The following is a 208,222-nucleotide window of genomic DNA, read 5'->3' on the forward strand; positions in this document are numbered from 1 at the left end:
GTTTACGCGCTTGCTCCAAAATAGGGCGTATCTTCTCAAACCGCTCACGGCTGATATCACTGGGGTAGGTTTTCCTTTTCATACCCACAGTATGCACTATCTATAAAAAATCGTGAACAGGTTCTAAGGGGCTGTCCCCTTATACAATATAAAAAGTATTCCCTTTTTGATTGTCAAGACGCAATGGATCGGCATAATAGATTGTCTCCTGTTGAACGTGCAGAGTCACAAACTGTGCAAAACACAAAACTGACCAAATCCTTTCAGTTTCAAGGTGGATTGGGCCTGCATAAAGGCGACCGGCCCTACCAGCAAGACCAGGTTGCGCTGATTCCCCATCATTATGTTCCGGGCTGCCTGCTGGGCATTGTGGCCGACGGCATGGGCGGCAAAACCGGCGGGCGCACGGCATCCAACCAGGCCATTCAGACAGCCAGACAGTTGTTTGCGTCATATTCGCCATTCCAGGACGACCCGGATCAGTTCCTGCGGCAAATCGCCAATGAAACACATGTCATTGTGGGGCTAACCTCTGTCACCTCTGAAGAAGAGCCGCATACCACCTTTGCCGCTTTCCTGGTGTTACCCAACGGGCGGGCACACATTTCGCACTGCGGTGACTCCCGGGTTTACTTGTTTGACCGTAACTCGTTGATTTATCGCACCAAAGACCATTCTTATGTACAGTCTTTGATTGATGCGGGCAAACTGACAGAAGCAGAAGCACTGACGCACCCGAAATCCAATCTGATCACCTCCTGCCTGGGCATCTACATTGACCAGGGTCCTGTCATCTCGCAATACACCAGCCCGGTCCTTACGGACGGATCTGTGCTGGTTGCATGCAGCGACGGCTTATGGCATGGCGTCACGACAGAAGAAATCGGATGGGTTGTTAACAAGTGCATTCCCAAAATCGCCTGCGAAAAACTGGTGAACCAGGCCTATAAGCGCTCCAATGGGCACAGCGACAATATCTCTATCGCGATTGTCCGGATTACAGACGCCTCGACGCCAGACATCTGAAACCGTGCTGCGGCCCTTTTACAAACGGTTTTTTCAGACTAGGTCTGTCTGTGACCTTCTGATCGGCTCTGCCAGATACTCCTGTGACTGCATTTCAACCAGCCGGGACACCGTTCTGACAAACTCATATGCCAGGGCACCCTCAGTATAAAGCTGTTCAGGAGGCACTGCGGCAGACAGAATCAGCTTGTTACGCCGGTCATACAGCACATCCACCAGCAAGGTGAAGCGCCTGGCCTCGGAGGCCAGTTGTGGCGGCATTTTAGGCACATTGGACAGCATCAGCACGTCGAAACGGTTCGCCAGCTCCAGATAATCGTTTTGTGAACGTGGTGTCGCACACAATTGCGCAAAACTGAACCACCCGACATTGGCCGAGCAGCGAACCGCCTGCAGTTTCCTGTGCTCCACTTCTATCGTGGTATCCAGATTCGGCCCTTCGCTGACCTGCCCGTAAATCTGCTGCAGCACTTCATCCGTTTCAGCGCCCAACGGGGTCAGATAGGTTTGCGCCGGCGACAATGTGCGCTGGCGGTAATCCACACCGGCATCCACGCACACCACATTCATCTTCTGTTTCAGCAACTCAATGGCAGGCAAAATGCTTTCCCGCTGCAACCCATCGGGGTACAGCCCGTCAGGATGAAAATTAGACGTAGTAACCATACATGCCCCATTGGAAAACAGCGCTTCGAGCAAGCGGTGCAGAATCATAGCATCGGTCACATCAGAAACATGGAACTCATCAAAACAGATCAAGGGGTGCTTTTCAGCAATTTCTTTGCCCAGTACTGCCAGCGGGTTCACCGTTCCCTGCAACTGCCGCAGTTGTCTGTGCACTTCGCGCATAAACTCATGAAAATGCAAGCGCCTTTTACCACTGACATTCACAGCATCAAAAAAGCAATCCATCAAAAAGCTTTTGCCACGCCCAACCCCACCATACATATAAACGCCTTGTGGCGCTACCAGTTTATTCAGCCAGCGTGACATGAATCCCCTATTGCGTGATGACATATACGCTTCCAGATCTTGCTGGCATTGTTGCAGCGCCGCAATGGCGTTTTCCTGTGCCGCATCGCTGTGATAACCCAATTCTTTTAACCGGTTGCGGTAAATATCAGTCACTGTAGACATAAAACCTGTTCTCGCGAGGAATCTCGCTTGCCCCTGCAAATGAAGTAAAGCTATCAATTGTATTTTTTTCTGCGCATACGCGGGCATCACATCCGGAAAGACAGCACACTGGCAGCCACATTGCAGCCTGAACCTGTTTAACAAAACACGTGACTGACAAAGCAAAACCCCCTTGACTTTCAAATCAAGGGGGCTTGCAGAAAAACGGGAAATTACGTTTTTATGGCCGGCAATTCGGCATCAGAAGTTCAAAGTCCGTTTGTCAACGGCCAATGCTGCTTCTTTGGTCGATTCAGACAGCGACGGATGTGCATGACAAATACGTGCGATGTCTTCAGAACTGGCTTTGAACTCCATGGCCATGACCGCTTCGGCAATCAGCTCGGAAGCCATTGGGCCAATGATGTGTACGCCCAGCACTTCGTCGGTCTTGGCATCTGCCAGGATTTTGACAAACCCGGTGGTATCACCCATGGCGCGTGCACGACCATTGGCAAGGAACGGGAAAGTCCCTGACTTGTAGGCCACGCCGGCTTTTTTCAGTTCCTGTTCGGTCTGCCCGACCCAGGCCAGTTCAGGACTGGTGTAGATGACAAACGGAATGGTATTGAAGTTCACATGACCATGCTGCCCGGCAATACGTTCTGCCACGGCCACACCTTCTTCTTCGGCCTTGTGTGCCAGCATCGGACCGCGCACCACGTCGCCAATCGCCCATACATTGGGCAGGTTGGTACGGCACTGGTCATCCACCACAATGGCGCCACGGTCATCCAGCTTAAGCCCCACGGCTTCCGGATTCAGGCCAACGGTATTGGCCACGCGACCGATGGAAACAATCACATGGTCCACATCCAGTTTCTGTGCAGCGCCTTTGGCGTCGGTATAGGCAATGGAAACACCTTTTTTGCCAGGTTTCACTTCACTGATTTTGGCACCCAGCTCAATCTTCAGACCCTGCTTGGTGAATACCTTCAAAGCCTCTTTGGCCACCTGCTCGTCCACTGCCGGCAGGAATGTCGGCATGCCTTCAAGTACCGTGACTTCAGAGCCCAGGCGACGCCATACAGACCCCATTTCCAGACCGATCACACCAGCGCCAACCAGCACCAGTTTTTTCGGCACGGCTTTCAGATCCAGCGCGCCGGTATTGGAAAGCACCAGTTTTTCATCAAATTCAACGCCCGGCAAAGCACGTGGATTGGAGCCCGTGGCCACAATCACGGTCTTGCCCACCAGGGTTTCGGCGTCTTTGCCTGCCACCTTGATTTCATAGCCCGCAGCAGATGCTTTGACAAAAGAGCCGCGGCCATGGAAAAAACTGATTTTGTTCTTTTTGAACAGGTACAAAATACCGTCATTATTCTGGCGTACCACCGCATTTTTGCGGTCAACCATCTTGCCTGCATCTATTTTCAGGTCTTTCAGACTGATACCATGATCGCCGAAATGCAGCTTGGCCTGCTCATAATGTTCAGACGACTGAAGCAATGCCTTAGATGGAATGCACCCCACATTGGTACAGGTACCGCCAGGGGCGGCAGCGCCGTTTTTAGGATCTTTCCACTCATCAATACAAGCCACTGTTTTACCCAACTGGGCAGCGCGAATTGCAGCAATATAACCGCCGGGGCCTGCGCCAATGACGACAACATCAAACTCTTTACTCATTTGTGTTCTTTCTTTCGTTAAAAGGCCAAATCAATATGTACGGGGTTTTTTACAACTTGACTGAAAAACAGTTGTAAAAAACCGCTGCATCTTACCGGGATGAAGTATGCAGCGGCTTATTCCCAGCACCTTTGGTTTTACAGGTTCAGCAACATGCGTGCCGGGTCTTCCAGTGCTTCCTTGATGGCAACCAGTGTCAGCACAGACTCACGTCCGTCGACAATCCGGTGGTCATACGACAGCGCCAGATAGCACATCGGACGAACCACCACCTGACCATTTTCCACCACGGCACGCTCTTTGGTCGCATGCACACCCAGAATGGCTGACTGTGGCGGGTTGATAATGGGGGTAGACATCATGGAGCCGAAAGTACCGCCGTTGGTGATACTGAAAGTACCACCGGACAACTCGGCAATTGACAGTTTACCGTCCTTGGCCTTGGTTGCAAACTCGGCAATCTTGAGCTCGATCTCAGCAAAGCTGAGCTTGTCTGCATTACGCAGAATCGGCACCACCAGACCACGTGGCGAAGAAACCGCAATACCAATGTCAAAGTAGTTATGGTAAACAATATCGCCACCGTCAATGCTGCCATTGACTGCCGGATATTTCTTCAGTGCATGGACAGCAGCCTTGACAAAGAAGGACATAAAGCCCAGTTTGATACCATATGTCTTGGTAAACTGGTCCTGGAACTTCTTGCGCAAATCCATCACCGGAGCCATGTTCACTTCATTGAACGTGGTCAATGTGGCAGTAGTCTGTTGTGACTCGATCAAGCGTTCCGCCACACGTGCACGCAGCTTGCTCATCGGTTCACGCACTTCAGTGCGATCATCCAGCGGAGGTACCAGGCCGCCAGCCGGTGCCGCAGCAGGTTTAGCGCCGCCAGCCACTGCAGACAGCACGTCGCCCTTGGTAATACGGCCGTCTTTGCCAGTGCCGCCAACCTGAGATGCGCTCAGGTTGTTATCTGCCAACAGCTTGGCTGCAGCCGGCATGGCCACACCGGCCTTGCTGGCAGAAGCGGCTGGTGCCGGAGCCGGCGCTGCTGCAGCCGGAGCTGGAGCCGCTGGTGCGGGCGCAGGCGCTGCCGGAGCAGGGGCAGGAGCCGGAGCAGCCTCTTGCTTGGCAGGAGCCGCCGCCGCACCCTTGGCTTCGGTATCGATCTTAGCGATCACCTGCCCAGAGGTAACACTGCCACCGTCACTGACAACGACCTCAGAAAGTACCCCTGCGCCTGGCGCGGGAACTTCCAGAATGATCTTATCGGTTTCAATTTCAATCAGAATCTCTTCTGCTGCAACGGCTTCACCAACCTTCTTTTTCCACTGCATCAACGACGCTTCTGATACTGACTCGGACAGTTCAGGAACCTTGACTTCTAGAATTGCCATTTGATTTTCCTATAATTTTCAAGAATGGGATTACGCCTCACGAATGAGGCGTACCTGGTGGATCACATAATTACTTTACCGTATTTTTGAGTTTACCAAAAGCACCGGCAACCAGTTCTTTCAACTGTTCTTGATGCTTATGGGTATACCCTGTCGCCGGAGCCGGGCAAGCAGCACGTCCCGAGTAGCCCAGTTTCTGCTTGTCTGTCAGCATGTCACGGACTTGCGGACGCACATAACTCCATGGCCCCTGGTTTTCCGGCTCATCCTGACACCAGACCACTTCCGTGGCACCAGCGTATTTCTTCAGTTCGGCAGCCAGCGCTTTTTGCGGGAAGGGATACAACTGTTCCAGACGAATAATCGCCACATCGGTCAGTTTCTTCTCTTCGCGTGCAGCAGCCAGATCGTAGTAAACCTTGCCGGAACACAGGATCACACGCTTAACCTTCTTGGCATCGATGCTGCTGTTCACTTCCGGAATCACCATCTGGAAGCTGCCCTTGGCCAGCGTTTCCAGCGGTACTGCGGCATTTTTGTTACGCAGCAGCGATTTCGGCGAGAACACCACCAGCGGTTTGCGGTATTTGCTCAGTGCCTGAGAGCGCAGCAGGTGGAAAATCTGCCCTGCTGTGGTTGGCTGGGCCACCACCCAGTTTTCTTCAGCGCTCAATTCAAGGTAACGTTCAATACGTGCTGAACTGTGCTCTGGCCCCTGGCCTTCAAAACCGTGCGGCAGCAGCATGACCAGGCCTGCATAGCGACCCCATTTGGTTTCACCGGAGGCAATGAACTGGTCAATCATGATCTGGCCACCGTTGGCAAAGTCACCAAACTGGGCTTCCCAAATGGTCAGACCGTCAGGACGCGCTGTGGCATACCCGTATTCGAAGCCCAGAACACCGTTTTCTGACAGCACAGAGTTCACGATGGTGAATTTACCCTGTTTGTCAGAGAGGTGCTGCAGCGGAATATAGGGGTCTTCCGTCCAGTCAGGCCGGTTCTGGTTATGCACCATGGCCTGGCGGTGGCTGAATGTACCGCGGCCAACGTCTTCACCGGACAAGCGCACAGGAATACCGGCGCTCAGCAATGTGGCATAGGCCATGTTTTCACCCATACCCCAGTCCACCGGCAATTCACCATTGCCCATGGCGGCGCGGTCTTTGAGTACCTTTTGCACCAGGGGATGCACAGCAATACTGTCAGGCACCGTAGTAATGGCCTGTGCCAGTTTTTTCAGTTCTTTTTCTGACACACTGGTATCTACAGGTTCAGACCAGGCTTTTCCGACGTATTTGCTCCAGTCGGAGGTGTAAGGGCTCTTGAACTTCTTATCGACCGGGTCGCTGGTGACTTTATTTTCATCCATCGACTTGCGATATTCTTTAACCAGTTTTTCTTCGTAAGCGGCATCGATGACGTTTTCATCAATCAGACGCTGCGCATACACACGGCGTGAGCCCGGATGTGCTTTCACAGCCTTGTACATATAAGGCTGGGTAATCTGAGGCGTATCCTGCTCGTTATGGCCCAGTTTGCGGTAGCACACCAAGTCAATCATCACGTCGCGGTGGAACTGCTGGCGGAAATCCACTGCCAGTTGCATTGCAAATGCCACGGCATCCATGTCATCACCGTTGATATGCAGGACCGGAGCGTCAATCATGCGCGCCACATCGGTACAGTACAGCGAGGTACGGGTATCACGCGGGTCAGATGTGGTGAACTGCACCTGGTTGTTGATCACGATGCGGATAGAGCCACCAATGTAATAACCGCGGGCACCCGCCATTGACAGGGTTTCCTGCACAACACCCTGGCCAATCACGGCACCGTCACCGTGAACGGTGACTGACATGACCTGATTGCCAACGCCGTCATTGCGGCGGTCCATACGGGCACGCACAGAACCGGACTGCACCGGGCTCACCACTTCCAGGTGAGACGGGTTGTAAGCCATGCTCAGGTGCACTGTGCCTGACGGTGTTTTGATGTTGTTGGAAAAACCATTGTGGTATTTCACGTCACCGGAAGGCAGATTTTCCGGCGCAGTATGGTCAAACTCGGCAAACAGCGCTTTGGGTTCTTTACCCAATGTGTTGACCAGTGCGTTCAGGCGGCCACGGTGAGCCATACCGATCACAATGTCTTCAACGCCGTTCTGGGCTGAATAACGTACCAACTCGTCCATGGCAACGATGAATGCATCGCCGCCATCCAGTGAGAAACGCTTCACGCCCACATATTTGGTATTCAGATAGCCTTCAAGGCCTTCAGCCGCAGTCACGCGCTCAAGCAGGCGTTTTCTTTTCTCGGCATCAAATTTAGGCTGCCCCTGTTTGGATTCCAGGCGTTCAATCCACCAGTTGCGCACTTTCACATCGCGGATGTACATGAATTCAACCGCCAGCGTGCCGCAGTACGTTGCACGCAGTGCGCCAACCAGTTCACCCAGCGTCATTGAACTCTTACCAAAATGGGTCGACGAGGTATCCACCGTCGACTTCATGTCAGCCTCAGTCAATCCATAATACTGTGGGTCCAGTTCGGGAGATTCCTGCGGACGCAGGATATTGAGCTTCAACGGGTCCAGATTGGCCCGGAGCACACCCAAATTACGGTATGCATCAATCAGCTTGGATACTGCCGCCGCTTTCGGGTCGGCTCCTACGCCATACGCGCCAGCACCATTGGCAGGCGCCTTTTGCATGGCTTCAAAATATTCACGCCAGCGTGTGGGAACAGAATTAGGGTCGTTCTGATATGACTCATAGAGCTCCTCGATATAAGGAGCATTGCTGCCATAAAGATAAGAATTCGCCAGGTACTCAGCGTACTGTTGCGACATATGACTACTCACTTTCACTCCGTTGTGCGAAGTTATCACTGTGTATTGAAAAACCTTCTGTCACTCAACTCAGGTAATCGATCAAACCCGAAAATCTGCAAGCAACCAGAAGGACTAACAGAACACCTGTTCTTAGGGTTACTACTATAACATCGGCACGAAAACTCATATTTGACCTAAGTCATTCAATGCCTTTACCCGGATTTCAACACAAACTCTCAAACCCTCGTTTAGCGTATGTGTATTTATATAAGGCGCTCCAATTGTAATTTAGGATGTGTTATATCCTCTAAAAGTTTCATATAAATCAAATTGTGCAAAGCAATAATTTAATTTATTCCCATCCCTTAGAAATGACATCAACTCATAACACTGCCTAGATGTCGCGCCGCAAAAACACCCCCGAAAACACGTGTCAAAAAAACGGCACCTCCGCCATTTAATTGCCGCCTTCGGCGCCAAAATCAAGGGGAAAAATAATTTTGTAATTAATGACAATCAGCTCATCAAATCATGCACATTGGCGCCGAATGCCATATTTTTGAACTGCGCCAGCCGGTCTCTGACCTGCGCGGCCTGCTCGAACTCCAGGTTTTTCGCATGATCGAGCATCTGCTTTTCCAGCCGCTTGATTTCACGCGCAATCTCTTTTTCGCTCATGTCCTGCACCTGGGCCTGCAAAAGCTCCTGCTGTTCCTGTGGCTGACCGGCATCCTGCTCATGGTACACACCATCAATCAGGTCTTTAATCTGCTTGTTAATGCTCCTGGGCGTAATGCCGTACTCGGCGTTGTAGGCCAATTGCTTGTTGCGGCGCCGTTCGGTTTCTCCAATGGCCTTGCGCATGGAGTCCGTCATACGGTCTGCATACAGAATGGCCTTGCCATGCACATTGCGCGCCGCACGGCCTATGGTCTGAATCAGCGAGCGCTCCGCACGCAAGAAACCCTCTTTGTCCGCATCCAGAATCGCAATCAATGACACTTCCGGAATGTCCAGCCCCTCACGCAACAGGTTGATCCCCACCAGCACATCAAACAGCCCCAGCCGCAGATCACGGATGATCTCCACCCGCTCTACCGTATCGATGTCCGAATGCAGATAACGCACCTTGACGCCGTTCTCACTCAGATATTCGGTCAGCTGCTCGGCCATGCGTTTGGTCAGCGTGGTAATCAGCACGCGCTCGCCTACTTTCACGCGCTCATGAATCTCCTGCAGCACATCGTCAACCTGCGTGGTTGCCGGACGGACTTCAACCTCCGGGTCCACCAGCCCGGTCGGCCGCACCACCTGCTCCACCACCGAGCCTGCGGAGTGCTCCATTTCATAGTTACCGGGGGTCGCCGAGACAAACACCGACTGCCGCATACGCTGCTCAAATTCAGGAAACTTCAGCGGCCGGTTATCCAGCGCGCTGGGCAGGCGGAATCCATACTCCACCAGTGTGGCCTTACGCGCGCGGTCGCCGTTATACATGCCGGTAAACTGCCCAATCAGCACATGCGACTCGTCAAAAAACATCAACGCATCTTTAGGCAAATATTCCACCAGTGTGGGCGGCGGCTCTCCCGGTTTGGCCCCGGAGAGGTGGCGGGAGTAGTTTTCAATGCCCTTGCAATGCCCGACTTCCTGCAACATCTCCAGGTCAAAGCGGGTGCGCTGCTCCAGCCGCTGCGCCTCCACCAGCTTGCCCTCATCGTAAAAGAATTTCAGCCGCTCCGTTAGTTCTTCCTTGATGGTTTCAATTGCATTGATCACGCTTTGCCGCGCCATCACATAATGCCCTGCCGGATAAATGGCAAAGCGCGGCACCTTGTGCTGGACCTTGCCCGTTAGCGGGTCAAACAGGCTGATGCCATCCACCTCATCGTCAAACAGCGTCACGCGTACCGCCAGTTCGGAATGCTCAGCCGGGAAGATATCAATCGTATCTCCACGCACCCGAAACATTCCGCGGGCAAAATCCATATCGTTGCGGTTGTATTGCATGCGCACCAGGTGTGCAATGAAATCACGCTGGCTGACCCGGTCACCCACGCGGGTGATCAGCCGCATCTCGGTATAGTCTTCCGGGCTGCCCATACCGTAAATGGCCGAAACAGACGCCACAATAATCACATCGCGCCGCTCAAACAGGCTTTTGGTAGCCGAAAGCCGCATCTGCTCAATATGGTCATTGATCGCACTGTCCTTTTCAATGAACAGGTCGCGCTGCGGCACATAGGCTTCGGGCTGGTAATAATCGTAATAGCTCACAAAGTATTCCACCGCATTTTTCGGGAAAAACTCGCGAAACTCCGAATACAACTGCGCCGCCAGCGTTTTGTTGGGCGCAAACACAATGGCAGGTCTACCCAGCTGGGCAATCACGTTGGCCATTGTGAATGTCTTACCAGAGCCGGTCACCCCAAGCAGCGTCTGAAAACTCAGCCCGTCACGGATACCTTCCACCAGTTCACCAATCGCGGTTAACTGGTCTCCCGCCGGCGGATAAGGCTGGTACAACTCAAAAGGCGAGCCTTCATAGGTGATGAACCGGCCCTGCGGCACATCTTCAGCAACATCGGCAACTGTGTTCTTCACCTCCGCTTCAGATGCTACATCATTGTTCTGTTTTTTTGGAGTTTTCGCTTTACCCGCCATGACCGCCCTTCTGATCTTGAATCTTCACACGTCCAGCAACTAAGATGATGCCACCTGCCCATTTTTCAATTGAAATCGCCACAGTACCTTAGCCATCGTGCATAACAACACTTAATCGTGCCAGCTTCCCTGAGATACCCGCAACTGTGCAGCAAACAGGGCCGCATACGCCCACAGCTCTGACAGTTCCTCCAGCAGTTGCAATATTCCATCGCCCAAATTCAATGTCACGCCGCCGTGCCCCTCAGCAATGGTGGACAGCACAGCCCCCACCACAACCAACAACAGTTCAAGCCACGGAAATGCGCCGCAACGCCATATTTTCACCAGACTCTGATATTGCCTGGTTAATAAAAAAACAGCCGCAGAAGCCAGCAACAGCACTCCGGCAACCGGGTAAACAACAGGCTTGTAACTCAGTTGAAGAGAGGAAGAATAAATCGGGCCAGACACCGGATCGACATACAGAGGAGGCAAGAACACAGCGCCCCATCCCAGTTCGCGGGCAAACATAATCAACCAGAATGGCATCACCATGATCCAGAACCAACGCCGAGTTTTATCCTTTGCCCGTACGGCAAAGCACAGCGCCAGCACCAACCCTGCAAGCAGGATACCTGCCTGCGTATTTTCAATCGGCCCATTTTCCCAACTGAACCAAACCGGTAAATACAAGGCCAAAGGATAAGAAGACAGCAACCCTATGATGATGAAGCCAAGGAGAAATACCCGGCCCTTAGAGAATGGCTGTAACGTATGCATGAAGACTCAACTTTTCCTGATGGCAAAGCTTTCATTATATGCTTTCGATCATTGCATCAATAAACTACCCGATGGTGTATTGGCAAGCATGGTTTCCTGCACCTGTTCCGGCAAGTGAACCGTATCGCCTCATCACCGCACACAGTGTGCCCAGCAATGGCATAAAGTATATCCAGACCACCTCCGGCGCCATTGCTCATGGCGATCAAAGTGCCCGGCACAGGCTCGCAACCAGCCTGAACAAACCGATGTGCCATTTGTTTTTTGCTGGCAGCAATATACGCAGGCACATACGGGCCTTGCGCATGAATACCCATAAAAAAATACGTTATACAATCCATCACAGTGACACGCTATGGTCACCACACATCCATCCCTTTTATAAGGATTCACCTGTGCGTATTCTTTTCATTCTGATTGGATCTGTTCTGTTGCATGGCTGCATCTCCACCGACATCCATGTCAATGTCGACAACCGCCCTGAGCCGCTTAAGGGCATGGCTGCCGCCACACTGATTTCAGGCACTTTTTACGCAGAAGACTCAAAAGGCCTGTACTGCAACGGCGCTTACGACTCAACGGACGTCAGTCCAAGACTACAGGTTCGCTTTCAATGCTCCGATGGCCGCTCAGGAAGTGCCAGCGTTTCCCGCTATGGGGAATATCTTGAAAATGGCTCCGGCCAGGGTCAATTAAGCGATGGCACAGCCATCAATGTCTATCTTGGCGAAAAAGCACATGGAAACATAGCCCCGTAGCCAAGTAGGCTTTTGTTTGGTTTGAGGCAGCGTGTTAGGTCCGTACTTCGCAAGCGTGTTGCCTCTGAAAAGATATGAATAGGATAACGATAAACTTCTTCATTGCGAAAATTAGTACGAACCCGAACAATATCAAACTCATCACCAACAACATAAATTAACTTACACCGCTTAAAAAGTGAGGCAATTGGATCATAATGCTCATCCGCTTCAAATCTAGCTTCAATAGAAACACTTACAGGAGGAGCGTTATCAAAATTAAAATTCACACAAGTATGCGCGACAGGTCCTGACGTCCAATAAGAAACATAAAAATCAACAGAGACTAAATGTGAAAGGTCTACTTCGCGCTCTTCATAACGGGAAATAAAATCGTCTACGCTTCGATATTCAAAATTACGAAAATTGGTAATAAGTACTTTATCCCCATTAATATAAGCACGGGGCATATGTGCAACATCAGCACGTAAAACACGATCATGTGACGGCTCTATTGTTGACCAATAAGCCAAAATAGCAATCAACATTAGCCCCCTTTGCTTTAAAAAATTTTCTTGTCACAATCTAGGGCAATACTTCTCAAATTAGCACATTGGAATACAAATATAAGTCCCTCTTTGACAACAGTGACAAAAAGAAAAACGTCCCATAGTCACTGCTTTCTCGCTCAAAAATAAAAGTTTGTGTCGCATTGATGTTAAAAAAATCAAATAACTAAGCAACTCAGAATTTGAACTCCCACATGATACGAGCAGCATGATCTCTGACCTGTCGACCAAACTCTCCATCATATCCTATGCTCAGCGTCATATTAGGCTGCAACTGGAAGTTTGCCCCTACACCGACCACCGCCGCATTGCGGTTGATTTCCACACCTCGTATAGTGTACTCTTTGCCTCCCACAAAATTCATATGGACTTTGGGCGCTATACTGCCAACGTTATATTGCCAGCCCAAGTCACCATACAGGCTCACGCGGTCCTCAACCTGCCATTCGCTTTTCACACCTATCGTGGTGGTCAACAAGTTGTCACTGTGCCGACTACTGTGCAGTATGGTAAGGCCGCCTGTTTCTGTAAAGCTGTCAGTAGTAATTCTCTGTGCTGCCACATTTATGTACGGTGTCAGGTTAAGGTTCGGTGTAAGGTTAAAGGTGTGACTGCCCTGAATAAAGGCCTGCAACAAACCACCGTTATAATTGCCTTGATTTTTGGAGACCAGATTGCCAATAGCAATATTTCGTTCGGTATCAATATCCAACCAGCTATAGCCTATACCACCTTTGAGGTCTATCAGACCTACACTGGTGCGTCCGTAAGCCAGCAGGTGGATGGCATTAATGTCTGCATCGGAATGACGCAAACGGTCTGTGCTGAGTTTGGTATGCTCATAGCCGGCAGCCACACCAAATACAGTAGTTTCATCGGCACTGGCGTACAGATCTGAACCAATCAGCACACCAAGCCCTCGATTATCAAGTTTGGAAGCATTGCCATCTGCTTTGACATGACCATCATGCGCCCAGACATTGACCCACAAGTTTTTGTTGATGTCCGTTTCCGACGCTAAAAGGCCCGAAGCATCGGAAAGGTGCTGCATAATAGCAAGCCTCGGATAGCGGCTGTTGATAAGAAGGGCACTTTTGACACTGGCATGAATCTCTCCGCTGAGACTGTCAAAGGCGTTGCGTGCCTGCCATGCATCCATGCTGACGATTGTCTCATAAATTGGGTTGTTCTCTCCCAGGCCTTCTATGCCAGCTCCTGTATTTTGCTGATTCTCACTACCCCCGACTGAAGGAAAGCTGGTGTTGTTACGTACCAATGTGAGTCGTACCTGGTCAGGATTGCTGTAGTCTACCAGGGACGTCAAAAACGCCAGATTGCTGTCCACAGTACTGAACTGCCCACTGACACCCTGATCGCTGTCGACAATAACATAGCTGAATTTTTCGGCCCAAGTGCCCGCACCACCCCAAATTTGTAAGGCAGCGCCGGGCTCGATGGTAACGGTACCGTTGCCTCCTCCAAGAGCAGAGTCTGCCACGACACGTCCGACATTGTGGTCAGGGTGTGCGTCTACATCCAAGATGGAGCCGCCTTTGAGAATGACTTGCCCTGTTGTAAGAGTACCAACTGCACCCGTGCCGGGAGATAAAGTGCCTCCACTGTCAACAGTAACATGACCCGCTATTTGCCCATGACCACCAAGGATGGCTCCGTTTTGGACATTGACATCGCTCGCCAACCGTGCCGGACTACCGGCAATGTCACCTATATATAGGCTCCCACCGGCCACAGTGGTGCCCCCGGTATAGCTGTTAACGCCTGTAAGTATCAGGGTATTATTTCCGTCTTTGACAAGACTGCCTGCTCCCGAGATTGTTGCAGCCAATGTATTGTCTGCAGTCTGGTTTAACGTCAGCACTCCATTGTTGACAAAAGTGGTACTTGCATTCAGTTGCGCATCCCCGACTACCAGGGTAAATCCTTCTAAAATCCCCCCATCCGATATATTCAGTATCCCTCCTGTATTAACCGTTGTATTGACTGCGACACCTCCCCCATACACATACTGCGCACCGCTGTTGTCAATAGTCGTATCTACGGCAACAGCACCGGAATACACTCGTTGCACACCGGCACTGTGAATGATCGTATTGTCAGCACTCCCTCCCGAAGATATATTCTGGAGCCCCCCTGCTGCAATATCAGTATCTGTTGCAAAACCGCCTGAAGAAATTGTTTGTATCCCACCGGCATCAATCACTGTATCAACCGCACTGCCACCAGCAGATACTCGCTGCACACCACCCGCATTGACAGTTGTATCCAGTGCAACCCCTGTGGAATATATATCCTGTCTGGCACCACTATTGACAATCGTGCCTGTAGCTACTGCTCCAGCGGACACGTATTGCCGCCCATTGTTATTCACAATTGCCGAGGTTGCCTGTCCGCCACTGGAAATAATCTGGCGCCCACCGTCTTCTATGACTGCATTGCTTGCTAGTCCTCCGTCATACACGTACTGCGTGCCACCATTAAGCCTTGTATCTGCTGCAGAGCCACCAGAATTAACTCTTTGCTCCCCATTAGCAATCTGCGCGCCACTGACCACTGCGCCATCATAAATGTACTGCCCTCCTCCATCAAAAACAGTACCAATTGCACTGCCGCCAGCGAATACATTCTGCCTGCCACTGCTGCCTAATGTTGTGCCAACTGCCGAACCGCCAGCACTGACGATCTGTGTGCCATCATCAATCTGTGCACCGCTGACTACCGCACCGTAAAGGTATTGCCGACCACCACTGAATACCGTGTCAACCGCATTGCCGCCTGCTGAAATATATTGAATTGCCCCACTCGTGAGAATTGAACTGACCGCCGTTCCCCCAGAGTTGATGGTTTGTCCGCCACTGACAATATTAGCTCCACTAACCGTAGCTCCGTTATAAAGATACTGCCACCCACCGTTAAAGACAGTATCGCTGACAATACCTCCCGCCCACACATTCTGCCGCCCATTGGTTTCTAAAATCGTACCTACGACTGCCCCCCCGGCACTGACCGTCTGCCCACCGCTCACGACGTGTGCACCGCTGACCACCGCACCATCGTAAACATACTGCCCACCGCCATTGAACACCGTTCCGACTGCTGTTCCACCTGAAGAAACTCGCTGTATTCCGCCGCTATTTAAAACCGATGAATTAGCGGTTGCACCCGAATATAAACGCTGATCTCCACCACTATTGATGATCGTATTGTTCGCAACACCTCCGGCATAAACATATTGAAACCCTGAATCGCTGGAATTGAAAACACCCGAAAGCGTAGTCCCCTCAGCAGTCCCGCCGGAAACTCGTTGCTGCCCACCGGTATTGACTGCTATGCTGGAAGTCACCCCTCCAGCATAAACATTCTGTCGTCCACCACTGTTGACAGCGATATTGTTTGCGCTTCCCCCATTAGAAACATTTTGAACGCCACCGATATTAATCGCACCCCCATTAGCCACACCACCGGAAATCACGCTCTGTGTTCCACTGGTGATAGTCTCTCCACTGACCGTACCACTGACTACAGGTGTGAAAGACTGCGCTAAAACCGGTTGCGTTAATTGCCCTGCCAGAATGGTTCCCGCAACAACTACCAGCACCAACTGTTTTACGCTTTTGCATGAAGCACGGCTGTGCCCTTTTGCTAGTTCAGATGCAGCCACCCAAGTTTGCCGACTTTCGCTCCAGACAATTCGGTAGCTGCGATTCAGATTATTTTTATGTCCCATTTTTATTACCTTTCGGGGCTGCTATCGCTAAAATTTAAACTTCCGCATGATGTAAGTCGCATGGTCCCTGACCCTCGAATCGATGCTCCATCACACTTTCGTTAATACTCCTTTTATCCAGAAGGACGACTTCAATACCTATGTTGAAGAATGTTGCAATGTTTGATATAACCGGTCAATATGCCCGATAACCTGCTGACCGGTAATTAAACGCGTGCATTCGTACTGGCGTTCCGTGCCCTTTAAGCGGGGACACCAAAAAAAATCTTTATGATCAAAATTAAGATTGATATCATCCCAGCATCCCATACAACCATGTGTGCTGTAGACTCGATACGGGGTTTTAAACTCACAGGTTGGCAAAGTAAAGCCACTGATGAGGACCACAGGAACATGACAGGCCCACGCCAGCCATGAAAGCCCACTGCTCAAACCCACAAAAAAATCAGCGTGCTGCAACAATGCAACCCGCTCCTGCAAAGAGATATCTCCCGTAAAATCTTCCGCCCCATAGGGAATGTGGTTCCATACATAACCCTGCCCATATACAGCCTGTTTATCAATGCATAAAACTCGGTAGCCAAGCTTCTTAAGGTGCTCAACCACTAGGTGCCAACCCATTCCATTATTCCAGTATTTGGCTTGGCAACTGGACTGTGCCGCGATACATACATAAGGCTCTTTGATACGACGTGGAGCATCCAACTTAAGCCGTGGAGGCTCTTCTGAAGGATCAACTCCGAGGATGTATCCTGCCGTACGATGAAGCCCAACCATGCGAAAATCAATTGGCTGCGAATTAACGTCACCACCAAAAAAAAGACCAATACGATATGTTGCGTAAGGAGCCTCTGTGCTGACCATTTGAGGTGTATTAAGCCGCATATCAGGATATTGATCCTTAAAAAGATCAATTAATTCCTGACCTAGCGTGCACTCAAGCCTGCAGCCATGTTGCTGGTAAAAGCGCTCTGCATGCGGAAACCAGCCAATGATATCGCCGATTGTTCCCACAGGAAAAGAAATCAAAACCGGCCTGTTCTTCAGATCCAGCGTGTGATCCAGTAACGGTGTTTTTTCTCCGCGCCTCCAGACTCGGAGTATAAAACGCACATAATACTTTTTGGTGCTTTGCACCCAGCCCTCATCAGAATCACAGGCAAAAAGAATGTTACCCGACTCTGCGTCAATAATTTCTACATGCCATTGCCCTTTTGGCAACAAGACACGAGCACCATCATTAAAGTCATAGCGTATGCCTTCAGCCCCTTCCTGTGTAGGAATAGCAGGTGGCATCACAGAGTACGCCACTGTTTCACCAGATTGCTCTGTCTTACCGGAAAATACTGCATCGTGTGGATTCATTGTTAAAACCATACCTAAACAATCTCCTTGAAAGTTTAGAAAGTCAAGAAGACTATATTTTATTTATATAGTAATTCCGTTCTGGATTACAAACGCAGATGTGGAACTAATTCACAAATTTGGTGATTAATACACTCAAATTAATTGAATGAGAATTATTATTTATCTAACACCGTAACAGCGTTTAGTTTCGTATTTCTAATCTCAGATAGAAGTCTGTTATGAAAGCTCAATACCAAGACTTATACGCATTTAATATACTTTAAACATACTGAACTTACACTCTACCATGTCTAATACACCTAAGAATCACACGAGCCCACAGTATGGACTATGTTCGCTGGCTCTGTGATAGAGATTCTGAGAGCAGAAGAATAGCGCTGACGCGTTCACAAGTTCTGCTTGCTCACTTGTATGAACATTAACAGAAAAGCCAGTATAAATAAAAAGCCGAATTTGCTTGATTCCTCTTTTATGCACTACTTCGAACTCAGTGCTGTATAAATCATGTACTGAGTTGCCTGAGCATCAGCGGGGATTTGTAGTTCTTTATGAGATTTAAACTTCGCTCTTCTCTTTTGTTTTCAATACGCTAGAGAGCTTGAAAGATCATATAAGAATGAAAATGGTGCCCCAGGCGGGACTTGAACCCGCACGGCTTTCGCCTGGGGATTTTAAGTCCCCTATGTCTACCGATTTCATCACCGGGGCCAGACTGGACAAGCTTGTGCAACCTACCCGTATGATGGATACGCGCTTAAAGCTCTTGGTTTATTTTAAACCGAGCGCTTATTATCCATGAACTCCGCATTTTTTACCAGCCTGCTCGGTTTTTGCCCGCTACTTTGCCAGATCAGGCACCACATTCTTTGCGTGATTAACGCCATTGCGAAAATAATTTCATGATATGGTAGGTAGACAAAGCTAAAGTCCAACACATTTATGAAAAAAATTCTTTTTCTTTGCAGCCAGAATCGCCTGCGCAGTCCAACCGCTGAGCAGGTTTTTGCCAGTTACCCTCATATTGAGGTCAGCTCGGCCGGACTGAATCACGATGCAGAAACTCCGCTGACACCTGACCTGCTCGAGTGGGCCGATACGATTTTTGTCATGGAAAAAAAGCACCGCAATAAACTGCAACAGAAATTCAGACCTTATATCAAAAACCAGCGCATCATCTGTCTGGGCATTCCTGACGACTACGATTACATGGAACCTGCCCTGGTTCAGCTACTCAAAATAAAAGTCAGCCCTTATCTGCCCGGATAAATCCGTTGCGCCCAACCTCCCTCGCTAAAAAGGAGAACCACATCCATCATGCTCAGCACTGAATTACATCACACCAGCTCCCCTGATTTTCTGCACACGCAAGGTTACGCGGTTATCCCCAATGTGCTTTCAGAAGCCCAATGCGCACAACTGCTGCAACATGCCGCGCCGTTCCAGACCCGCTCACGCAGTTCACGCACAGCGCTTTCTTTGCCCTGGTGTCAGGAACTGGCACACCAGTTGAAAACACACTCCGCCATTAAACCCCTGCTGGTGCCCGATGCGGTTGCGGTTCAATGCACTTATTTTGAAAAATCGGCCGATCGCAACTGGCTGGTCTCCATCCACCAGGATCTCAGCGCACCGGTAGCACAGCGTGTCGACCACCCCCAACTGCAAGGATGGTCTGAAAAAGAAGGGCAGGTCTTTATGCAGCCGCCTGAATCGATTATGCGGCAGATGCTGGCATTGCGGCTGCATCTGGAGCCTTGCACTGAAACTGACGGGCCGCTGAAAGTTTATCCGCGTACCCATCACCATATTGACTATGCACCTGACAGCGCACAAGACCGGGAAGAGGTCACACTTACCGCGGCCACCGGAACCGTTATCGCCATGAGGCCCATGACGTTGCATGCCTCTTCCAAAGCCAGTGGCCACAGCAAACGGCGCCTGCTGCACTTCCTGATGGGCCCGGCTGACCTGCCCTATGGGCTGCAATGGGAAATGGCCATATAAAGCATCAAAACAAAGCGTCTTTAGCCTACACGCTATTCATTCCTGCCATGCATCAAGCACTCCTGTTATGATGCTGCATTGTTTTGAATTCTGTTCCATGCGTTTTACTTTCAGTTTGCCGTCATTTGTTTTAATTTTCCTGCTGGCTATGACGTTATCCGCTCAAGCACAACCCAGCCCGGACCTATCCATGTTCACCCCGCAGGCCTACAAAGCCCGCGAAGTACATGCCGCCGTCGAGATGCGCGTGGTGGGCGACGGCGCACAGCGCGCTTATCTGTTTGTACCGGCGCAACCGCGTGTGGAAGATGCCATTCCGGTGGTTTTATTCCACCACGGCTGGCAGGGCATGAACCCGATGAACTTCGGGGCCCTGATCGACCACCTGGTACGCAGCGGACATGCGGTCATTTACCCGGTTTATCAGGATTCAGAACACACGCCACCGCCACTGGTAACAGATAATGCAGGATACGCCAACCGGCAGGCGCTCAATGTGCTGTCACAGGAGTTTGGCCTGATTCCGCGTCCGGGCCAGACACTTTATTACGGTTTTTCTGTAGGGTCGGCCATTTCAATCAACCTGGCATTAAACGCCGAGCATTATGGCCTGCCGCCGGCTGACGCCATGATGCTGGTATCGCCCGGGGATGCCTACCACGTTGACAATGGCCGCTGGACACAAAGCATTTACGGCCCCGTTGAAATGCTGCCGGCCAACCTGCCTGTTGTCATCATCACAGGAGAAGATGACGACATTGGCCTGCCGACGGCGCGCAAACTTGCCGCACGTTTGGGCCATATTCCACGCGAACATCGCATCATGCTGGTGGTTCCCTCCAGCTCATACAATGGCCGCAAAGTCATGGCCGGGCACGGCTCTCCCGGAGCCCCTGACAGCCGCTATAACTTCAGCCTGCAACGGTACCATTTTCCAGACATCCTGCAAGGCCTGCCTGAATATGAAGCATCCGCCTCTTTGAACCAACTGGATTTTTATGGTTACTGGAAAATTGCTGACGGCCTGCTGGACGGCCTGAAGAGTGATTCTTTCGCAGCCACCATTTTTGGCGATGGCACCGATCAGCAGTTGTCTTTAGGCTTTTGGGAAGACGGCACGGCGCTCAACCCGATGAAGATTGAGGAGCTTTGTCCGTAATCAATCGCTTACTATTTGCAATTACATAATGGCACATTCTATCTTTAGTTATATACAAATAGACATCGCCATAATTCGTACTGCTGGCCCAGGAAGGGAAAGCTGACAAACCTTTTGGATAACTTTACTTGCTTTATCCATTTCTTCTCTATATTTTTCAACACCGCTGCCCCTGCCCACGGCAGCAAGTTTTTCAATAATCTTTATCGCAGAAGATAGTACTGATCTTTGAACAAGACTCATGTTTTCTTTGTCGTTTACACAACGGGAAATTCTCCCTATAACTTTGAACTCACCATCACTAAGTTTCGCTTTAACTGAAAGTGGTTCCATATCACTTACGTCAATATCAACAATTCCAAGTTGTCGACCAGATTTTGGGTCAAGCATTAGCATTTCAAGCTGCCCAGATTTTAAATAGTCACTTTCCAACTCAGATAACACTTTCGTAATCAATTGTTCGTACTTACCAACATCAGTCCTTATATTTTTTGTAAAAATTTGAGAATTAATTTTCTCGCCAAAACTTTGAAGTAATTGAGAAATCAATGGAGCTGTAACTTTCAGTGCTTCAATTATTGAGTAGAAATCAATCGACTTCAGTAATACATTCATTTCAACATAATGCTCATCTCTCTCTGCTAATCCAGGATTGAAGTTTTTTATCAACTGCTTGCGCTCATTAAGCTCATCAATTAGCGACATATGAAGCCCCCCTAAGGTGTAGCGCCTCGCAGTTTTCGTCGCAATTGTTTTTTCTTTAGCTTGCTCCGCAGATGCTGAAATAGGTGATAAAAGGTCCTGTAAAAATTTAAATCCAATGCTTATATTCCCATTACTCTTAGCAGTGTTCCCCTCCGAAATTTCGGACTCCATTGCTACTCCCTTAAATACGTATGCTGCACAATTTAGAACCATTTTTTCGTTTAAATATACCGGCTCAACATAGAAGCTCATGAGACCCCCGATAAACTTGGATGAACATGTCAATACTGCTTGACGCCTAGAAACCAGAACTGCGTGCGGTGTCAGAAGATTATAAGCAAGATGTAGCAAACTACATTTAAAAAATGAGACTAGCGTGACTTGTTTAAAAATTGATTCTGCTAGTCTTCCACATAATTACCTGAACACATTTGCAGAAGATCGTTTTTAGAACATAATATAAACCTATACAAAATCTCCATATATGGACCGTTGTTTCGCCTGTCAAACCGACAGCCCTCAATTCATGTATGGATAGGTTCGCATAACGAACCCCTGAGCGTTAAGTCGGAATGGCTTAGATTCATTTATTTTTATACAGAGACAACCCCATGACTAATCAGGAAATTTTAGAACAGTATGGCCCACGTGAATCCATGGATTATGACGTTGTTGTGGTCGGGGCAGGTCCCAGCGGTCTGGCAACGGCAATCCGGCTGAAACAGCTGGCACAAACCAAGGGTCAAGAAATTTCTGTGTGTGTATTAGAAAAAGGTTCTGAGCCTGGCGCCCACATTCTTGCAGGCACAGTCATTGACCCGGACTCGCTGACCGAGCTGATCCCTGACTGGAAAGCCAAAGGCGCGCCCCTGAATCAGCCGGTGCTGGAAGATGAAATGCTGTTTCTGACCGAAAAAGGCTCCATCGGCATTCCTCATATTTTCATGCCCTATAACTTCCGCAACGACGGCAATTTCATCATCAGCCTGGGCAACCTGGTGCGCTGGCTGGCTGAACAGGCCGAAGGGCTGGGGGTTGAAATATTCCCTGGTTTTGCTGCAACGGAAGTGCTGTATGACGACAAAGGCGCTGTGGCAGGTGTTGCCACCGGCAACATGGGCATCGGTAAAGACGGCCAGCCCACTGACAGTTTCCAGTTGGGCATGGAACTGCGCGCCAAATACACGGTTTTCTCAGAAGGCGCGCGCGGCCAACTGGGCCGGCAGTTGATCGACAAATTCAAACTGGATGCCGAAGCCGACCCGCAGTCCTATGGCATTGGTGTTAAAGAGCTGTGGGAAATCGACCCGGCCAAACACCGCCCGGGCCTGGTGCTGCATACTGCCGGCTGGCCGATGGACAGCAAGACCTATGGCGGTGGTTTCATGTACCACATGGAAGGCAACAAGGTCACACTGGGGCTGATTACCGGGCTGGATTACAGCAACCCCTGGCTGAGCCCGTTTGAAGAAATGCAGCGCTGGAAAACCCATCCGGTTCTGCGCTCTTACCTGGAAGGCGGCAAACGCATTGGCTACGGCGCACGCGCCATTACGGCCGGTGGCCTGCTCAGCCTGCCCAAGACCATTTTCCCGGGTGGTGCGCTGGTCGGGTGTGACGCCGGTTTCCTGAACGCCAGCCGCATCAAGGGTTCGCATGCTGCGATTAAGAGCGGCATGCTGGCTGCTGAAGCCATTGGCGAGGCGTTGGCACAAGGGCGCGAGCACGACGAACTGATTGCCTACCCCGAAGCGTTCCGCCGCAGTTGGCTGCATACCGAGCTCAATCAGGCCAGAAACTTCAAGCAGTGGTTCAAGAAGGGGCTGTACATCGGCTCGTTCATGACAGGGATTGAAAACCTGGTGCTGCCGGTATTGCGCATCAACAGCCCGCCCTGGACAATTCACCACAGCAAGGCCGACTACCAGAGCCTGCGACCTGCGGCAGAATCCACCCGCATTGACTATCCCAAGCCGGATGGCAAACTGACATTTGACCGTTTGTCCTCGGTCTTTTTGAGCAATGCCAATCACGAGGAAAATCAGCCGCCGCACCTGACATTGAAAGACGCCAATGTGCCGGTGAACGTGAACCTGAAAATTTACGCCGGCCCGGAAAGCCGTTACTGTCCGGCCGGTGTTTACGAATTCATCGAAGAGGACGGGCAGGAACCGCGCTTACAGATTAACGCCCAGAACTGCGTGCACTGTAAAACCTGCGATATCAAAGACCCAACACAAAACATCGTCTGGGTTGCACCGGAAGGCGGTGGTGGTCCAAACTATGTGGACATGTAAATAAACCTCAATTGGTCACCCCAATGATACTGGGCGAAGCTGGCAACTTCGCCCATTGTTTTTATTTGCCGCCACCGATCCGGTTCAGCAAATCACCACCCAGCCGATTCAAAATCTCCCGCTCCGGCTTGCTGTCAGCGCTGCCCTGGCCCGACTGCGTCGCATTCAACAGCCTTCTGCGCGCTTCTTCCTCCAGAATTTTGCGGGTAATGGCCTGCATATCAAGCGCTACCGTGACATGGGGATTTTTCCAGCCGTTTTCCACCACAATCGGAACATCCTGGGTATAGTTGGCAACCTCTTGCGTATAGGTGGCGGCTTTCTCTAAAAAGGTGACCAAAGAACCCAGGTTCACAGGCAGCCCCGCCAACCATTTGGCGGCAGGCTCTGCGGCATTGACATCCAGACTGACTTTCACCGACCCCGATGTTGCAGCAAAACTGTTCGCTGTGGCACTGGCCTGCAAGCCTGGCGCCGTCAGCGTCAACGGCCCCGATATAGCCCCGGAACTCAGTGCATACGATACATTGTTGCCCTGAATACGGGCATTGGTCGCCTGTACATCCAGGGCAGCAAGCCGCACCAGATTGCTGTCGGAAAAACTGCCATGGGTCGTCAGTTGCTTGACCCGGAAAAAACTGACATTGCTGGCATTGGCCGCATTGAGCTTCACGTCAAAATCAATCGTCTGCGCCGTTTTTTGTGTTGCATTCACGGTACCGCTGATTTTGTCGCTGGCCAGTTGGCTGTACAGCAGGCGTGGGTCCACGCTGCTGGGTGTCACAGTCGCCTGCCAGGTAGCCGGCTTGCCAGCCACCGGCAACGTATAGACGCCCTGAACATCCACATGCCCCTGCCCAATCACCGCATTTAAACGCTGTATGGTCGCCTGCGTGGTATTCAGCAGCACATCGGCTTTCAAGGCAGACACCGGCAGGCGCGAGCGGTCCAGCGTACCCGTTACCCCGTTTTTCAAATCGGCAGACAACTGCGCCTGCTGTGCGCCAGTTTCCCCTGCTTGCGAGGTTGTCACCACCACCGTACCGGAAAGCAGTGTCTGTGGCGCCTGTACCCAGAACGCATTAGCATTGAATGCCTGCAAATCCAGATTGGCTTTCGGAACCATCAGCGCACTCCATGGCATGACCGTCGCATGCAATTGCGCTTTCGGGCCATTTGCTGTGCCGGTTTTCGTCTGTGCATTGGCTTGTACATCCAACTCCGTCAGCAAACCGCTGATTTTGGCCTGTGCCTCAATATCCACCGTCTGCGTACTTTCCGGCACCTGTGTTCTCAGCACACCATTCAGTGTTGCATCCAGTTGCGGGTTCTGGGCTCTCAGTGTCGCCTGCGCCCGGTAGTCGCCATCTGCCACATGCAGGCTGGTTAAGTTCATCTGGTGGTTATCGCCGTCAAACCGATAACTGCCGGCAATCTGCGATGCAGCAACTTTCTCGCTGTTTTCACCCCAGATCACGGTATTGATTTGCAGTTGCTTCAAATCCAGTTGCAGCGGCAGGCTGATATTGTCCGGAGGGGCTGATGCTGTTTTTGTTTCCGATGTCGGCGGCGGTTCCGCTGCCCCTTCTTTTACCGGCGCAGGCTTTTGAATCACCTGGACTTTATCCACGGTGAGGTGATCAATCGTCACCTGGCGGCCAAACAGGAGCGACAGTTGCCAGGCCGCATCCACATCGCTCAGGTGCAGATCCAGATTTTCCTGCTGCCAATGCAATGTGCCAATGTGCCCGCCGTGCCGCAATGAGCCCTGCACATCGGTAGCTGTCAGTGTCCGCCCCGGTCCCAAAAACCGCTGCGCCAAAGACAGCCCCTGCGATAAAGAACCATTGCTGCCGCTCCAGATCCATAAACCGCCCACCAGCACCACAAGGATGACAAGGATGGTCAGTACGGTTTTCAGTAACCAACGGGAACGTTTTTTTTCTGCTGGTGTTGCTTGGTTCATGGCAATATACCCCCTGCACGGTCAATATGATACTGACTGATTTTTAGCATTTATATATTGAAAATCATATGCCAAACCGGCCTCCTTTGTTTAGACCCTGAATCTCTGTTGCCAAATTATTTTTAACTACCCATAAATAAAAAGAGCATATATACTTCAAAACAATCAGGAGAGTGCAGTGCAAAACCTGTTTTTGCGCTGCCGCCGAAGGCGCAGGACCGAATAAATCCGGGACTCAAACGCTCAGGCAAAAGGACTGACGACACCTCACTGGAGAGAGGTCGTTGCATTGGTTGTATTGGCCCTCATTACCAGGCCCGCAGCAATAGCATCACCCACCGAAGGGGCAAATTGATATTTTGGCACGTCACGGTTGACTGCCAAGGTGTTTTTGAATCTCTCAGGTACCCGGGACAGCGAGGGCAAGTAAACCAGACACCACGCCTGCAGGGTGTCGTGCTGGTTTGTTTTTACATTGCCCACAACAGGAATTGCTGTCATGTCATCCACTGCCCAGCCAACAACCGCCTTACTGAAAACACCGCTGCATGCCCTGCACCTGGAATTAGGTGCCCGTATGGTGCCGTTTGCAGGCTACGATATGCCGGTGCAATATCCTGCCGGGCTTATGGCCGAGCACAAACACACACGCACTGCAGCGTCCCTGTTTGACGTTTCGCACATGGGGCAGCTCAGCATCACGGGGGCAGACGCCGCCCCGGCACTGGAAAGCCTGATTCCAGCCGATGTGATTGGCCTGCCAGCAGGTCATCAGCGCTATGGCCTGCTGCTCAACAGTGCCGGCGGCATTATCGATGACCTGATGATGTTCAACCGGGGAGAAGACCTGTTTGTCATCGTCAACGGTGCCTGCAAAGTCAACGACATTGCCTACATGCAAGAGCACATTGACAAGCGATGCCAGATTGAATACCTCGAGTCTCATGCTTTGCTGGCCCTACAAGGCCCCCAGGCTGTTACAGCCATACAGCGCCTAAGCCCGCGCCCGATTGAACTGGTATTCATGACAGGCGGCTGGTACGAGCTAGACGGCATTCGCTGCCATATCACCCGCAGCGGCTACACCGGGGAAGACGGTTTTGAAATCTCGGTGCCAGCAGCACAAGCCGAACAACTGGCACGGGCGCTGCTCAAGCAGCCGGAAGTCATGCCCGCCGGCCTGGGTGCGCGCAACTCGCTGCGACTCGAAGCCGGCCTGTGCCTGTACGGTAACGACATGGACGATACCACCACGCCTGCTGAAGCCGCCTTGTTGTGGTCTATTCAGAAAGTGCGCCGCACAGGCGGCGAACGCGCCGCGGGCTTTCCGGGAGCGCAGCATGTACTGGCCCAGATTGATAAAACCGAACCGGTAACACGCAAACGGGTCGGACTGGTCGCACTGGAACGTGTTCCAGTACGCGAGGGAGTTGTGCTGCAAAACGAACACGGCACGCCCGTTGGGCAGGTGACCAGCGGCCTGCTGGCCCCCACGCTGGATAAACCGATTGCCATGGGCTATCTGCCGCCCGAAATGAGCAGCGTTGGCACCAAGGTGACCGCGCTGGTCAGAGGCAAAAACATCCCGATGGAAGTTGCCGCCCTGCCGTTCATGCCGCCCCGGTACTTCCGGGGGTAGTACCCGATTTTTAAATGGCTGTGGTAGGCTTTGTGAATTGCCGTTTTGTCTTCTGCCCATTCTGGTCATTTTGCGCCAGAACCGGCACCCGGCTCAAAAGCGGACACGCCCATTGGTTATTTTTTTCATTTTTCAAACGATCAGGAGTCACATATGACTGTTAAATACACCGAAGAACACGAATGGATTCAACTTGAAACCGATGAGGCTGCAACCATCGGCATCACACAGCACGCGCAGGACGCGCTGGGCGACATTGTGTATGTCGACCTGCCCGAGTTGGAAAAGGTTTACGCCAAAGGCGAAGTTGCAGGCACGGTAGAGTCGGTCAAAGCGGCTTCTGACATTTTCATGCCGGTAGCCGGCCGGGTGGTTGAGGTTAACGAAGCGTTGCGCGCAGACCCTTCGCTGGCCAACAGCGACCCCATGGGTAACGGCTGGTTTTTTAAGGTTTTAATCACCGACATGGCCGAATTTGACGCCCTGATGGACGAGCCCGCTTATGAAGCACTGCTGAAAAAAGAAGGTTGATGGAACCTTCTTGTGCATGCAAGACATGCCGATTGCTGTAACTGCTCTTGACTGGATTTTCTGAAAGAAATTTATGCTGACGATTTCTGCACACCCTTTGAGTGAACTGGCACCTCAGGATGCTTTTGTCCACCGGCACATCGGCCCATCTGCCGATGATGAAGCCATCATGCTCAATGCCATCGGCGCGGCTTCGCGCCAGGCACTGATGGATACACTGGTTCCGCAAGCCATCCGGCTGAAAAAACCGCTGCCACTGCCAGAGCCGCTGCCTGAAAACCAGGCGCTGCAGGAGCTGCGCACCATCGCCAGCAAAAACCAGGTTTTCAAGAGCTTTATCGGACAGGGTTACTACAACACGCTGGTGCCCAATGTCATTTTGCGCAACATCTATGAAAACCCCGGCTGGTACACCGGTTACACCCCTTACCAGGCTGAAATCAGCCAGGGCCGCATGGAGGCACTGGTCAACTTCCAGACCATGGTCACCGACCTGACCGGACTGGACATTGCCAATGCATCCCTGCTGGATGAAGCCACCGCTGCCGCAGAAGCCATGACGCTCGCAGCGCGCGTCAGCAAGTCCAAATCGACCATCTTTTTTGTGGCAGATGACGTGCTGCCGCAAACACTGGATGTGGTGCAGACCCGCGCCAAACCACTGGGCATTACCGTTCAGGTCGGCCCATTCGACATGGCTGCACGCAGTGGCTGCTTTGCCGCTCTGCTGCAATACCCCGGGGTGCGGGGTGACATTCATGATCTGCGCCCTGTCATTGCATCGCTGCATGAAAAAGATGCGCTTGCCATCGTCGCTGCCGACATTCTGGCACTGACACTGCTGGCCTCTCCCGGAGAACTTGGCGCAGACATTGCTGTTGGCACCACCCAGCGTTTCGGTACCCCCATGGCCTGCGGCGGCCCCCATGCCGGTTACATGGCCTGCAAAGATGCCTACAAACGCTCGATGCCCGGCAGACTGGTTGGCGTCAGTCAGGATACCCAGGGCAACCCCGGCCTGCGGCTGGCACTGCAAACGCGAGAACAGCACATCCGGCGCGAAAAAGCCACATCCAATATCTGTACGGCCCAAGCCTTGCCCGCCATCATGTCCAGCATGTACGCGGTGTACCACGGCCCACAAGGGCTGCAACGCATTGCATTGCGCGTCGCCAATTACACGGCCATTCTGGCCGACGGGCTCAAACGACTGGGTTTGTCGGTAACCAACAGCAGTGCATTTGACACCCTGACGGTACGCACAGATGCAACGACCCAGGTCATTGCACAACGCGCCATACAGGCACAAATGAACCTGCGTTACGTCAGTGAAAATGAGTTGGGAATCTCTCTGGACGAAACCACTACACCGCAAGACATTGAAGCCTTGTGGCAGGTTTTTGCTGGCGATAACGCCGCAGTCCCGACCATTCAGAGCTATACCCAGGGACTGCCGCCGCTGATCCCGGCTGACTTGCAACGTGCAAGCGACTACCTGACACACCCGGTTTTTCAGGGGTTTCACAGTGAAACCGCCATGCTGCGTTACATGCGCTATCTGGCCGACAAAGACCTGGCGCTGGACCGCAGCATGATCCCGCTGGGAAGCTGCACCATGAAACTCAACGCCACCAGCGAGATGGTTCCCATCACCTGGCCGGAGTTTGCCCAGATACATCCGTTTGCCCCGCAGGAGCAACGCCATGGCTATACCGAACTTGATCAACTGCTGCGTGACTGGCTGTGCCAGATTACCGGCTATGCAGCCATCAGCCTGCAACCCAATTCAGGTGCACAGGGTGAATATGCCGGCCTGCTGGCGATTCGCGGCTGGTTTGAAGCACAAGGCAACAGCCACCGCAATATCTGCCTGATCCCGGAATCCGCGCACGGCACCAACCCGGCCAGCGCGCACCTGGCCGGATTCAAAGTCGTTCCGGTGAAATGCACTGCAGAAGGCAATGTCGACCTGGATGATCTGCAGGTGAAGTGCAAACAACACGCCAATGAGCTGGCCGTGATCATGGTCACCTACCCGTCCACACACGGTGTGTTCGAAAGCGGCATCGACACCTTATGCCAGATCGTACATGCTTATGGCGGACGCGTTTATGTGGATGGCGCCAACATGAATGCGCTGGTCGGCATCGCTGCGCCCGGGCAGTTCGGCGGTGATGTATCGCACCTGAATCTGCACAAAACATTCAGCATTCCCCACGGCGGCGGCGGACCCGGTGTAGGGCCGGTATGCGTGGCCGAAGACCTTGCCCCTTACCTGCCCGGACAAGGCAAGGCTGGAGCCGTATCGGGCGCACCGCTTGGCAATGCCGGCGTACTGCCCATTACCTGGATGTATATCCGCATGATGGGGTTTGAAGGCCTGCGTTCAGCCACTGAAGTCGCCATTCTGAATGCCAACTACATTGCCGCCCGGCTCAGCAGTTACTACCCCATTCTTTACACAGGGGGCAAGGACATCAAAGGCGGTGGCGTGGCACATGAATGCATTGTGGACATACGCCCCCTCAAAGAAAAAACCGGTATCAGTGCTGAGGACATTGCCAAACGGCTGATCGATTATGGCTTTCATGCACCGACATTGAGCTTTCCGGTACCGGGCACGCTGATGGTTGAACCCACAGAAAGTGAGCCTTTCATCGAGCTGGAGCGTTTCTGTGAAGCCATGATTACCATTCACAAAGAAATACAGCAAGTGGCTGATGGTGTCTGGCCGCAGGATGACAATCCGCTGGTTAACGCGCCACACACCGCGCAAATGATCGCGGATGAAAACTGGTCGCACCCCTACCCGCGCCACATTGCGGCCTACCCGGTAGACAGCCTGCGCATGCGCAAATACTGGTCACCGGTCGGGCGAATTGACAACGTGTATGGTGACCGTAACCTGTTCTGCTCGTGCATTCCAGTCACTGAAATTAACCTTTAAACGCTGGTAACCGTTCATTTGATGGCCAGGAAGGCAAACTTCCTGGCCATTTTTATGCAAGGCGCACCTATGGATCGGGCAAATTGGCCCGGCCATATTGTTGCAAACAGTGTTGTTTTTTTACAATTTCAGTCCATTGATTCACATAACTCAGAAGCGTTATAATTAAAAATGTTGCTTTGTGCCCCATGGGGCGCGTATGAGCAGGCAAACAAGCAGGCATTTGGTGTCTCCCAAAGTTACAGACAGTCGCATATCCTGTCACAACTCGTGTAAACACCTTCGTCACATTTAACTCAAAAGCCTTGTTGTTTTGCCATTCGGACCTATATCTCATTGAGAAGGTCTTGATACTTACAGAGTTAACCCCGTTTTCTGCTGCATTAAGTTAATCGCGTTACAGCCGATGTACAGGTGTGTGTTGTTTTATGGCAGGGAGTCCCTATATGAGCCATGGGCCTTTTTGCAGTCCAACAAAAACATCTTTGCACAGGCTATGCATTAAAGCTTAAATTGACGAAGGATCACCATGGCTACAGCCAAAACTACGAAAACCGCACGCACCTCAAGCAATAAAAAAGCAACCCCACCCAAAGAAGACGCCGTCAAAAAGAAAACGCGGGTAAGTAGCCAGGCTGCACAAGTTGCTACGGCCAAAGCAACCAAAACCGCTGTAGCGCGAACCAAAACAGAAAAAGCCGCTGCTCCCAAGGCAACCAAGGCTAAAACCAGCGCCAAAGCCAAAAAACAGGAAGCCGAACTGCTTGACGAAGAACTTGTCGAGCAGGCACCTGCCAAACGCGGGCGCAAACCGGCCGCCGGCAAAAAAACCGCTGCCAAAGGCAAAGGAACTGCCAGCAAAGCCCCCAACTTCAGTGAAGACGATGACTTTGTCGCCGATGATGACGAGAACTTTGATGATGACAACGAAGTTGTTATTGAAGATGAAGTTGAAGTTGAAGAAGATACCTCGGAGACCACTTCTACCGAGCGGGTAAAACCTTTGCGCATGAAAGTTTCACGCGCCAAAGAGCGTGCCCTGATGAAAGAATTCGGGCTGGATGAAGGTGTTTTGTCTGAAGATGAAATCACGTCACGCCGCTCCAAGCTCAAAGCCCTGATCAAGCTCGGCAAAACCCGTGGCTATCTGACTTATGGCGAAATCAATGACCATCTGCCCGATAAACTGGCCGAAAACGAAACCTTTGACATTGTGGTTGCCATGCTCGACGACATTGGCGTTTCTGTGTATGAGCAGACACCCGATGCCGACACCCTGCTGCTCAATCAAAATGCATCTTCGGCAGCCACTGAAGAAGAGGCCGAGGAAGAAGCCGAAGCCGCTTTATCCAGCGTCGACTCTGAATTTGGCCGCACCACCGACCCGGTACGCATGTACATGCGTGAAATGGGTTCTGTAGAGCTGCTGACCCGCGAAGGCGAAATTGAAATCGCCAAACGCATTGAAGGCGGCCTGCAGCAGATGATGGAAGCCATCTCCGCATCTCCCACCACCATTGCGGAAATTCTCTGCCTGGCGCAGGAGATCAAAGACGGCACGACTCAGATTTCACAGGTGGTTGACGGTTTTGTCAATCCGGATGAGGCCGACGACTGGGTGGCCGAAGAAGACCAGGACTTTTTTGATGACGACGATGACGATGAGGAAGGCAATGCCCTCACCGCCAAACTGGAAGAGCTAAAGAACGAAGCGCTGGACCGGTTTGACCGCATCAGCAAGCTGTTCGATAAAATCCGCGATGCGTACACCAAACACGGCTACGGCTCCGAAGCCTATCACAAGGCACAACATGCGTTGACTGAAGAGCTGATGACCATCCGCTTTACCGCACGCACTATTGAACGGCTGTGTGATATTCTGCGCCAGCAGGTTGACGATGTGCGCACACAGGAGCGTGAACTGCGCAAAATCATTGTCGAGCGCTGTGGCTACCCGATGGAGCAGTTCATTGCCGAATTCAGCGGGCGTGACAAACACGGTAAACCGGCCTCCAGCCAGTTACTGAACCTGCAATGGTCAGTTGACCATTCCAACACCAATAAAGCCTGGAGCGCAATCATCGGCCGCAATATTCCTGATATTCAGGAAAAACAGCAGCGCCTCATTGACCTTCAGATCAGCGTGGTGGTACCGCTGGAGCGGCTCAAAGAAATCAACCGCGACATGATTCTGGGCGAAAAAATGAGCCGCGACGCCAAAAAAGAAATGATCGAAGCCAACCTGCGTCTGGTCATTTCCATTGCCAAAAAATACACCAACCGCGGCCTGCAGTTCCTGGATCTGATTCAGGAAGGCAACGTCGGCCTGATGAAAGCGGTAGACAAATTTGAATACCGTCGGGGCTATAAATTCTCGACGTATGCCACCTGGTGGATCCGCCAGGCCATTACCCGTTCCATTGCCGACCAGGCCCGCACCATCCGTATCCCGGTGCACATGATTGAAACCATCAACAAGATGAACCGCATCAATCGCCAGCATCTGCAAGAGCATGGTTTTGAGCCTGATGTGGCACTGCTGGCACAACAGATGGAAATGCCGGAAGACAAGGTGCGCAAGATCATGAAGATTGCCAAGGAGCCTATCTCCATGGAAACGCCGATTGGAGACGATGATGATTCCCACCTGGGCGATTTCATCGAAGATACCGGCAACACCGCACCGGTGGAAGCAGCCATGCAGGCCGGTCTGCGCGACGTGGTCAAGGATGTGCTGGATTCACTGACCCCACGCGAAGCCAAAGTACTGCGCATGCGTTTCGGTATTGAAATGAGCACCGACCACACGCTGGAAGAAGTCGGCAAACAGTTTGACGTGACACGTGAGCGTATCCGCCAGATTGAAGCCAAAGCTTTACGCAAGCTCAAACACCCCAGCCGTTCAGACAGGTTGCGCAGTTTCACTGAAAACCGCTAAACTGGCCACACACCGGCCATACTTAAAAAAGAAGCGCATGACATGCGCTTCTTTTTTTATGCCCCTGCTATTCCTTTTATTCCTGTTATCCCTGCTATTCACCAACAGGTTGCGGCGGTTGTGCAGGTGGCATGGTCTCTGCCAGTTCAGACTGCGGCGGTGTAGTCTGCTCCTGTGCAGGCGTTGCAGGATTTGCAGAAACTGCCGGTGTTCCAGCGGAAGGTACTTCCGCCGAACCAGAAAGCGGTTCTGCTGGTAGGCCTTGCTCAGGCGCTGGTTCTGGCAGCGGTTCAGGTGGCAGCTCCGGTGGTTTGGGCGGTTGCAAGGGGGCCGGATTCAACCATGTCACAATATCTCCGGTAAGCAGTTTGGCACCCTCGTCTGACAAGTGAATCCCATCTGCCTGCCGTATCCGTATCGGTCTGCGCGCGCCCTGCACGGTGGCAAACTCCTGGAACTTGCCATTGGCATCGGTAAAGCGGTCTGATACATCCCACCAAATCGCGCGCGGGTTCTGTGACACCACGCTGTAGGCCACTTCATTCACCACATTGATATTTTGGTTGTATTTATTCGGGCGCATCGGTGGCAGCTTGATCCACAGTACCACTGCACCATCCCGGGTCAGCATATTCAGGTAATCCGTCAAGCGGCTGGCATACACGTCACGCCATTCGGTGCTGCCCAACGTCAACACCTTGCGGTTCACCTCCAGGTTTTGCGTATCGTTGGCACCAATGGCCACAATCACCACGGCAGGTTTCACATTGCTGCCCACCATCAGCGGATATTCTTTCTGCCAGTCAAACACATCCGGCCTGGCCAACCCGGTTGCCGAGCGGAACGCCTTCACTGTCACCACGCTGTTGCGATGCGCGGCCAGATCGCGCTGCAACTGTGCACCCAGCCCTACCGCCATCATCGAATCTCCGGCCAGAACGACATAGCGCGGTTTCTCTGTCTGTGCCTGCGGCAGTTGGGGCAATTTCATATCCTCCGCCGGTTGAATGGCGGGCAGCCAGCCCTGCTGCATCTGCTCTGCCGTTACCCCGGCATAACCAGGCGGCACCAAAATGCCTGTTCCATCCGGCTGTCCGGTTGCCTCTCCGCCTTCAGGCTGGGCAGACGGTGGTGTATCACCACAATCCCCATCCGAGCCTCCCGGCACCACAGAAGGCTCACCATCCTGTCCGGTTGCTCCGCCGGTTATCGAGTCGGCGTTGTCTTGCGTGTCCACCGGCATATCCGACCAGCCATGCTTGGTCAGAAAACCCAGTGCCTGCGGGCGAAATTCTGTCACCGGTGCGGCCACCGCACTCCAACTGCGGTCAACCGCCTCCACCAGTCGTAAAATTCCCTGCTGCAGCGGCCCAACCTCCAGCCGCTGCGCCCACACAACCAGCCCCTTGGCCTCCAGCAGGCTGATGCACAGCACAAAGCCCAGCACCACCCACAACAGTTGCCGGCAATTGTTTCGCAAAAGAGGTTGACGCTGCTTACTCATGCTCTTATCTAAAACTGAAAATAAATAAAGGGCGCAATACCAGTGGGCCCTAACAAATCAATCACAAAAACCGCTACGGCCAACGCAAGCCCTCTGGTAAAGGCAGGCCAGCGGGCTAACAGCAGTTCCAGCCCGTTCAGGCAGCGCCGCGGCGTATATTGCCCGGCCAGGCCGATCAGCAGCATCACCAGCACCGGCGCACTGGCCAGTGTAAACGCTCCCCAATCCGACAACCGCCCCAGCACATCAAACGCCAGATCAAAACTGGATGAACGGAAAAACACCCAGCCCAGGCACACCGCATGAAACAACAGCAACCGTGCCACCCAGCGCCAGGTTTTTGTCTTGCGCATGCGCTGTAAAGCCGGCCACGGAATCAGACTCCATAACCGATGCACCACCAGATAAAACCCGTGCAGGGCACCCCAGACCACAAATGTCCAGTTGGCACCATGCCACAGGCCTCCCAGCAACATCGTCACCATCAGGTTCAAATTGGTGCGCCATGGGCCTTTGTGCGAGCCGCCCAAAGGGATATACAGATAATCGCGCAACCAGGTTGACAGTGAAATATGCCAGCGCCGCCAGAACTCCTGTGGGCTGGCTGCCATGTAAGGCGAATCAAAGTTTTTCGGGAATTTAAAACCCATCAGCATCGCGCAACCAATGGCAATATCGGTATACCCGGAAAAGTCACAGTAGATCTGCACCGCGTAGGCATAAATGCCCAGCAGCATATCTGCACCGCTGTAAAGCTCAGGGGCGGCAAATACCGGGTCGACCACCCGGGTCGCCAGCGTATTGGCTATGACCACCTTTTTAAACAGCCCCATCACAATCAACATCAGCGCACGGTTGGTGCGGATATGCTGCGGATCGCGCGGCACACGCAACTGCGGCATGAAATAAGAGGCCCGCAGAATCGGGCCGGCAATCAGTTGCGGGAAAAACGCCACATACAAAAGCGAATCGCCAATCTCCACCTTCTGTTTAAGCTTGTTTCGGTAAACATCACCCAACAGTGAAATGGCATGGAAAACAAAAAACGATACCCCCAGCGGCAGCTCAATGGTTTCCAGGTTCAGCGTTGGCGGCGGTCCGAATATGCTCCAGACATCCAGCAGCGTTTCCAGAAAAAAGACTGTGTATTTGTAATGCGCCAATACGGCCAGACACCCGACCACGCCCAGAATCAGCCAGCGTTTTCTGACCTTTTTATCTTCGTGGCGCTGAATCTGCTGCGCAATCAAGGCGGCAAACAGCGAGATGCCGAACAGCAACGGCACATACGCCCAGCTCCAAAACCCGTAAAACACGTAGCTGACCAGCAGTAAAAACGCTTTCTGCCACACCAAATGGCGATACAGGCCCCAGGATATACCCAGTGCCAGCAGAAAAAACAGGCCAAACTCTACGGTAGGAAAAAGCATAAAAACCAGACTTGCCCCGTCAGCGCTTAAACTGACACGGCAAAAATGCATGAGCCTTTAAAATCACCAAACTTTGAATTCTAAGGTCTAAGTCCTGTTTATGCGCGTACTCTTCTTCAAAACTAGGGCTTCTTTTCACCCCCTCAGCTAAATGCATCGCAAAAAAGGCGCCCTGAACGGCGCCTTCGTACTGGGCAGAGAGTTCCAGCCACACTATTGTGCAGTCACCCCACCATCAATCACATATTCAGCGCCTGTAATGAAGCTGGATTCATCTGATGCCAAAAACAAAACCAGGTTTGCAACACCGTCCGGCGTGCCAATCTGTTTTAGAGGATAGGCCTGTGCCAGCTCTGTAACGGCTTTACCTGTCGTTTTAGAGGCATACTCCACCATCTCGGTCTGAATATAGCCCGGATGAATAGAATTCACCCGCACATTGTCACCCGCATATTCCATGGCAACATCTTTCGTCATGATACGTACCGCACCCTTGCTGGCACCATACAATGCATGTCCGGCAGCGCCCTTCAGGCCCGCAATCGAAGACGCATTGATCACCGAACCCTTATGCTGCTTGGCCATGACGGGAATCGCGTGCTTCATGCCCAGGAAAACACCCGTGACATTAATTGCCATCAACCGGTTCCACTCTTCCAAAGTGATCTCCACCAGCGGTTTAATCACGTAGATGCCTGCGTTATTAAACAATATATCCAGTGTCCCGTAGGTCTTGACCGCCGCTTGCACCACATCCACCCAGGCCTGTTCGGATGTCACATCATGCCCCATGCCAATCGCTTTGCCGCCCGCCTGCTCAATCTCTTTGGCAAGTTGCTTGACGCCGTTCTCATTCACATCCGTCAACACCAGCGCGGCGCCCTCTTTGGCAAACTTCCATGCCGTTGCCTTACCAATTCCGGCAGCAGCACCTGTAATCAAAGCGACTTTATCTTTCAAACGCATTGTCTATCTCCTCTGTTCTTCAAATCAAAGGCGCTTGTGTTTGTATGCATAACCTCCTTGCATCCATGGCGCCTGTCAAAAAAAGAAAGTCCAACCGGGTTGGACCTTCCTGCCTTACTTCTTTTTTTAACCGCCTTCGTTTAATTTAATGCCGGCCAATACCTGTTCAGCCTTGGCGCCAACCAGTTTCTGGTAAAGCATCGGGTCCGTATCGCCCTCGCTGCCAAAAAAGAGCAGCCGGCTCTTCGAATCCAACCCCAGATCCATTCGGGCCTTGGCATCCTGCAATGCACCAATGGCAGCCGCCAGCCCTGCCACAGCAGATTCGCCAGCGACAATAGCCGGGTCATCCCCCTGCGGATACGCCAGCACATTCATCGTGGCCACCGCCGCAGCGTCATCAATCATGCAAAACGCATTGGTGCCCTGCGCCAAAATATCCCAGGCCAGCACAGACACTTCTCCACAAGCCAGGCCCGCCATCAAAGTATCCAAAGCCCCATCCACCGCTTTGATTTCCCCGGCCTGGGCACTCTGATACAAACAATCGGCCTTATCAGGCTCCACCACCACAAACACCGGGCGATCCTCGCCCTGATGCTCCCAGAAATAACCGCACACTGCCGCCGCCAAAGCCCCGACACCGGCCTGCACAAAAATATGCGTTGGCGGCTTCTCCAGCTGTTCAGCAGCTTCTGCCACCATGACCTGATAGCCCTGCATCACATTGCGCGGCACATCTGTATAGCCGGGATACGACGTATCAGAAATCAAAAACCAGCCATTTTCCTTGGCATCCATATCTGCCTGGTGCACGGCCTGATCGTAGTTACCTTGCGTGCGTACTACGCGGGCCCCGTATTGTTCAATCGCCTGCTGGCGCCCATCACTGACCGTGGCATGAATATATATCACACACTGGCAGCCAAACAGGCTGGCACCCCATGCCACCGAGCGACCGTGGTTACCGTCGGTTGCCGTCGTCACCGTCAGCGTCGCACAGACCTGCCGCACATCCGGGTCATCACGCAGATCATTCATTGTGACATCACGCCCCATGCGTTTACCGGCCTCACGGCACAACAAGCGCCCCACAGCATAGGCCCCGCCAAGCGCTTTGAAACTGCCCAATCCAAAGCGTGAGCCTTCATCTTTATAACTGATATGCGCCACGCCCAACGCATCTGCCAATGCCTGCAACGAGTGCATGGGAGTGACATGGTAATCAGGCCAGCTCTCTATTTCTGCGCGCGCTGCCTTCAGTGCATCTGCGTTCAGCACATGAGCCTGCTTGGCGCCATATTTCTGGTTTTTGTCATAGGCAGGATTGATAAAATAATGCACTGCCATATTGGGAATCTTGCTCATAACATCCTCAAATATCCGAGCTTTTCAAGAGCATTGCAGCCGAACGCTCCCCTATCTCCAACATACCATCAGAGGCATGCTGTCTCTGCTGATTATTGGGCCTTTACATCCACGGCATCCGTCTTTACTTTATACCATGAGACGTTTGCGCACTTGATGACATGTTTGCTTTTTAAGCATTTGTACCACATTATAAAATAAACTGTATATTTATACAGCATTAAAGCATATTGTGAGCAACATCGTACCAGTGTGCATGGGTAAACTGAGACAGGTCTGACGGCGAAAGTTGAAAAACCGCCTTGGGGTGCCCTGCGGCAGCCCATATCACCTCAAACCGCAACAACGCCTGATCCAGCAAAGTAACAGGCGCACAGGTATGCGCCACTGGCGCTACGCCTCCAATGGCGAACCCTGTTTTCTCCCGCACAAAATCCGCATCAGCGCGGCCCAGGCCAAAAGCATCGAGCCCCAGGTGACATGCCACTTTATGTTCATCTACCCGGTGGTCTCCGCTGGCAATCACCAATACGGCAGCATCGTCTTTTTTACGCCGGAAAATAATACTTTTGGCAATCTGTCCCAACTGCACATGCAAAGCATCTGCTGCCTGTTGTGCTGTGTTTGCTGCATCATCAAACAGCACAGGAAAGTAGCCATGTCCGCGTTGCTCTAAAAATGTATGGACCCGGCGAATGCCCTGAGGCAGACGGCCCACATGAGCGGCCTCCTTCACATTGTTCATCCGTATGTCTCCTTTTATCAGGGGTGTGTTAGCACACCCTCGTATTATCAGTATCCCAATTGTTTATCCACCACCCCTGAGACTGTTTCGCCACGATCCAGCAGGCGAATTTTTTCTGCAATCTGCCTGATGGTATTGGCCCTGGGCGTGACGGCGGCCACATGCGGTGTTATGGTCACTTTAGGATGCTTCCAAAAAGGATGTTCCAACGGCAGCGGCTCCTGCGCAAAAACGTCAAGCATCGCCCCTGCAAGTGTCCCCTGGTCAAGAGCGGCCAGCAAATCCGGTTCAACCACATGCCCGCCACGTGCAATATTGATCAGGTAGCCATCAGGCTTGAGCAAAGCCAGCGTTCGCGCATTGACAATGCCCTGCGTCGCAGAGGTCAAAGGCAACAGGCAGACTAAAATCCTACTGGATGACAGCAAGTGATGCAATCCGTCATCACCCGCATGGCACGCAAACGGCAACCCTTGTTTGGCGGTACGGCTCCAGCCGGCCACAGGAAAACCGAGCTGCTGTACCGCCTGGGCGACCTGACGCCCCAGCACCCCCAGCCCCAATATAGCCACCGGAAATGCCTGTTTGTCTCTGACCTGCCGCGGCTCCCATAGACCATGCGCCTGTTGCTGCGCGTAAAAATCAAATTCGCGATAAAAACGCAGCAAGGCATAACTGACATATTCAATCATCTGCTGCGCCATGCCACTGTCTTCTATGCGTACCACCTGCAGAGTCTGCGGCAGTTGCAACTGTAACAAAGCATCCACCCCGGCACCGGCATTGAACAACGCACGTAACTTGGTCTGGTGGTCGATAAACGCCTGTGTGGCCCGCCATGTCACAGCGTAATCAGCAGGTGCATCTCCCTCCTGCCAGACTTTCACCTCGTGCTCAGGCAATGCCTCTTGTAAATCATGCGCCCACAGCGGGGCATCCACTTCCACATATCCACGGAAAAAAATACAAACTTTCATGATTCACCCACACCTTGCAACAGGCTTCAATTACCAGTATCGTCTGAATATACCGGATACCACCAGGCACACTCATTTTGTATGTGATGTCTGAGCTAAAGACTCACACATCTGATCTGACTGTATACCGCACAAGAAATATATGGCTGGCTTAAGAGTAACACTGCTGCGCAGCAGTTGCGTCCAGAGAACCGCCCAAAACAAAAGCATGGCCCCTGTGAGAGAATGCCATGCCTGTAGTTTCGTAACGTTATCAGAAGATAACGGAAAATAACGCCGGATTAAAGCAATTTATTCAACTGTACCGCCAGATTACGTGCTACCACACGTGCCAGCCCGACATGCTCTACATCTGAAAGCTGAAGCAGCAATACGCCCGCTTTAGCCACCCGTTCAATATACCATGCACCAGAAGAAGTCCAAAACAGCACTCCTGAAGCTTCGGTACCGGGAACCAGAGTAGACAACTGTAACTGCGTTTGTCTGAGCAGTTCACTTGCACAGGCTGCCGCCAAGCCGGAATCCACGTCATAACGGGATGTCTGAGCCAAAACCAGACCATCAACACTGGCAAAAACCGCCAGTTGCAGGCTCGGAACGTCCTGAATCACTGAATCCAGATACTGTTCAATACTCGACGACACACTTATCTCCTCAGGTTAATTCGTGTCAACTGGCGAAATCCGCACAAACAAAGCAGCGCCTGGGCCAATGTCCAGACCGACTTGAGCTCCGGCACATCTACACCGGTCGGTGATACAGACGCAGACGCGTTACCTCGCGGATAATGCAGCAGCACCTGGGTATTCACAAACTCAAGCAGATAAGCGCTTTCGGGCTTATCTGCCGCTGCTGATTCTGAAAGACCAAACCAGGCCATCGCCATGTTTTCGGCCTGCGCAGCAGTATACTGGCTGCTGGTCGCTACGCATAACAAATCAGATGTCACAATCCAGGCCGGCTTTTGCTCGCACACCAGTTGATCCAGCGCCGCGCATAAACGCACCCAGGCACTGCCCTGCTGGCCGGCAGCTACACTGCCTTGTTCAATGGTCATGGCGACATCAACATTCAGGTAGCCCAGGTCGATCATTTTCATCAGGCTTGGGGCAATGTCTTTCACGGCCATTTCTGTAGCCAAAGACAGTTTCTGAATATCAAAAACAAAAGAACTGGTCTGAGCAACCAGAAACTCCATCAGACTGCGTTCGTGCGCAGGAGCCTCAACAGACAATCCTTTTAAAATACCTGATACAGTGGGAGTCAGATAGCGCAACGGCTCAGACATATAACCTCATGATCCTGCACAACACAAAACAAGCCCAATTATTTCCGACTGTTTTGCTGTGTCAACTTGATAAAAAAAAAACGCATCCCCCTTATGGGAGACGCGCTTTTCCCATTTTTTTATAAGGCAGCTTCAACTTCAGGCATCGCCATCCGCGATTTGGTCAACACCATCCCCAAGTTAGCCCCTTTACGGCAAACGAAACAGCCCACCTGGTGCTGCTTTTTGCCCCGCAGGAATACGTGCAGCAGGTTGTCACTGTTCACAATGATTTCCTGGAAATAATGGCGGCCGTCTTCGCTGACGCCACGCGCTTTACGGAAAATCTGCTCAATCAACTGCACATTCTGTCCTTGAAACAGATCAGAAGTTGCAGCAGCCAACAATTCAATCACTTCCCGTGGATGAGAATCCACTGTTTTAATTGCCAACAACATCCCTGAATCCAAGTCAACGTAGCCTGCGGCAACGCAGTCAGGAATTGATGTTACAGCCTTTTGCAAGGCAAAATCCAATGAGCTCATGGGGCTTCCTTTCTTATTTATAGCGTTATTTTAACAAATATCACTCAGATATTCGACAGGAATTTTAATCTCTATAAAACCACTTTATCAGACACTGTAAATGATAACCCGGGCTGGGAAGCCACCCAATCGGCAAACTGGTTTAAAAATTCAATCTGCTCAATTGACTGTACCCAGCCCCGATCCACGCTGCGAACCACCTTCAGCGCATCTTTGCCAGTCAGCATGCCTTGTGCCTGCCATATCATATAACAACCCAAAACCGTTCCTGTCCTGCCCTGTCCACCCTTGCAGTGCACAGCTATTTTTTCATTTTCAGTCAGTTTTTTCTCAATAAAACGACACAATTTTTCTGCCTGCTCAATCGTCGGCGCAGCCATATCGGGCATGGAAACCGCGCTGCAGGAAATTCCGTACGGCGCAGCCAGCTTGGCATCAAAAGGAACTTCGGTCAAAGAAATCAGCCAGGTAATCCCAGCATCCTTCAATGCCTGCAAATCGTCATTCACATCTCTGAGCAGGCCCGGCAGCGGCGTTCCGGCCAGCATGTCCTTGAGCATCCAGTTAAACCCTTTCGGGCCCACCTGTTCCGTCTTGGCCTTGGCCTCATCGCTCTTGGCCCATGCAACAGGGTCAAATGCTTCTGTCATGGCCCCGCTGCTGAAATCAGGGGCGGCTCCACGATCTGCCTGGTGTAAAGCCGAAACATTGGAGGTGAAGAGCTCCGGCGCTGCATCGCTGTCATGATCGTGTTCACTTTCTTCATATGCCATTTCAGGGCACGAGCCGGTGCGCAGAAAACTGGCCCCAACCTCTGTTGACGGTGCCGTAAAAAATGCTTTGGCATCCCCTGCCTCCTGCACACACCCGCTGGCCATTAACGCCACCCGGTCTGCCACATCTTTGGCCTGAGCAATTGAATGTGTTACCAAAACAACCGCCATTCTCTGCCCTAACTGCCGAACCAGATCCAGCACCGGACGCGCCTCCTCTTCCGTCATTTCTGCGGTAGGCTCATCAATCAGCAACATATCGTAGCCAGCCAGCACTTTGGACAAAATCGCCACGATAGACTTTTGAGCTGCCGGCAAATCAAACAGGTTTGTCTTAAGCTTTTCCAGCAGGCCTTGCTGACCATAATCCTGCAAAAACGCTGCCAGCCTGCTTTGCTGCTCCTGCCACGTCAACTGTTCGCGCAACGGCCATTCACTCATCAGGTTTTCCTGCACCGATGCCAACGCCAGTTTGGGACGCTGCCCGACCAGGCCGATTTTGACCGGCTGGTTCTGGGGCTCTGTCACAATGGCACCTTCAACCACCCAGGCTGGTAACTTGCCGCCGGCATCGCTCCATTCGGTCAAAGTACGCATCAAGCTCGACTTTCCGGTGCCTGATGGACCTAAAATCGCGGTCACCCCTTGCTGGGGAATATCCAGGTTGATAGAACGCAGAATCTTTTTCTGTTCAAATTTAACAGTCAGGTTTTGAATATGTAACATTGCTTGATTATGATTTTACGAGTCTGAATTTAATAAAAATGTACGCATCGTGAGAGTTGCCAATGGTAATCCAAATCGTGGTGGTTCATTATGACATTAAACAGGCTATTCCCACTACCGCTTTAATACACAGTGAAAGCATTTTTAAATAATTTTTGGCAAAATTCCTTTTTAATTCACCAAGACAATTATTTCATCACCTGCGCTTTACATAATTTCCTCTATTTAGCCCCTTCTTTTATATATCAACCTGATTCAATCCATTATGAGCACTGACCCTACACTGACCGTTTTCATTGGTGGCGGTAATATGGCTACCGCCATCTTAGGCGGCCTGATTCAACAAGGCACCCCGCGGGAAAGCATCTGTGTCATTGAGCCCAATGCACAGCAACGCGAACACCTGAAACAAGCATACGGCATCCAGACACAAGAGCAGGCCTGCGACATACTGGCACAGGCCAAAATCCTGGTCTGGGCCATCAAACCCCAGATTTTTCATGAGGCCGTTCAGCCCATCAAGCCCTTTTTGCCTGCCTCATCTCCCTTGCATATCAGTGTTGCAGCCGGCATTAAAGCGCAAAGCATTGCTTCCTGGCTGGGAACTGAACGCATCGTGCGCGTTATGCCCAACACGCCGGCACTGGTCAGGCAAGGTATTACCGGCATGTATGCCATGAATGCGGTTTCACAGGTCGACCGTCAGGCGGCAGATACCCTGCTCCAGAGTGTGGGGCAAACCGTATGGGTAGAACAGGAAAGCCAACTGGATGGCGTGGTTGCAGTATCCGGCAGCGGCCCGGCTTATGCGTTTTACCTGATCGAAGCCATGCAACAGGCCGGGCAGGATCTGGGTTTGAGCGGTGAGCAAAGCCGCCAACTGGCAGTTGCCACCGTCGCGGGCGCGGCAGCACTGGCAGCACAGTCTGAAGACCCGGTCTCCACCTTACGTGAGCGCGTCACGTCCAAAGGTGGTACCACTTATGCCGCGCTTTCTCATATGGAACTGCACCACATCAAGCAGCACCTGGTTGAAGCCATGCACAAAGCGGCCGAACGCAGCCAGCAACTTTCCGACGAATTCGGGAAGTAATGCCTAATGCCGCGCTTCGCCAAACGGGCTGGTCAGGATACTGATTCGGCCTTGGCTGGCAAATCAGCCGTGCCCGGCCTGCGCCCCAGCGTATGGCAAATGGCATACGTCAGCTCGGCACGGTTCAGCGTATAAAAGTGGAAATCCCGGATGCCCTCGCGCCGTAACACACGCACCTGATCCATGGCAATCGAAGCGCCAATCAGCAGCCGTGTCATTGCGTCATTTTCCAGCCCCTCAAAACGCTGGGCCAGCCATGAAGGCACCGTCACATTGGTCAGGCCGGCAAAACGCTTGAGCGTTTCCAGGTTCGTCACCGGCAAAATCCCCGGCACAATTTCAACATCAATGCCGGCCCCGACACAACGGTCGCGGAATCTCAGATAATTCTCAACATCGAAAAAGAACTGTGTAATCGCACGGCTGGCACCGGCCTCTACCTTGCGCTTGAGCGCAATCAGATCCGACTGCGCGCTGCGTGCTTCAGGATGCATTTCAGGATAAGCTGCCACCGAGACTTCAAAGTCGGCCACCTCTTTGAGCATGCGCACCAAGTCATTGGCGTAAAAATTCGTATATTGCCGCCCAGGCTGCTTATCGCCACGCAACGCCACAATATGGCGGATACCACTGTTCCAATAGTCCCGGGCAATGTTTTTAATCTCTTCTTCAGAAGCGTCAATACACGTCAGATGCGGTGCAGCGGTAATGCCTGTGCGCTCTTTGATCTGTTTGATCACATTGTGCGTGCGCTGACGCGACTGCTCATTATGCCCGTACGTCACCGACATGAAACGCGGCCCTAACGCAGCCAGCTTGGTAATCGTGGACCACAGGTTTTCTTCCGCCTCAGCCGTAGCTGGCGGAAAAAATTCAAACGATACCTGCGTACCATTTTTCAACTCGCTTACGCTCTGGTTAAGCAACTCCAGTTGCTGTGCATGTGACAAAGCCATAATGCGCCCCTCAGCGGCTATGTGAAAAGCCCGCACTCACAACCCGAACTGCAGGCCAATGCGAATGCTCTTTCTCTTTATATCATTTTGAATCAGATTCATCTGCCAGCCTGCAGCCTGTCAAAGCGACAGGCTGGCATTTCAAGTCCTGCACTCCTGCAATCAGGCCTTGAATTTTGCACGCAGGTGATGCGCTGCTTCCACCATATTCTTCAGCGCCGGGCGTACTTCCTCCCAGCGGCGCGTCTTCAGCCCGCAGTCAGGATTCACCCAGACCTGCTTGGCCGGAATATAGTTGACAGCACGCTCAATCAACTGCTCCATGTCCTGTACCGAAGGCACTCGCGGGCTGTGAATGTCGTAAACACCCGGGCCAATGTCATTCGGATACTTGAACTTGCGGAACACTTCCAGCAGTTCATTGTCGCTGCGTGATGTTTCAATCGTGATCACATCGGCATCCAGCGCAGCAATCGGTTCAATGATCTCGTTGAATTCCGAATAGCACATGTGGGTGTGAATCTGCGTTTCATCGGCCACCGCGCTGTTGGACAGACGGAATGACTCCACCGCCCACTTCAGATAGGCAGGCTGATCTTCCTTCTTCAATGGCAGCAGTTCACGGAAAGCCGGCTCATCAATCTGAATCACCTTGATACCTGCCTTTTCCAGATCCAGCACTTCATCGCTCAGAGCCAGTGCAATCTGCTGGCAGATCTGACTTGGCGCCAGGTCGTCACGCGGGAATGACCACCCCAGAATCGTGATCGGGCCGGTCAACATGCCTTTCATCGGCTTTTTCGTCAGGCTCTGTGCATAGCTGGTCCATTCCACGGTCATTGCTTTGGGGCGGTATACATCACCGAAAATGATCGGCGGCTTCACGCAGCGTGAACCGTAGCTTTGCACCCAGCCAAAACGGGTAAATGCAAAGCCCTCCAGCAACTCGCCGAAATACTCCACCATGTCGTTGCGCTCCGGCTCGCCATGCACCAGCACGTCCAGCCCCAGAGCCTCCTGCTCGTCCACCACCAGCTTGATTTCAGCCTGAATCGCCTTGGTGTAATCAGCATCAGAAAGCTTGCTGGCACGCCAGTCGCGACGCAAAGCACGGATTTCCGGCGTTTGCGGGAACGAACCAATGGTGGTCGTCGCAAACATCGGCAGCTTCAACTGTGCCTGCTGCTTTTGAATGCGTTCACTGAACGGGCTCTTGCGTTTGTAATCAGCTTCCGTCACAGCAGCTATGCGCTTGGCCACGGCGTCGTGGTGAATACGCTTGGAAGTCTGGCGGGATTTCACCACGGCATCAGACTCATCCAGTTCAGCCTTAACCGCATCCACGCCCTGATTCAGCGCTTTGGCAATTACGGCCACTTCGCCCACTTTCTGCACTGCGAATGCCAGCCAGGATTTCACTTCACCATCCAGGCTTTCCTCTGAGGTCAGATCCACCGGGCTGTGCAGCAAAGAGCAACTGGGGGCCACCCACAGCTTATCGCCACGTGCCTTGGCAATCGGCTGCAATGTTTCCACTGCCTGGCGCAGGTTGGTGCGCCAGATGTTGCGGCCATTGACAATACCCACTGACAACACCTTGTCCTGCGGCCACAGTTTCTGCACATCATCAAGCTGGACTCGTCCGGCCACAGCATCTATATGCAGCCCGTCCACCGGCAGTTTCACAGCGGTATCCAGGTTTTTACCCAGCGTACCAAAATAGGTAGCCAGCAGAATTTTCACCGGTGCTTTGCTCAGCTCGGCATAAGCCTGCTGCAAAGCCTGTTGCCATGCAGCCGTCAAATCGGTCACCAGAATCGGCTCATCCAACTGCACCCATTCAATACCTTCGTCTGCCAAAGCCTTCAGCCATTGGGCATACGCCTGCAACAGTGCCGGCAGATGCGCCAGGCGTGCTTCGCTGTTTTCGCCTGCATCGCGCTGTTTGGCCAATGCCAGGAACGTCACCGGCCCGACCAGTACCGGCTTCACATTCACACCGGCAGCTTTTGCAGCACGGATCTGTGCCAGCTGGTCTGCAATATTCAATGTAAACTTCTGATCCTTTTTCAGCTCGGGCACCAGATAATGGTAATTGGTATTGAACCATTTGGTCATTTCCTGTGCGGCCACATCCTTGCCACCCGGAGCACGGCCACGCGCCATGCGGAAATAGGTAGTAACCGCCGGCTCATCAGCCACATAACGCTCAGGAATCACCCCCAGACGGGTAGACATGTCCAGCATATGGTCGTAATAACAGAACTCACCTGCGGGCACGAAGTCCAGCCCTTTTTGCACGCCCCAGTTGTACTGGCGGATTTTCTGTGCGGTGTCTTCCAGTGTTTTCAGTTCTGCCTTACCTGCCCAGTAATCTTCCAGCGCGAATTTCAGCTCGCGCATACGACCAACACGGGGGAAGCCTAGCGAATGTGTCTTTGCCATTTATTTACCTTTCGTTTTCAAATCTGCTCACGCCGGGCGCTGAGATCTTTGCAACACCCGGAATGCTTTATCCTGACTCGCCCAGCAATTGCCAGATGCAATACAGCCCCTGGCCAGTGGCGGAACTTCAAATGATAAGGCATTTTGAACAGAAAAAACCTGTCAAAAAAGCGCTTTATTTTCACCAATGCATGAATGAAATTCATGCATGACAAAAATTCCTATAGAATCATACAGTTACATGATTTGACACAGGTATAGATTATTTTGCAATATCGATATACCTGCCTGGCATGCTGTGTGCAAAACACCCTTCGGCACTTTGCACAAGCAGCAGCACAACATCCGCCTGTCTGACAGGCTATCGCAGCAAAGTTTTGCGCCCGGTTAAACCCCAGGTGAAATGATGCCGCCAATGAGCAAGCCGGCAAAAATTGAAAAGCCGAGCCATTGATTGTTGTTAAAGGCTTTCAGGCAGCCCTCGCGGGTCCGGTCTTTAATCAGGGTGTAATACCAGATCGCCTGCGCACCGGCCGCGGCCATTCCAAGCCAATAGAACCAGTGCACATGCAAACGGATACCCACATAAGACCAGATGGACAAAAACAGGCCATAACACAGCATGACAATCAAAACGTCGCAGCGCCCAAATGTGATGGCAGAGGTTTTGATACCGATCTTCAGATCATCATCACGGTCGACCATGGCATATTCGGTATCGTAGGCAATCACCCAAAAGAAATTGCCAAACAGCAAAAGCCATGCATAGCCCATTCCCGGCCCGGTCACCACTGCATGCCATGGCCCGCCTAACACTGCGGTAAACGCCATTGGAATGCCAAAGCTGAAAGCCACCCCGAGCACCGCCTGAGGAACCGAAATGAAACGTTTGGCAAAAGGATAAAACAGCGTGATCAATGCACCAAACACCGAAGCGGCAATGGTTGCCAGATTGGTTGTGAGCACCAGTGCAAATGCAATCAGCGTCAGTACTGCGCCGCATGTCAACGCTTGCCGGGGCGTGAGCTCCCCGGTCGTCACCGGTCGGTCATGCGTCCTTTTGACATGCAGATCAAACTCCCGGTCGGCCGTATCATTGACACAGCAGCCGGCAAAATGCATCAGTGCCGATCCCAAAGCAAACACAATCACCAGGTGCCAGCCAGGAAAACCGCGGGCAGCAAGCCATAATGCCGACATCGTTGGCCATAACAGCAACCCGGTTGCCGGGCTGTTCCAACGCATCAATCTGAAATAAGCATGCCACTTCACTGACTGTTCCCCCCACAATTCAACACATGAACTGTAATTCAATCTGCAAATGCGCTGGGCGCGGCAAAAGATTTAAAACAGAAATGATCAGATTTGTCGCTATGCGGATTCTCAAAAAATGCCGGCCTGATTCCGCCAGCCACTGACTTAATAAGGAAGCAGACTGCCTGCCAGCACACCGGCAAAAATGGAAAAACCAATCCAGTGATTTTTGGTAAACGCCTTGAAACACCCCTCGCGGGTACGGTTCTCAATCAGCGTGTAATGCCAGATCGCCTGCGCAAATGCCACCAGCAGCCCCAGCCAGTAAGGCCAGCGTGCGCCCAGCCTGAATCCGACCTGCGACCAGATAAACAGAAACGCAACATAGCACAGCATGATGATGAAGGTATCGTATTTGCCGAAAGTAATGGCCGACGTCTTGATCATGCCCAGCTTCAAATCGTCATCGCGATCCACCATGGCATACTCGGTATCATAGGCAATCACCCAGAACAGATTGCCCAGCAGCAGCAGCCAGGCATAGCCCATATGGGTGCCTGTGATCACACCATGCCAGGTCCAGTTGGTGCCCAGCACTGCGGTAAACGCCATCGGTATGCCAAAGCTGAATGCAATCCCCAGCACGGCCTGCGGAATGGAGAAAAAACGTTTGGTATACGGATAAATCAGCGTAACAAACAGCCCTAGAAGCGAGGCCACAATGGTTGCCAGATTGGTTGTGAGCACCAGGGCAAATGACAGCAATGCCAATATGGCCCCGCACATCAGCGCCTGCTTGACACTGAGCTCTCCGGAGGTAACCGGCCGGTGGATCGTCCGCTTCACATAGAGATCAAACTTGCGGTCTGCCACATCATTGATGCAGCAGCCGGCAAAGCGCATCAGAATCGTACCCAGCGTAAATACAATAATCAAATGCCAGCCTGGAAAACCGCCGGCCGCCAACCACAATGCCGATAATGTCGGCCACAACAGCAACAACCAGCCCGCGGGACGGTCCCAACGGACCAAATTCATATAAGCACGCACATTCACGCCAATGTCTCCTGTTTCATGAAATGATCAAAAAGGAAAACCCGCGTCTATCCTTCTTTATTTTGAAATACCAGTCCGGAATGTTCACGCATGGAATGAAACTGTATCTTCGGCCAGTTTTCCTCAATGGCCCGTAACTCAGGAAAATACTCCACCAGCAGGGTTGGTGCATCCACCGCATCGTAAGCCACACGGTGTCCATTGGCTCCGATAAAGCGCTGCAACTCCTTCGGATCGTCACACGTGACCCAGCGCGCCAGCGTAAATTTGCACGGCATGATACGTGCCTTGACGCCGTATTCATGCTCCAGCCGGTGTGCCACCACTTCAAACTGCAACTGGCCCACTGCCCCTAACAACAGCAAACTGCCGGCTACCGGACGGAATACCTGAATGGCGCCCTCTTCGCCTAGCTGGGTCAGCCCGGCCCGCAACTGCTTGGTCTTGAGCGGGTCGGCCACCTCCACGGTACGGAACATTTCCGGCGCAAAAAACGGCAGGCCGGTAAATTGCAGTTGCTCACCTTCGGTCAGCGTATCGCCCAGTTGCAACACCCCATGGTTGGGAATACCAATGATATCGCCAGCATACGCCTCATCCAGCAATTCTCTGCGTTGGCTCAGAAAAGACACCACCGTGTTGGGACGCAACTCCTTGCCCGAGCGCACCACCTTTAACCGCATGCCACGGGTAAAGTGCCCTGAGGCCACCCGCACAAATGCAATCCGGTCACGATGCGCCGGGTCCATGTTCGCCTGGATTTTAAACACCACCCCGGTGAACTTGTTCTCCTGCGGGTCCACCACACGCTGAATGGCCGGCCTGGCCTCCGGCGGTGGCGCCAGGTCAACCAGTGCATCCAGCACTTCACGCACACCAAAATTATTGATGGCCGAGCCAAAAAACATCGGCGTCTGTTTACCCGCCAGAAATTCAGCTTCATCAAACGGAACAGCAGCCTCTTGCAACAATTCAATTTCCTGCGCAGCCTGCTCATATTCCGCGCCAAAGCGCTGCGCCAGCGCCGGGTTATCCAGCCCGCTGATGATCTCGTCGTCATCATGATGCCGGTCTTCACCCGGCGTGAATACACGCATCTGCTGCTCGCGTAAATCCATCACGCCATGAAAGCGCTTGCCCATGCCTACCGGCCATGTGAACGGGGTTACCGTCATGCCCAGTTCACGCTCGATTTCATCAAGCACATCCAAAGGCTCCTGCACCTCACGGTCCATCTTGTTCACAAACGTCAGGATCGGTGTGTTACGGGCCCGGCATACCTGCAGCAACCGGCGGGTTTGTGGCTCAACACCATTGGCCGCGTCAATCACCATCAGCGCAGCGTCCACTGCTGTCAGCACACGGTAAGTATCTTCGGAAAAGTCCTGGTGCCCCGGTGTATCCAGCAGATTGATCACGCAATCGCGGTACTCCATCTGCATCACAGATGATGCCACCGAAATACCACGCTGCTTTTCAATTTCCATCCAGTCCGAAGTGGCATGGCGACTGGCTTTGCGCGCCTTGACCGAGCCGGCAATCTGGATCGCGCCAGAAAACAGCAGCAGCTTTTCTGTGAGCGTTGTTTTCCCCGCATCGGGGTGAGAAATAATGGCAAACGTACGCCGACGCTTGACTTCAGCAGGTATGGAGGACATGAAATTTATTCTATAGAAATACCAAACACCGGCATGCAGCACGCTTTATCAAAGCGCATGGCTGACACATTACTTGGGTCCAGGTTTCTGCGCCGGTCATCGGTTCTGCACAGACCGGCAAACATGCCATCCTCATCAGAACCAGGGGATATTCTAATGAACTCGGCTCCTTTTAGCAGTAACCCGGGCGGTCTCCGCAGTAAAACCTTGGTTTTCCACAAACCCTCTTGTTGGTACATCCTAAAAAGCGTATTGAACCGTACACCTGAACCATTCCCTTTCGGAATCGCTATACTACAGTCAGTTGCAGGTACAAGCCCCGTTACAAGCACATCTTGCCACAACCGGCCCTTTATGACTGAAACAGCCCTTATCACCATCGTTGGCGAAACAGCCAAAGTTCTCAGCCTGCTGTTTGCTGTAGGTGTGTTCGCCTGGAATTTCATACGCGCCAGGGAAAACGAAGAATTCGAAATTCACGACACCCTTTCCAACGCCTACACCGATTTTCTTAAACAGGTGATCGGCAACTCGGATCTCTACCTGCTGTCTGAAAAAGTTCATCCAGAACTCAATGATGAGCAGCTCATGCGCCGCAATGCCCTGTTTGAGATACTGATCTCTATCTTTGAGCGGGCCTATCTGCTGCTGTGCAGAAAGCGCATGTCACAGCGGCGCCGGCAGCTCTGGTACTCGTGGGAAGACTTTATCCGCCAATGGTGCCGCCGGAGTGACTTCAGCGCTGCATTGCCACGCCTTCTGGAAGGCGAAGACCCCGACTTTGCCCGCTATATCGGACAGATTGCCCAAACGGAACAAACCCAGAGCGATACTGGACCACAAGCAGAACACAACGAACCCTCTGCCGCCTAGCTTTTGCCACCAGAGGGGTTAAGAGCCGACTTGGCCTTTACCATGGCTCCGGTTTGTTTCCATACCCATCACACGTGCAAAAATCAATGCCGCCTCTGCGGCACAGTCCCCTGCCAGCATGGCCTGCACCATATCTTCGGGTGACAACAAGGCAAATTCCGCCACCTCGCCATCCTGATTCACCGGCAACACATCATCGGCCAACTGTGCGGTATACCAATGGCACTGTTCAATCATATACCCGCCAATACGTTCATCAATCGGGCACTGCACCACAAACATTTCGCCTTTGCGAACATTCTTCACCTGCGGCCAGCGTACCCCGGCCTCTTCCCAGGTTTCGCGCTCCAGCGCCACATCCAAAGGCTCATGCGCAGCAACCAGCCCGCCAGCCAGCGTATCCAGCTTGCCCGGGTCGGTCGCCTTATCCAGCGCCCGGCGCTGCAGCCAGATGCGGCCATCCGCCAGCCGGCCAAACAGATGTACCGCCACGCTTGTCATCCCCAGCGTACGGATCACGGCACGCTCAACTGTTGCATGGGTCTGGCCACTGCCATCCAGCACGGCCAGTTGTTCGTCACGCCATTTGGCCGCCAGGCCCTTTTCCCGCAGCCATAATGCAACATCCTGCAAAACCATGGTTGCTGAATCAGGTGCCAAAACAAGCTGCCCGGCCTCTTGCCGGAAAAAATGCTGCTGCAACAAGCGCTGTGCAATGCCTTCCTCCACAGAACCCACATGCGCCCCCCCGATGTAAAGCGGCATACGTGGCTTTAATGGCGGCTGCTGGCAACTGCGCTGCAAGCCGTATAACCATTGTGCAAATTCTTCAGACTGAGCAGGTGAAGCAGAAAACTCCATTGTCATAGCGTTAATCAACATTTTTTACAGCAACTCTCACATTTTTCTTTATTTTCTAAACCTGCATGGAACAACTATGCACCAAACATGAATTTAGCATGCACCTCTGAAATGAAAACATCCCATCTCTTATACTCCAACCATTCGGCGTCTGCGCAAGCGGACCGTTCGAACCCCATTTTGCCTTACTTTCCGTCTCACAAACATGGCCCTTTATTTGATTGGTGATCTGCAAGGATGTTATCAGCCTTTTCAGCAGCTTTTAAAGCTGATCGACTTCAGCCCCTCACGCGATCACCTGATTTTGCTGGGGGATATTGTCAACCGTGGCCCGCAGTCGCTCGAAACGCTTGAGGCGGTTGTACAGCTTGGCAATGCGGTCACCTCACTGATCGGCAATCACGATACGCATCTGATGGGGGTTGCCTATGGCGTGCGCAAAGTCAGGCGCCATGACACATTGACGCCTCTTCTGAAATCCCCCTATCTGTGGTATTACATCGACTGGTTACGCCATCAGCACATGGCTTTGTATCAGCACGGCTGGCTGATGGTACACGCCGGTGTTGTGCCCCAATGGGATCTGCCGCAGACACTTGCCTATGCACACGAAGTGGAGGCTGTTCTCCGCTCTTCAGATATCAAAGCCTTTATGCAGGAACTGTTCGGCAATGAGCCTGATCGCTGGTCAGATACGCTCACCGGCATAGACCGCCTGCGCTTTATTGTCAATGCATTGACCCGCATCCGCTTTTGCAAAGCCGATGGCACGCTTAACTTTACAATCAAAGGCCAGGCCACATCGCCCGTGCCCGACCTGATGCCCTGGTTTGAAGTGCCGGGGAGAAAAACCGAAAACACCCCTATCGCGTTCGGACACTGGTCTGTACTGGGACTGATCAACCGCCCCAACCTGCTGGCACTCGATACCGGCTGCCTGTGGGGCGGTCAGTTAAGCGCCGCCCGAATTGACACGGCTGGTACCGCCCCTGCAGTAACAGACACAGACACATGCGCGCCGGTCACCATTTCTCAGGTGATGTGCTCGCAATCTGTGGACCCGTTTTCAGTGAAGTAGCCTTTGCAGCGCCTGACACCCCGGATCGGCACTGAACATATCGCCATTGACGGCATGGGCTAGGCACCTGAGCCCTCCCTTACACAGGTTTTTATAGACACAGGGGTTACATGACTGCGGTCCCTCAAAATCCCTCAGGTCCTGCATCAAAGGCATGTCATAAAGCGTTTTCAGCGGTGTATGCAACACATTGCCTATGCTGACCGGAAGTCGCCGGCACGGATACAGCGTACCATCGGGCATGATCGTCACCAGTTCCCCACCTGCCTTGCAGTGGTAAGGACTATTTCCCTGCGCCTGAAACTGCAGCGCACGGTGTAAGGCTACCTCTGTCACGTTGTGTCTTGGCCTGGACGCTTCACCCCATGCCTGCCGCATATGCATCAGATACTGCGAGGTCTGTTCGGCATTCAAGGCCTTGAGCCCATTGTCACCACCAGAAGGAATCATCCGGTCCGACCAGATACGGCTGACTTTGTACTTTCTGGCCAATCGCACCACATCGGCAAACTCATGAAAATTGCCCTGGTGCGCCGTAAAAGACCAGACAACACGAACATCAGCCTGACGCAAAATCTGACTCGCTTGAATCACTTGTTCAAAATGCCCCTGCCCGCGAATCAAATCATGCGTGGCAGGCTTGCCATCCACACTGAGCTGGACATACGCCACCGGAAGGCGTGAAAAAAACTGCGCCAGCCCGATATCAATCAGGCTGCCGTTACTTAAAATGCCCAATGCGGGTTTGCTCGGGTGAGCAGACAAAAAGCACAGCAATTCTCTGAATGCAGGATGTACACAGGGTTCGCCGCCTGTAATGGTAAAACTCAGAGGAATTCTGGCTCCACTTTCCTCCCATTCCTCATGAAGCGCAAACACCTGTGCTGCAATGGCCTGCAGTGTTTTCAGATCCTGCCCTGCATGCGTATAACTGTCCTGATAGCAATGGTGACAACGCAGATTGCAGCGGTCCGTGATGTGCCACTGCACGGTCAACCTTTGAGGGCGATACCTCATGTCCGCATCAGAAACATCTGCATGTGCGTCAGCCACAGCCACCACATCCACCGCCGCAACCGCTGCCGCATCCACTCCCACCGCCACTGCATCCGACACCGCCGCCACACCCCCCAGTTGAGCCTGCACGTGCATTCGCTGCAGACAATGTGCCTATTGCATAAGGAAACAACATCTCTTTGGGAAACAGCGGTGAATACTCACGCACCTGGGCAATATCTATGGCAGCAAGGCCAAACAGCGCAAACATCAGCAGCAGGGTATTTTCATCCTTATGCTGCACCACCTTCTCAAGTGCCTGTTTATCTTTTCTGAGTACCCCCAGTGTACGCATCAGGTGATTGATCAGGCTGATGCCTTTATTGGTCAGTAACGCCCTCTGCTGGTGCAGAAAACCACCTTTCTTACTCAGTACCATTTTGTAATAAATGATGCCACTCATCAACATCATGATGCATAGAAAAATAACGTTGTCATGCCCGGTTGTCAGCGCTGCAACCAGTTTGTAAAAACCCATGCCTAAAATAGCGGCAAAACCAAACCAGGCAAAAAAACGTATCAGGTACATATTGCCGGCGGAAACTATCAAACTGTCATTTTGTAGCAGCCGCAGATTATGAAAAAACGCCGGCTGTACATGCTCGCGCGCAGTGGTCATCGCCGAAGGCGTGCGAAAGTGTTTGAGCAACTTTCTTTCCAACTCCGAAAGTGCCTGTTTATGCTGTTCACTCTTATTGAAGTTTTTAACCAGCTCCTGCGGCTGATCTGATACAGGCATCAGGAAACCCAGATGCAGCAGCCTGAAAACAATCACACTTAACAGGCTGTCAATTCCCCGCAAAGTCGCCACTTCATACGGGTTGACATTCCCTGAAAGCAAAACCGGTTGAAAATAAACCTGTGAAAGTTTTTTAACGGCAAACCATGTCAGCACAGAAATGGCTATTATCCAGAAAAGATAAAAAACCAAAAAGTGGGGGCCATACATATTTGCAATGAAGTTATCAAAAAAAACTCCCATGTGCATCCTTTACCTGATGATTCATGTTCGCATGCGCAGTATATAGCCATACACTCCAATGGCAGCCAATCTGCCAGAAAAAGACACTGGTTTTGTAATTACCCCCCAGGGAAAAGTTATGCTTCAATCCTTTATCCGGCACAAACCAATGCACCGGGCAAAACACTTGCCGCCTTTTCCGTACAACTCATTGATTGCACATAAAAAACATGCCGCATATAAATGCGGCATGTTGTCAGGAAATGAAATCAGCAGTTAAACAGTCAAAGCAACGCTATTTATTGCTTTCGTTACCGCCCAACAGCGCAGCAACCTGTTTGCGTTTGGGCTTGATATACCTTGATAAAAAGTTTTTCTGCGAAGACAGTGCCGGCAGGCTCACGTCCCATGCCGCCTGCTCAGTAGCGTTTTCTGGCTCCTGGTACGGCTGGTCAAACAGCGGGTCGCTGCTGCGTTTGCCTTGTGGCAGGGCATAGCCCACCTCACTGGCATCGGCAGATGGCTCCCGCTCCAACCGCTCCTTGTAACCACGGTTACGCTGTGAGCTTCTGCGTTCACCCTCATCGGAGGCGCGTTCCCGCGTGCGGTGAGGTCTGGCATGTTCGTCCGCCAGCTCAATGCGCTCCAGCGTAAACGTTTTTTTCACCAGACGCTCAATTTCCGCCAGCAGTTTACGCTGTCCGGGCTCGACAAAAGATACTGCCATCCCTTTGGCCCCGGCACGGCCGGTGCGGCCAATGCGGTGCACATAATCTTCCGCGTGGAACGGCAGATCATAATTGAACACCGCAGGCAAATCGCTCACGTCCAGTCCGCGCGCCGCCACGTCTGTGGCTACCAACAGCGTTACCTCTCCTTGCTTAAACGCTTCCAGCGCTTTCAAGCGTTCGTCCTGCGACTTATCACCATGCAGCGCGGCTGTTTTAAATCCATCACGCTCCAAAGCGCGTGCCAGCCGCGAAGTTCCGATTTTGCTGTTGCTAAAAACAATCGCCTGCGTGATGTTTTCATCACGCAGCAGCTTGACCAATGCCCGTCGCTTATCGCTGTCGGCCACTTCGATCACACGCTGCTCAATATTGGTTGCCGTCGCATTGGGGCGCGCCACTTCCACCAGTTGCGGATCATGCAGGTAGCTTTGCGCCAGCCTTTTGATTTCCGGAGAAAACGTGGCGGAAAACAGCAATGTCTGCCGCTGCTTGGGCAGATAGCTCAAAATGCGCTGCAAATCCGGCAGAAACCCGATGTCCAGCATGCGGTCGGCCTCATCCAGCACCACATATTCCACCTGGTTCAGCACACAGTTGCGCGCTTCAATATGGTCCAGCAGGCGCCCGGGGGTGGCAATCAGCACTTCCACCCCGCCTTTGAGCTCGGCGGCCTGCGGCTTCATATCCATACCGCCAAACACACAGGCAATTTTCAGCTTGGTATGCTTGGCATAGGCGCGAACCGATTCTGCTACCTGATCGGCCAGTTCACGCGTTGGCAACAACACCACTGCCCGCACCGGATGGCGCGCAGGCGACATGCTGCTGTTCTCATGCTTGAGCATTTTTTGCAACAGCGGCAGGGAAAACGCGGCGGTTTTTCCTGTTCCGGTCTGTGCAGCCCCCATCACATCATGATTGTCCAGCACCATCGGTATGGCTTTGGCCTGGATCGGGGTCATACTGGTATAGCCCATCTCCTTGATGGCTTTTTGCAAAGAGTCTGCCAATGCCAGACTGAAAAAAGAGGTTTCCAAATGTGATCCTTTTAAAAATTCGCTCAATAACTTTTCATCGTACTGCGTTTTGAGCCCCGCTGTCAGTGAAATGTTCCACAAATGTGGCCAAATTCGACAAAATAAGACGTATTTCCCTCAAAATCTGGCCTATCTGTTGTACATCCAGCCATTCCCCTGCCCAGAAACGGGCAAGATCAAATGCACCTGTATTGCCTGTATTTCAAACCCACTTGCACCTGAAACGGGTGAAATCCGTAAAATCAGTAGTTTGTATTTGATTTTTTGTACCAAAGGCATTTCATGACAAACGAAACACCCGCGTCTCCCGCTACGGATGTAGCTGCACCAGAAGAAAACCAACTGATTGCAGAGCGGCGTGAAAAACTCAAACGTCTGCGCCAGATTCAGGCAGATGGCGGCGCCCCTGCTTTTCCAAACCATTTTAAACCAACTCACCATGCCGCGCAGTTGCACGAAACTTATGACCATATTGAACACGATGCGCTGAACGAACAGGCTATCCCGTGCAAGGTAGCCGGCCGCATGATGCTCAAACGCGTTATGGGCAAAGCGAGCTTTGCCACCATTCAGGATGGTTCATTCGGCCCCACCGGCGGGCGTATTCAACTTTACATCACCCGCGACGGTATTGGTGAAGAGGCTTATGCCGAATTCAAACAGTGGGACCTGGGTGATATCATCGGCGCTGAGGGCGTGGTGTTTAAAACCAAAACCGGCGAACTGTCGGTCAAGGTCAACCAATTGCACATGATCACCAAAAGCCTGCGCCCGCTGCCGGACAAGTTTCACGGCATTGCAGACCAGGAGATCAAATACCGCCAGCGTTATGTTGACCTGATTACCGACGAGCAGGCCCGCAAGCGGTTTGTGCTCCGCTCCAAAGCCATTGCCAGCATTCGCCAGTTCATGCTGAACCATGACTTTCTGGAAGTGGAAACCCCCATGCTGCACCCGATTCCCGGTGGTGCCAATGCCAAACCGTTTGTCACACACCACAATGCGCTCGATCAGGACATGTACCTGCGCATTGCGCCGGAGCTCTACCTCAAGCGTTTACTGGTCGGCGGGTTTGAGCGGGTGTTTGAGATCAACCGCAACTTCCGCAATGAAGGCATCAGCGTACGCCACAACCCTGAATTCACCATGATGGAGTATTACGCGGCGTACTGGAATTATCAGGATCAGATGAACTTTACCGAAGAACTGATGCGCCATGTCGCCATTGAAACCACCGGTTCTGCCGTGCTGACCTATCAGGGGAAAACGGTTGACCTCAGCCAGCCCTTTGCACGCCTGACCATCCGCGATGCCATCCTGCAATACAACGAAGGCGTTACACCGGACAACGTCGACAGCGTGGAATGGCTGCAACAGCAGCTTGCCAGGCGCAAGATTGAAACCAAGGCTACCGAAAGCTTGGCATCGCTGCAGGTGAAATACTTTGAAGAAACCGTGGAAGAAAAGCTGTGGAACCCCACGTTCATCATGGAGCACCCTACAGAAATATCACCACTGGCACGCGCCTCGGACAGCAACCCGCTGATCACCGAGCGGTTCGAGCTGTATGTAACCGGGCGTGAATTCGGCAATGCTTTCTCTGAGTTGAACGATGCCGAAGACCAGTCAGCCCGCTTTAAAGCCCAGGTAGACGCCAAAGACTCCGGCGATGACGAGGCCATGTATTACGATGCCGACTTTATCCGCTCGCTGGAATATGGCATGCCCTACGCCAGTGGCTGCGGTATCGGCATTGACCGCCTGATGATGTTGCTGACCGATTCACCCAGCATTCGCGATGTGATTCTGTTCCCGGCGTTGCGTAAGGTTGAAGAACAATAAACGCCAGCCAGCATCCCTTCAAAAAGCCGCGTGAGTTATTCAAAACGCGGCTTTTTTATTATGATCAGCTCCTGAAAATAAAATACACCGCACCCAGCATGCACAGCCCGGCCCAAAGATAATCGAGCTTTAACGGCTGGTTCATGAAGTACACGCTGAAAGGAACAAACACCAGCAGCGTGATCACCTCCTGCATGATCTTCAATTGCCCCAGCGAAAGCGCCGTATAGCCAATGCGGTTGGCCGGCACCTGGATCAGGTACTCGCCTAATGCAATCATCCAGCTGATCAGTGCTGCATAAATCCAGGGTTTGCTGTTGAGGTTCTTCAAATGCCCGTACCAGGCAAACGTCATGAACACATTAGACACCACCAACATGGAAGCTGTGATCAACCACACAGGCATGATGCTCTCCTGCAAAAAATTTTTTGATTAAATGGTATCCAGCGCCTGGTAAACAATACCGGGCGTCAGCACCTCCGGCAGCAACTGCGGCGCCTGTCCCGGCACCAGCAGCACATAAACCGGCAGGCCGCTGCGCCCCAAGCGCTGCAACTCGGCTGCAATGGCGGGATCGGGACGAGTCCAGTCCGCCTGCAACAAAACCACGCCTTTATCGGCAAACGCCTTCAACACATCGGGCTGGGTTAACGTTGTGCGCTTATTGACCTGACAGGTCATGCACCATGCTGCTGTGAAGTCAATGAACACCGGCTGGCCTTGTGCCTGCAATTGCTGCACCCGTTCAGCCGACCAGGGCTGCCAGCCGCTACTGACTGCTGCCGGCGCAGCGACAGACGCCGCACGCCAGGAGGGAGCTGTCCAGAAAGTCACCCCTGCCAGCAGCAATACACTCAATATCACCGCAATTCTGCGCCAGCTACGGCCCTGCGTTTGTGCACGGTGTTGCTGGCTCCAGCCCCACACCCACATCAGCAAAGCCAGCGCCAGCAGAATAGCCAGCAGCCCGACAGCGCCATCCACACTGGTTTGCAGGCCAATCACCCACACCAACCACAGCACTGTGGCCAGCATCGGAAATGCCATGAACCTGCGGAAGGTTTCCATCCACGCGCCCGGCTTGGGCAGCCACTGCGCCAGCACAGGTATACAGGCCAGCAGCATCAGCGGCAGAGCCAGACCGATGCCCAAGGCCAGAAAAATGCTCAGCGCCTGCCATGCCGGCAGCACCAGGGCAACCCCCAGCGCTGCCCCCATGAATGGCGCGGTACAAGGGGTGGCAATCAGCACCGACACAATGCCGGAAAAGAACGCATCCACCGAAGGCGTCTTGCCTCTGATGTCGCTGATGCGGCCCGGCAATACCGTTAATACCTGAAAAACACCCAGCAGGTTCAGGCCGATTAGCGTAAACAGCACGGCCAGCAACGCCACAAACACCGGTGACTGCAACTGAAACCCCCAGCCCAGCCCCGAACCGGTCGCGCGCAATGCCAGCATGACACCAGCCAGAATTAACATGGTAATCACAACACCCAGCCCATAAGCCAGCCCGGTAGCAATGTGCATGCCGCGTGTATGCCCGCCCGATTGGGCAAACGTCAGCGCTTTGATGGAGAGCACCGGAAACACACATGGCATCAGGTTCAGCAACAACCCGCCGGCAAAAGCCAACAGCAATGCGCCCAGCCATGACGATGTACCCATGGCTGCACCGGAAGCCTGGGCCTGAGCCGCCGCACGGTCTGCATCAATACCGGCCTGCAACGCAGGCGGAATACCGCTGGGTTGCCATTCGGCCGGCCACTGACCTTGCACCTGCGCTTCAATCCACAGGGCAGGTGTCTTTGACGAGACGGTCGTTTCCTGATCAGCCACTGCGACTGTCAGCACCGCACGCATGCTGTCCGGGCTTTCCAGCCTTTGCTCAAGCAGGGGATAAACAGCCGTCCACACAGCCCCTTCCCAATGGCTGCTGAGCGGGCCGGAATTGGCCATTACCCCACCTTGCTGCGGAAACAGCAACAGATCGCGCCCCTGCATGGATTCAGGCAGCCCCTGAATACGCCATTGCAATGTACCTGCTCCAGGTTCCATGCTGACGTGGGCCTGCGCGGTAACCGCATCATCCGTTTGCGGGATGTTTTCCCAGGTCGACTCGAAAATACCAATCTCAGAGATAGTGGACTGTTGCGCCGGAACGGTCAGACGAAAATCCCCGCTCTCCGGGATGCACTCGACACGGCATGCCAGCCACTCTGCGTGCAGGCTGATATCCAGTTGTGAACCCTGAAATTCAGGCCCTATCGCCAGTTGCACCGGCAGCAATACGGTACCGTCATAGCCATAGTTCACCAGCCCCTCCTGAATGGGAAGCTGCTTGGGCGCTGGCCACTGCACATCACCAGCAGTCACGCCGGCTGGTAATTGCCACGTCAGGCTGGTTGGCAGCCCCGTATCACCCGGATTATCCCAGTAGGTATGCCATTGCGGCTGGTGTGCCATTTTCAGCCCCAGCCACACGGTAGCCCCCGGCTCTATCCCCTGCGGGGCATACACCAGCAACTCGGCCCGCACATGGTCTGTCTGTACAACAGACTGGTTTCGTGGCGCAGCATCCCACGGCAGCGCAGCCTGTGCACCCGCATACAGTGCCAGCCACAGCCCGCCTAAGATCAGTAGGCGCATACACCTGCGCCAGATTACAGTCATCACCACAGAACCTGCCTAATCCATTGATATTCAGTGAAGTTTACTTTATCGCCGATACACACCTATAAGGGATCAACCACCACGCAACGAAGGTTTCCACAGAATATCAGCGTTGACTTTTCTGATATCGGTATGCCCGCAAAATGCCATCGTCACATCCAGCTCTTTCGCGATAATTTCCAGTGCCCTGGTCACCCCGGCTTCACCCATCGCCCCCAGGCCATACACATAAGCCCGGCTGATCATGGTGCCTTTGGCACCCAAAGCCAATGCCTTGAGCACCTGTTGTCCGGTGGTCATGCCGCCATCCACCCAGACATCTATTTTATCGCCAACCGCCTGCACAATTTCAGGCAGTACCGAGATGGTGGAAGGCGCACTATCCAACTGGCGGCCACCGTGGTTGGAGATCACCATGGCCTGCGCCCCGCTTTGTGCCGCTAAAAGCGCATCTTCCGCATCCATAATGCCTTTGAGGATCAGCTTGCCGCCCCACTGATCGCGCACCCAGGCCACATCGTCCCAGGTCAGTGTCGGGTCAAACTGCTCGGCGGACCAGCTGGACAGCGACGTCATATCCGACACCCCCTGCACATGCCCCACAATATTGCCCATATAGCGGCGTTTGGTGCCCAGCATCTTCCAGCACCAGTGCGGCTTGGTCGCCAGGTTGATCCAGTTGCGCAGCGTCGGCTTGGGGGGTGCTGAAAGGCCGTTTTTAATATCCTTATGGCGCTGCCCATGCAATTGCAGGTCCAGCGTCAGCACCAGCGCCGAGCATCCGGCATCTCTGGCACGCCGGATCAGGCTTTTCATGAACTCGCGGTCTTTCATCATATACAACTGAAACCAGAACGGCCTGCTGGTATGCTCGGCCACGTCTTCAATAGAGCAAATGCTCATCGTCGACAACGTAAACGGCACACCAAACTTTTCGGCCGCGCGGGCCACCAGAATTTCACCGTCGGCATGCTGCATACCCACCAGCCCGGTAGGCGCCAGCGCCACCGGCATCGCAACATCCTCACCAATGAGCTGCGTGCGCAGGCTGCGGTCGGCCATATTCACCGCGACACGCTGGCGAAACTTGATCGGCTGAAAATCCTCTGCATTCGCACGGTAAGTGCTTTCTGTATACGAACCGGTATCCACATACTCGTAAAACATACGTGGCACCCGTTTGTGGGCTAAAACGCGCAAATCCTCAATACACGTCACAGGAGTACCCATGCTTGTGCCTATCCTTTCTCAACAAATCCGATACATGCGCCAAAATCCAGGGTGTGCCAGTATCCATGCGGATAATCCTCTTTTCCATATCACAATCGCACTTTCGCAACTACAATCCTCACTTGTATGGAACAAAAGTTATTTTGCTCATGAAATGGCTGCAGACGCTCTGGTCCCTGTTTTTTAATGCTGGTTACAAATGGTCGCAAGACAATTGCCAGCGTTTTGCCGCTTCGCTATCTTATTACACGGTATTCAGTCTGGCACCTTTGCTGGTCATTATTGTAGCGGTTGTCGGCCTGGTATATGAAGGCGATGCACGCCTGCGGCTGGTTGAGCAGGTGCAGGGCATCCTGGGGCCGCAGATTGCCCAGGTGGTCAACAGCCTCATCGTGTCAGCATCGCGGCCTTTCCAGAGTATTTTTGCCTCATTCATTGCGTTATTCATTTTCTTGATTGGCGCCACCGGTGTGCTGGTGGAACTGCGTTACGCGCTCAATACCGTCTGGGGTTTTGCACAGGAAAAAGAAGACCCGCCCACCATCTGGACCCAGATCCTGCGCATCATTCTGGTCAGGCTCTTTACACTGCTGATGGTGGTGCTGATCGGCTTTCTGATCCTGGCCTCGCTCTTTATTTCCACCTATTTTTCTGTCGCCAACGCCTGGCTGGTCGCCCATACACCCGGTATCTTTCCGGTATCTCGTTTCCTGGATCCGTTGTTTACCATCACTACCACCACATTCTTTTTCTATATTGTGATGATGTGGCTGCCGGCGCACCGGCCACCACGGCGCTGCATATTGCCGGGGGCGTTTGTTGCAGCAGTGCTGTTTCATGTTGGAAAAGCGCTGATGAGCTTTTACCTGGCACGTGCCGTTGCTGCGTCGGTCTATGGTGCCGCCAGTTCTGTGGTGCTGCTGATGCTGTGGGTCTACTTCTCCGCATCCATTTTTCTCTATGGTGCAGAACTGGCCGCCAGCATTCAGATGCGCAGGCTGGAAAAGGCCAAAAACAAGCTGGCTGCCGCATTACCGCAGCAGAATTCAGTCGCACCAGAAACAGCAGATGCCAAAGCGCCTGCTGACGCTGGCGAGCAACGCCAGCCGTAACCGCATAACCAACCGTTTACCCTGCTAGGCGTCCTGCGCGGCCTGCATCTGCTGTAATGCGGCCAGCACCTGTTCTGGCATCACTCCTTCGGGGTATTCGAAGTCTGCCTTGAACTGTGCCAATGCTGCCTGCGGATCTTTTTTGAACAGCGCCACTCGCTGACCGGCATCCCGCCCCGAAGGCAATCCCTTGCTTTGCAGCAGCAACTGGCCTTTGCCGTTATCAGCCACCAGTTTGAAGTAAAACAGGCCGTCGTTTTCGCGGTACTGTTTAAAAACCGCAACCGCCTGCACCGTTGGCAATGCATCCTGCGCGTCATCTGCGGCTGTTTTTGTCGGCTTGAGCAGTGACCGCAATCCCACCGCCTCGCGCAACTGCGCCAGCAGCGGCGTGGCAATCTGGCGGGCACGCTTGCTGCCTTCAATCAAAATATCTTCAATCTGTGCCGGATTGGCCATCAACTGTTCATACCGGGCGCGCATCGGCCCGATTTCCTGCTCCACACGTTCAAACAATATACGCTTGGCTTCACCCCACGCAATGCCATCGACATAGGCCTGCCGCATAGCCTGGGTTTCGGCCTCAGTGGCAAACGCCTGGTAAATCTCAAACAGCGCCGAGCCTTCCGTGCTTTTTGGTTCTCCGGGTGCTTTGGCATCGGTCACAATGCTGTTGATCAAACGGCGCATTTCATCAGACGCAGAGAACAGCGGAATGGTATTGTTATAGCTCTTGCTCATCTTGCGCCCATCCAGCCCTGGCAAAGTCGCTACCTGTTCGTCAATCTGGGCTTCAGGCAGCACCAGCAGATCGGCACCATAGTAATAATTAAAACGCTCGGCAATATCGCGCGCCATTTCCACGTGCTGGATCTGGTCACGCCCGACCGGCACAAAATTGCTTTTGAACATCAGAATATCGGCCGCCATCAGCACCGGGTACATATACAGCCCGGCGCTCACGCCGGCATCCGGGTCTTCCCCGGATTCATTATTTTTATCCACCGCCGCCTTGTAGGCGTGTGCTCGGTTCAGCAGCCCCTTGCTGGTCACACACGTCAGCACCCAGTTCAGTTGGGGAATTTCAGGAATATCAGACTGGCGATAAAAAGTCACATGTTCCGGGTCCAGCCCCGCAGCCAGCCAGGTTGCGGCAATTTCCAGTGTCGAGCGGTGGATGCGATCGGGTTGACCACAGCATTTGATCAATGCATGCAAATCCGCCAGAAAATAAAAACTGTCGACATCTTTTTGCCTGCTGGCCAGAATGGCTGGGCGAATCGCCCCCAGATAATTGCCCAGGTGCGGTGTGCCGCTGGGCGTAATACCGGTAAGTACCCGTGTATGCATCTTCTTATTCAACCTTTAACGCTTAAGACAAATTCAAAATTACGAAAGCAACCAGATCAGCGGCGAATGAATCCACCACACGGCTTTCATGCCGAACTGGACCAGCGGCCATATCCAGTAATTGGAAATAAAACCGGTGAACAGCAGTGCAATCACGATCAGAAACCCGAACGGTTCTATCTGGGCAAAAGGGCGGGCAAGGTTATAAGGCAGCAGCCCGGTGACAATGCGCCCGCCATCCAGCGGCGGAATCGGAAACAGATTCAGCATGCACAGCACCAGATTCACTGCTATCCCTGCAAATGCCATACTCTCAAAAAAGTTGCCCGCAGCGCCCAGACCCGGAGTATGAATACTTATGGCATCAAGGGCAATATATAAGAAAGCCCAGATAATCGCCTGCACAAAATTCGACATCGGGCCAGCCAGCGCCACCCAAATCATGTCGCGCTTGGGGTTGCGCAGATAGGCCATGTTCACCGGCACCGGCTTGGCATAACCAAAAGCAAACTGCCCATTGGTTGAAATCAGCAGAAACAAAGGCAGCAAAACAGTCCCGATCGGGTCAATATGCCGCAAAGGATTCAGGCTCAGCCGCCCCTGCGCTGCTGCTGTCATATCACCAAAGCGGCGCGCCACATAACCGTGTGCCGCTTCATGCACCGTGATAGCAAACAACACCGGAATTGCATATACCGCAATTGAACGGATTAAATCAACTATGTCTTTATCCATTTAACGCCCGTTTTCATCAATCCAAAAATATCACCATCCTGCATCGTTTTTTTGCAGGTATATCAGTCATCCAACTGCAAACCCAGCTGCGCCGGATCGCCCAGCCCGCGGCGCACCAGCACCGGGTCCCCCTGACTCAGATCAATCACGGTACTCGGTTCACTCGGGCAGGCGCCGGCATCCAGCACCGCCTGAATCTGGTGGGCAAACTGCTCGGCAATCTCCTGCGCATCGTTCAAGGCATCGGTCTCACCAGGAGGAATCAGCGTGGTCGCCAACAGGGGCTCGCCCATTTCATCCAGCAGGGCCTGGGTGACGCGCATCCCCGGCACACGCAAACCGATGGTACGCCGCTGCGGATGACTGACCCGGCGCGGCACATCTTTGGTTGCTTCCAGAATAAAGGTAAATGGCCCTGGTGTCCCCAATTTCAACAGGCGATACTGCCGGTTATCCACTTTGGCATAAGATGCCAGTTGCGACAGATCGGCACACAACAGCGAAAACGGATGCTGTTTGGCATCCAGTCCGCGAATCTGGCGCATGTGATCCACTGCGTTTTTGTCATCCAACTGGCATACCAGCGCATAGCTGGTATCGGTCGGAATGGCCAGCACATCACCGTCGCGCAGCATCTGCACGGCCTGGCGAATCAGCCTGGGCTGCGGATCCTGTGGGTGAATATAAATATGTAAAGCCATGGTGTGTCAACAATACTTCTGCGCGGCCCGAAGGTGCCTGCTCAAATCTCAAATCAATGCATAACCGGTTATTGTGCCTGATTCTGTTCAAATCAGGGAATCTACTGCAAATTAAATCAGATGTGCGTACTGCTTTGTCCTTAACCTATGTATAAAACAGTGCCATGGCACTCCACCGCACTCTCTGAAAGCCCCCTGTTGCAGACAAATATCCCATGCCACTTGACTGCCTCTAAAATGAGCCCATTCAATCGCCCATTGTGATGCAACTCACTTTATGTCAAGACGCCGGTTTCTCTCCATTCTGATCGCCCTGGTCTGCTGCTGTGCACTGTTTATTGCATATCACCTGAAGACCCGCCTGACCATTGAAGAAGTCAGAGCCAACTCATGGGTACCCGGTACCTGTCGTATCACATCCTGTCTGGGCGACGTCAGCTTTGACTTTGCCGAATGCAACCTCAAAGACGATGGCTATATTTACCATCACGAACAGCCGGTTGCCCAGTTTCTGCACGCGTACATGCCAATTTTCAAAGAATCTGCCCCCAGAACAGGGGGAAGCCTCAAACTCCTGAATCTGCAAACCCGTGAAGTATGCAGCTATGATTCAACCAGTTAGCCCAAAGCTCGCACGCGCACAGAGCTCGCTTTGAAAAGAATCAGTACAGAATACGGTCAGCCAGATGCGCCCAGACAGGTTCCACTGTTGAGCCTAACAAGGGCAAAGCACCCAGATCAATGCGGCTTTCTTCCGGGGAATGAAAATCCGACCCCCGGGAAGCCAGCAGATGAAAATCCTTGGCTACCTGCGCATATTTTTGCGCATCTGCAGGCGTATGGCTGCCTGTGATAACTTCAACCCCCTGCCCGCCCAGCGCGCAGAACTCTGTGAACAACGCATGTTCCTCACTGGCTCTCAAGCGTTTATAACGCCCCGGGTGGGCAATGATCGCCATGCCACCGGCACCATGAATCCACGCCACTGCCTCCTCTAGCGTGGCCCATTCGTGCGCCACATAGCCCGGCTTTCCCTCTGTCAGATACCTGCGGAACACTTCCCCGGTGTCTTTGCACACGCCTTTTTCAACCAGAAAACGCGCAAAATGCGTACGGGAAATCAAATCGCGGTTGCCTACATATTGAAGCGCGCCTTCAAAAGCCCCTTCAATTCCGGCCTTTGCCAGGCTTTCACCCATTTCCTGCGCACGCTGCAAACGGCCTGACCTGATTTTCTTCAACCCGTCTACCAGTGTCTGGTTACAAGGGTCCATCCCCATCCCGACAATATGCACAGTTTCTTTGGCAAAAGATACAGAGAGCTCTGCACCAGCCAAAAACGGCAATCCCAGGCCATGCGCAGCAACCGCTGCACGCTCGATGCCGCTGACTTCATCATGATCGGTCAAGGCCCATAACTGCACACCATTGGCTTTGGCCCGCTGCGCCAGCTCTTCGGGTGTGAGCGTTCCATCAGAAATGGTTGAGTGGCAATGCAGATCGGCATTGAGCGTTATATCAAGAGAAAGTGAATGGGCCATGATGACTGTATTGTAAAAGGAATCCGCTTACGCCCTTGGCGCAGCAACTGCTTCCATTTATATAACATAGGGGCATTGCTGCTCTGACACTTCTGACTGCTGTGATCATGATACATACCGTGTAACTTACGCCACATCAGGCACTGTCATGCGCCCGCAAAGCTTTCCCTGATATTTAATTTGTCATAGAATGACGCCAAGTTCAATAGCGGAGACCCTGACAATGGGCAATGGTTCGAGTGACAGTAGTTGTCCGGCAAATAAAGCCGGCATCGCATCGGCCAGATAATTCGCAGCATTTCAACCTGCTGCCACAGTTATCTGGTAGATAACGGGACAGCAGCGTATCAATACGATCGTACATGATCGCTATCTGTTTTTATTTCAACTGACCTGCTTTTTATAAAAGGCAGGTAACGGTTCAGGTCTGAATATACCTGTGCATCAGACTGTATTTATCGTGGAGCCTGATACGGCTTTGCGCATCAATACAGATGATGCCGCTTCTGCGGCATATTCAATGTTACCTGGCTGAATACATTTTTAAGGGAGGCCTCATGTACCGGACAGACAGACCCGATTCTGTATCCTATGACATCCGTTCATGGGGCGCCCGTTTCTATGCCGTGAGCCAACAGCATAGAACATCACAGGCTCACATACTGGACTTTGACCTGTCGCTCAAGCCACCTTCGTGCCGCTGCAGAACCGGTTGCCACAGATAGAAAAGCACTGCTGCTTTTCATCCAGCTGACCGAAGATCATCTCGTGCAGGCCGGCAAATTCGCATTCTGCTTGATGCAGTGAAACCGCCGTTGCAATCTGCACGCTCATCGCAAATTGATAACCACTGAAATGTCTGAATACTTCGGACAGGCCCTGCCATGGCCTGTTGATTCTGTATCGGACACAGGAGGGCACACCCATGAAAATGAAAAGATTTATCCTCAGTGTATTCCCGCGCCGCATTGTGCGCCATTTCCGCCGGCTGCTGATTCTGGACACATTGCCTAAAACCGGGCTGAACCGCGAGGTCCCGGCCGGTCTGAGTCAAAAACTCCAATCCGTCGCGGCTAGCGATAAAGATACCCTGTTGCAGCAATACGGGTCGGGTCAGCAGGGACTGTCCCAGACACAGGTAACACAACTCAGGGAGCAGTTTGGCCTGAACGAAGTCGAGCATGACAAGCCATTGCCCTGGTGGACACACCTGTGGCTGTCGTATCGCAACCCGTTTAATCTGCTGCTGACGCTGCTGGCCATCATTTCGTTTCTCACGGACGACATGACGGCAACCGTCATCATCGCCACCATGGTTGCACTTTCAACATGGCTGCGCTTTGTGCAGGAGGCACGCGCCAACAAAGCCGCAGATAAGCTGAAAGCCATGGTCAGCAATACCGCGACTGTGATACGCCAAAAGCAGCAAGAAGAAACCACCTCTTCACAAACACCCCTGAGCCTGGGATCCATGGCTTTGCAGCAGGAAGTCCCAATACGGGAGCTGGTTCCCGGCGACATCATTGCCCTTTCTGCCGGCGACATGGTCCCCGCGGATTGCCGGCTGTTGAGTGCAAAAGATCTGTTTGTTGCCCAAGCCGCGATGACAGGCGAATCCATGCCGGTCGAAAAGTATGATCACCTGACCCATGCCCAAACGCTGAACCCGCTGGAACTGAGCAACATTGTATTCATGGGTACCAACGTAGTCTCGGGGACTGCCAGAGCCATTGTTCTGTCCACCGGAGACCGGACCTATTTTGGCGAGCTTGCCCAAAGGGTCACGGCAACCGACCGTGCGCCCACATCTTTTCAGATCGGCGTTAACAAAGTCAGTTGGCTATTGATCCGCTTCATGCTGGTCATGGTTCCTCTGGTGCTGTTCATTAACGGCTTTACCAAAGGCGACTGGGTAGAGGCACTGCTGTTCGCCCTGTCTGTTGCGGTAGGGTTGACGCCTGAAATGCTGCCGATGGTTGCCACCGCCACACTGGCCAAAGGTGCGGTCACCATGTCACGCAAGAAAGTCATTGTCAAACGGCTGGATGCCATTCAGAATTTCGGCGCAATGGATGTGCTGTGCACCGATAAAACCGGAACACTGACACAGGACAAAATCGTGCTTGAGCGGCACTTGGATGTCCATGGCAACCCCTGTGAATACACGCTGCAACTGGCCTACCTGAACAGCTATTACCAAAGTGGCCTGAAAAACCTGCTGGATGTGGCAGTGCTTGAGCACGGACAAACCGTCCAAGCTGATGACACCCGAATGGCATATCAGAAAGTTGACGAAATTCCGTTTGACTTTGAGCGCCGCCGTATGACAGTTGTGGTACAGACGCCGGATGACGCCCACCTGCTCATCACCAAAGGGGCCGTCGAAGAAATTTTGGCCGTCTGCACAAGCATCCGGCGCAATGGTGTCATCACCGCCCTTGACGAGCAGACACTCTGGAACATCAGGCAGACCTGCGCAGATCTGAATGAAGAAGGCATGCGCGTGGTTGCTGTTGCCACCAAAACCACCCGCGAGTGGCAGGACACCTACAGCCGGATGGATGAGAAAGACATGGTGCTGGAAGGTTACCTGGCATTTCTCGACCCGCCCAAAGACAGCGCGGTTCAGGCCATCAGGGCACTGACCGAGCATGGCATTACCGTGAAGGTACTCACCGGGGACAATGAACTGGTAGCCGAAAAAGTCTGCCACGATGTCGGCCTGCAGTTCAACGCTGAAGATATCCTGTGCGGCTCCGTCATTGAGCGTCTTGACGATGCACAACTGTCCAGGCTGGTCGAAAAAACCACTGTATTTGCGCGCCTGACGCCATCGCACAAAGCCCGTATTGTCCGCTTATTGAAAGAAAACGGACACGTCGTCGGCTTTATGGGAGATGGCATCAACGATGCCGCCGCGCTGCGCACAGCAGACATTGGCATTTCGGTAGACACGGGTGTGGACATTGCCAAAGAAGCGGCAGACATCATCATGCTCGAAAAAAGCCTGATGGTGCTGGAAGAAGGCGTGCGCGAAGGCCGCCGTACATTCTCCAACCTGCTCAAATACATCAAGATGACTGCCAGCTCCAATTTTGGCAATGTATTTTCCGTGCTGGTTGCCAGCGCCTTTATCCCGTTCCTGCCGATGCTGCCAATTCACCTGCTCATTCAGAACCTGCTGTACGACACCTCGCAGGCAGCCATTCCATTTGACAACGTGGATGAAGAACTGCTGAAAAAGCCGCAGCACTGGAAGCCTGCGGAAATCGGGCGTTTTATGATCTTTTTCGGGCCGATCAGTTCTATTTTCGACATCCTGACCTTTGCCATGATGTGGTTTGTTTTTGCAGCCAATACACCCGAAAACCAATCCCTTTTCCAGTCGGGCTGGTTTGTCGTCGGGCTGCTCACGCAAACTTTGATCGTGCACATGATCCGCACGCCGAAAATACCTTTTATCCAAAGCCGTGCCGCTGTGCCACTGCTCATCATGACCGCTGTCATTATGGCAGTTGGCATCTGGCTGCCGATGGGGCCGCTGGCCGGCTACCTCAAGCTGCAGGCACTGCCGCCGCTGTATTTCGTTTTTCTGCCACTGATCCTGCTGGGTTACATGCTTTTAACCCAGGCGCTTAAAGGCATTTACATCCGCCGCTATGGCTGGTAGCAAAAAAGGAGAGCATCATGCAAACCATTCACAACTTCAACCCGGCTGCATTGCTATCATCCTTCTTGGCTCTGGCAGCCGCTTTTATCCTGGGGAGCCTTGTCGGGTTTGAACGCCAGTACAGGCAACGCACAGCCGGCCTGCGCACCAATGCGCTGGTCGCGCTGGGGTCCGCCATTTTTGTCAGCCTGGCAGGCAGTATCGGCAACGATGAGGGAACCACCCGGGTCATTGCCTATGTGGTTTCAGGCATTGGCTTTTTGGGCGCTGGCGTCATCATGCGTGAGGGCAGCGGCGTGCGTGGCATCAACACCGCGGCAACCCTTTGGGGAACCGCAGCCATCGGCGCTTGTGCAGGGGCCGGCAAAATTGCCGAAGCCATCATGGCAACGCTGTTTGTGCTGGCGGCCAATACACTGCTGCGCCCGATTGTCAATGCACTCAACGAAAAACCATTGGACAACGAATCGGCTGAAGTCACGCACATGATTTCCGTCATCTGTGACAAAGCCCATCAGAAACCCGTTATGGCCATGCTGGACGCAGAACTGGAGCGCAACAGTTTTCCGGCGAAAGACTGGCATGTCAATGCATTCAGCGACAGCGAGGTGGAAATAAAAACCACATTGGTCGCCACGTCCGTTCAGGGTGAGCGGCTGGACAGCATCATGCAGCGCATGGGCGGTACCAGTTACGTGCATCAGGCATTCTGGAGCCCGAGCACCACCACCTAAGATGCATCACGTTGTGTCACCGCATCTCACAGCAGGGTTTAAAACACCCTGCTTTTTTACTGCGCTGCGGTTTTAAATAACGCGTTGCCAATAAGGCACTACACTTTGGGTTGCTGCAAAAAAACCAGCCCTTGAATGGAAGGCACAGAAGCATGCACTGTATTTTGTGCACGGTAATCCAGCGCCATGCCGGTACTCAGCACAATCACCACCATGATTGAAAATGCAAACACTTTCTTCGCCCAAGCCTTATGGTCCGACACGTCAAACCCTTTGAGTGCCAGATAAAACCAGATGACTCCCACAACAGAGACGCATACCAGATACGCATACCCGGTATACCCCAGCAGCGAAAGCAGGGCCGCAGCCACGGTAAACAGCACAATGTAGATAGCAATCTGCCACTTGGCATTGGTAATGCCACGCACCAGCGGCAGCACAGGCAGTTGTGCCCGCGCATAGTCACCCTGCCGGAAGATCGCAATGGCATAAGAATGCGGCATCTGCCACAGGCTGAACATCACAAACAGTATCACCGCCGCCAGATCAAACTGCCCTGACACGGCGCAGTAACCAATCACCGGCGGAAATGCCCCTGAAAAGCTGCCAATGAATGTGCCATGAACCGAGTGGCGCTTGAAGTACAGGCTGTAAGCCCCGACATAAATCAGCAGCCCTAAAACAGCGCACACCGCCGCCAGCCGGGTAGCTTGGGTATAAAGCAGCCCCAGCCCAACCACACCTAAAACACTGGCATACACCAGCGCAGCCCGGGGGGTAATTTCACCCCTGACCAAAGCGCGGTTGCGCGTACGCTCCATACGGCTGTCAATATCGCGGTCAATGTAATTGTTCAGCACACAGCCACAGGCAATCACACACGCCACGCCCAACAGGGTTGCCAGCAATACCCCCAGTTGTACATGGCCTTGCGCTGCCAGCAGCGCGCCGCCCATGACAGAAACCAGGTTACCAAAAATGATGCCCGGTTTGGTAAGCTGCAGATAGCTCTTAATATGAGCTGGTCGCTGCAGGGACAGTGTGGCTTTGTTGTATGACATGATTCATATCCGGATGCATATTGGCATGCAGGTGATGCATGACCCATAAAGAACCGCCCAGCAAAATGGCAATGGTCAGTATGGTGAAGATAAACGAGGTACGGTTCCACCACTGGTCGGAAGACCCCATGTGCATAAAGCAGATCAACTGCACCAGAATCTGCGCCACTGCACACACGGCAATCAGCACCATCAATGCGGTACGGCCCAGGCCGAAATGGCCGTCAGCCATCAGCGCACCAAATGCCAGCAAGGTCAGCGCAATCGAAATCACCAGCCCGATAGCATATGACTTGACACTGCCGTGGCCGGCGCCGGTATGGGGATCAATTGTTGAATGACTCATCTTTTTTTCCTATCACGCAACGGGCAGCTTGCCCATCAGGTACACCACAGTGAACACACAAATCCAGACAATGTCCAGAAAGTGCCAGAACAGGCTCAGGCATGTCAGCCGCACCGTGGTTCTGGCGTTAATGCCCCATTTGCTCACCTGCACCAGCATTACCAGTATCCACACCAGCCCCACCGTCACGTGGATACCATGGGTGCCCACCAGTGTAAAGAACGCCGAAAGAAAAGCGCTGCGGCTCGGGCCATAGCCTTCTGTCACCAGGTGGTGAAACTCATACACCTCCATCCCGACAAAGCATGCGCCCAATGCAAAAGTCACCAGCAGCCACATTTTGACCTGGGCAATCTGTTTGCGGCTGAGCGCCAGCATAGCAAAACCAAATGTGCAGCTGCTCACCAGCAGCAAAAAGGTTTCCACCAGCACAAACCCAAGCTGAAAAATATCGTGCGTGCCCGGACCATCGACCACATTGCCATGCAGCACCACATAGGCAATGAAAAGCCCACCAAACAAAATCAGGTCGGTCATCAGGTACAGCCAGAACCCGAAAACAGTTTTATCACTCTGATCGTGATGCTCGTGCGCCCCGGCATGGGCAACATGAGCCTCTTGTGAAGTCATCGTTGTTGTAGTCATAAACCTTATACCTTTATCCCCTGCTGTTCGGCCTGTGCCAGTTTTTCCTGGAATGCCTTCTCTGTACGGGCCACTTCGTCTGCGGGAATGTAGTAGTCTGTATCGGTATTGAACGTATGCACCACATATGAAATGATCATGCCCGCCAGCCCCACAATCGCCAGCCACCAGATATGCCAGGTCATCGCAAAACCAAATGCCGTACCTAACACCAGCCCGATGATCAGCCCCACACCGGTATTGCGCGGCATGTGAATCGGTTCATAATGCTCGCTGAACTGGTGCGCCTTGCCTTTTTGTTTATCTTCCCAGAACTGGTCCAGTCCGTGCACTTCAGGCAGTTTGGCAAAGTTATACACCGGTGGCGGTGAAGAGGTTGCCCACTCCAACGTACGCCCATCCCAAGGATCGCCCGTGAGATCCAGATTTTTCTTGCGCTCCAGAATGCCAACCAGAATAGACAGCACCGTGCACACAATGCCCAGCAGTATCAGCACGGCTCCAATGGAGGCAATGATCAGCGGCAGCTGCCAGTCCGGGTTATCGTAGCGGTACAGGCGCCGTGTCATGCCCATGAAGCCCAGCACATACAGCGGCATGAAGGCCACATAAAAACCTGTCAGCCAGAACCAGAATGCGCGCTTGCCCCATTTTTCACTGAGTTTGAAACCAAACGCTTTCGGGAACCAGTACACCACACCCGCCAGATAGCCAAATACAACGCCGCCAATGATGGTGTTATGAAAGTGCGCCACCAGGAACAGGCTGTTGTGCACCAGGAAATCTGCCGGTGGCACTGCCATCAGCACGCCGGTCATGCCGCCAATGGCAAATGTCACCAGAAAACCAATGGTCCACAGCATCGGTACCGAAAACCGGATACGTCCGCGATACATGGTGAACAGCCAGTTGAACATCTTTACACCGGTTGGCACGGCAATGATCATCGTCATGATGCCAAAGAACGCATTGACGTTGGCCCCAGCGCCCATGGTGAAGAAATGGTGCACCCACACCACGGTGGACAGCACCGCAATCGACACCGTTGCCCACACCATGGTCTTATAGCCAAACAATGCTTTGCGGGCAAACGTGGCCACCACTTCCGAGTAAATACCAAACGCCGGCAACACCAGAATATAAACTTCCGGGTGACCCCAGGTCCAGATCATGTTCACATACAGCATCGGATCGCCGCCACCTGCATTGGTGAAAAAGTGCATGTCCAGATAACGATCCAGACTCAGCAGCAGCAGAGATACCGTCAGCATCGGGAACGTTGCCACAATCATCAGCGAGGCAATCAGCACCGTCCAGGTGAAAATCGGCATTTGCATCAGCTTCATGCCAGGGGTACGGCATTTGAAAATCGTCACCAGGAAATTCACCCCGGTCAGCAACGACCCCAGCCCCGATAACTGCAGCCCCCAGATGTAATAATCCACCCCCACATCCGGACTGAACTCCAGCCCCGACTGCGGCGGATACGCCAGCCAGCCGGTTTTGGCATATTCGCCGATAAACATCGACACCATGATCAGCACCACGCCGGAACACAGCAGCCAAAAGCTCAGGTTATTCAGGAACGGGAACGCCACATCGCGTGCGCCGATCTGTAACGGCACAATCAGGTTCATCAACCCGGTCAGCAAGGCCATTGCCATGAAAAAGATCATGATCACGCCATGCGCGGTAAAAATCTGGTCGTAATGGTGTGCCGGCAGATAACCCGGATCGGGCGCACTGGCGGCCGCATACCCCATGGCCTGCTGGGCCCGCATCATGATGGCATCGGCAAAGCCCCGCACCAGCATCAGAATCGCCACAATACAGTACATGACACCGATTTTTTTATGGTCGGTGGTGGTCAACCAGTTCTTCCACAGCCAGCCCCACTTGCCGTAATAAGTCATCAGCCCCATCACAGCAATACCGCCTAAAATCACAAACCCCATCACCACCATGATGATGGGTTCATGCAGAGGAATTGCCTCTAAACTTAATTTGCCAAACATATCCATGCCCCGTTTTTAAAATTGCTGCATATGGTTGTTGTGCATCATCTGCGCCTCATCCCCAGATGTCATCACATGCCCGGCATGGTTCATGGTGCGCTTGGAATTGTACTGATGCATGATCTGCTGGAACAGCCCCGGTTTCACCTGCGAAAAATACGCCACCGGATCAAACTTGCTGTCCTGTGCCAGCTGGCTGTAACGTATGTCATCCAATGACTGCCCTTCACTGCGGACTTTCTCGACCCAGGCATCAAACGCATTTCTGTCTTCAGTGGCTACCGCTGTGAAATGCATCCCGGCAAAACCGGCCCCGCTGTAGTTGGAAGACATGCCGCGGAAAGTCCCCGTTTCATGCGCCATCAGATGCAACTGGGTCTGCATGCCGGCCATGGCATAAATCTGCCCGCCCAGTTGGGGAATGAAAAACGAATTCATCGGCGCATCGGAAGTGATGCGGAAATTCACCGGCACATCTTTGGGAAAATAAATTTCATTAACCGTGGCAATCCCCTGCTCAGGGTAAATGAACAGCCACTTCCAATTCAGCGCCACGGCCTGAATCGTGACCGGCTTTTCCTCTGAGGCCAGCGGCTTGTACGGGTCCAGGTCGTGCGACCCCCGATACGCCAGATAAGCCAGAAAAATAATGATGACAATGGGAATGCCCCAGACAAAAAACTCGATCTTGGTCGAGTGCGTAAAGCCCGGGTCATATTTGGCCTTTTCATTGCCCTCGCGGTAATGGTAAGCAAACCATACCGACATGATGATGACAGGAATCACAACAATCAGCATTGCGACGAATGCCATGATGATGATGTTACGCTCTGCAATACCCACCGGGCCCTTTGAATCAAACAGAACCAATTTGCTGCATCCGGTTAACGCGAACGTCGCCCACAGAAACAACAACCAGCGACAAAACCTGGTTTTCTTCATCTGATACCTCAGTTGAATTATTAGGGGGTCAGATTGAGTCTGGCCTCAACCCATCTCATTTTTAATACTTTTAGTGTCAATGCCTGAGTTGGTTTGTTCAAAAACACAAACAGCAGCAAATGCTGACACGAAAGCGAGTGTATCACTAGGGTATTTGCATCGTGCAGGGGTTTTACCCTATTTGACAAGCGTTCCAAAGTGATCGCAACGAAAAACTGCTCAAATATCAACAACTTCAGATAAAAATAATTTTTATTTCAGTTGCAGAAAATAAAGGCAAATACACCTGATAGGAGCATTGTTTTTTCACTCTTTTTATCCATGCCACGCCTTGAATTTGCAGTCCGTTGATGCATTCATATCATTATTTGCGCTTTCAGGTACCAGCCGCTTTTTGTGGCTTGCCGTTCTCACGCAGACAAATAACATGTCAATTCCAAAATTTCAGTATCCTCACAGATAAAAACAAGACCAATTCATTTTGAATACATGCGCCAGTGCCATCACGCATACTTTATTCAGGCAAAATGCCATCAAAAAATGTGTCTTATTTGGCTTTTTCCCAATTAATTATCATCTATCGTGAAATTGGCTTACATTAATGTTTAAACATGTAAGAATTTTTCAGTTAATATGTCTGCTATGTAAGTTGTATCTTCTATTGTATCTTTTCCACAAACACACCTGAATTACACATGTCATTTATTGACATGTTACTAACATGAGGTTAATATACGCATATGAAAAGCAAATCTTCTGCCTACTACCAGCGCCTTTACAGACAACGCCTGCGTGAGCAAGGTTTGGTAAAAAAGGAGATATGGATATTGCCGGAGCATGCGAAGGCACTGAGCCATATTGAGCGTCAATTACGCTTGCCTCAATCTGGGGCAGTGCTCACAGAAAAGGAGAATGGGATGAATACAACACCTCAGGTCTGGACTGCAAATTCGCTATATGCGGCTTTGGCAACCACCCCCCTGTTCGCAGAAGGGCGTGCTGCCGTAGAGTTGCTGCAAGGAGCGGATTCGAGTCTGCACATTGAGATGCATGATTATGGCGAGTTACCCTTGTTTGTTGCGGTCTCGGGTGATCAGATTGTCATTGAAGGCACCCTGTGGTCTACAGACGATGTCAAAGACGTTGTTAAATTTAACGACGCCATTTTGCGCACGCACAAACTGTTTCCCCTGTCGAGCATTGCATTGGAAACACCGCCAGAAGGTCCCAGTTACTACACCATGTTTGGCGCCTTGAGCGCGACTTCCAAACTGGAAAACGTGGTGCTAGAAATTGAAGTGCTGGCTGACAATATCATCAAGGCCACTGAAGCCTACCAAGACCATCTTAAAGAGAGCGTCTGAGCCTTATCAAGGAGAAATGAAATGAGTATCTGGAGCAAAATGATCACGGCGTTACGCGGCGGAGCCCACGAAATGGGTGAATCCATCGTTGACAGCCAGGCACTGCGCATCCTGGATCAGGAAATTCGTGATGCAGACGAGGAGCTGCGCCGTTCCAAGGAAGCACTGGCGGAAATCATGGCCAAGCAGAAGCTGGCCGATGCCGATGTTAAAAAAATTGAGGACAAAATCGCCGAATACGAGCAGTATGCCCTGAAAGCGCTGGAAGCCAACAATGAAGAGCTGGCCAAAGAAGTTGCCGGGAAAATCGCCAATCTGGAAATCGGACTCTCAGAATCCCAGACGCAGGCTGGCGGCTATGCCCGCAGCGTCGAGCAACTGCGCCGCGCTGTCTCTCAAATAGAAACACACATCAAACGTGTGAAGCAGCAGGCCGATACCGTGCGGGCAACCGAAAATGTGCAAAAAGCACAGATGGCGGTTTCTCAGCGTTATGGCGGCTCGCAAGCCAAGATGCACACGGCACTGGAATCGCTTGAACGCATCAAGAAAAGACAGGCTGAGCGTGCAGCAAAAATCGACGCAGGCAACGAACTGGCTGCTCAGGAAGACCAGGACACGCTGCTGGAAAACAAGCTGCGCACTGCCGGTATTATTCCTGAGGAACACAGCGCTGCCAACGTATTGGCCCGCTTGAAGGAAAAGGCCGATTCATAAACTGCGATTGCGCCAGGTGCCGCTTACTGCCGCATCTGGCATACAGCCATCAAGGAAGCAAGCTCCCCTTTGGGGCATACTATAAAAGCAAAGGAGAAAGGTTAATGGCTGCATTTTTTGCAAATTTTCTGTTGTTTCCAACGGTCATCTTTACTTTCTTCCTGTGCTTGTCACTGATACTCGGGCTGCTGACTATTTTTGGCTTGTTTGACGTTGATGCAGGGGATGCCGGGGGTTTGGACATAGACGCCGGAGATGTCGGCAGCCACCTTGACCATGGGATGCACACAACCGGAGAAGCGGTAGGTTTCCTGTCGCGCTTTGGCCTTAATGGTATTCCGATTACGCTGGTTGTCTCCCTGTTGTCGCTTTTTGGATGGATGGTCTCCTACATCGCTCAGGCTTTACTGCTGAGCCATATTCATATCGCTATCATCTACTATCCAGCCGGCATCGTTGTCTTCATTGCTGCATTTGCAGCCTCGGTCTGGCTCACTGCACAGGTATGCAAACCACTGCGCCAAATCGTGTTTAAAAACCAGGATGCGCCGTCCAACCGCTCATTCCTTGGTCAAACCGTCACCGTTCGCAGCTCTTACGTGAACGAGCGTTTTGGAGAAGCGGTGTTAAATGATGGCGAAGCTGGAATGATATTGGATATTGTTGCCGACGCATCAAAAGGGATCAAACGCGGTGATCGGGTTGTTTTAATCGAATATCTGGAAGATTCAAGAACCTATCGGGTCATCAGCGAAGATGAATTTAAAGGCTATTGAATAATTCATCACAAAAACTGTTCTGGGTTTATTTGCTTTTAAGGGGATATCAGGCATGAATGTAACTGGCACGCTCATAACGACAATTGGGGTGGTACTTGTCTCTCTTGTCGTTTTCATTTTGGTTATTTTTGCAGTACTCAAAGCTTTTTACACCAAAGTACCGCAAGGCACGGCTTTGATCAGAAACGGTCTGATGCACAGACAACCTAAAGTCAGTTTTACCGGGTCGTTCGTCTTCCCTGTGCTGCATATCAAAGAGTTAATGAAAATTTCCCTGGTCACCCTGCAAATTGAACGCCGGGGCAAAGACGGGCTGATCTGTAAAGACAATCTGCGTGCAGACATCAGCGTTTCATTTTATATGCGCGTGAACAAAACCTCGGAAGATGTGCTGCAGGTTGCACAGTCGGTTGGTGTGGAGCGTGCCTCTGACCACCGTGCACTGGATCAGCTCTTCAATGCCAAGTTTTCCGAGGCATTAAAAACCGCCGGGAAAAAATTCAACCTCGAAGAACTGTTTGAAAAACGGCTGCAATTCCGCGACGAAATCAAAATCGTTATCGAAGGCCTTAACGGCTATGTGCTGGAAGATGTTGCGATTGACTACCTGGAACAGACCAAGGTTGAATTCCTGGACCCCAACAACATCATGGATTCCGAAGGTATCCGTAAAATCACCGATCGCACAGCCAAAGAAAGCATTGAAACCAACCGCATTCAGCGCTATGAAGAGCTGACCAAACAGAAAGAAAACGTCGAGGCCAAAGAAAAATCACTGGCGCTGGACCGCCAGCAGGCCGTTGCCGAAGCGCAGCAAAAGCGTGAAATTGAAAGCACCCAGGCACGTGAAGAAGCTGAAACCCAGTTGGTCAAAGAACAGCAGCGCCTGCGTTCGGAAGAAGCCCGCATTGCCGCCCAGGAGCAGATTGACGTGCGCCTGCAAAATCAGCAGCGCGAAGTTGAAATTGCCGAACAAAACCGCCAGCGTGCCGTTGTCATTGAAGTTGAAAAAGTCACCCGCGCCCGTGATCTGGAAGTTGTTGCACGCGAACGCGATGTGGAACTGCAACGCATTGACAAAGAAAAAGCACTTGAAGAAGAGCGCAAAAACATTGCCAACGTCATTCGTGAACGTGTCGCTGTGGATAAAACTGTAGCTCAGGAAGAAGAGCGCATCAAAGAAGTACGTGTTGTCTCCGAGGCCGACCGGAACAAACAGGTCGCTATTCTGGAAGCAGAAGCCATTGCTGAACAGGAACTGGTGCAGCAGGTGAAAAAAGCGCAGGCGGATGAAGAACGCTCCAAACACAAAGCCGTCGAAATCAACACCATGGCGCAGGCTGAACTGGAAGCAGCCGCCAAGCAGGCCGAAGCCAAAATCCGCATGGCACAAGGTGTGGAAGCTGAACGTGCCGCCCCTGGCCTGGCCGATGCTCGCGTGCTGGAAGTCACCGCGGCAGCTAAAGAAAAAGACGGCCTGGCAACGGCCAAGGTACAGGCTGAACTGATCATTGCCGAAGCCAAAGGCGAGCAGGAAAAAGGCATGGCAGAGGCCCGTGTCATAGAAGCCAAAGCCGCCGCCAAAGAAAAAGATGGCCTGGCTGAAGCCAAAGTGCTGGAAGAAAAACTGTTTGCACAGGCACGCGGCGAAGAACAACTGGGTATTGCCAAAGCCAGAGCCACGAAAGAACTGGGCACCGCAGAAGCACAGGCACTGCTGGATCGCCTCAATTCCGAATCGGAAGGTCTGGCCAAGAAATTCCATGCCATGGACACACTTACCGACAACACCCGCGCGCACGAAGAGTTCCGCATGCAGCTTGAAAAAGACTTTGACGAAGCCATGGCCGCTATTGCCGCCAACAAAGAAATCGCCAAAGAACAGGCCGAAGTGCTGGCCGCAGCGCTGTCCAAAGCCAAGGTTGAACTGGTGGGCGGCGGTGGCGACTATTTCAATGCGTTTGCCAAGTCTCTTTCCATTGGCAAATCCATTGAAGGCGTGGTTGGGAAAAGCCCTCTGGTACAGGACCTGCTGACCAGGCTGCTCAGTGGTAAAGGTGGCAACACCGGCAGCGTCATTGGCGATCTGCCTGTGTCACCCAAAGACCAGTAACCTCCCGTGCACACGGTGCAGCAAACAAAGCAGACACTTTTGCTGCTGCACCGCGCCAGCAAAGCGTATAGATACGACCAATGCCGGGACAGTGATATGACAGGCCATTATTGCCTTTCATCAGGCCGCTTGCAGTCAAGCGGCATTTGTTCTACCGGTATGAAGAGCTCACTTGCAGGAATATCGACATGACAGACATGCCAGCTGAAACTCCAGACGCTCAGGATATGGTGGATAAAGCCGTCGCCGAAGGCGGCGCTTACGAAGTACTTAATCGGCGCCTGCAGGACCAGGGGCTGCGGCTCAAGGACATCACGCAAAAACTCAATGAGCATCGCCTCAAAGAGTTTGGCGACAGCCACATGGAAGTCATCGGACGGGTACGCATCCGCACCGAAAACAACTGCATCGCACGCGACATTGTCCGCGTTGGTGATTTTCTGCTGTTTGGTTACAACGTATTTATCGGGCTGAAAAAAGAAACCGCCATCTCCGACGTATTCTCCCTGTATCGCCTGGTAGAAACAGAAGAAGGCTACGATGTAGAAGCCTGCCCGGCTGAAGGCAGCTTCCTGACCCATCCACGCTTCATTGCGGACTTCAACGAACTTTACACTTATTACAAAGACACCAAGCTGCTGCAGTTGATGGTGCGGGACAACAAGCTGCTGGCCAGTTTCCAGATCGGCGAGCGCTACACCGATATCCGCGTGTTCCGCTGGGCGCTGCCAGCCAATGGCGACAGCAGCCAAATTCAGTACATTGATAACCGGGGCGACCGCGATATTGCACTGCCCGCCCCTTATGATTTTGAATGGCTTCACACCACACGCGAGATGATCATCGATACAGCCAGAAGGCTGTATATGAACATTGCCAATACCCTGTTCATTGAACAACGGCGCGGCACACTCACCTTCAAAATTGAAAACAACACCCCCGATGGGCAGATCATCTTCACGGAAAAAGTAGAAGACGAAAACCAGGCGCTTGGCGACCTGCGGGTTGAATTTGCCGAGCTTGGCTCTTTGCTGCTGCTTAAAATCCTGCCCTACCGTGAGCAGCAATGGCGCCATTACATTTACAACAAGCTGAATCAGAAAATCGCACGTGTAGATGCGCTGGGGCTGGCGTGTATTCAACTACCGGAAGACCATGGCATTATCTTTCCGGGCGGGTACTATCTGCAAAACGGCGAATTCAAAACGTTTGACATCCCCATGCTGGGCATGCGCTTCAAACGTACCGTACGTTCGCCCAACGGCGAAGATGTACTGTACATTTTTTACGACCCGGAAGTAGGCAATTCTGTTCTGCTCACCTACGACGTCATCAGCCGCCAACTGGAGCCGCCGGTTCTGGGGCACGGTTATGCCAGGCTGGAAGACGGCCGCATGGTCATTTTCCACTCTGAAGGCAATGAACCGACACGCATCCACCCGATGCAAATCTGGCAAACGCCGTTTTACTCTGAAGAGTACGCTGCACGCCAGCCTGCCCGTAACGGTTTTTTTGGCCGGGTAGGTAATGCAGAACTGGTGCGTGGTATTTCTGATTTTTACGAACTCTGCCGTGAAATTGCTTCCCCTTCCGTCTCTGTGCAACGTTACTCCATGCTGTGCCAGCATGTACGCCGCCTGTTTGACGCCTATCACTGGCTGGGCGATGCGCAGCTAAAGCAACTGCCGGCGCTGTTGCGCGAAATTACCGCCACCGCTGAAATGGTGCTGGATGAATATGAAAAAGTTGAAAGCATTCGCAGCCAGTCGGCTCAGGCACTGGCTGATGCGCAGGCTAAACAGAAAAACCTGCTGAACCTGCTGCTGCCCGAAGGATGGGATAACGTTCAGCAGTATGTGGGTGCGCTGAACGACATTACTGCTCAGCGCGGTCTGCTGCTGACCATACGTGACTACCGCTATATAGATACCGCTGTCATCGACCAGATGGAAGCCGATCTGCTGGCCGCACAGGAGCGCACGGCAGCAGCCACCGCCACCTTTTTAGCCAGTGACACCGCGCTGCTGCCTTTCACCACGCAGTTGCAGGAACTGGACGCACAGGCGCAGAAGGCTGAAACCGTCAACGCCTTGTCAATACCGATGGCCGCCATGCAAAGCATGGCCAATGACCTGGATATGCTCACCAGCCTGATGGGCACGCTCCAGATTGAAGACGCAACACAGCGCACACACATCATTGAAGCCATCTCTGAGGTATATGCCAAGCTCAACCAAAGCAAAGCACGCGCGGAACAACGCCGTAAAGGCCTGGGTTCGGCGGAAACCGTAGCGCAGTTTGGTGCCCAGTTCAGCCTTTTCAGCCAGAGCATTGTCAACGCCCTGGCGCTCTCACAAGACCCTGAAAAATGCGATGACCAGTTATCGCGCCTGCTGGTACAGCTTGAAGAACTGGAAGGCCAGTTCGGTGATCATGAAGAATTCCTGGGGGACATTCTCGCCAAGCGCGAAGAAGTGCTTGAGACATTTGAGTCTCACAAGCAGTCTCTGCTGGACGAGCGCCAGCGCAAAGCACAAAACGTGCAGGATGCCGCCCGCCGTATTCTGGATACACTTCCACGCCGCACAGCGCGTCTGAACAAGCCGGAAGAAATGAATGCATTCTTTGCATCAGATCCTCTGATTTTAAAACTGCGCGAACTGGTATCCCGCCTGCGTGAACTGCATGACAGTGTGCGCGCCGATGACGTCGAAGCCCGCTTAAAAAGCGCACGCGACCAGGCATTGCGCTCATTGCGCGACAAAACCGAACTGTTTGAAGATGGCGGCAATGTCATTAAACTGGGCCCCAGGCACCGTTTTAGCGTCAATACGCAGGAGCTGGACCTGACCCTGCTGCCGCGCGACAACCATTTATGCATCCACCTGACTGGTACCGATTATTTTGAGCCGCTGAACAATCCAGAGCTTGAAAACCTTCGGGATTATTGGCAGATATCGATCGAATCAGAAACCCCGCAGCTTTATCGCGGTGAATATCTGGCTGCACAAATTCTGAAAGCCGCCAGCCAGCAGCAGGAAGGTTTGTCACTGAACCTGCTCAAAACCCAGTTGGCACAACCCGATGTGCTGGGCAAAACCGTGCGCGACTTCGCCACGCCGCGTTACAAAGAAGGCTACGAAAAAGGCATTCACGACCATGACGCAACCCTGCTCCTCTTGCAGTTGCTGCCGTTGGCCGAAAGTGCCGGGTTGCTGCGTTACTCGCCATTGCCACGGGCATTGGCCGGTCTGTTCTGGCAATATACCCGTGCTAATGAAGAAGCCAGCGCTTTGTGGATAGAACGCGCACGCGCCAGCAAATCCATTCAACTGCTGTTTGGCCGTGCGCAGGGTATCACCGCTTTGCGGCAGGAAATTGCACAGTCCATACAGGACTGGTTTGACAAAACCGGACTCTCTTACGACCAGCCCGTCGCGCATGAAGCGGCTGATTACCTGGTGCAGGCTCTGGCAGCCGACCGTGTGGAATTTACCTTCAGCAAATACGGTAAACAACTGCAGGATGCCCTGCAACTGCGCCTGCAGGGCGAGCGCATGTGGGATGACTTCCGCCAGGCGCTGCAACGCCTGGGAGAACGACCTGACGCCCAATGGGGGCAGGTTGAAAACGCGCTGCAAGGCCTGTGCCAGGCTGATGAAACCCAAAACCTGAATGCCATTGCCGGCTACATTCCGGAAGCCATCGTTTTATTTTTGCTGACCGAGGACTTTCCGCTGCGCTTTACCGAAACAGATCTGCGCTTTACCGTCAAAGACCTGATGGGCACACACCCGCGCATTGAAAACCAGCAGATGCATTTGTCCGTGGATGATTTTTTTGCACGGGTACGCCAGCACACAGAAATATTCCTGCCGGCACTGAACCGCTACCAGTTGCTGCGGCAAAACATCATTACCCAGGAACGCGAATCATTGCGGCTGGAGGAGTTTAAACCCAGGCCACTGACATCTTTTGTCCGCAACCGCCTGATCAATGACGTCTACCTACCTGTTATCGGCGACAACCTCGCCAAGCAGATGGGAACGGTCGGGGAGAGCAAACGCTCTGACCTGATGGGCCTGCTGATGCTGATCTCCCCGCCCGGCTATGGTAAAACCACGCTGATGGAATACGTGGCGCACCGGCTGGGGCTGATTTTCATGAAAATCAACGGCCCGTCATTGGGCCACCGTGTTCACTCACTGGACCCGGCCCAGGCACCTGACGCCACATCACGCCAGGAGCTCGAAAAGCTCAACCTGGCGCTTGAAATGGGCAACAACGTCATGCTGTATGTCGATGACATACAGCACACCAATGCGGAGTTTTTACAAAAATTCATTTCACTGTGTGACGGCACCCGCCGCATCGAAGGCGTATGGAAAGGCCGTACCAAAACCTACGACATGCGCGCACGCCGGTTCTGCGTTGTCATGGCCGGCAACCCTTATACAGAATCAGGCGAAGTGTTCAAAATACCGGACATGCTCGCCAACCGTGCCGACATCTATAACCTGGGTGAAACACTGGGCGGCATGCAAGAGGCATTTGCACTGAGCTATATTGAAAACTCGCTCACATCCAATGCAGTGCTGGCACCTTTGGCAACCCGTGACATGGCCGATGTGTACCGCTTTGTGGACAAGGCCGATGGCAAAGAAATTTCCAACAACGAGTTCAGCTACAGCTACAGTGCAGCAGAAATCAATGAAATTGTCGGCACCCTGCAACGCATGTTCACCATTCGCGAAGTGGTGCTCAAAGTCAACCAGCAATACATTGCCAGCGCTGCACAGGCTGATAAATACCGTACAGAGCCACCATTCAGACTGCAGGGCAGCTACCGCAACATGAACAAAATGGCAGAAAAAATCTCTGCCATCATGAACGACGGTGAAATTGCCCAGGTCATTAACGACCACTACCAGGGCGAAGCCCAGTTGCTCACCACCGGCGCTGAAGAAAACCTGCTGAAACTCTCTGAACTGCGCGGCCGCATGACCGAAGAACAACAGCAACGCTGGGAGCAGATCAGGCAGGACTTCCTGCGGATCAAGGCCATGGGTGGTGACGATGCCGATACCGGCATGCGGGTTGTGGCACAGTTGAATGATCTGGTCAATGAATTCCAGGGCTTTGCCCAGTTTGTTGAAAACAAGCCGGATACACCGCCCCTGCAAATTCCATGGCAGCAGATTTTTGATCAGCTCGAAAAACTCGGGCAGCCTCCTGCCCCGCCCAATGTGTCGGTGAACCTTTCAACCCAGCCGCAGCCCGGCGTGGCCGAAATTCTGCAAGGTATGGCAAGCACACTGGAGAAGAGCTTTATTCCTGTCATGAAGCTGATGGATAAAAAGCTGGAAGTAGATCTGCGCTCACAGAAAAACATTGTGAACCTGACCAATGGTTTACGTAAACTGGCAACACTCATGGGGCACACCCAGGTGATAGAAACCATGAAAGACAGCGACACCAGCGATTACTATGACCGCAAGTAAAGCCCAGTGGGAAAAACGGCTGCTGATACTTTTCACCATAGCGGCACTGATGATTGTGCTGCAAGCCATCAATGCCACCATGGGCGGCATATTGGCACGTGATTTTGGCCTTTGGCCCAGGCACCTCAGCGGCCTGCCCGGTATTATCCTTTCGCCCTGGCTGCATAACAGCTGGATGCATCTGTGGTCCAACCTGCCGGTCCTGCTGCTTTTCAGCCTGCTGGCCATGTGGGACTCCCCAAAACGCTTTATACACGCCAGCGTATGGATTATCCTAGGCAGTGGCCTGCTGGTCTGGATATTCGGCCGCAACAGCATTCATGCCGGCGCCAGTGGCTGGCTGTTTGGTTTATGGGCATGGCTGATTGCGCGCGCTTTTTTTCAACGCAATATCGCCAACATCGTCATCGGTCTGATCGTATTGCTGTTGTACGGCGGGCTATGGCTGGGGCTACTTCCCAAAGAAGGCGTATCCATCGAATACCATCTGGCCGGAGTAATCTGTGGCACACTGACAGCCTGGATTTACCGAAAAAAACGCGCCTAACGGAAGTGCTTTGCCAAAACTTCTGCATTTGTCAAACCTGAACCTATGCCCACTGAATTTATCCAACGCATTACACAGTTTTACCGTACCTGTTATCAGATAGAAAACCGTGAACTCAGGCTCGACCAAGTCCTCAATGAATCCGGGAACAACTATTTTCAGGATAAAACCAAGCCTCAGGAATTTCACTTTTTTTCAGGGCAAGAACAATTAGCTAGGTGCATTACACCCACAGTTGAGCTGGATACGGAGACAGGAAAATCTTTTTGTCTCCAAATGTCTTTATATGCCCATGAAACTCAGCTAATCTACGGCCTGTTTTATATCTGCGGCTATCCGCCTCATGCGCGGGTACTCGAGTTGTTACATTTAATCCACGGCTTTCGTGACGCCGAAGGCAGATATGTCGCACCGGCCTGGATACAACAGGCCAACGGTGACGAAAAGAAAAAGACACAGCTATACAACCAATACCGCAATCAAATCGAACCTTATTGGGTTGCAGGCCCTTTAATTTATTATGAAGCAATTGTTGGTCACAATAACGTTACAGATATTTATGCCTTGAGTATTGATGCACACATGCCTGTGCTCAACAAAGGCCTTTTAAAAAGAATATTGCGTGAACAGTATGATGCATCTGTTCTCAGCACAGCACCAACGCCCACACCTGCAGAAGGCATTACCCGAAGCTATCTGGAAAAATTGGCTGAATGGCTTAAGACTTATTGTTGCTTCACGCCCTCCAACCATGTAGACCATGTGTTTGGCTTGACCTCAGGCGGCACAGTTACAGCTTCCGTTACGCCTAAACCGGCTCCCAAAATTTCCAGAAAGTCCAAGAAAAAAGCCCTACGTCGCAAAGCAACAGGCATTGCCATCAGGTATGTGATTCACACGGCCAGCTTCCCTGCTCTTGAGCCCAATCTCCAACAACGACATTTAGACAACCCTGATCAGGAAAACCATCTGAAAATATATTCCTGCGGCATGTTGTTCTACGTCAAACAAAAAAGCATCAGCCAAAATATCCGGCATGAACTCAATGAACTGCCAAAACAGGCGGGTTTTTCCAACGCAATCTACAGCCTGCTGGGCATGCCTGCTTACCATTTTGATGATTCATCTTATACATTGCATCAGCTTTATAGATACTTTGTATCACGCCAGGAAAAACAACCCAATGCACCGGAATTGTTCCCGATTGCACAAAAAATTGCCCGGCGCTTGTTATCAAGAAGACTTTATCTCCTTGAACAAATATATATCAACTCATTGCTGAGCCTACATCAGAAACCAAGTAATAAGGGTGAGGTTCAGAATAGAGAGAATCTCCTTTTTTCCATTCAACATCATAACGAGCAGCTATTTCCAACGCCTGCACCCACCATTCTACAAAGCAGACCTCATGCCTTACCCGCTTTATTAAGCCAGGCACAGGCCAATGCTTTAAACAACGCTATTCAATACCCTTTAAGCATCATCAACGGCCCACCCGGAACCGGCAAAAGCTATACCCTTGCGGCCATGGCTCTGGATCGCATACTCAACGATGAAACTGTACTGATTGTGACCGGCACAGAACAGGCTGCCAACGTAATTGCCGATAAACTGTGCACTGACATGGGTCTGGCAGAAGGCATCATGAACTTCGGCTACAACAAAGCGCTGGTTCCAGCCCTGAAAGACAAGCTGAACTTCTTTACCAGAATAGATTTGTCTGCCCCCGAACCGAATCCAGCCACACCATCCACCCGATCCGTGGAAAATGAATTAAAAAAATGTGCCCAAAAAGAGCTGAACCTGCGCAAAGCTTTTACCGAAAAAGGAACGCTGGCTTTGCATACAAGTCAGCTGATTGTTGCCAATGAACAGAAAAAACTCCCATGGTGGAAAAGGACATTGCAAATGTCATTTGTCCGCCGCAAAATCAGCAGCAGCACCAAGCACTGGCAGATTTTGGACCAACTGATTGCATGCCAAAAACAGCGTGAAATACTCAGCCGAAACTACCTGAACATTAAACGCCACGACACCCTGCAAAAACTGCTGAACGAGCATAGAGAAGAATTTCTGAGATACGATGAATCACTCAATGAAACAGAGTTTAAAAACTGGAGAATTGGACATGTAGAGTGGCACCTGATGCTTAAAGCACTGCCTGTATGGATCATGACTTTCAACGACCTGCATCGGGTACTCCCCTTGCATCCTAATTTGTTTGATCTGCTGATCGTCGATGAAGCCACGCAGTGCGATATTGCCACGGCCCTGCCTGCTTTTTTCCGCTGCAAACGTGCTGTAGTCACTGGCGACTATCAGCAACTGCGACACATCTCATTTTTGTCACGCCAACTGGAGCAACACACTTTTCAAAAAACCGGTCTGCCTGCAGAAACATTTGAAAAATGGAGCTACCGCGATAACAGCCTGCTGGACCTGGTAAATGCACAAATCAAAGACGGCAACGCCATCACGTTTCTGGATGAGCACTTTCGCTCCCGCCCTGAACTCATTGCATTCAGCAACCAGCATTTCTACAATAACCGCATTAAGGTTATGAAAGAAAGGCCGGTATCGCCTGAAAGCATGGCAGAACAACCGCCCGCGTTGATTCTGGAGCGTATAGAAGGCGCACGCTCATCCACCAATGTCAATCAGGCAGAAGTAGAGCGCACTCTTGAACTAGTACAGGCGCATATCCATACTTATCAGAATGCCGATACCAAACCCAACATCGGCATTCTGTCGCCATTTCGCGCCCAGGTAGATGCAATCCGCCAGCGTCTCATGCGCAAAATCAGTGCAGACAACATTCTGGCCTTTAAAATTCTGGTCGGCACTCCCTATGGTTTCCAGGGAGAAGAACGCGACCTGATGATTCTGAGCTTTACGCTGGACAATGAAAGCCGGCGTGCCAGCTATTACCTCAACCGGCCTGATGTGTTTAATGTGACCGTAACACGTGCACGCGAGCAGCAGATCGTTCTTTTCAGTGGCGATGAAAATACACTACCGCCAGATAACCTGTTGAGACTGTATCTGGAAAGCATTCAGTCCGGTTATGCTTTGCAGCAGCCTGACGCCACTCCACATACAGAATTCCAACAGCAGGTCTGCAACGCGTTGGAAATTTATGGCATTAGCATCTGGAAAAACTTTTTTATTGCAGGCCAGGTCGTTGACCTGATTTGCCAGAAAGGCGAACGTATGCTGGCCATTGACTTGATTGGTTACCCCGGCCCTGGAGAAGATTACCTGGGTGTAGAACGCTACCAGATACTTGCCCGTGCCGGCCTGGAAATGTTGCCATTGAGTTACGGCGTCTGGACTGTGGACCGGCAGGCGGCAATAGATGCTATTTTGAAACGCCTGGCCTGAATCAGCCAAGTGCTAACAGGACAAAACAGGCTCTTTGGCACCACATGCTACTCATATACATGCAAAAAAAGAATTCTTTCCTTATAATGTGCACTCGCATCCTCTTGCGGTGCGCTCACTTTAAGCGGGTGTAGTTCAATGGTAGAACGGCAGCTTCCCAAGCTTTAGACGAGGGTTCGATTCCCTTCACCCGCTCCAACAGGTTGTACGCAAAAACGCACTGCTACTCATAACCTGTTGAAAAATAGAGTCTGGCATTAAATGGTTATACTGAAAACATGATGACCAGAAATCAGAAAATCGGGTTTGCCATAGGCCTGCTGTTGGCCATCAGCGGCGCGGTATCTATCTATTCGCTTCTTGCTTATTTGGGTGCTCTTTTTGAATCGTTTGGGGCGGAGTTACCCACACTCACAGCAATGCTCATCAGGTTCAAATGGCTGGACATGTGGCTGCCGTGTGTTTTTTGGCTGCTGGCTTTGGCGACATATCGCTGCCGCCATCGAAAAGCATGGATAGTCATGCTAACAGCAACGTATATGATTTCCATCGCATGTATTGCATTTGCCGCCTATGTACAGAATGCGCCGATATACGGCCCTGCTGCTGTATAAGCAACAGCGCTGCCAGCATGACACATCAGCGGGAAACATGTTGTGCCATAAGTGACCAACTAAATGGTTTATGTAATGCCGTTGCTGAAGTGATATCAAGAATACGCCTAGCGACTTGCTGCCCTGCATATCCCCTGGTGTCATCCATTAGCCTACAAGGCTGTGCCCTGACGGGGAATAAACAGGCCAGATATATCGGCACCTTCCAACTCCAGCAGCTTTATTTTCTTGCTGATACCACCGGCGTACCCAGTCAAACTGCCATTTGCTCCTACCACACGATGGCAGGGAATGATAATCGAAATGGGGTTATGCCCCACAGCGCCCCCAACGGCCTGGCTGGACATGCTCACTTTCCCCATTCGTTTGGCCACCTTTTTAGCAATATCGCCATAGGTGGTCAATTTTCCATACGGAATTTCACACAGGATATTCCATACAGCCTTGCGAAACTCCCCACCAACCGGGGCCAAAGGCAACTCAGAGATAGCCGGCGTTTTACCCGCAAAATACCTATCCAGCCAGTTTCTGGCTGCAGTAAAAATAGCCAGGTCAGGTTTTTCTGTAAGCGATTCTGTTACCGTGTCGCCAAAATACTTTTGCCCTTCCATCCATAACCCGACAAGCCGTTCACCATCGCTTGCCAACATGATCACACCAATTGGCGACACATAATGAGTTGAGTAAAACATGTCTTCCTCCGTATATAGGAAATGTTTTATAAAGAATTCCACAAATTGACAGTTGCATAACTTCGCCAGGGTCGCCAGACTTCAGCCAGGGCTTGTATCTCCTTGAGCGTTCGAGGGGCAAGCGCTTTTTTCACGCCATCATCTGTGTATGGGAATGCATCAGGCCACCCGGCAGCCCTCATCACAATGTATTGTGCTGTCCACATGCCAACGCCGGGAATATCCATCAGTTTTTCAACCACTGTTTCAGGCTGGGCACACACATTGAAATCAATGTCTTTGTGAACAAACGCCTGGGCCAGCTCCAAGATAGCGTTTGCACGTTTTGAGGTGATCCCTAACGGGCCCAGATGATTGTCAATTCGGCCACCTAACGCGAGAATACCTTCGGGTGTTGGAAACGTGTGCGTCAGCCCTTGCACTCCTGTTGCCACAGGTGTGCCATAAGCTGCGGCCAGCCTTGCAGCCAGCGTTGTTGCCGCTTTCACGGTCACCTGCTGCCCCAGCACAGCACGCACAGACATCTCAAAGGCATCAAAACTGCCAGGCAGGCGAACACCCCGCACACAAAGGCCTGGCCGAATGCTGTTCATGGAATCAAGCGTTTCGTATACAGCATCCGGATCGCACGCCACATCAAACAAATACCGAACCCGCGCCAAAACATGAAGCAGCACCGGCAGCAAAGCTGAATCAACTGTCACGGCCAGAGTATTGTTCTGCGGACAATGCGCCACCCGTATCCAGCCATGCATATTTTTCTGATCTTTGGACACTAAATGCACCGTGCGCAGATAAGCCCCGTTACTGACAGTTTCTACGCCAGGTACGGCTCGCTTGGCCAGAAAATCCATCATTTGCTGCCACTGGTAAGGGGGCCGGTACCCCAGCGTTAAAGTCACGCTGTTGCTTTGCCTCGCCACACCTCCAGCCTGCCGGCGTAGTGCCGTTGGTGCAAGCCGGTAATGCTTTCGAAAAAGATCATTGAAGCGGCGCAAGCTGCCAAAGCCGGCCGTCATTGCTACATCAAGCACGGAGAGATCCGTGTCGGTGAGCAGATTTTTGGCAAGCAACAGCCTGCATGTTTGCAGATACTGTATGGGCGTGACATTGTATTGTGCTGTAAATACACGGCGTAAATGGCGACCTGTACAGCCAAGACGGCTGGCAAATGTTTCAATGTTGTGCTCACTGCCGCAGTTTTCTTCAAATAACCTGGCTGCCCGATGGGCAAGCGAGGTAGACGCATCCACCCGCGATACGCCAGGAGCCAGCTCTGGCCGGCACAAAAGACATGGGCGAAACCCTGCCTGCTCTGCCGCCGCCGCTGTGCTATAAAAAGTACAGTTCTCGGCTTTCGGTAATCTGGCGCGGCATACAGGCCGGCAGTAAATTCCTGTTGAAGAAACGCCTACAAAAAAACGGCCATCAAATCGCGCATCCTTTGCTTTAAAGGCAGCATACCAGATTGACTTTTCGTTTTTCAGCATGGCTATTCTCTTTCCTCTTGGATACCAATCATAGCACCGCCACCATTTAATTCTGGCTGTTTTCGGACATATATATAAAAAGTCAGATATTTCCCGGGAAAGTGGCTTAACTGAAAAAGTGCAAACCACTTGATATTCTCATCGTCTAAAAGATTGAAACGTGCCGGGGAAAGGCAATACGCCAATGGAGCGGCCAAACGCTAACGCCCCGCCCTACCCTGAGCAGAATATCACCGGCAAACTTCCGGTTGAGGCATGAAAGAAAGCTGTTTTCAGCAGATCAAAGTGAGCCCTTGAATACGCATTCCACGCCAAATCGTTTTGGCTATGCAACGACATACACTTACAGTATGCAGGCTATATTTCTGCCAGAAACTCCTGCAAAAACCATTGAATCTTCTCGTGCCTGGATTGCGCCATCTGCACCCCGGTTTCCGTCTGGAAACCGGATGACAGCTTCAACAATTTGGCATAAAAATGATCAATGGCAAAACGCCGGTCATCCAGCCCCCGATACATTGCGGTGGGGTCTTCCCGGTCGTACAGGGCACTGCCAATTCGTCCTGAAATATAAAAGCAGCGCGCAATGCCGACCATGCCCATGGCATCCAGCCTGTCTGCATCCTGCAAAATCTTCGCTTCCAGCGTTCGCGGCACAATCTTGGCGGAATAGCTGTGCGCCTCAATCGCATGGGCAACATCCTCAATCCGTTCCTGGTCCCAGCCCAACCGGGTCAGTATGCGGGTAGCCTCCTGTGCAGCTAGCGTTGATGCCTGGCTGCGTAAAGGTGAGTTCTTTTCAACGACCACACAGTCATGCAAAATGATCGCAGCCAGCACAATGCCGGCATCGCCACCCTCGGTACGCATGATCGTGCTGGCGTTTTTCCACACCCTTTGAATATGAGAAATACCATGCACGCCATCCACATGCTTAGCCTCAATAATGGGGATAAGCTGTCTGGCAACCTCCTGGAATGGGGAAAACTGCTGATATTGATCTTCGGTCAAAAAAACATCCTCACTACAACAGTGTATCCGGCTGGAACAGCAACGCGTCTGAGCCAATACAAACAGCCTGCATTTTATACACTGCGCCGCATCCATGCCCGCAACAAACCTAAACCGCTACGTAATAGGCTAGGATATGTATTTCGCAGAACTCACGGCCACAGTCTTCTCAAACGCGCGTCACTGCGCTGGAGCATATCTTTGTCAAGCGATCCGCTTTCGTAGGCCTGAATAGCGCAGAACATCATCTCATAATATTTCTCGTAATCATATGAAACCAGCAACAGGTCCACGCCTACGTTCAAAGCGCTGACCGTTGCATAGCAAAAACCATGACTATAGGCTGCACGCATGGTCAGATCATCGGTGATCAAAACACCATCATGCTGCCAGCCGTTACGGACAATGCCTTGAATCACTCCTTTTGAGAAAGATGCCGGATTTTTCTGGTCTACCTGGCTCAATATCACATGCCCCACCATCAGCAGGACATCATTCTGGCGTGCGATTTCTCTGAAAGGCACCCAGTCGCTGCGCTGCTGTTCATCTGCTGCCACATCCAAGCGAGCAGAAAAATGGTGCGTATCACTTGTTACCCTGCCCAGTCCGGGAAAATGTTTGAGTGTGGCTAACACACCCTGGCTTTGCAGACCTTTCACATAAGCACCGGCCACAGCGGTTGTCATGGCAGGATCAGCTGAAATAGCCCGCTGGGAAATCATGCTGTGAAAATCCAGCCAGTTGGATGTATGTTCCAGCTTCAAATCAACCACAGGGCTGAAGTTGACCGAAACCCCCAATGCAGCCAAAGAACGCCCCTGCCTCTCTCCATACGCTTGCGCATTTGCAAGCAGTGCTTCCTGCGTATCACTGCTATCTATGACTGAAGACAATGGCGGCATTCTTTCCAGCGGGGGAGAAAGGTGGGAAACAATACCGCCCTCCTGGTCTGTCGCCACAATCAGGGGACGCAATCCGGCATCAGCTCGTAAACGCTGCAGCGCTGCAATTTCCTGCTGCAATGTCTCAAAACTTTTTCCATCTGTATTGCGACGCGTTACAAATATTCCGCCAATCAGCCCTTTACCGACCAACGGCTGTAGTGCATGTACATCCTCATACCCCACAATAAAGTGCTGGCCTAAACGGTCTGCTACAGCAGCATCAACACGCATCACCGCACTGCGCCTATATTGAAAAGCGCCCTCTCCCCAAAGGGTGAACATCACCACAGCCAACAGCAGTGTCAGGCTTATAACACGTCGAATATGACGGTATTTCAAAAAACAGAAGAGAATCAGAACGCAGGCAATGAGCAGTAAAAACGGTGTTTCATACGGGCGGTATGCAAACAGATAAGGGCTTTTCAGATGTATGGCAGCCACCAGCAAAGCAAACAGAAACAACCAGCCTAATCCATGACATAGTACTTTCAAAATACTTTTTATACGGCTAAAGGTCAAAGAGAAGGTCATGGATTCTGGCAAAACTCATCAGAAAGAAACGAAGTATAGCGTTTCCGGCATAAGCACCGATTTATTTCAATATCGCAATACCCCGTCGAATTGATTATCAGGCACAACCTGAACTGCTGCACAAAACAGGTATGCAATACTTCTTTGGATTGGCTGCGTAATGCAGTTCATTTATCCATGAAAAAAATTCCGTAATACAAATCACTGGAAGAGTCTGAATTGTGGACCAGTCATTGATCTGCTTGAAAAAGTCTTTTGACTTTGACTACCTACTGAGTTCTTTCAAGTTGTTATTTTGTACCCTTGGCATTGTTATACGGTACTTTATACATAGCCAGTCGCTACAGGTTCTGGAAGCATTAGGATAACTTTCACTGAAGGACAACCACTATGAAAGAAAGTTTTTTTAAGCTTATAGCAACCTTAATCATCAGCGCATCAATCGCCTTTTTGACATGGAGTCTTTATTGGACTTTTATTGTTTTTAAATACATTTTTGTTTTTTTAGGCCACTCAAATTGATGTAAAGCCCCACATATAGTTACAGCAGCCATTTATCTTGCTGGTTTTGCAATAGTGATTACTGGTTATTTCGCAATACTTTTAGGAGGATAACGATAGTTTCAAAAAGTAAAAGCCACTGCAAGTGGCTCTGGTGGCGGAGAGAGGGGGATTCGAACCCCCGGTGCGCTTACACGCACTCCTGATTTCGAGTCAGGTACATTCAACCGCTCTGCCATCTCTCCGCAAGGCATTTCTTTTCTGTTTAACCGAATGGGAACCAGTATAACAACCGGGCCCGGATAAAACAGGAAGCTATTTTAGCAAACTTTGCGCGTATGCTTGCAAAACATTTTGCAGCATGCACATTTGGGGCGTGTGAACACGCCCTAATCAATCAGGGTTTAAGCACCTGCACACCTCCCATATAGGGCTGCAATACTTTAGGCACGCTGACGCTGCCATCGGCGTTTTGGTAATTTTCCAGCACGGCAACCAGCGCACGCCCGACCGCTACGCCAGAACCATTGAGTGTATGCACATACTGTGGCTTACCGTTTTCATCGCGGTAACGCGCCTGCATGCGACGAGCCTGGAAGGTTTCACAATTGGAGCACGAGCTAATCTCGCGGTAGGTTTTCTGTGCGGGCACCCAGACCTCCAGGTCATACGTTTTAGCCGCTCCAAACCCCATATCGCCGGTACACAGGGTAATGACCCGGTAGGGCAACTCCAAACGCTGCAGAATATCTTCCGCATGCCAGACCATTTCTTCCAGCGCTGCCCAGGAGTCTTGCGGTTTTTCGATGCGCACCATTTCCACTTTGTCGAACTGGTGCTGGCGAATCATCCCCCGTGTATCGCGCCCGTAAGAACCCGCTTCAGAGCGAAAACACGGGCTGTGCGCAGTCATCCGCAACGGCAGTTGATCTGCATTGAGGATTTGCTCGCGTACTGCATTGGTCAGTGGAATCTCTGCTGTAGAAATCAGGTACTGCTCATCCTGCGGCTCGTCTTCCGTACCACCACGGCTGACCCAGAACATGTCTTCCTTGAACTTGGGCAACTGCCCGGTACCCACCAGTACATCGGCATTAACGATATAGGGCGTGTAACATTCAGTGTACCCGTGCTCACGTGTGTGCACATCAAGCATGAACTGCGCCAGCGCCCGGTGCAGGCTTGCCACCTGCCCTCTCAAAAATGTGAAGCGCGCCCCGGACAACCTGGCCCCCAGGTCAAAGTCCAACCCCAGCGGCCCACCGACATCCACATGGTCTTTGATCTCAAAATCAAATTCACGCGGTGTTCCCCAGCGGCGCATTTCAAGGTTGTCGTTTTCGTCTTTACCGACCGGAACGCTCTCATGCGGCAGATTCGGGACTGACAGCACAATATCCTGTAGCTCTGCCTGAATGTTTTCCAGCCGTGCTGCACCGGTTTTCAGTTCATCGCCAATACCAGCCACCTCTGCCAGCACAGCATCGGCACTCTCCCCTTTGGATTTGAGCGCACCAATCTGTTTGGAAAGCGTATTGCGTTTGGCCTGCAGTTCCTCGGTACGGGTTTGCAGTGTTTTACGCTCCGCCTCCAGTGCCTTGAATTTATCCACATCCAGATAGGGCTGCGGGTTTTTACGTTTTTGCAACTGGGTGACAACAGCATCCAGGTCTTTTCTCAATAAATTAATGTCTAGCATGGTGCAGCTATTCTGAAATGATGATGGGTGTAACAGGGATCAATCAAAGGGTGATTGTCCAGTATGCGCATCATACAGGCAAATCCATGGTCGCAAAGATGACTGGGTTGCTCTTGCTTGCCCCAATGTGGGCGTGTTTTTAACGGTTTCCAGAGCAGTCCACCCTGCCCAGCGCCTTGGAAAACAATATGCATGAAAAAATGGGTTTTTGGGGCACGGCACAAGAGAGCCAGTCTAAAGGTATATGATAGTCTCCCTGTCATTGACGTTTCTGTCATAAATAAGGCATCCCAGCGAGCACATGCCGTTGTTTTTTCGACGCGGCATGCCTACCGTCTGGTGCCCAGAAAATTCCTTTACAGAAGTATGACGCTCCCTTATCAACCGCTCAATCGCCTGCCAGACTGGACTGAAGAGGAAAAGCCATTTGTCCCCGGCTCCCCTTCAACCCCGTCACATCCGCTGCTGGTCCGGATTGCCTATGGCTGTGTAGGGTTATTGGTTGGCATTACCAGCGGGCTGGGCATGTCGCTGCTCAGCATCAACCTGCCCAATATCCAAGGGACCATGAGCCTGACCCCCGCGCAGGGGGCTTATTCGATTGCGGCATACTCTACGGCCAACGCCTGTGCCAATTTGCTGATTTTTAAGTTTCGCCAACAGTTTGGCGTGCGGTTATTCGCGGAAATTGCGCTGTCCATTTACGCTGCGCTGACATTGCTGCATCTGCTGGTCAACGATTTCAACACGGCACTGCTGGTCAGAGGCGCCAGTGGTTTTGCCGGTGCGGCCATGACGGTGCTGGGCTTTTTCTACATGATACAAGCCTTCCCCAAAAAACATCGTGGCAAGGCCCTGGTCATTGGCCTGGGTATTTCGCAACTGGCACTGCCCATTGCCGGCATTATTTCGCCAATGCTGTCCAATTACGGACAGTGGCATGTCCTGTACCGGTTCGAGGCGGGCCTGGCCTTGTGCTCGCTGGCCGCGGTAGTCATATTGAAACTGCCACCCAGCATTCACATCAAAGCGTTTGAATGGCAGGATATTCCAACGATTCTGATGATCATTCCAGGGTTGGCGCTGTTCTTTGCCGTGCTGTCGCAAGGCGTCATTCAATGGTGGGTCGATGCACCATGGATTGCTTACGCATGGTGTGCCAGCATTGTGCTTACTTTTTCAGCGCTATTTTATGAGCATCACCGCACCAACCAGTTGATTTACACGCACTGGATATTTCAGCCATCGACACTGAATTTTGCAATGGGTGCACTGGCATTGCGCTTTTTGCTTTCTGAGCAGAATTACGGCGCCGTGAACATGCTCAAAATGCTGGGAATGGGGCCCGATCAGTTGCAACTGTTTTATGTGGTTGTGTTTTTTGGTGTTCTGATCGGCATCATCAGTTCGGCAATGCTATTCAGCCCCAAAACCATTTTTGTACAGACCGGCATTGCGCTGGTTTTCATCATTACCGGCAGTTTCATGGATACAGGTTCAACCAGCCTGACCCGCCCGCACGACATGTTCATCAGCCAGTTCCTGATTGCAGTGGCATGCGGCATGTTTTTGGGCCCAATGATGCTGCTGGGCATTATGCAGGTATATACAAAAGGCAAACACTACATCATTTCTTTTGCCATTCTGTTTTCTCTCACACAAAATATTGGCGGCATTGGCGGGCAGGCTATCTTTGGCACCATTCAGCAGATTCGCGAGCGCGAATATTCAGCACTGATTACCTCGCACACCAATCTAGCTGATCCGCAGGTAGCCCAGCGCCTGCAGATTCAGGCCGCAGCCTACGCGCCTTACATCACCGACCCGGCGCTGCGCAACGCTTACAGCACCAGCCGCCTGGCTGCGATCGCCAGACAAGAAGCCAATATCCGCGCTTACAATGATATTTTTCTACTGGCCGGCTCAATTGCCGTGATATTTTTGATCTGGTCACTGATCAATCTTTATCTGGCATTCAGAAACGCTAAACAAATCATCAAAATCGCTCGCTTACGCAGGAAGCTGATTATTCATGTCATCAAACAATATAAAAGAAACACCTCCCACAGACGAAACCGGCAAAGAAGAAACAGACCAACAGCTACCGCCAATCACGCTTAAAGAGATTGCCTCCAAGGCTGTTGAAAAAAGTATTCCGGCTGCTGCCGACACACCGCCGAAAATCATCAAACCCAAACGCTCTACCGTGATTTTGATGGCGGGCGTGGCACTGATTGGTATTTTGCTGATTCTGAGCGCCTGGCATTTGTGGCCATTCAGCAGCGCGGTGATGGTGACTGATAACAGTTATGTCCGGGGCCAGATCGTTGTCATTGCACCGCAGGTGAATGGCTATGTGGTTGACATTCCTGTTAAAGATTTTGAACATGTGGAACAGGGCGCCATTCTTGCACAGATTGACGACCGCACCTACCGCGCCCGTGTTGCCGAGGCACAGGCACGGGTAGCCAATGCACAGGCCACACTGGACAATCTGGCACAAACGCTGGCACAGAACAAGGCCGCGCTGTCATCCAGCCAGGCGCAACTGGCCGCTTACCAGGCCGAATACAAAAGGGCTGCACTTGATAAGGAAAGAACAGACCAGTTGGCCACCGGCGGTGCCCTGACCCGCCGGGAACAGGATACGGTGAACGCCACCTACCTGCTGGCACAGGCCAATGTCCTGCGGGGCCAGGCCGGTGTGCAAACCGCGCAGGAAACCATTAAAGCCACAGAAATTTCCCGTGACAGCCTGCAAGCACAGCTTGAGATTGCACAGGCACAACTGCAGCAAGCCAATATCGACCTGGATAACACCACCATCCGTGCCCCCCAATCCGGGCAGGTCAGCGAGGCAACCGTGCGCCAGGGCCAGTATGTCTCAGCCGGTTCGCAGCTTATGTTTTTAATTTCGCAGAAAATTTGGGTGGTAGCCAACTACAAGGAAACACAGACCAGCCACCTGCACATTGGCATGCGGGCCACATTCACAGTAGACGCATTGGATGACCAGAAATTCAGCGGGTACATTGAAGAAATTGCACCCGCAACCGGTTCAGAGTTCAGCATTCTGCGCCCCGATAACGCCACCGGCAATTTCACTAAGGTGGTGCAGCGCCTGCCTATCCGGATTGCCATCGATCCTGATCAGGAGCTCTATCACCGCCTGAGGCCCGGCATGTCGGTTGTCACCTCCATTGATACGTCGCAGCAAGTGCCCGATCAGTAATAACGCCTGCCTGTGCCTGTACAGGCTAACAACGGCCCTTCACTTCAGCCTGTTGCACATGCTGCTGAATCAGCGTATTCACGGTATTCAGAATTTGGACAACTGACAGATCAGCCAGTGTGGCCGTCGCAGAAAAAAGTTGTACCGCCTGCGGATTATTCGGTGCCATCAGATCGTCATTGATCAGGATCTGCCGCGGCCTTTGCCCAGCATCGATATGAGGGGCATCAAAAAAATAATCCTTGAGCAACTGCATCTGCTGATAATAGTGCCGTTTGGCTTTTTCCTTGCCATTGCGGGGTGGGCGTAATGCATGGATATATAACCCGACCGTCGGCTTTTCAAAAGTCGCGGCAATGTGCACAATGGACGTATCCGGTGTGATCACCAGATCAGCACAGCGAACCAGCGGCACCACATCCATGATGCTCGGAGACGAAAACCGGTGTACCTGCGCGGCATATGCTGCTGGCACTTCTATCTGCGCCAGCCGGTCTTCATAGCCAATCAACACCACCTGTGCCTGCGGATAGCGCTGCAAAATCCCTTTGATAATGTCCTGAATCTGCGCTCTGCTGAGGTCACGGGTTTCGTGGCTGGCAAACGGGTTAAAAACAATAACCGGTTCTCCGCTCTGACGCAGCTTCTCAACATATGCCTGCCCTTTTTCGTTGGTTGCCTCATCCACAAACAGGTCGCAAGAAAGGTCTGCGTTCGGAATGCCCAGGTAGTTCAAAAACAAATCCATCACCCGGATGAAATGCGCGTGTACATCATAGAAATTCAGTGACACGTCATAGCAGCCCAGGTGACTGCGGTTCCAGCTCACCAGGTAATTGCAGGGTATATCCTGCGGGAAAATCAGCCAGTCGATATTTTCATTAAATGAAGGGTAGCGCACATCCAGCACCATATCGTAGTGCAGGTCATGAAATGTTTCCTGGATAAATGGCTTGATGTCCTGGTTTCTCACCTGCTGCACATGCAGCCGGTGAATATACGGGTTGTGCCGCACAATCGCCTGGTTGCCCCCGGTCGCCAGTACATCCACCTGATAGCCATGCAGTGCCAGATGCCGGATCAGCGGCGTTGTCAGCACCATATCGCCAATGGCTTCATTTTTAATGACCAGGATGCTTTTAACTTTTAAAAGGTCAATGCTGCTCTGGCGGCTTCGATGCAATTGCTGCACCAATGCCTGGTATGTCGCATCAATCTGCCGCTGAAACTTTTTAAGTTTACGGGCGTACAGGATGTTATAGAAAATGGAATAGAAATAATCAATCATTTGAACAGCCTGCCTGCTAAAGCACATGCTTTTTTCATGTCAGACATTCCAGCGCCAGAAATGGGATTTCAACCGGTATTTCAGACTGGCCAGATCTTTTTGCCGTTCTTTTTGAATCATCGCAAACCCGTCAAACAAAAACGCATGCAGCCCATGCATATTGCTCACCAGCTTGGCGCCCAGCATATCGGCAATCCGGTGCAGTGTTTTGATCGCATAAATGGAAATGTGCCCGTTGCGCGGCGCAATATACCAGTGGTTTTCCCAGCCACCTTTCAATTCTTTTTTGTCCAGCAAATGCGTTGTAAAGTAAATGGCCGCAGGTTTATTCCTGTCCAGCTTGGCCACCATGTCATAAATGGTGGCCATCGGATTGTTCAGATGCTCCATCACCTCCACACACAGCACAATGTCAAATGCCTGGTGGCTTTCAAAAAGAGAACCCTTGCTGGTGTAAGGATCGAAAAACTGCACGCTGACGTATCCGTTCTGTTTCAAAATATCAGCCAACGCTCCATGCCCGCCCCCGTAATCAAGGAAGGATAACTGCTTGTGATCTGCAAAAAACCGGACAAATGACTTGGCTACCCGCTCAGAACGTATCCCTTCATACTCAGGGTCGTACTTGATATAGTTCTCGTTATAAATACGCTCGCCGAAATCTGCAGCGCTCCAATGATCAAAATACGGGGTGAATACAAAAGAACAGTTCGGGCAGCGGTAATAATCAATCAGCCGCTCTTCCACGTCTGTTGCGATCAGGCCATTACATGCTTTTCTGAGGTCGACACGCATCTGGCTCTTTGCAGCACTCCCACAGATCTTGCATCTCATTTATAACCCATCCCGTTTGAAAAATAACCGACTGCTGCATTTTACTCTGGCAACCAGACCTGTACACCTTTTTGCCAAACAACCAGTCAAAAACGCCGCCTTATCTGATGCGCATAACAATACAGCCAGGCAAATCAATTGCCTGGCTGTAAATTCAAAAAACAAAGACAGTCGTAATCGCGAGCGTTATGGTGTACCCATGGTCATCATCACACCCCGGCCGCATGCGCCTGCTGGTCAGCATGGTAGCTTGAGCGCACCAGCGCCCCTACTGCAGCATGGCTGAACCCCATTTCCTTGGCTTTCGCTTCAAACATCTTGAAGGTATCCGGGTGCACATAGCGCCGTACCGGAATATGGTAATTGGAAGGTGCCAGATATTGCCCGATGGTCAGCATCTCGACATTGTGTGCACGCAGGTCACGCATCACATCCAGAATCTCTTCATCGGTTTCACCCAGGCCCACCATCAAACCGCTCTTGGTCGGCACATCGGGCACCATGTCCTTGAATTTTTTCAGCAGGTCCAGGCTGACCTGATAGTCCGCCCCTGGGCGTGCTTCCTTATACAGGCGCGGCACGGTTTCCAGGTTGTGGTTCATCACATCCGGTGGGGCCGATTTCAGGATATCCAATGCTTTATCCAGACGACCGCGGAAATCCGGCGTCAGAATTTCAATCTGGGTGCTGGGTGAATACTCACGGATTTTGGTAATACAGTCCACATAATGCTGGCTGCCGCCATCGCGTAGGTCATCCCGGTCCACACTGGTAATCACCACATAACGCAGCTTCATGGCCGCTACCGTTTTTGCCAGGTGCTCGGGCTCGTTCACATCCAGCGGATCGGGCCGGCCGTGCCCCACATCACAAAACGGGCAACGGCGAGTGCACTTATCACCCATGATCATGAATGTGGCCGTGCCCTTGCCAAAGCATTCGCCAATATTGGGGCAAGAGGCCTCTTCACACACGGTGAAAAGCTGGTTTTCCCGCAGGATTTTTTTCACCTCATAAAAATGAGATGAAGCCGATGCGGCCTTGACACGCAGCCACTCGGGCTTGCGCAATTGCTCGGCCGGCACAATCTTGATCGGAATACGCGCCGTTTTAGCCTGCGATTTCTGCTTGGCCGTTGCATCGTAGTTTTCTGCCGCCTGTGCCTGGTGAACGGTTCTGTCTGGTGTCGTCATACTTAAAGCGCACACGCCAGTTGCTCAGATAACCGGGTGGCTACCTGTTCCCAGCTGTGCTCGTTAATGGGTACCCCCATTGTAAAAAGATCGGTGGTTTTCAGGTTTGCGTAACCGCAAGGATTGATCCACTCAAAAGGCTGCAAGTCCATTTTCACATTAAGCGCAATTCCATGGTAGGTGCAATGACTACTGAGTTTGACCCCCAGCGCAGAAATTTTCGCCAGCCCGGTAAAGTCGGGATTTTTGGGGTCGCCTGCGGGTAATGGCAGCGTATCGGGTTGCCCGGCAACAGCCTGGGTGTGTACATAGACACCAGGTGCGCCAGGCACCAGGAAGCCGCTCACGCCAAAATCCGCCAGTGTGCCAATCACAGCCTGTTCCAGGCGGCGCACATAATCACGGATGAAATAATCGCGCCGGCGCATGTCCAGCAGCACATAAGCCACCACCTGCCCCGGGCCATGGTAAGTCACCTGCCCGCCACGGTTGGTATGTACCACGGGAATGTCATGCGGGGCCAGTACATGCTCCGGCTTGCCCGCCAGGCCCAAGGTATAAACGGGAAAATGCTCGCACAGCCAGATTTCGTCTGGTGTTTCCAGCGTTCTGGCTGCCGTGAAATCGCGCATGGCATCATAAGTCTCCTGGTATGGAGCCGGACGGATTGTCTTCACCCGAAAATCCATGAATTCCCCTGATGCCTGCGCTATCTGCCGCGTTACAACACAACTTTGACCATCGGGTGCGATGTCAGCGCCAGATACAGGCGGTCCAACTGCTCCCGGCTGGTGGCATTGACAATCACTGTCAAGCCCAGATAATTGCCCGCTTTGCTGGGGCGATGCTCCATGCGCTGCGCGTCAAACGCCGGATCGTGCTCGCGCACAAGCTCAGCGATTGTCTGGGCAAAGTCCTGCACATTGGCTCCCATCACCTTGATGGGAAATTCGCTCGGATACGTGATCAGCGACTCGGCTCCCGGTTCCATCCGGATCGGTCTCATACCATTCCCCTTCGTTACATTACAAAGCAGTTATATGCGGACAAATGCTCCAAAAACAAGGGGGTTCCGGCTTATCCTATCAGCGGATCCACAGGCGGAAACCATCCCACATGCGACCAAAAAAGCCCGCTTCACCCACATTTTCCAATGCCACCAGCTTATGGGTGCTGATATGCATCGGGCCGGTCGGCGTTTCAAGCGCAATTTTCAGTTCACCAGCCTCCTGCCCACGGGTAATCGGCGCCATCAGCGGATCGTTATACGTTACGGTTGGTTTCAGACTGGTTGCCATGCCCCGGGGCACTGTCACCACAATAGGCTGCAGGCTACCCAGTTTGACTTCATTGACGCTGCCTTTCCAGACCCGCGGTTTGACAATTTCCGCATTGGCGGCATACACCTGCACATCATCCCAGGCGGCAAAGCCCCAGTTCAGCAGTTTCTGGCTTTCTTCGGTACGAATCTTGTCGCTGTCTGTTCCCAGCACAATCGACAGCAAACGGCGCTTGCTGCTCAGGTTGGGAAAATCCCGCGCGGCGCTGGCCACCAGACAGAATCCGGCTGAGCTGGTGTGCCCGGTTTTCAGGCCATCCACCGACGGATCCAGAAACAGCAGGCGGTTGCGGTTAGGCTGGGTGATCGATTTCACATTCTCTCCCTCAGGAGGGTAAGTGAATTCTTTCATCGAATAATACTGGTACTCTTTCGGGAAATCGGTCATCAGCCGGCTTGCCAGTATTGCCAAGTCACGCGCTGTGGTCATGTGTCCCGGATCCGGCAGGCCTTCCACATTTTTGAACGTGGTATTCCGCATGCCCAGCAAATGTGCCTGCTGGTTCATCATGCTGACAAAATTTTCAACCGAACCGCCAACCCCTTCAGCCAGAACAACTGTGGCATCATTACCGGACTGCACAATCATGCCTTTGATCAGGTCTTCCACCTTGACCTGCGCATTTTGCTCCACAAACATGCGCGAGCCTTCCATGTTGCGCGCCCGTGCAGAAACCGGCAGGGTCTGCTCCAGCGTCAAGCGGTTGGTGCGCAATGCATCAAATACCAGATAGGCGGCCATCAGCTTGGTCAGCGAGGCCGGCTCTACCAGCATATCGGCATTGTTTTCAGCCAGAATCTGGCCGGAATTGACATCCATCAGCAGATAGGATTTAGCGGCAATGGCAGGCGGCTGGGGCAGCGCCGGATTTACCGGTACTGTAGAAGAGGCTGTTGCCGTTGCCTCTGCCGCTGGCTGCTGCGCCCATGCTGTTGCTGAAAACCCCGCCCACGCCATTGTGCAGGCCAAAACCCAAGAACCCAAACGTTTCATTCCAATCTGCCTAAATAATAAAAATTGAATCCACTATTGCTGCGTATATGTGGTCTTGCCATGATGCGTCCAGCGCAACTTTTGTTAGACGGCATTCAGGCCTGCCAGTTCCGCAAAACAATATTTTTTAACAAGGGAAGCTGGCCATGAAAATAATGCCCCACACCGGGCACCACGACCACCGGCATATGCTGTGGCCTGGCCCAGTCCATGACAGCAGACAAAGGCACCACCTCGTCCTGCTCGCCATGAATCACCAATGTATCAGGCGGAACTTCAGCCACCTGAAACCGCGATGCGGCAACCCCGACCATCACCAGCCGCTCGGCTGGCTGCCCAGCCTGCGCCTGCATTTCGGCAACACGTGCAGCCACATAGCTGCCAAAGGAAAAACCGGCCAGTATCAGCGGCTTGTCCTGCACCTGCGGCAGTGCGCGTGCGTATTCCACCACCTTCAGCATATCGTCGACTTCGCCCACACCGTCATTCCATTCACCAGCAGATGCGCCTACGCCGCGAAAATTAAACCGCAGAGTCACATAACCCAGTTGCAAAAATGCGCGCGCCAGCGTTTGCACCACTTTGTTATCCATGGTGCCGCCATACAAAGGATGCGGATGCCCGATCACCGCCACACCGCGGGGCGTTTGCCATTCTGCCGGTGCCGGCTCGTCGCAGGCAGCCTCCAGAACACCAGCGGGGCCTTCAAGGGAAAAAAATTGTGTATTGGCACTGATAGGAACAGCCATGGCCTCAGTCACTCGATTGCTTCAACATCATCATATTTACCGTCTTTGCCCGTGAAACCAACTTAACTATGGCAGGTAATTTGATGTTTTACCATTGTTTTTACTCAATCTTTGATTGTAACTTGTACCCTGCTGCGTGTAGCCTGATGATGCTGAAACCACTCTATTTAGGCAGGTTTAACATGCACATTGGGCTGCCTTGCCGCTTTTTGACTGTGCTGATCAAACGGTACTGCCGTCGTCTGCATGCTGAATCAGATCGGGCATAACCTGTTTGACTTCTGCTGCGGCCCGGCCATCGGCAAACTGTGCCTGTATTTGCTGCCCCGGCTGTAACTGCGTAACAGAGTTATAGACCCGGCCATTGGCGTCGCTGATCCAGGCATAACCTCGCGATAACACCTGTGACGGATTCATCGCATTTAAACGCACACTCAAATGCTGCAGGCGTTGCTGCCTGGCGTCCAGCCCCTGCAAGGCAGAAGCACTGAGCCGGCTGGCCTGCGCCTGCATCTGATGCTGTTTTGACTGCAACTGCTGCTGCAAAGCATCCCGGCCACGCCACGCCAGTTGCTCCAGGCGCTGATGCGCATTGCGCATCAAACGCACAGGCTCCTGCTGCTGCCAGCGCATGGACAATTGATCCAGCCGGGACTGGTTTTGCTGCAGCACCTGTTTGGCATACAGCGGCAACAGGCGCTCCTGCTCCAGTACCTGCTGGCTGCTGCTGGTCAGTTGTTGCCTGAACGCCTGCTGACACCGCAATGCAGCTTGTTCCAGGCGGTTTTTCTGTGTATGCAACAATACGGCAGGCTGTTTCAAAGACAGTGCCGCATGATCAATCCGTTGCCCAAGCTGGTCCAGGTAAACACGCACTTGCCGCTGCATGTCCTGTGCATGCTGAAATACCGTTTTCAGTAAATCTGCACGCATGGGTGCTGCCAGCTCTGCCGCAGCGGTGGGTGTAGGCGCACGCAAATCAGCCGCAAAATCAGTCAATGTAAAATCTGTTTCATGCCCGACACCGGAAATAACGGGAATGCTGCTTGCCGCCACCGCACGTACTACAGCCTCTTCATTAAAACTCCACAAATCCTCCAAAGAGCCGCCCCCCCGGCATACCAGTAACGTATCGGCCTCATGCCGCTGGTTTGCTTTGTGAATGGCACTGACCAGCTCTGCCGCTGCCTGCGTTCCCTGTACAGATGCCGGATAAATCACCACGCGCACATGAGGCGCACGCCGGCGCAAGGCGGTCAATACGTCATGCAATGCAGCCGCCTGTAAAGAGCTGACCACACCCAGCACCTGCGGATAGCGCGGAACTGCACGTTTACGCGCCGTGTCAAAAAGCCCCTCATTGCCCAGCTTGGTTTTCAACTGCTGAAACTGCTCCAGCAGGCGCCCTTGCCCGACCGGGCGCATCACCTCAACGATCAGTTGCAACTCGCCACGCTGTTCATACAGAGCAAGACGGCCTTGCAACTCCACCTCATCGCCGTTGGCCGGGTTAAAAGAAAGCATACCGGCTGCGCGCTGGAACATCGCACAGCGAATCTGGCTGGTTTCATCTTTGAGTGTAAAGTAGCAATGGCCACTGGCAGCGCGGGTAAAGCTGGAGATCTCCCCCCTGACATTCAAAACGGCAAAACGCGCTTTAAGCGCATCGCTGACCGCGCGCACCAGGGCCGAAACCGTCCAACTCATTGATGCGATATCTCTCATATGCAGGTCAGTCCCATTTGGGTTGCCATGTCCGGCTCATTGCAACTGCTCGCTGGCAGGCGGTAGCGGATCATCTGAAGCCAGCAAGCGCTGCGCATCAATCGGGTCAAACTGGTATCTGGCACCACAGAAGTCACAGTCCACTTCCACCTGCCCCTGTTCGCTCAGAATGCTTTCAACCTCATCACGCCCAAGCCCGCGCAACATCTGCGCGACCCGCTCATAAGAGCAGGTACAGTGAAAATAAGGCTGCTGTTTATCAAACAGCCGCAACTCCTCCTGCCAGAATAAACGGTGTAACACCTCATTCACATCCAGCGTCAGCAGCTCCTCACGTTTCAGGCTGGCTGCCAGCATTGCAATACGGTTGAAGTGCTCATCCATGGCGTCGCGTTCTGCCACGCCCAAATTGTTTTCACCTTCAACAGGCAGGCGTTGTACCAGCAAACCAGCTGCACACTGCTCATTGGCAGCCAGAATCACGCGTGTGGGCAACTGCTCTGACTGCTGCATGTACGCTTCGATCACCTGGCTGAGATGGATGAAAGGCTTTCCACTTGCATCTGCCAGCGGCACAATGCCCTGATACGGCTGCTGCCCGGGCAACTTGTCCTGCGGATCCAGCGTGATCGCGCACCGCCCTTGCCCATTCACGTTGCTGAGAGCATCCAGTCCGCCCAGCACCGGCACATCACCCGAAATTTTGGCAGTTGCCCGCAGGCCCATATCAGACTGCACCTCTGCCACCGCCAGTTTTAAAGGCCCGTCGCCCATGATCTGCAAAACCAGCGCGCCATTGAACTTGATGGTGCTGTGCAGCAAAGCAGCAGCAGCAGCCATCTCCCCCACCAATTCACAAACTGCCGGCAAAAAAGCCGTGGTTCCGCCGTGCGCCGTTTGCACGGTCGGGCCCGCATGGCTTTGCTGATGCCGTGCCAGTATTTCCTGCCAAGCATCGGTCAATTGCACAACAGCCCCGCGCACCGGCAGCCCTTCAAACAAAAACTTCTGCAACTCAGACATGGACTTCCTTCAGCTCACGCATATACATCTGCGCCTTTTCCTTATACCCTCTGACACTCTCTTGAATCAATGCCCGATCAGCCTCAGTCAACTCACGAACCACCCTGGCCGGACGCCCCATCACCAGCACACCGTCTGGAAACACTTTGCCCTCGGTCACCAGCGAACCGGCTCCGACCAATGAATCACGGCCAATACGGGCACCGCTCAGCAGAACCGATTGCATGCCGATCAAAGAACCTTGCCCAACCTGACAACTGTGCAGCATCACCTGATGCCCTACCGTGACATTGGCCTCGATGATGACCGGCGTCCCCTTGTCGTTATGTACAACACACCCATCCTGGATGTTGCTGTTCTCCCCGATATGCACCAGATCATTGTCCGCGCGTATCACGGTACCAAACCAGACGCTGGCATAAGCATCTATCTGTGCCTGCCCGATGATCTGCACGCCTGGCGCGATCCAGGCGGTCGCGTCAATCTGAGGTACTTTTTCTCCAAGTCGATAAATAGGCATGTTGCTCCACTCTCTTGCATTATCAAATGTCGCCAGACGGGTTATCACTACAGTTGCATACGCTCATCACATACAGCACCCCCATCTGCGCACCTGTATTTTATGTGACACATGCAAAAAACATCACCGCACTTTCACACAGCATGAAAGAAAAAGGGGCAAACGAATGCCCCTGATGTAAACGGCTACAAGCATTTCACTCTGCCAGGAATTCCTTCACCAGCGGCGCCAGACGGGCCACAATGTCATCGGCATCCTGCTGTGTGAGAATCAATGCCGGCACAATACGGATCACCCGGTCAGCCGTGACGCTGATCAGCAAACGCTGCTCCAGCGCCGCGCGCTTGAGCAGAACGCCACACGGTTTTTCCAGTTCCACACCAATCATCAGCCCCTGACCGCGCACCTCAACCACACCCGCCACGCCTTCAAAAGCCTGCTTCAGCGCATTTTGCAGATAAGCCCCTACCGTCAGCGCATTAGCCAGCAGACGGGACTCTTCCATCACCTTGATCGTTTCCAGCGCCGCACGCATTGCCAGCGGGTTACCGCCAAACGTCGTGCCATGATTGCCGGGCTGAAAAATATCGGCCACTTTCGGCCCGCAGATCATCGCGCCAACCGGAACGCCGGACGCCAGCCCCTTTGCCAGCGTCATCACATCCGGATACACGCCTTCGGCCCACTGCCAGGCAAACCATTTGCCGGTACGGCCAAACCCGCACTGAATTTCATCCACCATCATCAGCAGGTTGTACTTGTCGCACAGCTTACGCACCCCCTGCAAAAAGACCGGGTCACACGGGTGAACACCACCTTCGCCCTGAATCACTTCCTGGAATATGGCGACTACATCGCGGTTTTCTTTGATAATGGTTTCCAGCGCCTGCAGGTCATTCAGCGGAGCGCGGATAAATCCCTGCACCAAAGGCCCGAACCCATCTCTGACCTTGGCATTTGCGGTTGCAGTCATCGTGGCCATTGAACGACCATGAAATGCATGGTCAAACACAATGATGGCGGGTGCTTCAATCCCCTTGTTGACGCCAAATTTGCGTGCCACCTTAATGGCCGCCTCATTGGCCTCCAGCCCGGAGTTACAGAAAAACACATCCGTCATTCCTGAATGCCATACCAGTTGCTTGGCAACCTCTTCCTGCAGTGGCACTTCATAATAATTGCAGCAATGAATCAATTTGCCGGCCTGGTCGCTGATGGCCCGCACCAGCCGCGGGTGTGCATGCCCCAGCGTACTCACGGCAATACCGGCCAGCGCATCCAGGTATTCATTGCCCTGGACGTCCCAGACGCGCACCCCCTCACCTCGCTCCAGCGCTATGGGCAAGCGTCCATAGGTATTCATCACATGCGGCATGGATGATGGCGAGGTTGTATTTGAGGCCATGGTAATCAGATCCTTTCACAAAATAAAAATATGGGGAGAGTCTGTTTTGTTTTTTGTTTCAGACACTCATTTTAGCGCGACCAGACAACAAAATCCGCATTAACTTCGAAACCGCACAACACCGGTAAAAACCATTCTCATTTCGGCTCAAACCGGAAAAGCCCACCAAACCATGGAGTCTTATATAAGACCCTGCCCTTTCCTGTGCAGAATAGCTATCATATACGCATATTTTCATATGCCGCAACTGCAATGCGCCAACAGGATACCAAGCAGGTCGGCAGCATATGTACCGACTTTATGGCAACAACAAAATCTACTCACACATTTATACAGGGTATTACCAGTTCAGGCCGAAAATTCAGGCCCAGTGATTGGGCCGAGCGCCTCGCTGGTGTCATGAGCCAGTTTCGCCCAGGTGTATGCAAAATGCAGCGCAGCACATTTCTGACCTATTCTCCCTGGTGTGTGCCTACGCTGGTCGGTGATATCAAATGCGTTGCCGTCAATCACGAACTGCAAAAAGCCAATCCACAGGCCTGGTCATTTGTCATGAGCTTTGCCAGCGATAACGATTTGCAGGTCAGTGAAGCCTGCCTGGTTCCAGACGACGAGCAGACCCCTTAACGCGTTTTAACGCTCGCCATATTCAATTGGCAAGCTGACAGCCACACACCCGTACAAATCACGCTAGGCTACAGGCATGAAAAAACCGCCTGAAAACAGGCGGTTTCTCTTCACCAGCAGCGCACCGCTGCAAACCATATTTATATTTAGGCAGCGTCCTTCAAAGCCAGAGCCTTGATTGCTGCGGCCAGACGGCTTTTATCGCGTGCTGCTTTGTTTTTGTGAAATACCCGCTTATCCGCCACAGAGTCGATAACGCTTTGTGCATGCTGGAACAAGCCCGCGGCACGTTCTTTATCACCTGCACTCACAGCTTTGCGAACGTTTTTAATCACGGTACGGTATTTGGAACGCAATGCGCTGTTGGCTGCATTGAGTTTGGTATTTTGACGTGCCCGTTTGCGGCCAGATGCCAGACGGACGGTTTTCTTTTTAACTGTTGCCATTGTATTTAATCCTGGTGTATTAAAGTTTGCTGATGTTACTGGTGAACCGTGTATTATACCTTAAACAGGCATATAGCTCCAGCCCTTTAACTTGCAACCGGAAAAAAGCTGTTGATTTTCGGCAGACCGTTCCTGCCTTAACGTGGCGCAGCAGCCTGTCCTTTGCGGTGAAAATAGATCTGCTCGGCAAAACGCCGGAACAGCGAAGTCGACAACAATTGGTTAAACAGCCAGTCAGACTGCCAGCGGTCATAACCCCAGCGCAAAAAGCGTTTGCTTCGATAGCCCGGGTATTGCCTGACCAGCCAGTCGGCCGGATCTTCCGCTTTGCCGTGCAGATAATCCGCCACGGCCACACCGGCTTTCTCGCCATACACCAGCGCCGTGCGAATACCACCTGCTGTGACAGGAGACACCGTTCCGGCCGCATCGCCTATCAGCATGGCACCAGGGCAGCCGATATGGCGCAGCGTACCGCCACACGGAATCATTCCGGCACGCACCGCCATACATTCAGATTGAATCCTGACCACAGGAGAGATTTTTTCTAAAAACTGCTCAAAATGCAGCGCCCCGGCCCTATGCATACCGTGCCGCTGCGATGGCAGACGCTTTGCCAGCCCGATCTGGGAATAACCTTGTGTGGCCAAAGCCCAGCCGATGTAGCCGGTCGCCAGTTGATGGTCAATAAAACAATGCAAAAAACCAGGGTCAAGTTCTGCCATGGCGTATTCACGCTCCATGCCAAACAGAAACTCTGTATTTTTAGATAACCCCAGCGCACGTGCCACGCGCGATGTCGGGCCATCGGCACCGATCAGGTAACGCGCCTCGATCTCCATATGCGGTGCCGTCAGGGCCCCTGCACTTTGCATCACCGGAACCCGCCAACCGCCTTCGACAGTCCGCTGGGCCGTTTCAAACAGTGTCGATGTCAGAATCTGCACGCCCAAAGACCGAACCTCCTGGGTCATCCAGTTGAGCAAACCCGGCGTTTCAGTCGCCCAGAAAAAATAGCCGGGCGCCTGCAGATCAAGCATCCGCATATTTGGGGCATACAATCGCACGCCTTCAATCTGTCTGATCAAATGCTGCGGCACCTCCTGCAGCCAGCGCACCTGATCCACAACCTCTTTCACCAGAATACCTGTGGTGTGTAGCTTGTCGCCCGCCTGCGCCTTTTTTTCCAGCACAGTCACAGACAGCCCCGCCAGGGCCGCCTGACGCGCACACGCCAACCCCGAGAAACTAGCGCCTACAATCAATAAATCCGTTTTCATCAGGTACGATCAGTTATTTTTAACATAAACCCATCACAGGAATATGCATTGTCATGTTTTAGCTGTTTGAGTGCCTGTGTGCTGAAAAGTTTAACCACAGCTTTATCAGTTAATGCCTCTTTCTGCTCAAACAACAGCAGACATCGCCAAAATTCAGCCAGCCTTTCTGAATCTCACTGGTTTGCCTGAGTACATTTCCATTTTATTCACGCGGATGCGCAACCCGTCTAGAATCCACTTCATGAACTTATGGCGCGCAGTATCTTCTGTCTCTTTACTTACGCTGGCCTCCCGGCTGACCGGATTGGTACGTGAACTGCTGATTGCTGCGGGCTTTGGTGCCAGCGCCCTGACAGACGCCTTTAATGTTGCATTTCGTATCCCCAACCTGTTGCGGCGCCTGTTTGCCGAAGGCGCTTTTTCACAGGCGTTTGTTCCTATTCTGGCCGGCAGCCGCTCTCAGGAACAACCGGAGCAAACCCGCCAGTTGATTAACTCTGTGGGCAGTGTTCTGGCGTTTATATTGCTGATCACCTGCATCATTGGCATTCTCGCTGCTCCTGCATTTGTCTATCTGCTGGCCAGCGGCCTGAAGAACGGCCCCGGGTTTGACGCCGCCGTGGTCATGACACGCTGGATGTTTCCCTACATTGGCTTTATGTCGCTGGTTGCCTTGGGTGCCGGCATTCTCAACACCTGGGGTAAATTTGCCATTGCGGCAGCAGCGCCCATCATGCTCAACATCTCCATGATTACCGCTGCGTCACTGATCTATTTCGGCGCCGGAGACTGGATGCGCGCTCACGGCTGGGAGCCTGTTTATATGCTGGCCTTTGGTGTTCTGTTGGGCGGCATACTGCAACTGGGCATTATTGCAATCGGTTTAAAACGCATTCAGATGCTGCCACGCATCCATTTATCCTGGTCAGCCCTTAAAGAGGCGTTTGCTTTTCCCGGGACACAGCGCGTTCTTAAACAAATGGCACCCGCCATTTTGGGCGTATCTGTCGCACAACTTTCTTTACTGATCAACACCCAGATTGCATCGTACCTGCAAGCAGGCAGTGTGAGCTGGCTGTCCTACGCTGACCGGCTGATGGAATTTCCCACTGCCATTTTAGGCGTGGCATTGGGCGTTGTACTGCTGCCGCAGCTTTCCGCATCCCTGGCCAGCCAGCAGAAAGAACAATACAGCAACCTGCTGGACTGGGGGCTGCGGTTGGTATTTGTGCTGGGCCTGCCCTGCGCCGTCGGACTCTTGTGCTTCTCTGAACCACTGGTTGCCATGCTCTACCATTATGGCCAGTTTTCATATGGTGATGTGCAGCAGACACGTCTGGCACTCATGGGTTATGGCATTGGCCTATTGGGGCTGGTTGCCATCAAGGTATTGGCTCCCGGGTTTTATGCGCAGCAGGATATTCGCACACCGGTGCGCATTGCCATTGTTGTGCTGATTTTCACCCAGATCATGAACCTGGCTTTTGTCCCACTGTTCAATTATGCTGGCAATGCCGGACACGCCGGACTGGCCCTGTCTATCGGGCTTGGTGCCATGATCAATGCATTCTGGCTGCTGCGTGGGTTGAAAAAACGTGGCAGCTACATCCCCTGTTCCGGCTGGCTTCGTCTGACATTTCAGGTTATTTTCAGTTGCATGCTGTTAGCGGCCTTCCTGCTGGCCGGCAGCCATTATTTTCAGTGGGAGCAATTGCACGCTACCCCCTGGAAACGGATTGGCCTGATTTTGCTGCTGGTCAGCACAGCCATTGCCCTTTATTTTGGCACACTCAGGTTATCAGGCTGCCAGTTGAAAACATTGCTCAAACCCAGACAAAGCCATTCATCCCCTCCACCAACCACGGTGTAAATATACACCGCCCACCGCCATTCACCGGCGCCGATAACCGCCCCCGTGAACTGTCATTAAAATATCATCGCTGTTAGCGATAATTGACATAACGCACTTCCAAACAAGCTTCAAGGGGGAACCATGATCAACCAAGAAAAAGAACTGGCGGCATTGCTGGCAGATACGCCACTTTCAGGACGAGAGATCATCACACTGCCTATTCTGGACAGCCAAGAAACCGCACTGGCGGTGCAAATCATGCCTCATGAAGTTGAAACGGCGTGGCGCATTGGCAGAAACCTGCTGCCCAAGACCGGGCGCTGGCCGCTGGCGACCATGTTTGGTCCCAGTTGGGGCACCCCTCCCTGGCGTGAAGCCATTGTTGATGAAGACCTGTTTTCACGCTTTTATTACGAAGAAGAGCCTGATCCTGTCGATATCTCACCGCAAGGGCTGTGCCGCCGCGCAGACCATGCAGATTACGCCAAGGCATTCGAGCAGGTTTTGCACGCCCGTGCTGAATATGACCTGCTATCAGAACGCCTGGAATACACTATAGAATCCTGCCAGTCCCGCCTGGGCCACGCACCACAGCCAGAGGAAATTGCCGCCGCCAAAGCCTCCGGCAAATTCCAGCATTACTACGGACTAGAACACTGGATAGCGCAGTGGGAAACGGCACACGGCTACCAAACTAATCTGGAAGAAAGCCGTCCGGAATGTTTTACGCCTGAAAACTTTACCGCTTTGCTTTTTCTTCCCACCACGCAAGGCTGGGACGCGCTGGCATACCTGAACTGGTATGGCACCTCTGATATTGGCAGTGCCTATTACATTGCACTGGGACGGTCATGGCAGCAGCGCTTCGGTGCCGAGCTGGTTGCACATTACGGCACCATGTTGCAGTGTGAGATCAGCCGCCCACCTCAGACATTTGAAGAGGCCTGGCCGTTGGCTTGCGAACATGATCTGGCCGGTGACTGCACTCTGGCATTACCCGGCATCCTGCTGCGCGACTACGCGCATGGATTGGTTGGCTGGGACCGCTGGTTTCTGCATGAACGCCCCTAAATAACAACGTGTGCAGCAGAAATAAAAACGGCTCCTGCAAGGAGCCGTTCATGTCTGTATCCAGAAAAAGAATCAGTTCAGATATTCTTTGATCTGTGCAGGAGACAGGCGACGGGCATTCAAAATCAGGCCCTGGCGTTTCAGGGAAGCCAGTTCTGAGCGTTTGATGCTGATTTCTTCGTCAAAATCCCAGGTGATATCGGAGAAATCACCCTTCAGGTCATCCAGTGCACCTTTCTTTTCGGGCCAGGCAGCATCTTCAGTTACCACAACAACTTCTGCGTCTGTCACACGAATCACGCGCAGCAAGCCATAGGCAGAACCGCCTTCGTCACCGAATGAATATTCAGAGAAGTGATCCAGACGTGCAGCATAGATATCGTCCACTTTCGGGCTAGCCAGTATCTGATCGGCAGACTGAGCATGTGCTGCTGACATAAAACCGATACCAAATACCAAAGAAGCCAGCATCGCTGTCATCAGAGAAATAAATTTACGCATGAAATACTCCAAAATAATAAAAGAAAAATCCGTTATCAACCGCCAGCTTCACCCCAATAGAATCAAAACCCTTTATGGATGTGAACACAGCACAAAATGGCATCAGTTCAGATACGACTGAATCTGCTCTGAACTCAAACGTCGTGCTTCCAGAATCAACTGATCATTCTGCAAAGACTCCAACGTTGTACGCTGAATGGTAATCTCTTCTTCCTGATCCCAGGAAATATCAGAGAAATCACCATTCAAGTCGTCATGCGCCCCTTGTGGCTCAGGCCATGCGGCATCTTCGGTAATGACCACAATTGTATCTGAAGTCACTTCAATCACCCGCAAAAGGCCATAAGCATCGCCTCCTGAACCAAAGCTATATTGGGAAAAATGAGACAATTTGGCTGCATAAATATCATCCACCGCAGGTTGCTGCAACAGCGCTGTCGTACGTGCCTGCGATGAAAGCGAAGCCAGGTACTCCGGGGTCAATTGCGTCTGGGCACACCCGACAGCAAAAAATGCCGCCACCAGCATTGAGAAAAACACAGTCCATAAACGAAACATAAAGCCAATACTCCCACGCCATGTTAGAACGAATAAACGGTCTTGATCATATCAAGTAATGCGGTTGATCTCAAGAGCTCCCTCTGATAACAACCGCACCTCAGAAAACCGCGTTAATTCAACGCGGCAGAATAATCATTTGTCCAGGTAGCGCCGCACTTCCGCAGGCGTGAACCTGCGTGCTTCAAGAATCAGGCCCTGTTGTCTTAAAGACTCCAGTTCCGAGCGTTTGATGGTGATTTCTTCATCATAAACCCAGTTCTCAACGTCAGACAGGTCCCCTCTGAGCGCATCAACCGCTTCTTCAGCCTCGTACCATGCTGTTTCCTCCGCAACCACCACGATGGTTGTTGGAGTCACTTCAATCACACGCAACTGGCCCCAGTCTGGATCAGGGTCACCCCAGTCTTCCTGGGCAAAATGATCCAGCCGTGCGGCATAGACATCGTCAACCTGAGGCTGCTGGAGCAGTGCAATGGTCCGCTCCTTAGGGCTCATCGCCGTAGCCTCAGCCGCCGTCAACTGCTTGGCAGCAACGGCACCGGCAAACAAGAATGTGGTGCAAAAACAAACAAACAGTGTGAAAAATGCACGCAAATTTGATTTCATTGTGGCTTCACCTTAAACAAAATTCTGATGTAACAATTAATTCTGCAGACGACGGATCTCGCTCGCAGATAAACGACGTGCGTCCAAGATATCGCCCTGCTCTTTATGCTCGGCCAGATCTGCGCGCTGGATGGTAATTTTTTCACCGAAATCCCATCCCAAATCCAGCACATATGAGGTATTCTTCAAGTCGCTCAGTGCTTCTCTGGCCTTGTATCTGGCCACATCAGCCGTCACAACAACGATTTCTTTAGAGGTCACACGGATAACGCGCATCAGGCCCCAGTCCGGGTCCGGGTCACCAAAATCAGACTCGGAAAACACATCCAACTGCGCTGCATAAATGTCATCCACTTTCGGGCTGGCCAAAAGCTGGTCAGCAGACTGTGCCGAAGCAACAGATGCCATCCCCAGGCTCAATACCATAACGGTAAATACCGTTGTGAAAAAAACGCCCAATCTACGTGCCAGTACCATCATTTTATGAAGCTCCTGTTTACATTACATATAAGATTTCTATGACAAATCATCTGATCACTATCCCCGGATAGCGGCCCCTGATTGCTCTGTATCACCCACTTTAAGGCAATTCCCGTCCATTCTATCCCGAAAAGATGTTCAAACCGGATTTTATCCTCCCTTTTCTCTCACCCTCACCGATTGCTTGTTTTTTAGGCAAAACTGGCACCGGTATGGCTTGCGCATCATCATGTTATCTGTTTTTTCATTTTTCCCCCTTATTTCTCCCACCCTTTTAGCCCGAGTGTTGAACTCATTTTCAAAAATGAGGTAAGGTAGAAATATGTCCGATACATTGCGTGCACCGGTTAATTCTCTTGAATACTTTGCCTTGCTGGTTTCAGAAGAGGAGAGCCTGCCTTTGGCCGAAACACTGGCCAATATCGCCCAGATTGAGTATCCGGAATTGCGCCTTTCAGACATCGCCGATGAACTGGATCAATTGGCAAAACGGGCACAGCGGAAAGTCCCCGTCAATACACCTGTCCTGCAAAAAATATGGCTTTTCAATCAGTTTCTGTACAAAGACATGCACTTCAAAGGTGCCAAACAGACAACAGATGATCCAGACCTTTCCTGTATCAACATGGTGCTGAAAACACGCCAGGGGGCAGGAATCATACTGGCAGCCATTTACATTGAAATTGCCGGCCAGCTCCATTTGCAGGCGCGCGGCGTTGCTTTCCCTGAGCATTTTCTTGTCAAAATCCGGCTTAACCGCCCCAACGGCGCGCCGGGGGAAGTCATTATCGACCCGCTGACAGGCCGCTCACTGAACATGGAAGATATCCATGCACTGCTGATGCCGTTTAAAAAGCAGCATGGTCTGGTTGATGAGTTTGATATTCCCAGTGACCTCTTTTTGGAATCCGCCCCGAAAAAAGACATGGTGGCCGGCATTCTGGCGCACCTGCGCGCCACCTATATGGAACATGAAGACTGGCCGCGCCTGATTCAGGTGCTGGACCGCCTGATTACACTGAATCCGGAGCATATTGAAAACTACCGCGAACGCGGTTTTGCGCTGATTAAACAGGGGCAGCCGCAACAGGCCGCGATTGATCTGGAGCATTATTTGCAACATGCCCGCCTGCAGATCGTGAATGACACGGACATGGTCATGCAGCAACTGACCCTGTTGCGTAACCGGAATCTGCATTAATTCATATCTCTTGTATTATTTGAGTCTCTTTGCACCGAAAGAGAAGGATGATCTTCATGTCGCCAAGACAATGGCTTGAAAAGCTGGTTGCATTCGATACCACCACCCGTAATTCCAACCTGGAACTGATTGAATTCATTCAGCAATGGCTGTCGCAGCAAAACATTCCCAGTTGGCTGGCCTACAACCCCGAGCACAGCAAAGCCAATCTGTTCGCCACCATTGCCGACCAGCATGGCAACACCCAGGGTGGCGTCGTGCTCTCAGGCCATACCGATGTTGTGCCGGTTGACGGGCAGAACTGGCACACACCGCCTTTTGAACTCACTGAACGTGATGGCAAACTGTATGGCAGAGGCAGTGCCGATATGAAAGGCTTTATCGCCGTGGCACTGGCACTGGTCCCCGAGTGGCTGCAAAACCGGCCCAAGCGTCCCATACACCTGGCCTTCTCATTTGACGAGGAAGTCGGATGCGTGGGGGTATCGTTCATGCTGGACGAACTGCAAAAACGCGGCATACAGCCTGATGGCTGCGTTGTTGGCGAACCCACCAGCATGCAGGTGATCATCGCCCACAAAGGCATCAATCTGTACCGTTGTTGTGTGCACGGAAAAGCGGCGCACTCGTCCTTAACCCCACAGGGCTGCAACGCCATCGAACACGCCGCCCGCCTGATCTGCCACATTCGGGACATGGCAGACCGCATGAAAGCCCAGGGCCCTTACGACCACCTGTATGATGTGCCCTTTACCACCCTGACCACCAACCAGATCCAGGGCGGCATCGCCTCCAATATCCTGCCGGAGCAGTGTGAGTTTGTATATGAGTTTCGCAACCTGCCGGGGATGAGCCCTGCCAACATCCAAAGCCACATTGAAGACTATGTTCGCTCAGACCTGCTGCCACGCATGCAAACCGAGTATGCCCAAGCGCGGGTAGACATCACCAGCACGGCACAGGCCCCGGCCCTGGAAGCCGATGAGCAAGCAGCAATAACGCAACTGGTACGCGCATTGACCAGCGATACGCAGCAGCGCAAAGTCGCATTCGCCACAGAGGCCGGGCACTTCCAGCACATAGGCATTCCAACCGTCGTATGCGGGCCAGGCAGTATTGAGCAGGCCCACAAACCGGATGAATTCATTGAAATCAGCCAAATGCAGGCTTGTGAACAATTCCTGCGTAAACTGGCTTTGGCACTGTAATACACAAAGCGGGGCCCTGCTATGCCGCATTATTGCCCAAGGCAAATGGACCGGTGGAACAGGGCAGGCATCCGTGTTTTTTTGCATTACGTTACTTTTTGGCATATTTGACCAGTTTGATACAACAAACCTTGCAACACACGTGGCTAATCCTTTTAAAATGACCTTTGTTAGAAAACACTTTTGTATCTGATTTGCAGGCTGAATCAGCCCGGATGCCATTTACAATCGGAATGTTCCTCGTACATTTCATCAAGGAAAACGCTCATGGCAACTACAACACAAAAATCCCCCCGTATCACAAAAGCGCCTAAAACAACCCCTGCTAAAAAGAGCCCCCGCCGCCGCAGCGCCCAGCATGTCGAAGTTGGTACCTCATTCATACAACGCACCCCCAGCAAGCTGGCCAAACTAGAGGCCAATCACTCCACACAGTCAGCCCTGGCTGCCAAGGCAGAAGGTGTGATTGACCAGTTGCGCCAGGTTGACATCAATGATCCACAAGCTTCCAGCGACATGGTGCAACATATTCTGACCCGCATTTCTCCGGATGAAGTCAAACTACTGGATAAAACGCTGAAAGCCATTGCAAAAAACAAGGCTCCAAAAGTTGACTACGACCATGAATTGGCTGAGGACTGGCGCCACGGTGGCTACCCTTACAAATACCTGATGCAGCGCAAGACCTATGAAGAGCAGAAGTATCATCTGCAGGTCGAGTTGCTTAAATTACAGGCCTGGGTCAAGAAAACGGGCCAGCGCATCGTTATTTTGTTTGAAGGGCGTGATGCGGCCGGCAAAGGCGGCACCATCAAACGTTTCATGGAACACTTGAACCCCCGCGGTGCCCGCGTCATCGCGCTGGAAAAACCTTCCGAGGTCGAGTTGGGGCAATGGTATTTTCAACGCTATATCATTCAGTTGCCGACCCGCGGTGAGATGGTCATGTTTGACCGCTCCTGGTACAACCGTGCCGGCGTAGAACGTGTGATGGGATTTTGTACCCCAACAGAATACAAGGAATTCATCCGTGAAGTTCCGGAAATGGAACGCAACCTGACCCGCAGCGGCATTCACCTGATTAAGTTCTGGTTTTCGGTCAGCAAAGAAGAGCAGATTCGCCGCTTTAAAGAACGTAAAACACACCCGCTCAAACAGTGGAAACTCTCCCCTGTTGATCAGGCATCGCTCGGTAAATGGGATGAGTATACCAAGGCCAAGGAAGACATGTTCTTCCATACCGACACAGCCGATGCACCCTGGACCGTTGTGAAATCTGACTGTAAAAAACGCGCGCGCCTGAATGCCATGCGTTATGTGCTGCTCAAATTGCCTTACGACAACAAAAACCTGGAAGCCATTGGCGCCATTGACCCGCTGATTGTCGGACGTGCCAACGTGGTTTATGAACGCGGCGAGAAAGGCAGCCTGGACCCGATATAACATAGCCAGATAAATGATGAGGCCGCATTAAAACGCAGGTTGAAAACTGCTTTTAATGCCCCACCTGAAGGTCATAGTGACAAACAGAGTTGGATAATGACAAAGGAGCAAGCGTCAGATACTGAGCAGCACCCCTCACCTCCACAGGATGAGCCGGCCACGCCGGCTGAACTGGAGGTGGTGCAGTATTCGACCATACTGCCACAAGCCATGCTGCTGCAGTCCGACGTGTTTCCGGCCACGCCCCCGGCACAACTGGATGACGGCATTTTGCGGGTTGCCACCTACAACATCCACAAAGGCGTTCGGGGGTTGGGGCCGATCAAACGGGCAGAACATCAAAACCTTGCCCTTGCGGTCGAAGAGTTTGACGCTGACCTGGTTTTTCTGCAAGAGGTCAGAAAACTTTATAGCCGTGCCGATATTGCCCAGCGCCTGCAAATGCCGGGCCCCCAGGCTGATTTTTTGGCCCCCGAGGGTTATATCAGCAGCTACATGACCAACGCCTACACCAAAGAAGGGCAGCACGGCAATGCGCTGCTGTCTCGCTGGCCGGTACTGGGCATGGCACGTGAAGATATTTCAGACAACCGGTTTGAACAGCGCGGCCTGCTGCACGTTAAAGTCAAGGTTGCCGGAACCTTGCTGCACTGCATTGTGGTACACCTCAGCCTGCGTCAGGTCGGCCGTAACTGGCAGATTCAGCGCCTGATTGATCTGATAGAAAGAGAAATTCCGTCAAGCGAACCGGTACTGATTGCCGGTGACTTTAACGACTGGAACAACAAGCTGCTGCTGCCGATGCTGCATGCCGGTTTCACTACCTTCACCATTCCGCCGGAAGCAACCTTTCCTTCCGTTGCGCCGGTCTGGCGGCTGGACCGCATTTACGCCCGCGGCCTGACACCTTTGCGCGCCTACGTTCCCAAGGGCAAAATCTGGACCCGCATGTCAGACCATTTGCCGCTGATTGGCGAATTTGAATTGAGCTGACCCCAATCCTTTGGCTGCCCTTTTTAATGATCTGCACCGCAAACGGGGCAATGAGGCCGGCGCTTGATGCGCAGCGTGGTCCATTGCATTTGCAGCGCATTGAGCATCAGCAAACGCCCAACCAAAGGCTCGCCAATCCCCATCAGCAGCTTCAACGCTTCGCCTGCCTGCATGGTTCCGGTCATCCCGGTCAATGGCGCAAACACGCCCATGGTTGAGCAGGCAACTTCCTGTGGCACATCTTCTGGCGGATACAGGCATGCATAACACGGCGAGCGCTCGTCGCGCAGGTCGAAAACGCTGACCTGTGCATCCCAGCGGATAGCCGCTCCGCTGACCAGCGGTTTACGGTATTTCACACATGCCGCATTGATCTGCTGGCGGGTGCGGAAGTTATCCGTACAGTCCAGCACCACATGTGCCTGATCAACCAACTGCTCTAAAACCTCACCTTGCGCTTTGGCCTGCACGGCATGAACCTGCACATCCGGGTTCAACGCAGCCATTCCCTGTGCGGCAGAGTGCACTTTCGGCTGCCCCACACGTGCAGTGGTATGCACAATCTGCCGTTGCAGGTTGGTCAGATCCACAGCGTCAGCATCCGCCACGGTGATCTGCCCGCAACCTGACGCGGCCAGATACATCAGCGCCGGTGAACCCAGCCCGCCGGCACCAATCACCAGCGCGTGAGATTGCAGCAATTTTTCCTGCCCCTCAATCCCCACCTCGTCCAGCAGAATGTGGCGTGAATAGCGTAAAAGTTGTTCGTCATGCATGGCACATATGATACGCGCAAGCGATTATCTGAGTCGGCTGCATTGCACTGGGTATTCTGCAAAATACCAGCAGAATGAAAAGCCATAAAACTTCAGATGCTCCTGCTGGCCGGCACAAATATGGCACAGATACGGCACACGCGCGACTCTTTTATAAAAAACAGACCTGACCGTCAACAGCCTCCATCGGGGCATCATGCTTTTTTCATTGCCTGCGCCCGTAGCGCAGCAGGCATTTTCTCCAGTGCATAACGAAATGCCGTGCGCGGCATGGTTTGTTTTCGTGCCACCACAAAATCATACACAGCCTGCTGATGTGCTTCACTGGCGGCTTTCAGCATCCAGCCATAGCCTTTTTGCACCAGATCATCCTGATCGCTCAGCAGCAGATCGGCCAGTTCAAAAATCTCCGGCAAAAACATCCCCTTGCGGGCTGGAATGATCAGGGAAACCGCGGCGGCACGCCGCTTCCAGCGGTTATCAGACATCGCCCAGTCTTTCAGCCTGACAACACAGGCCGGATGCATCATCAGCAAATCACCCACCGCATGATTACACAGCGTATCGCATGATGCCCAGTTATTCACATAAGCATCCAACCAACCATCAAATACATCCATATCGGCCAGTTCATACGTCCCTCGCATTTCATAGGCCCACTGGCACGCAATGAATGATTCTTCAATATAGCCGGACTGCCATAACGCCTCACAACATGCAAAAACATCGGTTTTTGAGGCTTGCGGCATCAAAGCGAAATACTCTTTGGCAATACGGTTCACCTGAGGCACCGGGACACCATATAACCGGATTTCCTCTTTAAAAAAACGCTGGCTGTTCTGCCGGGTTTTTTCATCCACACTTTGCTGCAATGCAGCGCGAAGCTGAACAGTTAACCACTTAATGGATTGATCAGGCATCACAAAATCAATATCTCCCTTTTTCTAAACACTGCTCCTTGGAAAAGCAAGAGTTATTCTTAGACAAGCATAGATTAAAACCATATGATTGGAAGACTATCTGTATTATTTTCTAATAAAGTATCTTTTCTGTACTTATCCAAAAATGAATATTTCACAAAAAGACATCAAAATACTCTGGGGACGCTCAGGAAACCGATGTGCAATATGTAAAACGCAGCTAACTCAAGACGCATCAACTGTTTCGTCAACTTTTACACTGGGGGAGCAGGCTCATATTGTGGGAGAAAAGCCTGGATCTGCAAGATCTAATAGTTTGCTAACACCTGAAGAACGAAACAGTTATCATAATTTAATTTTACTATGCCCCACCCATCATACAGAAATTGATTGCAATCCATCAGATTGGCCCGTTGATCGGCTTTATCTTATCAAATCTCAACATGAACTTTGGGTTAACGAAACACTCAGTGAAAAGTCATCCCCTATTGAATCTGCCAAGCAAGTTACAGTTAACTACATTATTGATTCTGCAGTGGAATTATGTAGTTTAGATCAATGGGTTGGATGGACAAGCTTTGCATTATCATCAGAACCAAGCTGGGATATCATAATGCCAAACAAAGTATATGAATTTAGAAAACGGGTTCTTGCAGCTATTTGGCCCGAAGAGTTCAAAGAACTCAAATGCGCTTCTTACACACTCGCAATATTATTACACCAAGCATCACAAAAATTTCAAGAGCACGCGGAACTAAACCCAGAGTTAGAAAAATACTACCCGGTTAAGTTTTATAAAATTCTTGTGAATAATCCAAACTACATAGAAGATGTGCAAGCATATGAGCAGTGGCTTTATGAATGTCATCGCCTTGTCATTGATGCAACAAAAGCCGCTAACTGGTTTGCTGACATTGTCCGACGAGATATTAATCCTTTGTTTTTTGCTCAAACAGGTAAGTTTCTAATTGAGAGGGGTCCCTTTAAAGAGGACTTATCATGTCATACTAGATTAGTTGAATTCATGGAGGAAGAAAAAATAAACCTTCTCAATCTTTATTGAAGACTTTTAGATAAACATATTGAAGCACGTTACTTATTTTTCAGTTCAATAGTACTTTTTTAATACATCATTTATTTTTTACTTTGTTGAAGTGTGTGCTGCTTCCCCCCGCAACAAATACAAACAGGCTGCACAGTAAAACCAACAGCCCATAGCCCAGCATATGCCCATCCTGTCCGGTGACAACCCAGCCGGCAACCAGTCCGATCAAACTCCCTAAAAAACCAGCGACAGCCAGCCGTATCCATGAACGCTGCCGAAACCAGAACAGCCGTGCCATTGAACCAACGGCCATGCCAACGAAAAGTGGCAGCAGCAAAAAATTGCCGATATGCGTCAACAGTTCCAACCCGTTCATGACATGGCCCGTTCTTATCAAAAGTTAAAAGCATTCTATAATAGGACGCTTTCAAGGGTTGAAATGATCAGGTGAGTATCTCGCCTATTTTTCCACTTCATCGGAACTGCTGTTAATGGCACGTATGCACATATCTTTTTGGCTACAGGCACACAGGCTGGCCGCCCGGTCAGATCAGGCCCTGCCCTGCATATTTGCTCCTGGCCTGACCATGCCGGCCAGTTGGCATTCCTAGCACCTCTCTTTTGCTGACATGAACAGGCAGCCTTCGCTGCTTTTTCCCTTTTTCTTTTTCCACTGATCTGATCCGACATTCATGAAACCCTTTATCCGGCAACAAATTGAACGCAGTACCTATCGATTCAGCGAACTCGAAGCATTTCTGTCCAGCCCTGAGGTCATGAGTGACATCCAGCGTTTTCGCACGCTGTCACAGGAGCATGCCGGCCTGAGCCCGCTGATTGAAAACTATCGCCAGTACCAGCAAAGGGAAAGCGACCTGAGCAATGCGCACGAGCTGGAAAACGATCCGGAAATGGCAGAACTGGCTGCGGAAGAAATTCAAAGCGCGCAAGCCGATTTGGAACGTCTGGAACAGGAAATCCAGTCTTTGCTGCTGCCCAAAGATCCCAACGATGACCGCCCGGTGTTCCTGGAAATCCGTGCCGGCACCGGCGGCGACGAATCCGCACTGTTTGCCGGCGACCTGCTGCGCATGTACACCCGTTATGCCGAACGCCAGGGCTGGCGCGTGGAAGTAATCGGTGCCAATGAGTCCGATCTGGGTGGCTACAAGGAAGTTATCATTCACATCAACGGGCACGGTTCACAACCGGGCATTTACGGCAAGCTTAAATTTGAATCCGGCGGCCATCGCGTGCAGCGCGTTCCTGTGACCGAAACGCAAGGCCGCATTCACACCAGTGCCTGTACCGTTGCCGTGCTGCCTGAGCCTGACGAGGCCACTGCCATTGAGATTAATCCGGCAGACCTGCGCATTGACACCTACCGGGCTTCTGGCGCCGGGGGCCAGCATATCAACAAGACCGATTCGGCCGTTCGCATCACACACATTCCAACCGGCATTGTGGCGGAATGTCAGGATGACCGCTCACAGCACCGCAACAAGGCCAAAGCCATGCAGGTACTGCAGGCCCGCCTGCAGGAGAAAGAGCGCAGCGAACGCGCCGCACACGAGGCCGCCACCCGCAAAAGTCTGGTTGGCACGGGGGACCGCTCAGACCGGATCCGTACCTACAACTACCCGCAGGGCCGTGTGACGGACCACCGCATCAACCTGACCTTGTACAAACTGCCGTTTATCATGGATGGCGATCTGGACGAGATCATCACAACGCTACAAACCGCGGCCGGCGCTGAGCAGCTGGCCGAAATGGAAGCCCGCATGGAGGCATGACAAACATGAACGATACACAAACCACTTCACTGCCCGAGCAGGTGATGAATGTACGCCAAGCACTTGATGCTGCGCGTGCCATGGGCATTGACCAGTTGGATGCCCAGTTGCTGTTGCTGTTTGCCCTGGGGCGTTCTTCGCGTGAACGTGCCTGGCTGCTGGCGCACGATGAAGACACCATGCTCAAAGATGAGCAGAACCAGTACATGGCGTTGCTCCAGCGCCGTGCTATTGGTGTACCGCTGGCATACCTGACAGGCGAAAAAGAATTTTACGGTTTAAACTTTTCAGTTGACCGCCGGGTTCTCGTACCACGGCCCGAAACCGAACTGCTGGTCGACTGGGCACTGCAACTTTTGCCGGCCAGCTCAACCGCCCGGGTGCTTGACTTGGGCACTGGCAGCGGCATTCTGGCTGTCACATTGCAGCATGAACGCCCTGAACTGGAAGTGACTGCTGTCGATGCCTGCCAGGAAGCGCTTACCGTAGCCACACTCAACAGCAACGAACTGCTGCCGCCAGAATCACATATCCGCTTATTGCTGGGGGACTGGTTTGCCCCGGTTGCCAATGAAAAATTCGACCTGATTGTCAGCAACCCACCTTATGTTGCCGCAGGCGATGTACACCTGCAAGCCCTGTCTCATGAGCCCCAGCATGCACTGGTATCAGGCGATGATGGTCTGGATGACATCCGCCGCATCATTGCGCAGGCGGCAACCCATCTGTTACCGCAAGGATGGCTGCTGCTTGAACATGGCTACGACCAGGCAGAAAAAGTGCAAACCCTGCTGGAAAGCGCTGGCTTCCAGAATGTGGAAACCCGTAAAGACCTGGCCGGACAGAACCGGGCCACAGGGGGGCAGTTGCCAAAGCCTTAAACTCGACTGGTATGACATAGACACCGTCACCCGTTTGGCAAACACAATTCCCAACCACACACGGGTCACGATCAACTGCAGTACGTTTGCGGTGCGCCTACGATATGCATAGATTGGGTTAAATCATGTGGTGGCATTTTTACATTGGCATCTCAGGGAAATCCCGGCCCGTTTTTCACACCACAAACAGGCTCTGTGAATGAAACGTTGGACAACAGCATATGTGCTTGTTCACAATAAATAATGAACTTTTGAATATTTCCGGACTCTCCTGCCATATATTGCAAAGCATGGTCAAATAGCGAACTAGCTCAAAAGGCTAAATGTGCTGTAAGTTATACGCTGATTTTAAATCGCATAAATTCAGGAGCCCGCGATGTCCGATACACAAAAACGTATTGAAGAACTGGTTAAAAACAACCCCGTATTGCTTTTCATGAAAGGCAGTGCCAAATTCCCCATGTGTGGTTTTTCAGGACGCGCAGTCCAGATTCTGAAAAACTGTGGCCTTGACGACTTTATGACTGTTGATGTTTTACAGGATGAAGAAATTCGCCAGGGCATTAAAACTTACAGCAACTGGCCAACCATTCCGCAACTGTATATCAACGGCGAGTTCATCGGCGGCTCCGATATCATGATGGAAATGTATGAAAGCGGCGAATTACAAAGCCTGATCAAAGCCAGTTGTCCATCTGCATAAAACACAAAACCCCCTGTATTTGCATACCGGGGGTGCATTTTCAATCAAAATCAAATCGGCTATTGCTCTTCAGCCACCGCTGTAGTCACCATGACAGGCGCAGGCTCATGAATCCAGCGCTGCCGGAAATTAAACACCGTATTGGGGTAATGGTCCCGGCCACGTGACCCGTTATAGCGTCCCAGAGCCATAAACAGATCGCCTCGCTCAATATCCATGTAATGGCGCAAAATGACGCAGCCATAACGCAAATTGGTCTGGGCATGGAACAGCTTTTTCACATCGCCATCCCCGATCAGGCGGGTCCAGAACGGCATCACCTGCATATACCCCAAAGCACCTGCCACGCTCACGGCATATTGCTTAAATGCGCTTTCCGTCTGAATCAGCCCTAAAACCAGCGCTGTTTCCAGGCCGGCGCGTTTGCTCTCGTACCAGACCGTTTCCAGGAACTCAATCCGATTGTCAAAGTTAGGAATGCGGCTTGCCAGCCGGTCTGACATCGAGCCCAGCCAGTTCAGATATTCCAGCCGCTCTGACATATCGGCAAACTGCTGTTGCCGCAACGGCGGTGCTTCATTGATAGCGGCTGAAAGTGCCGTGCGCACAGAGTGCGTCAAAGGCTCTTCCAGTTGGGATGCCTGAGAACGCCCAGGCAATAATGCCAAACCCGGAAAAGCCAGTACCGATGCGGCAGCAGCCAGCCACTGCCTTCTGTTTTTAAAAGTTCCCTCGCCCATAGCAGTTAAGCTTACACGCTTAACCGCCCTTTGAGAAAGGTTGTAATGGTATTCAGGTCAACTTTTGTTGCTTCCAAGTCACGCCTGCCCTGGTATTCCAACTGGTTTTCTTTAATACCGCGCTCGGAAATAACCACCCGGTGCGGCACACCAATCAGCTCCCAGTCGGCAAACATGGCACCAGGCCGCTCGCCCCGGTCATCCAAGAGAACATCCACACCTTCTTTTTGCAGCGCACTATAAAGTGCGTCGGCCTGCTGGCGTACAGATTCATTGCGGTCGTAACCAATCGGGCACAACACCACCGTAAACGGTGCCAGCGTATCAGGCCAGATCATGCCTTTATCATCATGGTTCTGCTCAATAGCAGCACCCATGATGCGGGTGATACCAATGCCATAACACCCCATTTCAAAAAATTGCGGCTTGCCGTTCTCATCCAGATACGTGGCATTCATGGCCTTGGAATATTTCGTCCCCAGGTAAAATACATGTCCGACTTCAATCCCCCGCTGAATGGCCAGCTCTCCTGCACCGTCCGGCGAAGGATCGCCGGCAACCACGTTGCGGATATCGGCGACAGCATCCGGCTCAGGAATATCCCGCCCCCAGTTGATGCCGGTAATGTGAAAGCCCTCTTCATTGGCACCACAGATAAAGTCGGTCATGTTCGCCACGGTACGATCGGCCACAATTTTGATCGGCTGTTTCAGCCCGACCGGCCCCAGGTAGCCAGGCTTGCAACCGAACACGGCTTCAATTTCACTCAGGCTGGCAAACCGGAACCCCTGATCCAGCCCGGCAACTTTGCTGACCTTGACTTCATTCATATCATGATCACCGCGCACCAGCAGCAACCAGACCTGGACTTTTTTCACATTCCCGTGCTCGTCCAGCTCATCAGTTGCCAATACCAGTGATTTCACCGTGCGGGACAAAGGCAGATTCAGCAATTCGGCGACAGCCTCGCAAGTGCTTTTCCCAGGAGTTGGGACTTTAGTCATTTTTTCAGCAGGTGCGCCTCTTTGCGTGATCAGGCTGACGGCTTCCGCTTTTTCAATATTGGCCGCATAGTCAGACCCGGTGCTGTAAACAATGGCATCTTCACCGGTATCGGCAATCACCTGGAACTCATGTGAGCGGTCGCCGCCAATAGCGCCAGAATCAGCCGCCACGGCCCGGTAGGTCAGCCCGAAGCGGTCGAATATGCGGCTGTAAGCTGCGTACATTGTTTTGTAACTTTCGCCGGCAGCGGCTTCGTCCCGGTCAAAGGAATAAGCGTCTTTCATGATGAATTCACGCCCGCGCATGATGCCAAACCGGGGGCGCCGCTCATCGCGGAATTTGGTCTGAATCTGGTAAAAATTCTTCGGCAACTGTTTGTAGCTGCGCAGTTCCTGCCGGGCAATATCGGTCACCACCTCTTCGGAAGTGGGCTGAATGACAAAGTCCCGCTCATGCCGGTCTTTCAGGCGCAGCAGTTCCGGCCCCATTTTTTCCCAGCGTCCGGTCTCCTGCCACAATTCGGCCGGCTGCACCACCGGCATCAACAGCTCCATCGCACCGGCGCGGTTCATCTCTTCGCGGACAATGGCTTCTATTTTGCGAATGACACGCAGCCCCAGCGGCATATAGTCATAAATACCAGCGCCCAGCCGCTTGATCATACCGGCGCGCATCATCAGTTGATGGCTGACAATTTCAGCATCTGCAGGCGCTTCTTTGAGAGTAGAAATTAAAAATTGCGAGGCTTTCATCAAATTGTGTCCATTAAAATCGCTAAAAACAGTGAAGCAACTGCTATTTTCCATCCAGTTACAGAAAAAATTCGCTTCACATGCTATATTGGAATCAGTTTAAAAGTTCCAAGGTGTGATTATGCTTGACAGAGACGGTTTTCGTCCTAATGTCGGCATCATTTTGCTCAACCGCTATAACAAGGTTTTTTGGGGCAAAAGAATTCGCTCCAATTCCTGGCAATTCCCTCAGGGAGGCATCGACCCTGGAGAATCCCCCGAGCAAGCGATGCTGCGCGAACTCCGTGAGGAGATCGGTTTGCTGCCAGAGCATGTACGCGTGATCGCACGTACACGTGACTGGCTGCGCTATGAGGTGCCAGACCGCTATGTCCGCCGTGAGGCCAGAGGTTATTATCGCGGACAAAAACAAATCTGGTTTTTACTTCAATTGCTGGGTCAGGATTCTGACATGGATTTACGCTCCACGGAACACCCCGAGTTTGACGCCTGGCGCTGGCACGACTACTGGGTGCCGCTGGATGTGGTCATTGAATTCAAACGCGGTGTTTACAGAAATGCCCTCAATGAACTGGTTCAGTTTCTACCCCGTATTGATTCCCGCAACCGCTATCTGCGCGGCAAGCGCCGTACTGGCCGCTCCTTTTCGCGCTCACTTTATCCACCCAGCCGCCAACCCGAGGAAGACAATGCCGGCCCGTTAACAACGCAGCAGGACAGCAGCCCTGCTGAAGACGCTCTCTCGCAGCCACCACTGGTCATTATTCACCATAAATAATCAAAGTAGACAGACAACATGAAAAATTTCAAATCCGCTCTTCGCACCGTTTTTATCGCATGGATACTGGGAACAGCGGCCACCTGCATTTACGCCCAGAATACCACTTACGCCGATGATTACTGGCTGGACTGGAAAGAAACTGAAATCACCTCTTTCCCTGATTTTGACCTCAACCGCGCCATCAATATTGAAGCCATGCCCGGCAGCCGGATGAACTGGTTCATTGACCCTAAGACCATCACCATCGACAAAGACAGTGTTGTGCGGTATGTGGTCATTGCCACCAGCAATACCGGCGCACAAAACGCCATGTATGAAGGCATTCTGTGCGCACAAAACACATACAAAATTTATGCCCGAGCTGTTGGCGATGGTGGCTGGCGTGCCGTTGAGAACCCCGAGTGGAAAAACCTGAGGGACGCTCCGGCGCTTAGCCATGAAAGAATGATCGCACAGATCTATATGTGTGAAAACGCATCACGCCCACGCAGTGTGGAGAGTGTAATCAGACGCCTGCGTACACCGTATGCAAGCCAAAAACCTTAATCAACTGGCATAAACAATTGGTCTCATACCAGCCAGCAGATGTTGAGTCATCTGCTGGCTGGTCGCTGCTCATATTCCAGCCTGTGTACACATCAAGCTCAACGCCTCTGCCGCTTGCTATAATTTCGACAGACCCTCTGAAAAATGTCATGAACGACCATACCTGCTCACTGCTGGAAAGCCTGGAATCCATTGCACAGGCCACGCCTGCACGCATCATCATCAGTAACCCGCAAACCAAAACAGCACCCTGCACCCGGGTGGATATCGCCGCTGCGACAGCAGGCTACCAGATCAGCAAACGCATTGGCGCCCAGGTTTTCCATGAAAACATCATGCCTGGGCAACTCTGCGCTGTACTCTCCCAACTGATGCAGGACTTTACCCAGCTCAACGCCTTTACGCCGGATACCCAATACCGGCTGCGCCTGACCAAAAAAGGCAAGGTTCAATTTGGCCGGCAAGCTACCCAGGCGGAAACACCGTCCATGTCCAGTAGTGCAGCCTCTATCCCGGCGAAATCAAATACACCGGCATCTGCCCACTCCTCTACACATAACCGCCAAAAACAGTACCTTCTGCCCGAAGGCCAGGCCATTGCACCGCTGGTAGACATGGGGGTATTCACTCCCGAGGGCCGCATTATCAAAGCCATGTACCACAAGTACCGGCAGATCAACCGTTTTCTTGAAATCGTTAAAGACGCACTACAGGAAGAGCATGGCGGTACGCTGCATATTTTGGACTTTGGCTGCGGCAAATCCTATCTCACTTTTGTGCTTTACCATTACCTCAGCACCGTGCTGGGTTTGGATGTGCGCATGACCGGGCTGGACCTCAAAGCGGACGTCGTCGCCAAATGCAACGCTGCAGCACAACGCTATGGATACCAGCACCTGGCCTTTGAGGTTGGCGATATCAATGGCTACCAGCAACAAACAGCGGTGGATATGGTCATCACCCTGCATGCGTGCGACACCGCCACCGATTACGCACTTCACAATGCGGTGAAATGGGGCGCACGCATGATCTTTTCAGTACCCTGTTGCCAGCATGAACTCAATGCCCAGATGCACAGTGATGACCTGGCCATCCTCACCCGCTACGGCATCGTACAGGAACGTATTGCCGCGCTGATGACTGACGCCATTCGCGCCAACCTGTTGCAGGCCTGTGGCTATAAAACCCAGTTGCTCGAATTTATCGACCTTGAGCACACCCCAAAAAATATCCTGATCCGCGCTGTACGTAGCAATTCACCCGTGGCGCAGCGGCAAAAATTTTTGGCTGAGGCCGAACGCCTGATGCAAGCATTCTCATTTCAGCCCACCCTGTATACCTTGTTGCAGCAAATGCAACTGTTCAAGCCATTACGCTGACACCACCACGTTCTCACGGCGAATCAACTCCAGCTCAGTTACAGAGTCAATCGTTATTTCAAAGAATCCTGGCTATCCCCGGCAAGCACAGGCACCAGCAAAACATAGCGCTCTGCCTGGCGACTGTCTGGAAGGCTGGCAGTATTGGCAACTGCGCTATCGGTGAAACGGCGATTGCCCTGACTGTCAATCTGCACACCATACCCGCCGACCAAAATAGCTTCGCCTTGTTGAATCACAGGCAGCGCCAATTCTGCAGCAGCGCCCGTCCCTTCTTCAAAGTGTAGTACGCCTTGCACTACTCTCGCATCTGCCGTCGTTTTCAAACCTAATGTCATACGCTCATCAGGTTGAGACATGATCGTGAGTGTGAATAACTGTGGCACAGTAAACCAATGGCGCGCATCATCCGGCACATGTGTAGGGGCAGAGCCCTGCACAATTCCTCCCGGCACACCTTCGGGCAATAACATTCTGGATGATGAAAAAAGATGATAACGTGCATCCGCCTGTTCCCGTGCAGACATGGCATCTAAAAATGCGGCCAACTGCTCAGCATTCAAGACGAAAAAATAGTGTGACTGCGGCTGCAAGTCTGATGAAGCGTGCTCCGTTTCACAACGAATCGCCAATACCTCCGCAGCAGCCTGGCACCCACCCCATAGCGGGGTCTCAAAATAGTGCCATGTCACAATGAAATCAGAGGTATTTGTTGACCTATGTGACATGACAGCCTGCTGGTCAGAACCATTTGTTGCTGCTGTATCTGCCAGAACAAACCCACTCCAAATAAAAAGCCAGGTGGCGGCTATGCCCAAGAAAAAACGTTGACACCAAAACATCTATTTCTCCCGAACAATGGTTCCCTGTTGCATAAATTTTTTACCGAATACAGCGCTCCAGCACTCCATAATAGATAAACCCGTTTACACAGGCACCTCATATACCCAGCCGGGCTGCCATGCATGGGTATGGCGCCAATCGTCCTGAAAAGCCTGCTGCCAGGTTTTACCACGTAACAAAACGTCCAGTGCCAGTTGAGGTGCCTGATGCGCAACAATGGCAACGGATTTTTCTTTATAGTTTTGCTTCAGATCTTTTAAAAAACCGGCAACCCGGTTTTCCACATCCTGGTAAGACTCGCCACCTGGAAACGGCTCCAGAATATACTGGTTAAGGTTGTTTTTTACTTTGTGAGAAGGCTGCTGACTGAAGTCACCATAATTAATTTCTCGCAACCGCCAATCATTTTTAACTGGGAACCTCGTTCCAAAAACCAGGGCAACGGTTTCAGATGAGCGTTTTAAATCTGATGTAAAAATAACATCAAATACGTCTGTCACCAGTTCACCCAGCTCCTGCGCCTGCTTGCGTCCTTTTGCCGAAAGCTCACAGTCCACCCATCCGGTTGCCAGCCCGGCTTCATTGTCAACAGTGGTTGAATGCACAAAATACGTCAATTTCATATGACATCCTTTTCAGACCATTGAATTTCTGATGGCAAATAAGCCGCTTGTATTCATTGATATTACTGGCAGTATCCTGTTTTTACAGGCTTTCTGGCACAATTCCAGGTGCATTAAAAGAGTACTGTTTTTTCGCTTGCAGCGAATAGATTCTTCAACCTGCTTGATATGTTTTTATGCAGGGATAACCAGCCGCAGGCGATCACGCAGGGCTTTCCAGATACAACAACCACAGCACCAGCTATAGCGAGCAATCAGCGTAGAGAAACAGATGACAACACCATATTGTCACGGTGAATCAGCTCTTGTTCCGCCACATAACCCAGCAGATGCTCAATGTCTGTGGATGGGTGTTTGGCAATCAGGCGGGCCTCAGGCGCCGCATAGTTGGCCAACCCACGGGCAATCTCCCGCCCTTCCAGGTCAATGACCGTAATCACTTCACCGCGTACAAAATCGCCTTCTACTTTCACCACACCAACCGGCAACAGGCTCTTGCCTGCATGAAGCAGTTTGTCTGCCGCACCTGCATCCACCTGTACAGAGCCGCTGACCTGCAGGTGATCGGAAATCCATTGTTTACGTGCCAGCGTTTTATGCGTATCGGCCACCAGCAGTGTGCCGCTGTAGTGCCCATCCACCAGCCGCAGCAGTACATCATCTTCACGGCCCCAGGCAATCACGGTACTGGCACCAGACCCGGCAGCACGTTTAGCCGCCAGCACCTTGGTTAACATACCGCCCTTACCAATTGAAGAACCTGAGTCTCCTGCCATTTTTTCCAGTTCCGGGTCACCTGCCCGTGCCTGCTGAATCAGTTGCGCGGCCGGGTCTTTGCGCGGGTCGGCCGAAAACAGCCCTTTCTGGTCGGTCAGAATCACCAGCAGATCAGCCTCGATCAGGTTCACCACCAGAGCACCCAGCGTATCGTTGTCACCGAATTTGATTTCCTCGTTCACCACCGTATCGTTTTCGTTGATGACCGATACAGCGCCCAGGTCTAACAGCGTCAGCAACGTGGCACGCGCATTCAGATAGCGCTCGCGGTCTGCCAGGTCGGCGTGCGTTAACAGCACCTGCGCACTTTGCACACCATATTTACGCAACTGTGTTTCATACATCTGCGCCAAACCCATCTGCCCGACTGCCGCTGCTGCCTGTAATTCATCGATTTTTTTCGGCCGCTTGGGCCATCCCAGGCGACGCATCCCCTCGGCAACAGCTCCGCTGGAAACCATGATCACCTCGCGTCCGGATTTGGTGAGCGCAGCAAGCTGCCGGCACCACTCGCCAACGGCCCGTTCATCCAAGCCACGGCCCTCATTGGTCACCAGGCTGGAACCCACCTTGACCACAATACGCCGTGCCTGCATCAGCACCTGTGTGGCATCTGTCAAATTGCTATGCTTGGTCATCATCGTCACCCGATATCGTGTCAAAACGTGGATCTTTATCCGGTTCGGCCTCATGGAAAGAGGCGACAAACTCATAGGCTGAGCGCATCAACGGCATGCAGCCCTCATGCGTCAGCGCTGATATTTCAAACACAGGCCCTTTGTATTTCAGCCGCTTTACAAACGCTTTTACCCGTTCTGCACGCTCTTGCTGGGGCACCATGTCCAGCTTGTTGAGCACCAGCCAGCGCGGCTTTTCATACAGCGTTTCATCGTATTTGCGCAGTTCTTCCACAATTTCATGTGCCTGCGCAACCGGGTCAATACTTTCATCAAAGGGTGCAATATCCACCACATGCAGCAGCAAACGGGTACGCTGCAAATGGCGCAAAAACTGATGCCCCAGCCCGGCCCCTTCCGAGGCACCTGCAATTAGCCCAGGAATATCGGCAATCACCAGGCTTTGCTCCGGCCCGACACGCACCACACCCAGGTTCGGGTGTAAGGTGGTAAACGGATAATCCGCAATTTTCGGACGCGCGTTTGAAACAGCCGTAATCAGCGTTGACTTACCCGCATTGGGCATGCCCAGCAAACCCACATCGGCCAGAATCTTCAGCTCGAGCTTCAATTTGCGCTGCTGGCCTGGCTTGCCCGGCGTCTTTTGCCGCGGCGCCCGGTTGGTACTGCTTTTGAAATGCAGGTTACCAAGGCCGCCTTCTCCGCCCTGTGCAATCATTACCCTCTGCCCGTGCTCGGCCAGATCGGCAATCGTCTCGCCGCTATCCAGGTCGGTAATGATGGTGCCCACCGGCATACGCAACACCAAATCTTCAGCCGCTTTGCCATACTGGTCTGCGCCCCGGCCGTTTTCACCATTTCTGGCTTCATGGCGGCGTGCATAACGGTAATCAATCAACGTATTCAGGTTGCGGTCGGCTTCAGCAAATATATGCCCCCCACGTCCGCCGTCCCCGCCATCAGGGCCGCCATAGGGAATGAATTTCTCACGCCGGAAGCTGGCGCTGCCATCGCCCCCTTTACCCGAGGCCACATCAATGGTTGCTTCATCAACAAACTTCATAATACGTTCTTCATTTCTGTACCACAATCAGGCAATACACAATCGATGGCACACCAGTCAAAATCGGCTTTGGGGTAAATCCGCCCCAAAATGAATGCCCAATAAAATAAGCGCATGAAATGCATTCATTGAGGCTAATGCATGGATTATAAGGACTTCAAAAAACAAAAGCCCGCTTATATGCGGGCTTGTTGACCTGACAACGTGTCAGTTCAATCAGGACTGTGCAGTAGGCACCACACTGACCGTCTGGCGCTTAAACTCGCCACCGATCTCAAACTTCACCTGCCCGTCAACCAGGGCAAACAAAGTATGGTCTTTACCAATGCCTACATTGGTGCCAGGATGGAACTTGGTGCCACGCTGACGCACAATGATAGAACCCGCAGGAATGCTCTGCCCGCCATACGCCTTCACTCCCAAGCGTTTAGCCTGTGAGTCGCGTCCGTTACTGGTGGAACCACCACCTTTTTTATGTGCCATTTGATAACTCCTTGTGCTTTATACAATAAAACTGATTTTGCCCAAACGCATTACGCGCTGACAGCCTCAATCTGCACCTGAGTGAATGGTTGGCGATGCCCTTGGTGCTTTTGATAATGCTTGCGACGCCGCATTTTAAAAATTGTGACTTTGTCGTGCTTGCCATGTGCCAACACTGTAGCTTTTACAGTTGCGCCAGCGACCAAAGGCGTGCCTACCTTGAGTTCACTGCCTTCGCCGACAGCCAACACCTGGTCAAACACAATCTCTTGGCCCACTTCCGCAGCAATCTGTTCTAGCTTAATCTTCTCGCCAACAGCAACCTTATATTGTTTGCCGCCGGTTTTTATGACCGCGTACATAGGAACCCTTTCAAATCAGAATACTTTGTACAACAAAATAATACAAAACTAGTTGCCCGGTTTGACTACGTTGCAGCAAAATACGCCATGTGAAATCAATAAAAAACCCTACCCAAAATGGGCAGAGCATTAGATTATAGCCTTTTCTACAGAATTTGTCACCACCTCTTACGAACCAATACACACAACCGCCACCCTTTCTTATAATTGCCACATCATTTGAACTTGTGCTGTTGAATTGCCTTGACTACAAATACAACCCCCTCCTCCAACCAGTTCATGGAACTGGCCACGCCCGAACTGGCGGCCCTGAATGAAGTTATCCGCAACCATTTGCACTCTGACGTTGTACTGATACGTCAGATTGCCGAATACATCATCTCATCGGGCGGCAAACGCCTGCGCCCAGTCATGCATATGCTGATTGCGCGCGCGCTCGGGCACGACAGCGGCACCCGGCACCTGCTGGCAGCGGTCATTGAGTTTATTCATACCTCCACCTTGCTGCACGACGATGTGGTGGACGAATCCGCCCTGCGGCGCGGGAAAAATACCGCCAACGCTGTTTTTGGCAATGCCGCCAGCGTACTGGTGGGAGATTTTTTATACTCCCGCTCTTTCCAGATGATGGTGTCTGTAGGCAGTATGCACGTACAGGAAATACTGGCCGATGCCACCAACGTCATCGCCGAAGGCGAAGTCATGCAGTTGATGAACGCGCATGACCCCGATGTGAACATCGAAGGCTACATGCAGGTCATCCGCTACAAAACCGCCAAACTGTTTGAAGCCAGCACCCGCCTGGGAGCAGTCATTGCCAATACCTCAACGGAAATAGAAGAGGCCTGCAGCATTTACGGGCAGGCGGTTGGCACAGCGTTCCAGATCATAGACGATATACTTGACTATGAAGGCAATGCAGAAGAAATGGGCAAAAACGTCGGCGATGACTTACGCGAAGGCAAACCAACCCTGCCCCTGATCATTGCCATGCAGCGCGGCACAGACGAACAGCGCGAACTGGTGCGCAACGCCATTATCCACGGGGACGCCGAGCACCTGCCCCAGATTGTGCAAGCGGTGCACGCCACCGGTGGCATTGACTTCAGCCGCGAAGTTGCCATCAAAGAAGCCAAGCGTGGTTGTGATGCACTGGAAATCCTTCCCGCTAGCCAATATAAGAAAGCCCTGATAGAATTTGCACTTCAATCGGTTGACCGTCGGGCATAAGAATACCTACTGCCCTATAATCAAACATTGTCAATTTACAGATGCAAGCATGGCAACCTGTTTGTATCTGTATCAGCTACGGGGTGTAGCTTAGCCTGGTAGAGCGCTACGTTCGGGACGTAGAGGCCGGAGGTTCGAATCCTCTCACCCCGACCATCACAGATATCTTCAATCTCCCAAACAATACAAACCAGCAGATTTTTGGGTTAGCCCTCTTTTTCGCTAGAGTTTGTGTCCTTTTGCATCAAACCCGCACCCGAGTCACGTCAACAGGCTACAGAATGTGGCAATTCTGCAAACTTTTCCTTGCCACACTTCATAGAAAATTCATATCAATTTCACATCAACAAAATACACTGCCTCCAGACCTAAGAACAAAAAGGGAAGAAGCATGAAAAAAACACTGATCTTCGTTCTGGCGCTTCTGGTATTGCTCTGCCCGATGTTTTACGACACACAAGACCGGGAACCCTCTTATTTAGAATTTGATATTGTCATGATGGAACGGTGGGGCAACTAAAAGTACGCCTTGCCACAAATACTTTAACCCGGGCACTGCTTCAATGAAAGGAAACTGTCTGCTGCTGCCAGGTTTTATGGCCCGTCTTCCCTCACCACTTGCCTTATCAGAAATTTCAGACATTCTTCAGCATACATTTTTCAGCTACCTGCTTTCTTCTTTCCGTTTTGAATTGTTTGGATAAAGCAGTTTTCACTCCCAAGGCCAAGGGAGAAAAAACTCACCAATAAAACAACAGAAAACCAGTTGCCAAAGATTGCAACTGGTTTATAAAAATGTATATAATTAATTTTACTGTCAAATACATGTCATTGTTACAGGAAAAATTCAATGGAAAAGGTTTTGCTCTTTTTAATTCTTTTGCTGGCAATGCTCGCAGCATATTTTGTATACACACAAAATTTTGCTGCCGACAAGACTGTCTCACCCGCTGACCCAAGCGCCACAGCAGCCGTGCCATGGGAAACCGGGGAAACCATTCTCACAGGACCATGCTTTAAGCAATCTAATTGCTACAGGAAATTTTTAGGCGTCACAGATCAGGGCAAGGTGCTTATCCAGGATTTTTATGCATCAGGGCCAAAGGCAACTGATCCTTACACGGTTCTTACCCCGCAAGATGCTGGCTTACCGTTTGTTGGTACAACGATAAACGCTGATACCTTGTCCAATGAGCCAACAAATATTGACAACCTGTTCAGCAAATCACCAGGAATTGATGGCCTACACGTTATTTGGAGTGAGAATGGTCAAAAACTATCGGAAGCCCATTATCAACAAGGATCTGCATTGCCAAGTTTTGCAACTTTCTGGTATCCCAGTAACAGTACAAAATTAGCGGAATGGACTTTTCAGGCTGACGGGCAAAACGGCTTTACGACACTCTGGTATGAAAGCGGGCAAAAACTTGCAGAAATACACTCCATTGGGAATCCTCCACAACCAAGTCAAATGACGGTATGGTTTTCAAATGGTCAGAAACAATATGAATTTAATTTTCATAATGGAAAAGTACACGGTCCTTTAAAAGAATGGTATGCAAACGGGCATCAAAAAACGGATGCCTCTTTCCAAAATGGAGACCTGCACGGCCTTATGACAACCTGGCATCCAAATGGTCAAAAGCAATCAGAGGGTTACTTCCAAGACGGAAAATCGCATGGTCTTGTAACAACATGGAATGAAAACGGCCAGAAAAGAAGTGAAATTGTTTTTGACAATGACAAAGTTGTTGAACGTAGAATGTTCAACTGAGACATCACCTTGCCTATGTTACTGACCAGAACAATGACAAAGGCAGGTTGTCCACCCAAAACAGTTAACCCAACGCAGGCGCAGAGCATTTACCATGAACAAAGCAGTTAAACACATTTTATGGATATTGGCCTTATGTACCTTGCCGCTGACAAATGCATGGGCCGAGTTGCGCTTTCCATCTGCTGAAAGTGTGTATATCAACGACTTTGCAAATGTTCTGTCCGCTGCCGATACAGACCGAATCGAACAAACGCTCAGCCAGTTGGAAAAACAAACCGGCATACAGTTTTCCGTTGTGACCATACACGCTTTAAAAGACTATGGCGCAGATAACATGCCGATCAAAGACTATGCCGACAAGCTGATGGATGACTGGGGGGTTGGCGACAAAAACGACAACGACGGTATTGTCCTGCTATTTTCCCAGGAGGATAGAAAAGTTGCCATATCCATGGGGGCCGGTTACCAAAACCGGTACAACAGCCAGTTGCAAAGCATCGTGGACGATACCATGTTGCCCTACTTCCGCCAGGGGGAGTACAGCCGCGGTATTTATGAAGGCGTGAATCAAACCATCGCTGTTGTTACGGTTCCGGTAAGCTGGTTTCAATTCTATAAATGGCATTTAGCGGCCGGCGTACTCATCGTCATATGCATCGGCGCGGGCATTTCCTGCATGCGCAATGGCAAAAAAGGATGGGGTTGGGTCTTTTTTACTTTTGCATTCATTATTCTGCTTTTTTTAATCAAGCTTTTGCTCAGCGGAAAACGCAGGGGAGGCTTTGGCGGCGGCCGCTCCGGCGGTGGCGGCGCATCGGGTTCGTGGTAGTTTTTATTTGCCACGCCATGGGAAAGTGCTCAAAAAAAGCACCTCCCACCCAGGCTGGCAATGAATGCGTCAATTGAAAATAGCCGTAAGCAATGCGTCTAAAATTAGTATAAATACATAAAAAAACAGTTCCAATTCAACTGCACAAAATATACCGCGCTCGTCTTAGGAGCCCCTGCAGTCTGTCTTTTTCCGCAGTTGGCGATTTTGCCGTCAGTTGTGAACTTGCATCCTCCAGACACACATAGGTCATAACCGTCATAGGTTATACCACCATACAAATGGACTAACCAGATTTATTAAGAATAAACATATACATTTCGTCTTAAGTCTTCATACTGAAATACCATGACCGCTTAAATACCAACGTAAGAAGCCTACACTCTATAACTTAAATGATCAATTTCTCTTTGAGAAATTATTTTTTATCTTCAAAAAACGCTGTTGATATTCGCACAATAAAAGGTATTCCCCATGAAACAAAACGGGCAAAAAATTTCCGCTTATTCACAAAAATATACAAAAACCACGGTACCCAGACAGACTGATGTACCTTTTACCATGAAAAAGCTGGCCTTGCTTCTTGTTGCATGCCTGCCTTTATCTGCCCTGGCTCAAACCAATGCCTCGGTCTCTTATGGTCAGACTGTTACATCCACTGTTGGCACTGGACGTAATGACAACAATGGTTATGTCTTTGTTGACTCAGGTGGAAAAATTGAAACACAAAATGCCAATGCAATCAGCCTAGGTGACAATGCAACCATTTCAATCATTGGAACCGTCATTAATCATGCTACAAACAATACTGGACATTACGGTACAGGCGCCAACACCATAGAGGTCAACAGTCATTCCAATATCACCATTGAGGCTGGGGGTCAGGTCATATCTGCCGGTAACGAAAATATTGCAGAAGCCATCAATGTGCATGGCTATGGTAATGTGATTACGATTCAGAGTTTTGCGCTTGTCCAGTCCAGCGCAGGCGCAGCCATCTGGTTTCAGGACTGGACTTCTGCTCCCGATGCTTCGCAGAGAAACCAAGTAATTAACCGCGGCACGGTCAGACAGACCAATGGTGGTAATGTGATCGGCACCTCTGCAGGCGCTGGCATTATTTTCACCAACTGGGTTGGTGGCGTCGTGGAGGGCAACCTGGTATTCTCCAACGGCAACGACGATCTGTACCTGCATGCCGGCTCTGTCATTACCGGCAATATTGATGGCGGGGGCGGCATTAATACCCTGACACTGTCAGGCAGCAGCGGCCCTGACCCTGCCAATGGAGGGTATCTGCCTGGAGCGCTGAAAAATTTCTCTTCACTCATCAAAATCGACAACGGTGTCTGGACGATTACCGGCCCCATGCAGGGTTTTAACAGTGTACTGGTCAAACAGGGGACTCTGGCGCTCACCGGAAACAACAGCGGCTTTACCGGCTCCGTCACGGTAGACAGCGGAGCCACACTGGAGGCTCGGGCACAGAGCCTACCAACCAGAGCCACAGGTAACAATGCCAACAACGTGTTAAACAATGGACAGGTGTTGTTCACCCAGCCGGATGATGGCACCTACATTGGCCAGATCACGGGCAGCGGCTCAGTCACCAAAACCGGAGCCGGTACACTCACACTGGCACCTGAAACAGGTGCCAATACTTACAGTGGCGGCACCAGTATTCAGGGTGGGACAGTTGCAGTTGCAACAGATAGCGCTTTAGGCGCTCCTTCTGGTGCTCTATCTTTGAATGGAGGCACCCTTCAATGGAACAACAGCTTTGACCTGGCTGCAAGCAGAGCTATCACCCTGGGCCCTTTAGGTGGCACGTTTGATACACAGGACTTTTATTCAACAATCACACAAAACATCACAGGCAGCGGAGATCTCTATAAAACCGGCACCTATGGCACGCTGGTACTGAACGGTAACAATACTTACAGTGGCGGCACTTACATTTATGGTGGCACCCTGCAAGTCAATAACAACAGCGCCTCCAATATGACCGGGCAGGTGTTTGTCTTCCAAAATGCACGTCTGGAAGGCGTAGGGACTCTTGGTTCTACATCATATGCCACCCACAATGCAGGAACTATTTCACCCGGAGTCGGCTCGACGCCCTCAGGTGTTCTGACAATCCGCGGAGATTATGCCGGACAGCCTGGAGGCATTGTTCAAATCAATACCGCACTGGGCAATGACAACTCTCCAACCAGCCGGCTGGTCATTACAGGCGGTACAGATGGTTATACAGCCCCCAATGGGGTGAAAGTGATTAACCGTGGTGGTCTAGGAGGGAGAACTGCTGAAGGCATCCGTATCATTGAAGTGCAGGATACGGCACACTCTTCCAGCAGTGCATTTCGTCTAGTCGGAGATTATGTAATGCCCACCGGCGTACCGGTCGTCATTGGCGGCACGCAGATTTATGCATTGCACCAGGGCAGCACCTCCAACCCGCAAGATGGTAACTGGTATTTGAGGAACTATGTACCACCGGGCATCATTGATTTTCCAAGTATCCCGGGGTTACCGGCTAAGCGGCATCCCAGCACCTATCAGCCAGGAGTCGCACTGTACGAGGCTTATCCACAAATACTGGCTGCATTGAACCGCCTGCCCACATTGCAGCAGCGTGTTGGCAACCGGTTCTGGCCCAGCGGATCATCAACAGATACATCTTCTCCAGAAACCATGCGCTACACAGATAAAACCGGCATCTGGGTACGCGTGGAAGGCTCTACCGCCACTTACAAGCCTTCGCTTTCCACCAGCGAAACCGATTATGATATTGATACTTGGCGCCTGCGCATGGGCGTAGACGGCGTACTCCATACAACAGATGATGGCTCTGTACTGATTGGTGGCATCAATGTGCATTACGGTTATGCCAAAGCCGATGTCAGCGCCGTAACCTCTGATGGCAGCATTCGTACCGATGGCTATGGCATTGCCGGTACCCTGACTTGGTACGACCAAAACGGTTTTTATGCCGATGCACAGGCACAGTTAAGCTGGTTTGACAGTGATATTCATTCACATACACTGCATGCTGACGAAATCAAAGGCAACGATGCCTATGGCTATGCACTCGGTATTGAAACTGGAAAACTGTTTGAGCTGAACCCGCAATGGTCACTGACTCCACAGGTACAGTTTGTTTACTCATCCACCCGCTTCAACAATTTTACGGATCCATTCAGCACCCAAGTTTCACGAAAAGACAGTGACAGTCTGCTGGGGCGCCTGGGGCTGGCCATCAACCACGAAGACAGCTGGACTGCATCCAACGGCAAAATTGATCGTCTGAAACTTTACGGCATTGCCAATCTGTACTACGAGTTTCTTGACGGCACCAAGGTTCAAATCTCAGGAGAGGAATTTGAGAGCCGGAATGATCGCCTGTGGGGTGGCCTGTCTTTAGGCGGCTCTTATAACTGGAATGACGATCAGTATTCGCTTTACAGTGAACTGGGAGCGCGTACCAGCTTGAGAAACTTTGGCGACAGTTATGAAGCTTATGGAGAGATTGGCTTTCGCATGAAGTTCTGATGTAGTTTGTTCATGCATACAGCAAAAAAGTACACCACCCCTATCTTGGTGTATTTTTTGCTGTTCTGCCCGCCCCTTCTGATACAGATAAATGTATCAAACACGTTTTCCACTGCGTCTTTTCCCAAGCTGTTTAGCCCGGTTGCGGATGGCTTTGGTTTTACCGTCCTGCTCAAGCATCTTTAAAAACATTTCGTTTTGTTGTGCAAAATTTTCAAGCAAATACTCCTGCACAACAGAATGCTCTGAATGCATATAACGCTGGAACTCTGCAAGAGAGAGGGTTTCCAACTGGCGCAGTTCATGCAAACACCGTTCCCGCAGAATTGTGGGAGTTAAAGAGCCATCTGACAGTTGATCGAGAAATGATGCAATGGCGTCGAACTGCTGCGCTTGAATTCCCGGCTGCCTGAGCAAGTCAACGCCTGCGGCTAAGGCCATGAATTGGTCAGGATCAAATTCGACCAGTTCCAGAAACTGCTTTATTTCCACATCGGTATATGTTTGTCTATTTTGAAGCCAGCGTCGAAATGCCGTGTAGCGGTAATGTTCCGGGCAGTTTCGCCCGTCTTGTTCAAATGCCTGCCATTGCGCTTCTAACAATGAGGCATCCATAAAACCCCAGATCAGCCACTGTGGAGTGTATTGCAACAGCTCCAGCTTCTCTTTAACCTCTTGCGCAATATCCATTTGCATACAGCCTGGCACCTATTTGAGTCACTTTTCGATCGGTTCAGCAAAACAACCAGCATGCTTTTAAGATGTCCAAAACACAATGCTCGCAATGCATTTGCAGCTCACACATTCTGCCCCTGTCCATATCCAATATCTCTCATACCGTATTGTCATCTGACAATGCTCCCGGCTTGCATACAGACAGTTCAACGTTTCATCATGGGTTATATCTGGTAATTGTATACACCAAGATGAATGTACAAAAATAATGGCCGGCTATCAAGCCAGCCATTCGCAATACGTTTCAAAAAGCATCACCGCATTCTGTTGATCAGGCCGTCTTTCCAGACAAAATGATGAATCAGAGCCATCGAGATATGCCCAACGACCAACAGCAGCAGCAACCAGCCCAGCCAACTGTGCAGCGCACTGGCCGGTGCTATCATCCACTGTACCTGCACGCCGGTATTTTCGGTAATGGGAATACCGAAAAAACTGAAGGCCCGGCCGCTACCGAACTGCCGCAACAGTGCAATGGCAGGAATGACCACCATCAGCAGATACATCAGCGTATGCCCGCCAATGGCCAGCTTACGAACAGTCGGAGTAAATCCGGCGTAGCTGGGGCGTTTTTTCAGATTCATCAAAGCCCATACGCCACGGATCAGAATCAGCACCATCAGTACCAGCCCGACTTCTTTATGCAATCCCCATGAAAATGGCCCGCCCAGCACTTTGACCAGCAGACACCCAAACTGCCAGATCAGCAGCAGTGCCATCAGCCAGTGCAGGCCCATACTGATCAAACCAAAACGGGTAGGTGTATCTTTCCAGGTGCGTGGGGCGCGTTGCATTCTTTTCCTTTCTTTCTGTTGAGCCGGCATTGTAAACAATGCTGCGGTACAAAAAGAATTCGCTTACCCGGAACGGCGTAATGGATATCTGCCTTTAGGCTCAATGCGCATGCGGGTCGAAGTACGCTTCCCAGGTTCGGGCATCAGGTGACAATTGCCCGGCTTTCGCAAACAACACCTGTGCCTGGGAGCGCCTGGCCTCCTGATTAATGCACGCCACGGCCAGATTAAAGTAAGTATTCCGATCTGTTGCACCCGCTTCAATGGCACGGCTCAGGTACTGATATGCCGGTTCAAACTCCCCCATATCACAGTACACGGCCCCCAGACAGGTCAGCACAACGGTATTGGATACCGTATTGGATGAGCCCGTTTTTTTCATGAGCAACTGCAACAGATCACGGGCTGCCTGTAAATGCTGCGTCCACTGTGCTGGCTCCTGCCAGGCACATTCCACATGACGGCGTGCCTGACAAAGTGTATGGTTCAGGCACTCAGCATTCATGGCGTCCAGATACGTCCTGACAGGTTCAGGCCAGGCGTGTGCGATGGCGCTCAATCTGGTAGCGCACCTGTTCCGGTGCCGTTCCGCCAAGCGTCTGACGCGACTCAACCGACCCCTGTAATGTCAGCACACTGTAAACGTCCTGCGCAATATCAGGGTGAAACTCCTGCAGCACATCCAGCGGCAGTTCGCTCAGATCCACACCTTTACCAATGGCATAGCGCACCGCTTTGGCAACTGTTTCATGTGCATCTCTGAACGGCAGTCCTTTTTTCACCAGATAGTCAGCCAGATCGGTGGCTGTGGCATAGCCTTTCAGGGCGGCCTTTTCCATCGCCTCGGCCTTAACCGTGATGCCGCCTACCAGATCAACAAAAATACGCAGAGTATCTTTCACGGTATCCACAGCATCAAACAGTGGTTCTTTATCTTCCTGATTGTCATGGTTGTACGCCAGCGGCTGCCCCTTCATCAAAGTCAGCAACCCCATCAGATGCCCCACAACACGCCCGGTTTTGCCGCGTGCCAGTTCCGGCACATCGGGGTTTTTCTTTTGCGGCATGATAGAGGAGCCGGTGCAAAAACGGTCGGCAATATCGATAAAACCAAAAGACTGGTTCATCCAGATAATGAGTTCTTCAGACAAACGGCTCACATGCACCATCAGGATGGAAGCAGCAGCGGCAAATTCCATTGCGAAATCGCGGTCGCTGACGGCATCCAGGCTGTTGTTGCATACGCCATCCATATCCAGCGTACGGGCCACACGCTCCCGGTCCAGCGGGTAACTGGTTCCGGCCAGCGCAGCAGACCCCAGAGGCAGCCGGTTGACCCGGCGGCGCACTTCCTGCATGCGCTCAGCATCGCGTGAAAACATTTCCACATACGCCAGCATATGGTGGCCAAACGTCACCGGCTGGGCCACCTGCAAGTGGGTAAAGCCGGGCAGAATCACATCCGCATGGCGTGCTGCAATATCCAGCAGGGCCAGTTGCAGTTGACGCAGCAGCCCGGAAACCAGGTCGATTTCGTCACGCAACCACAACCGGATATCGGTAGCCACCTGGTCATTGCGGCTGCGCCCTGTATGTAAACGCTTGCCGGCATCTCCGACCAGATGTGTCAGCCGCGCCTCAATGTTCAGGTGCACGTCCTCCAGCTCCAGCTTCCACTCAAAAGCGCCTGATTCGATTTCCTGCCGGATCTGTGTCATACCGCGCCGGATATCATCCCAGTCCGACTGGCTGATGATTTTTTGTGCTGCCAGCATTTCAGCATGCGCCAGCGAGCCGGCAATATCGGCCTGCCACATGCGCTTGTCGAAAAACACACTGGCGGTATAGCGTTTCACCAGGTCGCTCACAGGTTCTGAAAACAGGGCTGACCAGGCTTGGGACTTTTGATCTAATTGGTTGGTAGACATGGTACTGATATGGATAACTGTCAAATAGGGTTAACCGCTGGGGCACGCCACAAACTGCTGCTTTCTGTAGACAATTTGTATGCATGCTGCCTGACGTAGGCTATGATTGTCTCATGATTGATACACTGCTGACCAGACTGGCACAATATGGTCAACATGTTCCCAAGGAAAACCCTGCATGTCCGATAACGACGTTTATGCCCAATTGATCAAGCCGTCCGGCATTCTGCGTGTTCTGCTGACCGTGATTGTGCTCATCATGGTAGCGGGCTTCTGGCATGCGAACGACTTTCTATCCTGGATCAACGGCATGTTCCCCTTTATGCTGTGGGTTCCGCCAGCGGCTCTGATATGGCTGCTGCTGATTTTAATGATGGTGTGTATTTTTCAGATACCATGGGTTGCCAGCTCATGGATCGTCTCCGAAAAAGCCGAGCAGGCACGGCGCATTTGGCTCATTATTCTGGCGGCAGCCAGTGCAGGTGTTTGTGCCGGATTTACCAACCTGTATACCAAAGACACAACAGCCTTTTTCAGCATATCCTACTGGCACTGGCCTGCAGCCGTGTGGGGCGGCCTGACGGCAGCAATCATCACCGAATGGTTTTACTGGCATAAAAAAGGCCAGAAACCCGCTGCCACAGAAGCCAAACTGCTGGAACTGCAAGCACGCATCCGCCCCCACTTTCTGTTTAATACCCTGAACTCTGCCATGGCTCTGGTGCGCCTGGACCCTGATGCAGCAGAAGCCGTGCTGCAAAACCTGTCTATCCTGTTTCGTGCCGCACTTGAGTCGGGGGACAGCAGCAGCGCTACCGTACAGCAAGAAATTGATCTGGCGAAAAGCTACCTTTCGATTGAATCGGTTCGCCTGGGCAACCGGATGCATGTGCAATGGAAAGTCGACGATGCCACACTGAATGCCATGATCCCCGCGCTCAGCCTGCAGCCTATTTTAGAAAATGCCGTACGGCACGGCATAGAGCCGGCCGATACAACCGGCTTCATCAAAGTAAAAATCCGGCGCCGCCTGGGGAAAGTTGCTCTAAGGGTAGCCAACACGGTACCCTCCCCTGAAGAGCAGGCCCGCCACCCGACCGCCGGCCACGGTATGGCACTGGCTAATTTGCGTGCCCGTTTATCGCTGATGCATGATTTTGAAGGCGTTCTCAAAACCAGAGCACTGACAGACGCCTCTGGCAAGCATTGGTTTATCACCAGCGTCGAAGTTCCAACATCATGACCGACACCCAACCTGTCTCTCCTGCACTGAACATTCTCATCGTCGATGACGAGCCTCTGGCCAGGCACTGGCTGCGTATGCAACTGGGCAAATGCCATTTGCCGGTAACCATTGCTGAGGCTGCCTCCGCAGCACTGGCCACCCAGTGGTTGCAGCAAAATGAATGCCATGTCATTTTGCTGGACATCCATATGCCCGGCACCAACGGGCTGGAATTTGCCAAACAGTGCCAGTCGCTCCACCCGGGAACCGCGGTTATTTTTGTCACGGCAGATTCCAGCCATGCGCTGCAGGCCTTTGATCTGGCCGCATTTGACTACTTGACCAAACCCGTTTCTGTAGAGCGCCTTGAACAGGCTCTGCAACGGGTGTACGAGCGGGTCCGGCTGCAACAACAGGCTGTGACTGAGCCCTCTCCAGTTGAAGAGCCGGTTCTGGTGATCGCCGGGTATCAGCACATTTCCCGCATTCCTTTAAGCTCTGTGCTGTATTTTCAGGCAGACAGCAAATACGTCAAAGTGGTGACCCAAAACGACAACTATCTGATTGAAAACTCTCTTCAGACCCTGGAAGAACAGTTTGCAGAACTGGTGATTCGTGTGCACCGCGCCTATCTGGTTCCCAAACATGCCATCGAAGGCCTGATACGGTTAGCGGCAGATGACACGTCCCCGGAAGGCTGGGGCATCAAAGTACGCGGGCTGAATGCGTGCATCCCCGTATCCCGGCGGCAGTTGTCTCAGGTTAAAACCCTGCTGCACCAGAGCTGATCATTGCATATTCAGACTATCAAGGGCGGTTCAGCACCAGGGGCTGCACCCCCACCAGTGTTTCAACCGCACGGGCAGCCACCTGCGCTTCAGTCGATGTCCGGTAAGGCCCCGCATAAACCCGGTAGTAACGCCCATCGTGCGTTACACGCAAATTGCTGCCGATGCTGCGGTCCTGCGACCCGAGTCTGCTGACCAGCGATTGCGCACTGGTCTGCGAACCGTATGCGCCAATTTGCACAAAGTACCCGCCAGCCAGCACATCCGATGAAGCACCTGACGACACCGTACTGCCTGATGTACTGCTGCCTGAACTCGACACCCGACCGGCAGCAATGTCTGCGGGCATGATGCGCTCGACAATCACCTCCGCCGTTCCCTTGTTCACATAGCCAAGCTTATAGGCCGCCGCATAACTCAGGTCTATGATACGGCTTTGATGGAAAGGCCCCCGGTCATTCACGCGCACGATGACAGAGCGGCCATTGGCCACATTGGTCACCCGTACATAACAAGGTATCGGCAAAGTGGTGTGTGCGGCCGTCATCTCATACATGTTGTATTTTTCACCGCTGGACGTGGGCCGTCCGTGAAACTGCTTGCCATACCAGCTTGCCATGCCGCGTTGCGTGAACGGAATTTCGCGGGTATCAGGCACATATCGCTGGCCTAAAACGGTATAGGGTTTATTCGGCCCGGACATCAGCGGCTCCACGCGGGGAACGGCATCCTGCAGCTTGTCAGGGTCCAGTTGTGAAGGGTCTCCTGGCCCATCATTCTGGTAATAACCGCCACCTGAAGATGAGCTTTTGAAAATGGAACAGCCCGATATGGACAGAACCAGCAGCATCAGCAACACAATCCAGGCAAGATGTCTTAACCGTTTTGCCCGCACTTCCACTGGTAAAGACAAATGCGGGAAACATTGACTGCTGGCTGTATTCATGCTCATCGTGTGAATTACTCCTGGACCCATCATACGTTCTGGCTAAGGGTCATTCTACAACACCTCGATGATCTCTCATGAAACAGCACCCTTAATGCGTAGCTGTTGCATTCGGTTTTACACGCATCTTTTCAGACCCAGCCGTTACTGACCTACAGCACAATCACCAAGCATTTTGGATACCCTTGCAGATCAGCAATTCCGGCGAGCCCGCTTATAATGGCAGCAGCGGCACTGCAACAAAAGAACTGTGCGCACAGCAAGCACTTTTCTCCTTGTATTGCCCACCTCAATTCATTGTTTTATACCTGTTCAGCCCGCCCATGGAACCGTCAGCAACACCCTCTTCACTCCTCATTGCAACACGTGAGTCACGGCTTGCACTGGCGCAATCAGAACAAATTGCCGAAACGCTGCGCCAGCGCTTTCATTTCCAGGTCGGGCTGCTCGGCATGACAACCCAGGGCGACCGGGTACTTGACCGAGCGCTGTCGCAGGTTGGCGGCAAAGGCATTTTTGTCAAAGAGCTGGAAGCAGCCCTGATGCAAGGCCAGGCCCATCTGGCTGTGCATTCGCTCAAGGATGTACCCATGGCTTTGCCTGAAGGTTTTGTGCTGGCCGCCATTCCCCGGCGGGAGGACCCGCGCGATGCATTCGTTTCCCACAAATACGCCAGTTTGGATGAACTGCCCGCAGGTGCCACAGTCGGCACATCCAGCCTGCGCCGGCAGGTTCTGCTGCACGCCATGCGCCCCGATCTTCAGATCGTTATGCTGCGCGGTAATCTGGACACCCGGTTACGCAAACTTGACGATGGTGCGTACGACGCCATTGTGCTGGCCGTTGCCGGCTTAAAACGCTTGCAGCTTGAAGAACGCATTCGCTCGGTTTTTGATGTGCAGCAGATGATTCCCTCCGCCGGGCAAGGCGCATTGGGTATTGAAATGCACCAGTCTCAACCGGAACTGATCAAAATCATCGAGCAGCTCAACGACCCTCATGCGTTGGTAACCTGCACCGCAGAACGCGCCGTCTCCCGTGCGCTGGGCGGCAATTGCAGCGTACCGCTGGCCGCACATGCAACATGGCACCAGCCCGCCCAGATACGGCTGGATGCTGCCTGGGGCGACATTCACGGGAAAATACCTTTAATCCGCAGCACCCAGTTGCTCCAGCTGGCTCCCCAAACCCCGCCGGCCATTGTGCTGCAACAGGCAGAAGCTTTGGGGCAACAGGCCGCCTCCGATCTGGTTGCACAGGGCGCCCAGATTGCCCCGGCCACCAGCGCCTGAGCGCAAGTTTGCCTTTGAAGCTTTGGAGGAAAGCGCGCCATGAAAACCGTCATTGTGACCCGCCCGCTCCACCAGGCCCAGCCCTGGATCGAGGGGTTGCAGCAGCACGGCTTCTCTGTCAGACACATTCCCTTGCTGTCTATCCAGGCTGTTGCCGATAACCAGCCATTGCATCATGCATGGGCTCAGATCGACCAATACACATGGGTCATGTTTGTCAGCGCCAATGCAGTCCATTACTTTTTTAAAGGCACTCAGCACAGCCATTGGCCCTCTCACCTGCGTGCCGGTGCCACCGGTAACGGTACCACCAAAGCACTGGCGGCATCTGGCGTTGCGGCACATTTGATTGACCAGCCCGCAGAAAATCAGCCGGAAGATACGGAACATCTATGGCAACAAATTGCTGACCGCCACTGGAGTGGTACACAGGTGTTGCTGGTACGGGGCCGCAGCGCAGGCAACCGGCCAGAGCGTAACTGGCTGATGCACCAGTTGCAACATGCCGGTGCCCAGGTTCAATGCCTGGCGGTATACCAGCGTTGCGCCCCTGTATTTTCGGCTGACGACCTGTTGTGGCTAGGCAGCCACGATGCGCGCAATTCCTGCTGGGTATTCAGCAGTTCAGAAGCCATAGAATACCTTCCTGACTATGACTGGGCACAAACTACTGCTATAGTGACACATCAACGCATTGCTCAGGCAGCGCATAAAGCCGGTTTCGGTCATGTGGTTTGTACCCGACCAGACCTTCTCTCTCTTGTAGATTCAGTAAAATCCGTTGTATGAAACCAACATCACCCAATACCTCTGATCAGCCAGTGTCTCAAGAATCTACGGATCATAAACCGGTTCAAGAGAACAAAAAAACAGACAAAAGCACTGAGGCCGCTCCAACATCAGGGGCCCCAGCGCAAACACCGTCTGCTGCCGACGCAGCACCGGCGAAACAAACACCCCAGACACCCGTGAAAGAAACGCCCAAGCCTGCTGCTGCGCCACAGCACGAGGCAAGCCGTCCCGTGCACGGCAGCATTCCCCCGGCAACGCCACCTGCTCCGGCAATGCATGCAGGATCAGCACCCAAACACCCATTTTCATGGGCAGGTGCGCTGGCCATTGCATCGTTAATTCTGGCTGCTGGCGCATCGGTTTGCGCCGTGATGGTGTGGCAACGCATGGGGCAAATGGAGCAACAGCTCCAGTTCAGCCAGCAGGGCAGCAGCAGCGCCGCAGAAGCAGCCAAAGTGCTGGCGCAGCAGTCGCTGGACATGTCCAACTCTGTCAGCGGCAAACTGGCACATGCCAGCGCACAACTGGACAGCCTGAGTGAGCAAAGCAACCGCATTGACTCGTTGATTCAGTACATTAACAACGCCAAAACCGAAACGCTGTCTGCAGACCTGCGCACAGCGGTTCAGTCAGCGCAACTGCAAACACAACTGACCGGCAGCGTGGAGCCTTTGCTGATTACCCTGAAGGCCATCGATGACCGGCTGCTGCAGGATAACCAGTCAGTGCAGTCCCCGTTGCGCCAGGCCATTGCACGCGATATGGAAACCATCCGCAATGCGCCGGTGCCTGACCCTGTCTTGCTGTCAACACAGATCAGCGAGCTGATCCGCAAAGTCGATACGATGCCGCTGATGATTGATCCGCCGCCACTGGATACACCGCCAGCATCAGCGCCAGTCGTTGAGCAGCAAGCCGTGCCGGCCCAACCAGATAACACTGTTGCACAGACGGATACGGATACAGCCCCAGCACCGCAAGCTCCTGCTGCCAATGAAACACCAGCGGCCCCGGCACTTGAGCCCAGCTTCTGGCAGAAATCATGGCAATGGACCACCGCCAAATCTGCACAACTGGGCTCTGCCGTATGGGACGAGCTGAGCGGCCTGGTTGTTGTCAGGCCCATCAACAACCCCGATGCCACCCTTTTGTCACCAGAGCAAGGCGCGATCCTGCGTGAAAACGTCAAACTGCGTTTGCTGAACCTGCGTATTTCCGTACTGCAACGCCAGTTTGCATTGGCGCAAAGTGAACTGCAGGACCTTCAGGATGTCATCACACGCTATTACAACCCCAACTCCAGAGCCGTGCAGGATATTCTGGGCCGTCTGAAAGCCCTGCAGTCAGGGATGCAAAGTGCGCCACTGCCCCAGCCCGAAGCCACTCTGGGCGTATTGGCAACCATTGATACCCGTCATTAAAAAGCACAGGAGTAAAAAAACATGCGTTGGGTTATCTGGCTTTTAATGATTTTTGCAGCCGCAACGCTGGCTGCCCTGTTTGGTGTAGAAAACCAGTACTCTGTTGTGTTCTACATGAAAGAAAACAGCTACCAGATCAGCTTTAACTTTTTTGTCATTGCGGCAATTCTGATACTGGTTGCAGGCTATCTCCTGGCCCGGCTGCTGGCCAACCTGCTGAACCTGCCCAGTGCCACACGCCGCTGGCGTGACCTCAGGCGCGAACGCCATGGCAACACAGAGCTCAATGAAGCCATTTTGCAGTACCTGGCAGGCCGCTATTCACGCACCGTGAAAAGCGCCAACAAGGCCATCAAGGCATATGAAAAAAACCGCTCGCGTCGTGAAAAAATTGACGGCACGGTTGAGTTTGGCGTTGTTGCCCACCTGATGGCCGCAGCTGGTGCCAACCGCCTGAAAGACAAAGAAACCTACACCGAACAAATGAACCTGGCTTTAAAACTGGCTGAAAAATCCAGGCTGAGCGACGCACCTGATGGTGTCCGCCTGCAACAGGCACAATGGCTGATTGAAAACCGTGAACCTCAGGCAGCCCGTGCTGCCATCGGCAAGCTTGATCCGGGTGTGGCGCGCCGCATTGCCACACTGCAAATGCAACTCAAGATTGACCGCATGGAAGGCGCTCCTTTGGCAGCGCTGCATACGGCCAGAATGCTGATCAAGCACAAAGCCTATGAGCCGCAGAAAGCAGAACAGATCATCAGCGACCTGGCATCCCAGGTACTGGACTCCGCCACAGATCTGCCGCAGTTGAAAGACCTGTGGGAAAAACTGGATGCCAAAGAACGCAAACTGCCCGCAGTGATTGCACATGCCGCATGGAAATATGCCCAGTACCATGATGCCGCAACCGCATGCAGCCTGATTGCCACATGCTGGAGTGACATCAATACCCTGCCGGAAAATATCCGCACCCCATTGCTGATAACGCTGGATCTGGCCATGTCCGGTGCCGATGAAAGCTGGCTCAAACGCATTGAGCAAACGCACAACCAGGCACCGGAAGATCCGATGCTGACCTATCTGGCAGGCCGCGTCTGCGAACAGCACCAGATTCTGGGGCGCGCGCAGATGCTGCTGGACCAGATTGTGCGAAATGAACAACTGTCGGCCGCACTGCGCCAGCGCGCTTTACTGGCACTGGCAAAAATGGCAGAAGATAGCAACGAGGCAGAAAAAGCTGCTGCGTACTATAAAGAAGCCGCACTGCTTTTTAATGCGTAATGTCATTGGTATCACAAAAAAGAAGGCATCTGTCAGATGCCTTCTTTTTTTTGCAATCACATTCTTGCTTAGGATTTAAACCGCAGCATCAAGCCCAGAAATAGCGGATCAGATGAAAGAAAATCGGTGCCGAAAAACTGATTGAATCCACACGGTCCAACATACCGCCGTGCCCTTCGATCATATTGCCCCAGTCTTTCACACCGCGGTCGCGTTTGATCGCAGACAGCACAAACCCGCCAAAAAATCCCATGAGGTTAATGGCCAGCGCAATCAACGCCGCCTGCCACATTGAAAATGGTGTGATCCACCACATCGCCGCCCCCATCAGGGTGGAACTGGCCACACCGCCAATCAGTCCTTCAAGTGTTTTGGATGGAGAGATCTGCGGCGAGAGTTTATGCCGCCCAAGCAGCTTGCCCCAGATATACTGAAATACATCGCTGGACTGTACCGTCAGAATCAAAAAGACAATCAGCAGCGCATTGGCACCCTCATATCCCGGAATTTGCAGCGACATCAGTGCCGGCACATAAGACAGGCAGTACACGCAGATCATCAGCCCCCACTGCACCTGTGCTGCACGCGACAAGAACTGCTTGGTATCTTCTTTCAGCGCCGCAGAGATGGGCAGCAGCAAAAACGCATACACCGGAATCAGAATGCTGAACAGCCCATACCAGTCAAGCCCAATGAGAATGTATTGCAGCGGCAGGAAGAAATAAAAGCACCAGACCAGTGCATGGTGGTCTGCAATGCGCGTTTTGGTGACAGAAATATACTCACGCAGACACTGAAACGATATAAATCCGAATAAAACCAGCAGACCCAGCTTGCCAATCCAGATGGCAATGCCGATGAAAATGATCATGGCCCACCAGGCCTGAATGCGGGTATTCAGATTATCAATCACGGTATGCGGCTTGTGCGCGGCAAAACGCCACTTGAGCACCCGACCCACCAGACTGAAAAAGACCAGCGCCACAAACAGGCCGGCAAAGACAATGCGCAGCGCTTCTGCAGACGTCATGCTCATAACTCCTCCTCCTTCTCCTTGGAAGGCTGCAGATTCAGCAATGCATTTCTGGCACGCTCCAAGAACTCCTCTTTGGTTTCCTGCGGCTGCAAGTGCATGGCCGGGCCAAAAATCAGTGTGCAAATCAACGGCACCGGCACAATTTCACCTTTGGGCATGACACGCCCCATGTTTTCCAGCCATACGGGAACCAGTTCTACTTCCGGATGCGCTTTGGCCAGATGGTAAATCCCGCTTTTAAACGGTTTAACCCCTTCATCCAGATTGCGCGTGCCTTCCGGAAAGATAATGAGGGAAGATCCTTCGCTGAGCGCGGTAACCATCTGTTCAACCGGATTGGGCGAAGTTTCCGAGCGGTTACGGTCAATCAGCACGCTCTGGAAAACCTGCCCGGCCAGATACTGTTTGAATTTGTTGGTTTGCCAGTAGTCTGCGCCCGCCACCGGACGGGAACGGTAACGAATCGCCGGCGGCAATGCCGACCACAGCAGCACGATATCAGCGTGGCTGCGGTGATTGGCAAAATAAATACGCTGTCGCTCTTCGGGTGCGTTGTCCTGCCAGATCACCCGCGCACCGGTTATCAGTTTGACAAAACCACAGATGGTTGCACCAACCAGTCGTTCAAAAGCCATAAATTAAAAACTACATGAAGTAACCTGCTAGTATAGATGACATCAGCAGCGCTGTTTGCACAGCCAAGCAGATTCCTTGGCAATATAAAAGGCGCAATGCCCCCTGCCACCGGTTATGTAATCCCCGTACCGGTAATGACTGCCGGCAGACCGCCGCGTCAAATGCCGCCATTGTTGCCTCAGGGTTGGCCTGGCCGGATATTTGCCACTGATGCAGCCACTGAGAGAACACATACGCATCAAAACGGACCCTCGCCGCATAATAAAACTGCATGGCCGCTGCAATCAGACTGGAAAGCGCCAGCCAGCCCTGCCATGAAAATACCTGCGGCCCTGCAATCAATACCACCAGGGCTGCCAGTACCAGCGCCAGACTGACCACCCACAGCAAGCCCCCGGTGCGCAAAGTGCCTACGATCACAACCATCCGGGCCAGCAACTGTTCCTGCGATGCGGGCAAATGTTCATGGTTCATGGTGCAGCCGTTTCTTTTTGCATCATACGCCAGCTTGCTTCAAGCGCCTGCCAGTGCCTTGGGCTGATCATTGTACGCGCGCGGTGCTGTTGCACTTTTGCCAATGCTTCTTCAACACCTGCCGCCTGCCCGCTCCAAAGCAGCCAGGCCGCCACACAACTGGCACTGCGGGAATAACCCAGCGCACAGCAAACCAGTACCCGGTAGCCCCGAGAATGCAGATGGTCAATGTCCTGCGCGGCACGCAACAGCTCATGGGGTTGCGGTGCAATCAAATCCATGCAAGGCTGTCCCTTGTACACATATGTCTGCCCGGCACCGCGTGGCGCCCGCATCTCTGCCGTCAGGTCGTACAACGCATTCACCTCATAGCGGCGTATGTCTTTTCGCGTAGGAATACGCCCCAGCCACACTTGCCCACTGATATGATCGGGTTGTGGATGGCGGCGCGTCCAGCCGCGTGAGTTCAGCCACAACCCAAGCAGGCACGGCCACATCAGCACGGTCAGTGCCATGCTGTGAACGCCGTGCCGTTTCTGAAAACCATGTACACCCGGGCCGATATAAATCAGTGCCAGCATCCATAAAGAAACGGCAATCCACAAGCCCCACAGCCACACACCGCCCAGCACCCCCCCCATAGCGGCAACCAGCAAACCGCTGAGCGCATAGATTAATGCCAACCGCCAGTGCATGGCTGTACGTTGCCAGCGCCAGCCGCTTAGAGGGGAGCGCCCCTGCTCCGGCCACAGCCATATACACAACAGCCCCACCAGTGCGCCGGTTGGTACATCAATGAAATGGTGCTGGTAGGTGGTCAGCACAGAAAGGCCGATCAGCAGCGCCCAGGCGTGCACAATCCAGCGCCAGATGCCGCGTGCGTGCAAAGCGAACTGGTACCAGATCACCATCAGCAGGCCAATATGCAGCGAAGGCGCCTGGTTATAAGGCCGGTCAAAGCTCATCAGCACATCAAACAATGCACCAAATACGCCATCCGTTACCGGCCGCTCAAAGCTGAACCGCAATGGAAACAATAAAAAACACGTCACAGAAATGATCTGCACGCTCAGCAAACGCAGTGCGTGGCGATCCACCGCTTTAGGGCTGCGGCACAGCAGAAAAGACAAGCCGTAAAGCAAGTCAATTGACCAGTAGGGAATGATGCTCCACGCCCAAAAGGGAATATGCACTTCCCAGGCAAATACCATAACCCGGGAGACTTCATGCTGCTGTGCCCAATAATTGGCAAAGCCGTAACTCAAAAAGAAAAAAGGCCCCAGAAACAGCAGCCAAGCAAGACTGCGCCGCCACTGAATGGCAGAGGATCGCGTCCCCACATGCGCAGCAGGAGCGTCAGTGACATAGCGTGCCGCATGATCTGGAGAAGTTGCTCTTTTCATCTGTCAAACTCTGATGTTTTCCATGCCACTTTAAACAGACTTCCGTCTGCGCGCCAGCGACACCGTGAAAATGCCCCACTCATCTATGCGCTGCTCAATTTTTTCAAACCCCGCAGCTTCAACCAGTTGATCCATTTCGGCCTGAACACGGCGGCGCATGACCCATGCCACACCATCACGGTGGCTCGTTAATGCACGCGCAATCATCTCCAGTTGCGGGTGCCAGGGCTGCCCGGTATAGATCAGATAGCCTCCCGGTTCAATAGCATCCGCCATGCCAGCCAAAGATCGGCTGACCATATCATTGTCGGCAAACAGCTCGTAAAGGCCAGAGACAATCCCCACCGTAGGCGCCGGTGTTACTGCAGCAACGCTGCTGCGGTCAAAAGCGTCTCCTTTTTCAAACCGTGCTATATGCGCCAGCCCCTTGTCTTGAATCAGTTGCTGCCCTTGCCGCACATTCAACTCGCTGAAATCACGCAGCACAATTGATTCGGGTTGCTGTGCTGACTGTGTCAATGCTTCCAGCACATAGCGCCCATGGCCGGCTGCAATATCCAGCACCCGCAACGGCTTGCCGTCACCCGCCAGCATGGATAATGCCTTGCGCAGCAGCTCCTCGATATGGACCTTGCGCTGCCGGATACCACGCCAGCCAATGGCATTGAGGTAATAACGGTCAATCAACCGGCCCAGCGGGCCGCTGCCTGTAGGCTGATTCTGGTATACATAATCCAGCGTGCTGCCCGAGTCAAAACCCGTTTCATGCCCGATACGAACCCCTTTGGAAAGAAAACGCCCCAGCTTCATGTTGGCCCGGTAAGCGGTCCAATAAAACCCTTTGGGACTGAGCAGCGAAAGCGGCCGCGCCAGCACCTGGGCTTCAGCATAAGTGGCGCCCTGCCGGTGTGCATTTAACAGGTGGACTGTTTCAGCCGGGTTGTCAAACTGGTGCAAAATAAACGTACGCACTTTATCTATTGCGACGTGCCGGTTTTTTTCGCCCAGCGTATCGTGGAAAAAACCATCCAGCACATGCTTTTCTTTGACGGAACTGCCCAGCCGGTCAAAAAACTGGTGTTGCGGTTTGTGGTGCACCACCCAGTCATTGCCCGAAATCAGCAACTGTGTCGGCACTGTAATGGCATTGGCATCCTGCACCACACGTTCACCGGCCTCATACAGCCCCAGCAAAATACGGGCTGAAATGGCTCTGGTAATAAGCGGGTCCGTGTCATAAGACTGCTGCCGCGCTTTATCATGCGTCAGGTATTTCGCCTTGACATAGCTGTTGACAAAAAAGTTGCCTTTGACCTTATGCCACAGTTTCAGCGCCGGCCGGGCCAATGGCACATACAGCTTCACCTTGAATGCTGGCGAAGCCAGTACCAGACAGCGGATCTTTGGCGCATAATCGTGCGCCCATGTGCTCACATACACGGCACCGACACTTTGGGCCAGTACCACCATATCCTGGCAGGCAATCCCATACGCCTGATGAATATGGTCGATAAACGTTTGCACATCGCGTACCGAAGCACCAAAGCTCGGGGCATCGCCACGCACGCCGGGAGAATTGCCGTGCCCACGTGCATCCCAGGCAAAAAAATCAAAGTCGGGCATATTTAACTCAGCCACCAGATGCGCCATACGCCCCGAATGCTCATGCCCGCGGTGAAACATCACCACACAACCACGCCGTGGTTCAGTGGCTGGCCAGTGGCGGTAAAACAAGTCCACGCCATCATGGGTTGCAAAATGTGCGCACTGCACAGGACGCTGCTGCAACTGCAGTGAAGCATCTTCTGCCTCTGCAAGCACACCTTCTGAATTCAAGGAAACTGCTGAACTGCTCATGTTATTCTCCTGTGTTGTTCTGGTTGTCATGCATGCTGCTTATTTGGCGCAAGCCAAACCGCTGCGCACACGATTCACGATATTGATGGCAATTGCCAATGCAACCAGCGGCATGATCCAGAATGCCCAGGAGGGCAAAGAACCTGCAACGGCAAACCACAACCCCAGCGCACCAAATACAAATGCCCTATCGCTTTTACCCATGGGGCCGTTATATGCGCGCGACGCTCCCACCATCGGCCCCAATGCGCCAGCCATCTCTGACACCACACTCAGAAAAATCACCAGCCCGACACTGCCCCAGCCAAACGGCGCCACCATGACAAACGGCAGATACAGCGCCGCATCGGAAACCACATCGGTCAGCTCGTTCAGATAAGCCCCTAACACCGACTTCTGCCCGAATTCACGTGCCAGCATCCCGTCAATGGCATTGAACGCCATGCGTACAAACATCCATAAAGGCAGTAATAAAAACAGAAAACGATACGGCAGAAAATACAGCAACAGCCCCAGGGCAACAGAAATTGCTGCGGCGCACAGCGTCACGGCATTGGCTGTGACGCCTTTATCGGCCAAACGTGTTGCCAATGGCCGCAATAAAGCCTGAAAACGGGGTTTTAACTGGTAAATGGTGATCATGTCTTTTAATCCTCTGAATGCCTGCGCATACAACAGCCACGGTTTTTCATGAGCACATTCTACTGAAGCCTTGGGGAAATAAATACGAAAATCACAAAGTAGCAGATAACAGTACCGCTTGTATCAGCAGACAATACAAGCGGTACTGTTTTTGAGGAAATGCCCGGAAAACACAGCGTGAGGTCAGCTGTTTTCCCCACCTTGCATAATGAAAGAATAGCGCCTGATATCTGTGCGCGCTCTCCACCCCAGATGGGCCCAATAACCTTGGGCTGCCAGGTTGTCTGCCAAAACATCCAGATGGCATTTATAAATGCCTTGCCGGGTCAACCCGTCCAGACAATGTTGCACCAGCTTGCGCGCAATGCCCTGCTGACGGTAATCAGGCAGCACCAATACATGCTGCAAATAGCCCCGCCGGCCGTCATGCCCACACATGGCACAGCCGACAATCCGGTTAGCAGCAACAGCAACAAAACTCAACCCAGGGTTACGCTGCAGGTAGCGAGTAATGCCTTCGCGCGAATCTGCCTCACGGACAACCACACCCGGCATATGCTGCATGAGGTGCAGCACCGCATCATAATCGGCCAGCGCCATGGGCCGTATGCTAGCAACTCCAACGTGACGATCCGCCATTGCAGCCATCGCCCGAAAATCAGCACCCCATGCGCTGCCGGTAAGTCACCAGATCCTGCACGGTAATCACCGCCAGATCATTCTTGCGGGCGTACTCCACCACTTGGGCACCACGGGTCATTGTGCCGTCGGGGTTCATCAGTTCACACAACACCCCGGCCGGGCGCAACCCTGCCAGGCGGGCCAGATCAACCGCAGACTCGGTATGCCCGCGCCGCTCCAGCACACCACCATCGCGCGCCGCCAGCGGAAATACATGCCCGGGGCTGACAATGCGGTTGTCTTCTGCGGTAGAAGCCAGGGCCGCACGGATGGTGGTGACCCGATCCACCGCACTCACGCCTGTACTGACCCCGTCGCGGGCTTCAATACTGACCGTAAATGCCGTGCCATTGCGGCTCTCATTATGTTCCACCATCTGGCGTAGCCCCAGCATTTTTGCATCAGCCGCAGGCAAACACAGGCACACAATACCACTGCCATCGCGAATCATGGTCGCCATGCTGGTAACGCTTATTTTTTCGGCCGATCCGATCAGATCCGCCTCGTTCTCCCGGTCTTCATCATCCTGCACAACGATCAGCTTACCCTGCTGAAAAGCATGCAGCGCTTTTTCAACCCGCATAACCGCCTGGTCATCAGACGTAGGCAGAACAGTTTTGGCTGAGGTAGAAGTAATAGTAGCTGTAGACATGAAACGCTCTTCGTAAAAACAATGGACGATGAACGCTTCGGGGCTGGCAGACGAACGAGATATACAACGCACTAATCACTAGCGCATCTGCGGTCTGCTCCATCAATGACAAGCCAAGCTCGGTCAAAGCCGCCTGCAATGCATGTACGCAGATACCACTCTTCTTCTTTCATCCGGACTATAACCGTCGGCTCTGGCATCTGACCAGATCTGCTGGACCCCAGCGAAGCAATGCAGAAAATATGTCTGAATTCCCTCAACTGAGCGCTCGCGGGCTTATGGTGCATAACACCATCTACCGCCGGTGGGGATTTTCACCCCGCCCTGAAGACGTATGCATGTATTGTATACCGGTTTTCCCGGCAATACTGTTGCGTCATATGCAAAATACTTTTGCCAGCAGGTGTTTCATTGTGCCTGACATAAAGCTGCATCAGAGATAGCCACTCTCACGGGCTCAATGTATCAGGATACACACAAAATACACTTTCCGCAGCCGCTGCCTCTGCCATACCTGCGGAGTGTTGGCCCGTATGTGCCCTCATACATGCACAGCTTCTTTAAAAAGAGGCTTGCGGGCTTTTTTAGCGATGCGTTATAATTATCTGCTTAAGATGAAATCGCACTGTGGGTCGTTAGCTCAGTTGGTAGAGCAGCGGACTCTTAATCCGTCGGTCGAGCGTTCGAGTCGCTCACGACCCACCAATAAAAACAATAGGTTAGCTTTATCTAGGGCTGGCCTTTTTTGTTTCATATTCCTACCATGGGAATATGATTGCTTCCTGAGTGCATCATCAGCTCCTCCACGCACGCTAACTCTCTGCTCTACTTTCTTCAGCCGTTCTTGCAACTTCTGGGTATTTCTCTGTGCATCCGTCAGACACGACAGAAGGACAATGATTCTTGTTCATGCCCTGCCTTGCATTCTTCGGCAGCAGCAGTATGACCAAGAGGTTTAATGGTGTTTATTGCAAAAACCCTCTTTTAAGATACAATTTATATACATGTTTAAGTTGCCTTCCACTTAACATGCATTTATAACTATTATTCACCGTATATTGGGCTCGCTGGTGTTCCCTTCCTGCGAGCTCTTTTTATTCTCCCACTTGTTGCCCTAACTCCCTGATGCAACGCTCCGAGCCCTCGAGTCACATCGTCTTGCATAAAAATCAATAGAAAACCTCCCACGCCTGTGGCTGACACTTCGGTTACCTGAACATAACCCCCTGAACTGTCTTGAATAGGTTGGGGATTTCTTGCTCTGTGTTTTTTGCCCAATAAAAAGCCGCCTACTTGATCGTAGGCGACTGCCAAATTATTAGATGAACAAACCGTTAGTTGTTTGCGTCTCCTGGGTAACAGGCAATGTTTGCGCCTACCTTCAGAACGCCCATCTCACAAAAAGCTTTCCCGAAGCTCCCTCCTGGTCCAATAATTTCGGCCGGTTCAGTTGGATAATATTGTGGACGCCATGTCTTATAAGTACAGTGCAAATACCCTTGATTCTCATAGTCTCCAGCGTAACGCACCACATAATTGTAATTATTGCCCACAACCAATTCATACACCCTTATCCCAAGACCTTGCTGGTTGAGTCCATCCACCACAATCGAACACAGCTCATTAGGAGACCCAACCCGGGATTGCCCCTCAAGATCCATGTGAAACTGGTAGCCAGACGCGCTCTGTGCCGCTGCAATACCCGTTAACCCCAATGCCAGTGTTACTGCAACCGTAATTTTTTGTGTTAAATTTTTCATACCTGCTCCTATCAGAAATGGGACTCTATGATCACAGCCAAACGGTGGTTTATGTGAACGAAAAAACCGCCTCGAGAGGCGGTTTGTGTATCGCTAAAAACTTTGCTATTTACTGAACTCTCGAAAGTTGATCAATTTTCCATGCTCAAAAGTCTCTTCATACCACGAACCATCCTCGCTTTTGCAAACCCATACTCCATGTTTCTTCCCTTGAACATAGTTGCCACTTGAAATCTCACCATTTGGCAGATACTCGGTCCAATGGCCATGCTTTATGCCGTTTCGGAAAGCCCCCTCTTTATCAACCTCACCATCACGATCATAAGACCGATACACGCCATCTTTTCCATCATCTACATAGAAAAGGTTCATCTGTGCATCGTCAATGGACATCATCGTAAACGGATCTGTGAACTTAGCTTCTATTTCTTCCGTGCGTGGGTCATACACCTTCGCAAGCTCCATTCGATCTGCTATTTTTGTGTAAAAATCCTGCACCAGCACTTTACCGTCAGTCGTTATACCTAAAAATACTCTGACACACCAGCCAATGGCTGCCTGTGAGCAAAAGCCATTGACAATAAACTCACCTTTCTCCCATGGCGCATTTGCTGTAGCTACAGAATCGATCTTATATGGATCGTTGCTGCATCCAGTTATCACAAAAACACAAAACAATATTGTTAATATTTTTTTCACTGATTTTTCCTCCATTCCCACGACAGGACGGGACTCTTGTCTACCAATAAGCCGTGCCTGTTGCCTTTGGCTTCCTCTTGTATTCGGGATAAGTGCTGATGATCGTTTACATACCGACATAACCCAGGCCATATCTGCTCTGACCTGTCCAGCATCCCCTGCAAGATACATCAGCGACCAATCGACCACAGTTGCCTGCGTCAGGCACTGTCCATTTTAAAGACATTGATGGCAACAACGCTCACCGGTATATTAAAAATTGCTAGGCCACAATTTCTGCTTTATTGCCTGAACTCTTACGCTCGCAGCAAAACAAAGTCAAATGCATGCATCAGCTTCGGGGTTCAGAGACCGGCCCTTTGCGCTCGCATGCATAATAGTGAGGGCATATACTGCTGAGCCAGATAGCTTTTCTGACTGCTGTATGCACAGTCCCCCCCATACAGATGACATTGCCCTCTCTGTCAAACACTGCTGGCCTGAAACCTATCACATCAACTGTCAGATTATTTTTATCGAGGTAGTCCTGTAACTCTTGATCCAGCTTCATACCTTGCCCCTTCAAACACGTCATGAAATAAAGCACTCAAAATAGTTTTCGGTAGAGCAGCCAACTTCATTACTCTATGCTTCGTATTATGGGGAGCCGTGTGAAAAAACAATGAAATTTGTGTGAAGTGTTGTGCGTTGCATTCCTATCATGGAATCAATCACCACCTCTGTGATCGCTCAATAAAAAAACCACCTTTCCAATGGACTGGTGGTTGCTATATCGCTGGGCAAATGTGCGACGGTATCAATGCCTGAAAATCTTGTCATAAAAAAAGATAACGTCTCGGGGACTTGCCAGACACTCCTGTAAAAGGCTCTTCTCCAATACATATTGGGCTGTTCTCCAGTCTTCCTGCATAGCCTAGACAATGCTGGACGGCATGTTTTGTTGCATGCGCAGATACGCCGCCCGGTCTATATCAAGTATTTTTTTATACAGTTCAATATCAACCTCAGGACCGTAAATCAGCGGAATCCGTCGCCGGTTTGTAGAAGCAGCATCTGCTGCTGATGCAACCATGACTTTGACTGTCATATCACAATAATGGCTGATATTTTCACGTGTGGGAGAAATCTTGCGATCCGCATCAACCGGCTCAAGATATGCCGTATTCTCCTGTGCATAGCGCAAAACCATATCTTCTATCACCTGACTGGCTGCTTTAATGCTGGTACCCTGCTCAATTTGGTTATAAAGCTCAATATAAACCTCATACCAGGACACTAGACACTCTTCTGTTGTACACGTATCACGAAACATAAAAGCCAGACGCACCATCTCTTTTAATTCGGGAGGATTACCGTGCTTTGCCCTGATCCGCTGGTATTGCGCAGACAACTGGTCATCCAGGCGGGACAATTTTCCAGAGCTACATATGATTTGGTAGACCCCTGTATTGAACTTGTTGCAGTCAAAGCTCACTGCATAAACTGCAGCAGGCGCCACAAGCCATAAAACACAAAATAGACGAAGCATGCGTGCTGGCATCAGATATCCTTTGCTGAAAAAATTTGTCGGCATCGCCTCTTTCTTTTGCAAATTAAGCGCTTGCCTGTACCCGCATTTTAAGTTTCTGATTTTGCATGGCAACAGCAGCACATGCCCAAATCGCTTCTTTTATTGTGTTTTTTTCATTTTACAAAATATTTTTGGAAATTATTTTTAACATTCAAACGCAATCTTTTCATTTCACAATAAAAAACATTTTCTAAGGAAAACCCTAATGTTTTTGCTATGCAACATAAAAAATAACAGCCTCACAATGCAGTAGCCCAAAACTTTAATCAGATAAAAATCATTTAAATTCAATTAGATAGATAATAAAAAACAACTTGAAAACTGATTTTTATAACTACCCTTAATCTACCATCATCTAATCCCAACTGTTTTATATTGATTTGCATTGCAATGCAAAAAAGTGCTATATTTTGCCGAAATTTCACATTTTTGGAAACCGTTTTTATTTTCATTTAAAATCAATGTCGCTTTCCGTTGTGTATCCCGAAAGTATCTGATGCGTTCAGACTCAGGAAAAGCAAAGTAAAGCACAACTTCAGCGCAATGCCATATCAAAGAGGAGAGTGAGTATGCAAGCAGTCGTGGAAACCGGTTTGGAGTTTACGCAGAAATTTGGCGCGCAGGAAAAGCAGATTCTGACCGTAGAAGCACAAAACTTTTTGTCAGAACTGGTCACCCGTTTCACATCGCAGCGCAATGCACTGTTAGCCCAGCGCACAGTCATCCAAAAAGAGATTGACAATGGCAAACTGCCTGACTTTCTTGCAGTCACACAATCCATCAAGAAACAGGAGTGGAAGATTCGCGGGATTCCTGCTGATCTGCTGGACCGCCGGGTTGAAATCACCGGCCCGGTCGAACGCAAAATGGTCATTAACGCGCTCAACGCCAATGTCAAAGTGTTCATGGCCGACTTTGAGGACTCTCTGGCTCCGTCATGGAAAAAAGTGATTGAAGGCCAGATCAACCTGCATGATGCAGTCAACAGAACCATCTCCTACACCAACGAGAACGGCAAACTGTATCAACTGAAAGCCGACCCGGCGGTACTGATCTGCCGCGTACGCGGGCTGCACCTGCCTGAAAAGCACGTACTGTGGGAAGGCAAGCCCATTCCTGGTGCGCTGTTTGACTTTGCCCTGTACTTTTACCATAACTATCAGCAACTGCTGAAAAACGGCAGCGGCCCTTATTTCTATTTGCCTAAACTGCAGGCATATCAGGAAGCAGCCTGGTGGAGCGAAGTGTTCAGCTTTACGGAAGACAGCTTTAACCTGCCGCGTGGCACCATTAAAGCCACTGTGCTGATTGAAACGCTGCCTGCGGTATTTCAGATGGATGAAATCCTCTACCACATGCGCGACCACATTGTCGGTTTGAACTGTGGCCGCTGGGACTATATTTTCAGCTACATCAAAACGCTGAAAAACCATGCTGACCGCGTTTTACCTGATCGCCAGTCTGTCACCATGGATAAGCCATTCCTCAATGCTTACTCGCGTCTGCTGATTAAAACCTGTCACCGGCGCGGTGCATTTGCCATGGGGGGCATGGCGGCTTTCATTCCAAGCAAGGACGCTCAGCAAAATGAAATTGTTTTGCAGAAAGTACAGGCAGATAAAGAACTGGAAGCACACAATGGTCATGACGGCACCTGGGTTGCGCACCCCGGCTTGGCAGACACTGTCATGGCTGTATTTGACAAAGCCCTGGGCAGCAGGCAAAACCAACTGGATGTGATGCGCGAACAAGATGCCGCCATTACGGCCAATGAATTGCTGGAACCCTGCCCGGGCGAACGCACTGAAAACGGTATGCGTGCCAATATCCGCGTGGCGCTGCAATACATTGAAGCCTGGATTTGCGGCAACGGCTGTGTACCTATTTATGGTTTGATGGAAGATGCTGCCACGGCAGAAATTTCACGCACCTCCATCTGGCAGTGGATACGGCACCAGAAAACACTCAGCGACGGGCAAAAGGTAACCAAAGAACTGTTTAACCGGCTTTTGGAAGAAGAGTTCAACGTTGTCAAGCAGGAGCTGGGTGAAGCACGCTTTAACAGCGGACGCTTTACCGAAGCCGCCAAGCTGATGCAACGTATTACCACACAGGATGAACTGATAGATTTTCTGACTTTGCCCGGTTACGAATTACTGGACTGAACCTATTTTTAAATGACATAAGAGGAGACAAACATGAAAGCAACCCGCGCTCAACAGATTCAGCAATTACAGGAGTCATGGAAGCAGGACCGCTGGAAAGGGATTAACCGCCCCTACAGCGCTGAAGAAGTGATCAGCCTGCGCGGCTCGGTCAACCCGGAATGCACGCTGGCACAAAATGGAGCCGCCAAATTGTGGAAGCTGCTGCACGGTGAATCTAAAAAAGGCTACATCAACTGCCTGGGGGCATTGACTGGCGGTCAGGCGCTGCAACAGGCCAAAGCAGGTGTAGAAGCCGTTTACCTTTCCGGCTGGCAGGTTGCAGCAGACGCCAACCTGGCTTCCACCATGTACCCCGACCAGTCGCTGTATCCGGCCAACTCAGTGCCTGCCGTTGTTCAGCGCATCAACAACACCTTCCGCCGTGCCGACCAGATTCAATGGGCCAATGGTATCGAACCAGGTGATCCGAAATTTGTCGACTACTTTCTGCCGATTGTGGCCGATGCCGAAGCCGGATTTGGCGGCGTGCTGAATGCATTTGAACTGATGAAAGCCATGATCGAGGCAGGTGCCGCCGCAGTGCACTTTGAAGACCAGTTGGCCTCTGTGAAAAAATGCGGTCACATGGGTGGCAAGGTGCTGGTGCCCACACAGGAAGCCATTCAGAAACTGGTGGCTGCACGGCTGGCAGCAGACGTGATGGGCGTGCCCACCCTGGTCGTGGCCCGTACCGATGCAGACGCCGCTGACCTGCTGACCTCGGACTGCGACGCTTATGATGAAGCATTCATCACCGGGGAGCGCACCGCAGAAGGCTTCTTCCGCACCCGTGCCGGGGTTGACCAGGCCATCAGCCGCGGCCTGGCCTATGCGCCTTATGCAGACCTGGTTTGGTGTGAAACTTCCACGCCTGACCTGAACGCCGCACGCCGCTTTGCCCAGGCCATGCACGAGCGCTTCCCCGGCAAGCTGCTGGCGTACAACTGCTCGCCTTCTTTCAACTGGAAGAAAAACCTGGACGATGCCACCATTGCAAGCTTCCAGGCCGATCTTTCAGCCATGGGCTACAAATACCAGTTCATCACACTGGCTGGCATCCACAGCATGTGGTACAACATGTTCGATCTGGCACACGCCTATGCGCAGGGCGAAGGCATGAAGCACTACGTGGAAAAAGTGCAGCAGCCCGAGTTTGAGGCCGCCTCTAAAGGCTACACCTTTGTCGCGCACCAGCAGGAAGTGGGGACCGGTTACTTTGACAAAGTCACCAACGTCATTCAGGGTGGTGCATCTTCTGTCACCGCGCTGACCGGCTCCACAGAAGAAGCCCAGTTCGTGTAACAGCAACTGTGTTGCATCTTTTCTGACCCCCGGGGCATACACCCGCATGTATGCCCCGCCTACTCCTGGCAAAATCATGCATACAGAAAGCCTGGCACTCAAAATGGAACAGCTGGTTGCACAAACAATTCTGCAGGGATTTGACGCGCAATACGGCCGTTTTCTGGAAGTTACATCAGGAGCCCAGAGCCGCTTTGAGCAAGCTGACTGGCCGGCAGTGCATGCCGCCATGAAAAAACGTATCCATCTGTATGACCACCACGTCGGGCTGGTGGTGGAACAGTTGAACTGGATTGTCGGCTCTAAATGCCACGATGCCGAGTTTCTGGGACGCGTCAAAGAAATATACACCAGGCTGCTTACCGAGTACCCACGCTTTGAAATTGCCGAGAGTTTTTTCAACTCGGTTTACTGCCGCTTGTTCCACCACCAGGAACTCACGCCCGACAAGCTGTTCATTTTCAGCTCACAACCGGAAACACGTTTTCGCGAAATTCCCCGTCCCCTGTCGCTGAATTTTCCCCTGTCTGCCGGGGTACGCGAAAGGCTGCGGGTGATACTTTCCCACACACCGCTGCGGCTGCCGTGGGAAAATCTCGCACGCGACATTGGTTACATCCACGACCACCTGCTGCAGCACTTTGGCGAGCAAGCACTGAAAACCGGTGTATTGCAGGTTTTCAAAGAGTTATTTTTCCGCAATAAAGCCGCCTGGCTGGTTGGCAAAGTCAGGCTGGCAGACGGCACGGTTCATCCCTTCTTGCTGCCGATTCATCAGAATAAAAACCACGAACTTTATATCGATACCTGCCTGACCGAGTTTTCCGAAGCCAGTACCGTATTCAGCTTTGCGCATTCTTACTTCATGGTGTATGCCCCGCTGCCTGCCGCACTGGTCGAATGGCTCAGGGAAATTCTGCCCACCAAAACCACTGCTGAACTGTATATGGCCATTGGTTGTCAGAAACACGGCAAAACAGAATACCACCGCGAATATTTGAACCACGTGGCACAATCAAGCGAACAGTTCATCATTGCCCCCGGCATCAAAGGCATGGTGATGCTGGTGTTCACACTGCCGTCATTCAACCGGGTATTCAAAGTAATCAAGGACCGCTTCGCGCCCCAGAAAGAGGTCACGGCAGAACACGTGCGCGCCTGTTATCGCCTGGTCAAGGAGCATGACCGTGTCGGCCGCATGGCAGATACCCAGGAATATGAAAACTTTGTCATTGACAAACACCGGTTAAGCGATGAGTTGCTGGAAGAACTGCGGCGCGAAGTACCACTCAAGCTGGAAGACCTGGGCGATAAAATCGTTATCAGCCACCTGTACATTGAACGGCGCATCACACCGCTCAATATCTACCTGGACAATGCCAACAAAACGCAGTTGCGCGATGCACTCGAGGAATATGGCAATGCCATCAAACAGATGGCTGCCGCCAACATCTTTCCTGGCGACATGCTGTTTAAAAACTTTGGCATCACGCGGCAAGGCAGAGTTGTTTTTTACGATTACGATGAGATCTGCTACATGACCGAAGTGAACTTCCGCAACATTCCGCCACCCCGATACCCGGAGGATGAGCTGTCAGCAGAACCGTGGTACACCATTGCCCCCAATGATGTTTTCCCGGAAGAGTTTCGTCACATCATCTGCCATGATAACGACACATTCCAGATGTTTTCAGAAATGCATGGTGATTTGTTCGAGGCCGATTACTGGCGGCAATTGCAACAACGCATCCACAATGGTGTATTTGAAGACGTTTACGCGTACCGAAAGAAAAAACGCTTTGCTGTACGCGCTGACTGAAAGATAAGGGCGTGTTAACACGCCCTCAATGCCTACGCCGTCACAAGGTACCGGCTGTCCATGCTTGCACCAGACGCCGCATTTCCTGAAAATTACGGTTTATGCAAACCGCCATAGGCCAAGGTGATTTCCTTGGTGGCCTGCATCACCATGGCGCCCAGTTCTGTAACCCTATCATCGGGAATACGTGACACCGGACCCGAAATGGAAATGGCCGCACAAGGCTCCTGATGCTCATCCAGAATACTGGCTGCAATGCAGCGCAACCCCAGTGCGTGCTCTTCATTATCATATGAAAAACCACGGACACGGATCCGCCCCAGGTCCTCTTTCAACTGGACTGGAGAGCACAGCGTGTGCGGCGTATAAGCATGCAGCCCTTTTTTATGAAACAGTGCCGAAAGCTCTTTATCGTTCAGTGTGGAGAGGAATGCTTTACCGGCACCGGATGCATGCATGGGCAGCTTGCCTCCGATCGGCGCAGACATGCGCATCAGTGCATTGCACTGCACCTGGTCAATGATGATGGCTTCCATTTCGTATTTATCCAGCACCGCAAGGTTCACCGTCTCACCGGATGCTTCCATCAGGCGGCGCAGCATCGGATGCACAATGGCCAGCAAATTGCGGCTTTGCAGAAAGCTGCTGCCCACCACAAAAGCATGTGAGCCGATGGTCCACAGTCCGAGATCACCAACCTGGCGTACAAAACCCTGCTGTTGCATGGTGGTCAGCAAGCGGTGTGTTGTAGAGTTCGGCAGTCCCGCCTGTTGGGCCAGATCTGTCAATGCAACGCTGCCATGCGCCTCGGCAATCAGTTCCAGCAACCTCAGTCCACGGGTTAACGACTGCACCTGTCCGGTATTGGCCGCAGAGGCCACCGTTTTTTTACCACGTTTCGCTGGTAGCTGAGTAGACATGACACCTTCCTTTGAAATATGGAATATATTTTCGCTATTTGGAAATGAAAAGCAATAGATATATCCCTAAACGAAAGAAAGTGTCAAGAAAATGCATCATTGATCATACAATCGGCAACCAAAATACCATCTATTCCAAATCTGGCCAGGTGTTCAGAAAAACAGGGGCAGATCCTGAGCCTGTACATGAACACGTTGCGCCAGACTATCCAGACTCAGTTGTGCAAGTTCTGCCAGCCCTTCATAAAAAGGTACCTGTGCATGTTCTTTTAATAACGCCAGGTAACGCGCACTCCATGGCAGCATATGCTGAGCCAGCAACGTGCATAAAGCCTCGTCCATTTCTTTTTCAACAAACCCGGCAGCGTACCAGAACATCAACCCGATATGATCTTCCGGTTCATGCATGCCTGTATCAACATACATGCCGTTCTCTCTGAGAAAGCTGCCCAGCCAGATAGAACTTTCACCAAAAATAACGTTCTCTTTATCCAGATATACAGACCCCCAGGGTGGTGCATACAGATGGTGCGGCCCGATAAACAGCCGTTGCCAATGCACATCCAGTTCATGCAGATCTTCGGTAGCAAACAGGCAGGACTGGATGTGCTCAAGCTGCTGCGCTGAACCAAACGGCCAGTTTGCCGCCAGCCCCTGTGTTTTCAGCATTGAAAATAATGGAGCAAGTGCATCGTCGGAAGGTTGTGTTCTCAACAGTGTGCCCAGCATTTTCAGACTGGCAACGATATAAGGCCTCTCGGTTGCAGAGATATCAGAATTCATAAGATCCGTCGTAGAAAGCATTGTTATGAAACCGCCGATTTTTACATCAAAATGAAAAGGGCACAGCGCCAGCGCATGTGCCCACCTCGCTTAACAGGGGTAGCTGTAGAGCGTTTGCTTCAGACCAGCCCGACCGTCATGTAAAGCGCATAAAACACACCCCGGCCAATGCCCTCGCCAACAACCATCAGGCACAACACGACAATGGCCACAACAGGTGCGTTATTCTTCTTCACAAACTGGCTGACCAAAATGCCCACACCCAACGCCAGCAGGATAAAGCGCCATGTCTGCAACATTGCCATATCCGGCGACAGTTCAGATGCCGCCTGAATAGAAGAATGGATATGCGGCAGCATGGCAGCCACATTGATCGTGATGACCGCAGCCAGCACAATGGCAATGCAGGCCACTGTCACCAGCAGGAAGTTGATGCCACGCGCTGATGCGACACTGACACCAGCCATTTTAAACAGCACATTTGCCAACGCCGCACCACCAAGCAGCGCCGTTGTGACAAAAGCAAACGGTGTTGTCCAGTTGTCCCACGTCGGCACGGTAGACATCATGTAAAAGCTGGTCATAGCCCACAGGAAAATAACGCTCACAACCAACCCGGCGGCAAGCAACAGCTTCCTAAGACCAGGTGTCTTACCCCACACGGCCAGCAACCAGGCCAAGCCGCCACAGGCAATGAACAGGGGGCCGAACAAAGACTCATTGCTCAATGGTGCCTGCCCGACACGGATCAGCGCGTTGCCCGCCCTGAATGGAGAACCCAGGTGAAACGCCGAGCAGAGAAACCCGATACCCACAAACACCCAGATCAGCAGCATCATTTTTTCCAGCCTGCGGCTGGCGTGTTCACCGCCAGCGTTGGCAAGCACGGCAACCGCACAGAACCAATATGCACCAATGGCACACTGCGCCAGAACGGTAAAAATCATCAAAGGCCATTCATTCCATCCCATGATCACACCTCTCTTGGGTTACCCAGAAAGCCGCTGTTGTCGCCGGCAGGACGCGCTTTTGCGTTTGGCTGGACAACAAGACTGGGGGTTGTATAGTTTGCGGCAGGCAGCGGTGCAATGGCTGCCAGTTCGCCATACTTGGCACGCAATTCTTCTATCGGGCCAAAATCAAGCGCTCTGAGCGGACAGGATGCGACACACACCGGTTTTAACCCTTGCGATACACGTTCATGACAGCCGTCACACTTGGTCATGTGGCCTTTTTTCGCATTAAACTGCGGCGCCCCGTAAGGGCAGGCCATGGCACACGATTTGCAGCCAATGCACACATCCTCATTCACAATCACCAGACCATTATCCTCACGCTTGTGCATGGCACCGCTGGGGCATACTTTCACGCAGGCCGGGTCAGCGCAGTGGTTGCAGGCAATTGACGTGTAGTACGCAAAAACCTCTTGCCGCCAGACCTGGTTTTTCCCTTCTCCTTCGGGCAGCCATTCTCCGCCGACATATTCATACACCCGGCGGAAATTCACATCCACCGGCAAGTCCTTATAGTCTTTGCATGAAAGCTGGCATGTCTTGCAGCCCGTACAGCGGGCTGTATCAATCATGAAGCCATATTGTTGTGTACTCATTATTTCCTCCTCAAGCCAGCTTGCGGATTTCAACCAGATTGGTATGCTGCGGATTGCCCTTGGCCAAAGGCGATGGGCGATGCGTTGTCAGCACATTGATACTGCCTGCACGGTCAATCTTCCTGCCATCCGGCGCGTACCAGGCACCTTCGCCCAATGCCACCACACCGGGCATGATACGCGGCGTAACTTTCACATTGATTTGCGTTTCTCCCCGGTCGTTAAAAATGCGAACCATATCGCCATTTTTAATACCGCGCGGTTTTGCATCAACCGGATTTATCCACACCTCCTGCCGTGCAGCCGCTTTCAGCAGCTCCACATTGCCATAGGTCGAGTGTGTTCTGGCCTTGAAGTGAAAGCCTGTCAGTTGCAGTGGATATTTTTCCCGCAACGGGCTGTCCCAACCTTCAAAAGTAGGCACATAAACAGGCAGCGGATGAATCACATCCCCCTCAGGCAGTTCCCATGTTTTGGCCATTTCAGCCAGACGTGGCGAATACAGTTCAATCTTGCCTGATGGTGTTCCCAGCGGATTGGCCTGCGGATCATCGCGAAATGCTTTGTGCGCAATGAAGTGTCCATTTGGATCTTTACGTTTGTAAATACCCATTTCACGGAACTCTTCATAGGTCGGCAATTGCGGATCCTGTTCACGCGACTGTGCATACAGATACCGCAGCCACTCTTCTTCGGTGCGTCCTTCGGTGAATTTGTCCTCAATTCCCAGACGGGCGGCCAATTCGCTCATCATCTGGTACAGCGTTTTGCATTCCATTGGTGGCTTAACCGCCTGCTGCGCAAAAATGGCAAAACTCATATTCCCTGCGGAGTCGGCCAGACAGAAGTCCGCCTGTTCTGCCGTCACCGTATCAGGCAGCAGGATATCTGCACACATGGCGCTGGACGTCATATGATTATCGATGACAACAATCATTTCACACTTGCTTTCATCCTGAAGAATTTCCAGCGTTTTATTGATGTCCGAATGCTGGTTCAAGGTTGAGTTGCCCGCGTAATTCCACAGGAACTTGATCGGCGCTTTGAGCCGGTCTGTACCGCGCACGCCGTCCTTGGTTGCCGTCATCTCCGGGCCACGGACAATCGCATCCGTCCACAGGAAAAATGAAATGGAATCTTTGACCGGATTGGTCAACGTCGGAAAACGCACAAACGGCAATGAGTAAGTTCCCTCACGCCCACCGGAGTTGCCACCGCTGATACCCACATTGCCTGTCAGACTGGCCAGCAGTGCAACAGCACGTGCAGACATCTCTCCGTTGGCGTGGCGCTGCGGCCCCCACCCTTGCACGATATAGCAGGGTTTTGCCATGCCGATTTCGCGTGCCAGCTTGATGATCCGGTCCACCGGAATACCCGTGATACCAGATGCCCATTGCGGCGTTTTGGCAATGCCATCAGGCCCATCACCCAGCACGTAGGCTTTGTAATGCCCATTGCTCGGCTCGCCTGGCGGCAAGGTTTTTTCATCGTACCCGATACAGTATTTATCCAGAAATGCCTGATCGACCATATTTTCAGTGATCAGCACGTGAGCCAGCCCTGCAACCAGGGCAGCATCCGTCCCGGGGCGAATCGGTATCCACTCGTCCTCACGCCCGCCGGCCGTATCGGTATAACGCGGATCAATGATGATCATGCGGGCATTGGAACGGGCCCGCGCCTCGGCCAGGTAATACACCACCCCGCCGCCGCTCATGCGGGTTTCAGCCGGGTTGTTGCCAAACATCACCAGCAGTTTGGTATTGGCAATATCCGATGGGCTGTTGCCCACACTGCTGCCATATGTGAAGCTCAGCCCGGTGGTAATCTGCGCGGTACTGTAGGTGTTATAGTGGTTCAAATAACCACCGTAGCAGTTCATTAAACGGGTCACCAGTGACGCATTCTGCGGCCACGAGCGCGCCAGCGTGCCTCCCAGTGTACCTGTAGCGTATTGCAGGTAGACAGATTCATTGCCATACTGTTCAACAATGCGTTTCAGGTTGGAAGCAATCGCATCCAGAGCCTCATCCCAGGTAATGCGCTGGAACTTCCCTTCGCCCCTTTTCCCGACCCGCTTCATGGGATACATCAGCCGATCCGGATTGTATACACGCTGACGCATTGAGCGGCCACGCAAACAGGCACGCACCTGATGCTCGCCATAAACATCATGGCCGGTATTATCGGTGTCCACCCACTTGATCTTGTCATCCACAACATGCATACGCAATGCGCAGCGGCTGCCACAGTTCACCGTACATGCGCTCCAGAATACTTTTTCTGCCGCTGAGCCCGCAGCAACAGACTCCGGTGCTGCCCAGACATATGGCGCAAACAACCCGCCACTGGCAGAAATCAGACTGCCTCCGGTCAGTTGCAGAAAATGCCTTCGGTCAAAACCTTGCGGGTCATTTGTCGCAGAACATTGATCTATGCTGGTGGTAACTTCACCAGGTGCTGGTTCTTGAATCTTCATGACGCTTAAACCTCATCGTGATGTTATTCAGCGGTTTAAACAAGAAAATACAAGACTTTAAATATCAATTGCAAGTTGCACTTGCACCTCATTTATTTTCCTGAATGAACCGTTTTTCTTTTTCCGGATAAGGTTCATTGTTAATGAAAAACCAAATTATCAGTTGATAAAAATCAACCTAATATTTTTCTCGAACAGTATGGTTTTCAATTTAAACTGATGCTTATTGCTATCATCAAAAAATAAAAGCCTGAATATAAATCAATACAATGAAAAAATGGATCAGAAATATTTCTGATCCATTTTTTAAACACGTACCAAGCTGGCAATAAAAACAGGCCGATTTTATTGCAGGGGCAGTAAGTCCCGTTTTTTTAAATCTTTTTTCATCAGCATCGGATAAACCCAATTCACCATCAGTGAAAATGTAATCAGTGCCATGAATAAAAACAACACCCACACCACCAAAAGGCCGCCCATGAATGTCAGCACACTGCCGCCAATCCATAGAATCAGCACAAACAAAAGGAGTACGCATACCGGAATTGCAATGCCCGGAACCGATTTTTGTGCACGCTTGAATACCGCTTCCTGCTCATCCTTGGGCAGATGATGCAAAAAAGCATACCGGCTTAAAAAATCAGAAGCTTCTTCTTCACTCACATCCATACTCCTGAAACCGGCTTATCCTTGCGCCCGCTTTTGTAATATTTCCAGTGCAGGCAATACCTTGCCTTCAAGCATTTCCAGAAATGCACCGCCACCGGTTGAAATATAACCCACTTTTTTCTCAATGCCATACTTGGCAATCGCCGCCAGTGTATCACCGCCGCCGGCAATCGTGAATGCAGGCGTCTGTGCAATCGCCTGCGCCAGCTTTTGTGTGCCATGGCTGAATGCTTCAAATTCAAAAACACCGACCGGGCCATTCCAGACCACGGTTCCGGCTTTGGCAATGATATCTGCCAGATGCTGCGCCGTTTTCGGGCCAATATCGAGAATCATGTCGTCAGCCACCACATCCTGAGCCGCCTTGACCTCGCCCGGATCATCGGCGCTGAACGACTTGGCTGTGACCACATCCACAGGAATTGGCACCTCTGCCGAACGCGCCGCCATTTTATCCATCACGGCCTGTGCTTCTTTCACCAGATCCGGCTCTGCCAGAGACTGACCGATGGGCAACCCGGCAGCCAGCATGAATGTGTTGGCAATGCCGCCCCCCACAATCAGACCATCCACCTTATCGGCCAGGCTTTCCAGAATCGTGAGTTTGGTGGAAACCTTGGAGCCAGCCACAATGGCCACCAGCGGCCGTTTCGGATTACTGATCGCTTTGCTGATGGCGTCAACCTCAGCCGCCAGCAGCGGCCCGGCACAGGCCACAGGAGCAAACTGCGCCATGCCATACGTTGTAGCTTCCGCACGATGCGCAGTACCGAATGCATCATTCACATAGATATCTGCCAGCGCCGCTATTTTTCTGGAGAGCGCCTCGTCATTCTTTTTCTCACCCACATTACAACGGCAATTTTCCAGCAGCACCACTTCCCCTGCGGCAACTTCTACGCCGTCCACCCAGTTCTGCACCAGGCGCACCGGCAGCCCCAAAAGTTCGCTCATCCGTTTGGCCACAGGCGCCAGTGTATCTTTGGGCCCAACTTCACCCGGCGTCGGGCGTCCCAGGTGCGACGTTACCATGACCGCAGCACCGGCATCCAGCGCCATCTGAATTGCCGGCAGCGACGCGCGTATGCGCGTATCTTCGGTAATCTGATGCTGTTCATCCAGCGGCACATTCAAATCGGCACGAATAAAAACGCGGCGGCCTTTGGCCTGACCCTGCGCAACAATGTCGGAAAAACGAAGTATTTGCATGATGGAAATATCTGTCAGTTCATCGTGAAGTTATAAAGCAGATGGCACCCTTGACAGATTCACCTCGCAGATATTGGTGAAAATATCAGAGTACCTTAGATACGCTGCATTTTATTGACAGGTCTGTTCTTTCTGCGTGTGCAGTGCTCATACCCCGTTAAATTACTCAAAAGAGTTACAAGTACACACAAATACACCCGCATACGCTGTCGAATGCAACCACCCGTCTTACTTCACCACCCCAACCCCACATGCAACGGCAGATAAACCGCCATGCCTGCAATGATGGTACCCAGCATGCCCCGCCGCCACAAGTACCAGGCCAGCGCCGCCAGCACCGCATAAATACGCGCATCCTGCAGTGTATGGATCAGCCCGTGCCCGTCGGGGGACAGCAAAATGGCCGGTCCGATAGATGCCGTCAGCGCAGCCAGTGGTGCATAACGCAAGCCGCGCGTCACCCACTCCGGCATCTGCCACGGATGGCTGCTGATAAAAAAGAATGAACGGGTCACGACGGTGACCACGGTCAGCCCGATAATCACCAGGATCATCTGCGTTTCACTCATCATGGTTCACGGCCCTCGCTCTTTTGCTTTGCGTCAGCAGCCTGTCGTACGCGGAGCCGCTCACGTGCGCCCCGCACATAATCTGCTTTTTCGGCAATCAGTGCTGCCACCACTGCGGTAATGATCGCCACCACAATGTTAAGATCAAACGGAAACACATCGCGTGCAAACACCACCACCAGTGCTGCCACCACCATGGTGAACCACGTGATCCAGCCGCTGAGCATGGTGAACGTTACAGCCAGAATCGCCAACACCGCTGCAAACTGAATCCCCCAGCCCTCCGGAATCATGTTGCCCAGCACAATCCCCACCAAAGCTGCGCCCTGCCAGATTGCCCAGTTCACCCCGACATTCCCCCAGAAATAAGGCATCTGGTCTTCACGCCAGTCCGTTTTGGGAAAACGCCGCATGAACAGCACATACGTCAAGTCACCACACAGGTACCCAGCCAGCCACCGCTGCCACCAGGCATAGCGCACAAAATAAGGCCGCCATTGCAGGCTGAAAATGACAAAACGCAGATTCACGCAAAACCCGGCCAGCAGCACAATCCAGATCGGTGCGCCGGTAATCATCAAAGGCAGTGCTGCCAGTTGAGCACTGCCGGCATACACCAGCACGCTCATCCATATGGCCAGATCAACCGGCATACCGGCTTTGACCATGGCCATGCCTGTTACCAGTCCCCAGGCACCAAAGCCCGGTGCCAGCGAAAACATGTCCCGAATCCCCTGCATGAAAGCCGGGTGCGACAGCATGTTGCGCGAAAAAAAAGCCCGTTTGGGCTCTTCGGGAACGGTTAACGGTGGGGTGTCATCCATGATGGATACGATTGTCGCCAAAACAGCATGCATTTGCATGACTAGGGTTAACGTCAGTCATCAAATTGGGGTTTACGCAACACGCATCCATAAAAAAACGCTGCCATTTGGCATGACAGCGTTTTTGGCCGGCAACTTCACATATGCACGTACTTACCGGAATGCCGGGGGCTGCCCGACGCCTTGCTGCGCCATTTGCTGCAAGCGCTCAATGCGGTTGGCCGTATTCGGATGTGTCGAAAACAGGCTATCGCGCTTGCTGGACGACAGCGGATTGATGATCATCATCTGGCCGGTAGTCGGGTTCAGCTCCGCAGCTTCCATTGGGATGCCGCGTGCATAGCTGTCAATTTTTTGCAGCGCCGAGGCCAGCGCCAGCGGGTCGCCGGAAATCTCTGCACCACCTTTGTCCGCTGCATACTCACGTGTGCGCGAAATCGTCATCTGAATCAAACCTGCCGCCATCGGTGCCAAAATAGCCACCGCCAGCGTCACAATCGGGTTACCCGAATTGCCGTTGCTGCCACGGCCACCGCCAAAAATCAGCGCAAAATTTGCGAGCGCTGAAATAGCGCCTGCCATGGTAGCACTGATGGTGGAGATCAGAATATCCCGGTGCATCACGTGTGCCAGCTCATGCGCCATTACGCCGCGCAACTCACGCTCGGTCAGCACCCGCATGATGCCGGTTGTGGCAGCTACGGCTGCATGCTGCGGGTTGCGCCCGGTTGCAAAAGCATTGGGCTGGTCTTCGTTGATCACATACACCTTGGGCATGGGCAACCCGGCCCGCTGCGTCAGCTCATGCACAATGCGGTACAACTGCGGTGCACTGACCGCATCCACCTGTTGCGCTTTGTACATTTTCAGTACCAGTTTGTCCGAAAACCAGTAGCTGAAAAAATTCATTGCTACGGCAAACAGCAGCGCAATGACCATGCCCTGCTGGCCTCCCAGTAGATTACCCAGCCCGACAAATAAGGCTGTAATTGCAGCCATCAAAATTGCGGTTTTTGTAATATTTCCCATTCTGTGAATTTGGTCCTTTCAGTGATTCCAAGCTCTTTGCGAAAGCTCCTGCTTACATGGTTTATATGACACTTTTTCTACAAGTTCGTTCCACAAGGCCTATCTATGGGCAGCATGATTTATTTCAATCACAGCAATAGATCGCCAGCAACCATTGGCACCGACTGTAAAAACGCATGCGCAGGCTGCCGCTTTCCACCCGGACGTTGCAGCATGCTCACAGCCAAAATGCCATCCCCGGTCAGGATATGAATGCCTTTTTCATCTATTTTAAGCACCTGGCCCGGCTGGCCAGCCTTGTCCGCTTCATTTGCGGAAAGAGCCTGTGCCTGCCATAGCTTAATAAGGTGTTCACCGCACTGTGCGGCAGCGCCAGGAAAAGGATCAAACGCACGGATACGCCGCTCGATCACCGCTGCCGGCTCCTTCCAGTCAATACGGCTTTCTGCCTTGTCGATTTTGTGGGCATAACACACCCCTTGCTCCGGCTGCGGCTGCGGTTGCAACGCTCCCTGCTGCAGTTGCGCAAGCACCTGCACAACCAGTTGACCGCCTAACGCAGCCAGTTCATCATGCAACGTGGCAGTGGTGTCTGTTGACTTGATATCTACAGCCCCGCAGACCAGCATGGCGCCAGTGTCCAGCCCGGCATCCATCTGCATAATGGTCACACCGGTTTGCGCGTCTCCGGCCTCAATGGCGCGGTGAATCGGTGCGGCACCGCGCCAGCGTGGCAATAATGAGGCATGGATATTCAGGCAGCCGAATTTCGGCAACTCCAGCACCCATTGCGGCAAAATCAGCCCATAAGCCGCAACGACCATGACATCAGGCTGCAATGCCTGCAAAGCGGCTTTTGTTTGCTGCGCCTGCTCGGCATAGCGCCCGTCCAGTTTCAGGCCAGCAGGTTGCAGCACATCGATCTGATGTGCTTGCGCATACTGTTTGACTGCAGAAGGCTGCAGCTTCATGCCGCGGCCTGCCGGGCGGTCCGGCTGGGTCAAAACCAACGGCACGTCATACCCGGCATCCACCACCGCCTGTAAGCCGACTCGGGCAAATTCCGGTGTTCCGGCATAAACGATTCGCAGCCTGCCAGCGCCCATTATCCATTTCCTTTTATTCAATAAAAATCAGCGGCGCCAGGTATCCCTGTCCATGCTGAAATCAATGCCTGCCTCAGCCCGGCGCACGCGGCCATTTTCATCAAAATAAATGTAATAAAACATGTATTTGATATCCCACCAGCGGTAATTCCAGATGTCGCCCTTCCAACTGGCAACATGGTCGACCAGTGCCGGCGGGCCGAACTCACGCAAAACGTCTTCACGCCCCCAACTGCCATCGATCGGAATCTGCATAAAGTATTTATTTTGCAACGCCTGGTAAACCTGCGTGACCTGACCCGCCTGGTCCAGATCAATCATCCAGGCATAACGTCCCCAGGGCTGCCCAGAATACTGCAGGCGAACGCCGCCTTCCGGCAATAAAACGCGCGCTGTGGGCTGCCCCCAACCGGACAACACCTGCTGCTCTGACTGCCCCACCCATTTCTCAGGAGAGCCCCACATATTGCAACCTGCCAACAAAAAAGCGGCTGCCAGCAGCGAGAAAACCCAATAGCTTAGCCGGAATATGTATGATTTTCGCAACATGGTCGTTCCTTCCCAATTCAGAAGTTATCGCTTTAATGATTATCAGGATGCTACATCAGCCCTGCACTGAAATGAGAAAACGACCCCCTAGCGTTGTTTACCTTGTTCCCGTGCCCGCTTGAGCAACTTGGTGCGGATACGGTTGCGCTTGAGTGTGGACAGGTATTCCACAAAAACATGGCCATCCAGGTGATCAATCTCGTGCTGCAGGCATACTGCCAGCAGACCATCGGCCTCTACGCGAAAAGACTTGCCCTGCTTATCCAGCGCTTCTACGGCCACCCAGTCCCAGCGTTCCACGTCGTCGTAGATGTCTGGCACAGAAAGACAGCCTTCTTCATGTAAAATCAATGTGTTACTGTGCTCAACAATCTGCGGGTTAATCAGCACCAGCGGTTCATCACGTGTCTGTGATACATCCACCACAATCACCCGTTCCTGGACATTCACCTGTATAGCGGCCAGGCCAACACCATTGGCATCGTACATGGTCTCTAACATGTCGTCAGCCAGTTGCGCAATACGCTCATCCACCTGTAATACAGGTTCGGCGATTTTGTTTAAACGCGCATCAGGATAACAAAGAATTTCTAGCTTCATAAAAACCTATTTTTGTTGTCATTTTGACATCACTTGTCATAATTGGCGATGCCTTATTGCGATTTCAAGGGTTTACAGGCACAATCAGAATCTGTAACTAGGCGAAAACACTATAAAATACTCCCTGTGGGATGGAGGATTGGGATATTTCTTTTGATATTCCAGTCATGGTAAAAGGAAGAGAGCGATTTTATGAAATCAGACCAATTAAGCAAAAAGCTGCGTCTTCTGGTGCTGGCAGCGGCTATGACGACCTCTGTAGCCTCCTTCGGGCAAGCGGCTGCAGGTAGCGACCAGTGGCATATTACCGCATCACAAAGTGCAGCCGCAACGTTGGCAGCACAAAACGGCGTTCACGTATCAGAATTGCGTGAAGACGCTCCTGCTACCTACCAGATCAAACAGGGCGATACCCTGTGGAGTATTTCAGGCTTTTTCCTGAAAGATCCCTGGAAATGGCCTGCATTGTGGGGCATGAACCAGTCCCAGATCCGCAATCCGAACCGCATTTATCCGGGGCAAATGCTGTACCTGAACCGTCAGGGCGATAGAGCAACCCTGCAAATCGCTACGGCTGTAGGCAGCAGCGGTAATACCCGTGCCAACAGCGCAGCCAGTGGAGCCATCCCAACGGTGCGGCTGTCTCCTGGTGTCCGCTCTGAAGCGTTAGATGACAATGCCGTGCCCGTATTGCCGCCGGAAGCGGTGATTCCATTCTTGGAGCATGGCGTCATTGTTTCCCGTGATGAGTTTGAAAATTCACCGCGGGTTGTCGCTACGCAGGAACGCCGCCTGATTCTGACCGCAGGCGATAAAGTCTACACCCGTGGTGGAACCATCAACCCTGCCGAACAAAAAATTTACCTGGCTTACACCACCCCTGAAGCGGTGCGTGACCCTGAAACCAAGGATGTTCTGGGCTTCCAGGCGACCTATCTGGGGAAACTGCAGTACGTTCGCGCAGGCTCTGAAGGTCGTGCCGGCTCTTATGATCCGACAGAAGTCCCTGCAACATTCGTCATTACAGAAACCAAACAGGAAATCCGGGTGGGAGACCGCCTGACCCCTGCCAGCAACCAGCAGGAACTGCTGACAGACTATGTGCCAAGTGCAGCTCCGGCAGGCATGGAAGGCCGTGTTGTCAGCCTGTATGGCGGCAATGCGTTCCGCCATGGCTCGCTTTATCAGATTGTTCTGTTGGGCCGTGGTCACCTGGATGGCCTGGAGCGCGGTAACGTTGTAGCCTTATGGCGTACCGGCGTTGAAGTGCGTGACCGTACCATGCCTGAGCAACAGCGTTTTGTGACCCCCTGGTCTGAAAATGACCGCCTTTCACAGCGCCAAAGCAACATGATGACACTTCCGGACGAACGCTATGGTCTGGCTATGGTTTTCAAAACATACGACCATTTGTCGTACGCCATTATTATGCAGGTCACCGACAGTGTTGAACCTGGTGACAAATTCACAACGCCTTAACGCATTGAATTAAGGGCGGGTTTACCCGCCCTTAATTTTAGAAAAAATGCCTAAGACAGCGCATGAAGATCTTATCCCATGGTTACGGCTGCTGCTTACATCAGGCATTGGTCCCCAGGCTGCCCGCAAGCTGCTTGCAGCATTTGGCAGCACGCAAGCAATCTTTCAGCAAAGCATATCTTCCTTAGGGCAGATCGTTTCTGCCAGACAGGCTCAGGCCCTGGCCCACGCGCCTGAAGGCTTTGAACAGGCATCGCAAGCCCTGGCATCCTGGCTGAATGCCAGCGCAACACACCATGTGCTGACATTTGAGCATCCCACATACCCCAAAGCACTGCTTGAGATTCCTGATCCCCCCTTCATGCTGTATGCCAGCGGGCAACTTGAATTGCTGTGCCAGCCAGCCCTGGCCATTGTCGGCAGCCGTAACCCCACCCCTCAGGGAGAAGAAACAGCTCGTGATTTTGCCCGCACTTTCAGCCAGCATGGCATCACGGTTGTCTCCGGTTTGGCACAAGGCATCGATGGGATATCCCAGGCAGCAGCACTGGATGCATCCGGTAGCACCATTGCGGTGCTGGGCACTGGTATTGACCGTGTTTATCCGGCCAGCCACCATGCGCTGGCACACCAGATTGCACAGCATGGACTGCTGCTCAGCGATTATCCTTTAGGCACCCCTCCAATAGCGGCCAACTTCCCTAAGCGCAATCGCATCATTGCAGGGCTGTCAGCCGGGGTTCTGGTCGTAGAAGCCACCTTGCGCTCGGGCTCACTGATCACGGCCAAACTGGCGGCAGACATGGGCAAAGATGTCTTTGCTATCCCGGGCAGCATCCACAGCCCTCAGGCCAAAGGGTGCCACTGGCTGATCAGGCAAGGAGCCAAACTGGTTGAAACGGCGCAGGATATTCTTGAAGAATTGCATTTTCCGGCCTTACCCTCCATAACAAAACCGGCATCTGATCCCATTAGCGCATCTGAAGCAGCCATGACACCTGATAACAAAAATGTTGTGTTACACGCCATCGGTGAAGGCCCGACCAGTTTTGATGCCATCGCTGCCCGCACAGGCATGAATACAGCGACTTTGCAAGCAGAGCTTCTGACGCTGGAACTCAATCAGCAAATTGCACGCTTACCGGGCGGTTTTTTTCAGCGCCTGCATTTAGCCTGAAACTCTGCGGGTCTTCATTTTTTTCTTCCAGCTTTGACTGCGAATCCGCTATAGTGGGTAGCATGTTTGATGTACTGATTTATTTATACGAAACTTACTGGCGCCCTGAAACCTGCCCCAGTGCTGAGCAGTTGTCACAACAACTCAGCGATGCAGGCTTTGAGCGCAACGATATTCATGCTGCTTTAAACTGGCTAAACGGCCTTAAGTCAGCGGCACACAGCAATCCGCAAGTTGCCGGACATGACAGCACACGCATCTACTCAGAAGCAGAAATAGCGCATCTGGGACCGGAAGGGATTGCCTTTTTGAATTTTCTTTCATCTGTGCAGGCATTAACCCCGCATATGCGTGAACTGGTCATTGACCGTGTGCAATCCATACCCTTTGCGCCTGTAGAGTTACATCTGATCAAAATCTGCGTTTTGATGGTCTACTGGACTGTCGGCTACGAGCCTGATGCACTCATCCTGGATGAGTTGATCCATCCGCTGCAACACCACATGCTGCATTGATATGGCCTGCTCCTACGGCAAACAAGTACCAAAGAGCAAACCACAATCCTTATAAAGGCATCAACACATCAGACCACAGCACCTGCGTTTGGATCGTGTGGATCATGCTTCCCTTTGCCATCTTTGATAAAGTCCTCGCGCTTCACACCAAACCACATCACCAGTGCAGCGGCCACAAACACAGAAGAATAGATACCAAACAGAATCCCGATCGTCAGCGCCAGAGCAAAGTAATGCAGTGTTGGCCCGCCCAAGAAAAACATGCACAACACCACCGCTTCGGTAGAACCGTGGGTAATGATGGTACGGCTCATGGTACTGGTGATCGCATGGTTGATCACCTCTGCGGTATTGAGCTTGCGGTAACGCCGGAACGCTTCGCGCACACGGTCAAAAATCACCACCGTTTCGTTTACCGAATACCCCAGCACCGCCAGCACCGCGGCCAATACAGAAAGTGAAAACTCCCACTGGAAAAAGGCAAAGAACCCGAGAATGATCACCACGTCGTGCAAATTGGCGAGAATACCGGCCACACCAAATTTCCACTCAAAGCGAAATGCCAGATAAATGATCACCCCGGCAACCACCAGCCCCAAGGCCAGCAGCCCCTTGTGTACCAGCTCATTACCGACCTGAGGCCCGATAAACTCCACTTTTCTCAATACCACATCAGGCGTTACCTGTCGCAGCGCCTCCATGGTCAAGTCACTTTGCTCCTGCGAAGTAACGCCTTGGCGCAAAGGCAGGCGGATCATCACATCATTGGCAGAACCAAACGTCTGTATCAGAATATCATCGCCATACCCCAACCGGCTGACGGTCTGACGTACGCTTGTCAGATCTGCCGGCTCGCTGTAATGCACTTCCAGCACCGTGCCGCCGGTAAACTCCACCGACAAATGCAGCCCGCGGGTCACCAGAAAAAATACCGCCGCCACAAACACCAATACAGAAATCACGTTCAAAATGAACGCATATTTCATGAATGGGATGTCTTTTTTAATTCGAAAGAATTCCATAATTTACTCCCACTCAATCCTGCTGAGGTTTCCAGATCTGACCAATCGCCAGGGACTTCAGCTTGCGACGCTGTCCGTACCACAAATTCACCAGGCCACGTGAAACAAAAACCGAGGTAAACAGCGAGGTCAGAATCCCCAGACAATGCACCACGGCAAAACCGCGAATCGGGCCTGCATCACACGTCAGCAACGCCAGGCCTGCAATCAGTGATGTGATGTTGGAGTCCAGAATGGTTCCCCAGGCGTGCTCATACCCCGCATTGATAGCCATTTGCGGTGTCGCCCCTGCCCGCAGTTCCTCTCGGATACGCTCATTGATCAGCACATTGGCGTCAATAGCCATGCCCAGTGCCAGTGCCATTGCCGCGATACCAGGCAATGTCAGCGTAGCCTGCAGCAACGACATGACAGACACCAATAACAGCAGATTAATTGCCATGGAAATGGTCGAAAACACGCCAAACAGCATGTAATAAAGGCACATGAAAACCGCCACAATGGCAAACCCGTAAATCACGCTGTTCACGCCCCGGGCGATATTCTCTTCACCCAGGCTGGGCCCAATGGTGCGCTCTTCAATGATCTCCATCGGAGCGGCCAATGACCCCGAGCGCAGCAGCAGTGCAATACTTTGCGCTTCTTTGATCGTCATGGAGCCTGAAATCTGCACGCGCCCACCGGGAATCGGCTCATTGATCGATGGCGCTGTAACAACTTCGCCACGCCCTTGCTCAAACAGCACAATCGCCATGCGTTTGCCACGATTCTCACGCGTCAGGTCATAAAAAATACGTGACCCCTGAGTGTCAAGATTCAGGAAAACCGCAGGGATCTGGGTATCCTGGGTTCTGCCAGGCTGCGCATCGTTGAGGTTTTCCCCTGTCAGTAAAACCTCACGACGTAAAATGAGCGGCCGCCCTTCTCTATCAGTAAACCGCTCGGAGCCTAAAGGCACAGGCCCCTGCCCGTTCAAAGCCGCCATCGCCTGCGGGCTTTCATCCACCATGCGAATCTGCAATGTCGCGGTACGGCCCAAAATTTCTTTGGCTTCGGTCGTATCCTCCACACCGGGCAATTGCACCACAATACGGTCTGCGCCCTGTTGCTGAATCAAAGGCTCAGCAACCCCCAGCGCATTGATCCGGTTATGCAGCGTATTGATATTTTGTTGCAGCGCCAGCGCTTCAATTCGCTGAACAGCCTGTGGCAATAAAGTCACCTGCAACTGGTAAGCGCCGTTGGAAGTGTTTTCTGTTACCTGCGCATCTTCAGAGCGGATTTCTTTCTCTGCTGCAGCCAGTGCCTGTTCGTTTGCGAAAACGATATCAATCACCAGCCCATTGCGGGTAACCGATTCATAAGGTACGCTTTTATTGCGCAAATCTGTACGGATATTGTTAGCCAGCGACTCCAGACGATTGGCCAGAGCCGTTTTCATATCCACCTGCAGCAGAAAGTGCACGCCGCCCCGCAAATCCAGCCCCAGGTTCACCGGCTTGGCGCCAATGGCTTTTAGCCACGCGGGCGTCAATGATTCAGTATTGATTGCTACGGCAAAAACACGGTTTGTCGCATCAGGATTCAGCCCGCGGATCAACACATCGCGCGCACGCGCCTGATCTTCTTTGCTGCTGAAACGGATATTGATCCTGGGTTGGCCGGCCTGCTCGGCCAGTACATCACTGTTGGTTGGCTCAATACCGGCTTGTCGCAGAAAATTTTGAATCCGTTGCACGGCTTCAGCATTGACCTCTTCAGACTTGATCGCCGAGACCTGAACCACAGGCGCCTCACCAAACACCCCCCGAAGAAGGGTAGGAGACGCATACAACACCCCGCAAACCACCGCAACAACGATGATCACGTATTTCCATAAGGCATAACGGTTCATGACAAACCTTTCAATAACTGTGCCGCTGAATTTTTCATCTCTTGACCACGCACAAATAGCATTATTATTTCACTTCCACACTTGTTAGCCCATTATTTTTCAATGGCACGCAGACTTCCTGCTCGACTGCCAACGAATTGGCTTTGCGCGTTACTGTACATATTTGTTCAATTTTCATGGGAACAAGCATGCTTTGCCGCAAATCCCGCACCATATTTTTTGCCTCTGACACCGATACGCCGCTAATCTGGAGTTTTCCCTCACGGATCACCCCATGCACCCGCGGTGCAGAAATGACTTTTTGCGTATCTGGCGTCACCAGCACCATCGCCAGCCGTCGGCCCATATGATCTTGCGTTATCTGGCCGAACCGCTGCGCGCCCTCTGGCGTGAGCTCTATCATGACTGCAGGCTGGTCATTGTATGCGCTGTATTCAAAATCAACTTGCTGCAGGTGCTCTTGCGACAGCAACACGCTGGTATCCAGTATCAATGGCAATTCACTGCCATCCACATTAACAAGCTCCTGACCATCAGGCAAGGCAGTCCCTCCAGATACAACCTGATAGGCATCAATGTCACTGACAGGCCTGATCTGAAACAGCACCTGCTCGCTCAGTAACAATTCCAGTTTTTGACCCGCTGCCGCATCTGGCAGCGCTGCAATGATCTGACCAGGATGCCCCTGCACCATCAAGCGCCAGGCATGTTGTGAGCAGCCCAGCATCTGGCATAACAGCTCCGCCTGTTTTTGCGAAAAGGCATCGCACGCTTCACGTGCATCCACCTCTTGACATAAAGGGGACTCTGACTGGAGTACGTAATAGACACTGCCGCGCCAACGCTCCAACCCTTCGGGCAAAGCTTGCGCAGCAGCATTGAAAATGCCGGTCAGCAGCAACAGTGATAAACCAATTTTAGCCACCAGCAACCGATGGATAAACTGAAAATTAATTACGAACACTGTGCCTTCCACCTTACCCATCGAGCAGGCTTGAACTTATCCGCTTCAAAAGGAAAACACCTTTTTTGAACAGCAAACACTGTTTACTTGATAGTGCCTTTAGGCAACACCTGAGCAACGGCACCACGCTGAACCTGGATTTCAACGCCATCAGCAATTTCAATGGTGATGATCGAATCAGACAGCTTGGTCACCCGACCATAGATCCCACCTGCTGCAATCACTTCGTCCCCCTTGCCCAGAGCTTCGACCATCTGCCGGTGTTCTTTCTGGCGTTTCATTTGCGGGCGCATCAGTAAAAAATACAGCACCACAAACATGAGGATCAAAGGCAGCATGGACATCAGGGGAGAAGCCCCTTGAGCAGCACCTTCAGCAGCTTGCGCATAAGCATCCGTAATAAACACAGTATTGCACTCCTATAAAGGTAGATATTGTATTGAAAAATGAATGTATTAACTCAACTTGTGCGATTCCCCGGTACAACGTCGGGAACTCTCCCGCTGCCTGCTTAAATTTTAAGCGCCGATTGGGAAGTTATCCACAACATCATACAAATCACTTAAATCATTTACTGTGCCAGCATGTTTTCGCTGCACCCTGCCTCAATACGCTGTAATTTTTCTATCTTTACAAAGAAGCTCAGAAATACGCTGCCGTTTCTCCCATCATCCATACGCCAATAACATGCACAAGCGCAAAACTACAAAATTAAAACCAATCAGCATGACAGTCATTTTATTTAATTCAAAGTTGAATTGAATCTGTTTTCTTTATATTCTGAATTAATTTATAATAGAATCCAGTTTGCAATTAACCATAGGAGTTTTATATTATGGAGTCCCTCGAAAACCTGCTACAAAAACAAAAAGAACTATCTGCCAAAATTGACGCCGTACGTCATCAGCAAAAAAAAGAAGGACTTGCACAAATTGTGGCACTGGTCGAACAGTATCAGTTCAGCCCAGATGAAGTCATGGCTGCATTAGGCAAACGCAAAGCGGGCCCAAAAAAAGGCATGACTGTTGCCCCTAAATACCGCAACCCGGCTACCGGAGCCACCTGGACAGGCCGAGGTAAACCTCCAACCTGGATTGCCGGCAAGAATCGTGACCAGTTTTTAATTCGTTAACCCGGCTTTTCCCAAATAAAAGGATCTTAAATGATCCTTTTATTTTCATTTTAAATAATGCTTAACGGCTATAAATTCGCCGTTATTGTCATTTATTTAATTAAATTCCCCTCAAACTCCACTTAAACCAATTTGAAACTGCTGTGAATTTATGGCTTGGATTCCGGCATCTGAATCATTCATGCGCATATCCCTTAACCTATACCAAGGCATGTAAAATGTGATTCGTGCAGCAATACCGATAGCACACAGTCGTCATGCACTGGCTGTGTCGCCTGAATTTAGGCACAATAGATCCTTTCCAGGTACATCTGCAGATGTGCCAGATGATTATTCCTTTCACACAGCGCCAAGTACGCTGTGTCTTAAATGTTAATACCTCAATATGTTGCAAGCCAAACAGGAACTTTTGCTCCTTCTTCAAGAACAGATCGCTGCTCTAGCACCAGAATCATCCCATAGCCTGACTTTTGAAACGCCCAAACAGGCGCAAATGGGTGACCTGGCCTGCACGATTGCAATGCAGTTGTCCAAGCCGTTGCGCAAAAATCCGCGTGAAATTGCACAGCAACTGGTTGATGCACTGAACGCCTCGGCAGTTGTCCATCAATGGGTGGAGAGCATTGACATTGCAGGCCCCGGTTTCATCAATATCAAACTCAAACCCCAGGCCAAGCAGCAAATCGTTTCAGACATTTTGAATACCAAAGAACAATTTGGTCACAATGACAGTGCGCACGGCAACCGGGTTATTGTTGAATTCGTTTCAGCCAACCCGACCGGCCCTCTGCATGTGGGACACGGCCGCCAGGCCGCTTTGGGGGATGCTTTATGCAATCTGCTGGAAACACAGGGCTGGCAGGTTACACGCGAGTTTTACTATAACGATGCCGGCGTACAGATCCACAACCTGACCATTTCCGTGCAGGCCCGCGCACAGGGCCTGGTGCCAGGAGGCGCAGGCTGGCCGGAAAACGCCTATAACGGTGAATACATTGCCGACATTGCCAAAGACTTTCTGGCACAAGAAACCGTTACAGCAGATGACCGTCACTTTACGGCCAGCGGCAATGTCAATGATCTGGAGTCTATCCGCCAGTTTGCCGTTGCTTATCTGCGCCATGAGCAGGACCAGGATTTAACAGCATTCCAGGTCCGGTTTGATAACTATTACCTGGAGTCCAGTCTTTACAGCAGTGGCCGCGTTGACGATACCGTCAAAAAACTGGTGGCTTCCGGCCACACTTACGAAAAAGACGGTGCCATGTGGCTGCAAACCACCGACTTTGGCGATGACAAAGACCGCGTCATGCGCAAGCAGGACGGCAGCTATACCTATTTTCTGCCCGATGTGGCTTATCACATTGCCAAGTGGGAGCGCGGCTTTACCAAAGCCATCAATATCCAGGGTTCAGACCACCACGGGACCATTGCCCGTGTCCGTGCCGGCCTGCAAGCCGTCGGCATGCATATTCCCAAGGACTACCCTGACTATATTCTGCACAAAATGGTTACCGTGATGCGTGACGGGCAGGAAGTTAAAATCTCCAAACGCGCAGGCAGTTACGTGACCTTACGCGACCTGATCGAATGGACCAGCAAGGATGCCGTGCGTTTTTTCCTGATCAGCCGCAAAGCAGACACCGAGTTTGTTTTTGACATTGACCTGGCATTAAAACAAAACGATGAAAACCCGGTATTTTATGTACAGTATGCACATGCACGCATCTGCTCCATTGTGCGTGAAGCACAGAAACAAGGGCATGACACCTCTGCTTTGGCTGGCGCAGACCTCAGCAGGCTCACCGCCCCCACGGAGCTGACACTGATGACCAGGCTGGCCCAATATCCGGATATGATCGCCGAAGCAGCGCACACGCTGGCACCGCACGATGTTGCATTTTATTTACGCGATCTTTCCAGTGCCTTCCACAGTTACTATGATGCCGAACGCGTACTGGTCCAGGACGCCAATCTGGTTTTGGCCCGTCTGGCATTATTGAGCGCCACACGCCAGGTACTGGCAAATGGCCTGGCCTTGCTGGGCGTTGGTGCGCCAGAATCAATGAGTCGCAACGATGTAGTATCATAAGGGCAATCTTTACTATGCAATCAACTTCTATCATGATTCAACAGCGCGGACTTTCACTGATCGGCTTTATTCTCGGGCTGGTACTGGGCCTGATTATTGCGGCAGGCGTGGCGTTTTACATCACCAAAACGCCGGTCCCCTTTGCCGACCGCTATTCTCAGCAGGAGCCGCTCCAGGTACCGAGTGACTGGAATCCGAACCGTTCTTTGCAGCCCCAAGGCGGGCCTGCCGCGCCCGAGCAGCAGACACCCCCGCCACTGCCTGAGACAGCAACAACGCCAACAGACAGCGTGATCCCGGCCCCTGCCACCACAGATGACCCGGTTGCCATTGCTGCGCTGGGTGGTGCCATGCCTTCAGGCAACGAACGCGTCGCGCCATCAACAACCGTAGCGCCAGAAGGCCGGCCTAATACCCCGCCCCCCGAAGCCAACATGCAGTTTTATGTGCAGGCAGGCGCTTTTGCCTCCCCAACCGAAGCCGAACAACAACGTGCCCGGTTGGCTTTGCTGGGCAACCAGGCTGTCATCAGCCAGGTAACCGCAGCAGGCAGAACGATTCACCGTGTACGCCTTGGCCCTTACTCCACCCGGGAAGCCGCCAGCATTGCACAGCGTAATCTGGCCAGCAACAACATTGATGCCGCCATCGTACTGGTACAGCAGTAACAAATCACTGCCACCATATGAACTAATGTGAACTGCCTATACTCCAAAGGTCATTCGCAGATAAGAGATAGGAAAACAACGATCATGCAACGCAGACATTTTTCAAAAGGGCTCGTCGCCGGAGTTTCAGTAATAACAGCCGGGCTAATGAGCCCACTGGCTCAAGCAAGCGAAGTCGCTCTGCAGGAGAATAAGAATTTCTGGCTGGTTAAGCCCGCTTTGCCCAACGATGCACCGGCTGGCAAAGTACAGGTCATTGAATTTTTCGCCTACAGCTGTAACCACTGTTTTGCTTTTGAATCCATCTTCAACGCCTGGGCTGCCAAAGCACCGGCAGATGCCTACATTCAGCGCGTTCCCGTATCATTCCGCTCCATAGTGGAACCCCATGCCCGTATTTATTACACGCTGGAAGCGCTCGACCGGCTGGATCTGCACGACACCGTGTTTGAAGAGGTTCAGGTAAAGAAAAATTATCTGATTGAACCTAAACCGATCCGCGCGTTTTTTGCGGCTCATGGCATCAATGCCGACGAAGCCATGAAAGTCTATGAATCTTTTGGTGTGCAATCCAAGGTTCAGCGTGCCAATCAACTGGTGGAAGCCTACGGCATTGAAGGAACTCCGGCCATCGGCGTTGGGGGACAGTATTGGACCATTGGCGCCTCTCAAGAGGCACTGCGTGTCGCTGAAACATTGATCGCCCGTGTTAAAGCCTCTATGGGCAGCTAATACCTTTTTCTGGTTTTACCATAGAAAATGCCGCTCAACGCGATACGCTTTGGCGGCTTTTTTATTGGTCCTGCCTTTCCGGGTTGTCATATTCTCTTTCTTTACACTGTTTTTGACTATTTCATCCAAGCCGATAGAAAACCTCCTGCTCTCTGCTGGATGATTACCGCTCCCCTGTAGAATCAAGTAAGATAGGGGTTGTTTAATGCAATTTTCATGCCGGACATAATTATGCAGACTGTTTTCTCACGGTTTTTCATATATGCAGCCAAGCAGATACCTGTTATCACGCTGTTATGCCTGATGTCCTTTTCCTCCTGGGCCGCCAATGATGATGCCAAACAGCCCATCCACATTGAGGCGGACCGCATGCAATACGACAATGCCAATAAAGTCAGCCGCTTTTTCGGTAATGTGGTTGCTTCGCAGGGGTCACTGACCATACGCGCCGCACAAATGGATGTCCGCCAGGTGGCATCAGGGCACCAGCTCGGCGTTGCCATTGGCTCGGCCCAGCACAGAGCCTATTTCAGGCAAAACCGTGACAACACCAATGAATATATCGAAGGCGAAGCCATCCGCCTGGAATATGACAGCCGTACCACCACATTGAAGCTCGTTGGCGATGCGACCATTCGGCGTTACCGGGGTACCGAGCTCTGGGACCAGTCTTCCGGCGGGGTCATTACCTATAACGACACCACCAGCTTTTTCACCGTGGAAAGCGGTCCCAACAGCAGCTCTGCCAGTGGCCGCATGACCATGGTCTTAACCCCTGAGCCAAACGATTAACCCGCCCGAAGGATTGGACATGAGTTTGGTTGCAACCAAAACCACATCTTCCACATCAACCCCAGACACCGCTTCCCAAGTGGCGAAGGCAAAACTCGACGCGACAGGGCTGAAAAAAACCTACGGTGCCCGCACCGTGGTGCAAGACGTTTCAATCGCTGTGGAATCAGGCGAGGTTGTGGGCCTGTTAGGCCCCAATGGCGCAGGCAAGACCACCTCGTTTTACATGATTGTCGGTCTGGTACGTGCAGATGCCGGGAAAATCATGATCAACGACCGGGACATCACCCGCATGCCGATCCATGAGCGCTCCCGCATGGGGTTATCCTACCTGCCGCAGGAAGCGTCTATTTTCCGCAAACTCAGTGTCTCGGAAAATATCCGCGCGGTGCTCGAACTGCAACTGGATGCCGACGGGCAAAGCCTTTCACGCAAACGCATTGATGAAGAGTTGGACCGCCTGATGCAAGACCTCCACGTTGACCGGCTGCGTGACTCCCCCGCCCTGGCACTGTCCGGTGGTGAACGGCGACGCGTGGAGATTGCGCGGGCACTCGCCACCTACCCCCATTTCATTTTGCTGGATGAACCCTTTGCGGGGATTGATCCGATTGCCGTCATTGAAATCCAGCGCATCATTGGTTTTTTAAAAGCACGCGGCATCGGCGTGCTGATTACCGATCATAACGTAAGGGAAACATTGAACATCTGCGATCACGCTTACATTATCAGTGAAGGCAAAGTCCTGACCCAGGGTACATCTGACGAAATCGTCGCCAACCCTGACGTGCGCCGGGTATACCTGGGCGAAAACTTCCGCATGTAGCAAGGTCGTCAAGCACCATGATGAAACCGGGCCTTCAGCTACGCATTTCACAGCACCTTGCGCTTACACCGCAATTGCAGCAGTCGATCCGGCTGTTGCAACTCTCCACGCTGGAATTGCAGCAGGAGGTTGAAAGCATGCTGGAGAGCAATCCTTTTTTAGAAGAGGACGGCCCGGAATCCGGCAATGAATTGCCGCTGGCACCAGCGTCGGCAGATAACATGGCAAGCACCGGTGATTCCTCTGACAGCGCTTCCAGCAGCAATGAACTTTCGGAAATGGACTGGTCACAGCCCCAGGAACTCGACAACCGCTCCAACGGCGACGATGAATGGGACTGGTCAGACAGCCGGGACTGGGGAGACAGCGTTTCCAACAGCAACGCACAGCCAGATGATGAGGAAACCGCCAACGCTTTGGAATGGGCCTCACAAAATGTATCGCTGACAGAACACCTTATGCAGCAGGCCCGCACACTGCATATCAGCGACGAAGACAAAGCTGCGTTGTACATTCTGATCGAATCCCTGGATGAAAACGGCTATCTGGCCGACGATCTGACCGATATCACCGACCAGTTACTCTCTTCACGCCAAAACAACATTGACTACGAGCTTGAACATGAGGATATGCTGGAGCGCCTCACATGCGCGCTGAACTGGCTGCAAACCATGCACCCGGCAGGTGTCGGTGCCCGCAACCTGTCCGAATGCCTGTGCCTGCAGCTTAAACAACTGCCAGACTCATTTCAAAAAGACCTGGCGCTGACCATTTGCACGCAACATCTGGATCTGCTTGCCAAACGAGATCACCGCAAGCTGGCGGCTATCACCGGATTTGATGAAGAAACCATACGCAGTGCCTATCAGCTCATTTTAACGCTGGACCCCAAGCCCGGACGCCAGTTTGCCAGTTCACCAGGAACGGTGCTCATCCCGGATGTGATTATCAAAAAATCGGGCAACCAATGGAAGGCCACGCTCAATCCGGACATCATGCCCAAAATCCGTGTCAATGATATCTATGCCCAGGCGTTGCGTGGACATAAAGGCAACGATGGCGCCCAGGCCTTGAACCAGCGCCTTCAGGAAGCCCGCTGGTTTATCAAAAACATTCAACAGCGTTTTGAAACCATTCTGCGTGTTTCTCAGGCAGTAGTGAACCGGCAAAGAAATTTCTTCACCCATGGCGAAATTGCCATGCGTCCACTGGTGTTACGCGAAATTGCCGACGAACTGGGGCTGCACGAATCAACCATTTCTCGCGTCACAACCGCCAAATACATGCTGACGCCATTTGGCATTTTTGAACTCAAGTTTTTCTTTGGCTCATCCCTGTCTACCGAGACCGGCGGCAACGCATCCAGTACTGCCGTACGTGCGCTGATCAAACAACTGGTCACCGAGGAAGACTCGCAAAAGCCGCTGTCTGACAACGATATTTCAAAAATGCTCGCTGAGCAGGGCATACAGGTTGCACGCCGCACTGTCGCCAAATACCGCGAAGGGCTGAAAATTGCCCCCGCCAATCTGCGCAAAGCCGTGTAAATGGTGCTGTTTGATCTGTTTTAACAGAAAACAGTTTTCCACCTACTATACACATCTTGCTGCCAACATCAGCGGGCCGCGCGGGTATGTTTTTGCATCACCATATGCTTGCCCCCTTCCAACACCAGCACCACAATTGCGGCCCATATCAGAATATAGGTGGGCCATTCACGCAAGTGAATTGATTCCCCCAGCAACAACGAAACCGCCACCAGCAATATCGGTTCCAGATAGCCCAGCAGACCAAACAGACTGAATGGCAGCAATTTATTGGCTACCACATAAAAAGCCCATGCCGTCGTGCTTAACACCCCCAGAAACGGAATCAGAATATACAGCGCAGGCTTTTGCGCCAGCACCTCCCATGACAGAGCGCCATGCATGACAAACCAGACAGATAAGGGCAGCATCAATGCAATTTCATACCACAACCCGCCCATGTGGTTCACATCGAAACGGCGCCGCATAAAAAAATACAAAGGGAAACCCAGTGCAACCACCAGCGTTTCCCACGCCATGCCGCCAACATAAAAAAACTCATTGACCACTCCGACGGCTGCCAGCAAAGTTGCCAGCTTCTTCAGCCAGGAAAGCGGCTCGCCATACACAAAGTAGCCTACCAGTACCATCACCAGAGGCATCAGAAAATAACCTAACGAGACCTGCAAGGCGCGATCATTCATCGGCGCCCACATGAACAGCCAGAATTGAATGCCCAGTAAAAACGAATTCAGAACCAGCACCCCGGCAAAAGCCGGCGTTTTTTTCACCCGCTGCCACACCTGCTTCACCAGAGTCCACTCTTTACCGGCAACCGCAAATAACGTCACCATGGGCAGCGTGAACAATATTCTCCACCCCATCACTTCCTGCCCGCTCAGCGGCTGCAGCAAAGAGGCATAGTAATAGAGCCCGCCAAACAGTGCAGAAGCCAGAATCGAGAAAAAAATACCTTTAGAACTTGTTCACGATCTTTTAAGTAGTAGCGTAAGGAAAGCCATAAGGACAAACTGTAAGCTGGTGTTGAGCTTGCGTTCACAGTTTTTCCATAGTCTGCGGTTTTTCTCCAACCATGCAAAGC

178 protein-coding genes, 5 tRNA genes, 2 pseudogenes and 2 riboswitches are annotated in these 208,222 nt (G+C 52.1%); of the genes and pseudogenes, 70 read left to right on the forward strand and 115 right to left on the reverse strand.

Features of this window, described 5'->3' with window-relative positions; all coding sequences use genetic code 11:
- A pseudogene (locus AACY98_RS11765) lies at positions 1-82 on the reverse strand (IS5/IS1182 family transposase); the annotation flags it as partial.
- Between the two features lie 152 nt (positions 83-234).
- On the opposite strand from AACY98_RS11765, the gene AACY98_RS11770 reads away from it, so the two are divergent.
- Positions 235-1,026 carry a PP2C family protein-serine/threonine phosphatase gene (locus AACY98_RS11770; protein ID WP_239442122.1) on the forward strand — a complete coding sequence of 264 codons (792 nt, stop codon included), beginning with the start codon at positions 235-237 and terminating at the stop codon, positions 1,024-1,026.
- Positions 1,027-1,059: 33 nt separating this feature from the next.
- On the opposite strand, the gene zapE is transcribed toward AACY98_RS11770, so the two are convergent.
- The 6 genes from zapE to AACY98_RS11800 all read right to left on the reverse strand — a co-directional run bounded on the left by zapE (position 1,060) and on the right by AACY98_RS11800 (position 11,493).
- Positions 1,060-2,163 carry a cell division protein ZapE gene (gene zapE / locus AACY98_RS11775; protein ID WP_339805238.1) on the reverse strand — a complete coding sequence of 368 codons (1,104 nt, stop codon included), beginning with the start codon at positions 2,161-2,163 and terminating at the stop codon, positions 1,060-1,062.
- Between the two features lie 240 nt (positions 2,164-2,403).
- Positions 2,404-3,834, reverse strand: coding sequence for a dihydrolipoyl dehydrogenase (gene lpdA, locus AACY98_RS11780; protein ID WP_339805240.1), 1,431 nt, complete (start codon positions 3,832-3,834; stop codon positions 2,404-2,406).
- 137 nt (positions 3,835-3,971) lie between these two features.
- On the reverse strand, positions 3,972-5,234 hold the full coding sequence (gene odhB / locus AACY98_RS11785) for a 2-oxoglutarate dehydrogenase complex dihydrolipoyllysine-residue succinyltransferase (RefSeq protein WP_126979313.1): 1,263 nt from the start codon (positions 5,232-5,234) through the stop codon (positions 3,972-3,974).
- 70 nt (positions 5,235-5,304) lie between these two features.
- Positions 5,305-8,085 carry a 2-oxoglutarate dehydrogenase E1 component gene (locus AACY98_RS11790; protein ID WP_126979311.1) on the reverse strand — a complete coding sequence of 927 codons (2,781 nt, stop codon included), beginning with the start codon at positions 8,083-8,085 and terminating at the stop codon, positions 5,305-5,307.
- Positions 8,086-8,583: 498 nt separating this feature from the next.
- Complete coding sequence (uvrB, locus tag AACY98_RS11795; RefSeq protein WP_423817566.1) at positions 8,584-10,731, reverse strand: excinuclease ABC subunit UvrB; 2,148 nt, start codon at positions 10,729-10,731, stop codon at positions 8,584-8,586.
- Positions 10,732-10,842: 111 nt separating this feature from the next.
- Complete coding sequence (locus AACY98_RS11800) at positions 10,843-11,493, reverse strand: hypothetical protein (protein ID WP_339805243.1); 651 nt, start codon at positions 11,491-11,493, stop codon at positions 10,843-10,845.
- A gap of 395 nt (positions 11,494-11,888) precedes the next feature.
- On the opposite strand from AACY98_RS11800, the gene AACY98_RS11805 reads away from it, so the two are divergent.
- Positions 11,889-12,251, forward strand: coding sequence for a hypothetical protein (locus AACY98_RS11805; protein WP_126979305.1), 363 nt, complete (start codon positions 11,889-11,891; stop codon positions 12,249-12,251).
- On the opposite strand, the gene AACY98_RS11810 is transcribed toward AACY98_RS11805, so the two are convergent.
- The 4 genes from AACY98_RS11810 to AACY98_RS11825 all read right to left on the reverse strand — a co-directional run bounded on the left by AACY98_RS11810 (position 12,212) and on the right by AACY98_RS11825 (position 18,620).
- A complete protein-coding gene (locus AACY98_RS11810) occupies positions 12,212-12,778 on the reverse strand; it encodes a DUF4105 domain-containing protein (protein WP_339805246.1) in 567 nt (188 codons plus the stop codon). The genes AACY98_RS11805 and AACY98_RS11810 overlap by 40 nt on opposite strands.
- A gap of 196 nt (positions 12,779-12,974) precedes the next feature.
- Positions 12,975-16,544 carry an autotransporter domain-containing protein gene (locus tag AACY98_RS11815; protein ID WP_339805248.1) on the reverse strand — a complete coding sequence of 1,190 codons (3,570 nt, stop codon included), beginning with the start codon at positions 16,542-16,544 and terminating at the stop codon, positions 12,975-12,977.
- Between the two features lie 138 nt (positions 16,545-16,682).
- Entirely contained in the window at positions 16,683-17,921 is a 1,239-nt protein-coding gene (locus AACY98_RS11820) for an autotransporter strand-loop-strand O-heptosyltransferase (RefSeq protein ID WP_339805250.1), read from the reverse strand.
- Positions 17,922-18,535: 614 nt separating this feature from the next.
- Positions 18,536-18,620 (reverse strand) — tRNA-Leu (locus AACY98_RS11825).
- A gap of 231 nt (positions 18,621-18,851) precedes the next feature.
- On the opposite strand from AACY98_RS11825, the gene AACY98_RS11830 reads away from it, so the two are divergent.
- The 3 genes from AACY98_RS11830 (at position 18,852) to AACY98_RS11840 (ending at position 21,075) form a co-directional block, all read left to right on the forward strand.
- Positions 18,852-19,178 (forward strand): low molecular weight protein tyrosine phosphatase family protein, encoded by a 327-nt coding sequence (locus AACY98_RS11830; RefSeq protein WP_126979297.1) that lies wholly within the window; start codon positions 18,852-18,854, stop codon positions 19,176-19,178.
- Positions 19,179-19,226: 48 nt separating this feature from the next.
- Positions 19,227-19,916, forward strand: coding sequence for a phytanoyl-CoA dioxygenase family protein (locus AACY98_RS11835; protein WP_339805253.1), 690 nt, complete (start codon positions 19,227-19,229; stop codon positions 19,914-19,916).
- A 97-nt stretch (positions 19,917-20,013) separates the two neighbouring features.
- Complete coding sequence (locus AACY98_RS11840; protein ID WP_339805255.1) at positions 20,014-21,075, forward strand: alpha/beta hydrolase; 1,062 nt, start codon at positions 20,014-20,016, stop codon at positions 21,073-21,075.
- Positions 21,076-21,123: 48 nt separating this feature from the next.
- Here AACY98_RS11840 and AACY98_RS11845 read toward each other — a convergent pair whose 3' ends face one another.
- On the reverse strand, positions 21,124-22,032 hold the full coding sequence (locus tag AACY98_RS11845) for a DUF6414 family protein (RefSeq protein WP_423817567.1): 909 nt from the start codon (positions 22,030-22,032) through the stop codon (positions 21,124-21,126).
- Between the two features lie 359 nt (positions 22,033-22,391).
- On the opposite strand from AACY98_RS11845, the gene AACY98_RS11850 reads away from it, so the two are divergent.
- On the forward strand, positions 22,392-24,077 hold the full coding sequence (locus AACY98_RS11850; RefSeq protein ID WP_339805259.1) for an electron transfer flavoprotein-ubiquinone oxidoreductase: 1,686 nt from the start codon (positions 22,392-22,394) through the stop codon (positions 24,075-24,077).
- 61 nt (positions 24,078-24,138) lie between these two features.
- On the opposite strand, the gene AACY98_RS11855 is transcribed toward AACY98_RS11850, so the two are convergent.
- Both AACY98_RS11855 and AACY98_RS11860 read right to left on the reverse strand, forming a co-directional pair.
- Complete coding sequence (locus tag AACY98_RS11855) at positions 24,139-26,043, reverse strand: hypothetical protein (protein WP_339805262.1); 1,905 nt, start codon at positions 26,041-26,043, stop codon at positions 24,139-24,141.
- Between the two features lie 156 nt (positions 26,044-26,199).
- A riboswitch (glycine riboswitch) is annotated at positions 26,200-26,312 on the forward strand.
- Positions 26,311-26,544 (reverse strand): hypothetical protein, encoded by a 234-nt coding sequence (locus AACY98_RS11860; RefSeq protein WP_339805264.1) that lies wholly within the window; start codon positions 26,542-26,544, stop codon positions 26,311-26,313. (Overlaps the previous riboswitch by 2 nt.)
- On the opposite strand from AACY98_RS11860, the gene gcvT reads away from it, so the two are divergent.
- From gcvT to rpoD, 4 genes are all read left to right on the forward strand, one after another.
- Entirely contained in the window at positions 26,543-27,682 is a 1,140-nt protein-coding gene (gene gcvT / locus AACY98_RS11865) for a glycine cleavage system aminomethyltransferase GcvT (RefSeq protein ID WP_339805266.1), read from the forward strand. The two genes, AACY98_RS11860 and gcvT, sit on opposite strands and share 2 nt — an antisense overlap.
- Positions 27,683-27,835: 153 nt before the next feature.
- Positions 27,836-28,213, forward strand: coding sequence for a glycine cleavage system protein GcvH (gene gcvH, locus AACY98_RS11870; RefSeq protein WP_126979285.1), 378 nt, complete (start codon positions 27,836-27,838; stop codon positions 28,211-28,213).
- A 73-nt stretch (positions 28,214-28,286) separates the two neighbouring features.
- Positions 28,287-31,160, forward strand: coding sequence for an aminomethyl-transferring glycine dehydrogenase (gene gcvP, locus AACY98_RS11875; RefSeq protein ID WP_339805268.1), 2,874 nt, complete (start codon positions 28,287-28,289; stop codon positions 31,158-31,160).
- A gap of 529 nt (positions 31,161-31,689) precedes the next feature.
- On the forward strand, positions 31,690-34,098 hold the full coding sequence (gene rpoD / locus AACY98_RS11880) for an RNA polymerase sigma factor RpoD (protein ID WP_339805271.1): 2,409 nt from the start codon (positions 31,690-31,692) through the stop codon (positions 34,096-34,098).
- Positions 34,099-34,192: 94 nt separating this feature from the next.
- Here rpoD and AACY98_RS11885 read toward each other — a convergent pair whose 3' ends face one another.
- From AACY98_RS11885 to AACY98_RS11930, 10 genes are all read right to left on the reverse strand, one after another.
- On the reverse strand, positions 34,193-35,602 hold the full coding sequence (locus AACY98_RS11885) for a DUF459 domain-containing protein (protein WP_339805274.1): 1,410 nt from the start codon (positions 35,600-35,602) through the stop codon (positions 34,193-34,195).
- Between the two features lie 8 nt (positions 35,603-35,610).
- Positions 35,611-37,032, reverse strand: coding sequence for an MBOAT family O-acyltransferase (locus tag AACY98_RS11890; RefSeq protein ID WP_339805276.1), 1,422 nt, complete (start codon positions 37,030-37,032; stop codon positions 35,611-35,613).
- Between the two features lie 213 nt (positions 37,033-37,245).
- Positions 37,246-37,998, reverse strand: a complete 753-nt coding sequence (locus AACY98_RS11895; RefSeq protein WP_339805278.1) for an SDR family NAD(P)-dependent oxidoreductase — start codon at positions 37,996-37,998, stop codon at positions 37,246-37,248.
- A gap of 126 nt (positions 37,999-38,124) precedes the next feature.
- On the reverse strand, positions 38,125-39,366 hold the full coding sequence (locus tag AACY98_RS11900; protein ID WP_339805280.1) for a diaminopropionate ammonia-lyase: 1,242 nt from the start codon (positions 39,364-39,366) through the stop codon (positions 38,125-38,127).
- Positions 39,367-39,586: 220 nt separating this feature from the next.
- On the reverse strand, positions 39,587-40,111 hold the full coding sequence (locus tag AACY98_RS11905) for a YbaK/EbsC family protein (RefSeq protein ID WP_339805282.1): 525 nt from the start codon (positions 40,109-40,111) through the stop codon (positions 39,587-39,589).
- A 47-nt stretch (positions 40,112-40,158) separates the two neighbouring features.
- Positions 40,159-41,088, reverse strand: coding sequence for a 2-hydroxyacid dehydrogenase (locus AACY98_RS11910; RefSeq protein ID WP_339805284.1), 930 nt, complete (start codon positions 41,086-41,088; stop codon positions 40,159-40,161).
- A 281-nt stretch (positions 41,089-41,369) separates the two neighbouring features.
- Positions 41,370-41,732, reverse strand: a complete 363-nt coding sequence (locus AACY98_RS11915; protein WP_339805286.1) for a hypothetical protein — start codon at positions 41,730-41,732, stop codon at positions 41,370-41,372.
- Between the two features lie 2 nt (positions 41,733-41,734).
- Positions 41,735-42,376, reverse strand: coding sequence for a hypothetical protein (locus AACY98_RS11920; protein WP_339805288.1), 642 nt, complete (start codon positions 42,374-42,376; stop codon positions 41,735-41,737).
- 119 nt (positions 42,377-42,495) lie between these two features.
- Positions 42,496-42,900 carry a hypothetical protein gene (locus AACY98_RS11925; protein ID WP_126979263.1) on the reverse strand — a complete coding sequence of 135 codons (405 nt, stop codon included), beginning with the start codon at positions 42,898-42,900 and terminating at the stop codon, positions 42,496-42,498.
- Between the two features lie 71 nt (positions 42,901-42,971).
- Positions 42,972-44,399, reverse strand: a complete 1,428-nt coding sequence (locus AACY98_RS11930; RefSeq protein WP_339805290.1) for an ATP-binding cassette domain-containing protein — start codon at positions 44,397-44,399, stop codon at positions 42,972-42,974.
- A 265-nt stretch (positions 44,400-44,664) separates the two neighbouring features.
- Here AACY98_RS11930 and proC point away from each other — a divergent pair, with 265 nt between their 5' ends.
- On the forward strand, positions 44,665-45,492 hold the full coding sequence (proC, locus tag AACY98_RS11935) for a pyrroline-5-carboxylate reductase (RefSeq protein ID WP_339805292.1): 828 nt from the start codon (positions 44,665-44,667) through the stop codon (positions 45,490-45,492).
- A 32-nt stretch (positions 45,493-45,524) separates the two neighbouring features.
- Here the strand turns inward: proC and metF are convergent, their stop codons facing one another.
- The 5 genes from metF to AACY98_RS11960 form a co-directional block, all read right to left on the reverse strand.
- Entirely contained in the window at positions 45,525-46,448 is a 924-nt protein-coding gene (gene metF / locus AACY98_RS11940) for a methylenetetrahydrofolate reductase (protein WP_339805294.1), read from the reverse strand.
- 162 nt (positions 46,449-46,610) lie between these two features.
- Positions 46,611-48,893: a 5-methyltetrahydropteroyltriglutamate--homocysteine S-methyltransferase gene (metE, locus tag AACY98_RS11945; RefSeq protein WP_339805296.1), complete on the reverse strand. Its 2,283-nt coding sequence runs from the start codon at positions 48,891-48,893 to the stop codon at positions 46,611-46,613.
- 387 nt (positions 48,894-49,280) lie between these two features.
- Positions 49,281-50,138, reverse strand: coding sequence for a 4-hydroxybenzoate octaprenyltransferase (locus AACY98_RS11950; RefSeq protein ID WP_339805298.1), 858 nt, complete (start codon positions 50,136-50,138; stop codon positions 49,281-49,283).
- A 174-nt stretch (positions 50,139-50,312) separates the two neighbouring features.
- Entirely contained in the window at positions 50,313-51,185 is an 873-nt protein-coding gene (gene ubiA / locus AACY98_RS11955; protein WP_339805300.1) for a 4-hydroxybenzoate octaprenyltransferase, read from the reverse strand.
- 65 nt (positions 51,186-51,250) lie between these two features.
- Positions 51,251-52,861 carry a peptide chain release factor 3 gene (locus AACY98_RS11960; RefSeq protein WP_126979251.1) on the reverse strand — a complete coding sequence of 537 codons (1,611 nt, stop codon included), beginning with the start codon at positions 52,859-52,861 and terminating at the stop codon, positions 51,251-51,253.
- A 354-nt stretch (positions 52,862-53,215) separates the two neighbouring features.
- On the opposite strand from AACY98_RS11960, the gene AACY98_RS11965 reads away from it, so the two are divergent.
- The gene (locus AACY98_RS11965; RefSeq protein WP_339805303.1) at positions 53,216-53,734 is read left to right on the forward strand and encodes a hypothetical protein; all 519 of its coding nucleotides are present in this window, start codon (positions 53,216-53,218) and stop codon (positions 53,732-53,734) included.
- An 18-nt stretch (positions 53,735-53,752) separates the two neighbouring features.
- On the opposite strand, the gene AACY98_RS11970 is transcribed toward AACY98_RS11965, so the two are convergent.
- Entirely contained in the window at positions 53,753-54,601 is an 849-nt protein-coding gene (locus AACY98_RS11970; RefSeq protein ID WP_339805305.1) for a DUF4743 domain-containing protein, read from the reverse strand.
- A 199-nt stretch (positions 54,602-54,800) separates the two neighbouring features.
- On the opposite strand from AACY98_RS11970, the gene AACY98_RS11975 reads away from it, so the two are divergent.
- Positions 54,801-55,673 (forward strand): symmetrical bis(5'-nucleosyl)-tetraphosphatase, encoded by an 873-nt coding sequence (locus AACY98_RS11975; protein WP_339805307.1) that lies wholly within the window; start codon positions 54,801-54,803, stop codon positions 55,671-55,673.
- Here the strand turns inward: AACY98_RS11975 and AACY98_RS11980 are convergent.
- Together AACY98_RS11980 and AACY98_RS11985 are read right to left on the reverse strand one after the other, a co-directional pair.
- Complete coding sequence (locus tag AACY98_RS11980; RefSeq protein ID WP_339805309.1) at positions 55,662-56,819, reverse strand: radical SAM/SPASM domain-containing protein; 1,158 nt, start codon at positions 56,817-56,819, stop codon at positions 55,662-55,664. The two genes, AACY98_RS11975 and AACY98_RS11980, sit on opposite strands and share 12 nt — an antisense overlap.
- A complete protein-coding gene (locus tag AACY98_RS11985) occupies positions 56,719-57,711 on the reverse strand; it encodes a TIGR04222 domain-containing membrane protein (protein WP_339805311.1) in 993 nt (330 codons plus the stop codon). Before AACY98_RS11985 ends, AACY98_RS11980 begins: the two co-directional genes overlap by 101 nt.
- 58 nt (positions 57,712-57,769) lie before the next feature.
- Between AACY98_RS11985 and AACY98_RS11990 the strand changes: the two genes are divergently transcribed.
- Positions 57,770-57,970 carry a hypothetical protein gene (locus tag AACY98_RS11990; protein ID WP_339805313.1) on the forward strand — a complete coding sequence of 67 codons (201 nt, stop codon included), beginning with the start codon at positions 57,770-57,772 and terminating at the stop codon, positions 57,968-57,970.
- A 15-nt stretch (positions 57,971-57,985) separates the two neighbouring features.
- On the opposite strand, the gene AACY98_RS11995 is transcribed toward AACY98_RS11990, so the two are convergent.
- A complete protein-coding gene (locus AACY98_RS11995) occupies positions 57,986-59,398 on the reverse strand; it encodes a DEAD/DEAH box helicase (protein ID WP_339805544.1) in 1,413 nt (470 codons plus the stop codon).
- 342 nt (positions 59,399-59,740) lie between these two features.
- Between AACY98_RS11995 and lysS the strand changes: the two genes are divergently transcribed.
- Entirely contained in the window at positions 59,741-61,300 is a 1,560-nt protein-coding gene (gene lysS / locus AACY98_RS12000; RefSeq protein WP_339805315.1) for a lysine--tRNA ligase, read from the forward strand.
- A gap of 64 nt (positions 61,301-61,364) precedes the next feature.
- Here the strand turns inward: lysS and AACY98_RS12005 are convergent, their stop codons facing one another.
- The 3 genes from AACY98_RS12005 to AACY98_RS12015 all read right to left on the reverse strand — a co-directional run bounded on the left by AACY98_RS12005 (position 61,365) and on the right by AACY98_RS12015 (position 65,204).
- Positions 61,365-61,706: a DMT family protein gene (locus AACY98_RS12005; RefSeq protein WP_126979237.1), complete on the reverse strand. Its 342-nt coding sequence runs from the start codon at positions 61,704-61,706 to the stop codon at positions 61,365-61,367.
- Between the two features lie 27 nt (positions 61,707-61,733).
- Positions 61,734-63,950, reverse strand: coding sequence for a protein-disulfide reductase DsbD family protein (locus AACY98_RS12010; RefSeq protein ID WP_339805319.1), 2,217 nt, complete (start codon positions 63,948-63,950; stop codon positions 61,734-61,736).
- Between the two features lie 96 nt (positions 63,951-64,046).
- Positions 64,047-65,204 carry an alpha-hydroxy acid oxidase gene (locus AACY98_RS12015; RefSeq protein ID WP_339805321.1) on the reverse strand — a complete coding sequence of 386 codons (1,158 nt, stop codon included), beginning with the start codon at positions 65,202-65,204 and terminating at the stop codon, positions 64,047-64,049.
- A 149-nt stretch (positions 65,205-65,353) separates the two neighbouring features.
- On the opposite strand from AACY98_RS12015, the gene AACY98_RS12020 reads away from it, so the two are divergent.
- Positions 65,354-66,316, forward strand: a complete 963-nt coding sequence (locus AACY98_RS12020) for a YihY/virulence factor BrkB family protein (RefSeq protein WP_339805323.1) — start codon at positions 65,354-65,356, stop codon at positions 66,314-66,316.
- Between the two features lie 24 nt (positions 66,317-66,340).
- Here the strand turns inward: AACY98_RS12020 and AACY98_RS12025 are convergent, their stop codons facing one another.
- The 3 genes from AACY98_RS12025 to AACY98_RS12035 form a co-directional block, all read right to left on the reverse strand.
- Positions 66,341-67,666 (reverse strand): tryptophan--tRNA ligase, encoded by a 1,326-nt coding sequence (locus tag AACY98_RS12025; protein WP_339805325.1) that lies wholly within the window; start codon positions 67,664-67,666, stop codon positions 66,341-66,343.
- A gap of 39 nt (positions 67,667-67,705) precedes the next feature.
- Positions 67,706-68,401, reverse strand: a complete 696-nt coding sequence (locus tag AACY98_RS12030) for a site-2 protease family protein (protein WP_339805328.1) — start codon at positions 68,399-68,401, stop codon at positions 67,706-67,708.
- 62 nt (positions 68,402-68,463) lie between these two features.
- Positions 68,464-69,102: an L-threonylcarbamoyladenylate synthase gene (locus tag AACY98_RS12035; RefSeq protein WP_339805330.1), complete on the reverse strand. Its 639-nt coding sequence runs from the start codon at positions 69,100-69,102 to the stop codon at positions 68,464-68,466.
- 277 nt (positions 69,103-69,379) lie between these two features.
- On the opposite strand from AACY98_RS12035, the gene AACY98_RS12040 reads away from it, so the two are divergent.
- A complete protein-coding gene (locus AACY98_RS12040; protein ID WP_339805332.1) occupies positions 69,380-69,724 on the forward strand; it encodes a hypothetical protein in 345 nt (114 codons plus the stop codon).
- A 40-nt stretch (positions 69,725-69,764) separates the two neighbouring features.
- On the opposite strand, the gene AACY98_RS12045 is transcribed toward AACY98_RS12040, so the two are convergent.
- Both AACY98_RS12045 and AACY98_RS12050 read right to left on the reverse strand, forming a co-directional pair.
- On the reverse strand, positions 69,765-70,643 hold the full coding sequence (locus tag AACY98_RS12045) for a 3',5'-nucleoside bisphosphate phosphatase (RefSeq protein WP_339805334.1): 879 nt from the start codon (positions 70,641-70,643) through the stop codon (positions 69,765-69,767).
- Positions 70,644-71,324: 681 nt separating this feature from the next.
- On the reverse strand, positions 71,325-71,477 hold the full coding sequence (locus tag AACY98_RS12050) for a hypothetical protein (protein WP_339805336.1): 153 nt from the start codon (positions 71,475-71,477) through the stop codon (positions 71,325-71,327).
- A 91-nt stretch (positions 71,478-71,568) separates the two neighbouring features.
- On the opposite strand from AACY98_RS12050, the gene mgtA reads away from it, so the two are divergent.
- Both mgtA and AACY98_RS12060 read left to right on the forward strand, forming a co-directional pair.
- Entirely contained in the window at positions 71,569-74,313 is a 2,745-nt protein-coding gene (gene mgtA, locus AACY98_RS12055; RefSeq protein WP_339805339.1) for a magnesium-translocating P-type ATPase, read from the forward strand.
- 17 nt (positions 74,314-74,330) lie between these two features.
- Positions 74,331-75,047 carry an MgtC/SapB family protein gene (locus AACY98_RS12060; protein ID WP_339805341.1) on the forward strand — a complete coding sequence of 239 codons (717 nt, stop codon included), beginning with the start codon at positions 74,331-74,333 and terminating at the stop codon, positions 75,045-75,047.
- 98 nt (positions 75,048-75,145) lie between these two features.
- On the opposite strand, the gene cyoE is transcribed toward AACY98_RS12060, so the two are convergent.
- The 5 genes from cyoE to cyoA are packed head-to-tail and all read right to left on the reverse strand — an operon-like array spanning position 75,146 to position 80,056.
- Complete coding sequence (cyoE, locus tag AACY98_RS12065) at positions 75,146-76,108, reverse strand: heme o synthase (protein WP_339805343.1); 963 nt, start codon at positions 76,106-76,108, stop codon at positions 75,146-75,148.
- Entirely contained in the window at positions 76,059-76,454 is a 396-nt protein-coding gene (cyoD, locus tag AACY98_RS12070; RefSeq protein ID WP_339805345.1) for a cytochrome o ubiquinol oxidase subunit IV, read from the reverse strand. Before cyoD ends, cyoE begins: the two co-directional genes overlap by 50 nt.
- Before the next feature lie 12 nt (positions 76,455-76,466).
- Complete coding sequence (gene cyoC, locus AACY98_RS12075; RefSeq protein WP_423817568.1) at positions 76,467-77,099, reverse strand: cytochrome o ubiquinol oxidase subunit III; 633 nt, start codon at positions 77,097-77,099, stop codon at positions 76,467-76,469.
- 5 nt (positions 77,100-77,104) lie between these two features.
- A complete protein-coding gene (gene cyoB, locus AACY98_RS12080) occupies positions 77,105-79,114 on the reverse strand; it encodes a cytochrome o ubiquinol oxidase subunit I (RefSeq protein ID WP_339805347.1) in 2,010 nt (669 codons plus the stop codon).
- A gap of 15 nt (positions 79,115-79,129) precedes the next feature.
- Positions 79,130-80,056: a ubiquinol oxidase subunit II gene (gene cyoA, locus AACY98_RS12085; protein ID WP_126979211.1), complete on the reverse strand. Its 927-nt coding sequence runs from the start codon at positions 80,054-80,056 to the stop codon at positions 79,130-79,132.
- Between the two features lie 917 nt (positions 80,057-80,973).
- Between cyoA and AACY98_RS12090 the strand changes: the two genes are divergently transcribed.
- The 9 genes from AACY98_RS12090 to AACY98_RS12130 all read left to right on the forward strand — a co-directional run bounded on the left by AACY98_RS12090 (position 80,974) and on the right by AACY98_RS12130 (position 95,072).
- Complete coding sequence (locus AACY98_RS12090) at positions 80,974-81,420, forward strand: YjfI family protein (protein ID WP_204250837.1); 447 nt, start codon at positions 80,974-80,976, stop codon at positions 81,418-81,420.
- Positions 81,421-81,441: 21 nt separating this feature from the next.
- Entirely contained in the window at positions 81,442-82,137 is a 696-nt protein-coding gene (locus AACY98_RS12095; protein ID WP_339805351.1) for a PspA/IM30 family protein, read from the forward strand.
- Between the two features lie 104 nt (positions 82,138-82,241).
- Positions 82,242-82,913 (forward strand): hypothetical protein, encoded by a 672-nt coding sequence (locus AACY98_RS12100; protein ID WP_339805353.1) that lies wholly within the window; start codon positions 82,242-82,244, stop codon positions 82,911-82,913.
- A gap of 196 nt (positions 82,914-83,109) precedes the next feature.
- The gene (locus tag AACY98_RS12105; protein ID WP_339805355.1) at positions 83,110-85,029 is read left to right on the forward strand and encodes a hypothetical protein; all 1,920 of its coding nucleotides are present in this window, start codon (positions 83,110-83,112) and stop codon (positions 85,027-85,029) included.
- A gap of 188 nt (positions 85,030-85,217) precedes the next feature.
- Positions 85,218-90,530, forward strand: coding sequence for a DNA repair ATPase (locus tag AACY98_RS12110; RefSeq protein ID WP_339805357.1), 5,313 nt, complete (start codon positions 85,218-85,220; stop codon positions 90,528-90,530).
- Positions 90,517-91,077 carry a rhomboid family intramembrane serine protease gene (locus AACY98_RS12115; RefSeq protein ID WP_126979199.1) on the forward strand — a complete coding sequence of 187 codons (561 nt, stop codon included), beginning with the start codon at positions 90,517-90,519 and terminating at the stop codon, positions 91,075-91,077. The genes AACY98_RS12110 and AACY98_RS12115 overlap by 14 nt, the downstream gene beginning before the upstream one ends.
- Before the next feature lie 276 nt (positions 91,078-91,353).
- Positions 91,354-94,458, forward strand: a complete 3,105-nt coding sequence (locus AACY98_RS12120) for an ATP-binding protein (protein ID WP_339805360.1) — start codon at positions 91,354-91,356, stop codon at positions 94,456-94,458.
- A 124-nt stretch (positions 94,459-94,582) separates the two neighbouring features.
- A tRNA-Gly gene (locus AACY98_RS12125) sits at positions 94,583-94,656 on the forward strand.
- 80 nt (positions 94,657-94,736) lie between these two features.
- Positions 94,737-95,072, forward strand: coding sequence for a hypothetical protein (locus AACY98_RS12130; protein WP_339805362.1), 336 nt, complete (start codon positions 94,737-94,739; stop codon positions 95,070-95,072).
- A 152-nt stretch (positions 95,073-95,224) separates the two neighbouring features.
- Here the strand turns inward: AACY98_RS12130 and AACY98_RS12135 are convergent, their stop codons facing one another.
- From AACY98_RS12135 to serS, 6 genes are all read right to left on the reverse strand, one after another.
- On the reverse strand, positions 95,225-95,764 hold the full coding sequence (locus AACY98_RS12135) for a methylated-DNA--[protein]-cysteine S-methyltransferase (RefSeq protein ID WP_339805364.1): 540 nt from the start codon (positions 95,762-95,764) through the stop codon (positions 95,225-95,227).
- A 26-nt stretch (positions 95,765-95,790) separates the two neighbouring features.
- Positions 95,791-97,254 (reverse strand): DNA-3-methyladenine glycosylase 2 family protein, encoded by a 1,464-nt coding sequence (locus AACY98_RS12140; protein WP_339805366.1) that lies wholly within the window; start codon positions 97,252-97,254, stop codon positions 95,791-95,793.
- Positions 97,255-97,611: 357 nt separating this feature from the next.
- Positions 97,612-98,265 carry an HD domain-containing protein gene (locus AACY98_RS12145; protein WP_339805368.1) on the reverse strand — a complete coding sequence of 218 codons (654 nt, stop codon included), beginning with the start codon at positions 98,263-98,265 and terminating at the stop codon, positions 97,612-97,614.
- 152 nt (positions 98,266-98,417) lie between these two features.
- Positions 98,418-99,701, reverse strand: a complete 1,284-nt coding sequence (locus AACY98_RS12150) for a glycoside hydrolase family 3 N-terminal domain-containing protein (protein WP_339805370.1) — start codon at positions 99,699-99,701, stop codon at positions 98,418-98,420.
- Between the two features lie 695 nt (positions 99,702-100,396).
- Positions 100,397-100,486 (reverse strand) — tRNA-Ser (locus AACY98_RS12155).
- Between the two features lie 152 nt (positions 100,487-100,638).
- Positions 100,639-101,940, reverse strand: coding sequence for a serine--tRNA ligase (gene serS, locus AACY98_RS12160; RefSeq protein ID WP_339805372.1), 1,302 nt, complete (start codon positions 101,938-101,940; stop codon positions 100,639-100,641).
- A 366-nt stretch (positions 101,941-102,306) separates the two neighbouring features.
- Here serS and AACY98_RS12165 point away from each other — a divergent pair, with 366 nt between their 5' ends.
- Both AACY98_RS12165 and AACY98_RS12170 read left to right on the forward strand, forming a co-directional pair.
- Positions 102,307-104,061 carry an MFS transporter gene (locus tag AACY98_RS12165; protein WP_339805374.1) on the forward strand — a complete coding sequence of 585 codons (1,755 nt, stop codon included), beginning with the start codon at positions 102,307-102,309 and terminating at the stop codon, positions 104,059-104,061.
- Positions 103,973-105,172, forward strand: a complete 1,200-nt coding sequence (locus AACY98_RS12170; RefSeq protein WP_339805376.1) for an HlyD family secretion protein — start codon at positions 103,973-103,975, stop codon at positions 105,170-105,172. Before AACY98_RS12165 ends, AACY98_RS12170 begins: the two co-directional genes overlap by 89 nt.
- A gap of 25 nt (positions 105,173-105,197) precedes the next feature.
- Here AACY98_RS12170 and AACY98_RS12175 read toward each other — a convergent pair whose 3' ends face one another.
- From AACY98_RS12175 to AACY98_RS12225, 11 genes are all read right to left on the reverse strand, one after another.
- Complete coding sequence (locus AACY98_RS12175; RefSeq protein WP_339805378.1) at positions 105,198-106,460, reverse strand: glycosyltransferase family 9 protein; 1,263 nt, start codon at positions 106,458-106,460, stop codon at positions 105,198-105,200.
- A 39-nt stretch (positions 106,461-106,499) separates the two neighbouring features.
- The gene (locus AACY98_RS12180; RefSeq protein ID WP_339805380.1) at positions 106,500-107,294 is read right to left on the reverse strand and encodes a class I SAM-dependent methyltransferase; all 795 of its coding nucleotides are present in this window, start codon (positions 107,292-107,294) and stop codon (positions 106,500-106,502) included.
- Between the two features lie 209 nt (positions 107,295-107,503).
- Positions 107,504-108,487 (reverse strand): lipoyl synthase, encoded by a 984-nt coding sequence (gene lipA / locus AACY98_RS12185; RefSeq protein ID WP_126979125.1) that lies wholly within the window; start codon positions 108,485-108,487, stop codon positions 107,504-107,506.
- A 2-nt stretch (positions 108,488-108,489) separates the two neighbouring features.
- The gene (lipB, locus tag AACY98_RS12190) at positions 108,490-109,176 is read right to left on the reverse strand and encodes a lipoyl(octanoyl) transferase LipB (RefSeq protein ID WP_339805383.1); all 687 of its coding nucleotides are present in this window, start codon (positions 109,174-109,176) and stop codon (positions 108,490-108,492) included.
- A 32-nt stretch (positions 109,177-109,208) separates the two neighbouring features.
- On the reverse strand, positions 109,209-109,493 hold the full coding sequence (locus AACY98_RS12195; protein ID WP_126979121.1) for a DUF493 family protein: 285 nt from the start codon (positions 109,491-109,493) through the stop codon (positions 109,209-109,211).
- Between the two features lie 79 nt (positions 109,494-109,572).
- Entirely contained in the window at positions 109,573-110,784 is a 1,212-nt protein-coding gene (locus tag AACY98_RS12200) for a D-alanyl-D-alanine carboxypeptidase family protein (protein WP_423817570.1), read from the reverse strand.
- 131 nt (positions 110,785-110,915) lie between these two features.
- A complete protein-coding gene (locus AACY98_RS12205; RefSeq protein ID WP_339805548.1) occupies positions 110,916-111,557 on the reverse strand; it encodes an alpha/beta hydrolase in 642 nt (213 codons plus the stop codon).
- Between the two features lie 234 nt (positions 111,558-111,791).
- Positions 111,792-113,276 (reverse strand): exodeoxyribonuclease VII large subunit, encoded by a 1,485-nt coding sequence (xseA, locus tag AACY98_RS12210; RefSeq protein WP_339805387.1) that lies wholly within the window; start codon positions 113,274-113,276, stop codon positions 111,792-111,794.
- 54 nt (positions 113,277-113,330) lie between these two features.
- The gene (locus tag AACY98_RS12215) at positions 113,331-114,317 is read right to left on the reverse strand and encodes an Hsp33 family molecular chaperone HslO (RefSeq protein WP_339805389.1); all 987 of its coding nucleotides are present in this window, start codon (positions 114,315-114,317) and stop codon (positions 113,331-113,333) included.
- Positions 114,310-114,837 (reverse strand): gamma carbonic anhydrase family protein, encoded by a 528-nt coding sequence (locus tag AACY98_RS12220; RefSeq protein ID WP_339805391.1) that lies wholly within the window; start codon positions 114,835-114,837, stop codon positions 114,310-114,312. Before AACY98_RS12220 ends, AACY98_RS12215 begins: the two co-directional genes overlap by 8 nt.
- A 196-nt stretch (positions 114,838-115,033) precedes the next feature.
- A complete protein-coding gene (locus tag AACY98_RS12225; RefSeq protein ID WP_339805393.1) occupies positions 115,034-116,242 on the reverse strand; it encodes an aspartate aminotransferase family protein in 1,209 nt (402 codons plus the stop codon).
- Positions 116,243-116,542: 300 nt separating this feature from the next.
- On the opposite strand from AACY98_RS12225, the gene AACY98_RS12230 reads away from it, so the two are divergent.
- Positions 116,543-116,869, forward strand: a complete 327-nt coding sequence (locus AACY98_RS12230; RefSeq protein ID WP_339805395.1) for a DUF3579 domain-containing protein — start codon at positions 116,543-116,545, stop codon at positions 116,867-116,869.
- A 146-nt stretch (positions 116,870-117,015) separates the two neighbouring features.
- On the opposite strand, the gene rpsT is transcribed toward AACY98_RS12230, so the two are convergent.
- Both rpsT and AACY98_RS12240 read right to left on the reverse strand, forming a co-directional pair.
- Positions 117,016-117,315 (reverse strand): 30S ribosomal protein S20, encoded by a 300-nt coding sequence (gene rpsT / locus AACY98_RS12235; RefSeq protein ID WP_126979109.1) that lies wholly within the window; start codon positions 117,313-117,315, stop codon positions 117,016-117,018.
- Between the two features lie 137 nt (positions 117,316-117,452).
- On the reverse strand, positions 117,453-118,595 hold the full coding sequence (locus tag AACY98_RS12240) for an NAD(P)/FAD-dependent oxidoreductase (protein ID WP_339805398.1): 1,143 nt from the start codon (positions 118,593-118,595) through the stop codon (positions 117,453-117,455).
- Between the two features lie 241 nt (positions 118,596-118,836).
- On the opposite strand from AACY98_RS12240, the gene murJ reads away from it, so the two are divergent.
- Positions 118,837-120,465: a murein biosynthesis integral membrane protein MurJ gene (gene murJ, locus AACY98_RS12245; RefSeq protein ID WP_339805400.1), complete on the forward strand. Its 1,629-nt coding sequence runs from the start codon at positions 118,837-118,839 to the stop codon at positions 120,463-120,465.
- Between the two features lie 123 nt (positions 120,466-120,588).
- Positions 120,589-121,518, forward strand: a complete 930-nt coding sequence (locus AACY98_RS12250) for a DUF4253 domain-containing protein (protein WP_339805402.1) — start codon at positions 120,589-120,591, stop codon at positions 121,516-121,518.
- 72 nt (positions 121,519-121,590) lie between these two features.
- Here the strand turns inward: AACY98_RS12250 and AACY98_RS12255 are convergent, their stop codons facing one another.
- The 4 genes from AACY98_RS12255 to AACY98_RS12270 form a co-directional block, all read right to left on the reverse strand.
- On the reverse strand, positions 121,591-122,019 hold the full coding sequence (locus tag AACY98_RS12255) for a hypothetical protein (protein ID WP_126979100.1): 429 nt from the start codon (positions 122,017-122,019) through the stop codon (positions 121,591-121,593).
- A gap of 102 nt (positions 122,020-122,121) precedes the next feature.
- Positions 122,122-122,577 carry a hypothetical protein gene (locus tag AACY98_RS12260; RefSeq protein WP_339805405.1) on the reverse strand — a complete coding sequence of 152 codons (456 nt, stop codon included), beginning with the start codon at positions 122,575-122,577 and terminating at the stop codon, positions 122,122-122,124.
- A 135-nt stretch (positions 122,578-122,712) separates the two neighbouring features.
- Positions 122,713-123,186 (reverse strand): hypothetical protein, encoded by a 474-nt coding sequence (locus AACY98_RS12265; protein ID WP_126979096.1) that lies wholly within the window; start codon positions 123,184-123,186, stop codon positions 122,713-122,715.
- Positions 123,187-123,222: 36 nt separating this feature from the next.
- The gene (locus AACY98_RS12270; protein ID WP_126979094.1) at positions 123,223-123,666 is read right to left on the reverse strand and encodes a hypothetical protein; all 444 of its coding nucleotides are present in this window, start codon (positions 123,664-123,666) and stop codon (positions 123,223-123,225) included.
- A 322-nt stretch (positions 123,667-123,988) separates the two neighbouring features.
- Here AACY98_RS12270 and AACY98_RS12275 point away from each other — a divergent pair, with 322 nt between their 5' ends.
- The 4 genes from AACY98_RS12275 to AACY98_RS12290 all read left to right on the forward strand — a co-directional run bounded on the left by AACY98_RS12275 (position 123,989) and on the right by AACY98_RS12290 (position 128,511).
- The gene (locus tag AACY98_RS12275) at positions 123,989-124,867 is read left to right on the forward strand and encodes a SirB1 family protein (RefSeq protein ID WP_339805408.1); all 879 of its coding nucleotides are present in this window, start codon (positions 123,989-123,991) and stop codon (positions 124,865-124,867) included.
- Between the two features lie 56 nt (positions 124,868-124,923).
- On the forward strand, positions 124,924-126,075 hold the full coding sequence (gene argE, locus AACY98_RS12280) for an acetylornithine deacetylase (RefSeq protein WP_339805410.1): 1,152 nt from the start codon (positions 124,924-124,926) through the stop codon (positions 126,073-126,075).
- A 267-nt stretch (positions 126,076-126,342) separates the two neighbouring features.
- The gene (gene ppk2, locus AACY98_RS12285) at positions 126,343-127,518 is read left to right on the forward strand and encodes a polyphosphate kinase 2 (protein ID WP_126979087.1); all 1,176 of its coding nucleotides are present in this window, start codon (positions 126,343-126,345) and stop codon (positions 127,516-127,518) included.
- A 210-nt stretch (positions 127,519-127,728) separates the two neighbouring features.
- Positions 127,729-128,511 carry an endonuclease/exonuclease/phosphatase family protein gene (locus tag AACY98_RS12290; RefSeq protein ID WP_126979682.1) on the forward strand — a complete coding sequence of 261 codons (783 nt, stop codon included), beginning with the start codon at positions 127,729-127,731 and terminating at the stop codon, positions 128,509-128,511.
- Between the two features lie 23 nt (positions 128,512-128,534).
- Here the strand turns inward: AACY98_RS12290 and AACY98_RS12295 are convergent, their stop codons facing one another.
- Both AACY98_RS12295 and AACY98_RS12300 read right to left on the reverse strand, forming a co-directional pair.
- Positions 128,535-129,287, reverse strand: coding sequence for a HesA/MoeB/ThiF family protein (locus AACY98_RS12295; RefSeq protein ID WP_339805412.1), 753 nt, complete (start codon positions 129,285-129,287; stop codon positions 128,535-128,537).
- Between the two features lie 194 nt (positions 129,288-129,481).
- Positions 129,482-130,207: a DNA alkylation repair protein gene (locus AACY98_RS12300; protein ID WP_339805414.1), complete on the reverse strand. Its 726-nt coding sequence runs from the start codon at positions 130,205-130,207 to the stop codon at positions 129,482-129,484.
- 145 nt (positions 130,208-130,352) lie between these two features.
- On the opposite strand from AACY98_RS12300, the gene AACY98_RS12305 reads away from it, so the two are divergent.
- Positions 130,353-131,270, forward strand: a complete 918-nt coding sequence (locus AACY98_RS12305) for an HNH endonuclease signature motif containing protein (RefSeq protein ID WP_339805416.1) — start codon at positions 130,353-130,355, stop codon at positions 131,268-131,270.
- Between the two features lie 67 nt (positions 131,271-131,337).
- On the opposite strand, the gene AACY98_RS12310 is transcribed toward AACY98_RS12305, so the two are convergent.
- A complete protein-coding gene (locus AACY98_RS12310) occupies positions 131,338-131,628 on the reverse strand; it encodes a hypothetical protein (RefSeq protein WP_339805418.1) in 291 nt (96 codons plus the stop codon).
- A gap of 316 nt (positions 131,629-131,944) precedes the next feature.
- Here AACY98_RS12310 and prfA point away from each other — a divergent pair, with 316 nt between their 5' ends.
- The 3 genes from prfA to grxD all read left to right on the forward strand — a co-directional run bounded on the left by prfA (position 131,945) and on the right by grxD (position 134,629).
- Positions 131,945-133,045, forward strand: coding sequence for a peptide chain release factor 1 (gene prfA, locus AACY98_RS12315; RefSeq protein ID WP_339805420.1), 1,101 nt, complete (start codon positions 131,945-131,947; stop codon positions 133,043-133,045).
- A 5-nt stretch (positions 133,046-133,050) separates the two neighbouring features.
- Positions 133,051-133,926 (forward strand): peptide chain release factor N(5)-glutamine methyltransferase, encoded by an 876-nt coding sequence (gene prmC / locus AACY98_RS12320; protein ID WP_339805422.1) that lies wholly within the window; start codon positions 133,051-133,053, stop codon positions 133,924-133,926.
- Positions 133,927-134,302: 376 nt separating this feature from the next.
- Entirely contained in the window at positions 134,303-134,629 is a 327-nt protein-coding gene (gene grxD, locus AACY98_RS12325) for a Grx4 family monothiol glutaredoxin (protein ID WP_126979078.1), read from the forward strand.
- 59 nt (positions 134,630-134,688) lie between these two features.
- On the opposite strand, the gene AACY98_RS12330 is transcribed toward grxD, so the two are convergent.
- Both AACY98_RS12330 and AACY98_RS12335 read right to left on the reverse strand, forming a co-directional pair.
- On the reverse strand, positions 134,689-135,369 hold the full coding sequence (locus tag AACY98_RS12330; protein ID WP_126979076.1) for a lytic transglycosylase domain-containing protein: 681 nt from the start codon (positions 135,367-135,369) through the stop codon (positions 134,689-134,691).
- A gap of 11 nt (positions 135,370-135,380) precedes the next feature.
- On the reverse strand, positions 135,381-137,126 hold the full coding sequence (locus tag AACY98_RS12335) for a proline--tRNA ligase (RefSeq protein WP_339805425.1): 1,746 nt from the start codon (positions 137,124-137,126) through the stop codon (positions 135,381-135,383).
- Between the two features lie 121 nt (positions 137,127-137,247).
- Between AACY98_RS12335 and AACY98_RS12340 the strand changes: the two genes are divergently transcribed.
- The 3 genes from AACY98_RS12340 (at position 137,248) to AACY98_RS12350 (ending at position 139,832) form a co-directional block, all read left to right on the forward strand.
- Positions 137,248-137,904, forward strand: coding sequence for an RNA pyrophosphohydrolase (locus AACY98_RS12340; protein WP_339805427.1), 657 nt, complete (start codon positions 137,248-137,250; stop codon positions 137,902-137,904).
- An 18-nt stretch (positions 137,905-137,922) separates the two neighbouring features.
- A complete protein-coding gene (locus AACY98_RS12345) occupies positions 137,923-138,453 on the forward strand; it encodes a CNP1-like family protein (RefSeq protein ID WP_339805429.1) in 531 nt (176 codons plus the stop codon).
- 149 nt (positions 138,454-138,602) lie between these two features.
- Positions 138,603-139,832, forward strand: a complete 1,230-nt coding sequence (locus AACY98_RS12350; protein WP_339805431.1) for a class I SAM-dependent methyltransferase — start codon at positions 138,603-138,605, stop codon at positions 139,830-139,832.
- A 53-nt stretch (positions 139,833-139,885) separates the two neighbouring features.
- Here the strand turns inward: AACY98_RS12350 and AACY98_RS12355 are convergent, their stop codons facing one another.
- The 6 genes from AACY98_RS12355 to rplU form a co-directional block, all read right to left on the reverse strand.
- A complete protein-coding gene (locus tag AACY98_RS12355) occupies positions 139,886-140,560 on the reverse strand; it encodes a hypothetical protein (protein WP_339805433.1) in 675 nt (224 codons plus the stop codon).
- 198 nt (positions 140,561-140,758) lie between these two features.
- On the reverse strand, positions 140,759-141,298 hold the full coding sequence (locus tag AACY98_RS12360; RefSeq protein WP_339805435.1) for a histidine phosphatase family protein: 540 nt from the start codon (positions 141,296-141,298) through the stop codon (positions 140,759-140,761).
- A gap of 254 nt (positions 141,299-141,552) precedes the next feature.
- Positions 141,553-142,713, reverse strand: coding sequence for a glutamate 5-kinase (proB, locus tag AACY98_RS12365; protein WP_339805551.1), 1,161 nt, complete (start codon positions 142,711-142,713; stop codon positions 141,553-141,555).
- Entirely contained in the window at positions 142,700-143,776 is a 1,077-nt protein-coding gene (gene cgtA, locus AACY98_RS12370; protein ID WP_339805437.1) for an Obg family GTPase CgtA, read from the reverse strand. Before cgtA ends, proB begins: the two co-directional genes overlap by 14 nt.
- Before the next feature lie 216 nt (positions 143,777-143,992).
- The gene (gene rpmA, locus AACY98_RS12375) at positions 143,993-144,259 is read right to left on the reverse strand and encodes a 50S ribosomal protein L27 (RefSeq protein WP_126979060.1); all 267 of its coding nucleotides are present in this window, start codon (positions 144,257-144,259) and stop codon (positions 143,993-143,995) included.
- A 50-nt stretch (positions 144,260-144,309) separates the two neighbouring features.
- Entirely contained in the window at positions 144,310-144,621 is a 312-nt protein-coding gene (gene rplU / locus AACY98_RS12380; protein WP_126979058.1) for a 50S ribosomal protein L21, read from the reverse strand.
- A gap of 279 nt (positions 144,622-144,900) precedes the next feature.
- On the opposite strand from rplU, the gene AACY98_RS12385 reads away from it, so the two are divergent.
- From AACY98_RS12385 to AACY98_RS12410, 6 genes are all read left to right on the forward strand, one after another.
- Positions 144,901-145,851 (forward strand): polyprenyl synthetase family protein, encoded by a 951-nt coding sequence (locus tag AACY98_RS12385; RefSeq protein ID WP_339805553.1) that lies wholly within the window; start codon positions 144,901-144,903, stop codon positions 145,849-145,851.
- Between the two features lie 79 nt (positions 145,852-145,930).
- Positions 145,931-146,007, forward strand: a tRNA-Pro gene (locus AACY98_RS12390).
- 235 nt (positions 146,008-146,242) lie between these two features.
- Positions 146,243-146,371, forward strand: coding sequence for a hypothetical protein (locus tag AACY98_RS12395; RefSeq protein ID WP_339805439.1), 129 nt, complete (start codon positions 146,243-146,245; stop codon positions 146,369-146,371).
- Positions 146,372-146,701: 330 nt separating this feature from the next.
- Complete coding sequence (locus AACY98_RS12400; RefSeq protein ID WP_339805441.1) at positions 146,702-147,625, forward strand: toxin-antitoxin system YwqK family antitoxin; 924 nt, start codon at positions 146,702-146,704, stop codon at positions 147,623-147,625.
- A gap of 94 nt (positions 147,626-147,719) precedes the next feature.
- Positions 147,720-148,457: a TPM domain-containing protein gene (locus AACY98_RS12405; protein ID WP_339805443.1), complete on the forward strand. Its 738-nt coding sequence runs from the start codon at positions 147,720-147,722 to the stop codon at positions 148,455-148,457.
- 474 nt (positions 148,458-148,931) lie between these two features.
- A complete protein-coding gene (locus AACY98_RS12410; RefSeq protein ID WP_339805445.1) occupies positions 148,932-152,009 on the forward strand; it encodes an autotransporter outer membrane beta-barrel domain-containing protein in 3,078 nt (1,025 codons plus the stop codon).
- A gap of 96 nt (positions 152,010-152,105) precedes the next feature.
- Here the strand turns inward: AACY98_RS12410 and AACY98_RS12415 are convergent, their stop codons facing one another.
- From AACY98_RS12415 to argH, 4 genes are all read right to left on the reverse strand, one after another.
- Positions 152,106-152,705 (reverse strand): hypothetical protein, encoded by a 600-nt coding sequence (locus AACY98_RS12415; protein WP_339805447.1) that lies wholly within the window; start codon positions 152,703-152,705, stop codon positions 152,106-152,108.
- A 293-nt stretch (positions 152,706-152,998) separates the two neighbouring features.
- Positions 152,999-153,538, reverse strand: coding sequence for a cytochrome b (locus AACY98_RS12420; RefSeq protein ID WP_339805449.1), 540 nt, complete (start codon positions 153,536-153,538; stop codon positions 152,999-153,001).
- Between the two features lie 100 nt (positions 153,539-153,638).
- Positions 153,639-154,097 (reverse strand): hypothetical protein, encoded by a 459-nt coding sequence (locus AACY98_RS12425; protein WP_339805451.1) that lies wholly within the window; start codon positions 154,095-154,097, stop codon positions 153,639-153,641.
- Positions 154,069-155,466: an argininosuccinate lyase gene (argH, locus tag AACY98_RS12430; protein WP_339805453.1), complete on the reverse strand. Its 1,398-nt coding sequence runs from the start codon at positions 155,464-155,466 to the stop codon at positions 154,069-154,071. The genes AACY98_RS12425 and argH overlap by 29 nt, the downstream gene beginning before the upstream one ends.
- A gap of 178 nt (positions 155,467-155,644) precedes the next feature.
- On the opposite strand from argH, the gene AACY98_RS12435 reads away from it, so the two are divergent.
- Positions 155,645-156,709 carry a sensor histidine kinase gene (locus AACY98_RS12435; RefSeq protein ID WP_339805455.1) on the forward strand — a complete coding sequence of 355 codons (1,065 nt, stop codon included), beginning with the start codon at positions 155,645-155,647 and terminating at the stop codon, positions 156,707-156,709.
- On the forward strand, positions 156,706-157,479 hold the full coding sequence (locus tag AACY98_RS12440) for a LytR/AlgR family response regulator transcription factor (RefSeq protein ID WP_339805457.1): 774 nt from the start codon (positions 156,706-156,708) through the stop codon (positions 157,477-157,479). Before AACY98_RS12435 ends, AACY98_RS12440 begins: the two co-directional genes overlap by 4 nt.
- A gap of 19 nt (positions 157,480-157,498) precedes the next feature.
- On the opposite strand, the gene AACY98_RS12445 is transcribed toward AACY98_RS12440, so the two are convergent.
- Positions 157,499-158,431: a septal ring lytic transglycosylase RlpA family protein gene (locus tag AACY98_RS12445; RefSeq protein WP_339805459.1), complete on the reverse strand. Its 933-nt coding sequence runs from the start codon at positions 158,429-158,431 to the stop codon at positions 157,499-157,501.
- 317 nt (positions 158,432-158,748) lie between these two features.
- On the opposite strand from AACY98_RS12445, the gene hemC reads away from it, so the two are divergent.
- Genes hemC through AACY98_RS12465 form a run of 4 tightly spaced genes read left to right on the forward strand, consistent with a single transcriptional unit; the run spans position 158,749 to position 163,214 of the window.
- Positions 158,749-159,717: a hydroxymethylbilane synthase gene (gene hemC / locus AACY98_RS12450; protein ID WP_339805461.1), complete on the forward strand. Its 969-nt coding sequence runs from the start codon at positions 158,749-158,751 to the stop codon at positions 159,715-159,717.
- 39 nt (positions 159,718-159,756) lie between these two features.
- Complete coding sequence (locus AACY98_RS12455; RefSeq protein ID WP_339805463.1) at positions 159,757-160,506, forward strand: uroporphyrinogen-III synthase; 750 nt, start codon at positions 159,757-159,759, stop codon at positions 160,504-160,506.
- On the forward strand, positions 160,503-161,930 hold the full coding sequence (locus tag AACY98_RS12460) for a uroporphyrinogen-III C-methyltransferase (RefSeq protein WP_339805465.1): 1,428 nt from the start codon (positions 160,503-160,505) through the stop codon (positions 161,928-161,930). Before AACY98_RS12455 ends, AACY98_RS12460 begins: the two co-directional genes overlap by 4 nt.
- A 21-nt stretch (positions 161,931-161,951) precedes the next feature.
- The gene (locus tag AACY98_RS12465) at positions 161,952-163,214 is read left to right on the forward strand and encodes a heme biosynthesis protein HemY (RefSeq protein WP_339805467.1); all 1,263 of its coding nucleotides are present in this window, start codon (positions 161,952-161,954) and stop codon (positions 163,212-163,214) included.
- 88 nt (positions 163,215-163,302) lie between these two features.
- Here AACY98_RS12465 and AACY98_RS12470 read toward each other — a convergent pair whose 3' ends face one another.
- The 8 genes from AACY98_RS12470 to ribB all read right to left on the reverse strand — a co-directional run bounded on the left by AACY98_RS12470 (position 163,303) and on the right by ribB (position 170,595).
- A complete protein-coding gene (locus tag AACY98_RS12470; protein WP_423817571.1) occupies positions 163,303-164,244 on the reverse strand; it encodes a phosphatidate cytidylyltransferase in 942 nt (313 codons plus the stop codon).
- 2 nt (positions 164,245-164,246) lie between these two features.
- Positions 164,247-164,885, reverse strand: coding sequence for a lysophospholipid acyltransferase family protein (locus AACY98_RS12475; protein ID WP_126979030.1), 639 nt, complete (start codon positions 164,883-164,885; stop codon positions 164,247-164,249).
- 10 nt (positions 164,886-164,895) lie between these two features.
- Positions 164,896-165,360 carry a hypothetical protein gene (locus AACY98_RS12480; RefSeq protein ID WP_339805471.1) on the reverse strand — a complete coding sequence of 155 codons (465 nt, stop codon included), beginning with the start codon at positions 165,358-165,360 and terminating at the stop codon, positions 164,896-164,898.
- Positions 165,357-166,763: a phosphatase PAP2/dual specificity phosphatase family protein gene (locus AACY98_RS12485; RefSeq protein ID WP_339805473.1), complete on the reverse strand. Its 1,407-nt coding sequence runs from the start codon at positions 166,761-166,763 to the stop codon at positions 165,357-165,359. Before AACY98_RS12485 ends, AACY98_RS12480 begins: the two co-directional genes overlap by 4 nt.
- Before the next feature lie 30 nt (positions 166,764-166,793).
- On the reverse strand, positions 166,794-168,620 hold the full coding sequence (locus tag AACY98_RS12490) for a bifunctional alpha/beta hydrolase/class I SAM-dependent methyltransferase (protein WP_339805475.1): 1,827 nt from the start codon (positions 168,618-168,620) through the stop codon (positions 166,794-166,796).
- Positions 168,621-168,659: 39 nt separating this feature from the next.
- Entirely contained in the window at positions 168,660-169,262 is a 603-nt protein-coding gene (locus AACY98_RS12495; RefSeq protein WP_339805477.1) for a CDP-alcohol phosphatidyltransferase family protein, read from the reverse strand.
- A gap of 183 nt (positions 169,263-169,445) precedes the next feature.
- Positions 169,446-169,901: a GNAT family N-acetyltransferase gene (locus tag AACY98_RS12500; protein ID WP_339805479.1), complete on the reverse strand. Its 456-nt coding sequence runs from the start codon at positions 169,899-169,901 to the stop codon at positions 169,446-169,448.
- A 19-nt stretch (positions 169,902-169,920) separates the two neighbouring features.
- Entirely contained in the window at positions 169,921-170,595 is a 675-nt protein-coding gene (gene ribB, locus AACY98_RS12505; RefSeq protein WP_126979020.1) for a 3,4-dihydroxy-2-butanone-4-phosphate synthase, read from the reverse strand.
- A gap of 157 nt (positions 170,596-170,752) precedes the next feature.
- A riboswitch (FMN riboswitch) is annotated at positions 170,753-170,931 on the reverse strand.
- A gap of 293 nt (positions 170,932-171,224) precedes the next feature.
- On the opposite strand from ribB, the gene AACY98_RS12510 reads away from it, so the two are divergent.
- Positions 171,225-171,300, forward strand: a tRNA-Lys gene (locus AACY98_RS12510).
- Positions 171,301-171,929: 629 nt separating this feature from the next.
- Here the strand turns inward: AACY98_RS12510 and AACY98_RS12515 are convergent.
- The 3 genes from AACY98_RS12515 to AACY98_RS12525 all read right to left on the reverse strand — a co-directional run bounded on the left by AACY98_RS12515 (position 171,930) and on the right by AACY98_RS12525 (position 174,705).
- The gene (locus tag AACY98_RS12515; RefSeq protein WP_339805481.1) at positions 171,930-172,355 is read right to left on the reverse strand and encodes a hypothetical protein; all 426 of its coding nucleotides are present in this window, start codon (positions 172,353-172,355) and stop codon (positions 171,930-171,932) included.
- A gap of 105 nt (positions 172,356-172,460) precedes the next feature.
- Complete coding sequence (locus AACY98_RS12520; RefSeq protein WP_339805483.1) at positions 172,461-173,243, reverse strand: toxin-antitoxin system YwqK family antitoxin; 783 nt, start codon at positions 173,241-173,243, stop codon at positions 172,461-172,463.
- A 724-nt stretch (positions 173,244-173,967) separates the two neighbouring features.
- A complete protein-coding gene (locus AACY98_RS12525) occupies positions 173,968-174,705 on the reverse strand; it encodes a lysozyme inhibitor LprI family protein (protein WP_339805485.1) in 738 nt (245 codons plus the stop codon).
- Positions 174,706-175,193: 488 nt separating this feature from the next.
- Here AACY98_RS12525 and aceB point away from each other — a divergent pair, with 488 nt between their 5' ends.
- From aceB to aceK, 3 genes are all read left to right on the forward strand, one after another.
- On the forward strand, positions 175,194-176,789 hold the full coding sequence (gene aceB / locus AACY98_RS12530) for a malate synthase A (RefSeq protein ID WP_339805487.1): 1,596 nt from the start codon (positions 175,194-175,196) through the stop codon (positions 176,787-176,789).
- Positions 176,790-176,822: 33 nt separating this feature from the next.
- On the forward strand, positions 176,823-178,133 hold the full coding sequence (gene aceA, locus AACY98_RS12535; RefSeq protein ID WP_339805490.1) for an isocitrate lyase: 1,311 nt from the start codon (positions 176,823-176,825) through the stop codon (positions 178,131-178,133).
- Between the two features lie 76 nt (positions 178,134-178,209).
- The gene (gene aceK, locus AACY98_RS12540; RefSeq protein WP_339805492.1) at positions 178,210-179,952 is read left to right on the forward strand and encodes a bifunctional isocitrate dehydrogenase kinase/phosphatase; all 1,743 of its coding nucleotides are present in this window, start codon (positions 178,210-178,212) and stop codon (positions 179,950-179,952) included.
- A 92-nt stretch (positions 179,953-180,044) separates the two neighbouring features.
- On the opposite strand, the gene iclR is transcribed toward aceK, so the two are convergent.
- From iclR to def, 13 genes are all read right to left on the reverse strand, one after another.
- Positions 180,045-180,872, reverse strand: a complete 828-nt coding sequence (gene iclR / locus AACY98_RS12545; protein WP_126979009.1) for a glyoxylate bypass operon transcriptional repressor IclR — start codon at positions 180,870-180,872, stop codon at positions 180,045-180,047.
- A 153-nt stretch (positions 180,873-181,025) separates the two neighbouring features.
- On the reverse strand, positions 181,026-181,655 hold the full coding sequence (dmsD, locus tag AACY98_RS12550) for a Tat proofreading chaperone DmsD (RefSeq protein WP_339805495.1): 630 nt from the start codon (positions 181,653-181,655) through the stop codon (positions 181,026-181,028).
- 119 nt (positions 181,656-181,774) lie between these two features.
- Positions 181,775-182,626, reverse strand: a complete 852-nt coding sequence (locus AACY98_RS12555; protein WP_339805497.1) for a dimethyl sulfoxide reductase anchor subunit family protein — start codon at positions 182,624-182,626, stop codon at positions 181,775-181,777.
- A 2-nt stretch (positions 182,627-182,628) separates the two neighbouring features.
- Entirely contained in the window at positions 182,629-183,264 is a 636-nt protein-coding gene (locus tag AACY98_RS12560) for a DMSO/selenate family reductase complex B subunit (protein WP_126979003.1), read from the reverse strand.
- A 10-nt stretch (positions 183,265-183,274) separates the two neighbouring features.
- Positions 183,275-185,746: a DmsA/YnfE/YnfF family dimethyl sulfoxide reductase gene (locus tag AACY98_RS12565; RefSeq protein ID WP_339805499.1), complete on the reverse strand. Its 2,472-nt coding sequence runs from the start codon at positions 185,744-185,746 to the stop codon at positions 183,275-183,277.
- 345 nt (positions 185,747-186,091) lie between these two features.
- The gene (locus AACY98_RS12570; RefSeq protein ID WP_339805501.1) at positions 186,092-186,409 is read right to left on the reverse strand and encodes a hypothetical protein; all 318 of its coding nucleotides are present in this window, start codon (positions 186,407-186,409) and stop codon (positions 186,092-186,094) included.
- A 21-nt stretch (positions 186,410-186,430) separates the two neighbouring features.
- Positions 186,431-187,624 carry a phosphoglycerate kinase gene (locus tag AACY98_RS12575; RefSeq protein WP_339805503.1) on the reverse strand — a complete coding sequence of 398 codons (1,194 nt, stop codon included), beginning with the start codon at positions 187,622-187,624 and terminating at the stop codon, positions 186,431-186,433.
- A gap of 233 nt (positions 187,625-187,857) precedes the next feature.
- On the reverse strand, positions 187,858-188,196 hold the full coding sequence (locus AACY98_RS12580; RefSeq protein WP_423817569.1) for an AzlD domain-containing protein: 339 nt from the start codon (positions 188,194-188,196) through the stop codon (positions 187,858-187,860).
- Entirely contained in the window at positions 188,193-189,038 is an 846-nt protein-coding gene (locus tag AACY98_RS12585; RefSeq protein WP_339805505.1) for an AzlC family ABC transporter permease, read from the reverse strand. Before AACY98_RS12585 ends, AACY98_RS12580 begins: the two co-directional genes overlap by 4 nt.
- Before the next feature lie 132 nt (positions 189,039-189,170).
- Positions 189,171-190,046: a zinc metalloprotease HtpX gene (gene htpX / locus AACY98_RS12590; protein WP_339805507.1), complete on the reverse strand. Its 876-nt coding sequence runs from the start codon at positions 190,044-190,046 to the stop codon at positions 189,171-189,173.
- A gap of 128 nt (positions 190,047-190,174) precedes the next feature.
- Positions 190,175-191,137 carry a methionyl-tRNA formyltransferase gene (fmt, locus tag AACY98_RS12595; protein ID WP_339805556.1) on the reverse strand — a complete coding sequence of 321 codons (963 nt, stop codon included), beginning with the start codon at positions 191,135-191,137 and terminating at the stop codon, positions 190,175-190,177.
- Between the two features lie 42 nt (positions 191,138-191,179).
- Positions 191,180-191,701: a hypothetical protein gene (locus tag AACY98_RS12600; protein ID WP_339805509.1), complete on the reverse strand. Its 522-nt coding sequence runs from the start codon at positions 191,699-191,701 to the stop codon at positions 191,180-191,182.
- A gap of 87 nt (positions 191,702-191,788) precedes the next feature.
- Complete coding sequence (gene def, locus AACY98_RS12605) at positions 191,789-192,301, reverse strand: peptide deformylase (RefSeq protein ID WP_339805511.1); 513 nt, start codon at positions 192,299-192,301, stop codon at positions 191,789-191,791.
- A gap of 192 nt (positions 192,302-192,493) precedes the next feature.
- Here def and AACY98_RS12610 point away from each other — a divergent pair, with 192 nt between their 5' ends.
- The 3 genes from AACY98_RS12610 to AACY98_RS12620 all read left to right on the forward strand — a co-directional run bounded on the left by AACY98_RS12610 (position 192,494) and on the right by AACY98_RS12620 (position 195,472).
- Positions 192,494-193,780: a LysM peptidoglycan-binding domain-containing protein gene (locus AACY98_RS12610; protein WP_339805513.1), complete on the forward strand. Its 1,287-nt coding sequence runs from the start codon at positions 192,494-192,496 to the stop codon at positions 193,778-193,780.
- A 46-nt stretch (positions 193,781-193,826) separates the two neighbouring features.
- Positions 193,827-194,957, forward strand: a complete 1,131-nt coding sequence (dprA, locus tag AACY98_RS12615; RefSeq protein WP_339805515.1) for a DNA-processing protein DprA — start codon at positions 193,827-193,829, stop codon at positions 194,955-194,957.
- Between the two features lie 62 nt (positions 194,958-195,019).
- Positions 195,020-195,472 (forward strand): DUF494 family protein, encoded by a 453-nt coding sequence (locus tag AACY98_RS12620; RefSeq protein WP_339805517.1) that lies wholly within the window; start codon positions 195,020-195,022, stop codon positions 195,470-195,472.
- A 68-nt stretch (positions 195,473-195,540) separates the two neighbouring features.
- On the opposite strand, the gene secF is transcribed toward AACY98_RS12620, so the two are convergent.
- The 4 genes from secF to yajC form a co-directional block, all read right to left on the reverse strand.
- Positions 195,541-196,494 (reverse strand): protein translocase subunit SecF, encoded by a 954-nt coding sequence (gene secF, locus AACY98_RS12625; RefSeq protein WP_339805519.1) that lies wholly within the window; start codon positions 196,492-196,494, stop codon positions 195,541-195,543.
- 13 nt (positions 196,495-196,507) lie between these two features.
- Positions 196,508-198,388 carry a protein translocase subunit SecD gene (gene secD, locus AACY98_RS12630; RefSeq protein ID WP_339805522.1) on the reverse strand — a complete coding sequence of 627 codons (1,881 nt, stop codon included), beginning with the start codon at positions 198,386-198,388 and terminating at the stop codon, positions 196,508-196,510.
- Positions 198,389-198,452: 64 nt separating this feature from the next.
- Positions 198,453-199,352 carry a SecDF P1 head subdomain-containing protein gene (locus AACY98_RS12635; RefSeq protein ID WP_339805524.1) on the reverse strand — a complete coding sequence of 300 codons (900 nt, stop codon included), beginning with the start codon at positions 199,350-199,352 and terminating at the stop codon, positions 198,453-198,455.
- A gap of 83 nt (positions 199,353-199,435) precedes the next feature.
- The gene (gene yajC / locus AACY98_RS12640) at positions 199,436-199,759 is read right to left on the reverse strand and encodes a preprotein translocase subunit YajC (protein WP_126978977.1); all 324 of its coding nucleotides are present in this window, start codon (positions 199,757-199,759) and stop codon (positions 199,436-199,438) included.
- 428 nt (positions 199,760-200,187) lie between these two features.
- On the opposite strand from yajC, the gene AACY98_RS12645 reads away from it, so the two are divergent.
- From AACY98_RS12645 to AACY98_RS12675, 7 genes are all read left to right on the forward strand, one after another.
- Positions 200,188-200,484: an H-NS histone family protein gene (locus AACY98_RS12645; protein WP_339805527.1), complete on the forward strand. Its 297-nt coding sequence runs from the start codon at positions 200,188-200,190 to the stop codon at positions 200,482-200,484.
- A 385-nt stretch (positions 200,485-200,869) separates the two neighbouring features.
- A complete protein-coding gene (argS, locus tag AACY98_RS12650) occupies positions 200,870-202,576 on the forward strand; it encodes an arginine--tRNA ligase (RefSeq protein WP_339805529.1) in 1,707 nt (568 codons plus the stop codon).
- A 32-nt stretch (positions 202,577-202,608) separates the two neighbouring features.
- Positions 202,609-203,244 carry an SPOR domain-containing protein gene (locus AACY98_RS12655; protein ID WP_162615259.1) on the forward strand — a complete coding sequence of 212 codons (636 nt, stop codon included), beginning with the start codon at positions 202,609-202,611 and terminating at the stop codon, positions 203,242-203,244.
- Positions 203,245-203,391: 147 nt separating this feature from the next.
- Positions 203,392-203,976, forward strand: coding sequence for a thiol:disulfide interchange protein DsbA/DsbL (locus AACY98_RS12660; RefSeq protein ID WP_339805532.1), 585 nt, complete (start codon positions 203,392-203,394; stop codon positions 203,974-203,976).
- A gap of 303 nt (positions 203,977-204,279) precedes the next feature.
- Positions 204,280-204,768 carry a lipopolysaccharide transport periplasmic protein LptA gene (gene lptA, locus AACY98_RS12665; RefSeq protein WP_339805535.1) on the forward strand — a complete coding sequence of 163 codons (489 nt, stop codon included), beginning with the start codon at positions 204,280-204,282 and terminating at the stop codon, positions 204,766-204,768.
- A 19-nt stretch (positions 204,769-204,787) separates the two neighbouring features.
- Positions 204,788-205,594, forward strand: a complete 807-nt coding sequence (gene lptB, locus AACY98_RS12670; RefSeq protein ID WP_339805537.1) for an LPS export ABC transporter ATP-binding protein — start codon at positions 204,788-204,790, stop codon at positions 205,592-205,594.
- A 17-nt stretch (positions 205,595-205,611) separates the two neighbouring features.
- Complete coding sequence (locus AACY98_RS12675) at positions 205,612-207,141, forward strand: RNA polymerase factor sigma-54 (protein WP_339805539.1); 1,530 nt, start codon at positions 205,612-205,614, stop codon at positions 207,139-207,141.
- A 68-nt stretch (positions 207,142-207,209) separates the two neighbouring features.
- Here the strand turns inward: AACY98_RS12675 and rarD are convergent, their stop codons facing one another.
- Both rarD and AACY98_RS12685 read right to left on the reverse strand, forming a co-directional pair.
- Positions 207,210-208,091 carry an EamA family transporter RarD gene (gene rarD, locus AACY98_RS12680; protein ID WP_339805558.1) on the reverse strand — a complete coding sequence of 294 codons (882 nt, stop codon included), beginning with the start codon at positions 208,089-208,091 and terminating at the stop codon, positions 207,210-207,212.
- Between the two features lie 15 nt (positions 208,092-208,106).
- Positions 208,107-208,222 (reverse strand): annotated as a pseudogene (locus AACY98_RS12685) (IS5/IS1182 family transposase); the annotation flags it as partial.

This window comes from Saezia sanguinis, assembly GCF_963921665.1.
Taxonomy (GTDB): Bacteria; Pseudomonadota; Gammaproteobacteria; order Burkholderiales; family Burkholderiaceae_C; genus Saezia; species Saezia sanguinis.

Excerpts from the sequence above, each read along its gene's own strand:
- AACY98_RS12135 (WP_339805364.1), bottom strand. The coding sequence starts at position 95,764 with ATGTTTTACTCAACTCATTATGTGTCGCCAATTGGTGTGATCATGTTG.
- aceB (WP_339805487.1), top strand. The coding sequence starts at position 175,194 with ATGCAAGCAGTCGTGGAAACCGGTTTGGAGTTTACGCAGAAATTTGGC.
- grxD (WP_126979078.1), top strand. The coding sequence starts at position 134,303 with ATGTCCGATACACAAAAACGTATTGAAGAACTGGTTAAAAACAACCCC.
- ubiA (WP_339805300.1), bottom strand. The coding sequence starts at position 51,185 with ATGAATTTGGTCCGTTGGGACCGTCCCGCGGGCTGGTTGTTGCTGTTG.
- AACY98_RS12490 (WP_339805475.1), bottom strand. The coding sequence starts at position 168,620 with ATGAGCAGTTCAGCAGTTTCCTTGAATTCAGAAGGTGTGCTTGCAGAG.
- lptB (WP_339805537.1), top strand. The coding sequence starts at position 204,788 with ATGAGTTTGGTTGCAACCAAAACCACATCTTCCACATCAACCCCAGAC.
- AACY98_RS12005 (WP_126979237.1), bottom strand. The coding sequence starts at position 61,706 with ATGCCTGTGTGGTTGATCACAGCTTCCATGTTGGTGGTGTCTAATGTG.
- AACY98_RS12130 (WP_339805362.1), top strand. The coding sequence starts at position 94,737 with ATGATGACCAGAAATCAGAAAATCGGGTTTGCCATAGGCCTGCTGTTG.
- secF (WP_339805519.1), bottom strand. The coding sequence starts at position 196,494 with ATGGAATTCTTTCGAATTAAAAAAGACATCCCATTCATGAAATATGCG.
- dprA (WP_339805515.1), top strand. The coding sequence starts at position 193,827 with ATGCCTAAGACAGCGCATGAAGATCTTATCCCATGGTTACGGCTGCTG.
- proC (WP_339805292.1), top strand. The coding sequence starts at position 44,665 with ATGAGCACTGACCCTACACTGACCGTTTTCATTGGTGGCGGTAATATG.
- AACY98_RS12030 (WP_339805328.1), bottom strand. The coding sequence starts at position 68,401 with ATGGATAAAGACATAGTTGATTTAATCCGTTCAATTGCGGTATATGCA.
- AACY98_RS12100 (WP_339805353.1), top strand. The coding sequence starts at position 82,242 with ATGGCTGCATTTTTTGCAAATTTTCTGTTGTTTCCAACGGTCATCTTT.
- AACY98_RS12215 (WP_339805389.1), bottom strand. The coding sequence starts at position 114,317 with ATGTCTGAGTTGCAGAAGTTTTTGTTTGAAGGGCTGCCGGTGCGCGGG.
- AACY98_RS12400 (WP_339805441.1), top strand. The coding sequence starts at position 146,702 with ATGGAAAAGGTTTTGCTCTTTTTAATTCTTTTGCTGGCAATGCTCGCA.
- AACY98_RS11820 (WP_339805250.1), bottom strand. The coding sequence starts at position 17,921 with ATGGTTTTAACAATGAATCCACACGATGCAGTATTTTCCGGTAAGACA.
- AACY98_RS12565 (WP_339805499.1), bottom strand. The coding sequence starts at position 185,746 with ATGAAGATTCAAGAACCAGCACCTGGTGAAGTTACCACCAGCATAGAT.
- AACY98_RS12255 (WP_126979100.1), bottom strand. The coding sequence starts at position 122,019 with ATGCGTAAATTTATTTCTCTGATGACAGCGATGCTGGCTTCTTTGGTA.
- cyoB (WP_339805347.1), bottom strand. The coding sequence starts at position 79,114 with ATGTTTGGCAAATTAAGTTTAGAGGCAATTCCTCTGCATGAACCCATC.
- gcvH (WP_126979285.1), top strand. The coding sequence starts at position 27,836 with ATGACTGTTAAATACACCGAAGAACACGAATGGATTCAACTTGAAACC.
- AACY98_RS11895 (WP_339805278.1), bottom strand. The coding sequence starts at position 37,998 with ATGCGTTTGAAAGATAAAGTCGCTTTGATTACAGGTGCTGCTGCCGGA.
- AACY98_RS11890 (WP_339805276.1), bottom strand. The coding sequence starts at position 37,032 with ATGCTTTTTCCTACCGTAGAGTTTGGCCTGTTTTTTCTGCTGGCACTG.
- AACY98_RS11985 (WP_339805311.1), bottom strand. The coding sequence starts at position 57,711 with ATGGGAGTTTTTTTTGATAACTTCATTGCAAATATGTATGGCCCCCAC.
- AACY98_RS12610 (WP_339805513.1), top strand. The coding sequence starts at position 192,494 with ATGAAATCAGACCAATTAAGCAAAAAGCTGCGTCTTCTGGTGCTGGCA.
- AACY98_RS12475 (WP_126979030.1), bottom strand. The coding sequence starts at position 164,885 with ATGGCTTTTGAACGACTGGTTGGTGCAACCATCTGTGGTTTTGTCAAA.
- rpmA (WP_126979060.1), bottom strand. The coding sequence starts at position 144,259 with ATGGCACATAAAAAAGGTGGTGGTTCCACCAGTAACGGACGCGACTCA.
- AACY98_RS12420 (WP_339805449.1), bottom strand. The coding sequence starts at position 153,538 with ATGCAACGCGCCCCACGCACCTGGAAAGATACACCTACCCGTTTTGGT.
- argH (WP_339805453.1), bottom strand. The coding sequence starts at position 155,466 with ATGTCTACCAACCAATTAGATCAAAAGTCCCAAGCCTGGTCAGCCCTG.
- AACY98_RS12010 (WP_339805319.1), bottom strand. The coding sequence starts at position 63,950 with ATGCGCCTACTGATCTTAGGCGGGCTGTGGCTGGCACTGTATGCGGGT.
- AACY98_RS11965 (WP_339805303.1), top strand. The coding sequence starts at position 53,216 with ATGACTGAAACAGCCCTTATCACCATCGTTGGCGAAACAGCCAAAGTT.
- prfA (WP_339805420.1), top strand. The coding sequence starts at position 131,945 with ATGAAACCCTTTATCCGGCAACAAATTGAACGCAGTACCTATCGATTC.
- AACY98_RS12660 (WP_339805532.1), top strand. The coding sequence starts at position 203,392 with ATGAGCCCACTGGCTCAAGCAAGCGAAGTCGCTCTGCAGGAGAATAAG.
- cyoE (WP_339805343.1), bottom strand. The coding sequence starts at position 76,108 with ATGTCATACAACAAAGCCACACTGTCCCTGCAGCGACCAGCTCATATT.
- AACY98_RS12485 (WP_339805473.1), bottom strand. The coding sequence starts at position 166,763 with ATGAAAAGAGCAACTTCTCCAGATCATGCGGCACGCTATGTCACTGAC.
- AACY98_RS12555 (WP_339805497.1), bottom strand. The coding sequence starts at position 182,626 with ATGGGATGGAATGAATGGCCTTTGATGATTTTTACCGTTCTGGCGCAG.
- AACY98_RS12395 (WP_339805439.1), top strand. The coding sequence starts at position 146,243 with ATGAAAAAAACACTGATCTTCGTTCTGGCGCTTCTGGTATTGCTCTGC.
- AACY98_RS11790 (WP_126979311.1), bottom strand. The coding sequence starts at position 8,085 with ATGTCGCAACAGTACGCTGAGTACCTGGCGAATTCTTATCTTTATGGC.
- AACY98_RS12360 (WP_339805435.1), bottom strand. The coding sequence starts at position 141,298 with ATGAAATTGACGTATTTTGTGCATTCAACCACTGTTGACAATGAAGCC.
- secD (WP_339805522.1), bottom strand. The coding sequence starts at position 198,388 with ATGAACCGTTATGCCTTATGGAAATACGTGATCATCGTTGTTGCGGTG.
- AACY98_RS12405 (WP_339805443.1), top strand. The coding sequence starts at position 147,720 with ATGAACAAAGCAGTTAAACACATTTTATGGATATTGGCCTTATGTACC.
- gcvT (WP_339805266.1), top strand. The coding sequence starts at position 26,543 with ATGTCATCCACTGCCCAGCCAACAACCGCCTTACTGAAAACACCGCTG.
- AACY98_RS12465 (WP_339805467.1), top strand. The coding sequence starts at position 161,952 with ATGCGTTGGGTTATCTGGCTTTTAATGATTTTTGCAGCCGCAACGCTG.
- AACY98_RS11840 (WP_339805255.1), top strand. The coding sequence starts at position 20,014 with ATGCGTTTTACTTTCAGTTTGCCGTCATTTGTTTTAATTTTCCTGCTG.
- AACY98_RS11885 (WP_339805274.1), bottom strand. The coding sequence starts at position 35,602 with ATGAGTAAGCAGCGTCAACCTCTTTTGCGAAACAATTGCCGGCAACTG.
- serS (WP_339805372.1), bottom strand. The coding sequence starts at position 101,940 with ATGCTAGACATTAATTTATTGAGAAAAGACCTGGATGCTGTTGTCACC.
- AACY98_RS12250 (WP_339805402.1), top strand. The coding sequence starts at position 120,589 with ATGATCAACCAAGAAAAAGAACTGGCGGCATTGCTGGCAGATACGCCA.
- AACY98_RS12180 (WP_339805380.1), bottom strand. The coding sequence starts at position 107,294 with ATGAGATGCAAGATCTGTGGGAGTGCTGCAAAGAGCCAGATGCGTGTC.
- lysS (WP_339805315.1), top strand. The coding sequence starts at position 59,741 with ATGACAAACGAAACACCCGCGTCTCCCGCTACGGATGTAGCTGCACCA.
- AACY98_RS12040 (WP_339805332.1), top strand. The coding sequence starts at position 69,380 with ATGTCAAGACGCCGGTTTCTCTCCATTCTGATCGCCCTGGTCTGCTGC.
- odhB (WP_126979313.1), bottom strand. The coding sequence starts at position 5,234 with ATGGCAATTCTAGAAGTCAAGGTTCCTGAACTGTCCGAGTCAGTATCA.
- AACY98_RS12045 (WP_339805334.1), bottom strand. The coding sequence starts at position 70,643 with ATGGCCCATTCACTTTCTCTTGATATAACGCTCAATGCCGATCTGCAT.
- AACY98_RS11950 (WP_339805298.1), bottom strand. The coding sequence starts at position 50,138 with ATGCGTTGGAACAGCCCGGCAACCGGGTTGCTGTTATGGCCAACGATG.
- AACY98_RS12340 (WP_339805427.1), top strand. The coding sequence starts at position 137,248 with ATGCTTGACAGAGACGGTTTTCGTCCTAATGTCGGCATCATTTTGCTC.
- AACY98_RS12385 (WP_339805553.1), top strand. The coding sequence starts at position 144,901 with ATGGAACTGGCCACGCCCGAACTGGCGGCCCTGAATGAAGTTATCCGC.
- mgtA (WP_339805339.1), top strand. The coding sequence starts at position 71,569 with ATGAAAATGAAAAGATTTATCCTCAGTGTATTCCCGCGCCGCATTGTG.
- AACY98_RS12460 (WP_339805465.1), top strand. The coding sequence starts at position 160,503 with ATGAAACCAACATCACCCAATACCTCTGATCAGCCAGTGTCTCAAGAA.
- AACY98_RS12015 (WP_339805321.1), bottom strand. The coding sequence starts at position 65,204 with ATGGGTACTCCTGTGACGTGTATTGAGGATTTGCGCGTTTTAGCCCAC.
- AACY98_RS12300 (WP_339805414.1), bottom strand. The coding sequence starts at position 130,207 with ATGCCTGATCAATCCATTAAGTGGTTAACTGTTCAGCTTCGCGCTGCA.
- rpoD (WP_339805271.1), top strand. The coding sequence starts at position 31,690 with ATGGCTACAGCCAAAACTACGAAAACCGCACGCACCTCAAGCAATAAA.
- murJ (WP_339805400.1), top strand. The coding sequence starts at position 118,837 with ATGAACTTATGGCGCGCAGTATCTTCTGTCTCTTTACTTACGCTGGCC.
- AACY98_RS12025 (WP_339805325.1), bottom strand. The coding sequence starts at position 67,666 with ATGCATACACGGGTACTTACCGGTATTACGCCCAGCGGCACACCGCAC.
- AACY98_RS12675 (WP_339805539.1), top strand. The coding sequence starts at position 205,612 with ATGATGAAACCGGGCCTTCAGCTACGCATTTCACAGCACCTTGCGCTT.
- argE (WP_339805410.1), top strand. The coding sequence starts at position 124,924 with ATGTCGCCAAGACAATGGCTTGAAAAGCTGGTTGCATTCGATACCACC.
- AACY98_RS11900 (WP_339805280.1), bottom strand. The coding sequence starts at position 39,366 with ATGAGCAAGATTCCCAATATGGCAGTGCATTATTTTATCAATCCTGCC.
- AACY98_RS11850 (WP_339805259.1), top strand. The coding sequence starts at position 22,392 with ATGACTAATCAGGAAATTTTAGAACAGTATGGCCCACGTGAATCCATG.
- hemC (WP_339805461.1), top strand. The coding sequence starts at position 158,749 with ATGGAACCGTCAGCAACACCCTCTTCACTCCTCATTGCAACACGTGAG.
- AACY98_RS12095 (WP_339805351.1), top strand. The coding sequence starts at position 81,442 with ATGAGTATCTGGAGCAAAATGATCACGGCGTTACGCGGCGGAGCCCAC.
- rpsT (WP_126979109.1), bottom strand. The coding sequence starts at position 117,315 with ATGGCAACAGTTAAAAAGAAAACCGTCCGTCTGGCATCTGGCCGCAAA.
- AACY98_RS12415 (WP_339805447.1), bottom strand. The coding sequence starts at position 152,705 with ATGCAAATGGATATTGCGCAAGAGGTTAAAGAGAAGCTGGAGCTGTTG.
- AACY98_RS12575 (WP_339805503.1), bottom strand. The coding sequence starts at position 187,624 with ATGCAAATACTTCGTTTTTCCGACATTGTTGCGCAGGGTCAGGCCAAA.
- AACY98_RS11910 (WP_339805284.1), bottom strand. The coding sequence starts at position 41,088 with ATGAAAGTTTGTATTTTTTTCCGTGGATATGTGGAAGTGGATGCCCCG.
- AACY98_RS12165 (WP_339805374.1), top strand. The coding sequence starts at position 102,307 with ATGACGCTCCCTTATCAACCGCTCAATCGCCTGCCAGACTGGACTGAA.
- cyoD (WP_339805345.1), bottom strand. The coding sequence starts at position 76,454 with ATGAGTCATTCAACAATTGATCCCCATACCGGCGCCGGCCACGGCAGT.
- AACY98_RS12350 (WP_339805431.1), top strand. The coding sequence starts at position 138,603 with ATGAACGACCATACCTGCTCACTGCTGGAAAGCCTGGAATCCATTGCA.
- AACY98_RS12295 (WP_339805412.1), bottom strand. The coding sequence starts at position 129,287 with ATGCATGACGAACAACTTTTACGCTATTCACGCCACATTCTGCTGGAC.
- htpX (WP_339805507.1), bottom strand. The coding sequence starts at position 190,046 with ATGGGAAATATTACAAAAACCGCAATTTTGATGGCTGCAATTACAGCC.
- ribB (WP_126979020.1), bottom strand. The coding sequence starts at position 170,595 with ATGTCTACAGCTACTATTACTTCTACCTCAGCCAAAACTGTTCTGCCT.
- AACY98_RS12345 (WP_339805429.1), top strand. The coding sequence starts at position 137,923 with ATGAAAAATTTCAAATCCGCTCTTCGCACCGTTTTTATCGCATGGATA.
- AACY98_RS12200 (WP_423817570.1), bottom strand. The coding sequence starts at position 110,784 with ATGGCGTGGGCGGGGTTTTCAGCAACAGCATGGGCGCAGCAGCCAGCG.
- AACY98_RS12175 (WP_339805378.1), bottom strand. The coding sequence starts at position 106,460 with ATGATTGATTATTTCTATTCCATTTTCTATAACATCCTGTACGCCCGT.
- AACY98_RS12655 (WP_162615259.1), top strand. The coding sequence starts at position 202,609 with ATGATTCAACAGCGCGGACTTTCACTGATCGGCTTTATTCTCGGGCTG.
- AACY98_RS12240 (WP_339805398.1), bottom strand. The coding sequence starts at position 118,595 with ATGAAAACGGATTTATTGATTGTAGGCGCTAGTTTCTCGGGGTTGGCG.
- AACY98_RS12110 (WP_339805357.1), top strand. The coding sequence starts at position 85,218 with ATGACAGACATGCCAGCTGAAACTCCAGACGCTCAGGATATGGTGGAT.
- AACY98_RS12470 (WP_423817571.1), bottom strand. The coding sequence starts at position 164,244 with ATGACGTCTGCAGAAGCGCTGCGCATTGTCTTTGCCGGCCTGTTTGTG.
- AACY98_RS12500 (WP_339805479.1), bottom strand. The coding sequence starts at position 169,901 with ATGGCGGATCGTCACGTTGGAGTTGCTAGCATACGGCCCATGGCGCTG.
- AACY98_RS12560 (WP_126979003.1), bottom strand. The coding sequence starts at position 183,264 with ATGAGTACACAACAATATGGCTTCATGATTGATACAGCCCGCTGTACG.
- AACY98_RS12645 (WP_339805527.1), top strand. The coding sequence starts at position 200,188 with ATGGAGTCCCTCGAAAACCTGCTACAAAAACAAAAAGAACTATCTGCC.
- rplU (WP_126979058.1), bottom strand. The coding sequence starts at position 144,621 with ATGTACGCGGTCATAAAAACCGGCGGCAAACAATATAAGGTTGCTGTT.
- AACY98_RS12115 (WP_126979199.1), top strand. The coding sequence starts at position 90,517 with ATGACCGCAAGTAAAGCCCAGTGGGAAAAACGGCTGCTGATACTTTTC.
- AACY98_RS12440 (WP_339805457.1), top strand. The coding sequence starts at position 156,706 with ATGACCGACACCCAACCTGTCTCTCCTGCACTGAACATTCTCATCGTC.
- cyoA (WP_126979211.1), bottom strand. The coding sequence starts at position 80,056 with ATGAAGAAAACCAGGTTTTGTCGCTGGTTGTTGTTTCTGTGGGCGACG.
- cgtA (WP_339805437.1), bottom strand. The coding sequence starts at position 143,776 with ATGAAGTTTGTTGATGAAGCAACCATTGATGTGGCCTCGGGTAAAGGG.
- xseA (WP_339805387.1), bottom strand. The coding sequence starts at position 113,276 with ATGAGTTGGACGGTTTCGGCCCTGGTGCGCGCGGTCAGCGATGCGCTT.
- AACY98_RS11810 (WP_339805246.1), bottom strand. The coding sequence starts at position 12,778 with ATGTTGATTGCTATTTTGGCTTATTGGTCAACAATAGAGCCGTCACAT.
- AACY98_RS12335 (WP_339805425.1), bottom strand. The coding sequence starts at position 137,126 with ATGAAAGCCTCGCAATTTTTAATTTCTACTCTCAAAGAAGCGCCTGCA.
- cyoC (WP_423817568.1), bottom strand. The coding sequence starts at position 77,099 with ATGACTACAACAACGATGACTTCACAAGAGGCTCATGTTGCCCATGCC.
- AACY98_RS12170 (WP_339805376.1), top strand. The coding sequence starts at position 103,973 with ATGTCATCAAACAATATAAAAGAAACACCTCCCACAGACGAAACCGGC.
- argS (WP_339805529.1), top strand. The coding sequence starts at position 200,870 with ATGTTGCAAGCCAAACAGGAACTTTTGCTCCTTCTTCAAGAACAGATC.
- AACY98_RS12035 (WP_339805330.1), bottom strand. The coding sequence starts at position 69,102 with ATGGCTTTACATATTTATATTCACCCACAGGATCCGCAGCCCAGGCTG.
- AACY98_RS12445 (WP_339805459.1), bottom strand. The coding sequence starts at position 158,431 with ATGAGCATGAATACAGCCAGCAGTCAATGTTTCCCGCATTTGTCTTTA.
- AACY98_RS12620 (WP_339805517.1), top strand. The coding sequence starts at position 195,020 with ATGTTTGATGTACTGATTTATTTATACGAAACTTACTGGCGCCCTGAA.
- AACY98_RS12060 (WP_339805341.1), top strand. The coding sequence starts at position 74,331 with ATGCAAACCATTCACAACTTCAACCCGGCTGCATTGCTATCATCCTTC.
- AACY98_RS12270 (WP_126979094.1), bottom strand. The coding sequence starts at position 123,666 with ATGATGGTACTGGCACGTAGATTGGGCGTTTTTTTCACAACGGTATTT.
- lptA (WP_339805535.1), top strand. The coding sequence starts at position 204,280 with ATGTCCTTTTCCTCCTGGGCCGCCAATGATGATGCCAAACAGCCCATC.
- AACY98_RS12495 (WP_339805477.1), bottom strand. The coding sequence starts at position 169,262 with ATGATCACCATTTACCAGTTAAAACCCCGTTTTCAGGCTTTATTGCGG.
- AACY98_RS12105 (WP_339805355.1), top strand. The coding sequence starts at position 83,110 with ATGCACAGACAACCTAAAGTCAGTTTTACCGGGTCGTTCGTCTTCCCT.
- aceA (WP_339805490.1), top strand. The coding sequence starts at position 176,823 with ATGAAAGCAACCCGCGCTCAACAGATTCAGCAATTACAGGAGTCATGG.
- AACY98_RS12515 (WP_339805481.1), bottom strand. The coding sequence starts at position 172,355 with ATGAAAAATTTAACACAAAAAATTACGGTTGCAGTAACACTGGCATTG.
- AACY98_RS12140 (WP_339805366.1), bottom strand. The coding sequence starts at position 97,254 with ATGCTGAAAAACGAAAAGTCAATCTGGTATGCTGCCTTTAAAGCAAAG.
- AACY98_RS11815 (WP_339805248.1), bottom strand. The coding sequence starts at position 16,544 with ATGGGACATAAAAATAATCTGAATCGCAGCTACCGAATTGTCTGGAGC.
- AACY98_RS12120 (WP_339805360.1), top strand. The coding sequence starts at position 91,354 with ATGTCTTTATATGCCCATGAAACTCAGCTAATCTACGGCCTGTTTTAT.
- AACY98_RS11970 (WP_339805305.1), bottom strand. The coding sequence starts at position 54,601 with ATGACAATGGAGTTTTCTGCTTCACCTGCTCAGTCTGAAGAATTTGCA.
- AACY98_RS12290 (WP_126979682.1), top strand. The coding sequence starts at position 127,729 with ATGCTGCTGCAGTCCGACGTGTTTCCGGCCACGCCCCCGGCACAACTG.
- AACY98_RS11855 (WP_339805262.1), bottom strand. The coding sequence starts at position 26,043 with ATGAACCAAGCAACACCAGCAGAAAAAAAACGTTCCCGTTGGTTACTG.
- AACY98_RS12330 (WP_126979076.1), bottom strand. The coding sequence starts at position 135,369 with ATGGGCGAGGGAACTTTTAAAAACAGAAGGCAGTGGCTGGCTGCTGCC.
- AACY98_RS12195 (WP_126979121.1), bottom strand. The coding sequence starts at position 109,493 with ATGAGACCGATCCGGATGGAACCGGGAGCCGAGTCGCTGATCACGTAT.
- AACY98_RS11975 (WP_339805307.1), top strand. The coding sequence starts at position 54,801 with ATGGCCCTTTATTTGATTGGTGATCTGCAAGGATGTTATCAGCCTTTT.
- AACY98_RS12020 (WP_339805323.1), top strand. The coding sequence starts at position 65,354 with ATGAAATGGCTGCAGACGCTCTGGTCCCTGTTTTTTAATGCTGGTTAC.
- AACY98_RS12090 (WP_204250837.1), top strand. The coding sequence starts at position 80,974 with ATGAATACAACACCTCAGGTCTGGACTGCAAATTCGCTATATGCGGCT.
- AACY98_RS12230 (WP_339805395.1), top strand. The coding sequence starts at position 116,543 with ATGGCAACAACAAAATCTACTCACACATTTATACAGGGTATTACCAGT.
- AACY98_RS11860 (WP_339805264.1), bottom strand. The coding sequence starts at position 26,544 with ATGACAGCAATTCCTGTTGTGGGCAATGTAAAAACAAACCAGCACGAC.
- AACY98_RS12275 (WP_339805408.1), top strand. The coding sequence starts at position 123,989 with ATGTCCGATACATTGCGTGCACCGGTTAATTCTCTTGAATACTTTGCC.
- lipA (WP_126979125.1), bottom strand. The coding sequence starts at position 108,487 with ATGACGACACCAGACAGAACCGTTCACCAGGCACAGGCGGCAGAAAAC.
- AACY98_RS12050 (WP_339805336.1), bottom strand. The coding sequence starts at position 71,477 with ATGAGCGTGCAGATTGCAACGGCGGTTTCACTGCATCAAGCAGAATGC.
- AACY98_RS12455 (WP_339805463.1), top strand. The coding sequence starts at position 159,757 with ATGAAAACCGTCATTGTGACCCGCCCGCTCCACCAGGCCCAGCCCTGG.
- AACY98_RS12310 (WP_339805418.1), bottom strand. The coding sequence starts at position 131,628 with ATGAACGGGTTGGAACTGTTGACGCATATCGGCAATTTTTTGCTGCTG.
- AACY98_RS11995 (WP_339805544.1), bottom strand. The coding sequence starts at position 59,398 with ATGGGCTATACCAGTATGACCCCGATCCAGGCCAAAGCCATACCGATG.
- AACY98_RS11925 (WP_126979263.1), bottom strand. The coding sequence starts at position 42,900 with ATGAGCTCATTGGATTTTGCCTTGCAAAAGGCTGTAACATCAATTCCT.
- uvrB (WP_423817566.1), bottom strand. The coding sequence starts at position 10,731 with ATGGCGGGTAAAGCGAAAACTCCAAAAAAACAGAACAATGATGTAGCA.
- AACY98_RS12435 (WP_339805455.1), top strand. The coding sequence starts at position 155,645 with ATGTCCGATAACGACGTTTATGCCCAATTGATCAAGCCGTCCGGCATT.
- AACY98_RS12410 (WP_339805445.1), top strand. The coding sequence starts at position 148,932 with ATGAAACAAAACGGGCAAAAAATTTCCGCTTATTCACAAAAATATACA.
- AACY98_RS12260 (WP_339805405.1), bottom strand. The coding sequence starts at position 122,577 with ATGTTTCGTTTATGGACTGTGTTTTTCTCAATGCTGGTGGCGGCATTT.
- AACY98_RS12265 (WP_126979096.1), bottom strand. The coding sequence starts at position 123,186 with ATGAAATCAAATTTGCGTGCATTTTTCACACTGTTTGTTTGTTTTTGC.
- AACY98_RS12580 (WP_423817569.1), bottom strand. The coding sequence starts at position 188,196 with ATGATGAGTGAAACGCAGATGATCCTGGTGATTATCGGGCTGACCGTG.
- ppk2 (WP_126979087.1), top strand. The coding sequence starts at position 126,343 with ATGGCAACTACAACACAAAAATCCCCCCGTATCACAAAAGCGCCTAAA.
- def (WP_339805511.1), bottom strand. The coding sequence starts at position 192,301 with ATGAAGCTAGAAATTCTTTGTTATCCTGATGCGCGTTTAAACAAAATC.
- AACY98_RS12355 (WP_339805433.1), bottom strand. The coding sequence starts at position 140,560 with ATGTCACATAGGTCAACAAATACCTCTGATTTCATTGTGACATGGCAC.
- gcvP (WP_339805268.1), top strand. The coding sequence starts at position 28,287 with ATGCTGACGATTTCTGCACACCCTTTGAGTGAACTGGCACCTCAGGAT.
- dmsD (WP_339805495.1), bottom strand. The coding sequence starts at position 181,655 with ATGAATTCTGATATCTCTGCAACCGAGAGGCCTTATATCGTTGCCAGT.
- lpdA (WP_339805240.1), bottom strand. The coding sequence starts at position 3,834 with ATGAGTAAAGAGTTTGATGTTGTCGTCATTGGCGCAGGCCCCGGCGGT.
- AACY98_RS12305 (WP_339805416.1), top strand. The coding sequence starts at position 130,353 with ATGAATATTTCACAAAAAGACATCAAAATACTCTGGGGACGCTCAGGA.
- AACY98_RS12600 (WP_339805509.1), bottom strand. The coding sequence starts at position 191,701 with ATGTTGCGAAAATCATACATATTCCGGCTAAGCTATTGGGTTTTCTCG.
- metF (WP_339805294.1), bottom strand. The coding sequence starts at position 46,448 with ATGGCTTTGTCACATGCACAGCAACTGGAGTTGCTTAACCAGAGCGTA.
- lipB (WP_339805383.1), bottom strand. The coding sequence starts at position 109,176 with ATGGATTTTCGGGTGAAGACAATCCGTCCGGCTCCATACCAGGAGACT.
- AACY98_RS11960 (WP_126979251.1), bottom strand. The coding sequence starts at position 52,861 with ATGTCCTCCATACCTGCTGAAGTCAAGCGTCGGCGTACGTTTGCCATT.
- AACY98_RS11920 (WP_339805288.1), bottom strand. The coding sequence starts at position 42,376 with ATGTCTGAGCCGTTGCGCTATCTGACTCCCACTGTATCAGGTATTTTA.
- iclR (WP_126979009.1), bottom strand. The coding sequence starts at position 180,872 with ATGTCTACTCAGCTACCAGCGAAACGTGGTAAAAAAACGGTGGCCTCT.
- metE (WP_339805296.1), bottom strand. The coding sequence starts at position 48,893 with ATGGCAAAGACACATTCGCTAGGCTTCCCCCGTGTTGGTCGTATGCGC.
- proB (WP_339805551.1), bottom strand. The coding sequence starts at position 142,713 with ATGACCAAGCATAGCAATTTGACAGATGCCACACAGGTGCTGATGCAG.
- AACY98_RS12480 (WP_339805471.1), bottom strand. The coding sequence starts at position 165,360 with ATGAACCATGAACATTTGCCCGCATCGCAGGAACAGTTGCTGGCCCGG.
- AACY98_RS11835 (WP_339805253.1), top strand. The coding sequence starts at position 19,227 with ATGCTCAGCACTGAATTACATCACACCAGCTCCCCTGATTTTCTGCAC.
- AACY98_RS11845 (WP_423817567.1), bottom strand. The coding sequence starts at position 22,032 with ATGAGCTTCTATGTTGAGCCGGTATATTTAAACGAAAAAATGGTTCTA.
- AACY98_RS11905 (WP_339805282.1), bottom strand. The coding sequence starts at position 40,111 with ATGAACAATGTGAAGGAGGCCGCTCATGTGGGCCGTCTGCCTCAGGGC.
- aceK (WP_339805492.1), top strand. The coding sequence starts at position 178,210 with ATGCATACAGAAAGCCTGGCACTCAAAATGGAACAGCTGGTTGCACAA.
- AACY98_RS11800 (WP_339805243.1), bottom strand. The coding sequence starts at position 11,493 with ATGCATACGTTACAGCCATTCTCTAAGGGCCGGGTATTTCTCCTTGGC.
- prmC (WP_339805422.1), top strand. The coding sequence starts at position 133,051 with ATGAACGATACACAAACCACTTCACTGCCCGAGCAGGTGATGAATGTA.
- AACY98_RS12225 (WP_339805393.1), bottom strand. The coding sequence starts at position 116,242 with ATGGCCTCAAATACAACCTCGCCATCATCCATGCCGCATGTGATGAAT.
- zapE (WP_339805238.1), bottom strand. The coding sequence starts at position 2,163 with ATGTCTACAGTGACTGATATTTACCGCAACCGGTTAAAAGAATTGGGT.
- AACY98_RS12220 (WP_339805391.1), bottom strand. The coding sequence starts at position 114,837 with ATGCCTATTTATCGACTTGGAGAAAAAGTACCTCAGATTGACGCGACC.
- AACY98_RS11830 (WP_126979297.1), top strand. The coding sequence starts at position 18,852 with ATGAAAAAAATTCTTTTTCTTTGCAGCCAGAATCGCCTGCGCAGTCCA.
- AACY98_RS11990 (WP_339805313.1), top strand. The coding sequence starts at position 57,770 with ATGGCAGCCAATCTGCCAGAAAAAGACACTGGTTTTGTAATTACCCCC.
- AACY98_RS11930 (WP_339805290.1), bottom strand. The coding sequence starts at position 44,399 with ATGTTACATATTCAAAACCTGACTGTTAAATTTGAACAGAAAAAGATT.